We start from the raw sequence: 230,686 nt of genomic DNA on the forward strand, positions 1-230,686 counted from the left end.
TTAGTGTCTTGTTCGGCATCAGCGGTTCCGCAATTGTCGGAAGTTTGGGAGCAATTACTGCGGTTTTGGTTTTGGTTTTCCGCGATACTATTTTGGGTTTTGTGACTGGAATTCACGTTGCAACTTCCAAAAATTTAAAAGTCGGTGACTGGATCGGAATTCCAAAGTATAATATGGAAGGAACGATTGTTGACCTTAATCTTTTGACTACGAAAATTGAAAATTTCGACAAAACAATTTCCACCATTCCTACTTATGATTTTTTAACCACGGAAATCAAAAATCTTCAGGTAATGTCGGAAAGCAATACTCGACGAATTAAACGTTCGATTATTTTTAACATCAAATCTTTTAAATTTTTAGATGAAGAAGCGCTTGCGCGGCTTTCAAAAATCAATTTAATAAAAGATTATCTGCATGAAATGTCCGAGGAGATTAAAAAAGAACGAAATCCGCTTGAAAATTCCGACATGCTCATCAACGGGCGACAGCTCACCAACATCGGAGTTTTCCGTGTATATGCTTTAAATTTCCTTAAAAATAATAAAAGAGTTGACCAGAACGGAACCTTAATGGTTCGTCAGCTGGAAAATACGCCACAGGGAATGCCGCTGGAAATTTACTGTTTCACCAACGATTCTGCGTGGGAATCTTACGAAGCGATAATGGCGGATATTTTCGACCATCTGATGGTAGCTTCAAAGGATTTCGATCTCGAAATCATGCAGTTTACAAAAATCTAATTCAATGACAAAACTCAGTGTAAATATCAATAAAATCGCAACGCTCCGAAATGCGCGCGGCGGCGAGTTGCCAAGTGTCACCGAAGCTGCCGTGAAGCTGCAGGAATTCGGTGCGCAGGGAATTACCATTCATCCGCGGCCAGACCAGCGCCACATTACGCGAAAGGATGTTTACGATTTAAAACCATTAGTGCATACCGAATTTAATATTGAAGGAAATCCGCACCGACCGTTCATCGATATGGTTCTGGAAATTAAGCCGGAGCAGGTAACTTTGGTTCCCGATGGTGATGATGCAATTACGTCGAACGCCGGTTGGGATTGCCAAAAACATTTGGGCTTTCTGAAAAATGTGATTGCAGAATTCAAAAAAGCCGGCATCAGAACGTCGGTTTTCCTGGATCCAAATCCGGAAATGGTGAAATTTGCCGCAGAAACGGGAACCGACCGGATTGAACTTTATACCGAAGCTTACGCTAAAAATTATAAGGCAAATAAAGAAGACGCGATAAAATCTTACATTGAAACCGCCGTTGAAGCTGAAAAATTTGGACTTGGAATAAATGCGGGCCACGATTTAAGCTTAGAAAATTTGAAATTTTTTGCCCAAAATGTGCCGAATTTATTGGAGGTTTCCATCGGGCATGCGCTCATTTCCGAAGCACTTTATATGGGCTTGGAAAATACCGTTCAGGCTTATCTGAAAAGACTTGCGCGTTGGTAATTCAGAAAAAAAGGTCGTTTTAAGCCGGAATTTTTATCGGTGCTAAACATCAATATTTAACGTAATTTTGAACTATATAATTTTTCATGGAAATTCTACACTCAAAAATTTATGGACAGGAAAAAGCCGGAATTCCGCTTCTGGTTTTTCACGGTTTGTTCGGAATGCTGGATAACTGGGGAAGTTTTGGTAAGGAAATGGGCGAATTTCTCCCGGTTCATCTGCTGGATTTGCGCAACCACGGAAAAAGTTTTCATTCACCGCAAATGTCACACGACGATTTAGCGCACGACATCTTGCATTATATGGAATTTCACGGCCTCGAAAAAATCAACCTTTTGGGACATTCGCTCGGTGGAAAAGCGGTAATGCAGTTTGCTATTAAATATCCGGTGAAAGTTAATAAATTAATCGTGGTAGATATTTCGCCAAAAGCATATCCGCCGCATCATCAGGGTATTTTAAAGGCGCTGGAAAGTGTAGATTTCTCCACCGCGACATCAAGACAGCAGGTTGAAGACGTGCTTTCGCAATATATTCCGGAAAAATCGGTCATTTTATTTTTAACCAAAAACCTTTACTGGACTGATGATAAAAAACTGGACTGGCGTTTTAATTTAAAAACCCTGTCTGAAAAATATGAGGAATTTGTTTCGAATGCGATAAAATTCGGTGTTTTCAGCGGCGATACTTTATTTATTTCCGGCGAAAAATCACAGTATATTTTGCCGCAGGATGAATTTCAAATCAAACAGCAGTTCCCTAATTCCAGCGTGGCAACCATTAAAAACGCGGGTCATTGGGTACAGGCAGAAAACCCCACTGACTTTAACGAAGTGGTGAAAAAGTTCCTGCTAAAAGCCTGAATTTTTCCAAATTTCTGAATCAACTTCTTTAATTAAAATATGGTTTTAGTCACAGGCGCAACAGGAATTCTCGGCCGCGTTATCGTTTTAGATTTGCTGAAGCGCGGTAAGAAGGTGCGCGCAACCAAACGTCAAACCAGTGATTTAAAGGAAGTTGAAAAATCTTACCGTTTTTACACAAAACAACCAAAAGAATATTTCGACAAGATCGAATGGCTGGATGTTGATTTCGAAGATATTTTTTCTCTTCAGCAAGCACTTATTGGCATTACCGAGGTTTACCACTGTGCCGCGAAAGTCAGTTTTCATCCGAAAGACCGCCGCGCGATGTATCACACCAATATTGCCGGCACCAGAAATTTACTTTTCGCGATTGAAACTTCTACGGTGAAAAAGTTGTGCTTCGTAAGTTCAACCGCCGTATTAGATGGCGTAAATGAAAAAGGTGAAGTCACCGAAGATGCCAACTACAATCCGAAAGTGGATCATTCACCATATGCACGTTCTAAACATTTTTCCGAAATGGAAGTCTGGCGAGCTTCTGCGGAAGGTTTAAACACCATAATTCTCAATCCGGGCGTCATTATCGGCACTGGAAACTGGGAAGCGAGCAGTGGTGAAATGTTCAGCGCCTTGGCAAAATATCCGTATGCGATGAGCGGAAGTTCCGCATATGTTGATGTTCGCGATGTTGCGGAAATTGCTGTGAAACTGATGGAAAAAGAAATTTTCGACGAAAGATTTATCGTAATTTCTTCCACCGAAAGGCTTTTGCAAGTTTCGAATTTTGTACGCCAGAAACTCGGGAAATCAAAAGCGAAACTTTTGCCGGAATTTATCCTGAAACTCGGCTATTTTTTGAACATTATTTTAGGTTGGCTTTTCCCGAAACTGCGTATGCTTAATAAAGTGAATTTAGAAACCGTAACTTCACATCACCTCATTTCAAACAAAAAAATAAAGAAAAAACTCGATTACGAATTCATTCCCGTGTTCGAAAGTCTTGATTTTCACCTTCAAAATTATATCTCTGATCACCCTTCATTATGAACATTGCAGAATTTTTAAACTCAAATAGCGAAAAATACCCTACAAAATCCGCAATCGGCTTTAAGAAAAAAGATAAGTGGATGGAAATTTCCTGGCCGGTTTTCCGCCGTTCCGTTTTTAAAACAGGGAATGCTTTGCTGGACGCCGGAATTGCAGAGGGGGACCGTGTCGCCATTTACTCTGATAATTCGGCGGAATGGATCACTTTTGACCTTGCTATTTTATCCATTGGCGCTATCACAGTGCCGATTTATTCCACCAACAACAAAGAGCAGGCGAAATATATTTTAGATGAATCGGAATGCAAAATAATTTTGGTAGGAAATCAGGAGCAGTACGATGCAGCTTTTGAAATTTTAGAAAATAGCCGCTTTTTGCAGCAAATAATTGTGGCGAAAAAATCCATCTGGATTAAAAAAGAAGCCAGCCAGTATCTGGAAGATTTCATTAAAAAAAGTACGGACGAGCTTGAAATTTCACCGAAAAATAATGAAGATTTAGCCACCATAATTTACACTTCCGGCACCACCGGCGTTCCGAAAGGCGTGATGATTACGCACGGAAATTTTCACCAGTCTGTTGAAGCGCATTTCGATTTTTTTAAATTTAAAAATTTCGAAAATGAAACTTCGCTTGCTTTTTTACCGCTAACTCATATTTTTGAGCGTAGCTGGACTTTGCTCGCATTATCAGGCGGTGCAAAGGTTTATTTCCTGGAAAATACCAAATTAATCGCCAGTGCATTATCGGAAATAAAACCAACAATTATGTGTGCCGTGCCGCGGTTTTACCAAAAAATTTACGCCGGCGTCCACGAAATGGCAAATTCCAGTTCGGCGACGAAAAAGAAGATTTTCAACTGGGCGTTGGAAACCGGAAGTCAGGTTGCAGAGCTGAAAAGATTAGATCAGAATATTCCGCTTTCGCTTCAAATAAAAAATTCGCTAGCCGGAATGCTGGTTTTTAATAAAATTAAAAACAAAATGGGCGGAAACCTTTGGTTTATGCCTTGTGGTGGCGCTTCTGTTTCGCCTGAAGTTACGCGCTTTTTCGATGCGATCGGCATTCACATCACCGTTGGTTATGGACTCACCGAAACTACGGCCACTTTGACGGCTTTTCCGTTTAAACATTACGTTCACGGTTCCGCTGGAATTCCGCTGGGCGACACTAAAATTAAAATTGGTGAAAACGATGAAATTTTAGCAAAAGGCAGCGGAATAATGAAAGGTTATTATAAAAAACCCCAGGAAACAGCAGAAGTCTTCAACGAAGACGGCTGGTTCCGAACAGGTGACGCAGGAAAATTTGACGAAGCCGGAAATCTGTATATTACGGATCGGATCAAAGATTTAATGAAAACTTCGAACGGAAAATATGTCGCGCCGCAGCCGATTGAAAATCTGCTTTCAAACAACAACTACATCAACCAGGTAATGGTGATTGCGGAAGGAAAACCGTACGTTACGGCGATGATTATCCCGAATTTTGAAGCTTTAAAAAACCAGCTTTCGAAAATGAATATTCCGTTCACGACCTGGAAAGAAATTGTAAATCTTGAAAAAATTAAGGAGTTTTACAGCCAAAAAATTGAAGAGATTCAGCAGAATTTATCAGGTTTTGAAAAAATCAAAAAATTCGTTTTAATGCCGTCAGAATTTGAGATTACGACGGGCGAAATTACACCGACGCTAAAAGTGAAGCGAAATGTTGTGATGCAGAAATATGCAGATTTAGTAGATAAAATGTATAATTCTTCGGCACATTAAGGCCTTTTTTTTAAAATGTTAAAACGCAAAAAATGAGTGAATTTACCGGTAAAAAATCTTTTGAAATCAGTAACCAAAAAGTTACCGAAAGTTGCCCATCCAATATTGCTTTAATTAAATATTGGGGCAAATACGAAAACCAGATTCCGGCAAATCCGAGCATCAGCTACACTTTGAAATTGTGTAAGACCAATACACAAATGCAATTTTTTGCGAACGAAAAATTTTCGGTTCAAACTTTTCTTTCCGGAAAAGAAGAGCCAAAATTCGCGGAGAAAATCGAGAATTATTTTAAAAAAATCGAGGAATATTTACCCTGGATTTTAAAAGGGAAATACATCATTAAAACTGAAAATACTTTCCCGCACAGCTCCGGGATTGCAAGTTCGGCTTCGGGTTTTGGAGCTATTGCGAAATGTCTGTTGCGTTTGGATGATTCCTTTTCCGGTTGTAATGACCCGAAATTCTCCTTGAAAAAAGCCAGTTTTTTAGCAAGACTTGGCAGTGGAAGTGCGTGCCGAAGTCTTTATAATGGTTTGGTGGTTTGGGGCGAAACTCAGGAAGTACCCGGGAGTTCGGACTTGTTTGCGACTCCATATCCAAGTGAAGAAATTCACGAGGTTTTCCGCAGTTTTAATGATTGGGTTTTGCTCATTCACGAAGGTGAAAAATCTGTGAGCTCCAGTGTTGGTCACGGTTTGATGAATACCAATCCGTACGCGGAAAGACGTTTTCAGGAAGCGCACGAAAATTTTTCAAAACTGAAAAATATCCTCAAATCAGGCGATATAAATAGTTTCATTAAACTGGTGGAACACGAAGCGCTGACACTTCACGCCATGATGATGGTGAGCGATCCGGCCTTTATTTTAATGAAAACCGGAACTTTAGCTGTTATCAATAAAATCTGGGATTTCCGGAAAAAAACTGGTTTACCGCTCTTTTTCACACTCGACGCCGGCGCCAATGTTCACCTTTTGTTTCCGGCAAACGAGAAAGAGGATTTAATCCAGGAATTTATTATTAAAGAACTCTTGCAACACACGCAAAACAACGGTGTTGTAAAAGATGTGATGAAATTTTAGCAGTAATTATTTTTTCTGCGCCAAACGGCTCATCGTGTGAAGAACGTAGATCACGATAATTCCCAGAATAGCCGCAGATATAGAAAGGATGAATTTTGAATTTTCTTCATGCCAGAAACCAAGATTCCATTCCATTCTGTAAAGGTTGAAACCTATAAAAATTACAAAAAGCGCTAAGAATATTTTATAAAAGAGTTGCATTTTTCCTGATTAAAATTTAACGTACGTCGAAAAAAGTTGGGCGAAATTTGCGGTAAATAATTTTATGGAAATTGCCAGCAAAATAATACCGAAAACCTTCTGTAAAACCTGCAAAGTACCATCTCCCAATTTGTTTTCGAGCCAGTTTGCTGATTTCAGCACCAAATATACGAAAATTGTGTTGAGAATGATGCCTGCGATAATGTTGATATCGTGATACTCCGCGCGAAGTGAAAGCGTTGTTGTTAATGTTCCGGCGCCCGCAATCAAGGGAAATGCGATGGGCACAATCGAAGCAGATTTTGACTCCGCATTTTTCTGGATTTCAATTCCTAAAATCATTTCAATTGCGATGATAAAAATGACGAAAGCACCTGCGATCGCGAAGGAATTCACGTCAACACCGATTAGTTTTAAAATATTATTCCCGATAAACAGAAACGCGATCATCAGTATTCCGGCAACGATCGTTGCACGTTCCGCTTCGATTTTACCGAATTTCTTTTTCAAACCCACGATGATGGGTATAGAACCAACAATATCAATGACCGCAAAAAGAATCATGGTCGCGGTAAGCGTTTCTTTCACAGAGAAAAATTCAAACATTTTCTGGACTTATTAATTTCGCAAAAATATAAAAAATAAATGATTATTTGTTAATGTCTGAAAATATTGTTTTGATGGCTTCAAACAACTCCTGAATTTCTTCGTCTGAATGAATTGGTGAATATTTCTCCATCTGAATACGCTCTGAAAGATTGCGGTATTTTTCCGTAAAATACGGACCTTTCGCTGCTTCCAGCTGACTTCTGAAAGCTTTGTCGTCGGTTACACCATAAATCGCCATTGCCTCGCGTAACAGCTCTTCGTAGGTTGAAAAGAAGGTTGAATAATCTTTGCGATCTTTTAGAATTTTTAAATATTGTATATTTTCTTCGAGGTGATTGACCATTTTTTTTCGAATCAGCTCTTCGGTTTCAGCAATCGAAGAAATTGGCTGTAAAATGGGTGTTTTTTTCAGTTTCTTCTTTTCGTTTTTTCTGATGACAAGGAAAAACAGCATGGCGAAAGTGCTGAGCAAAGCCAGGTTGCCGGCAACAATTTTCCAGTTGATATTTTCTTTCTCTTGAACCTTTAAATGTTTGGTCTGCAAAACCGGTGTGTTTACCGTTTCCAAGACATTGTTCGTGTAATCATTTACTTTTTCTAAAGTAGATTTCGCTTCCGCAATTTGCTGCGGCGTTTTAACATCAAGTTCGAGTTGCTGAACGCCCAAATCGGTGTAGGTTTGAAGCGCAGGATCGAAGAATGAAAAATCTTCAAATTTTACCCGTATTAAGCCGGTTTTTTTCGGAACTACCACATATTCGGAACTTACAAAACCGGTAAGACCTTTTTCTTTTGCAGATGATTGCACGGTGATTTTCGGTTCGTAGAAGATATAATCCGGTGACTGCTCCAGTTTCGGCAAAACCAATGATTCTATATTTCCTTTTCCGGAAACTTTCAAAACAATATTGAGTGGTTTATCGATTTCTAAAAGCTGGTCACCATTTTTTCTGCTGAGTTCAACGGCAAATTTCCCGACGGCGTTTTTATAGGTTTCCGGCATTCCCGCAGGAAGTTTTTTCACCTTAATTTTCACCGGATTTGATGAAATTGTTACCGGTGTAGATTTTGGGGAAAAAGAGGCCGAAATAGGCATAATTTCTACCGCGCCGGCTTCTTTCGGGAAAATCATAAATACGCCGATTACCTGTGAGGCAATACCTTCGCGTGATTCAATCTCCGATTTTGCAAATGAAACTGGTTTGATGTTCATATTTCTTTGCGAACTCGGGAGTATTCTGCCGACTTTCCGGAAGTTATTGTAATTTCGGCTGTATGCGCGCAATACCGCGGTTACCGGTTGGTTTTTATAAACTTCTTTATCCTGAACTTCAAGGTTAAGGTAAAGATCATCACTATCGTTATTGTCCGCGACAGTCTGGCTGCGTTCGCTATCTTTTACGGTAACATCGAAAGGTTCGGTTTTGTAAATCTTTCCGTTTACCGTTACGAGTACGGAACCGATTTTCACTTTACCGGCATGCTTTGGCGCCAAAACCCACTGATAAACCAGCTGATCGATGATGGTCCCTTTCTGACGGTCAAGTTCAATGATATTGCGTTCCGAGGCGCTGCCGATGATGTCAAATTTCGAAAGATCGGGCGCCTGCAGCGGAGTTTCCTGCTCCATATTTTCACCACTGATTTCCAAAAGCACCGTCAGCTTGAAACGCTGATTCACTTTCAGGTCTTTCACTTCCGAAATCGCCAGTTTTACCTGACCATAGCCAAGTACCGCGAGAAAGAGAAATAATATGTGGGGGATTTTTTTATGCATTACCAATCCTTCTCATTGCTTTGCGGCATCGAATAGGAGTTTTTATTTAGGATTCTTTTGGCGGTTTCACGTTCTTTGTTGCCAACGCGGTTTAGAATTGCGTCTTCTAAATCTTTCGGCATTTTACCAGAGTTTTCGCCTTTTCCTTTGTTTTCATCTTTTCCGTCGCCTTCACCTTTTCCTTGCTGGCCGGCACCTTCCTGTTTCTCTGGCTGATCGCCTTTTTCGTTACCCTTGTTTTGATCTTTATTTTTGTCGTCACCGCCGCCACCGGATTGGTTTTTCTGATTTTTTTGCTGCTGCTTTTCCTTTTCTTTCAGCATTGCAATTTCATAATTCTTCCGGATGGTTTCATTGTAAGGATCCTGTTTCAGGGATTGTTTGTAGAGTTCCGCAGCTTTTTTGGTGTTGTCCTGCTGCATATAACTGTTGCCAAGATTGTACAGCGCCGCGCTTTTATCGGGTAAAGTGGTAGCTAATTTTTCTGCTTTTTCAAACTCTGCCTGCGCTTCTTCGTACATTTTTCTTTTGTACAAAGCGTTGCCCAGGTTATAATGAGCGGTAAATTCTTTTTCATTAAGTTTTGCAGCCTCCATGTACTTGCTGGACGCCGATTCATAATTTTGTTGGTCAAATTCCTGATTACCCTTGTATACGAGCGTATTGTAGTTTTCCTGTGCTGAAAGAAAGACCGCGCCGAACGTAAACAAAAGGAGTGCAAAAAGTAAATTTAAATTCATCACTGCAAAAATATTCCTTTATATGTTAAAGTGCACGAGACGAATTGTTAAATTTGGGTTAAATAATGAGAAATCAAGGTGTTTCACCTAAATATTAAATTCGCCGCGCGGATTGAAAAGAAATATCAGCAGAAAAAAGAAGACTGAAACGGCCAGAAAATATTGGTAATAATGAGTGGCGTTATTCGATTTTACAAAGCTTTCAGATGAGTTTGCAGAAGCCTTCAAACCATCGATGATTTGCGACGTTGCGCTTTCCAGATTATTACCATCAACGTAAGTACCGCCGGTGGATTCAGCAATATTTTTCAGGGCTAAAGTCTGCCTTTTTGAAATCACGGTTTGTCCCGTAATATCTGTTTTATAGCCCATGAGCTGCCCGAAAACATATTCCGGAATTGGTGCGCCTTCTTCAGAACCAATCCCTACAGTGATTACCGAAATTCCTTCATTTCTTGCCAGTTTAACGGCGGATTTTTCATTTCCTTCATTGTCTTCACCATCGCTTAAAAGGATGACTTTGCGTGCGCCGGGCGGAATATTTTTAAATTTTTCAACCACGCGCTGCATTCCCTGCAAAAAATCGGTGCCCTGGGTTTTGATGATGCTGGTTTCCACACCGCCCAGATAGGTTTCTACTGCGGTAAAATCGGTGGTTAAAGGCATAATAGAAGTAGCATCGCCCGCAAAAACCACAATACCAACTTTGTCGTTGGTCATTTTATTCATCGTGTTTACGATGATGTTTTTTGCTTCTTCGAGGCGGTTCGGCGCGATATCCTGCGCGTTCATGGAATTGGAAACATCGAGCATAAAAATGACGTTATTCATTTTCTGTTTGCTTTTCACTTCCTCGGAACCGCTTAAAACATCCACGATGGAGATGATGAGGAAAAGTGTCCCCAGCAGATAAAAGATGGGCAACCACTTTGAAAAAGTGTTTTTTTTGGTAAAAAGTTCCTGCTGAAAACGTGCGTCCGCAAAAACTGCTTTGCGGCGGTTTTTCCATTTTACGTACTGAAACATAATGATTCCCAGCAGCGGCAAAAGCAACAGCAAAAGTAAATACCAGTTATTTCCTAAAGTCCAGTTCATTTAAGTATTTCGCAATAAAAAGCTTTTTCTAAAATGAAAAAATAAGCCGTTTGAAGGGCGAATTTTTGATGTTTTTATTTAAGTTGAAAAATACGCCGTTTTATGGCTGAATTTTCAGATTTTTCTAAAATTAAAAAATATGCCTTTTTAGGGGCGAATTTTGGTTTTGGTTAAAGTCAAAAAAAATGCCGAAAGAACGGTAAATTTTTCTTCTAGCCCCGATTGCAGCGGCATCCCCGCCGCGGCGGGATATAGCGGAAAGCGGGTTGAAATCTTCGGGAGATGCGAAAACTGTCTTGCTCCTAAAAATTACCATCTTTCAGCTTAAAAATTTATAAAAAACCCAACGCATCAGCGCGTCCAAAACCAGCGTCGCCAAAGCGATCCAAAGGAAAATGCGGAAATATTCCTGATAATTGTAGAGTTTCGTCATCTTCAAATCGGATTTTTCCAGCTGATTGATTTCGTCATACACCTCCTCCAAACTTTGGTTGGACGTCGCACGGAAATATTTTCCGCCCGTTGTTTGGGCAATTTCGCGCAAAACCGGTTCATCAATTTTCACTTCTTCTTCGGTAAAAACCAGGTCGCCGAAAATATCATGTCGTGTCGGCATCAGCGCGTAACCGTTGGTTCCAATTCCGATTGAATACACCTTGATGTCGTTGCTTCGCGCAAGCTCCGAGCCAACTTGCGTAGGCATTGCATTTTCGATGGTGTTCACGCCATCTGTCATCAAAATAATAATTTTCGACTTTGCTTTGCTGTCTTTCAGGTGGCTGACGGCAACCGAAAGTCCTTCACCAATTGCTGTTCCGGGCTGAAGTTCCAGCGGATTCAGCTGGTCCAGTTCGTCCATCACTACGGCATGGTCCGAAGTTACGGGAACTTTGGTGAACGCCTCGCCGGAATAAATCACCAAACCAATGCGGTCGCCCGGTCTTTGGGTTACAAATTTTTTCGCAATTTTCTGCAGCGCGGTGAGACGGTCCGGTTCCAGATCTTTAGCCAGCATGCTCAGCGAAACGTCTACAGAAAGCATGATGTCAATTCCCTGACTTTCGTCCTGATTTTGCGAAATGGTGAAGGAGCGCGGCCGCGCCAAAGCGATAATTAGTGCAGAAAGAATGATGTATTTCGAGATTTTCAGCAGAAATAAAACGAACAAAATTCCCTTGTTTTCCTGCATATTTTCTGTGGACGGAACCGTGATTCCTGTTAGTGCTTTTTTGCGCCAATCCCGCAGAAAAAGTGGAATGAAAACCGCAAAAAGCAGTAAAAACCACGGGCTGTAAAATTCGAAATTCAGGAAATCAAAAGTCATAATTTTTTATTTACACGCCATTTCGCAGTTGCTCGGTTTCTAAATCTTTGGTTGAAGTTTTCACAAAATTTCGTAAACGGTCAAAGTCTTCCTGCATATCTTTCTGGTCCGGGAAAATTTTTGCAAATTTCACCAAATCACCGCGTAAAAAAATGTCTTCCACGATTTTTTCGTTTTCCGGGGAAATGGCATTATTCACTTTCAGCACGTCGATCAGATCATCGGTTAACAGAACATCCGCCGGAATTTTATATTGTTTGGTAATGAAATTCCGCGAAATATCCAGCAATTCCACGTAGAAAAGCCGGTAATTTCCTGTTTCTATGTAGTTTTTTCTCTTCAGCTGGTCCAGCTGTTTGAGAGTTTGGTTGGTCATCACCGCGGGTGAAGATTTTTGCCTCTTCGCGTATTTTACAATCTGATAAATTACAAAAATCAAAGCCAGAAGAATGAGCGCGCCTAAAATATACCATTTGTAAAGTTCCCAGTAATCACGGACATCCAGTTTGACTTCTTTGTTCTTCATGATGTCGTTAATGACATCGCCTTTCTGCGCGGTGTTTACGACCTCAACTTCATACGGAATGGTGTGGTATAATTTGCCTCCAATTTTAAAATCCAGCGCGGGAATGGTGAATTTTCCTTCTTCGAAAACGGCAAATTCAATAATTCGGTCGTAAGTTTCAACTTTTTTATCAATGCTGTCTTTAATTTCTTCAAAGTGAAAAGGCAGCAACTCATTTTGTGGCGCCGCCTGCACGTCTTTTGCCTGTAAATCGCTAATCTGAATGCGCAAAATTCCAGGTTCGCCCAAAGCCAGCGTTTGCTTGTCAAGCTTGGAGCTGAGTGTTTGTGAAAAGGTAAAAACACTGCTAAAAATAAAGAGAAGGATTTGTAAATTTTTCAAAATCTATCTTTTTCTAAAATATTGGTACAGCGATTTCGCGTAATCGTCGCCGGTATTGATGTTGAGTAAAGCTGCGGAAGAACTTTCGAAATCTTCAGTGAGCTGATTTAATTTTTGCTTCTGCTTTTCCGCAAATTCGTATCGCCAACGCGCGCTGGAAGTATTTGCCCAAATTTGTTGGCCTGTTTCGGCATTTTTAAAAAGCGCATAACCTACATCCGGAATTTCCACGTCTTTAGAATCGAAAACGCGCAAGCCCAAAAGCTGATGTTTTCTAGCTGCTACACGAAGCATTTTTAAATCATAAGCATCTTCAAAATCTGAAAAAAGAAAAATTAAGGATCTTTTTTTGAAAATCGTCATCATGTATTCCAGCGCAGATTCCAGTTTAGCTGCAGCGGGCACATAATCTACGCTCAGCAAAGTACTGATAATCGCCAGAATATGTTTCCGGCCTTTTTGCGGCGGAATCACTTTGTACACTTTGTCGGCATACAAAATTAGACCGACTTTATCGTTATTTCCGGCGGCTGAAAAACCCACGCTTGCGGCAATTTCTGCTACAAATTCCTTCTTAAGCTGTGTTTGCGTTCCGTAATCCATCGAAGCGGAAATATCCACCAAAAGCATCATCGTCAACTCGCGTTCTTCTTCCATCACTTTGACGAAAGGTTCGCGGAAGCGCGCAGTTTTATTCCAGTCGATGCGGCGGATTTCGTCACCAAACTGGTATGGCCGGACTTCTGAAAACGTCATTCCCTGACCTTTAAACGCGCTGTGGTATTGACCCATCAAAGTAGCCTCGGACTTTTTCTTCGTCCGGATTTCGATCTGTTTTACTTTTTTGATGATGTCTTTAATTTCCATTGCAGTGGTGCGGAAGTAATTTTGAAATTTTTTGCCGTTTTAAGGGGAAATTTTTTTGTTTTAATTTGAATTTTACGGTGCCTGAATTTTTCCGAGTATTTTATCGATAATTTGGTCGGAATTAATTTCTTCGGCTTCCGCCTCAAAACTTAAACCGATACGGTGACGCAAAACGTCTTTCGCGATTTCTTTCACATCTTCCGGAATTACAAAAGCGCGATTTTTCAAAAATGCCATGGCACGCGCTGCAATTGATAGATTGATGGAAGCCCGCGGTGAGGCACCGAAACTGATATAATTTTTCAAATCTCCGAGACCGTATTTATCCGGGAAGCGTGTGGCGAAAACCATATCGAGAATATATTTTTCTATTTTTTCATCCAGGTAAATCTGGTTGATGAGTTTTTTTGCTTCGGTGATATGGTCCAAAGAAATTACGGGAGTTATGACGGGCTGATGAGAACTTGCCACCATTTTCATAATTTGTCTTTCTGCTTCGAAATCCGGATAAGTGATGGTGCATTTCAGCATAAACCGGTCGCTTTGGGCTTCCGGTAAAAGATAAGTTCCTTCCTGATCAATCGGGTTTTGTGTAGCTAGAACCAGAAATGGTTTTGGTAAAGGCATGGTTTCATCACCGATGGTTACCTGCTTTTCTTGCATGGCTTCTAACAGCGCCGACTGTACTTTTGAAGGCGCACGGTTAATCTCATCGGCCAACACGAAATTTGCAAAAATTGGACCTTTTTTGACGGAAAAATCGTTGTCTTTAATACTGTAAATCATCGTTCCCACTACATCCGCGGGCAAAAGATCCGGCGTGAACTGAATGCGGGAAAAATTTCCGTGTACCGCATCGGACAAAGTTTTAATCGCTAAAGTTTTCGCGAGTCCCGGAACACCTTCAAGCAAAACGTGGCCGTTGCCCAGAAGACCGATCAGAAGGCGATCTACCATATATTCCTGTCCGATAATTGCTTTGTTGATTTCCTGCCTTAAAAGCGAAAAAAAGTAATTTTGTTCTCTTACTTTTTCTGTTAACAATCTGATATCTTCTGCTTGAGTGAGTTCTGACATAGAGGTGTGCGGTTTAAAGTGTAAATTTCCAATATTTACGCACACCAATCAACACAATTAATGCCAACGAAGCGTTAAAGTTTGTTAATGTTCCCTGCCAAAGCGACTTACAATAATTTTTCAGATTTTGAATTCACCAAAAATTTGCCCGTTTAGCGGCAAATAAATTTGATTTTGATAGAAGGTAACAAGGTTTAATGCGCCGAAAGTCTTGTCATTTTCAGTTAATTACTCTATTTTTGAGATTCTAAACAATTGCACAAATGAATTACCATTTTCAGGCACACCGGCAAGTTCGCTTGAATCTGCTGGAAATCCTGCGCGAAACTTCGCAGCGGGATCTGGTGCTGATCCCGGACGGTTTTAATAATAACATTTACTGGAACATCGCGCACGTGGTAGCTACGCAGCAGCTGCTGTGCTATTATCTGAGCGGAAATCCTTTCCGGATTGATAAATACTGGATTGAAACCTACAAAAAAGGAACTTTACCCAACCTCAACGTTCAACAATCGGAAGTTGATGATTTGGCGTATTTGCTGACGGAAACATCGAAAATTTTAATTAAAGATTACGACGCGGATTTCTTTTCGGATTATACGCCGTACACGACGAGTTTTGGTCTGGATCTGAAAAATATTCAGGATGCGATTATTTTTAATAATATGCACGAAAGCCAGCATCTGGGCTATGTAATGGCGCAAAAACGCGCGATAATAGGAGAACAGTTTTAGATTCGTAAATTTGCCGCAGTAAAAAGCAAAAAAATGCCTTTTCAGCAACGAAAGAATAAATGAAAGAAGATTTTATATTTGGCCTGCGACCGGTCATTGAAGCGATTGAAGCAGGAAAAACAGTAGATAAAGTATTTTTGCAAAATGCTTTGCAAGGTCCTATTTATGCGGAATTGAAAGCCTTGCTCACGAAGCATAAAATTCGCCCGAACTATGTTCCGGTTGAAAAATTAAACCGTTTTACCCGGAAAAATCATCAGGGTGTGGTGGCTTTTATTTCTGATGTGCCATTTCATTCCATTGAAAATGTTTTACCTGAAATTTTTGAGGCCGGAAAGACTCCTTTTTTGCTGATTCTTGATCGGCTGACTGATGTTAGAAACTTTGGTGCAATTTGTCGGACTGCTGAATGTGCAGGCGTAGACGCGGTAATTATTCCTGAAAAGGGTGGTGCGCCGCTAAATTCGGACGCGATAAAAACTTCAGCGGGAGCAATTTATAACCTTAAAATTTGTAAGGAAAAAAATCTGGCGCATGCGGTGGATTTTTTACAGCAATCTGGAGTGCAGGTTTTTTCTGCGACCGAAAAAGCGCAAAAGTTGATTTATGATGTAGATTTTACGCAACCTTGCGCGCTGGTGATGGGGAACGAAGAAACCGGTATTTCAAAAGAAGTTTTACACCATTCCAATGAAAAAATTAAACTTCCAATAGCTGGTAAAACGCAGTCGCTTAACGTTTCAGTGGCGTGTGGTGCTATTTTATATGAAGCTTTACGCCAGAAAATGACTTCCGGACTTTAGCGAACACCTTTAAAATTTTAGGCTTTAAATTTGCAAACAGCTTTACTGAAAACAATTGTTATCTTTAATTGAAAAGGAAGCGGTATGCAGAAAAATACCTTGATAAAAAGTGACGTTCGCAGTCACATTCAAAATATAATTATTCAGAAAATCGAGAAGCTCGAGCGATTTATGGAATTTACTCTGGAAGCGAGCCGCGAGATAAAAAAAACTCCGAAATACGATTCGATACGCGAGGAAATGCAGGAGGAGATTTACCAGATGCAAAAGCAAATGGCTTCGCTGAACCATCTTCGGCGAAATCTCGGAAAAGTGCTGAACACACCAACCGAGCGCGTTCAGGTTGGTTCCATAATTTTCACCAACAAAGCGCGGTTTTATATTTCGGTGTCGCTGGGTGAATTCTTTTTTGAAGGCGACCGCTTTTATGCGATCTCTGAAGAAAGCCCGATGGCGAAAACAATGTTTGGAAAAAAGCCGGGCGATGAATTTGTCTTAAATAATATTAGCCAGGTCATCGAACAGATCTGGTAAAAATTTCCCCCTCTTTACATGAAAAATTCCGAAATTCTAAAAACCCTCATTGAAAGCCGAAAAAGCACATTTCCAAAATCTTACGCTGGTGGCAACATCGAAAAAAATGTTCTGGAGGAAATTGTAAGCTCGGCGAAATTTGCACCCAGCCACAAGCGCACAAAACCAGGACGTTTTAAAGTTTTTGAAGGTGAAGAAAAATTGGAACTCGGAAGAAAAATGGCTGCTATTTACAAGGAAATTACACCTGAAAACCTGTTTTTGGAAAAAAAATATAATGACATCAGCCTGAAAAGTGAGCAGGCAAGTGCAATTGTAGTCATTAATGCAAATTTCAGCGGCTTGGTTCCGGAATGGGAAGAAGTTGCTTCTGTAGCGATGGGTGTGCAAAATATGTATTTAACCGCAACAGCGCACGGAATCGCCTGTTATTGGAGTACACCGAAAATGATCAATTATCTTTCGGATTTCCTTTCCTTAGAAGACAATCAAAAATGTTTGGGATTGTTTAATTTAGGAAATTTGGCTGAAATAGCGGAATAAAATTGCTTTAAAATTGACATTATAAAAAAAAGAGCCTTAAAAAGCTCTTTTTTTTTGTTTTTTCAGTCTTTTAACTATTTAAAAGAATTGCCGCTTCTTTGGCTGCGTAGGTGAAAATCATATCGGCGCCGGCCCGTTTAATGCAGGTTAAGCTTTCAATAATTGCTTTGTCATTATCCAGCCAGCCGTTTTGTGCGGCTGCTTTTAACATTGCGTATTCGCCGCTCACATTGTACACCGCAATTGGCAGATCGATCATGTCGCGAACTTTTGAAACAATGTCTAAATATGGTATTCCCGGTTTAATCATAATGATATCAGCACCTTCGGCAACGTCTTTCAGAACTTCATCTAAAGCTTCACGAGAATTGTGGAAATCCATCTGATAGGTTTTTTTATCTTTTGGAATATCCTGATTTTCTTTCGGAGCAGAATCCAGCGCAGTGCGGAAAGGTCCGTAAAAAGAGCTCGCGTATTTCGCCGCATAGCTTAAAATTCCGACATCGGTGAAACCGTTTTCTTCAAGTCCCTGGCGGATTGCTGCAACACGTCCGTCCATCATATCACTGGGTGCCATAATATCAGCGCCGGCTTCGGCAAGAGAAACAGACATTTTTACTAGTGCCTCGTTGGTTGCATCGTTATCGATTTTTCCGTTGTTGATAATTCCGTCGTGACCATACATCGAATAAGGATCCAGCGCCACATCGGGCATAATGACCATTTCCGGCACGGCATCTTTAATGGCTTTAATGGTATTTTGCATCAAACCGTTTTTGTTCCAGGCTTCTTTTCCGGTATTGTCCTTTAAATCTTCTGAAACTTTCATATAGAGATTCACCCCTTTAATACCTAAAGAAAAAAGTTCGCGGCATTCCTGAACGGTAAGATCAATTGAGCGGCGGAAAATTCCGGGCATTGCGGAAATGGGTTCCTGTTTTTGTGAACCTTCCATTACGAAAATGGGCATCACGAAATCATTTGTTGTGAGAACAGTTTCCTGAACAAGAGCGCGCAAAGCGGGAGTGGTACGGAGTCTTCTGTTTCTGGAGTTGATTATCATAAGGTTGGAATAATAATTGATTTATCGCTTGCAAATTTAACTATAGTTTGCTGAAAATGTGTAGATTTATAAGTTGAATTTCATACTTTTGTATAATAATTAGGTTAAAAAAGAAATAATAGGTGAAAAAATTTTTATATTTTGTAATGTTTATCGGCGTTTTAGCAGTAGGTACAAATTCAGTATTTGCGCAGTCTGCTGACCGAAGCCTGGCGACACATCAGAAGAACGATGAAGGAGTTTTGGTAGTATATCCAAATCCGGCGCGTGATTTTTTGATGGTGAAAACCAATGACACTTCCCTTCAGATAAAAACGGTAACCTTTTATTCTATTTTAGGAATGCAGGTAGCAGAATTTCAGGTGAACAAAAATTCCGAAGAAATCCGGCTGGACCGTTTGCGTCCCGGAAAATATCTGATGAGATACCTTTTAAGCGACAATACGCAAAAAGTGATGCAAATCGTAAAACAATAAAATCATAACCTTGAAATATTTTTCAAGGTTTTTTTTATCTAGTTTAAAGCCGTTTTTCGGGCTTAATTTTCCTATTTTTGTAATAATGGAAGCACGAGAAAAAATAGTGATTGTCGGCGGTGGCTTTGCGGGACTGCAGTTGGCCAGAACTTTAAATAATAAAAGAAAAAAAGTGATGGTCATCGATAAGGTGAACCATCATATGTTTCAGCCGCTATTTTATCAGGTTGCGTGCGGGCGGATTGAACCCAGCAATATTTCTTTCCCTTTCCGGAAAATTTTTCAGCGCTCCCATAATATTCAGTATCGGCTTGCAGATGTACAGCAGATTATTCCCGAACAGAATAAAATCATTACTGCAGATTCCGAATTTACTTACGATAAACTCGTGCTTGCCACCGGCTGTAAAACCAATTATTTCGGAAACAAAAAGATGGAAAAGCTTACGTTTGGGATGAAAACCACTCAGGAAGCGATTTCTATCAGAAATCATGTGCTTCTGACCTTCGAGAAACTCATCAGCGAACGCCGGCGAACCGATGACGGAAACTGGAATATCGTTATTGTGGGCAGCGGACCAACAGGTGTAGAGCTTGCCGGAGCTTTTGCAGAAATGAAGAAAGATATTCTGCCGCGCGATTATCCGCATATGAATTTCAACGATTTGAAAATCATTCTCATCAGTTCTACTGAAACTCCTTTGCAAACGATGAGCGAGGAAGCCCAGCAAAAAGCCGATGAATATCTGAAAGAACTTGGTGTAATTTTTATGCGCGACGAAATGGTTACTGATTATAACGGTGATTTCGTTTCAACAGAAAGCGGCAAAACCATTCCCGCCAATAACGTCATCTGGGCGGCCGGAGTTACCGGAAATATTATTGCCGGCATTAATCCTGAAAATATCATCAGAAACCGTTTTGTAACCGACCGCTATAACCGTGTGAAAGGTTATGACAATATTTTTGCAATAGGAGACATCGCCCATATGGAAACGCCAAAATACCCTGCGGCGCATCCACAGGTGGCCAATGTGGCCATTAACCAGGGGAAAAACCTGGGACGGAATATTTTGAAAAAAAACCTCAAAGAGTGGGAAGAATTTGAGTATATCGACCGCGGCAGCATGGCAACGATCGGGAAGCATCGCGCCGTTGTAGATTTACCGAATCTTAAATTTCAAGGCCTTTTAGCCTGGTATTTCTGGATGTTTTTGCACTTGATGCTCATTTTGAGTGTTCGCAACAAAGTCGCCATATTTTTAAACTGGATGTGGAGCTATTTAAACAAAGATTCCTCATTGCGACTCATCATTATTCCAACCAAAAAGAACAATACCGAACAATGAGAATAGATATTGTAAGCGTATTGCCGGAGCTGATGCAAAGTCCCTTTGAAACTTCCATCCTGAAACGCGCTGTAGACAAAGGATTGGTAGAAGTACATTTTCATCATTTGCGGGAATGGGGAATTGGAAAACATCGGCAGATTGATGATGAACCGTACGGCGGTGGTGCCGGAATGGTGATGCTGATTGAACCATTGGATGCCTGCTTATCCGAATTAAAATCTCAGCGTGACTACGATGAGGTGATTTATCTGACGCCGGACGGCGAAACTTTAACGCAAAGAATTGCAAATACGTTATCGATTCAGAAAAACCTGATTTTTCTGTGTGGTCATTACAAAGGAATTGATCAGCGCGTGCGCGAACTGCATATCACCAAAGAAATTTCCATTGGCGATTTCGTGCTTACCGGCGGCGAACTGGCAGCGTGCGTGCTTGCTGATTCAGTAATTCGTCTTTTACCTGGAGTTTTAAATGATGAACAATCTGCCCTTACCGACAGTTTTCAGGACGGTTTACTTTCACCACCGATTTACACCCGGCCTGCGGAATACAAAGGTTTAAAAGTGCCCGAAATTTTGCTGAGCGGAAATTCAAAAAAAATTGAAGACTGGCACTACGAAGAAGCATTGAGAATTACCCGCGAAAAACGCCCGGATCTTTTAGGCGAATAAGCAGTTCACATTTTCGAGTTTTTTGCCCTTTTAGCGCCTAATTTTTTTATGATGTTAACCACTGCTGACACCGAGATTGTTTCGTTTTATAATGTGGAGAATCTGTTCACTCCGGATCCGCCGCCAAAACACAAGCGCGACCCGACGCCATCAGGACTTCAGAACTGGGACGAACGAAAATATCAAAATAAACTTTTCAAGATCTCCGGCGTTTTTCATATGATTGAAGAACGTGAAGGTGTACTGCCGATGCTTATCGGGCTGTCGGAAATCCAAGGTAGAAAGCCACTGGAAGATTTAATAGCCCTGCCGGCCTTTAAGTCGAAATATGGAATTCTACATTATAACTCCATGGACGAACGCGGTGTGGATGTCGCGCTGTTATACGACAAAGAAAAAATCGAAGTTATTTCATCGGAACCACTTTCTTATTTTTTCACGGTTAAAACGGCAGATTTTGAATATTTTGATACCACGCGCGATGTTTTATTTTGCAAAATAAAATACCAAAATATAATGCTGAATGTTTTTGTGCTTCATTTGCCTTCGAAACGAGAAAAAGATGTCAACAAATCACGAAGACAATATATTTTGAATGACCTTAAACAGAAAATTGAAGAAATATCTGAAGTATCCAATGCACCGGTTGTGATTATGGGTGATTTCAACGAAAACCCCGATGAGGAAATGATTGCCGATTTTACTTATGACAAAGATTATGAGAAGTCGCTGATTAATCCTTTTCTGCACTTATACCAAAACGAAAAATTTTCTACATTTCATTATAAAAGTGGCTTACTTTTTGACCAAATGATGCTAACGCGACATTTTCTGGATGAAAACTTCCCTTTAACTGTAAAAGATGCGAAAGTTTTTAACCACGAAAAATTGCAGAACTGGCATCAGAAATTTTCCGGCAGACCGTTTAGAACTTATTCCGGGACAAGATATTTAGGAGGATATAGTGATCATTTTCCTATTTTAATTACCTTTAATGCCAAAATGTAATCGCTAATAATAATCTATTATGGTACCCAAATATATAAAACATGAAAAATGCGGTCAGTACACAATATCATTTAGATAATATAGATAAGGAAATCATCTATATGTTGATGGACAATGCCAAAACTTCGCTTGCGCATATCTCAAAAAATGTCGGAATCTCTACAACTGCCGTGCATCAGCGCATAAAAAAACTAGAACAGGCGGGAGTTATAGAAAATTCTATTTCATTTCTAAATCCACGGAAAATCGGCTTTAATGTTGTTTCATACATCGGCGTTTTTCTGGAGCAGCCAAGTCATTACCACGACGCGGTAAAAGCTTTGCAGGACGTAAATGAAGTCGTCGAAGCACATTACACCACAGGAAATTACACCATTTTCCTGAAGGTTTTATGTCGCGACAACGATCATTTGATGCAGATATTAAACAAACTTCAAAAATTAAAAGGCGTTACCCGCACCGAGACTTTTATCTCGCTGGAGCAAAGTATCAGCCGACAATTACGGGTTTAAACAGCTTTTTTTTACGATTTACAAAGTATGCTTTTCGGGCATACTTTTTTGATTTTAAGACACTCTATATTATTTAAGATAAATGGTTAATTTTGCTGAATATAAATCACCACAAATATTTTCTAATTTAATATATATTTCATGCAGAAAACATTAGAAAAAAATGCTGCTCAAACCACGGAAAATTCCATTTTGACAAGAAACGAAGGTTTGCCTTTCAATACCAAATATTTCGATTTTATCAATATTAACCGTAGCGCGATAGAACGACGCGTATCAACGTTGACGGGCCGTCGCAGCGTAAAAAAAGAATTTCAGGCCGCCTGGTTGCTCAAGGCGATTTCAATGATCGACCTTACAACTTTAGCGGGCGACGACACGCGCGGAAACGTTTTGAGACTTTGCGAAAAAGCGAAAAATCCGGTGCGTAAGGATATTTTAAAAAGTTTGAACATGCAGGACGCCAACCTTACAACAGGCGCGGTCTGCGTTTATCATACCTTAATTCCGTTTGCGAAAGAAGCTTTAAAAGGGACTTCAATTCCAATTGCCGCAGTTTCTACCGGCTTCCCGGCAGGGAAAATTTCGCTGGAAGAAAAACTGACGGAAATTAAAAAATCAGTCGCTGCGGGAGCTACAGAAATCGATATTGTAATTTCCCGCGACCTGGTTTTAGAATCCAAATGGCAGGAACTGTATAACGAAATTCGCCTGTGCCGCGAAGCTTGCGGCGAAGCGCACATGAAAACCATTCTGGCAACCGGCGAAATCCCAACCTACACCAAAGTCGCCAAAGCTTCCTGGGTTGCCATGATGGCGGGTTCAGATTTCATCAAAACTTCCACTGGAAAAGAATCTGTTAACGCAACTTTAGCGATCAGTTTAGTTATGATTCGCTGCATCCGAGATTATTACGAGCTTACCGGCTGCAAAATCGGTTACAAACCGGCGGGCGGCATCCAGAAAGCAAAACAGGCGCTGGATTATTTAATTTTGGTAAAAGAAGAATTGGGCAACGACTGGTTAACGCCGGAACTTTTCCGTTTTGGCGCAAGTTCGCTCCTTGGCGACATCGAAAGACAGCTGGAACATTACGTAACAGGTAGATACAGTGCAAGTTTCCGTCATCCGATGGCGTAAATTTTTTGGGCGCCTTTTTCCGCCCTCCACTCCCGCTTTTTTTGCTCCATTGCATTTCGCAAAAAAGAGCTTCGTTCAGGTCGGGGCGCAACGAAAAACGGAAAACGGAAAAAGAAGTTTAAAATTAAAGTTTTATTTTTTCGGAGCTAAAACATCATTTTTTTAGCTTTTGACAAACTTAAAAAACGAAATTATTTGTGACTTTTGTGGTTCATTACCACCTCACCGCATTACCAATTTATCATATCAACATAATGGAAATCAAAGAAATATACGACACCATGATTTACGGTCCCGCTCCGGAAACTGCTGCTCCTGCGGTAGAATTTTTAGAAAATCACGACAGAACATTCGATCTTTTCATCGGTGGTGAGTGGGTGAAACCGCATTCCAAGAAATATATGGATTCCAACAATCCATCAAATAAAGAATTTTTAGCAAAAATCGCTGAAGCCGACGAAACCGACGTCGACAAAGCCGTGATGGCAGCCAACAGCGCGCTTTCAGAATGGGTAGCAATTGGTGGTTTTGAACGTGCGAAATATCTGTACGCAATAGCGCGTCAGATTCAGAAACATTCACGCCTTTTTGCGGTTTTAGAAACTTTGGACAACGGAAAACCAATCCGCGAAACCCGCGATATCGATATTCCAATCGTTGCACGTCATTTTTATCACCACGCAGGTTGGGCAAAACTCATGGATACTGAATTCCGCGATTATCAGGAAGTTGGCGTTATCGGCCAAATTATTCCGTGGAATTTCCCTTTAATGATGCTTTCCTGGAAAGTGGCGCCAGCTTTAGCCATGGGAAATACCATCGTTTTAAAACCTGCAGAATATACTTCATTAACCGCACTTTTGTTTGCGGAAATCTGTGAAAAAGTTGGGCTTCCAAAAGGTGTTGTAAATATCGTAACAGGTCGCGGAACCGTTGCCGGAAATGCTTTGGTCAATCACAAAGACATCCAGAAAGTTGCCTTCACCGGTTCCACCAAAGTCGGAAAAATTCTTAGAACAAATATCGCAGGAAGCGGCAAAAAAATATCCCTTGAATTGGGTGGAAAATCTCCGTTTATCGTTTTCGAAGATGCAGATTTAGATTCGGCAATTGAAGGAATTGTGGACGCAATTTGGTTTAATCAGGGTCAGGTTTGTTGTGCGGGTTCAAGATTATTGGTTCAGGAATCTGTTTCTGAAAAATTCTACAAAAAACTGCGCGCCCGCATGGAAACTTTGCGCATCGGCGATCCGCTGGATAAAGCCGTTGACATGGGTTCCATTGTTGATCCGATTCAGTTGAAAACCATAAAAGATTTGGTAAATATCGGCATCGAAGAAGGTTGCACCATTTACCAACCAAAAAACGGACTGCCGGAAAACGGTTGGTTTTATCCGCCAACTTTATTCACCGACGTGCCGACAAGCGCTGTAATTGCACAGGAAGAAATTTTCGGGCCGGTTTTGGTCGCCATGACTTTCCGTTCACACTCCGAAGCATTGACGTTGGCAAACAATACAAAATATGGTTTGGCGGCGAGTGTCTGGACAGAAAATATCAATTTAGCTTTAGACATTGCACCGAAAATCAAAGCCGGAAGTGTTTGGATCAACTGTACAAATCAGTTTGATGCAGCGGCAGGTTTTGGTGGTTATAGAGAATCTGGTTTTGGCCGCGAAGGTGGAAGAGAAGGTTTGTATGAATATTTAAAACCAAAAGTGGAAGCCGAATTTACTTCAGCACCGGTTTTGCCAAAAGCTGAAAAGCAAAAAAACAGTATAAAAGCAGCCAATATTTTAGCGGATATCGACCGTACTACGAAAATGTACATCGGTGGAAAGCAGGCGCGCCCGGATGGTGGTTACAGCACGGAAATCACCAATTCTTTCGGTGAGTACATCGGCGAAGTTTCTGAAGGAAACCGAAAAGACATCCGAAATGCTGTGGAAGCGGCGCACGCGGAAAAATCGTGGGGCGGAATGACCGGTCACGCACGAGCGCAGGTTCTTTATTATATCGCAGAAAATTTGGCCATTCGCGCGGAAGAATTTGCGGAAAGAATCGTAGAAATGACCAACCAATCTTTGGAATCCGCGCAGGATGAGGTTGAAAAATCAATCGAAAGAATCTATACTTACGCGGCTTACACCGATAAATACGATGGTGCAGCACATTCCACTGTTCAAAGAATGGTTACACTTGCAATGCCGGAAGCAGTCGGTGTGATGGGAATTATCTGTCCTGAAGAAAATCCGCTTTTAGGATTTATTTCTACGGTGATTCCGGCAATCGCGATGGGAAATAGAGTGGTGGTAATTCCATCAGAAAAAAATCCGTTTTCAGCAACCGATTTTTATCAAATTCTGGAAACTTCCGATGTTCCTGCAGGAACGGTAAATATTGTTACCGGTCCGAAAGACGATTTAGCCAATGAACTTGCGAAACATTATAATGTAGAAGGAATTTGGTATTTCGGAACCGCGGAAGGAAGTAAAAACATCGAATTATTATCTACTGAGTCGATGAAAAGATCCTGGGTGAATTTCGGAAAATACCGAAACTGGCTGAACCCGAAACACGGCGAAGGTCCGGAATTTCTGCGTCACGCAACAGAAATCAAGAATATCTGGATTCCGTACGGCGCTTAAAAAAAATCAAAAAAATACCCAAAAAGCCACGAATTTTTTCGTGGCTTTTTCATGCTAAAAAATCTATTTTTGCAAACCATGACCGAACGAAAACTGAACAAAAAAATTACCCGCAAAATTCATAAAAAGCGCAAAAGACATTTTCTGTTGCGTCGCGAAATCCTGCTTTTGTGTCTGGTTTTGGCGCTGTTTGGCACCGGTTTTTATTTAAAGGAAAAAATTTCTTTTTACTACGCTTTACATTTCAATAAATTTGAACATAAAAAGCTTTCCAATTCTAAAGAGGAAGAAGCGCGCATCAACCGGATTATCGGGGACAATACTGATAAAACCTTCGGTATTGATGTTTCTCATTATCAAAGAAAAGAAGACATCGCGTGGGACAGTTTAAGCATCGGAAACCGCGCCATTCCGCTGGAATTTGTGGTTTTACGCGCCACCATGGGAAATCGTTCAGCAGATAAACATTTCGATGAGTTCTGGACTTTAGCTAAAAAGCACAATCTGGTTCGTGGCGCGTATCATTTTTACCGCGCGGATGAAGATCCGGTTTTGCAGGCGAATAATTTCCTCGAAAACGTAAAGTTGGAATCCGGTGATTTGCCGCCGATTTTGGATATTGAAAAAATTCCGCGTCGGAAATCCACCAAAAAACTCATCGAAGATTTAAAAATCTGGTGCCGGATTGTAGAAGAAGCCTACGGTGAAAAACCGATAATTTACACGTATTATCATTATCACAAAGATTTTCTAAAGGGTGAATTTGACGATTATCCGCTTTGGCTCGCAAACTACAATGATGTTCCCCGACCGTCGCCGGACGCCGAGTGGCGTATCTGGCAGTTTACCGAAAACGGAATTGTGTACGGCATCAATACCAAAGTTGACCTGAATGTTTATAACGGAAGTTTGTGGTCGCTGAAAAGGCTGACTTTAGACTAATAAAAAAAGATGCTTTTTACGGCATCTTTTTTAATTTTATTTCAAGTGAAATTATTTTGTTTTATCAAGCAAAGCTTGCGTGTCTGCAAAATCATCACCACTTTTTTTCGCTAATTCGATGGCTTTGGTTGCCCAAGTTTTCGCGTTTTCCTTTTGTTCCAATTTGAAATAAAGGTTTGCCAAAGTGTCGGTATTCGCGTAACCTTCTTTCATTTTTACCGACTGTTTTGCCCAATTTAATGCTTTTTCTAAAGCTGCTTTATCTGTGGCGTTTTCGAAGAAATTCCAGGCGATAGAATTCAGTTCGTCTGATGTAAAAGCAGGCGAAGTTCCGTCGCTGTAATATTCCAGCGCAAGTTTCTGGTAAGTTGCTTTATCCTTTTGAAGCGAAGCCACTCTCATTCTGGTTTTCAGCAAAAGTGGTCGCAAAGCTTCTTCCGACATGGATTTTCGGGCTTCCGCAACATATTTTTTCTCATCGAAAGTTTTGGTCGCTTTATCATACGAATTATTAAAAAGTGCACTTTGCGCGAGGCTTTGAAGCAACTGCGTATATCTTTCTTCGGGCATCATTTTCAAAAGCTCAGCTTTTCGGGAAATAAACTGCGGAAAAAGAGGAGAATTTGAATCCGGAGTTAAAGCAAAAAGGTAAGACAAATCTTCCTGCGAAAGCTGCTCTTTTTTCTGGTTGTAGTAAGTAACAGCGGCTTTCGTAGCTAAATCAGCGTCAGAAAAAGCGAAAACTTTAATGAAATTTAGCAGGAAATCCGGGTTTTTGTCGCCCGCTTCAAATCGTTTCTTCAGCGCGCCCAACTGTTTTGCAGGATCAATGGCATCTTTTCCGACTAAAATAAATTCCGGCGCCGGAAAATAAGACGTCACACGGTGAATGAGTTCACCATCGCCATTCAGAAAAAGATAGGTCGGGTATGCACGAACATTGTATTTTTTCGCAATATCAATGCCTTCACCTTTTTCCATATCGATTTTGGAATTAATGAAGTTCGCGTTGTAAAATTCGCCCACCGTTGGCTCCGGAAATACGTTTTTCGCCATGAGTTTACATGGGCCGCACCAGGTGGTAAAAGCGTCCACAAAAAGCAGTTTGTTTTCTTTTTTTGCGATGGCCAAAAGCTCCGCGAAAGTTTTATTTTCCTCGAATTTCATTCCCTGACCGAAGGTGATGATGCTAAAAAAAAGCAGTAAAATGAGCGATATTTTTTTCATTTTTTAAAATAATTTTGTGTGTCAAATTTAAACAAATTCGTGGATATAGCTGTCTATCATCCTTTTCATTAAATTCAATAGCGCGCGAAAAAAACCGCTTCTTTTGAAGCGGCTTGTAAAACATAAAAAATTGCCATTTTACGAGGCAAAATCTTCCATTGTACGCAGTGCAACCAATGCGCGGTCCACCGAATCTTTCTGTTTACGTACCATTTCGCGCACGTCCTGTGGCAAATTGGTATCGTTCAAAACTTCACCGTATTCTTCTGAAAATGTTTCTTCACCACGGATGCATTCTTCATAAATCGCTTGGTCGCCGGTGGCAAAAGCACTTCTAATCGCAATCCACGTTCGGTGAAGATCACCAGCTAAACTTGTTCCTTTGTCCGGCTCGCCGCCGTATTTTGCAATTAATTCTTTGATTTTGTGCCCGAAATCGTATCTGTTTTTGGCCTGGCTTTCAAAATAAGATTTCAAAGCGCGGTGCTCAATTTTTTCTGCGGCTTCTTTGTAACCTTTTTCTGCGTCGTAATTTTTGGTTAATAAATCGTTCAGCTCGCTGACTACTTTGTCGTTTTCCATTTTAAATTTTTTTGATGTTAATGGTGTTTCAGCATCACAAAATATTCCATTTCATTGATAATCAACAGAATTAACACAGTTTAACGCTCGGGTTTTTAGTTTTAAATTTAAGCTGCTGTTTCATAATTTTCGAATTTTTTGCCCAAACAGCACGGAATTTTTCTGCGCCGTTCTCTCGCCAAAATTCAGTACTTTTGCACCTTTCAAAAACCCTTCTTTTCTTTTATAATGAATTATATTTCAGCAGAAAACCTCACGAAATCTTTCGGAGTTAAAAAACTTTTCACCGACATTACTTTCCACATCAACGAAGGTGATAAAATCGCAATTGTTGCTAAAAACGGTTCCGGAAAATCTACTTTGCTCAAAATTTTGATGGGCAAAGAAATCGCGGATTCTGGTACAGTTGTCATCAACAAAGATATTCAGGTGGTTTTATTCGATCAGGAAATTGATTTTGAAGGCGAGCTGAATGTGGAAGAATTTATGATGACTTTGGATTCCGCACCGATTATGGCGCTGAAAAATTACCATCATGCCTTGGTTTCGGAAGATCCGGATGATATGGACAAAGCGCTGAATGAAATGGAAATTCACGAAGCCTGGGATCTTGAAAATGAAATGAGCCAGATTTTGTACCAACTGAAAATCACCGATTTGACCTCGAAAATGAAAACGCTTTCCGGTGGGCAGATCAAGCGCGTTGCGCTGGCAAAACTTCTCGTGGAAACTCGCGCGCAGCACCGCCACACTTTGCTGATTATGGACGAACCAACCAATCACCTGGACGTAGATATGGTGGAATGGCTGGAAAATTATCTTTCAAAAGCCATGGTGACTTTGCTTCTCGTAACTCACGACCGCTATTTTTTGGATGCTGTTTGCGACAAAATTTGGGAAATGGAAGATTACAATCTTTACGTTCACAACGGCAGCTACGGCACTTATCTGGAAAACAAAATCATCCGCGAGGAAAACCTGAATTCTACTATCGATAAAGCACAAAACCTTTATAGAAAGGAGTTGGAATGGATGCGCCGCCAGCCAAAAGCGCGTACCACGAAATCGAAATCGCGCCAGGACGATTTTTACGAAACCGAAAAAATTGCCAAAACAGATACCAGAAAAGAAAAACTTGAATTGGATTTTGAAATGAAACGGCTGGGCCAGAAAATTTTGGAACTACACCATATTTCAAAAAGTTTCGGTGATAAAGTGTTGCTGAAAGATTTTTCTTACCAGTTTCAGCGCGGTGAAAAAGTAGGGATTGTAGGTAAAAACGGTGCCGGGAAATCCACACTTTTAAATATTATCCAAGGGTTAGAGCCGTATGATTCGGGTTCCATCGAAACCGGTGAAACTATAAAATTTGGGTATTTTTCGCAGAAAGGTTTGCAATATAAAGAAGAGCAGCGCGTTATCGATTTCATTAAAGATATTTCGGAGAATTTTCCGCTTGCCAATGGCAGAACCATTTCTGCCTCGCAGTTTTTGCGCCTCTTCCTGTTTGATGACCAAACGCAGTATTCGCCGATTTCCAAACTTTCCGGTGGTGAAAAACGACGTTTGCATTTGATGTACGTTTTATACCAAAATCCGAATTTTTTAATTTTCGATGAACCGACGAATGATCTGGATTTACCAACATTGACGGTTTTAGAAAATTTCCTGTTGCAGTTTCAAGGCAGTTTAATTATCGTTTCCCACGACCGATATTTTATGGACCGAATTGTGGATCACGTTTTAGCTTTCGAAGGCGATGGAATCATCAAAGATTTTGTCGGCAACTTCTCGGAATATCGCGAAAAAAAGGCTTTAGAGCAGTCAAAAAAAGTTTCAGCTCCGGCACCGGAAGCTCCGAAAAAAGTTGAAGCCGTAAAACCGGTTCAAACTTCTGCTATTAAAAAACTTTCGTTTAAAGAACAGCAGGAGCTGAAAGAAATTGAAAAAGAAATGCCAAAATTGGAGAAAAACCGCGCGGAAATTTTGGAAAATCTGAACAACGAAACCGATTACGAAAAGATTGCGGTTTATTCCAAAGATTTAGAAACGATTGCTGAAAAACTTCAGGATTTAGAAATGCGTTGGTTAGAACTTCAGGACTAAAATTTCCATCAAATTATGCGCGACAACCAAAAACTGGAAGCCAAATACGGTTTATTTACCGCCATTTCTATGGTGATCGGACAGGTTATTGGATCCGGAATTTTCTTTAAAGTTGATGATGTGCTTTCCGCAACCCAGGGCAATGTTTTAGCCGGATTTCTAGGCTTTATCATTGTCGGCATCAGCGTGGTTTTCGCCGGAATTTCTATGGCGAATTATGCCGAAATTTTGCCAAAAGAAGGCGGAATTTTAAGCTATGTCACCTATCGCTTTGGCAACACTGCGGCCTATTTTGTCGGTTGGATGTATATGAGTTTGTTTTATCCCGCGCTGACCGCGGTTCTGTTCACGGTTTCCGGGATTTATATTGCGCATTTGCTGGCAGATTTTCTGAATTTTTCACCGACTCCTTTGCATTTCGCGCTGATTGGTTTCGTAAATTTGGTCATCTTTTTCTGCGTAAATATTTTTCGGCCTAAAAGCAGCGGAATTTTTCAGCAAATGACAACAGTGCTGAAGGTTTTACCGTTAATTTTCATAGCGTCGCTCGGTATTTTAAGCTTGGTAAAAGGCGATGTAAGCCAGGTAAACACATTTACGCAAATCGGGAACGGTGTGCAGAATCAATCATTTTTGCTCTTGGTGGCGGCGAGTTTTATCCCGATTTCATTTGCTTTCGACGGCTGGTATATCGCCACGCAGATTTCGGGTGAAATTAAAAATTCAAGCAAAAACCTTCCGAAAGCTTTAATAATAGGAACCATTTCGGTAATGGTGATTTATATATCTTATTATCTCGGAATTGTTTTCAGGATGAGCGGCGAAGAAATTATCGCGCTCAAAGACACTTATATCACCGAATTTGCAAGGAAAATTGCTTCAAATTCCGGAGCTTTGATTATGCAGCTTTTCATTATTATTTCGGTTTTGGGAACTTCAAACGGTTTGCTTCTCGCGACAATTCGCGTTCCTTATCAGTTTTCGAATTTAAAGAAATCCAAAAAATTCCTGAATTTGACTAAAATTGATGAAAAAACAAAAATGCCGGTGAACAGTGCAATTTTTGGAACTTTAATTATTCTTCTATACATCGTTATCTATTATATTACAAATACGGTTTCGTTTTTTACCGCGAAGAATTTTGACATTTCCGCAATACCCATCATTTTTATTTACCTGGTCAACGGTGCTTTGTTTATTGGTTTGTTCCAACTTTTCAACCGGAAACTTTTTTCGCGTAATTCATTAATGAAAAAAATAATGGCCGTAATCGCGGTCTTCGGAATTGCCATTGTTTTGTTCGGAACCGCGAGTGCGCCGAACGGAATTACATATTTCATCATCAACATTTCCTTCCTGCTTTTTGGCTTTATTTTCCTGAAAAAAAACTGATAAATATCAGCTAAAAATAAAACCAGCTTCATTTTCAGGAATTTAAACAAATTTCTTTATTTAGAATAATTCAAAATAGACTTGTGTAAGTAAGCGGATTCTTTTACTTTTGCAGCGTTATTTTAATTCAGTCTAAATAAAAACGTCCATGAAAAAACAGAAAATTTCTCTCGGAATGTTATTGATTGCTGCAACGATGAGTGGGCAGATGAAATATGATTTTGAGAGTGACACGATCAGAATTCAGCAAATTGAAGATGTAAACCTTCATAAAACCGGAAATCCCAATAAAGCACGCCCACTTTCGTCGAAATCGAATTTGACGATTATGGAAAATCCGCAGCCAGTGGCGATTGTAACGCATGAAGTAATTGAGCAGCAGCAAGCAAAACAGCTGAGCGACGTTCTGCAAAATGTAAACGGTCTTTATATTACGTCTTCGCGCGGAAATTCACAGGACAGTTTTGGTGGACGTGGTTTTGTTTTCGGGAACGACAATATTTTTAAAAACGGTTCGCGTGTAAACAGCGGTGTTTTCCCTGAAGTTTCCGGTTTGGAAAGAGTGGAAGTTTTGAAAGGCGGCAACGCAATGCTTTACGGAAATGTGGGCGCTGGTGGTGTGGTGAATTTAATAACAAAAAAACCAAAATTTGATAAAGGTGGAAGTGTAAGTTTCAGCGCAGGAAGCTGGAACAGCTATAAACCAACCGTCGATTTTTACGGTCCGTTAAGCGAAAAAATTGCGTTCCGTGTGAACGGTTCTTTTGAAACGGCTGAGAGTTTCCGCGATGTGGTAGAATCGGAAAAATATTATTTCAATCCGTCTTTTGTTTTTAATATCGGTGAAAAGTCGCAGATTTTGGTTGAAGCAGATTATCTGAAAAATGAATTCACGCCGGATTTCGGTGTCGGTTCCATTACCAACAAAGACGGTTCCTACGCGATGAATAATTTATTGCCGCGCAACGCTTTTCTTGGTGCAGATTGGCAAAACCAAACGGTAGAACAGGCAACAACCGGAATTACATTTAATCATCAGTTTAATGATTTCTGGACTTTAAATGCTGTCGCGTCTTACCAAAACTACACGAAAGATTATTTTTCTTCCGAAAGAATTCAGTGGAGCTATGACAATACTGACCGTTTAAGCTGGAAAAGACCGATCAATAAAACCTACGCGGAGCAAAACTACACCAGTTTGCAGCTGAATTTAAATGGTGAAGTGAAAACCGGCAATGTAAACCATAAAATTTTAGTTGGAACCGACGGTGATTACGGCACCAACGATTCTTACACTTTCAAACTTTCGCAATCGCTGTACGGCACTAACGGAAATGCTGATGGCACGATTTACCTGGATGATCCGTCGAGCTGGGCGTCGGGAGCAGTTCCGAACTCGGAAAGAAAAGACCGCAACAGAATTCCGACGCAAAGATTTGGAATTTACGCGCAGGATTTCATTGAACTTTCGGAGAAATTCAAAGTTTTGGCGGGTTTGAGATGGTCTTATGTGGAAAACAAAGATTCTGAAAAGAAAAACTTTGCCAACAATTCAGTTACGATTTCCGAAGGAACGGTAGACCGCGCTTTTTCGCCAAAAGCAGGTTTGGTTTATATGCCGAACGACAATCTTTCGCTTTTCGCGACTTACACCAATTCTTTCAGTCCAAATACCGGCCGCGACATCGATGACAATTCTTTGAAACCTTCGCTCATCGACCAGTATGAACTGGGAATGAAAAAGAATTTCTGGAATAATGCCGTAGCAATTAACCTCTCGCTTTATCAGATTGAAAATAAAAATTTCTACCAAACTGCTGAATTTAAAGCAGACGGAACGGTGAATTCCGATTCCAGCATCAAAGATTTTGCAGGAAAAATGCGCAGCCGCGGCGTAGAGCTAGATATTACGGGAAATCCGTACCCGAATCTGTCGTTGATTGGTGGTTTTTCCTACAACCATTCGGTTTACCTGGATACGCCGGCAGATTTCGGTTATGTTGAAAACCAAAGATTAGTTAGAACTCCTGCGACAACCGCAAATGCTTCCGTTTTCTATACTTTCAATGAGTATGTGAAAGGACTAAAAATCGGGGCGAGCGCCTATTTTGTAGGTGACAGAATTGCAGGCTGGAACGATACCAAAGAAACATTGGATGATCGCGGTGGCGCCAGCAGATTGCTGAAAGTTGACGATTATGTGACGGCAGCTTTATCCGTTGGTTACGACTGGAAGAAATTTTCAGTTTTAGGAAAAATAGGAAACCTTTTCGATACGGTGAATTACAATTACCACGAAAATTATTCGGTGAACCCAATTACTCCACGAAACTTTTACGTGACGTTTAACTACAAATTCTAACTTTTCATAAGTTTGCATCCTGAAAATAAAACAGTGGAAAAGCATTTTTCCGCTGTTTTTAAATCAGGGAAGCGAAATTAACGGGTATTTGCCCGTTTCTTCCCATTTTTAAAAAAAACAAAAAAAACAGAAAACTATGGCAGCAATTAAGGACACCAAATCATTTATGCGGATTACGCACCGCTATTTAGGCTATTTCGCGGCGGGAATTATGGCGGTTTACGCCCTCAGCGGCGTGTTGCTCATTTACCGCGACACCAATTTCCTGAAAAAGGAAAATAAAACCGAAATCGTGCTGAAACCGAACATGACGGAAAAGGAACTCGCGAAAGAAATCAAAATGCGGAATGTGGAGTTTAAACCGGGCGACGGCGACCTGAAAACCTTTGAACAGGGAACTTACAACCTGAAAACGGGCGAAGCGAAATACACGAAAATGGAGTTGCCGTATGTGCTGGAAAAATTCAACCAGCTGCATAAATCCACGTCTACACACCGCTATGCGACGCTGAACGCGGTTTTCGGTTTTGTGCTGTTTTTCTTTGTGATTTCATCTTTCTGGATGTTTAATTTCAAGTCTAAAGCGTTTCGTCGTGGAATGATCTACGCAGGAATTGGTTTTGTAGTGGCGGTAATTATGGTGTTTTTTCAGTAAGGATGGAGTATGAACGTTGAGTGCTTTTGAAATTAAAAAATTTGCCGTTTTAGCGGCAAATTTTTTCGTTTTGGAATTTAGAACTGCTTTTTGGTGAAGTTGAAAAAAAAGCTGCTTTTTGGGCATTTTTTTTCGTTTTGGAGTTTGGGATTGTTTTGGTAAAATCGAAAAAAATGCTGTTTTAAGAGTGAATTTTTTCATTTTGAAATCTGGATTTGGGAACGGGAAGTGGAAGGAGCGTAAATCTCTAGCCCTGATTGAACGGCGTGTTTGAGCTCTCCCGCGCGTAGGGAAAAGCCGCGCCGGGAAGCGAGTAGTGAAAGCAGGTTCCCGGCTCCTGAAAAAAAATGGGCATTTTAGCGGCAAATTATCTGCGCGCGAGCGCGTTGCATTGAGAAATTTGATTATCTTTGCAGCCTTATAATTAATCGGGACGAGTTCCCACAAATTCAAACATTTATGTCAGTAAAAATTAGATTACAAAGACACGGTAAAAAAGGGAAGCCTTTTTTCCACATCGTAGTTGCCGATGCAAGAGCAAGTAGAGATGGTAAATTCATCGAAAAAATCGGGACTTACAACCCAGTAACCAACCCAGCAGTAATCGACCTGAATGTTGATGCTGCCGTAAAATGGTTAAACAACGGTGCGCAACCAACAGATACTGCGCGCGCAATCCTTTCTTACAAAGGCGTACTTTACAAAAAACACTTATTAGGTGGTGTTGCTAAAGGTGCTTTCGACCAGGCAACAGCTGATGAAAAATTTGCAACTTGGTTAGCAGGTAAAGAACAACAGGTTCTTGGTAAAAAAGACGGTTTGAGCAAAGCGAAAGATGAAGCTAAAAAAGCTGCTCTGGAAGCTGAAGCTAAAGTAAACCAAGGTAGACTGGATGCTGCTGCGAAAATTGAGGCTGACGCAAAAGCGGAAGCTGACGCGAAATTAGCAGAAGAAAAAGCTGCTGAAGACGCAAAAATCGCTGAAGCTAAAGCTGCTGAAGAAGCTGCAAACGCGCCAGCGGAAGAGGCTGTAGAAGAGAAAACAGCAGTGGAAACTGTTGCAGAAACTTTAGGCGGAGCTGCAGCTGTAGTTGCAGGTGCTATTGATACCGTAAAAGAAACTGTAGCAAATGTTACTGAAAAATTAGCCGGAAGCGACGAAGCAACTGAAGAGGGAGCAGACGAAGCAAAAGCTTAATAAATTTCTTATCTTAAGAAGTGCAAAAGCGTCAATTAATTTGACGCTTTTGTTATTTTAAAACCCTTTATATTTGCATTATGAAAAAAGAAGATTGCTATTTTCTCGGCAAAATCACGCGCAGACATGGCTTGCACGGAAATGTATTTTTGAAATTGGATACCGATCAGCCGGAAATGTATAATAAATTGGATTCTATTTTTGTGGATATCAATGGCCTTTTGGTGCCTTTTTTTGTGGCGAAACAGGCGTGGAGCAAAGGGGAAACGCTGATTATTTCCTTTAAAAATTCCACCGAAGCTTTGGTGGATCAGGTGGTAGGCAAAGATGTTTATCTGCCGCTTTCCGGTTTGCCGAAACTGACTGGAAATAAATTTTATTATCACGAAGTGGTTGGTTTTGAAATTCGTGAAGAAGACGGCAAATCCTGCGGAATCATAGAGTCTGTAAACGACCAGACGGGCCAGCATTATTTTTTGCTGAATCTTGCAGGAAAACAAGTGGTTATCCCAATTATTAAAGACTGGATTCTGGAACTGAATCGTGAAGAAAAATATCTTAAAATGGCGTTGCCGGAAGGTTTGATGGATGTATTCCTGGTGCCTTCAAAAAAAGACGAATAAAAATTGCCTGCTTTTCGGGCAATTTTTTTGAAAATTTATAGTAAAGATTTAAAGGCAATTTTTTTGCCTTTTTTTGACCATTTTTTTTCAGATTTTGTTAAATTGATTTTGCTAAAAATTTTGAGTAGTAAATTTTAGTAAAGTCTAAAAACAAGAATTTCGGTGAAAAAACACCGAAATTCTTAGAAAAATATTAATAACCTAAAGCAAAAATTACGCCAATTTTTAGTAAGTTTGCATAGACTGAGATTTGGCGAAGCGCAAAATTTCGGTAAAACACTTAAAAAAAAACGACTTCCACGAAAATGAGAACGACGATAAAAGAACTATTAGGAAATTATAGAAAACAGTTGCACCACGACATTACGATTCAAGGATGGGTTCGGGCGTTCCGCTCCAACCGTTTTATTGCTTTGAATGACGGTTCAACTATAAATAATCTCCAGATTGTCGTAGATTTTGAAAAATTCGACGAAAACCTGCTGAAAAACATTACCAATGCAGCTTCGCTGAAAATTGTTGGTGAAGTGGTAGAAAGTCAGGGAGCAGGACAAACCATTGAACTCATCGCGAAAAAAATACAGATTTTAGGCGATAATTTTACGGAGGAGCGTGACAAAACCATTCTTCAGCCAAAGAAACATTCATTGGAAATATTGCGTGAGCAAGCGCATTTGCGTTTCCGTACCAATCTTTTCGGCGCTGTTTTCCGTGTGAGAAGTTCGGTGAGTTTTGCCATTCATCAGTTCTTTCACCAAAACCAATTTTTCTACATGAACACGCCGATTATTACGGGCGCAGATGCAGAAGGTGCGGGTGAAATGTTCAGCGTAACGAATTTCGATTTAAATGAAATTCCGCGCGATGAAAATTCAGAGATCGATTTTTCTCAGGACTTTTTCGGTAAAAAAACCAATCTTACGGTTTCCGGCCAGTTAAGCGTGGAAACTGCAATGATGGGACTTGGCCGCGTGTACACCTTCGGTCCAACTTTCCGCGCAGAAAATTCGAACACGGCGCGTCACCTTGCGGAATTCTGGATGGTGGAACCCGAAGTTGCTTTCAATAATCTGGAAGATAATATCGATTTAGCAGAAGATTTCTTAAAATATGTCATCGGTTATGTTTTAGAAAACTGCAAAGATGACTTGGAATTTTTGGATAAAAGATTTACTGAAGAGCAAAAACAAAAACCGGAAAAAGACCGCGCTGCAGAAGGTTTAATTGAAAAGCTGAACAACGTGATCCAAAAGCGTTTCAAACGCGTTTCTTACACCGAAGCTATTGATATTTTAAGGAATTCGAAAGAAAATAAAAAGGGCAAATTCCAGTTCCCGATTGATGAATGGGGCGCAGATTTGCAAAGTGAGCACGAGCGTTATTTGGTAGAAAAACATTTCGACAGCCCGGTTGTTCTGTTTGATTATCCGAAAGAAATCAAAGCTTTCTACATGAAACTGAACGAAGACGGAAAAACCGTTGCCGCGATGGATGTTTTATTCCCTGGAATTGGCGAAATCATCGGTGGCTCACAACGTGAAGACCAACTCAGCATTTTGCAAAGCAAGATGAAAGATATGAACGTGGACGAAGAGGAATTGTGGTGGTATTTAGACACCAGAAAATTCGGTTCGGTTCCGCACGCAGGTTTCGGTTTGGGATTGGAAAGACTGGTATTATTTGTTACCGGGATGACGAACATCCGTGATGTAATCCCTTTCCCGCGCACACCTCACAATGCGGAATTCTAAGTAAATTTCCGTACATTGAGGAACACATCAAAATAAAAAACACAGAGATCTTAATATGTTAAAGCAAAATCTTCAAATGCGACTTGGCCAGAAACTGGCCCCTCAACAAATACAGTTAATGAAGCTGATTCAACTGCATACGCTGGAATTTGAAGAGGAACTGGAGCGCGAACTGGAAGAAAATCCCGCGCTAGAAAAAGTGCAGGAAGAAAATAAAGAGGAAGAATTTTCCTCAGAAGAAAGTTTCGAAGAAGAAGGCACCGAAAGCATTGATACCGATTTCGATGTAAACGATTATATTTTCGATGATGAGCCGGCTTACAAAACTACGGCGAGCAACTATTCGGCTGATGATGAAGAATTCGATAACCAGTCGCTTTTAACGGAAGGGCAGTCGCTTTACGATTATCTTTTAGAGCAAATCCGCTTATCGAATATTGAAAATGAAGACCTGCTTATCGCGGAATATATTATCGGAAATCTGGATAACGACGGTTATCTGCGCAGAGAACTGAAAAAAGTAGTAGATGATTTAGCGTTCTCGCAAGGCGTTTTTACCACGGTAGAAAATGTGCAGGAAATTCTGGAAAATTATGTTCAGAAACTCGATCCGCCGGGCGTCGGCGCCAGAAATTTGCAGGAATGTCTTCTACTCCAGATTGAGAAAAAAGTTTCTGCGGATAAAGCAGTGAGTTTAGCCGGAAATATTCTGAGAAACCAGTTTGACGCGCTTACCAACAAGCACTACAACAAGATCATCCAGAAATACGATATTGAAGAGGAAGATTTAAAAGATGCTTTGGAGGTTATTTCTAAACTTTCGCCGAAAGTAGGTGGAAATTTTGATACGCAGACGATTACCATTAATAATGAAATTATTCCGGATTTTCTAATCACCGTTAAAGATAACGGAGCGAAAGGAATTGAGGTAATTCCATCATTAAACAGCAAAAATGCGCCTTCATTACGAGTTTCCGATGAGTATAAAGATATTTTAACCACATATTCTCACGATAAAAAATCGCCGGAACATAAGCAGGCGGCGCTTTTCATCAAGCAAAAACTCGACGCAGCAAAATGGTATATTGACGCGATAAATCAGCGCCAGAATACGTTGTTGCAAACCATTTCGGCCATTGTAAAACTTCAGAAAGATTATTTCATAACGGCTGATGACAAATCCTTGAAACCGATGATTCTAAAAGATGTTGCGGATATTACAGGATTTGATATTTCCACCATTTCCCGTGTGGTAAAAAGCAAATATGCAGATACACCAAATGGAATTGTCTATCTGAAAAGTCTCTTTTCCGATTCCTTGACGAACGACGATGGTGAAGAAGTTTCAACCAAAGAAATCAAAACGCATTTGATGGACGTCATCAACAGCGAAAATAAGCGCAAGCCGCTTACCGACGACGCGTTGGTTGGTTTGTTGAAAGAAAAAGGCTACAATATCGCAAGACGAACCATCGCGAAATACCGCGAACAGCTTAATATACCAGTAGCGCGATTGAGAAAAGAATTGTAAAATTCAAAACAAAAAAAAAGGCTTAAAAAGAGGGGAATTTTTATAAATTCTCCTCTTCTATTTTTCGGAGCTGATCGAGATTTCTGCCTAAGCGTTTTAAAATAAATCCGTAGACAACGCGATAATAAAGCCAAATCAAGACCACGCTGATTCCTACGGTTACGAGCAATCCGGTGAAAAATCCAAACATCGTGGAGTTGGTTAATTCAATATTTTGCTGTGAAAACACGCTAAAAATGTAAATTCCTAAAATCAGCGAAAAGACAATGAGCAGAACGATATTTGCGAGAATGAAGAGCTGAACTGTTTTCTTGAATCTGATGATTTGCAGAATGAGTTTTTTCAGGTTCGATTCCACATTTATTTTCCGGTAATTCTGGTAAAAAAAGTAGATAAAAGCCGCCGTCATGATTAAACTTACCACTTTTAGCACCAAATAAATCTGCGTTAATGTACTTTCAAAATCTCTAGAATTATCAATGCCCAGTTTCCCCAAAACATTGGTTAAATCTGCTGTTTCTTCACCCAAATAAGTGTAGTATAAATTGACGCCGAAAATCAGGATAAATTCCACGATGCTGATCCACAAAATGTATTTCACGTAATTACGCGACGATTTATTCAGCATCAGTTCAATTTCGCTGGTATTGTATTTTGGCTGAACAGGTTCCTGCTGCCAGGTTTTTTTAAAATCGTCTAAATCAAATTCAGGCATGTTTCTCCATTAGTTGTTTTAAAGTTTTCTTCAGCCGGTTCATTTTTACCCGCGCATTTACCTCGGTAATTCCTAAGTTTTCTGCAATATCGCGGTACGGCAAATCATCCAGATACATGGTGATGATCGCGCGTTCCACATTCGGCAGCATTTTTATGACTTTATAAAGTGTAGAAATATGCTGTTGTTTTTCATCGTCCGCTTCCACATAATTGCTGTGATGGTAATCGAGCAGTTCATCCGTTTGCGGCGATTTGGTTTTCTTACGGAAAAGGGTAATTGCGGTGTTCAGCGCTACGCGATACATCCACGTGGAAATCTTCGATTGTCCTTTGAATGAGTCGTAGGAACGCCAGAGTTGTAACACGATCTCCTGAAAAAGATCCTGTTCGTCCTCAAGAGTATTGGTGTAAAGTCGGGAAACCTTAATAATCAAACCTTGATTATCCTTGATAAGTTTCGCGAATTCTTTCTCTTTAAGGCTCAAATTTTCGTTATTTTTAGAAAAAACGAAGATAATTTTTTTTAGCCGAAATTTAAAGTAAATAGTAAGATTTCATTTGTATAATTGAAAGGTGAGAAAACCATTTTTCCGCATCTTACTTCTAATTTATTATATTTGCTGCATGATTCTACGCGGAGAAAATTTGATTAAAGAATACGGTCCCAAAAAAGTTGTAAAAGGCGTTTCTGTGGAGGTTGCACAAGGTGAAATTGTAGGATTACTGGGACCTAACGGCGCCGGAAAAACCACAAGTTTCTATATGATTGTGGGCTTGGTAAAACCAACTTCCGGAAAGATATTTCTGGATAATCAGGAAATCACCAGCGATGCCATGTACCGCCGCGCGCAGAAAGGAATCGGATATCTTGCGCAGGAAGCTTCCATTTTCCGGAAACTTTCCGTGGAAGATAATATTTTGGGCGTTTTACAGCTCACCAAACTTTCACGCCGCGAACAGCAGATGAAATGCGATGAACTCATCGAAGAATTTTCCCTGCAACACGTGCGAAAAAACCGCGGCGACCTGCTTTCCGGAGGTGAAAGAAGAAGAACCGAAATCGCGCGATGTCTCGCGACAAGTCCGAATTTTATTTTGCTCGATGAGCCTTTTGCCGGCGTAGATCCAATTGCGGTGGAAGATATCCAGAAAATTGTGCGCAGTTTGGTCGATAAAAACATTGGGATTTTAATTACTGATCACAATGTGCAGCAAACGCTTGCCATTACGCATAAAACCTATATTATGTTTGAAGGAAGAATTCTGAAAGAAGGTTTGCCGCATGATTTGGCAAACGATCCGCAGGTTCGCGAAGCTTATTTAGGTGAAAATTTCGTGTATCAGGATATTTTGAATAAGCCGAAAAAACGCGAATTTGTGTATAACATCTGGGCTGGAAACTTCAACTCGAAAAACCAGTTCCAAAATTTTGTTGATGATGAATTCGGCAACGTAGAAAATCTGCGAGTGATGTACGGTTTTGAAGACATCAGCTTTGCCTCGCTTGCCAACTCCGAAATTGAGCATATTTTTACAGAAGTTGTCGATAAAACAGCGAATAATTCATATCTTTTTCAAAAGAAAGAAATCACCTCGATGTACACTTTGGAACAGGCAGAAGCGGAATCGAAATCACGCAGCAAACCTGAACTGCATTATTTGACAAGCTTCCTTTTCCAGTCTTAAATTTTTGAAAAAAAATACCCGTTTAAGGCCGAAAAAATGTAACAGGGAAGGTGGTCAGGTTTTTGTTGCGTACGAGTTTTCTGAATTTTCTCTCAAATTATGCCGAAACCTTTTAACCGAACCATCACACTTTACCATATTTATCAGCAACTGCTGCCTTTCATCAAACCGTATCGTCTGATGATGTACGGCACGCTTTTCCTCACTTTTATCGGTGCTTTGCTGGCGCAGGTGAATCCGCTTGTTTTAAAATATACGGTGGACGAAGTTACGGCGTTAACGCAGCTTCCAGATCCGATGTCCGAAGGAATTCATATTTTGGTCGTTATTTCTGCTATTTTATTAGGAAAAGAATTATTGAATATTTTCATCCAGTTCGGTCAGAAATTTTACGGTGAAAAAATCCGAATTAATACGAGTTCGGTTTTAGCACAAACGGCAATTGATAAAATTTTAACCTACAGCGTCGCTTTTTTCAATGATGAAAATCACGAATCCGGAAAACTTCAAATCCGCATTGACCGGGGTATTGAAAGCCTTACGAAACTCGTTCAGAATTTTTTCATCGATATTTTGCCCTTATTTTCCAATGCAATTATCGCCTTGGTCATCATGTATATGCAAAACGTATATGTCGGTTTGGTTTCCACTATCGTCGTCCCGATTTATTTTGCAATCAGTTCTCTGCAGGCGAAAAAACTTTCCGGAGTGCGGCGCCAGCTTCGCAACCAGCGCGAAAAGAAAACTTCCGGACTTTTAAATCTCATCAATTCGATTATGGTGATTAAAAGTTTTGTCCGCGAAAAATTCGAAGGTAAAAAACAATACGATCTTCAGATGCAGCTCATGGAAAGCCAGCTTTTCACGCGGCGCACGAATTTTATTTACGATGGTTTAAAGACTTTTATTGAGCAGTTCGGAGTTGTTTTAATCATTCTTCTTACGGTTTATCTGGTTTTGGATCAGCAAATGACAATCGGGGCGATTATGCTGCATATTCTTTTGTTTAATAATGTTTCAGCGCCAATCCGCCAGCTTCACCGGATTTATGACGATATGAATGACGCCATGATTTACGCTGAGGGTTATTTTGATATTTTGAATGCCGATGGCGAAACCGAACCAACCGGATTGGTGGTCAAAGAAAATTTAAAAGGCAAATTCGAGCTTAAAAATGTAGATTTTACTTATCCGAACGGAAGCAAAGCGCTCGACAATGTTTCGCTCACAATCGAAGACGGGAAAACTACGGCGCTTGTCGGCTTAAGCGGCGCCGGGAAATCTACGGTAATCAATCTTTTATGTAAATTTTACCTCCCCGATGCCGGAAAAATTCTGCTTGACGGCATTAATTTAAATGAATTTGAAAATACAGCACTGCGCGATGATATTGGTTTGGTGCTTCAAAAAAACCATATTTTTCAGGGAAGCATCGAAGATAACATCCGCTACGGAAATATGAACGCGACTTTTGAGGAAATTGAAACCGCTGCAAAAAAAGCGTATTTACACGACCAGATTATCGAACTTCCAAATAAATATGAGCACGACGCGACGCAGCTTTCCGGTGGACAACAACAAAGGATTGCCATTGCGCGTTTGTTTTTGAAAGATCCACCGATTATTTTTCTGGATGAACCAACGGCAAGTTTGGACGCAATCGCGACAGAACAGATTAAAAACTCACTGGACGCCATAAAAAAAGGTCGCACCGTGGTGATTATTTCGCACTCTTTGTCGCAGATTTTAGATTCTGATAAAATCTACGTCATGAAAAAAGGAAAAATGGTGGAAAGCGGCACGCACAGCGAACTCGTGAGTTTGCGCGGCACATACCGCGAGATTTTTGATGCTTCGGCGCGAAGTCTTAATTTAGATAAATTGCTGAATTCTTTCAGCGAAAATTAATTTTTAAAAAAGTAATATGAAAAAATATCTGGTACTGATTGCTGCCTCAGCTTTTGCAATTTCCTGTTCAAAAGTGGAAGAAACTATTAGCGAAAAAATCACCCAAACAACCGACAGAATTAATGAAACGGCGCAAAATAAAGTGAAGGAAACTGTTCAGAAAACTTTAGATTCGTCGATTTCTTCAATGACGAACGCGGAAAATGCGGAGTTTAATGAAGTTTTCCCCACCGGCGATCCTTCGATGATTTCGGAATTTAAAGGTAAGAGAATTACTTTTCCGAACGGTTCACCGGCTTTTCTTTTTAAATATAAAGCCGACAAGGATTCGCTTTTGACATTTCTTGAAAATCAGGAAACGGTAAATGAAGAAAATTCCGATAAAAAAGCCCGAAAAATTGATGGGCAAAGTTTTCTCGATAAACTGACGTTGATTGAAAAATTTTTGCCGGCAAATACCTTTAATATGGATTGGCTGGAAGACATTAAAAATGATAAAAACGTCGAATTTTACAAGCTGAAAAGATTGCCAAACAAAAGCACGATTATTTATAATCCCGCGACGCAGCAGGTTTATCAGTTTGTAGAAGTTTCAAAATAAATGGAAATATCAGAAAAATTGGTCCAAAATACCGTCAATTTTGTTAAAGGACAATTAGACGGTGCGGAAGCCGGTCACGATTGGTTTCACATTGAAAGAGTTTGGAATCTTTCAAAAAAAATAGCTGAAACAGAAAACTGCAATAGGGAAGTGGTGGAACTCGCTGCGCTTTTGCACGACATTGCAGATCCAAAATTCCACGACGGTGATGAAGATCTTGCACTAAAAATTTCGCTGGAATTTCTGCAAAGAGAAAATGTTTCCGAGGAAATTATTGAGCAGGTTTTATTTATCATTAAAAATATATCTTTCAAAAATCGGCACGAATTGCCCGGAATTTTTCCAGTCGAATTACAAATTGTTCAGGATGCTGACCGCCTCGATGCGATTGGCGCGATTGGAATTGCACGCACTTTCAATTTTGGCGGCTTCAAAAATAATCTGATGTATCATCCGGAAATTCCACCGGCAATTGGTCAAAGCAAAGAAGAATATAAAAAATCAAACGGCACGACCATCAATCATTTTTATGAAAAACTGCTGCTGCTGAAAGATTTGATGAACACCGAAAAAGGAAAAAAAATGGCCGAAGAGCGGCATATTTTTATGCTCGGTTTTCTGGAGCAGTTTTACCGGGAATGGAATGCGGTTTAATTGTGAAATGAACTTTTACAGGGCTGAAACCTAATTTTATTTATCTTTACGCCATGTTTTACTTCTTCGTTTTTCTTGCGATTGCGCTCTCTGTGGCTTTGTTTTTTTCTGTCATAAGAGACGGGCGTTTCCGTACCTGGGCAAAAGCGTACCGAATTGTAATTTCTGCGGTTACCGCGGGCGTTTTTGTTTTTCTGTTTTTCCAGAAAAGCACCTATCAGTTCCGGGAAAATTCTGTTACGCTTCAACTCATTAATAAATTGCCGTTTCCGCTGGATTTTTATCTGATTAAAATAAACAACACGGCAGACGAAGACGCAAAATACGAAACCAAACACATCGGAAAAATCCGCGATAATTTTTACCGGATTGATTATCTTATGATGCAGGATTCCAATGAATACTGGATTGCCGGTTATATGGGCGCGAAAAAACTTGTTTATTTTTCACAGCATATGGTTCCAAATAAAAACGAAGACCAAATCATTGAAGTCCAAAATTACATCATTCAAAGCGCCAAGTTTGCAGACACCGCGCAGTTTAAAATTGAAGAACTGAAATTGGACAATATCAAAACTGCAATTTGGATTACTTTAGATTTGCTTTTATTATTTTTAAATCTCGCGCTTTTGGTTCGGAAACAGAAACAAAAAATTCCGACCGTTTTGGCCGGAATTTCCTGATTTATTTTGCCTGCTGTTCTTTCAGCGCTTCTTTGTCTTTGTCCGAAGGATTCCAGACTTTCACCTCGTCGTTTTTGGTGATTCCGGAAAGAATTTGAACATTAATTCCGTCGCTCGCACCGAGTTTTACATTCACTTTTTTGAATTTTCCGTCGGGCTGTTTTACTTCTACGAAAGGATTGTCGCGACCGTTTATTTTTTCATACTGGATTAAAGATTCATCCAAAAGCAAAGCGTTTTTCTTGGAGCTTAAGATAATTTCACCATTAGCGGAAAAACCTGCGCGAATATATTCATTGGTTTTATTGAAAACATCGCCTTCAATCGGGAATTTTATGGTTCCTGCTTCTTCAGTTCCTTTTGGTGCGATCATGGTCACGCGGCCCGGGAAAGTTTTGTTTTGTAAAGCACCGATCACGATATTCATATCCATGCCTTCTTTCAGTTTTCCGGCTTGCGCTTCATCGATGGTTCCTTCAAAAATTAAGGAGTTCAAATCGGCAATGGAGCAAATGGTACTTCCCGCGTTGAAGGAGTTCGCTTCAATAACCTGACTTCCGACTTTTACGGGAACTTCTAAAACTGTACCGTTTGCTTTGGAACGGATTTGTGTGGTCGCCAAGCCCGCAAGTTCCGGAGTGGCGCCGGTTTTCGCAATCTGAAGGTTTTTCTGTGCGGTTTGTCTTTGTTGCTGCGCGTTGCGAAGCACCTGTTGTGTAGATTGCAGTTGCTGTTGCGCCGCGATATATTCCTGTTTAGAAATTACGCCCTGCGTGTACAGCTGCTGTTGCATTGCGAACTGTTTTTGCTGTTGCGCAACATTAATCTGTGCGTTGCTGATCTGCAAATTAGCATTATTGATTTCCTGCGTTGCAGCGTTTACATTCTGAATGCTTGGTACAATTCTGATTGTCGCAACGAGTTGTCCGGCCGTAACTTTGTCGCCTTCAGTCACAAAAATTTTGTCGATGATACCCGAAATATTTGGTTTGATTTCAATTTCCTCGCGCGGAACAATTTTTCCGGTTGCCAAAACTTTTTCGTCCATATCCTGAACAACTGCTTTTTTGGTAAGAAACTGTTCACTTTTTGTGGAATTTGAATTGATGAGGTACCCGACCCCTTTTGCAAGTGCAAATAAAAGTACAAGGCCGAGAACGATGTAAATTATTTTTTTTGCGGTGAATTTCTTCTTCATATAATTAGTGCTAATGGTTATTAAATTTATTCTGAGCGTAAAGCTTCAATAGGTTTTATTTTTACGGCGCGCTGCGCAGGAATCATACCGATGATCAAACCTAAGAAAACCATTACCGCCATGGCGGCGAAAACTTCACCATAATTTACGGTTGGGTTGTAGAACGGAAATTCGTCCTGTCCTTCGGTTACGGAATTTAAAATCATCAGCAGGAAAATTCCGAAAATAAAGCCCAGTAAACCGGAAGTAATTGTGATGACGACACTTTCCAGCAAAATCTGGTTCCGGACTTCTGCAGGTTTCGCGCCTAAAGCACGGCGAATACCAATTTCTTTGGTTCTTTCTTTTACCGTAATCAGCAAGATATTTGAAATCGCGATGACGCCGGCTAAAATGGTTAAAGTTCCCACCACGATGGTTAAAAGCTGCATTCCGGTTAAAAAGCCGGTCAGTTTGCCGAAGAGTTTGCCCAGGTTAAAACTTCCGTACGCGTTGGTGTCGTCCGGTGAAACATGGTATTTGGCTTTAAGCTCATCTTTTACCGTGTTTTCAAGCACATTCAGGTCTACATTATCTTTACCGACAATCGCGAAAAAACCTACTTTATCACCGTTATTATACATTTTGGTAAAAGTGGTGAACGGGATGTAAGCGGAATCATCGCTGCCCATATTTCCTCCCTGTTGCTGTACACGGAAAACGCCGATAACATTAAAAAACAAACCTTTTACAGTAACTGTTTTACCGATTGGGTTTTCGTTTTTCTTGGCATCGAAGAAGTTTTTATAAATGGCTTCGCCGATGACGATGACATTTTTATTTTGATTAATGTCGGCATCATTAATATACCGGCCATAAATGAGTTTTTTTTCTGAAATTTTATTTCCGACAGGAAAATCACCGTTTAAAGTGTAGGTTTCATTTTTGCCGTTTCGTGAAAAAAGCTCGCCCGGGCTGCCAAAATTTCCGCGCGAAGTCTGTGGCGATATATAATCGATGTCGTGGATTCTTTGCTTTAAAACTTCGATGTCCGGTAAATGCAGATCCATTTTCCGGCCTTTTGGAAAACCATCGTAAGGAATCGTGGTGTTTTGTGCCCACAAAAAAATAGAGTTGGTGGCGAAACCTGCGAAAGCTTTATCGAAACCGTTTTCCATGCCTTTTGCCGCGCCAAGAAGCGCCACGAACAGAAACATGCCCCAGCCAACACCAATCATGGTGAGAAAAGTCCGAAGTTTATTATTCCGAAGGGAATGATAAATTTCTTGCCAGGTATCTATTTTAAAAATGATATTCATCTTTCGGTTTTAGCTGAAAATTGTTTGATGTACACTTTATAATTTTAAAAAAAATGGTCTTTTAGCGGCGTATTTTTTTTAATTAAATCTATTCGGTCCGCAGTGCTTCGATCGGTTTAATTTTACTTGCTTTAAAAGCGGGAACGAATCCTGAAATAAGGCCGGCAATTACCAGACAGAAGAATGCGACAATAATTAAACCCCAGCCAACACTCGGATCTTTAATAAAATATTTTTCTAAACTGTCACCAATTAAAGTTAATGTTAAAACACCCAGCGCCACACCGATAATCCCGGAAATTACGGTGATTACGACGCTTTCCTGTATGATCAAAGCAACGATTGCCGAAGGTTTTGCGCCGATGGCTTTTCGGACACCGATTTCCTTTGTCCTTTCTTTCACGATATACACCATGATATTGCTGATGCCGATAATTCCTGCTAAAAGTGTCCCAAGGCCGATGAAGCCGACAATTAAGGTAATAATTAAAAGAAACTGAAAGGTTTTTTCAAGGTTTTGTGCATTGTTGCTGACACGGAGCGCATTTTCATCATCGGGAGAAATTTTCAGGTCTTTTTTGAGCTTTTTTTCCAGATTATCGCTGTAGGCAATGGCGTCTTTCGGCGTCATTGTCGGTTCGTAGGTGATGTAAATGCGGCTGAGTGTATCGGAACCTTTTTTCAGCTGCTGCAAGGTGGAAATCGGGATGCTGATCATCCTTTCGTCCATATCACCGCCGTCGTCGGAAAACACGCCGATTACTTTGAACATGGTTCCATTTAAATCTAAATCCTGCCCAATCGGCGAACCGTTTTTAATTAAATCCCGTTGAACCATGCGGCCGATAACCGCCACTTTTTGCTGTAAGTCGATATCCCGTTCGGTAATAAATCTGCCGTCTAAAAGTTTTCGGTTTTCAATAAAAGGTTCATCGGTATCTGAACCGTTAACCTGATAAGAACCGCTTTCTCTGCCGTACTTTACCAGCATGCTGGTGGTGTAGCGTGCAGAGGCGTGTTCTATTTTTTTTGGGTCTTCTTTGGTGATATTATCGAAATCTTTATTTTGTAAAACAACCTGTCGGTCTGTTTGTAAACCGTCAAAAGCAATGGTGGTTTTGCCGGTAGAAATGGAAATAAGATTGGTTGCATCGCGTGCAAAACCTTCGGTAAAGGCGTTTTTCAAACCATTTCCGATGCCGAAAAGCACGATAAAAATAAACAAACCCAAAGCAACCGTAAAGCCGGAAAGCACGGTGCGCAGCACATTACTGCGAATCGATTCGAATATTTCCCGCCAGCGGTCCAGGTCAAACATAATTTTAACTGAGATTTCGGTTGAACAATTTTTTTAAGCTAAAACTCTTTGGGTGATAAATTCATCACTTTCGATAATTCCGTCTTTCAGAATTACGTTTCTTTTGGTTTCTGCAGCGACGTCCGGTTCATGTGTAACGACGATTACGGTTTTTCCTTCGCGGTTAATTTCCTGCAAGAGTTTCATAATATCGTACGTTGTTTTGGAATCCAAAGCTCCTGTTGGTTCATCGGCAAGAATTACTTTCGGATTGGTGATCAGTGCACGCGCGATTGCAACACGCTGTTTCTGACCACCGGAAAGTTCATTCGGTAAATGCGTAGCCCAATCGGCAAGACCAACTTTTGCAAGATATTCTAAAGCGCGCTCATTTCTTTCTTTTCGCGGTACATTTTGATAGTAGAGTGGAAGCGCTACATTTTCCAGCGCGGTTTTGTAGCCAATTAAATTAAAGGACTGGAAAATAAAACCCAAAAACTTGCTGCGGTATTCTGCAGCTTTCACTTCATTAAGATGTTCGATGGGAATACCATCCAGCTCATAAATCCCGGAATCTTTTTCGTCCAAGATCCCGATAATATTCAGCAAAGTAGATTTTCCGGAGCCGGAACTTCCCATAATAGAAACGAATTCGCCTTCATCAATACTCAGGTTGATACCTTTCAGCACGTGAAGTTTACTTTTACCGGTGTCATACGATTTGTTGAGATCCTTAATTACTAACATTTAGCTTGCTGGATTTATTTATTATAATAAGTGTTAAAATTATTTGCTTTGTTACAACATTACGGCGCATTATTTGTTACGAGGATTTATAAATTTGAAAGAGGGGATAATTTGAAAAAAATTGGCTCAAAACGCGGCAAAAAAATTCCGTACCGAGTTCTTTTTTTTACAAAAAAAATTCGGCGATTATCTTTTAGCGTTTAATTTCTTAATTAATTGCGAACCAAATGCTTAGGGATTATAATGGATGTCCCGTTGTGAAATTAATTGTAAATCAGACCTAATTCTGTATTAATACTGCGATTTAAAATTTACATACAATACGAAGCTTTTAAGATTTTCTGCAGTTTTTGTTTGAATTAATTTTTTTAATAAATTATAGGTTTATGTGGATTTTTAAAGCTAAAAAACACTCCGTTTGATTTTTTTTGTTTCACAATATATATTATATTTACCGGGTCAAACTATTTTACAGATAAATGACACTATACATACACACGATGAAATTAAAAAACAACTTCTTTAATTTAAAAACACACACTTATGAAATTTAAATTTTTATTTTTTCTATTTTTAGCGATGGCTGGTTTTGTTTCAGCACAGACGGCAGCTCCGGCGCCGCAGCTTGGCGATTTTAAATCAGTTGCTAACGGTGCCTGGACCGACCCTGCAACCTGGCAGATCTATAACGGTTCGACTTGGGAAAATACCATAACCGAGTATCCTGGAAAAAGTACAACATCAGCGACTCCGGCAACGTACAGCGTTTTCGTTGAGCCGGGAACCAATGTAAGCGTCTCCGGAGATCAGATTTATTATTTTGGTAATCTTTACATTCTTGCTGATCCTGCTCCAAGTGCCACAAATGCACTTATTGCATCTTACGGCAAAGTATCTTTGGCCCCCAATGGATCATCATTAAGTCTATTAGGCAATAATCAGGACCTCGTTATTCTTGGAGGTATTTTGGATTTTCAAGGGGTCAATACCGAACTAAAACTGAAAAGAGGCAACAGCATCGTTTTACAATATTACAATGGCGCTGCTTGTGGAACTGGTACCAACCTTTTGCAACCTGAAGCTGCAGGCGCAACCGGAAATAAAAAAATTATTTTCGTTGACGGAACTTCCGAGTATGATTACGCGGTAAGCGGGGGTGCTGGAAATTCAGCTTACAATTTTTCTGATTTAAACTGTAATGGTGGTACTGTTAGCCCTGTTCCGGCAGCAACTTTAAATCCAGTTTGTGCAGGAAAAACAACAATTCTTTCCACAACACTTACAGGTTTTATATCCGCAGCTGATTTACTTTTACCTAAATCCTATATCTGGAGTTTGGTGAGTGGTCCTACAGGATACACCTTTACACCAGTAACTTTAACAACAGCGGCAGATCTTAGCCTTACATTTACAGCACCAGGAACGTATGTTTTCAATGTTGAGCTAGTTTATCTTAATGTATTGGGAATTGAAATATCTGCGAGCCAAACCATTACTATCGAAGTATTGGCGGCAGGTAACGCATTATGTGGCGGCTGTTTTAAAGATCCAGTGACTGATGCGGTAAAAAATCCTTCAATTCACGGTATCACTTCCTTAAAAAGAGCAGGGGTTAGAAACCCGGATAACTGGCCTATGGTTAGAGAAAGCGCTTACACGGTATTGGAATCAAATTCAAAAGGATTTGTTATTAACAGATTGACAACTACACAGCTGAATGCCATTGCAACTGCAGGCAACGCGGTGGATGGTATGATGGCTTATGACACGACTGAAAAATGTCTTAAGCTTTACGTGGTAGATCTTGTAAATCCGGCAAACACTGGCTGGTCTTGTTTCAACACCCCTGCTTGTCCTAATTAATAACCTTTCACTTTAAACACACTTATCATGAATAAATTATTCACATCAATATTGATGACCGCCATACCAGTTATTGCATTTTCACAGGTAGTAATTGAGCCGGGACCAAAGACCGCACCTACCAACGCTTCAGTTTCTTTGGAATTTGGTGACCACCAAAACAAAGGACTTGTAATTCCCTATGTAACGGCAAGTAATGCACAGACACCGATCTCTGATGGAACATTTATTATGGATCCTTCTGATAACATCATGAAATTCCGTGAAAACGGTACGTGGAGAGACCTTACCGGTCCCGCTACAAAAACCAACGCGGTAGATGTTTCTATCCAGGTTGGTAAAGATGAAAACGAAAGAGCCAAAACCGTCATCGGAAAAGAAAATATTAATGACAATACCCGCGGTATTTTAATTCTTACCGATACCGATAAAGCCATGATTCTTCCAAGAGTCGCGCTTCCGCATCTGAATATTAAAAATCCTGCGGCCGGGATGATGGCTTACGACACCGTAAACAAGCAGCTTGCAGTTTTCAACGGTACACAGTGGACGTTCTGGCAAGCAACACGCTAGTAAAAATTTGCCGCTATTTGAGCATTTTTTTAAAAATAGCTTTAAACTAAATTCCCAATTTTTATTGGGAATTTTTTTTTGTCCTAAATGTGGTTTAATTCAAAACAAAATATTCAGCTGTTTAACCGAAATTCACCATTGCTGCTTAAAAGTTGCCCGATCTGTTTAGCAAAAAAAGCCCTGAATTGGTCGATATTTTTATTATTCCCATTCAAAGCCTTTGGTAGCGCGCTGTGTGTGTGAATGTGGAAAACTTTTCCACCAAATAAGGCACTTATCTGGTGCCGCGCCTTTCGATATCAGATTGCATTTTCTATTTTTGTAAAGATCGCAGCCCTCGCCTCACGCACGTTTTTTACGCTGCGCTTCTGCATTAAATCATTAAAAATTAAAAATTTACACACTTCGGTTTTGTAAAACCGGCTGAAAAATAAACGATATTATGGGAATTTTTGACAAAAGAGTAGGATATAAACCGTTTGAATATCCGGAAATTCTGCAGTTTGTAGAAGCCATCAACAAATCCTTCTGGGTACATTCCGAGGTGGATTTTACAGCTGATGTACAGGATTTCCAGTCACAGCTGGAGCCGCACGAAAAAAATGCCATTAAAAACGCGCTTTTAGCCATCGCCCAGATTGAGGTGTCGGTAAAAACCTTTTGGGGAAATCTCTACAACCATATGCCGAAACCCGAACTGAACGGTTTGGGTGCTACATTTGCGGAATGCGAGTTCCGCCATTCCGAGGCGTATTCGCGTTTGCTTGAAGTTTTGGGCTATAACGATTCCTTCACCCACGTTGTGGAAATTCCGGCCATCAAGAAAAGAATCGATTTTCTTTCCAATGTTTTGCGCCACGCAAATTCCACCACGCCAAAAGAATATGTTTCCTCGCTGTTGCTTTTCAGTATTTTGATAGAAAATGTTTCGCTTTTCTCACAGTTTGCCATCATTCTGTCGTTTACGCGCTTTAAAGGTTACATGAAAAATGTTTCCAACATCATCGCCTGGACTTCCGTGGACGAGCAGATTCACGCCAACGCCGGCATTTACCTCATAAACAAAATCCGCCAGGAACAGCCGGACTTATTGACAGATTCCGATATCGAAGATATTTACACCTTGGTGGATCATTCCATCGATGTGGAAGAAGAAATTTTGGACTGGATTTTTGAGATGGGTGAAATCGATAATGTTTCCAAAGAAAATCTTTTGAACTTCATGAAGTTCCGTGTCGACGACAGTTTGAAGAAAATCAATATGGCGACGCGCTACAATATTTCTCCCGAACAATACCGCCCGATGGTGTGGTTTGAAGAAGAAGTTTTCGCCAATTCCATGGACGATTTCTTCGCCAAAAGACCGGTAGATTACACGAAACACGACAAAAGTATTACCGAGAACGATTTGTTTTAGGTTGATTTGGGTGCCTTTTCCGCCTTCCGTTCCCGCTTCCGCCGCGGCGGAGAGCTCCACTCAAGTCGGGGCGCGGTGGCCGCAAAAAATAACCTGCTAAAACGGCAAATTTTTGAGAAATAGAAAAGCGCGAGCGACAATGTTTTCAATACTGTCGCAACATGTATTAGAAAAATCGAAAAATTCGCTGCTAAAACGGCTAATTTTAAGAAAGTGGAAAAAGCGAAAATTTCCCGCTTCTAAATAGAAAAAAAGACATCGTACTTTGTACATTTACATTTTACAGAAAAAAATTATGGAAGAACAAGCTAAAATCTGGTGGCTGAATGAAGAATCGGAGCAAATGCTCAACCGCGGCTATTTGCTGAAAGGCGAAACCGTAGACGGCGCCATCCTGCGAATTACCACAGCAGCAGCCAAAAGACTCTATAAACCCGAATTACAGCCAGCTTTTGAGGAGATGATCCGTAAAGGTTGGATCAGCTTTTCCTCCCCGGTTTGGGCAAATATGGGAACAGAAAGAGGTTTGCCGATTTCCTGTTTCAACGTGCATGTGCCCGATAATATCGAAGGAATTACACATAAACTCGGTGAAGTCATCATGCAGACCAAAATCGGTGGTGGAACTTCCGGCTATTTCGGTGAGCTACGCAACCGCGGAACGGCCGTTACCGACAACGGAAAATCTTCCGGCGCGGTTTCGTTTATGAAGTTGTACGACACCGCAATGGACGTTGTTTCACAAGGCGGCGTGCGACGCGGAGCTTTTGCGGCATATTTGGACATCGACCACGGTGATATCGAAGAATTTCTTTCCATTAAAGATATCGGAAGTCCGATCCAGAATTTGTTTACCGGAATTTGCGTGCCCGACTACTGGATGCAGGACATGATTGATGGCGATATGGACAAGCGCAAAATCTGGGCGCGCGTGCTGGAAAGCCGCGCACAGAAAGGTTTGCCCTACATTTTCTTCACCGATAACGTGAACCGCAACAAACCGCAGGTTTACAAAGATCTCGGCATGCCGGTGAACGCAAGCAATTTATGTTCGGAAATCATGTTGCCGTCCAGCGCGGAAGAATCGTTTATCTGCTGTCTTTCCTCAATGAATCTGGAACTCTATGACGAGTGGAAAGATACCAACGCGGTAAAACTTGCCATTTACTTTTTAGACGCTGTTTTATCGGAATTTATTGAAAAAACAGAAGGAAATTATTACCTCACCGGCGCGCGGAATTTTGCGCTGCGCCACAGAGCGCTTGGTTTGGGCGTTTTGGGTTACCATTCCTACCTGCAGAAAAATATGATTCCGTTTGAAAGTTTTGAAGCTACGCAATTCAACGCGCGCGCTTTTCGTCAGATTAAGGAACAGTCGATTTTAGCCTCGCAGGAACTGGCAAATATTTATGGGGAGCCGGAATTATTGAAAGGTTACGGCTTGCGAAATACAACCACAATGGCCATCGCGCCTACGACTTCAAGCTCCGCAATTTTAGGTCAAACCTCGCCAGGAATTGAGCCTTTTGCGTCCAATTATTACAAAGCCGGGTTGGCGAAAGGAAATTTTATGCGCAAAAATAAATACCTCGCGACTTTGCTTCAGGAAAAAGGAATTGATAATGAAGATACCTGGCGCACGATAATGCTGAATCACGGTTCCGTGCAAAATTTAGCAGAGCTGAGCGACGAAGAAAAAGCAGTTTTCAAAACCTTCCGCGAAATTTCGCCAATGGAAATTATTTCCCAAGCTGCACAGCGCCAACAATACATCGATCAGGCGCAGTCGCTGAATTTGCAAATTCCGTCCACGATGCCGGTAAAAGATGTGAATTATCTTTACATCGAAGCCTGGAAAAAAGGAGTAAAATCGCTATATTACCAGAGAAGTTCTTCTGTTTCGAAAGAATTGATGGTAAATTTTGTGACCTGCTCGAGTTGTGAAGCTTAATAGAACAAGAGGTAAGAATCAAGAACCAAGAAAAAAGATAAAAACCGCGGAAATTTCTGCGGTTTTATATTTTGAAAAAATTCCCGGTTATAACGGCAGATTTTTCGTTTTTAAATTTAATCAGAAAATTCCGGGCTATTTGGCTGTTTTTTTTCGGTTTTTAATTAAATTTAAATTGGAGAAAATGATTTTTGACTTTAAAAAATTAACGCTTAAAACGGCTAATTTTTCTAATTTAGATAACTCGAAAAATTTCACATCTGCTGAGCGGAAACTTTTTTCCGAAATTTATACATCTTTAGCACCGAAAAATATCTCAAATTTTATTTAAAAATAATAAAGGACATTATTGTCTTTTATTAAATTATTTTCTACATTTGTAAAAAGGAAAAAGTTTATGTTTTCAAAATCTTGCGAATACGGAATTCGGGCCTCTATCTATGTGGCAAAAAATTCACTCAAAAACCGAAAAGTAAGCTTAATAGAGGTTGCTAAACATACTGATTCTCCGCCAGCTTTTATGGCGAAAATTTTACAGAAACTCACCCGGACAGAAATAATTTCTTCGTTTAAAGGTCCGACTGGTGGTTTTTCGATTGCCTTGGATGATTTAGAAAAAATCTCACTTCTAAACATCGTTTTAGCGATGGACGGAGACGGGATTTTTGAAAACTGCACGCTGGGCCTTAGGAAATGCGATGTGGAAAAACCATGCCCGCTGCACTTTAAATTTAGACAGATTCGCGACGAGATGCGCGAAACTTTAGAGTCTACCTCGCTGAGGTCTTTAGCAGAACAGGTTTCCGATGGAATCACCTTTCTGAAGCGCTAGATTTTTTTTACTGAAATAAAGGTTCTTTTTACCGCATAATAATTCTATATGAATAATTCAATTTTTGGTGAATCGGGGATTCAAATTACCCTGGTGCTTATTCTGCTTCCCGTCCTGGTGGGCCTACTGATCGCGATTGTGAAGACCTACAGCACCTATAAAGACCTGAAAGCAAGGCGAAAACTGGGTGAATTTCAGAGAAAAATCCGAAATCTTTCGCCTGAAGAACTGCAGGTTTACGAGGAGCGCCAAAAAGCCCAGGCTTATCAGGTTCCGGAAAATGAACTGTCCGGCAGCAATCCGCCGTCCGACACGAAAGGCATTATTTACAACGTAAATAAAGTTGAGGAACTTCGCGTGATACCGGCAAAGAAAAGCTACATTCCACAAAAATACATTTCCGAACCGCTGGCAAAACTAATTCTGTACTTCCTCGGCTTTGCTATTTTTTGGTTGCTTTTTGCAACGACTGTTGGAGAATATCTCGGAATTAAATTCGTAGCGCCTGATGCCGATCATTTAAGCTGGCTCAGTTTCGGGCGGCTTCGTCCGGTTCACACCAATATGGTTTTCTGGGGTTGGGCATCTTTTGCGATGGTGGGGCTGGCATATTATGTAATTCCGCGTGTAAGCAATACGGGTATTCACAGCTTAAAACTGGGCTGGTATTCCTTGTTTTTTATGAGCGCCGCGGTTATTACCGGGACCGTTTCACTGATGGCCGGCATAAATAACGGTGGCGGTGAATACCGCGAATACATCTGGCCTTTTATGCTGCTTTTTGCCATCGGAATCGTGCTTTCCCTCTATAACTGGCTGATGACCATCGCAAAGAGGACGACGAAGGAAATTTACGTTTCCAACTGGTATATTATTTCCGCTACGATGTTTGTGATTGTGATTTTGCTTGTTGGATATCTTCCGTTCTGGCAGGACGGCCTCGCGGAAACCATTATTCAGGGATATTATATGCACCAGGGCGTAGGCATGTGGTTTATGTTTCTGACTTTGGGTTTAATGTATTACTTTTTGCCACAGCAACTTAATAAACCTATTTATTCTTACAGTTTGGGAATTTTAGCTTTCTGGACGCAGATTTTATTTTATACTTTAATTGGTAGCCACCACTTTATTTTCAGTGCGATTCCGTGGTGGATGCAAACCGTTGCAATTGTGGCCAGTGTGGGAATGGTGATTCCGGTGGTTGCCGGTACCGCGAATTTCCTTTTGACCTTTAATGGCGCCTGGTACCAGTTGAAAACCAGTTATACTTTGCCTTTTTACCTGATCGGTATTATATTTTATTTTACAGGTTCCATGCAGGGCACGGTGGAAGCCTTCCGGTTTACCAACCTGGTCTGGCACTTCACCGATTTTACCGTTGCGCATTCGCATTTAACGATGTATGGCATCATCACTTTTATGTTGTGGGCCTTTACTTATACCCTCGTGCCGAGAATCACCGGTAAAGAACCACCAAAACTGATGGTCGGTGTTCATTTTTGGCTGGCATTAATTGGTTTACTGTTCTACACTTGGTCCCTGATGATTGGTTCTACCGCCCGCGGGCTGATGTGGATAGACACAAAACCATTCATTGAAAGTGTGAAAATGATGGCTCCGTACTGGTTATGGCGTGCGATCGGTGGAACCATGATGTGGATCTCGCACTTTGTATTCGCCTATAATTTCTATAAAATGGTCAATAATCGCGAGGAAATTAGAATCCCGACCACGCCGGCGGAAATTTTAGAAGCCAAGCGACAATTTAAAAACACCGAAAATATTCCCACCAAATAAAAAGAAAATGGAATTTTATAATAATCATAAAATGCTCTTCTGGTCCGCGCTGGTTTTCTTTTTGTTTCTCACGTTACAGATTGCAATTCTACCGGCAATTACCAATCAAACCGTCTATAAACCGTTGCCCGATGCCAAGCCGCTCACGAAAATGGAAAAAGCCGGAAAAGCGGTGTATGTGGAAAACGGCTGTATTGCCTGTCATACACAGCAGGTGCGAGAAGTGGAAATGGATAAAGTTTTTGGTGCGAGACCAAGTATTCCCGCGGATTATGCACAAAACCACCGAATGGATGTTTGGCGAAATACACCAAATTTATTGGGTTCCGAACGTACCGGCCCGGATTTAACCGCAATCGGTGAAAGACAACCCAGTTCAGATTGGCATTTGCTACATTTATATCAGCCGCGCGCCGTGGTGAAAGAATCCATCATGCCATCGTATGCTTTTTTGTTTGAAGAAAAAGATTACCTGCAAAAAGGTGACATAGAAGTAAAAGTACCGCCGGAATTTTTAAAAGATAAGTTTAAAAAAATTGTAGCTACCCCAAAAGCGCTTCAATTGGTGGCTTATTTACAGAGCTTAAAACAAACCAAATTACCGGAAGGTGTAAAACCACCGGATTTCCTGTATAAAAAAGAAGTAAAAAAATCTACCGCTGGCGGTGGCGCAGCTGATTTACCGGACGGTGCCGAACTTTTCACCGCAAACTGCGCAAGCTGTCATCAGGCTAATGGTGAAGGTTTACCTGGCGCATTTCCACGGCTTAAAGGAAGTCCGATTGTTGGCGGCGACGATATCGCGGTTTATGTGAATATCATCATGACCGGTTATAACGGCAGACCTGGCTACGGACCGATGCCGGCGGTGGGAAAAAATGCCAATTTTACCCCGGAAATGGTGACCGCCATTATGAATCACGAAAGAAGCTCCTGGGGAAATAACGCCAAACATGTGACATTGGATCAGGTGAAAGCGGTAATGAGCCAGATGAAATAACTAAAAGTTAATATAAAAGCATTAACAATGAAAAATTTTAAAAGCATAGCTATTCTTATTTTCCTGTTTGCCGTCAACTTTGCTTTTGCCTGTGAAGCTTGTAAATTACAGCAACCGGCGGTGACAAGGGATTTTACACATGGCGTGGGTCCGCGCGGGCAGTTTGACTGGATTATCGTAGCGGTTATCGCAATAATCGCGGTGTACACCTTCATTTTTTCGGTTAAATACCTAGTGAAACCTGGTGAAAAAGAACCGGATCACATCAAAAATTCGATTTTAAACTAACTTCAAAAAAAGCAGCTATGACCAAAGATAAAAGTTCAGTTGTTCTCTTCCTCGATGACGAAGTTACGCCTTTGGCAGAGCTTGAAACGCCCATTGTTTTTGATTTTGACACCACCAAACTCACCGATGGCGAACATGTTCTTAAAATTGTCAGCAAGTCTACGCAAGGTCGGGAAGGTATCCGGAAAATTCATTTCACAGTGAAAAACGGGCCGTCCGTCAGTGTTGAAGGTTTGAAAGACAAAGATATTGTAGACGGCGTTTTGCCTTTGATGATCAATGCGTACGACAAAGGAAACCAGAAAAGTTTTATGATTGAAGGCAGTGAAACACCGCAAACCATTCCGGTTTGGATTTGGATAATAATCATCCTGTTTGTCGGCTGGGCGGCGTATTACGGCATTACTTATTTCTCTCGGATGTCATAAATTTTACCTGCTAAATGACCATTTATTCGCAAAAAAAAAGCGGCTTCAAATTTATTTGAAGCCGCTTTTAATTAAATATTTTTAAGCAAGAAACTCAATTTCCTTGTCTTTGAAATTGCTGTTTTCCACTAAATCCTGCATGCTCGACATAATTTTTTTCCGCAGTTTTGCCAGATTTCTGATGTTTTCATCTTCGCTGTAGTCGAAAATATTGTCTTCAAAAGAGAAAGTGTCGCCTTCTTTAAATTCAATTTTATTTTCTTTAAATTCTTTCAGCAACATTAAATTGGTCATCGTCTCCAGAAGATCATATTCTGTTTTAGCCAGTTTTTTCAGCGATTTTAAAACCTGTTTTTTATATTTTTTTTTAGTTTTCATAAGTGGGTGCTATATTCCTGCAAGGTAAGATTTTATAATAAAACTTCAAATCAAATTCCAAATAATTCGTCGCCGCACCTTTTTACAATTCGCTATCTTTGCTTCTTCATGAAAAACAACGATCTCTTTACGCTGATTTCCTTTGCTGCCAATAAAAATCAAAAAGCGCAAACACAGCTCATCAACTTATTTTGGGTAGATGTTTTCAGCTTTGTCATGAAAAAAGTGCAGGACGAACATGTCGCTGATGAAATCACCGTCTCTGTTTTTTCAAAAGTTTTGTCCAAACTTGATTTGTATGATCCCAATTTTCAGTTTAAAACCTGGATTTTAACAATCGCTCAAAATACCATTATTGATTATTGGCGCAAAAAGTCCCGAGAAAACGAAGACAGCACCGATAATTTTGAAGGTTTTAAAAACCAACTGGCTTTATCTCCGGAAGAACTATTGATTTCAGAAGAAGATCAGAAACAGATTTTGGCTTCAATCCAAAGCTTGGATGCTAATTATCAGGACATTATACAGCTCCGGTTTTTTGAAGAAAAAAGCATCAAAGAAATTTCAGAAGAGCTGAATATTACCGTCGCGAACACCAAAATCCGCATAATGCGCGCGAAAAAACTGCTCGCCGCTTTGCTGAAAAATAATTCCTTTGAAGAATAGAAGGCGGCAATTTCTTAATTCGTAAATTTGCTTTTTACATTTTAATAATGATTGAAAATCTTACCGATACAACCACTCAAAAACCAAAATGGATCCGTGTAAAACTTCCGACCGGAAAAAATTACCGCGAACTCCGAACGTTAGTTGACAAATATAAACTCAACACCATTTGCCAAAGCGGAAGCTGCCCGAATATGGGCGAATGCTGGGGCGAAGGTACCGCGACTTTCATGATTTTAGGAAATATCTGCACCAGAAGCTGTGGATTTTGTGGCGTAAAAACCGGAAAACCACTTGATGTAAACTGGGAAGAACCCGAAAAAGTTGCCCGCTCCATTAAATTAATGAAAATCAAACACGCAGTTCTAACTTCGGTTGACCGTGATGATTTAAAAGATATGGGCTCCATTTTGTGGGCTGAAACGGTGAACGCCGTGCGCAGAATTTCGCCGGGAACTACGATGGAAACTTTAATTCCGGATTTTCAGGGAATTACGAAACATATCGACCGTTTGCTTGAAGTCCGTCCGGAAGTAATTTCCCACAATATGGAAACCGTAAAAAGGTTAACACGCGAAGTGCGGATTCAGGCAAAATATGAAAGAAGTCTGGAAGTGCTTTCTTATTTAAAATCTGCCGGACAAAACCGCACGAAAACCGGATTAATGCTCGGTTTAGGTGAAGAAAATTCAGAGGTTTTTCAAACGATTGAAGACATTAGAAAAGCAAACGTCGATGTAATTACGATTGGACAATATCTGCAGCCGACGAAAAAACATTTGCCCGTGAAGAAATTTGTGACGCCGGAGGAATTTAATGAATTTGGTGATTTCGCGCGAAGTTTAGGTTTTCGTCATGTGGAAAGTTCACCGTTGGTGCGCAGTTCTTATAAAGCGGAAAAGCACATTCATTAGAAATTTAGAAATCGAAAAAAAAGCGCCTTTTAGGGCGTTTTTTTTGGTTACAGAGTTGAATCCCGCGCAACGGAATTTTTGTACTTTTACCAATAAAATATGACTATGAAAACTCCCAAAATTTTAGCGGTTTTAGCGCTTTTAATTTCGTTTGGCTCCTGTACAGAAAAGACGCCTCAAACTGATAATAAACCGACAACTTCAGAAAAGATGAACGGTAATATTAAAACAGAAGAATTGAAAACGGAAATTAATGGCGTGACGCACCGTTCTTTTGCCGCTTATAATCCTGATCTTGAAGGTAAGTTGCCCGTGGTTTTCGTACTTCCGGAATGGTGGGGATTAAATGATTATATTAAAAACCGGGTTAAACAGCTCGCAGGTTTAGGCTATTATGCTGTTGGAGTGGATTATTACGGCGACCAGAAAGTGGTAGATACGCCGGAAGAAGCTCAGAAGCTTTCATCGCATTTTTACAATATTCCTATTGATGCTCGCAGAATGTTTGATGCCGCAAAACATCAGGTAAGTCTCGCGGAAAAATCCGATTACTCCAAAATGGCAATAATTGGTTACTGTTTTGGTGGTGCACAGGCGCTTAACATGGCGCGGCTGTCAGACGATTTCAAAGGCGTAGTAAGCTTCCATGGTAATTTGGAAACCGGAATTCGTGCTAAAAATAACAAAGTAAAATATTTGGTGATGAACGGTGCTGCCGATTCCATGGTTTCCGAAAAGGAGATTGCAGCCTTTAAAAGCGAAATGGACAGCGCTAAAATTGACTATAAATTTGTGAATTATCCCAATGCGCTCCACGCTTTTACAAATCCGGACGCTACCGCACTTGGAAAGAAATTCAATATTCCGATCGCTTACAATAAAGAAGCTGATGAAAAATCCTGGAACGAAATGAAGGTTTTTCTGAAAGATATTTTTGAATAAAATTTGCCGTTTTAGCAGCCAAAAAAATTCCCTTTCAAATTTGAAAGGGAATTTTTTATCTCCAGAATTAATCTTTAAAATATTTTCGGAGCTTCCAGGCCATTTTTTCGTGCGCCTGCATCAGGCCAGTTAAGAAATCTGCGGTTCCGGCATCTTTATATTCTTCCTCGCATTTATCGATATTTTCTCTTAAACCTTTAACGATGGTTTCGTGATCTGCCACCAATTCTTTCAGCATTCCCTGCGTGTTCGGCACGGCGCCCGGAGTTTCATTTAAATCAGATAGCTCTGCAAATTCGCTGGTAGTACCAATTGCAACTCCGCCCAAAGTGCTGATTCTTTCCGCAACTTCATCTACGGCAAGTGCTACGGCGTCGTACTGCGCTTCAAAAAGCATGTGTAATTCCATAAAATTATCTCCTGATAAATTCCAGTGAAATTTTCGGAGCTTAATGTAAATCATATTGCCATTAGCAAGCACTTTATTTAAAACCTGGTAAACTTCGGTTAAATTTTTTTTCGTAATTCCTAAATCTGGTGTCATTATTTTATTTTTTTAATTATACATGTAAATTTCCTTCTCTGCCGTCATCATTATCGGTTTTCTGGCCGGTAATAGCTGCTGTCGCAAAATGAAGCATGGAAACAAATTTTCCCACTTTTGGTTCCCAATAATAAGTTTCCTCCGGTGTCACGCGGATCACCGAAACATTTGGGTCATCTTTTCCGTCGAACCACGCGTTTGCCATCGGCGTCCATTTGTCTTCGATGGTATTTTTATCCTGATAAATAAAGGCTTTTCCGAGAATCGAAAGATATTCCGAGTCGCTGTTATTCATAAAATAAAGCTGTACGCGGTTATCTTCTTTAATTTCAAAATTTTTGTGACTTTGGTCGCTGCTCAGAAACCAGAGATTTCCTTCCTCGTCGGTTTCTTTTAAGCTCATCGGTCTCGATGCGTTCGGAATGGTATCCAGATCGGTACAAAACATGCAGATTCTCGCGCTTTCCGAGAGTTTCTTTAAAGTTTCAATTGCTTCTTTTTGCGTTAAATTTTCAAGTGACATCGGCTTAATTTTTTTAATGTTAAAATTAAATCACCATTTTTCGGGTGATTTCGAGCTATCTAGTATTCAAATATTAAACCACCAACATACTTTCAGTTGTTTCGAAGGGTTAAACTTTTCTTAATTAAACGGTAGAAAAATTTCAATAGCAGCTGAAAATTTCAGCGGCGCAATATTTGTTGGGAAATTTTGAAAGTGAAAAATTCCGGCCTAAAAGCAGGTATTTTCTCATTTAAAAAAATCACTATGAAAAATTTAAAAAAAATCGCACTTCCGCTCGCGGCAGGAATTGTTACGTTAGCTTTACTTAACTCCTGTTCGGTCGGAATTCCGAAAGGCGCCACGGCAGTTCAAAATTTTAATGCCGATAAATACCTCGGAAAATGGTATGAAATCGCGCGTTTCGACTTCCGTTTTGAAAAAAACATGAACAATACCACCGCGCATTATTTCAAAAAAGACAACGGTCATATAAAAGTGGTGAACCGCGGTTTCAATTATGTGAAAAATAATTGGAAAGAAAGCGAAGGTGAGGCCAGATTTGTGGAAAATGAAAATATCGCGCGCCTGAAAGTTTCCTTTTTCAAACCGATTTGGGCAGGTTACAACGTTATCGACATTGATGAAGATTACAAATATGCTTTGGTCGCCGGCAATAATCTCGATTATTTATGGATTTTGTCGCGCGAAAAAACAATCCCGGAAGCTTATAAACAGCGCTTTTTGGAAAAAGCAAAAAAAATAGGTTTTAAGACCGAGAATTTAATTTGGGTGGAACACGACAAATAAAAGTGAAGGAAAATAAGTTTTTATTTTCCTTTTTTTATGCTAAAAAATTCCGTGCTAAATGAGCATTTTTTTTGAAAATAGCAAAGGGATTTTCAGTAAATTTAAAGTCTAAAATTTTCTATGAAAGCTGTTCTCATTACCATCGGCGACGAAATCCTTTCCGGAAACACCGTTGATACCAATTCTAATTTTATCGCTGCAGAACTTAAAAAAATCGGAATTCCCGTAGCCCAAATTTTCACCATTTCTGATGAAATTTCTGCCATTAAAAACACCTTAAAATCTGCTTTTGAAATTGGTGACGTAATCATCACCACCGGCGGTCTCGGTCCCACAAAAGACGATAAAACCAAAATTGCTTTTAAAGAATTTTTCAACGATGAACTGGTTTTAGATCCTGAAACTTTTGAACATTTGCGCAAGCTTTTTGAAAAAAGAAACCGCACGCATCTTTTAGAATTGAATAAGCCGCAAGCCGAAGTTTTAAGCAAAGCTTTTATTTTTCAAAATGAAAACGGCACCGCGCCTTGTCAAATGATTCAGGAAAACGGCAAAATTGTGCTCTCGCTGCCCGGCGTTCCGTTTGAAGTGAAACCATTGATAAAAGAAAAAATTATCCCTTTTTTGGCGGAAAAATTTGGTTTAAACCACATCGTCACGCACACTATTTCGGTGGTTGGTATTCCCGAAAGTTTGCTCTCTCAACAAATTGAAAATTGGGAGCTGGCGCTGCCAAAGGAAATCTCGTTGTCTTATCTCCCGGTCGGAAATCGCATTAAATTACGACTAACGGCAAATGGGAAAAATATGCCCGAATTGGACGGAAAAATTCTGCTTGAAATTGAAAAATTAAAACCGCTCATCGGCGAAAACGTAATTTCCTGGGATGGCGACGATATTGTGGAGATTTTAAAGGAAATTTTAACCGAAAAAAATCTTACCATTTCCACGGCGGAAAGTTTTACGGGTGGCGAATTATCTAAATTACTCACGTCAATTTCCGGCAGCTCCACCTATTTTTCCGGCGGAATTGTGGCGTATGATTACCAGAAAAAAATTGAGATTTTGGGGGTTTCAGCCCGGACAATTCAGGAAAAAACGGTGGTTTCCGAAGAAGTTGCGCAGGAAATGTCGGCGGGCGCGCAAAAACTTTTTAAAACCCAAATTGCACTTTCTACCACGGGCGTTGCGGGCCCGAATTCGGATGAATTTAATGCTGAGGTGGGCACTGCCTTTTATTCCATTCGCGTCAATGAATTTGAAAAAACCTCGCGCATTTATTTGCCGCATTTTGAGCGAAATGATTTTGCAAAATTTGTTTCCCAAAGAGTTTTGCAGGATTTGGTGGAAGTTTTAATAAAAGAGAAATATTAAAAATATGCTGTTAAAAGCGGGTTTTTTTCGAAAAAAATGCCCAAAAAGCCGCTAAAAATTTACATTTCAAAAATCAAATCTTCGGTAAAAGCAATACAGTCAAATTCCTGACAAGAAGTGGTGTCCAAACCTGTAAATTTGCTGAACGCCGGTAAAATCAGCTGGTTTTCCGAAACGCGGAAACATGGCAGACGCACCGATTTTCGCCTTTCAAGCTGTACCGTAACGCCGGGATGCAAATGCCCGGACACCGAAAACTGGTTTTCAGCATTTTCCGGAACGTGAATAAAGGTGAAAGGCGCCGCGTACAAAGCATTTTCGATGATGGTAATTTCCAGATCCTGTAAAAAATCCGCGCGGCGAATGTCGTGATTTCCTTTAACTAAAGTGATTTCTAAATTTTGGTGAAGATTTCGCCAGTGTTCGAAAATTTTAAAATCGGTATTCTTTCCCGAATGTAAAAAATCGCCGACCACAATTAGCTTTTTTACCTCGAAGTTTTGAACCAGAAAATCCAGTCTTTCCAGATCATCCACCAAAATATCCGACGGCACCGGAATTCCATTTTTCCGAAAATACGCTGACTTTCCTAAATGTAAATCGCTGATTATTACAGCGTTATTTTCCACCCAAAAGAGCGCGCGGAGATTCGTAAAAATAAGCTGTTGATTTTGGACGGTTTTTTCTAAAGTCTGCAAGGTCATTTTTTCATTTTCTTTTTCATGGCTTCCATTTTCATTCGTAAAATCCGGGCTTTCAAATCTTCACTGCTCAAACTTTGGCGCAGACTGTCCACTTTTATGGGGAAACTTAAGGGCGTAAAGTTATTTGAATTTTTGATAATAATCTCACTTTCGTGAATTCTTCGGAATGCTTCAACCAAACGTGCTTCATCAATCTGTTGAAAGAAAACTTCAGAATATGCCTGTTTTAGCAGCAAATTTTCCGGATCGTAATCTTCTAAAACATTGAAAATTAGTCCGGAAGAAGATTGCAAATTTTTGTTGTTTTTTTGCTGCCCCGGATAGGTGCGAATCACCATTCCGGAAATCACGGCGATATCACGGAACTTGCGCCGCGCCATTTCTGTGGAATTTACCGATGCCATGACGTCGCGGATGAGGTTTTCTTTTGAAAGTATTTCATGAATATTTTCTTCGTCCAAAGGAATTTCAAGTTTCGAAAATAATTCGAAACCATAATCATTCATCGCAATGGAAAATGAAATGGGCGAAATGCGGGAAATCCGGTAGGCAATTAAAGCAGACATTACTTCGTGAATGAGGCGCCCTTCAAAAGGATACATAAATAAATGATGACCTTCGCGCGTTTTAATGCGTTCCACCAAAAACTCTGTTTCGCTCGGAATATGCGAATTTTCCTGCTGACTCACCAAAAGCGGATGCAAAAACGTCAGTTCTTCTTCGGCAGATTTTGCGTTCAGCGATTCCGACAGTTTCTTTCTTAAAAAGCCGCTTAAATAAGAAGACAAAGGCAATCTTCCGCCGAGATAACTCGGAACAATTCCTTTGCCGGTGGAATTCCGAACGAAAACCGTCATTTCTTTGACATGAGAAACTTCCAGCACGCGACCGGCGAGGACAAATTTATCCTGTTTCTTCAATTTTGAAATGAAATATTCTTCGATCATGCCGACATATCCGCCGCCGAAAAATTTCACTTTCAGCATTGAGTCGCTTACGATGGCGCCGATATTCATGCGGTGCAACATCGCAATTCGGCGCGAGGTAACCTTGTACAAACCGTTTTCGATGACGACTTTGTGATATTCTTCGTAGTTTTTCAGTTTTCCACCAACGGTGATAAATGTTAAAACCCAGTTCCATTCTTCAGTGCTTAAATCTCCGAAAGCGTTGGTTTGCGTAATTTGCTTAAAGGTTTCTTTTTCCTCAAAACCGTCGCCAACCGCCAAAGTCAAAACAAATTGCAGTAAAACATCATAGCACAAAACCAAGGGTTCCCGCGGTTCGATTTTATTCTGTTTTACGGCCTCTTTTAACGCTGCAACTTCGATGAGTTCTAAGGAATGTGTCGGTACGAAATAAATCTTGGAAGTTTCGAAAGGCGAGTGTCCGCTGCGCCCGGCGCGTTGTAAAAATCTCGCAATTCCTTTACTGGAACCAATTTGAATGACTGTATCAACTGGTTTAAAATCCACACCCAAATCCAGCGACGAGGTGGAAATTACCGCTTTAAGATAACCGGAAGAAAGATTTTCTTCAATCCAAATTCGGATATCTTTATCCACGGAACTGTGGTGAATGGCAATTTGTCCCGCAAAATCCGGGTGTGTAGCGAGCAAAACCTGATACCACATTTCCGCCTGGCTGCGCGTGTTGGTGAAAACCAAAGCGGTGTTGCTCTCCAGAATAATCGGAATAATTTTTTCCACCAGCCGCGTTCCGAGATGTCCGGCCCAGGGCAAAACTTCCACATCTTCCGGGAAAACCGATTTGATCTCGATTTTCTTTTTTTCTTTCGCGACGACTTTTGTCTTTTTTAAATCGTAGGGAATTAAAACTTCCATCGCTTCGTCCAGGTTTCCGATGGTAGCGGTAATTCCCCAGATTCTCAGCTTTTTCTGATAACTCAAAATCCTTGAAACAGCAAGTTCTGTCATCACGCCGCGTTTGGAACTCAGCAATTCGTGCCACTCATCAACCACGACGCATTGGAGATTTTTAAAGAATTTTTGATTTTGTTTCTGGGCTAAAAGTAAATGCAGGCTTTCCGGTGTGATGATGAGAATATCCGGCATTTTTTTGGTCTGTTTTGCTCGAAGCGCTGCAGAAGTATCACCGTTTCGCACCGCCACTTCCCAGTCGAGACCAATTTCCTCTAACGCTTCACTCATGGCTTTTGCGATGTCTTTTGCCAAGGCGCGTAGTGGCGTAATCCAAAGGAGTTTCATGCCGGTTTTGTAATTTTCCGGATGGTTCATGAAATCAATGACGACGGCCAGAAAAACGGAAAAAGTTTTACCAAAACCCGTGGGCGCCACGACCATTCCGGAGTAATTATTGGAAAATTTAAACCACGTTTCCGACTGAAAACCGAAAGGTTCACGATCCTGAGAATCCATCCAGTTTTTGATGATCTGGAAACCTGTGGAATTTTTGAATTTTTCGGTCATTTAGTGCCTAAAATTTCTATAATTAATGGTGATTTGAAATTAGGTAATCAGTTTTTTAATTTCTTCGATGTCATCAATTTCTTCCGCAGTTTTATCGCGTCGCCAGCGTACAATTCGCGGAAAGCGAAGCGCCACGCCGCTTTTATGACGGCTGCTAAAACCGATTCCTTCAAAAGCGATTTCGAATACCAATTCAGGTTTTACAGTTCGTACCGGCCCGAATTTTTCAATCGCATTTTTATTTACAAATTTACTGACTTCCATTATTTCTTTGTCCGTCAAACCGGAATACGCTTTCGCAATCGTCACTAGTTTGTCCTCGTTTTTCACCGCAAAAGTATAGTCGGTGTAATAGCTGCTGCGCCTACCCGAACCTTTTTGCGCATAAATCAAAACCGCATCGATGGTCAGCGGATTCACCTTCCATTTCCACCAGTCGCCTTTTTTTCGCCCGGCGTGGTAATGTGAATTGATTTCCTTCAGCATGACTCCTTCCGAATTGTTGTCGCGGGAATTTTCGCGCACTTCTGCTAAGTTTTCCCAGCTTTCAACAGGAATAATTTCCGAGATTTTTATCCTTTCTGCCGGCGAATTTTCTATTAAACCTTCCAATAAAAGGCGTCTTTCTGTTAATGGTTTTTCCCTTAAATCTTCGTATTCCAACTCTAAAATATCATACACAAAAATATGGACGGGCAATTCTTCCAACATTTTTTTTGGAATGGTTTTCCGGTTCAGTCGCTTCTGTAATTCATTAAAATTCAAAACTTTATCGTCTTTAACAACCAGAATTTCACCATCGATCACAAAATTACCACTCATTTCCATTAATGCTGCGGCGATTTCAGGGAACTGCTCGGTTACCAGTTCTTCGCCGCGCGACCAGATGAAGACTTCGTCATTTCTTTTGATAAACTGGCCGCGGATTCCGTCCCATTTATATTCAGCCTGCCAGAGGTTACGGTCGCCCAAATCTTCAACTTCTTTTTCAAGCGGGTAGGCCAGACAGAACGGGTAGGGTTTGGATTCATTGGGATTGATGTTGGTGCCCTGGACTAGATTTTCGAAATTTTCTTCTTCCATCTTCCATTTTCCCATGATGGAATGCATCAAAATATTGCCGTCAACGCCAGAAAATTTAGACAGCGCATTGATGAGCAGTTTTTTGGAAACACCAATGCGGAAGCTGCCGCCAATTAATTTGTTGAAAATAAAACGCTCCAAATGATTGAGGCCGTTCCAGGATTCAATCACATAATTTTTCTTTTCCTCTTCGGTAAAATCTTTCAGCGCAATCAGTTGGGTCATCCATTGGGTTAAAGATTTTTCGATGGTATTTTCAGCATTGGGAAGAATCAGCGACAGTGTTTCGCCCAAATCTCCCACAGAAGAATACGATTCCACAAAAAGCCACTCCGGAAGTCCGGTAATTTCCAGCGCCCACTGTTTTAAAAGATTCGTGTTTACAGGCCTTTTTGGACGTTTACCAGTGAAAAGCGCCAGAAACCACAACTTATCATTTTCGTTGGCGACTTCCAAGTAATTTACCATAGCATCTATTTTTGCTGTGGTTTTATTGGTGCTGTCAAGCGCATTGATGAGGTTGGCGAAATCTTTCATTTAGTTTTCAAGGAGTTCTTTTTCGGCAATTTCTTCGTCACCAAAAATGGTTTGGAGTTCCACGGCATTAATGCCGATTTCATTTAAATATTTCGAAAAAACGGCAGTTTGGCCATGCGTGACGTATACTTTTTCGGCTTCCGTAGCTTTTACGGTTTCTAAAAGTCCTGTCCAATCGGCGTGATCGGAAATCGCAAAACCTGCGTCCGCAGAGCGCCAGCGTCGGGATCCGCGAACCTGCATCCAACCGGAACAGATAGCTGTCGCACGGTTTGGAATTTTTTTGATGACATTTGAATCGAAAAGCGCGGGCGGCAAAATCACGATTTCGCCATCCACGTGTTTGATGCTTTCCTGAAAATCAAGCGTTTCATAAGCCGGTAAGTCAATGCCGACGGATTCCATTCCCTCATTCAATTTTCCGATGGAACGGTGCACAAAAATTTTACCCGAACCTTCGATGGATTTCATAATTCGCTGCGCTTTTCCCAAAGAATATCCAATAAATACCGAAGTTTTTCCGTTTTCGCGGTTTTGCTGAATCCAGGATTGCATCAATTCCGCGTATTCCTGCGGTTTCAGCCAGTTATAAATTGGCAGTCCGAAAGTGCTTTCGGTGATGAATTCATGACATTTTACCAGCTCAAATGGTGTTGATAAACCATCATCATCCGTTTTATAATCGCCCGAAAAAACAATGATATAACCTTTGTATTCCATCTTCACCTGCGCAGATCCCACGATATGTCCGGCCGGAAAAAGCGAAACTTTTACGCCGTTGATATCAATTTCTTCCCCATATTCAACGGTTTGAATTTCAATATCTTCACCAATACGGTGCTTTAAAATTGGTTTTGTAAAGCGGTGACAAAGATATTTTTTCATTCCCCAACGCGCGTGGTCGCCGTGCCCGTGAGAGATCACCGCCAAATCCACAGGTTTCCAGGGATCGATGTAAAATTTACCTGGAACGCAGTAAATGCCTTTGTCGGTAACTTTGATGAAGGTTTTGGATTTCATAAAAAATTCGGGCTTATTTGGGGACATTTTCGGTATTCAAAAATTGCACCTTTCTAAGCCGAGGCGATTTTTTAAAATAAAAAATTTTGCTTTTAAAGCAGCTAAAATTTAGATTTCATTTTGAAATAAATTATCTTTGAATCCGTTGATTTAATAAAATTAAATATTATGAAAAAAGCGGCAATTGGTTTAATGTTGGGTGTTTTTCAACTTTCATTTGGGCAGTTCAGCAGAAATGTTGGTGAATTTTCATCGTTGAAAGTGTACCATAAAATTGATGTGGTTTTGGTTCCGTCATCGGAAAGTAAAGTGGAAAGTTCTGCGAGCGAGGGCGATATTGAAGCCATAAATAAAAACGGCGAACTGAGAATCCGCATGACGCCTTCAAAAATATTACAGGGCGACAAGGTAACGGTGAAAGTTTTTTACCAGAATCTGAACGATATTCAGGCGAATCTTGCTTCATCCGTAAGTTCACCGGAAACTACCAAAGCTAAAATGCTAAAATTAAGTTCTAACGAAGGTTCAAAAATCGTTCTAGATGTAGCTACCGGAAAATTGAATATAAAGACCAATTCCGGTGGTGAAATAAGTGTAACCGGACGTGCAGAATATCAGGATATTATCGTAAATTCGGGTGGAAAATTCAACGGAAAAAGCCTCGAGTCCGAAAGCGCAACCGTCACCGCAAACGCTGGTGGCGTTGCTGAAGTATTCGCTACCGAAGCGGTGAATGCTACCACACGAGCCGGCGGAATCATTGATGTTTACGGCGATCCTGCAGACCGAAAGTATAAAAATGTAATCGGCGGAAAAGTTAACTTCAAATAAAAAAAATTAGCCGTTAAAACCGGCTTTTTTTTAGTTTTCAATTTTTGAAAAATCGGTAACAAAAACGGTCTTTTTTTTGATATTAGCTATTTCAAAAAATATTACCGCTTAAACAGGGTATTTTTTCATTTTAAGCTTACCACTAAAACACTTTTATTAACCATATAAAGTTTTACCTATGAAAAATATTAACATTGGTATTCTGGCGTTTGCCGGAATCATTGCCCTGAATTGCGCGCCTGCCGCAGTTACTCCACCGGAACCTCCGGTTGCAGCTACAGAAACCGTAAAGGATGTTGAAGATGTTGGTCTGGATCTTTCGACCATCGATAATTCTGTGCGGCCGCAGGACGATTTTTATAATTTTGTGAACGGAAGTTGGATGAAAACCGCGAAAATCCCGGCAGATAAATCTACGTGGGGAAGTTTTAACAAACTTGCTGAAGATACCGACAACAACTCGATAACGATTCTGAATTCCCTGCTGAAAGATGAATATCCTGCCGGAAGTGAAGGCAAGAAAATCCAGGATTTGTACGGCACTTACATGGATATGGACAAGCGAAATGCCGACGGAATAGCGCCAATTAAAATGGATTTAGCAAAAATCGACGGCATCAAAACCGTGGCTGATTTACAAAAATACCTCATTGAAGCAACCAAAAACGGCGAAAACCCTTTCTATTCCTGGGGCGTTTTTTCAGATTTGAAAAACTCGAAAATGAACGCGGTTTATCTGGGCGAAGGTTCTTTAGGTCTTGGCCGCGATTATTACCAGAAAGTAAATCCGAAAAACACCGAAACTTTAGCGGAATACCAAAAATATGTAGCTACGATGCTGAACGCTTTGGGCTATGAAAATCCGGCCGTAACTGCAGAAAACATCGTAAATTTCGAGAAAAGCATGGCGCAAACATATCTGACCAACGAGCAGATTCGTGACGCCACTTTGCAGTACAACCCGCGCACCATGACGGAACTTTCCAAAATGGTGAAAAATGTAAACCTGCCGAAATATCTTGACGCAGCAGGTGTTGATACCGACCGCGTCATTATCGGTGAGTTGAAATATTACCAAAATTTGGATAAATTTTTGAACGCGAAGAATCTTCCGGTCATCAAAGATTATATGAAGTTTCACCTGCTTTCCGGCAGTGCAAGCTATCTGTCCGAAAATCTGGATAATATGAAATTTAATTTCTACGGTAAATATTTACGTGGCCAGGACGAGCAAAGAGCGCAGAATAAAAGAGGTTTCGAGCTCATCGACGGTTCTCTGGGTGAAGCTTTCGGCAAACTTTATGTGGAGAAATATTTCCCTGCAGAAGCCAAAACCCAAATGGTTGACCTCATTGGATATTTGAAAAAAAGCTTTGCCTCTCACATTACCAATCTAGATTGGATGTCGCCGGTAACCAAAGAAAAAGCGCTTAATAAGCTCAATAAATTTACCGTAAAAGTTGCGTATCCGGACACTTGGAAAGATTATTCCAAGTTGACGGTAAATTCCGTGAAAGACGGCGGAACTTTATACAGAAACCTTCAGAATATTTCCGCGTGGCAGTATGACCGCAACCTCGACAAAGTAGGTAAACCTGTAGACCGCACTGAGTGGGGAATGACGCCGCAAACCGTAAACGCGTATTACAATCCGGTAAACAACGAAATCGTTTTCCCTGCCGCGATTTTACAGCCGCCTTTCTTTAATCCAAAAGCTGATGCTGCTGTAAATTTTGGTGGAATTGGTGCAGTAATCGGTCACGAAATTACACATGGTTTTGATGATTCCGGTTCCCAGTTCGATGCCGACGGAAACCTTGTGGACTGGTGGACGCCAGCTGACAAAGCCAATTTCCAGAAAGCAACCAAAGCGCTTGCTGCACAATACGATAAGTTCGAACCGGTAAAAGGAACTTTCGTGAACGGAACTTTTACAAATGGTGAAAATATCGCCGATTTAGGCGGAGTAAATATCGCTTACGATGCGCTTCAAATGTATTTGAAAGATCACGGAAATCCGGGATTAATCAGCGGTTATACACAAGATCAGCGCTTTTTTATGAGCTGGGCAACTGTGTGGAGAACGCTTCAAAAAGAAGCGGCGCTCATCAACCAGATTAAAACCAATGAGCACTCGCCGGGACTTTACCGCGCTTTTGGTCCGTTGGTAAACACCGATGCTTTCTACAAAGCTTTCAATGTGAAAGAAGGCGACAAACTGTACAGAAAGCCGGAAGACCGCGTAAAAATCTGGTAATATAAAACCGAATTTTTTGCCCTTATATCGCCCAATTTTTTGGGCGATTTTTTTTGGGCGTATCCTTCTCTCGGGAATTTCCCTCGTTCAGGCCGGGCTTTCCGCTATATCTTTTTTTTGCCAGCGCGCAAGACCCGCTGCGAAAAAAAGGATGCCGCTGCAATCCCTTACGCAACAATTCGCACGAAAAGTTATTCATTACATTTAAAATATTTATTATCTTTGAGAATACCTAAATTTTATCAATCAAAGATCCTATGAAAAAAATTTCAATAACGGTACTCGCATTTTCGGGACTTGTTTTCCTTAATTCGTGTACTACAACCAAAACCGCCGAGGTGGAAACTGCTCCCGCTGCGGTAGAAATCACACCGATCAAAGAAGAAGGGCTTAACCTTTCTTACATGGATTCCACCGTACGACCACAGGACGATTTCTTCAGCTACGTGAACGGAAACTGGATGAAAACTGCGACCATTCCTTCCGATAAATCCAGCTGGGGAAGTTTCAACGCACTTCGTGAAGACGTAGATAACGCCTCGCTCGAAATTCTGAACAAAATCCTCACCGATAATTTTCCGGCTGGTTCCGAAGGACAAAAAATCCAGAACCTGTACGGAACTTTTATGGATTGGGATAAAAGAAATGCAGACGGCATTAATCCTATAAAAAGTGATTTGCAGAAAATCGAAAATATTAAAACTGTCGGCGATTTGCAGAATTACCTTACACAAGCTACAAGAACCGGTGACAATCCGTTCTATGCGTGGCGAGTAAGCGCAGACATGAAAAATTCCGTGATGAACGCGGTTTATTTAGGTGGCGCCTCATTAGGTTTGGGCCGCGATTATTACCAAAAACAAAACGACGCCAACACCAAAACTTTAGCGGAATATCAAAATTATTTAACCCAGATTTTCCAGACCATTGGTTATAAAGATGCCAGCCAATCTGCGCAGAAAGTCGTGAATTTTGAGAAAAAACTCGCGCAGGATCTTTTAACCAACGAGCAAAACCGTGATGCGAATCTTCGCTACAACCCGAAGACCATTCCGGAACTTTCCAAACTGGTTAAAGCGGTTAATTTGCCGAAATATCTTACCGATGCGGGCGTAAATACCGACAAAGTAATCGTCAGCGAGCTGAAATATTATCAAAATATGGATTCGTGGATGAATGCTAAAAATCTTCCATTAATCAAAGATTATATGAAAGCGCGTTTGGTTTCTTCCAATGCCGGAAATTTGAACAAAGAATTAGATGACTTGAACTTTAATTTCTATTCTAAATATCTTCAGGGTCAGCAGGAGCAAAGACCGATGAACAAAAGAGGTTTAGGCGTTATCAATGGTATTTTAGGTGAAGCTTTCGGGAAATTGTATGTTGAAAAATATTTCCCGGCAGAAGCCAAAGCGCAGATGGAAACCTACATTGATTATCTGAAAAAGTCTTTTGCGCAGCATATCGCGGAAAACGACTGGATGTCGCCAGAAACTAAGCTGAAAGCTCAGGAAAAACTTTCAAAATTCGCTGTAAAAATCGCTTATCCCGACACCTGGAAAGATTATTCGAAATTATCGCTTACGAGCCCTGCGAATGGCGGCACCTACTACAATAATTTACAGAATATCACTGAATGGCAGTATGCAAAAAATTTAGATAAAATTGGAAAACCGGTAGATAAAACCGAATGGGGAATGTCACCACAAACTGTAAATGCTTACTACAGCGGTTCTAACAACGAAATCGTTTTTCCGGCCGCAATTTTACAGCCGCCATTTTTTAACTTTAAAGCTGATCCAGCCGTTAATTTTGGGGGAATTGGTGCCGTTATCGGACACGAAATTTCTCACGGTTTTGATGATTCCGGTTCCAGATTCGATGGAGACGGAAACTTAAATAACTGGTGGACAGAAGCTGACCGTAAAAACTTCGATGCGAAAGTTGGGCAACTTGCTGCGCAATACGATAAATATGAACCTGTAAAAGGCAGTTTCATCAACGGTAAATATACCAGCGGTGAAAATATCGGTGATTTGGGTGGAGTAGCTGTGGCATACACTGCACTGCAAATGTATCTGAAAGATCACGGAAATCCTGGATTGATCAGCGGATTAACTCAGGATCAAAGATTTTTCATGAGCTGGGCAACCGTTTGGAGAACCAAATCTACAGAGCAATATATGGTGAATCAGGTGAAAACCGATCCGCACTCGCCGGGCTATTTCCGCGCCTTTGCGCCGTTGGTGAACCAGGATTCCTTCTACAAAGCTTTCGATGTGAAACCGGGCGACAAATTGTACAAAGCACCGGAAGAAAGAATTAAAATTTGGTAATCTGAATTTTAAATAACATCAAACCTCTCAATTTATTGGGAGGTTTTTTTACCGCCTGTTTGGGTGTTTTTTTTCAAAATTCTAACAAAACCGATTTAATGGAAATTGCCTAATTTTAATTGAATATTTTAAATCTAAAAATTTGCCGTCAAAAGCAGCTTTTTTTTTAAAATTTAAACCAAAAACCGATGATGGAAATTAAAATCGACAGAAATATTATCATTCAAAATCCGGAAACAAAAGATTTTTTAGCTGATGCTTATTATCCCGAAACGCAGGAAAAACTTCCGCTGGTGCTTTTTGTTCACGGTTATAAAGGTTATAAAGATTGGGGCGCCTGGGATTTGATGGCGAAAAATTTCGCCTTAAACGGACATTTTTTTGTGAAATTTAATTTTTCGCATAACGGAACAACTTTAGAAGATCCACTGAATTTCGGTGACTTGGAAAGTTTTGGTCAAAATAATTTCACCAAAGAACTTTCAGATTATAACGCGGTTTTAAGCCATTTTTACGAAAATCCGAAAATAGATAAAGAAAAAATCGCAATCATCGGGCACAGCCGCGGCGGCGGAATTTCGGTTATTGAGGCTTTTGAAGAAGAACGTGTAAAAGTGCTTATTGCACTTGCTGGCGTCAGCCATTTTGGTTACCGTTTTCCGACGGGCGAAAGATTGGAAAACTGGGAAAAAGAAGGAGTCATGTACTCCGAAAATGCACGCACACACCAACAAATGCCTCATTATTACCAGTTTTTTGAGGATTATAAAGCAAATGAAGAACGCTTTAATATTCAGTACGCTGCGCAGCATTTAGAAAAGCCGTTTTTAATTATCCAGGGAACAAACGACGATGCGGTGAAAGACAAAGAAGCGACTTTGCTTCACGAATGGTGTAAAACTTCGGAGATTGAAATGATTGATGGTGCAAACCATACTTTCGGTGCGAAGGAACCCTGGACCGAAAAAACGCTGCCGGAAGATTTAGAAAAAGCCACTGATGTAGCCGTGAATTTTTTAAAAAAACATCTGTAATTTAAACCGATGTGAACGAAATTTAATATTTCGCAACCAACAGAATTTTATAATTTTGTAAGCTTAACACGTTTCCTATGATGCTACTCTCGGTTTTGGAATTTCCCGATTTTGCGCAGCCGCAAATCTGGATCAGTTTATTGACACTTACTTTCCTGGAAATTATTCTGGGCGTTGATAACATTATTTTTATTTCGATAATTTCGGATAAACTGCCAAAAGAACGGCAAAAATTTGCGCGAAATCTTGGTTTAGCTTTCGCGATGCTTTTCCGCGTGGCGCTTTTGCTCATGATCAACTGGATTATCGGTTTGAAAGAACCGGTTCTTACACTTGATTTCTTTAATGAACCCGGCACCGATTTGCCGCTGCAGCTGAGTTGGAAAGACATTATTCTTTTGGTCGGTGGTATTTTCCTGATTGCGAAAAGTACTTTTGAAATCCACGGCAAAATGCAGATTGAAGACGATCATCACAAACCAAAATCCGCCGCGTCTTCGCTCATGGCGATGGTCATTATTCAGATTATTTTGATCGATATGGTTTTCTCGCTGGACTCCATTTTAACAGCCATTGGTTTGGTAGATAACGTCATGCTGATGATTATCGCAGTGGTAATTTCTATTGGAATTATGATGGCATTTGCCGGCCCGATTTCTACGATTATCAATAAATATCCGAGTTTGCAGATGCTTGCTTTGTCGTTCCTGGTGGTGATTGGCGTAATGTTGGTGGCAGAAGGAATTCATCAGCATGTGAGCAAAAACATTATTTATTCGTGTCTTGCTTTTAGTTTACTGGTAGAAGTTTTAAACATTAAATTCAGGAATAAACAAAGACAGAAAGCGCTGAAACTTAATCCCGATTTGAATGATGATTTGAGTATAAAAGATTAAAAAAAAATACCAAAAAAGCCGCGAATATTTGCGGCTTTTTTTATTTCTAAATTTTCCATGCTTAAAGGCGTAATTTTTCCCAGGCCTCTTCTATTTTGTGTTGATGAAGCAACGCCTGAACTTCAGCGTGCACAGCTTCATCTGAAGTAAATTTCCCTTCCGGTAAAATTTCCGTATTCGCCAGCATTCCCAGATCATTTCCGGTAAATACTTTTGAATATTTAATTTCATCGGGCAATAAATCGAAGCCAATTCCTTTTGTAACCAAAGGTTTCGGAACTTCGAAGAGATTGTTTTCAATGTTTCGGGAATACCAGTTTCCTCCTAAACGTGCCACCAGATCCAGTTTTTTTTGGTCCAGATTTCCTTCGTTATTTAAATATTCCTCACGTACGTGAATTTTTACAATTTCGCAGATGACCAAATTTCCAGCACCACCTTCGGTACCCAAATGTTTTATTTCCAAAACTTTACATTCCAGATTTACGGGACACTCTTCGATGAGGTTTGGTTTCACCAAATCCGCTTTTTTCATCGTAAGACCTGCTTTTACAAACTCATTCAACTCTTTCTCATATTCGGTAGATGCCAGCGAAACTTGTTGTACGATTTTATAATTCACAATGCCGATGACCACTTCCGGAACTTCCAAGACGTTTTCCAGGGTGTGTTTCGTCGTATTATCACGAACACGTCGCGCTGGCGAAAAAATTACAATCGGTGGATTGGAGCTGAACATATTAAAAAAGCTGAACGGACTTAAATTAACGTTTCCGGCTTTATCGATGGTGGAAGCTAAAGCGATGGGTCGCGGCGCAATAGCTGTTTGCAAAAGCGTCTGGAGCTGAAAATTGTTGAGTTCGTCGGGGGAAATTGTTTTCATATTAATTTGAGGAAGTTTTTTTGAGCGGTTGCAGGCCGACTTTTAACACATTAGTCACATAAGTTTACATTACAAGAGTTAGTCAGTCCACAAAAGTATTAGAAATCGAAGATTTCTTCATTGGAACGCTAAATTTTATTTAACTGCTTAAAATAACGACTGACAAAGGTTTCCTGACCTTCATGGTATAAATTCATCACGTTGAAATTAACTAAAATTGCTTTTGGTACTTTTAATATATTCATGTAATTCATGGTTTGCGCACGATGAATATTATGAATTTCAGCGACAGATTTAAGCTCCAAAACAATGAGGTCTTCAATTAAAAAATCACATTTCACCTTGCAATCAATAATTTCACCTTTATAACTAATGGGGATTTCAAGTTCAGATTTATATTTTAAACCACACAGCTGAAATTCTTTCGTCAAACACTGGTGATAAACATTCTCAAAAAGTCCAGGACCTAAAAATTTATGCACTTCAATGCAGGCACCAGTAATTTTGTAGGTTAATTCATTAATATACTTCTGTGTTAGCTCCATTAAATGAAAATTTTAATTTTCAAACTCATGTGCTCTAATGCAACTAATTAAGCACAGTCCAAGTAAAAACTAATGTGTTAAAAAATGATGGTTACATTGTGGTTTAAATCTTATTTCGCAGGTAAAACCTTCCCCCTAACTTCACCGAAACCAACACGAACACCATCTTTTTCCGCGTGACCGCGCATGATGATCGTATCAAAATCTTCGATGAAACTTCGCTGTGAACCGTCGGACAGAATAATCGGTTCTGTACCTCTCCAAGTGAGTTCCAGCATGGAACCGAAAGAATCTTTTTCAGTGCCCGAAATTGTTCCCGAAGCATAGAGATCACCAACTTCTACATTACAACCGTTTACCGTATGGTGTGCAAGTTGCTGCGCCATATTCCAGTACATAAATTTATAATTGCTGCTTGAAATTAAATTTTCGCTACCGTTTTCCGGTTTCAAAAAAACTTCGAGCTTAATGTCCAGATTTTGTTTGCCTTCAAACTTCAAGTAATCCAACACTTCGGGTTCCTGTTGTGGTGACTCAACTCTAAACGGTTCCAAAGCTTCTAGAGTAACTACCCATGGTGAAATTGAAGAACAGAAATTTTTGCCCAAAAATGGTCCTAAAGGCACATATTCCCAACTCTGGATATCGCGCGCCGACCAGTCATTAAATATAACCATTCCGAAAATCGCGTCGTTCGCGTCAGCGGTAGAAATGCTGTCGCCCATTTCGGTGTTTTTATTCACCACAAAGCCGATTTCCAGCTCGAAATCCAACTGTTTACACGGCCCGAAAACCGGTGTATCTGTTCCCGCAGGTTTCATCTGACCTTTAGGTCTGTAGAAATCCGTTCCCGAAACTACAATCGAAGAAGCGCGTCCGTGATATCCGACCGGCAAATGTTTCCAGTTTGGTAAAAGCGCATTTTCTTCACCGCGGAACATTTTGCCAACGTTGCTTGCATGTTCGATGCTGCTGTAAAAATCGGTATAATTCGGCACGTGAAGCGGCATCATCATTTGCACCTTATCGAAGCTGTAGAAACATTCCTCCACAGTTTTTTGGTCTTCCGAAAGCGGAGAATTTTCAAGCAAAAGTTCCTGAAGTTTCAGACGAACAGCATTCGTCACAGGTTTTCCAAGCTCGATAAATTCGTTGAGCGTGTAAGCTTCAAAAACATTTTCATTTAACCCGTCGATATCACCGAAAAATCCGTAATCGTACATCGTCGCCAGATCTAAAACCATATCGCCAATCCGCGAACAGCACGCAATGTATTCTTCATTGAAAATACCGACACCAAACGGAATATTATGAATTGAAAAATCCGAATTTTCGGGATAAGAGATAAAAGATTTCATAGAATGGTATTTAAAATAAAGGTTCAAAAGCCAGATTTAATCGACGTTTGAACCTTTTATGAATAATTATTGAATTTATTTTTTGTTGATAGACGTTTCGTCAATCCAGCGTTCTCTCGTGTTGATATCCAGCAGGTAAAGTATTTTTTTCTGCTGGGTCATCAGGAAGGTTTTTGTCACCGGAACCGGGATTTTTTTACCCTCGAGCAAATTTGCGCGCACCGAAACGATATTGTGTTTGGAGCGTACGACATCGCCGCTGAAAACATTTGAAGTGCTTTCGCCCGTGCTTTTATCATCGAAAATTTCGATATAAGTTGCTAAATTTCCTTTGATGACAATAAAAGACCGTTCTGTATGATCTTCGAAATCTTTAATTAAAACGAATTTTTTATCATCGATGTTGACGTTGTTTAAATTTTGGTTGACGCCGCGGCGCTCTTCCAGGCGGTCCAAAATCGCGTTCACCGAACCGTACTGCGCACGAAGTCCCAGCGCTGTGAAAAAAAACAGGGCAAAAACGAGAGATTTTTTCATTTTTATTAGTTATAAATTTCCGCGTCTTTCCTGTTCTTTTTCCAAAGCTTCAAACAACGCTTTAAAATTCCCCGCACCGAAACTTTGTGCACCGTGTCTTTCAATGATTTCGAAGAAAAGCGTTGGGCGGTCTTCCACAGGTTTTGTGAAAATCTGCAACAGATAACCTTCTTCATCGCAGTCGATGAGAATTCCCAAATCAGAAAGGGTTTTTAAATCTTCGTCGATTGTTCCAACACGTTCCGGAACCATTTCGTAATAAGAATTCGGCGGAGCCGGCAAGAATTCAATTCCGCGCGCTTTAAGCTCCGTTACGGTTTTTACAATGTCTTTTGTCGCTACCGCGATATGCTGCACGCCTTCACCTTCGTAGAAATCCAAGTATTCTTCAACCTGAGATTTTCTTTTACCTTCAGCTGGTTCATTAATCGGGAATTTTGCAAAACCATTTCCGTTGCTCATCACTTTACTCATTAAAGCCGAATATTCAGTGTTGATCTGCTTGTCATCAAAACTTAAAATATTTACAAATCCCATCACTTTTTCGTACCACTCTACAGTAGGAATCATCCGGTCCCAACCAACATTTCCCACACAGTGGTCTACATACAAAAGTCCAACTTCGGTCGGATTATAAACGCTTTCCCATTTCTGGTAGCCAGGCATAAACTCGCCGGAATAATTTTTTCTTTCAATGAACATGTGCACGGTTTCGCCGTAGGTATAGATTCCCGACATTCTTACTTCGCCGTGTTCATCGGTTAAAGTTTGAGGTTCCAGATAAGGTTTTGCGCCTCGTTTGATGGTTTCTTCGTAAGCTGAATAAGCATCATCCACCCAAAGTGCTAAAATTTTAACCCCATCACCGTGCTTTTTTTGATGTTCGCAAATTGGCGAATCAGAACTTAATCCTGAAGTTAAAACCAACCGGATTTTTCCCTGTTGCACGACGTACGAAGCGCGGTCGCGAACGCCGGTTTCCGGACCTGCATAAGCAACGGATTGAAAACCAAAAGCGGTTTTATAGAAATGTGCTGCCTGTTTGGCATTTCCTACGTAAAATTCAATATAATCGGTACCATTGATGGGCAAAAAGTTTTCAGCTTGAGCTATTTTTTCTGCGAAAGTAAGTGTTGACATTGTTCTGTTTTTTTGATATGCCAAATTACAAAAATTTTCAGGAGTATGGGAAATTCAAAAAAATGGTCAAATAAAGCGGAGAAAATTTAAAAAGAAAAAATTACCCGAAATAGCAGTAAATTTTTTGAATCCAAAAAAAATCCCGAAAATAATTTCGGGAAAATTTGCCTTTTTAGAGGCATTTAAATCTTTCGAAAGTCGCTCTTTCCAGCATTTCGCGATCGTCGGGATGCGAAATTTCAATTAAAGCTTTCGCGCGCTGTCTTAAACTTTTTCCGTATAAATATGCGACACCAAATTCTGTAGCCACATAATGAATATGACCTCTGGTCGTGACTACGCCGGCGCCGGGTTTCAGGAAAGGTACAATTCTCGGTACACCTTTTTTGGTTCGGGAAGAAATGGCGATAATCGGTTTTCCACCGTCAGAAAGTGCCGCACCACGCATGAAATCCATTTGTCCGCCAATTCCGCTGAATTGGTAAGTTCCAATGGAATCTGCGCACACCTGGCCAGTTAAATCAATTTCAATAGCGGAATTTATCGCAACCATTTTCTTGTTTTTCATGATGTTGATCGGATAATTCACGTGTTCCACATCCATAAATGCAAAGGACGGATTGTCATCAATATAATCGTATAATTTTCGGGTTCCGAAAGCAAAACTGGTAATGGTTCTGTTAGAATGCGTGCCTTTGTATTTGTTCGTAATAACGTCGTTTGCCACCAAATCTACGATTCCGTCGCTGATCATTTCGGTATGAATTCCCAAATCTTTGTGATTGTGCAGACATTTCAGCACCGCATCCGGAATGGTTCCGATTCCCATTTGCAAAGTAGAGCGGTCATCGATGAGCTGTGCAACATTATTTCCGATGAGCATTTCGCATTCGCCAACTTTTGCACCATAATCTACGGTCAGCAATTCTTCTTCATGCCACACCATTTTGTGGATTTTCGAGTGGTGAATCATTCCGTCACCGTGCGTTCGTGGAAGGCGCGGATTTACCTGTGCAATAATGGTTTTTGCGTTATCAACAGCACTTCGGGCAACGTCTACAGAAGTTCCCAGTGTGCAGTAACCATGTGCGTCCGGCGGTGAAACCGTAACCATAGCAACATCCAACGGTAAAATTCCACATTTAAAAAGCGTCGGAATTTCGCTGAGGAAAACCGGCACAAAATCACCGCGTTCCGAGTTTACAGCTTCGCGAACCGGTGTTGAAACGAAAAGCGAATTGATGTAAAAGCTGTCTTTATATTGTGGTTTTGCAATTTCTACATTGCCTTGCTGTGTAATTGAAACAAATTCTACATTGCGCAAACGGTCGGCTTGGCGAGCCAGTTCATCGATGAGGAGATTCGGGGTACAGGCGCTGCCGTGGGAAAAAATTCGGTCGCCACTTTTGATGACGGAAACTGCCTCTTCGGCGCTGATATACTCAACCATATTTTATTTTTTTTATCATTAGAATACTTCCCAAAAGTAATTATTTACCTCGGGCTTTTAAATGAGGAAAGTCATTTTTCGGCAATTAAAACATGATATTTATTCCTGACTGCGGTCATGCAGAAAATTATCCTCAGTTTCCAACCAAGAAGTTTTATAAGTTGGATCTTCCACTTTTAAAGCTTCCTCCGTTAATTGAAAAGGTCGGAAAGGATCAACCATCACCGCATATTCTTCGGTAAATTTTTTACCAATGCTCCGTTCCATTGCGCCAGGGTGTGGACCGTGAACAATACCGCCGGGATGCAGCGTAAAATCCATTAAATCGATATGGTTTCTACTCATGAAATCGCCTTCGGTGTAGAAAAGCACTTCGTCCGAATCGATATTTGAATGATTATACGGCGCCGGAATCGCTTGCGGATGATAATCATACATTCGCGCCACGAAAGAGCAAACCACAAAATTATGCGCTTCGAAATTCTGGTGCGTTGGCGGTGGAAGGTGAACCCGACCGGTAATCGGTTCGAAATTTTTGATATTAAATTTGTACGGATAAAAATAGCCATCCCAACCGACCACATCAAATGGATGCGTGGCGTAAACGAAATCCCAGAGTTGATTTTCTTTCTTTACTTTAATTAAAAATTCACCTTTTTCGTCGATTGGTTCCATGAAAGTTGGCGCTACAATGTCGCGCTCACAGAAGGGCGAATGTTCGAGCAGCTGACCGAATTCATTGCGGTATCTTTTCGGTGTATAAATCGGCGAATGACTTTCAATAAACAAAAGCACGTTTTTTTCGTCATTAAAATCTATTGAATAAATAGTTCCGCGCGGAATAATAAGATAATCACCAACGGAAAAATCGAGATTACCGACAAAAGTTCTGAGTGTTCCGCTGCCTTCGTGCACGAAAAGCAATTCGTCGCATTCAGCATTTTTATAGAAGTAATCGGTGCTTTTTTTTGGTTTTGCCAAACCAAGTTTCAGGTCATTATTTATCAGCAAAACTTTTCTGCTTTCCAGAAAATCATCTTCCGACGTAATATTCATACCTTTAAACATCCGCGGCGTCACGTTTTTAGCAACCGCAATTTTCGGCGTTACATCTTTCGGTTCACTGATGGATTTTATCTGCGTAGGACGGTGAATATGGTAAAGAAGCGAGGAAATACCGTGAAAACCTTCGGTGCCAAAAAGCTGCTCATAGTAGAACTTATCATCCTCCGATTTGAAAACAGTATGCCTTTTCTGTGGAATTTTCCCCGACTGATGATATCTCATTTTCGTAAATTTTATTACGTAAATTTAATCAAAATTTCAGACTTCGGGAAGCTCGTAAATTTTTTTAGGAAGGATTAAATTCCATCACCGCTTCATAAAATTCTTCTTCCATAATGCCGAATTGCTGCGCGAGCAGTTGAAGACCGGCTAAATTTTCAGCTAAAAATCTGTCGTTTTTCGGAAATGGTAAAAAACCCATTGAAGTCTTAAATGAAAAATTTTCACCGTCATTTTTGATTTCGGTTTCAGCGAATTCCAGTTTTCTGAAAAAAGTATTCTGAGTTTCGTTTTCAGCGTTCAAAACCTCGGGGAAAATTAAAACTCCGCCGGAAGTCATGCTATTGCAAAGCAAATCCAAATCTTCCTGACTGGTTTCAGACGTTGCAAATGCAATATTCGGTTTATAATTTTCGAAAAAATTAGCCTCTGAAGCAGCTAAAATTACAAAATCTTCACTCGGGATTTCTTCAGTTTCAACCGAAGAAATAAGGTCGAAATTTTTACCGTGAAAATTAAGAATATGTAAAAAAAACGGGGTTAAAACGGCATTTTTTGTGAAAATAAGCACGCGCGTTTTGTTATGGAATTTGCTGAACATCAATTAAACCGTGCTATTTTTTAAGATTATCGTTGATGATGTCGTGGAAAACCACCACAACACTGTCCCAGCGCTCTTTATCTTTCGGCATGATGTTCGACGCGTCGCTTTTGCTGCCGGAATTATCACCTTTTTTTACGTTAATCGTGGTTGAAATATTGTCGTAAAGTTTATTATAATCTTCCTGAATGGTGCGGAAATTATTTGTTGCAAGTGCTTTTTCAATGCGGTAAAGTTCGCGATTTGTAATGCGGAAATCTTTTTTCACCTTTTGGTTTTGACCTTCGAAAGAGTAATGAACTTTATGGCCTTTGATGAGTAAATTTTCATAAATCGGCGATAAACCGCCACTTCGCGCATAGCTGTAATCAAAATCGCGATATTTGTTTGGCGAAGCACACGCCGTTAAAAATAAAAATGTAAGGACAAAAAATAAGTTTTTCATAAGTTTTATTTAAATTTTAACTTCTGCTTTTTTTGTTTTCAATTCTTCATCATATTCGTGCAGCAAATTGAAATCTTCGGTTTGTTCGATGCCAATCATGATTTTATTTAAAATAGTCTGCGCATCATCTTTGTCATAATCAATATCCAAAGCAGGTTTAAAAACCATCGTCGGTTTTACGCCCGTAACTTTCACGCGCAAACCTTTTTTATCAAAAGCGCGGCGGAAACCATTAATTTTTATCGGAATTACAATAGGTTTTTGGTTTTTTACCAATTTCGCCGTTCCTTTTCTGCCTTGCGCAAACGCCGAAGTGGTGCCTTGCGGAAAGGTAATCACCCAGCCGTTGTCCAGCGCTTTCATTATGTTTTCAACTTCGGTTAAATCCACCATTCGGTTTACGTTTTGGCCTTCGGCGCGCCAGGTTCTTTTTACCGTTACAGCACCTGCAAGCTTGAAAATTTTGGTCATAAAGCCTTTGTTCATGGTTTCTTCAGCTGCAACATAATAAATGTCAACTTTTGGATTCAGCAGATAAATTGGATTTTTGATAGAATTTAAATAACCATTATTTACTGCACAAAAAGCCTGGTACATTGCGGCAACATCGGCGAAATACGTTTGATGATTGGAAACAAAAAGAACATTAGAGTCCGGAAGATCCACTAAATTTTCGGTCCCGGAAATTTTTAGTTTATTAAAACCATTAAATCTTCGGTAGGATACCATCCCTAAAACAAAAATTATCAGTCGTTTCAGGAAATACAGATTGCCAAAAGCATCTGTGAAAATATTTTTCTTCGCCATTATCTAATAACCATAGGGTGCGAATTTACAAATTTTTCAATAATTGGCTAAACTCGCTTAATATCATCGACGTTGCGCCCCAAATAATATAACCGTTGAAATTGATGACCGGAACTTCCACGCCGCGCGACGTTGGTAACACCATCATTTCCGGTGCATCTTTTAAACTTAAAATAGAAGAAACGGGAAATTCAATAAGCTCCACAGCTTCACTTTCCTGCAGGAAAAACTCCGGATTTTTCTTGGTGTAGGAAACGAAAGCTTTCACGTAAAAGTTGCTCGGCGGAATGTAAATCGGTGAAAGTTCGCGGATAATGCGGATGTAATGTTCATCAATTCCAACTTCTTCCGAGGTCTCGCGTTTTGCGGTTGCCGCATAATCCACATCGAAATCTTCTTTTTTTCCGCCCGGCAGAGAAATTTGGCCGCTGTGGCGGTCGCGTTCATTTTCGCTGCGTACGATGAGCGGCAAAAACCACTCATTATTCTTTAAATAAAGCATGATATTTACGGCTGCAAACTTCGGATTTCTGGTTAAAATTTCTTCGTAAGAATAAAGCGGACGGTACGGCGGAGAATAAATTTCGTGGGCCGCGTCGCCGCGAAGTGTGGCTTCCTGGATTTGAGTGAGCAGATTTCTACCAAATGTTCTCATGGAAACAAATTTACAAAATCGCGCTCTGAAAGTCTTCTAAAATAAAGTTAAATTTCGGTCCTAAGCTATTTTTCAAATTTTTGTTTAAGTTTTTGCTGAATAAAAATTCCGACCTTAAAGCACCAATTTTTCTGTTTTTCTAAAACCAAAAAAAAATGGTCAAAAAACAGCTAATTTTTCATTTTTAGATTTAGAAAGAATTTCAAAAAGCAAGCAATTTTTCATTTTAAAACTTAAAAAAAGCGGTCAAACAGCAGCCAATTTTCCTCATTTATAAAATCGGAAAAAATGCTTAAAAAACTGCCAATTTTTTTGGTTTAATAAAAACATAAAAACTCAATAATTTCGTCTCTTTTTTTAAAATGGTTACTTTTGCACAGCTTAAAGAAACATTTGGAAACGCACGATCTTATTTTCAATCCGCAGGATATTGCAGAAACGCTCAGCGAACTTCGCGCTGATGAGCGCCTGATTGCGTTTTTGAAAGTTCCGAAGGAATATAAAGCCGATGTTTTTTCGCACCTCGATCCCGATTTTCAGGAAGAAACCATTCGCGGCATTGGCAGTGATGAGGTTTCTGAAATTCTGAACGCGATGTCGCCCGACGACCGGACCGCGCTTTTCGAAGATTTTCCGGATGAGCTCATCAAATATTCCATCAACCACCTGAATCCGCAGGAAAGACGCGTCGCGCTGAAACTTTTGGGCTACGATGCTGATTCCATCGCGCGTTTGATGACGCCGTATTACATTCAAATCCGGAAAGAATGGACGGTAAAAAGATGTTTTCAGCAGATTAAAAAACTCGGCAAAAAGGTGGAAACCATGAACCATCTTTATGTGGTTGATGAACGAAACCGCCTGATAGACGATATTATGATCGGTTCGCTGCTTTTGGCGGAAGAAGACACGCTGATTTCCGAAATTACCGATAACCACTTTGTTGCGATTACGACGACAACTTCCAAAGAAGATGCGGTACCTTATTTTGAAAAATATGACCGTTCTGCGTTGCCTATTGTTACTGAAAACGGTGTTTTGGTGGGAATTGTGACCATCGATGATATTTTAGACCAAATTGAATCCCAGAATACCGAGGATATTCAGAAATTCGGGGGTATGGAAGCACTAGATGATCCGTACCGGCAAACACATTGGTTTGAAATGATTAGAAAAAGAGGCTTCTGGCTTATTCTTTTATTTTTCTTCCAGCTTTTAACGGCTTCCGCGATGGGTTATTTTGAAGATGAAATACAAAAAGCTGTTGTACTCACTTTATTTGTTCCACTGATTATTTCAAGTGGCGGAAATACCGGTTCCCAGGCCGCTACGCTTATTATCCGCGCAATGGCACTTCAGGAAATTACGGTAAAAGATTGGTGGCTCGTTATTAAAAAAGAATTGGTCACAGGAATGGTGCTGGGTGGAATTTTAGGTATTTTCGGCTTTTTCAGAATAATGCTTTGGCAATATGCAGGCTGGTTCGATTATGGTCAGCATTGGGCATTTATTGCGTTAAGCGTCGGTATTTCGCTGTCGATGATTGTAATGTGGGGAACACTTTCAGGCTCGATGGTTCCTTTTATTTTGAAGAGATTTAATCTTGATCCCGCTACTTCTTCGGCACCTTTTGTGGCCACTTTGGTTGATGTTACTGGTCTGGTGATTTATTTTACAGTCGCAGGTTTGCTTTTGAGCGGCAGACTTCTTTAAAAAATTCAATGAAAATCATTTCGCTCGTTCCGAGTATTACCGAAACACTATTTGATTTTGGACTGACTTCAAACGAAATTATTGGTCGCACTAAATTCTGCATTCATCCGGAAAATTTGGTGAAGGAAGTTGAAGTTATTGGCGGCACCAAAAATCTGAATATTGAAAAAATCCGTGCTTTAAACCCCGAATTAATTATAGCGAATAAAGAAGAAAACGAAAAACTTCAGGTGGAAGAACTTAGCAAAGAATTTAAGGTTTGGGTCACCGATATTCAAAATTTAGAAGACAATTCCATGTTTATTACTGACCTCGGTAAATTGCTAAAAAAGCCCGATTTAGCACGGAATTTTAATGAAAGCATTGACGGCATTTTTTCTGAAATTAAAGTTGAAACACCGAAAAAAGTCGCGTATCTCATTTGGAAAAATCCGTATATGACGATAGGTTCGGATACTTTTATTCATGACGTTATAAGCAAAATCGGTTTCCAGAATATTTTTTCTGCGCAGAAAAGATATCCGGTGATTTCGCTTTCAGATTTTCATGAGGCTGAATATATTTTTCTTTCGACAGAGCCGTATCCATTTAAGCAAAAACACATTGAAGAATTTCAAGCAGAATTTCCTTCGAAAAAAATCACTTTGGTGGACGGCGAAGCTTTCTCCTGGTTCGGAACACATTTGACGAAAAAAAGCGAATATTTGCAGCGTTTAGCAAAGTTATAAAATGAAAAAAAGCCCGTTATAACAGGCTTTTTTTTGATTTTGTCTAAAAATTAAATTCCAACCATTTCCGCTTTTATTTTTTCCTGAAGTCCGGAGCTTGCGATCACCAAAGGCAATCGAACAAAGTTTTTCAAAATTCCCATTTCAGCCAAAATGGTTTTAATTCCGGCCGGATTTCCTTCAGCAAAAATCAATCGGGTGATTTCTACCAGTTTATTGTGAATTTCGTAAGCTTCTTTTACTTTTCCATCAAAAGCCAGCTGAACCATGGTAGAAAATTCCTTCGGATACGCTTGGCCAATCACGGAAATTACACCGTAGCCACCGGCTAAAGTTACCGGTAGCGTATATTCATCATCGCCGGAAACCAAACTGAAATTCTCCGGTTTTTGGCGTAAAATATCAAAATATTGGTTGATGCTCGGCGCAGCTTCTTTAATCATAAAAAGATTCGGGAATTCCTTCGCCAATCTCACAGTTGTTGAAGCTTCCACATTTTGCCCTGTACGGGATGGAACGTTGTAAATAATGATTTGTTTACCTGTTTCTGCTAGTGCTTTATAATGCTGATAAAGACCTTCCTGATTCGGTCTGTTGTAATATGGTGAGACCGAAAGAATTGCGTCGAAAGCCGATAAATCAGTTTCTTCGATTTGTTTTTTTACTTCGAGCGTATTATTTCCGCCAATTCCTAAAACGAGCGGCAAGCGCTTGTCATTCACTTTTATAATGTGCTCAATGACGGTTTTTTTCTCATTTTCCGAAAGGGTTGCGGCTTCGGCAGTGGTGCCCAAAACTACCAGATAATTGGTGCCGTTTTCGATGTTGAATTCCACCAACTTCGTCAGTGAATCCAAATCAACCGATAAATCTTCATTAAACGGTGTTACCAGCGCCACACCAAGACCTTTTAATTTGCTCATTTTTCTTGAATTAATCTTCCAAAATTACAAAATTTTAGGAGAGATTTAAGCAAAAGCTGCGAGAACTTTATATTCATATCTCTATATTTGTAACTCTTATTTTAAGATTATGAAAAGTAAATTTCTACTGGCCGGGTTTGTCGCCGTAACGCTGATTTCCTGCCGTGCGCCGCTCGCCGTTGCGAAAGTTGATGTCCAGAAAAATATTTCGGTTGCGGAAAATATGCCGGTAGACCAGACTTTCAAAAAAATCATCGAGCCTTATAAAATGGAACTTGAAGGTAAAATGAATACCAAACTTTCTCACACCGCTGTCGATCTTACCAAATCTGGTGACAACAGCAATTTGGGAAATCTTTTAGCCGATTACACCTTTGAAGGTGCTGATGTGTGGGCAAAAAACAACGGCATTCCGGGTGGAATTGATGGCGCAGTGATTAACATCGGCGGCATCAGAACCACGATCGCGAAAGGCGATATCATTACGCGACAGATTTATGAGGTGATGCCTTTTGAAAATGAAGTCATGATTATGAAAATGAAAGGCGCTGATATGCAGGGACTTTTCGATTATTATCTGAAAACGCAGAAAAACAATCCAGTTTCGCACATCGTTATTGAGACCGATGGCGATAAAATAATAAAACAGCTGATTAACGGCGAAAAAATAGATCCGGCGAAAACGTATTATATCGCGACCTCCGATTATCTTGCTTTGGGCGGTGATAATATGGATTACTTTAAAAAAGGTGAAATGATTTCCACCGGAATTAAATTACGCGATTTATTTCTGGAAAAATTTAAAGCAAATCCTGAAGTTACGGTTCCTACGGATGTGCGCCTGAACTTTAAAAATAAAAAAAATACCACTGATGAATAGGAAACAGTTTCTGAAAACCGCTGGTGGCGGAGCTTTAGCACTTACTTTAGCGCCAAACCTTTTGATGGCGGAGAATTTCGACATATTAAAATCAGCGTCAGAATATCAGCTGACGATTTTGCATACCAATGATCAGCACAGCAGAATTGAACCGTTTGATTCATCATATACCCGAAATCCAAACCAAGGTGGTTTTGCACGCCGTGCAGCATTAATTCAAAAAATCCGAAGCGAAGAAAGCAACGTGCTGTTGCTGGATTCTGGTGATACTTTTCAGGGCACGCCGTACTTCAACTTTTTCGGTGGTGAACTGGAATTTAAGTTGATGTCCATGATGGGCTATGATGCTTCAACGATGGGAAATCACGACTTTGACAATGGTTTGGCGGGTTTCAAAAAAGTGCGTCCTGTCGCGAAATTCCCTTTTATCTGTTCAAACTATGATTTTTCGAATACCATTTTAGAAGGTGAAACCGAGAAATATAAAATTTTTAATAAAAACGGTATTAAGGTCGGAATTTTTGGCGTCGGAATCGAACTTGCAGGTCTTGTCGGAAAAAAAGATTACGGCGAAACAATTTATTTAAATCCGATTGAAATAGCGCAGCATTACTCGGAATTTTTACGGAACGAAAAAAAATGCGATCTGGTTATTTGCCTTTCGCATCTCGGTTACGAATATAAAGACAATCCAAAGGTCTCCGATAAAGTCCTTGCGGCAAATACCGACGGAATTGATTTGATTTTAGGCGGGCATACGCACACCTTTCTGCCGGAACCACAGGCTTTCCAAAACAGAAAAAGCAAAAATGTGCTCGTTAACCAGGTGGGTTGGGCAGGTTTACTTTTGGGAAAAATCGATTTTTATTTCGATAAAAATAAAGCGGTTAAAAATATTTCCTGGCAAAATCAGATTATTGATGACAAGATAATGGTCTGAACATGAAAAAATTCCTCCCGTTTTTGCTGTTTTTTTGGATTTTACATGTTCCCGCGCAGAAAATATCTTCGGGCAAATGGACCGATTTATTCTCGTACAATAATGTTTTGGTAATTCGTGAAGATGCCGGAAAATTAATAGCCGCCACCAAAAACGGAATATTTTTTTATACGCCTGCAACGGGCGAAATTTCAAAATTATCAAAAGCAAACGGACTTCACGAAGTGAAAATTTCCGCTTTTGATTATAACGCCGAAACCAAAACCGGTTTGGTCGGTTACGAAAATGGTTCGCTGGACGTTATTTCACCCGACGGAATTACCTACGTCGTGGATATACCAATTGCGACCGGTTATTCTGGTGATAAAAAAATCAATCACATTTCTATTACTGGGAATTTGGCGGTGATTTCGGTTGGTTATGGCGTTTCCATTTTCCGGCTGGATAAAAAAGAATTTGATGACACGGCGTTTTTTACAAATTCTATCGGTGTTTACGAACCTGCGCGCGAAGCCGGCATTAAAGAAAATTCGGTTTTTGCGGTAACGCCAACCGGTTTAAAAAAACACGCAATCGATGTCACTTTTCCCATCTACCGCGAATGGACAACAGTGTCCAGTGGAGATTTTACGCAGATTGCAAGTGGAAACACCACAGTTTTTAGCTCCAAAAACAGAGTTTTTTTCGGAAATGGAAATTCATTTTCAGCGCTTGCGGCAAATTTTAACGACATCCGTGATGTAAAAGTTACGGATCAAAACATCATCGTAAGCGACCAAACGAAAGTTTTGATTTACACTTTGTCCGGAAGTTTGGTAAAATCTTTCGATGCTAAAGAACAGCTAAATACCGCCTGTTTTTCTCAATCGAAAGTTTATGCAGGAACGGAGTTTTCCGGTATCTTAACCGAATCCGGTGAAGCGTTGAAACCCGACGGTCCGTACAGCAACACTTCTTATAAAATTGATTTGGTTGCTGACCAGATTGTTATTTCCAGCGGCGGCCGCGAAAGTTACAATGAACCCATTTACCGCAATCTTGGTTATTACCATTTTAATGGGAAAGAGTGGATTTACCCGGATTTTTTCAAATCTTTTCAAGTTCCGTTGAATGTTTTGGATGCGGTAATAAATCCCGCTAAAAAAGAGGAGATTTTTTTTGTAAATTATACCTTTGAGGCCGGTAAAAAAGGGATTTACCGCATGGTTGATGACCTTTTTAAAAATAAATATATCACCGAAGACGCCTTTTACAAGCGCATTGGCGGACTTACTTTCGATGATAATAACCAGCTTTTCGCGTCCACTTCTGAACAGGCCGGTAAATTTGGTTTTTACCATTATGACGCTGCAGCGGACCAATTTAACCTTATACCAATTGCGTCGGGTGGTGACGTGCAAAAACCTTTTGCAAAGGAGGGAATTCTCTACCTTTTTTCACCTTTTTTTGACAGCCGTGGCGGCCTGGTAATTTATGATTATAACAATACACCTGCAGTGCGCGGTGATGATCGTTTTACCGTGATTCGCAAAGAAAATAATCTGCCCGCAAGTGGTGTGGTTTCAGCAGCTTTGGACAAAAACGATGATCTCTGGATCGGCACCAGAATTGGTTTGCGTGTACTTCAAAATCCGAAAAGCGCAATTGGTGAAGCATCACCACAAGCGGAACCGATTATCATCGAAGAAAATGGTGTGGGCGAAGAACTCTTCCGCGATACCCAGATTTTGCAAATTGAAGTGGATTCCGGAAACCAGAAATGGATTTCGGCTGACGGCGGCGGTGTTTTTTATTTAAGCGCTAACGGTGAAAAAACCTTGCAGCATTTTACACGTGAAAATTCGCCGTTGCCCACAAATGATGTTACCGATATAAAAGTTGATAAAGCTACCGGCAAAGTTTATTTTGTTACCGTGGAAGGAGTTGTGGTTTACCAAGGCGATGTGGTGAATGTAACCGATAACTTTGCCGATGTTTTAGTTTATCCGAATCCGGTTGTTTATGCGCAATACAAAGGAAATGTAAAAATCCGCGGTTTGGCGGCGAAAACCAATATCAGAATTACCGATTCGGCGGGAAATCTCGTGCATCAGGCAGTAGCGCGTGGCGGATTTTACGAATGGAATGTATTGAATCACCGTGGAAGCCGCGTAGCTTCCGGAATATATTTCGTTTTGATGACCAACGAAGACGGAACGGATACTGCCACCGCGAAAATTGCCGTTGTAAATTAATGCAGATTATCAAAGGTTTTTTGCTGTCGTATGTGAAATACGGCGACAGCGACGCTATTTTGCACTGCTTTACGGAAGAAGCAGGTTTTCAGAGTTTTTTTGCAAAAGGTCTGTACACCGCGAAGAATAAGAAAAAACCCTATTTATTTCCCCTTAATTACCTGCTTTTTTCAGTTCCTAAAAAAACGGTGGAAAGCCGGATTTCACGCGTTTCAAAACTCGAAGCCGGAACCGATTCTCACGATTTTCAAAATGTTGCCGCGAGTTCGGTTTTATTTTTTACCGCAGATTTTCTGCATCAGGTTTTGCGCGAAGAAGGCCGGAACGAAATGCTTTTCGAGGAAATGATTAACGTTAGAAATGAGTTTATTGAACAAAATTTTGACGCCTATTTGGCCTTTATTTTTAAATTTTTAATGATTTCCGGCGTAGCGCCTTTAAAAGGAAATGACAAATTTTTGAATCCTGAAAGCGGAATTTTTGAAGCTGAAATGTCGCATTCTTTTTTCAACGAAAACGTTTCGGAAATTTGGTTGAAATTTTTAACCGCACCAGAAATATACGCCGTTAAACTGGCAAAAAAGGACAAAACAGCTTTTCTGGATTCGCTGATGATTTACTGCCAGTTTCACATCACCAATTTCTACATTCCGAATTCTTTGGCTGTGGTCCGCGAAATTTTCGAGTAAAGCTAAAACCAAAAAAAAGCCCCAAAAAGGAGCTTTTTTTTAAATATTTAAATAAAATCTATCTTGTTGCCGGCGCAGGTATTGATTTGTAAACCTGGAAGTTAAAGATAAAACTTCGGTCTTTAAAACCAATTCCGGTGTAGTTGTAATGGGCATCGCGGGCGAAGGCTGCGCGCGAAGGAACGATGATTACACCCTGTAAATTGTAGTTGCTGTCATCTTCAAGATTGAAAGCTTTGAATTTTTGAATCGCTTCGCGGAAACCTTCAATTTCATAAAAACTTCTCTGCTTTTGTAAGTCGTCTTTCGCAGCATTTCTCACCGATTCTTTCGCGTAGTAATAAAGCGGGTCAATTTCCGGAGTTCCGGTGCCGGCGATGGTATTTTTGAAAGGAAAACCGGAGGTAAATTCAATTTTATTGTCGGTATTTGTCGCCAGATAAGTCATCGTATTGTGCATGAGATGCAAAATATCGGTGTCACCAATTGCGGTTCCCGGTTCAGGTTGAGCGCCCTGGCGAACAACGTAAATCACACCCGATGGAAGTGTAACAGGATTTAAATCGGCAAGTTTTACATTGGTTTTATCGGTATCAGGAAGAAACTGAATGTTACCTTTGGCATCCAGATAATGGGTTTGCAAAAAGGTAGCAGCAGCTTTGTCATCATAACTATTTTGAGTTTCTATACTTACTTCCGGCTGCGCAACAATTTCATCTTTTCGGCAAGAATTAAAGGTTACAAAAGCGACGGCGAGGTATAAGAATGTTTTTTTCATATTTAATATTATGATTAAATTGCTAAAATTTTTAATCCAGCAAAAGTATAAATAAAATATGAGAATCGATAAGTTTTTATGGTGTGTACGTTTTTACAAGACCAGAAGCATTGCTGCCGATGAGATTAAGAAAAACCGTGTTTCAATCGGGAATCAAACGGTGAAATCGTCGCGTGAAGTGAAAGAAGGTGACATTATAAAAATCCGGAAAAACCAGATCGATTATCAAATAAAAGTTACACAAATCCCGAAAAGCAGATTGGGCGCGAAACTAGTGCCACTGCATATTGAAGACAAAACCGATAAGGAACAATACGACATCCTGAAACAGCGAAATCTAAGTCAGGAACATTACCGCAATAAAGGTGAAGGCCGACCGACGAAAAAAGACCGTCGTGATATTGAGGATTTTGTAGATGATGGTTCGCATGGCGATATGGAAGATGGTGACTGGGATTTGTTTTTCAGCGAAGTCAACGATTAAGAAATTTGAAAAATTTGGGCGATTTCGCGGCAAATTTCTTCGGGACTCTTATTGTCGGTTATCACGGTATGTTTCGCCTGACTGTAAAATTGCTGTCTTTCAAAAAGATGTTGCCCGATGAATTCAGGGAGCTGCTCATCAGGAATTTTTGCTATTAACGGTCGTTTTTGCTTTTGTTTAAGCAAACGTTCGGTGAGAATTTTTACCGAAGTGCGAAGGTAAACGCTTGTGCTTTTCTCATTAATTAAAGAAATGTTCTCATAATAAGCAGGCGTGCCACCACCGACACTCAGGATGCAGCTCTTTTCGGTATCTAAAATTTCATCTAAAATAGCGCGTTCCTGTTTTCTAAAGAAAATTTCCCCTTTTTTCTCGAAAATTTCTGCAATTGGCATATTGTGGCGCGCAATAATCTCCTTGTCGAGGTCAATTAATTTCAAGTTCATTTTGTCGCTCAAAAGTTTGGAAATGTGTGATTTGCCGCTTCCCATGTATCCAATCAGAGAAATTATCATCTTTTTATTTTATACAAAGTACCTAAAATATTTTGAGATTTTAAAAAAAGAAGTATCTTTGCACCACTTTAAAACGAGAATAAAATTGTTCAGTTTTAATGGTGACCGACTCGGTAGCTCAGCTGGTAGAGCAATACACTTTTAATGTATGGGTCCTGGGTTCGAATCCCAGCCGGGTCACAAGTAAGAAAATTCCGTAAGTTTTACGGATTTTTTTTGCCTGCGTGGTGAAATTGGTAGACACGCCATCTTGAGGGGGTGGTTTCCTATGGATGTGCTGGTTCGAGTCCAGTCGCAGGCACTGCCAGAATTATAGATTTTAATTATAGGTTTTAGATGGTCAGTAATTTAAAATTTAGAATCTAAAATTTAAATTTAAACCGACTCGGTAGCTCAGCTGGTAGAGCAATACACTTTTAATGTATGGGTCCTGGGTTCGAATCCCAGCCGGGTCACTAATTACTTGCTGAAAGTAATTTTTTTCATATTAATATTTTGTGATTTGGTGTTCAAAAGTCTTCCCAACAGGAAGACTTTTGATGTTTTAATCCAAATGTAAATTATCGATGAGGCGCACATCGTTTACCAAAACAACGATGAAAGCGCGGTAATTATGACCTTTGTAGAAAAAGTCGGTTTCTTTCAGCGTCTCTTCGTCGGCAATAACAAAATATTCAAGCGCCATCCCGCGCTGGTCTTCAAAAATATCTTTTACTCTTTTGTTTATTTCCGGAACGGTTAAAATCCGGAACCAATCATTTACTTTTTTTAAAGTTTCATAAATAACTTTTGAAGCTTCATGCTGTGGCGGACTTAAGCGCATATTCCGCGAGCTCATCGCCAGGCCGCTTTTTTCACGAAAAATAGGAACGCCGTGAATTTTAACTGGAAGCTGAAGCTTTTGCACCAACTTTTCGATAATCGCTAACTGCTGATAATCTTTTTCACCAAAATACCCATTATCCGGCTGTACCTGTCGTAAAAGTTCTTCAACCACTGTTCCGACACCATTAAAATGACCGGGACGCGATTTTCCTTCCATTTCATTTTCCAAACCGTCGAAATCATAGGATTTACTTTTTAAACCGTCTGGGTAAATATCTTCGGTTTCCGGCAAATAAACCGCATCAACTTCACCTGTTTGTTCAAGCAGTTTCAGGTCACGTTCAATCGTTCGCGGATACTTTTCTAAATCCTGTGGATTATTGAATTGCGTGGGATTTACAAAAATTGACGCAATAATGAGGTCATTTTCCTTTTTTGCGCGGGAGTAAAGGCTGAGATGTCCCTGGTGAAGTGCGCCCATCGTGGGTGCAAAGCCAATTTTTTTTCCCATTTCTTTCTGCCTTTCAATAAAGTCGGTAAAAGGTTTTTTAGCGGTAAATATTTCCATACATCGTGTGATTATCCTTGTAAAAATAGCAATTCTGTATAAAATTTGCGGCTAATTTTTACAAATTATTTATCAATAGCAGCAATAAAGCCCTATTGAGACTAATATTATGTTAAATAGAGTAATATTAGTTTAAATTTTGTAAATTTGCGCGGTAGAATTTTCTGCTGTAAAATTAGAAGAACGATTGAATTTATGCCGAACCAAAAGATTTTGTATGTCACCACGGAAATGTTCCCATATCAGGAAGATAGCAATATGGCGACAATGGTGAGTAAGATGGCGCTCAAAATGCATCAGGAGGGAAATGATGTACGGGTGTTTATGCCAAGATTTGGCCAGATCAGCGAACGAAAATTTCAGCTGCATGAAGTAATCCGTCTTTCGGGGATGAACATTATTATTAATGATTTAGACCAGCCTTTAATTATCAAAGTGGCGTCGCTTCCCGGCGAAAGGCTGCAGGTTTATTTCATTGATAATGAGGAATATTTTAAGCGAAAGCAATTCTACATCGATGAAACCGGAGCGGCTTTCCCGGACAATGATGAGCGCGCGATATTTTTTGCCCGTGGCGTCATTGAAACCATCAAAAAACTCAACTGGGTTCCGGATGTTATTCACCTGAACGGCTGGATGGCTTCATTTATTCCGGTTTATTTAAAGAGTTTTTACAAAAATGACTCTTATTTCAACGATACCAAACTTGTTCTGTCGGTTTACAATGAGGAAAACCTGCCTCTTTCGGAATCTGTAGAAGAAAAAATGAAATTCGACAATATTACCGGTTTATCTGCGTTTAAAAATCCAAATTTTCATAATTTCGTGATCGAAAGTATGAACATAGTAGACGTTGTGGTAAAAGGTGATGAGTTTCTGCAGGACGATCTGGAAGCAGGTTTTGAAAAATCTACTTCTACGAAGTCGGAATATCTTGAGCCTGAAGCAATTCTTAATATATACTAATCAATTTTTATTTAATGATAGGAAATTTTCAACAGATATTCAGAGCTGCTGCTGTTTTAGCGCTCGGAAGTGTAATATTGTGGAGTTGTGAGCCGGATCCTGATCAATTGGGATCTCAGTTTTTTGAGAACGGTGCTGAAGCCGCACAAAAAAGCTATCCGCTAATTGCCTACACTGTTAATAATAATGATACCATCCGTACAGACGGTTCCCGTTTGCAAAGCGCAACTTTAGGAGCTTTTTATGAACCGCAGTTCGGACTTCAAAAATCATCTTTCGTAACCCAAATCCGTTTAAGCAGCACAAATCCCGATTTTGGTACAAACGCAGTTTTAGATTCTGCGGTTTTGGTTTTAAAGCCCACTTATGCTGCAGATTCTGTAACAACTACGACGCTTGAAGATTATGTTTTCCCGGACGGAGATGTTGCCGCTAAGAAAGTGGTGAATACTTATCCTGTGACTAAATATGGCAAAGCGACAAGACCGCTGAATATTAAAGTTGAAGAAATAACCGAATTTTTAGGTGCCAATGACCAGCAAATCCGATCGAACCGAAATGTCGCTACCGGCGAAGTTTTAGGTACGCAGGTCTTTGACGGTTCAATTTCTTCGGTAAAAGTGACCAAAGACGCCGATAATTCAGTATTATTCGAAAGAACGCCTTCGATTAGAGTTCCGTTGGATAATGCTTTTTTCCAAAATAAAATCATCAACAAATCGAAATCACCGGAACTTGCCGATGTTGCTTCATTTATCCGATATATTAAAGGAATAAAAGTATCTGTGACGGAAAATGACGGTTATATCTTTAATTTCGACCCGAATACGGTGGAAATTAACTTGTACTTCAAAAACGATAAAGTGGAAGGATCTACTACGACAAGACCACAATCTGTTTTTGTTCTAAATGCCGGCGCCGGAAATACACATTTTAACCAAATAACTACTGATCATACGGGAACGCCATCTGCGGCCGCTGTTGCAGTGAGCGATACCATTACCGGTGCTGCCAAAGTTTACGCGCAGGGTATGGGCGGACCTGGTATTGGCTTAAAAGTTCCGGAAGAAACAATTGCTTCGGTTAGAAACATGTATGAAAAAGATAAAATCGGAATTATTGCCGCTAAAATGAGGATTTTTACCGATTTGGAAACCTGGAACAATAATTATAAAAAACCGCTAAGTTTTGTGGTAAAACAAAAAGTAAACAAGGTAGACTTAAATACTTACCTTGTTGATCTCAGTGCTTTATACACCACAGGTATTTATAACCTGGTGAAAGCTTATGACCTGGAAAAAAATCCGGCGTATTATGACATCGGAATTACGCAAACCTTTAAAAATATCATTGAAAAAGGTGAGGCGACCGGTGCACATTTCATTCTAAACGTTGGTGCTTATTCGATTGATGCGGGTGGAAATCTACTGGGAACATTAAATGCAGCTCAGGGACCGCAGAACTTTACGACCAGAGGCTTCACGCCGAACCGTGCTGTATTTGTAGGTACTGATCCGGGAAATGAAAATAGCGCAAAATTGATATTAACGTACGGTAAAAAGTAAAAAAAAAATTATTAAGATATGTGTGGAATTGTAGGATATACTGGCTTTCAGGATGCATATGAAGTAGTCATTAACGGGCTGCGGAGATTAGAATATAGAGGATACGACAGCGCAGGAATTGTGCTTGACGGTGATAGTTCAACTTTTGATGTTGCTAAAACAAAAGGTAAGGTTGACGACTTAGTGGCGATTTCAAAAAATCTTTCTGGAAAAGCACACGTCGGCATGGGCCACACGCGCTGGGCGACACATGGTGTCCCGAGCGACAGTAACTCACATCCTCATTTATCCAATAATGGTAAAATTGCATTGGTTCATAACGGAATCATCGAAAATTATGATACCATTAAAACAATGCTTTCCGAAAAAGGTTTTTCATTTCAATCTGAAACTGATACCGAAGTATTGGTAAATCTTATCGAATACGTAATGGATGTCAATAAAGATTTTGATTTTCCAACAGCGGTGCGTTATGCTTTAAATGAAGTGTACGGCGCATATGCGATTACGGTAATGCACGACGATTTCCCGGGACTTTTGGTAGTGGCAAGACTGGGCTCACCATTAGCAATTGGTTTGGGAACCAATGAATATTTCATCGCATCAGATGCTTCACCTTTTGTTGAATTTACCAAAGAAGCTGTTTATCTGGAAGAAGGTCATATGGCAACAATTTCATTAGAAAGTGGTGTTGACATTAGAAATATTAAAGACAATGTGAAAATCACTGCCGAAGTTCAACAGCTAAAATTAAGTTTGGAGCAGATTGAAAAAGGAGGATATGAGCATTTCATGCTAAAAGAAATTTTCGAACAGCCAAAATCCATCCATGATACTTTAAGAGGTAGATTGTTGGTAGAAGAGGGAATTATTAAAATGGCCGGTATCTGGGATAATTTAGAAAGATTAAACCAAGCTCAAAAAATCACCATTATAGCGTGCGGAACTTCCTGGCATGCAGGTCTCATCGGTGAATATCTAATTGAAGAATTTGCAAGAATTCCGGTTGAGGTAGAGTATGCTTCCGAATTTAGATATAGAAATCCAATCATTAGCGAAAAAGATATTGTAATTGCCATTTCCCAGTCTGGTGAAACAGCTGATACAATGGCCGCTATTAAAATGGCGAAAGAAAAAGGAGCTTTTGTATATGGAATTTGTAACGTGGTAGATTCCTCAATTTCACGTGTAACTGATGCTGGTTCTTATACTCACGCTGGTCCTGAAATTGGTGTTGCATCCACAAAAGCTTTTACCGCACAATTAACGGTACTTTCATTAATCGCTTTAAAATTAGGTAAACACAACGGAAAACTGAGCAATCAGGAATTTATGCGTTTGATTACCGAGCTTGAAAGTCTTCCGAAAAAAGTTCAGGAAGTTTTGGAAAGCACAAATGAAAAGGTGAAAGAAATTGCAAAAAACTTTGTTGAAGCACAGAATTTCCTTTATTTAGGTAGAGGTTACAATTTTCCTGCAGCATTAGAGGGAGCTTTGAAATTAAAAGAGATTTCATACATCCACGCGGAAGGATATCCGGCTGCTGAAATGAAACACGGGCCTATCGCCTTGATTGATGAAAACATGCCAATAGTAATTATTGCTCCTAAGCAAGGGCATTATGATAAAATTGTGAGCAATGTTCAGGAAATTAAGGCAAGAAAAGGGCAGGTTATCGCGTTAGTGAACAAAGGTGATACACAGGTTAGCTCCGTTGCAGATTATGTGATTGAGTTTCCGGAAACCTCGGAATGTTTCTCGCCGATTATTGCCTCCATCCCACTACAGTTGCTTTCTTACTATATAGCAGTCTATCGCGGAGCAAATGTAGATCAGCCAAGAAACCTTGCAAAATCCGTTACTGTAGAGTAAAGTTGACCTGTTTATAAAATATTACCAACAATTTTGCGTTTTTCAAAAAAAGCCTAGTTGTTTTTTCTAAAAAATTATATATTTACCGCTTAATTTCAATTATAGAATGAAAAGAGTATTTCTAATATTACTAACAGCATCCGCTGTTATGTCTTGCTCCAGAGGAGGTGGTTCATCATCCGGGAAACCAGGATCTAAAGGTGAACTGATTGCGAAAAAAAGAGGAAAAACGTTTACAGCAGAACGTCCTTATGGAATGGTGGCAATTCCGGCTGGATCCTTCGTAATGGGACTGGCTGATCAAGATTTTACCAACACTCCGGAAAAGGCTCCGCTAAAAACCGTTACAGTTTCCTCCTTCTTTATGGATGAAAGCGAAATTACCAACGGTCAGTATAAAGTTTTTGTAGATTATGTGCGCGATTCAATCGCAAGAACACTTCTTGCTGAAGCAGCCGGCGACGGAAGCGGCGGTGGAAATGGAACATCTATCGCAGATTACGCATATTCATCAAAAAAAGCCGGTGAAAATAAAAATGCTTATCAAGAATTCATGGAGTCGCAAGGAGGTCGTGACGGATACGATGATTCTAAAAAACTAGATTGGGGCGTTCCATTAAAATGGAATACCAATGACTATCCTGATGCCCAATATGCTGAGATTTTAGAATCAATGTATATTCCACAAGCGGAAAGAATTAATAACGAAAGAATTATTGATACCCGTAAATTGCAGTATTCTTATCAATGGGAAGATATGGCACAAGCGGTAAAGGATAATTCCCGAGGAGCAAATTACCTGAAAAAAGAAAGTATTGCGGTATATCCAGATACTACAGTTTGGATCAATGACTTCAGCTATGCTTATAACGAGCCATTGTATGATGGTTATTTCTGGCACAAATCCTATAAAGATTATCCGGTTGTTGGCGTAACTTGGGATCAGGCGCGTGCTTTCTGTAACTTCCGTTCTAAACTGAAATCTGACTATAACGAATCTTTAAAAAGAAAAAAACAAAAACCAATGGCATTTAGACTTCCTACGGAAGCAGAATGGGAATATGCTGCCAGAGGTGGTAAAGAAAATGCGACTTATCCTTGGGGTGGCCCATACTTACAGGATGACAGAGGATGTTACCTTGCAAACTTCAAACCGAAACGCGGTAATTATTTAGAAGACGAAAAGAAAGGGTACACCTATACTGCGCCAGTAAAAACTTTCCCAAGAAATGGATACGGTTTATACGATATGGCAGGAAACGTGGCAGAATGGACGGAGTCACCTTACAATAACTCTACTTACCAGTTTGCATCTACTTTAAATCCATATTTATCAGGACAGGCAGCTAAAGAACCTAGAAAATCCGTTAGAGGTGGGTCATGGAAAGATGTTGGTTATTTATTAATGACCGGTTACAGAGATTATGAAAGAAAAGATTCGGCAAGAAGTTTCATCGGATTCCGTACTGTTCAGGATATTCCTGAAGGCTCTGTAAAATTCAAAAAAAGAACCAGATAAGAACAAGAAAACTAAATATTAAAAAAATAAACTCTACACCACATGTTTAAAACTAAAGAAGCAACGTACAATTTTATCTACTCAATTGGAGCAGCAATCGTAATTCTTGGAGCACTTTTCAAGATGACTCACTGGAGTATTGGGCCGCTTACAGGAAACGTAACCTTAGCAATCGGTTTGATTACTGAAGCTATAATCTTTACCATCTTTGCATTTGATGCACCAAAATCTGAAGAATCGTACGCATGGGAAAACGTTTATCCGGAGTTGTTAGACTCTCATGCTTCCCCTAATCCTAAACATTCCACTTTAGGAATTCAGGAAGCTGAAGTGAAAGAATTGGAAGTTTCTTTGTCTGAAAAATTAGACAAAATGTTAGCTGATGCTAAATTAGATGTTAGCTTATTTGACCGCTTGAGAACAGGTATCGATAAATTCTCCAGTTCTGTAGATCAAATTAACCAAACAGTTGACGTGACAGGTTCTACTCAAAAATATAATGACCAGTTAATGCTTGCTGCAAGTCACCTTGAAAGCATGAACGCACTTTATTCACTGCAGTTGGAGCACGGAAAAACGCAGGCTGAATACAGCAAAAAATATGTAGAAGATATGCAGCGATCTGCAGCTCATTCTGCTAAATTTAACGAAGAATTATCCGGATTAACTTCTAACCTTAATAATCTGAACAGAGTTTACGGCGGAATGCTAAGCGCGATGAAATCTTAATTTCCTTACCATAATTTGAAATTTATTACTATTAACAAAATTTACTAAAAAATGGCACAAGGAAAACAGACTCCTCGTCAGAAGATGATCAACTTGATGTACTTGGTTTTCATTGCAATGCTTGCAATGCAAATCGATCAAGAAATCATCAGATCATATAAAGACACCACTGGCTCTCTGGAAGAAACCAGAACGCTAACAGAAAATAACAACTCAATTTTTAAGCAAACTTTAGAAGCTAAAGCTAAAAATACACCTGACACCTTCCAGGCTCCGTTAGAAAGATACAGGGGCTTAGAAGAAAAAGCGGATGACTTGGTTCAATCTATTGAAGGTTTGAAAGCGAGATTAAGCAAGGACGCAGAATACAATCCAGCTTTGGAAATTCAGGAAAGTTTTGCATCATTGAATAACACAGAACCTTCAACCAGCCTTTTCTTCCAAAATGGAGATGAAAATATCGCCTCAAAAGAAGCGATTGCTTTAAAGCAAAAAATTGAAGCTTTTAAGAAATATATTACTGATAATTTCGGCTCAAATAATTTGATGAAGGAAATGGTTGCTCGTACCAACAAGCAAATGGTTTCTGAATTTGACAAGCCTCGTAACGGGAAAAACTGGTTGCAATACAAATTTTATAACCAACCTTTGATCGCTGCTTTATCAAACTTAGAAGTTATTCAGTCTTCCGCTCGTGGAATTCAGGGTGATGCGCTTTCTATCATGTTACAGGAAAAAATTGATGCTGATATTAAATTTGATGCCTATACAGCAATTGTTTCTGCACCAACTATTGTTATTCAGGGTGAACCGGCTCAAGGTAGAGTTGCTATCGGAAACTATTCCAGCAACGTTCCGGGACTTGCTATGCCTGGTTTAACTGTTCAAAACGGACAGGGTGTTAGAAATCTTGACACAGGATCTTTAGGTGATAAAAATTTCAGTGGAACCATTTCCTTTAAAGATGTAAACGGTAAAGTAATCCCGCTCACTTATAACCATACTTATAAAGTAATCGCAGGTGCGCAGGAACTTAAAGCACAGAAAGGCGCAATCGTAACTGCAGACAAAATGAATGTTCTTTATAGGGGTTTACCAAATCCAATTTCAGGATCGATTTTAGGTGCTGATATGTCTGGAATCTCATTATCTGCTGCGGGAGCTTCGGTTAGTGGAGGTGGCGGAAAATGGACCGTAACTCCAGGTGGAGGAAGTACAGTTACTTTGACAATCTCCGGTCGTGATCCAAAAGGTGGCGTGATTTCTCAGGCTTTCCCTTTCAGAATTAAAAATGTACCACCACCAGTTGGTGAAATCCAGGGTAAATCTGTCGTTTCAATGCCAGCCTCTTCGATTCCAAATCAACGTGTCACAGCTGACATGCCGGATTTCGATTTCCCTGTTAGCTTTACTGTAAACAGCTTTATGTTTAAAGTTCCAGGAAAAGCGGCAATGCTCGTGAATGGAAACTCTATGAGCTCTGTCGCAAGTTTGACAAAAAATCTTAGAAATGGAGATATTGCATATGTCTTTAATATTAAAGCTACAGCAACTGGACTTGGTGACCAGGCTTTAAAACAAATACCACCGGTTGTAATAAATGTACAGTAATTTCGTTACAGATATTATAGCTGTTAAATTTTAAATATTTTAAAATGAAAAAAATTATATTCGTAGTAGTTGCATTCAGTTTCGTCACTGTCAGCGCACAAACTACGAAAAATACGAAAACTACAACACAAACGGAAACTAAAGCAGAGCCTGTTGAGCCTGCGGCAGGTGCGGAAGTGCAGGATTCTATTAATTTGGAAGAAGTACCGTCGTCGATGTCAATTCTCAATGCAAAATCCCCGGAAGCCTTTAGAAAATATCGTGATTTAAATATGATCAAAAAAGGTGATTCTGTAGTTTCAAATTTGAAAGAACCACTTAAATATGGCTTTATCGAAGATAAAGACATCTTAAAAAGTATGGTGGTTTGGGAAATCATTGATATGAACGATAAAATTAATCAGCCTTTCTACCACAATGGTGATGGTTTGATTTCTAATAACCGCTCATTATATCAGCTTTTGTTTGATGCAATCAACGATGGCCGTATCACAGAGGTTTATGATGACGAGCTTTTTATGACGCGTTTGGCACCGGATGCCATCCAATCCCGTATCAAAAATGCGGTAATGAGTGATGCCGGTATCGACCGCTTAAATGAAGCTGGTGCATTAACTGAAGAAGAACAAAAAGAGTATACCAACGTTTACGAAACTAAAACTGAAAATGTTAAGGTATTGAAAATCAAAGGAATGTGGTATATTGACCGTCGCGACAGCCAGATGAAATATCGTCTTTTAGGTATCGCAGCGATGGGTCAGGATCCGGCTACAATGGGACAATACGGACCAGACGGCCAGCCACTAGCTTCAAAAGATGAGCTTATCGATCTTTTCTGGGTGTATTATCCGGATGCTCGTGAAGTTTTGGCAAACGCTGTGGTTTTCAACAATAAAAACCTGGCTTCTGACATTACTTTTGATGATTTATTGAATGCCAGACGTTTTTCTACCGTAATCTACAAATCAGATAACGGTTTAGGAAACGGTGTTATTAAGGATTATATTCCTAATGATGCTGATGCTCAGCTGGAAGAAAGCGAAAGAATCAAAGCGCAAATCCTGCAAATGGAAAGCGATATGTGGAATTATTAATATTTCCGCTTATATTATTAAAAAACCTGAGTAATTTTGCTCAGGTTTTTTCGTGTAAATTCCTAACTTGAAGAATGGTTTTTTTTAATAAATTATGCAGAAAGAGGTAGATTATATTATTGTAGGCGACGGTTACGCGGCGCTGTTTTTCGCGCACCAGCTCATGAAACATCAGAAAGCATTTGTCTTGTTTTCGGATTCAGAAAAAAGTGCTTCGCAGATTTCAGCCGGAATTATTAATCCGGTTGTTTTAAAGAAATTCACCACATTTTGGCTGGCAGCTGAACAGATTGAATTTCTATCAAAAACTTTAAATGAAATTCAAAATTTTACCGGCAAAAACTACCAAATTTCTGAAAATATCCACCGAATTTTCCACGATGAAAAAGAAAAAGAGCTCTGGCTTTCCAAATCCGAAACCGAAGAATTAGCTCCTTTTTTAGCCAAAGATTTTGAAAATCTAGATACTATTTTAAATCCTTTCGGAACCGGCGCGGTGAAAAATTCTGCACGCTTAAATGTTGAAGATTTCTTCACTGACTTCAATAGCTATTTCAAAAAAAATGGTCATTTAAAGGCGGAAAAATTTGATTATGCTGAACTCCACGGTTTAACATATAAAGAAATTACCGCCAAAAACATCGTTTTTTGTGAAGGTATGGGCGTATCTAAAAATCCGTTTTTTAAAGACATTCCGGTAATTCCAAATAAAGGTCATCATTTAAAGGTCAAGCTTTCCGTTAAGCCAAAAAACGAATATACAATTAAGAAAAAACACTTCCTTTTTCCGCTAAATAATGGTCTGCATTACTACGGCGGAACATACGATCCGCTTGAGCGCGAAAAAGAAATTGATGATTTTGCCACGCAGCAACTTATCGATGGATTGTCAGAATTTTATCCGCATTCATTTGAAGTGGTGGAAATAAATTACGGTTTCCGTCCAACGGTGAAAGACCGCCGTCCAATACTTGGCAGTCACGCGGAATTCCCCAATTATTTCATTTTTAATGGTTTGGGCGCGCGCGGAATTCTTAACGGTTGTTTTTTCGCTGACGAACTTTTCCAGCACATCGAAAATGGCAAAGAACTGATGAAAGAAGTGGATGTAAAACGTTTTGAGAACAAAAAATTCATCCGTCTTTAAAACAGAAAAATTTCCGCTTAAAACACCATTTTTTTTACGAATAATAAATTTCAATCGCAAAATCTGGTCATTGGCTGAATGTTTGTTTCATTTCTTCATCTTGTAAGATTTTTTCGCCATCGGTGAAATTTCTAAAAAAAAGCCCGTTTTTCCTTGCTTTTTTTCTTACAAAATTTAATTCTGAAGAAAAATCAATGAAATGGAGACCCCGAATTTAATTCAAAAAAGCATTGATACCGTTAGAGTTTTAGCTGCTGATGCGGTACAGAAAGCAAACTCCGGACATCCCGGAACTCCAATGGCCTTGGCTCCCCTCGGCCATATTTTGTGGTCGGAAGTCATGCGCTACAATCCAAAAAATCCACATTGGGCCAATCGGGACCGCTTTGTACTTTCCGCCGGCCACGCTTGCATGCTGCAATATGCTTTTTTACATTTGACAGGTTACGAAATTACCTTGGATGACATTAAAAATTTTCGGCAACTTCACAGTATTACGCCCGGCCACCCCGAATACGGACTTACACCAGGAATTGAAGTTACCACCGGACCGCTCGGACAAGGTTTTGCGAACGGCGTCGGAATGGCGATTGCGCAGCGATATATGGCGGCACGCTATAACCAGCCGGATTTCGATATTTTCGATTATAAAATCTACGCCATCTGCAGCGACGGTGATATTATGGAAGGTATAACAGCAGAAGCTGCTTCGCTTGCGGGCAATCTTGGTCTGGGAAACATGATTTATTTCTATGATAACAACAACATCACGATTGAAGGCGATACCGATTTAGCTTTTGATGAAGATGTTTCGAAAAGATTTGAAGCTTACGGCTGGCATGTTCAGAATGTGGACGATATTAAAGATTTGGACGCGCTTTTAGAAGCTGTTGAAAACGCAAAAAACGAAAGAAACCGTCCGTCGTTAATTAACGTCAGAAGTGTTATTGGCTACGGAAGTCCTAATAAACACAATACCGCCGCGGCTCATGGTTCGCCTTTAGGTGAGGACGAAGTACGTTTGGTGAAAGAAAATTTCGGTTTTGACCCCGATAAAAGTTTTGTAATTCCACCCGAAGTGGCAGAATTTTACCGTAAAGCAGGTGAAAAATCCGCACAACACGAAGAGAACTGGAACAAACTGTATCAAAATTATAAGAAACGTCATCCCGAATTAGCCAAAGAATACGAAGATATTACCGCTGGAAAATTACCGGCTGATTGGCACAAAAATCTTCCGGTTTTTGAAGCGGGCGAAGAAATGGCGACCAGAAAAGCTTCAGGAAAAACCTTAAATGCTATTGCGCAGTATTTACCGCAGCTCATCGGTGGTTCCGCAGATTTAGCGCCGTCGACAGACACCAATCTCAACGATTTTAAATCTTTTTCAGCAAAAAATCCGGACGGTCGTAATTTCCATTTTGGTATTCGCGAACATGCGATGGGAGCTGTTTTAAACGGAATGGCACTCAGCAAATATTTAATTCCGTACGGCGCTACATTTCTGATTTTTTCCGACTATATGCGGCCGCCGCTCCGTTTAGCCTCGATTATGAATATCCGCCCGATTATGGTTTTCACGCACGACAGCATTGGTCTGGGCGAAGATGGCACCACGCATCAACCGATCGAACAGTTCATTGGTCTGCGAACTGTTCCGGGAATGACTGTCATCCGTCCGGCCGACGCGAATGAAACCGCACAGGCTTGGCGCGTCGCCATCGAGCATACCGACGGACCGGTTTGTATCGTGCTAACGCGCCAGGGAATTCCGGTAATCGATCAGCAAAAATATACCAGCGCGAACGAGCTCGAAAAAGGTGCCTATATTCTTTCGGATTGTGAAGGTGAACCAGAAATCATTTTAATAGCTTCAGGTTCCGAAGTGCATTTGATCTTAGAAGCGCAGGAAAATTTAAAAAATGAAAATATCCGTACACGTATTGTCAGCATGCCGAGCTGGAATTTGTTCGATAAACAACCCGCAGAATACCGAGAAAAAGTCTTCCCGAAAAATATCAGAAAACGACTTGCCGTAGAAGCCGGTTCACCTGTTGGCTGGATGAAATATACGACTGATGATGGCGATGTTATCGGAATTGAAAAGTTTGGTGAATCAGCACCGGCGGAAGAACTCTTCGCTGAATACGGTTTCACGGTGGAAAACGTGGTTAAAAAAGCACGGGATCTCCTGCAAAAAAATTAGCAGCTATTTGGGCATTTTTTCTCGAAATAGCTTTTAATCAAATAAAATTCGACACTTTTAAAATAGAAAAATAAGCTGCTTTTAGGGGAAATTTTTCGATTTTAAATTTATTATTATTCAGAATTCACGATAAAGACAAAACCCAAAAAAAAGGCCGTTTTAAGGCGGAATTTTTTAGAAGGAAAACTTTAGCAATTCAATTTAATTCTTTAAAAATTATGACACACGAAAATACTTCTCAAAGCGCCTTCGGAATGATTGGTCTCGGTACCATGGGCTCAAATCTTTTACAAAATATCGCTGATCACGGTTATTCCTGTTCGGGTTACGATATCAATAAAGAGCAAGTTCAGGAGCTGAATGATTTAAAATCTGATAACATTAAAGGTTATACCGATCTAAATGAATTTGCCGAAAGTTTGAAAAGTCCGAAAATAGTGATGATGTTGGTGCCAGCAGGTGAAATCGTAGATAATGTGATTAAAGATTTACTCGGCGTTTTATCACCCGGCGACATTATTATTGATGGTGGAAATTCGCATTATACAGATACGGAAAAAAGGTACAAAGAGCTCGAAGAAAAAGGCTATCATTTTGTGGGAATGGGCGTTTCCGGCGGTGAAGAAGGTGCCCGACGCGGTCCGAGTATGATGCCCGGCGGCGATAAGGAAGCGTACAAATATCTGCAACCAATTTTAGAAAAAATTGCGGCGCAGGTAAATGGCGAACCAACCGTCGCCTTTATGGGTAAAGGTTCTGCAGGACATTTTGTAAAAATGGTGCACAACGGAATTGAATACGCCATAATGCAGCTAATTTCGGAAACCTACGCAATTATGAAAGACGGGCTGGAAATGCATAACGACGAGATTTATAAAGTTTATAAAAGCTGGAATGAAGGCCGACTAAAATCTTATCTAGTTGAAATTACTGCCGATATATTTTCTTACCGAAACGAAGGCGAAGAAAATATTTTGCTGGACAGCATCCGCGATCAGGCAAAAGCAAAAGGTACGGGAAAATGGACGTCGCAGGCCGCAATGGACTTGCATCTTCCAACTCCAATAATCGATGTTTCGGTGTCCACGCGCGACCTTTCAAGCAAAAAAGATTTGCGTGTTGAAGCCTCGAAAATTTATCCCGACCAAACTGCCAGCGCTTACGGAAAAAGCCCGGAAGAATACGCCACAAAGCTTGAAAATGCTTTTTATTTCGCCATGGTTTCTGCGTATGCGCAGGGAATGCATTTGATGTATGCCGCAAATGAAGAATTTGATTATGACCTGAATCTAGATGTAATTGCGAAGATTTGGCGCGGTGGCTGCATCATCCGTTCCGAGTTTTTAGAGGATATTTATTCGGCTTACAATAAAAATCCCGAGCTGAAACATTTGCTGCTGGATAAGCAAATTGCACAAAGTATTTCGATGAATATTACCGCAGCGCGAAATGTGGTCTCCGACGCGGTTTTAAATGGAATTGCTACTCCGGCTTTTTCGGCGGCCCTCAGCTATTTTGATAATTTCCGTTCCGAAACCATGCCGACCAATTTAATTCAGGCGCAACGCGACTTTTTCGGTTCCCACACTTACGAACTTAAAGCTAAAGAAGGCGTTTTCCATACCAAATGGATTATGGAAAATATCAAGGAATAACCGGTAAAAACTGTAAATCTTTTAAAATTTAAAAATGCTGAATACCTCCAATAAAACCACGGAACCCACCATCTTTATAATTTTTGGTGGGACCGGCGACCTTACGAAACGCAAAATTATGCCCGCGCTTTACAACCTTTTTTTAGCGAACTGGCTGCCCGAAAATTTCGCCATTATCGGTTCTTCATCATCGAAAATGACTGCTGAAAAATATCAGCAGGAATTATTGGAGGCTGTAAATGAATTTTCGCGAAGTGGAAAAACCAAAAAAGAAGATTGGGCAAAATTTGCGTCGCACATCGGTTTTCAGGATGCTGATCTTACCAACGCCGGTGCTTTCAAACCGTTTGGAAAAATTATTGAGCAATTCAAAAGAGAGTGGAACCAAACTCCGTCGCTCATTTATTACTGTGCGGTCGCGCCCCATTTTTTCTGCACAATTGCAGAAAATATCAGCAAAGCAAAACTGGAAAATAACCCTGAAACAACCCGAATAATTATCGAAAAACCTTTCGGTACCGATTTGGAATCCGCGAAGGAACTCAACCGAAAATTACTGAACATTTTTGAGGAGAAGCAAATTTACCGCATCGATCATTATCTGGGAAAAGAAGTGGTGCAGAATATTATGGCGTTTCGTTTCGCAAACTCTATTATGGAGCCACTTTGGAACCGCAATCATGTGGAGCATGTTCAGATTTCGGTGACGGAGCAAATCGGCATCGGAACACGTGGTAAATATTTCGAAGGCGCCGGAATTTTACGTGATATGATTCAAAACCACTTGTTGCAGCTTTTATGTATCATCGCCATGGAACCGCCGACCAGTTTTAAAGCAAATGAAGTGCGCGACCGAAAAGTTGACGTTTTGAAAGCCATGCGGAAAATAGAAAGCGGAAAAATAGAAAGTATGGCGGTGCGTGGACAGTACAGTTCGGGTTGGGTGGAAGGTGAAGAAGTTTTAGGTTATCGCGAGGAAGAAAACGTAGACCCTAATTCCAATACCGAAACCTATGCGGCGCTGAAACTTCACATCGATAACTGGCGCTGGCAAGGCGTTCCGTTTTACCTCAGAACCGGCAAAAGGTTATTTAAGTCGGCTTCGGTTATTACCATTCAGTTTAAAGAAATTCCGCACAATATCTTCGTTTCCGCAGACTCCGGTGTGCCGAAGCAAAACCGTTTGGTCATCAGCATTCAACCCGATATGGCGATTCGTTTTCAGCTTCAAAGCAAAGTGCCCGGACTTGAAATGAATTTAAATACCGTTGATGTTGTTTTTGATTATGCAGACAACAAAAAGTCTGATTCTCCTGAAGCTTACGAAACGCTTTTGCTGGATGCAATTGTTGGTGATCAGACTTTATTTATGCGCGCTGATCAGGTGGAAGCTGCGTGGGAATTAATCATGCCGATCCTAAACTATTGGGAGAAAAACAACGCGCAAAACTTTCCGAATTATTCCGCAGATTCCTGGGGGCCGGAAAATGCCGAAGCGCTTATCGCAAAAGACGGCTATCATTGGTTTAGTTTACCAGACAGCAATAAAAAGAAGTAAAAAATGAATATTAAAAAATTTAAAAATGTCGAGGAATTGAATATTTCTTTAGCAGAAAAAATTTGCGAAGTCGCGGAATTTGCCATTAAAAACCGTGGCGAATTTACCTTTGTGCTTTCCGGCGGAGATTCTCCAAAAAAACTGTACCAGCTGTTGGCTTCCGAATCTTACAAAGATCGGATTGACTGGAGCAAAACCTATTTTTTCTTCGGTGATGAACGTTTTGTGCCCGAAGGTGATGCGCAGCGAAATTCGCTAATGATAAAAAATTTGCTCTTCGAACCGTTAAAAATTCCCGATACACAGATTTGTAATCTCGACACTTCCGGCACTCCGGAAGAAGCCGCTGAAAAATATAATGAAGCAATTGCTGCACATTTTGAAAATAAAACGGTTGAATTTGATTTTAATCTTTTAGGTTTAGGTTCAAATTCTCACACCGCATCACTATTTCCGCACACCGACGTTTTAGCTGAAATTGAAGCTGCCGTAAAATCTGTTTTTGTGGAAGAAGTTGGCATGCATCGAATCACTATGACGGCGCCGCTGATCAGTCAATCCCGAAATATTGCGTTTATCGTTTTCGGCTCAGACAAAGCCGATGCTGTATATCATGTTTTGGAAGACAAAAACGCTTCCGCAGAATTGTATCCGGCGAGGCTAATTTCTACCGACGAAAATAAAACAGTATGGTATTTAGATGAAGCCGCCGCGGCGAAACTTTCGAAAAATAAGAAAAATTCGGGGTTTTAAAGCGGAATTTTTGGAAATATATAAAACAAAAAAAAAGGAACGTAAAAGTTCCTTTTTTTTTATTTTCTTAGATGGTAGAGAGGATGGGATTCGAACCCACGATACAGTTACCCGTATACTACCTTTCCAGGGTAGCTCCTTCAACCACTCGGACACCTCTCTGATTGAAGACTGCAAAAATAGCGTATTTAATTGAATTCCAAAACCGAAATCCTTAATTTTTCAAACTTTAATTTGCCGTTACCTCACCACACAGGTTTTTTGCAAAATTCTGCGCAAATGTGCCGGAATATTTCGGATTGTCCAGCAGGTGCATTGCTTTGGTAATAGCGCTTTCCGCCGTAATATCGTTTCCGCTGATCGCACCGATTTCCGCGAAAATATTGGAGTTCGAATATTTTCCAAAACTTATTCCGCCCGAAACGCACTGCGAAATAACCACGATCTCAGTTCCGTTTTTGCGTAAATTCTGCAGAATTTCCTTTGTTTTTTCAGTATTGAAAATCGTCCCGGATCCAAAAACCTGTAGCACCAAAACTTTTACGTTCGGGATTTCCACAAAATGATTCAGGTGCATTCCGGGAAAAATCCGCCAGAACAAAACGTTCTGCGAAGTATGCGCATCCACCGAAAATTCAGCATCCGAAGGCGCGCGCCACAAATATTCCTTTTCAACATTAAGGTGCACACCCGAAATTCCCAACTGCGAGTAATTCGGTGACTGAAAAGCATCGAAATGTTCGGCAGAATATTTCAAAGTTCGGTTTCCGCGTAGCAGTTTGTACTCAAAATACACCGCAACTTCCTGTATTACAGCTTCGTCGTTTTCATACAGACTCGCATAATACAAACTCGTCAGCAAATTTTCTTTAGCATCCGTACGCAAATCACCAATTGGCAGTTGCGAGCCGGTAAAAATCACGGGTTTTCGAAGATTTTTCAGCATAAAACTCAGCGCCGATGCACTGTACGCCATCGTATCTGTACCGTGCAGAATTAAAAAACCGTCGTAATTCTCATAATTTTTCCCGATGTAATTGGCAATAATTTTCCATTCCTTCGGGCCCATGTCCGAGGAATCCAGCGGTTTGCGAAACGGGTAAACCGAAACTTCGCATTCCAGCATATTCATTTCCGGAAGTTTCTCGAAAATATTTCCAAAATCAAACGCCTGCAAACTGCCCGTCGCGTAATTTTTTTCCATGCCGATGGTTCCGCCGGTATAAATCAGCAGTACTTTTCTTTTCATATTTTCAAAAATACATTATTTGCCGCAATTTGGCTAATTTTTTAGATCTACATAAACGTTCTAGAACAGCAGTTTTTTTATTTCTTTATGGCGCCTTTTTCCGTCTTCCGTTCCCGCTTCCGCCGCGGCGGAGAGCTCCACTCAAGCCGGGGCGCAGATTCACCGCGTAAACGCTGTACGCAATAAGCAAAAGGCTTTTAGCATACAGCCTGCCGCTTACGGCCTAAAGCTAAACCATATAAAATTCCTACTTTTGCTCACTATGAAAAACCAGGAAATCTTCCAGTATTTGCAGCAGTTTCTTACCGAAGAACGGCTTCAGAAAATCAATCAGTTTGCGCCGGAAAGTTCCGATTTTGTCTTGCCGGTGATGGAAGATATTTTTCAGTTCCGCAATGCGGCCGCTATTGTTCGTTCTGTAGAAGCCTGCGGATTTCATAAAATTGTGGCTATGGAAAGCGAAAACGTTTTCAACCCAAATTTGCGCGTCACCAAAGGCGCTGAAACCTGGGTTGAGGTTGAAAAACTTCCGCATAGTTTAGAATCCATCTCAGAAATAAAAAAGCGCGGTTACAAAATTGTGGCGGTTTCACCCGAAAAAAATGCCACGCTTTTGCCCGATTTTTCAATTTCAGAACCGGTCGCTTTGGTTTTCGGCACCGAAAAGGAAGGCGTTACAGCGGAAATTCTGGATTTCGCCGACGAAACTTTAGCAATCCCGATGTATGGTTTTACGCGCAGTTTCAATGTTTCCGTGGCGGCATCGATTTGCATGTATGAACTCAAGCAAAAGTTGTTGAAATCGGGTATCGATTATAAACTTTCGAAAGAAAAAATGTGGCGGATGAAAGTTCGTTGGGCAGTAAATTCGCTCCAAAGCGGCGAACAGATTTTAGCAAAATACCTAAGAGAAAACCCGTAAAAATTCCCGGCTAAACCGGCATATTTTTTAGTTTTAAAAAAAAAAGAAAAATTTGCCATTTTAACAGCAAATTTTTCAAATTCTCAAATTCTCAAATTTAGCCTAGCTCATCTTCCCATAATTCCACGCTGCTACAAAAATTCCGGCGGTTTCGGTTCTCAGTCTTTGCTTTCCCAACGAAACAGCTTTCACACCTTTTTTAGCTAATTGTGCAATTTCGTTGTCGGAAAAATCACCTTCAGGACCGATCAGAAAAATTACCTGCTTTTGAGGCGAAATTTTCTGTAATTCTACACGCTCTAAATTTTCATTGCAATGCGCCACAAAAGTTTTTTCCGCGTCAATTTCCTTAATAAAATCCGAGAATTTGGTCAAATCATTTATCACCGGAAAATGAAACCTCAAACTTTGCTTCGAAGCAGAAATGCTTTGTTTTCGTAGCTTTTCGATGTTCAGATTTTTACGCTCGGTTTTTTCAGTCTGCAAAATGGTAATTTCAGAAATTCCCATTTCGGTTGCTTTTTCTACGAAAAATTCAATGCGGTCGATATTTTTTGTAGGCGCTATTGCAATGTGTAATTTTGGCGAGAATTCGGGCAAATTTTGCTGGATTTCCAGAACGTCAAGCAAAACCTTTTTTCCTTCTAAAACCAGATTTCCTTTCGCCAGATTTCCTTTTCCGTCGGTGACAAAAATTTCTTCGCCGGCGCGCATGCGCAAAACTTTCAGGATGTGCGTTTGTTCCTCTTCATTAATTTTAACCTCAGGAAAAATTTCACCAAAAAAAAGCTTCATTAAAAATTCTTTTTAAAATTTTCTTCAATATCGTATCTCGCCGTGGCGGAAACCGAAAGATCAGCAAATTCACCACGATCGTATTTCAGTTTCGCCACCATGGCAATCATCGCGGCATTATCGGTGGTGTATTCAAATTTCGGGATGTAAATATTCCAGCCCAGTTTTTCAGCATTTTTCAGCATCGCCTCTCGCAAACCGGAGTTTGCGGAAACTCCGCCTGCAATCGCAACTTCTTTAATTCCGAAATCTGCTGCAGCTTTTTCAAGCTTTTGCATCAGAATTTCAACGATCGATCTTTGCACTGAAGCACATAAATTTTCTAAATTTTCGGTGATAAAAACGGGATTTTTTTTGATTTCTTTCTGAATGAAATACAGCACCGAGGTTTTGATTCCGCTGAAGGAATAATTATAAGCGTCGAGTTTTGGTTTATTAAAATTAAAGCTGTTTGCGTCGCCTTTTTTTGCTAATTTATCGATAATTGGTCCGGCCGGATAATCAAGACCAAAAATTTTCCCAATTTTGTCGAAAGCTTCGCCGGCAGCGTCATCAATGGTTTTCCCGATGATTTCCATATCGAAATAATTTTTCACCAAAACGATCATGGTGTGACCACCGGAAACCGTTAAACATAAAAATGGAAACGCGGGTGGTTTAGGATTTGCATCGTCAATAAAATGTGCTAAAATGTGCGCCTGTAAGTGGTTAACTTCAATCAGCGGGACGTTGAGTCCCATCGCCAGAGATTTAGCAAAAGAAGTTCCCACGAGCAGCGAACCCAGAAGTCCGGGACCGCGTGTAAAGCCTACGGCGGAAATTTCATTTTGTTGTATATTTGCTTTGATGAACGCTTGATTTACCACCGGAATAATGTTCTGCTGATGTGCGCGCGAAGCCAGTTCCGGAACTACGCCACCGTATTCCATATGGATTTTCTGGTTGGCAGCAATATTGGAGAGGATTTTATTACCTTTGAGAACAGCTGCAGAGGTATCGTCGCAAGAAGATTCTATACCTAAAATTATTGAGTCACTCATACAATGGCAAATTTAGAGAATAATAACGATAACGAAGATAAAAAATCGGTCGCGGAAAACCTTGGTGACTCGGTGCAGAAAGGGGTGGAAAATGTGCAGAACACGGTAAAAGAAACCGTGAAAGGCGCAGCCAACCTGGCATCTGACGCCATTAACAAACCGGGAGAAACTGCGGGAGAATTTGTGCATCAGGCCGCGAAAGATGTTACGAGCTACACGTGGTGGGCGAAACTTTTGCTGATTCTTTTCTGGACTGCGCTTTTTCTGGTTGCTTCTTTCATTGTTATCGTAAGTTTACCGGCAACAAAAAACTGGGCAGCTCAGAAAGTGATCGAGAAACTGAACAGAGACATGAAATCGCAGATGTCTTTTGAAAGTGTAGATGTAAATTATTTCGGCGATATCCATATTCACAACGTTGCTATCAAAGATTATAAAGGTTTTAAATTTCTGAAAGCTGAAGAACTGTATGCGGATTCCGACTGGTTTAAAATTCTGAGCAATTCCAGAAACTTGCAGTTTCAGTCTCTTTCGCTGAAGAAAATGGATTTGAAGGTTATTACCTATAAAAACGATAGTATTTCGAATTTTATCCGTTTTGTAGATTTATTTAACACGCCTTCGCCAACAACTTCTAAAGAGCCTTTTCAGCTAAAATCCAGGATTTTTGTTTCTGACTCCAAAATATCTATTTTTTCTGAAAATCATGAAAACACCGAAGAAGGGCAGTGGTTAAAAGCTGAAAATGTAAACCTGGTTATTCCGGAACTTCGGGTAAACGGTTCTAATGTTTTTGCGCAAGTTAACAGTCTGAGATTCACTGCGGAGCGCTATGGTAAAAAGCATTTTGTAGATACTTTTTCAGCAGATTTTTCGCTTACCGATGACTTTCTTTCACTGAAAGATATGACCTTCAATACGGATCATTCGCTGTTGCAGGGCGATTTAAAATTAAGCCTTAATAATGGCACTTTTTCCGATTTTTCCGATAAAGTCCGCTGGGATATGACTTTGATGCAAGGCAGCCAGCTCAGCGGTTACGACATCAGCTATTTTGTAACCGATTGGGACAATTATAAACCTATTAATGTTTCGGGGAATATGACCGGCCCGCTGAATAAATTTTATCTGGATAATTTTTTGGTGAGAAATCCATCGGTGAACATCAAAACCAAAACGATGAAAGTTACCAATATTTTAAAAGACAACTTTCAAATCGAAACCAATACACTTTCTACGGATTTCACTTACAAAGATTTAAAAGCCATGATGCCGACTTTTATTTCTTCGAAAATGAAAAACTTTGCTGATGATTTCGGACGCTTGAAATTCGACGGCGCCGCGCGGGTAAATCCAAAACAGGTTTATGTTCCGAACGGGCGCTTGATTACGGGAATTGGTCAGGCGAAAATCAACAATTTTTATCTGGATGATTACAGTACCGATTTACCAAAATACCGGGGTTACGCTGAAGTAAACGACCTCAACACTTCGGTGATTACCAAAAGCAAACAGGTTGGTTTGATCAGTGGAAAATTCAATGTTCAGGGGCAAAGTTTTGATGTTAACACGATGAAACTCCGCACGAGATCGCAAATTTCTAAGATTGAAATTATGGATAAATTCGTGCACAATGTTTATCTCGAAGGCGTGCTGGATCACCGGAAATATAACGGAATTATCAATGTGAATGACGCGCAGGCAAAAGCGCAGGCAAAAGGTTTGATTGATTTCAGCACTTCAAAACTTTATGCTGATATCAATGCAAATGTTGATTATTTAAACCTGAATTTTTTCACCGGTGCGAAGGGAACACAAGCCGTGAGTGGAAAAGTGGATGGTACACTTTCAATGACCAACATTAACGACCTTACTTTGGACGCTGAACTTGCAAATGTAAATTTTGCCACAAACAGCCAGAAATTTCACATTCCTAATGCCACTGTTAAAGCCTTTTTTGAAAATGGAAACCGCATTGTTTCAGTAGATGCACCTGGCGCTGTAAACGGCAGAATTGCAGGCAAATTTAATTTGGGTGATTTGGCCGGAATGGTTCAAAACGGTTTAGGTAAAATTTTGGTTGGTCCGGCACCGAGAAAAATTTATCGCGGGCAGCACTTTACAATGGATTTCGATGTGGAGCAAAATCTGGTAAATTATTTTATGCCGGATCTTCGGATTCCAAAAGGTGCTAGTGTAAACGGTTCTTTTGATGGAAATTCGAACAATTTGGTTTTGAATGTTGACGCGTCGCAGCTGAAGTATCTGATGACCAAAAAAGAAGATATTACGGCGGCAGACCAGGCTTTGGCGAAAGCAAATCCTGACTATAAGATTACTGAAAGAGATAAAACGACCCGTGACAGTGCAATAATTGACGAATTGATGATCAGAATTAACACAGCAAATCTGGACGAGCAGATTTATGCAAAAATCAACCGGATTGAATACAACCAGAATATTCTGAAGGACATCACGTTAAGCGGACGCAACGAAAATAACCGTGTTCTGCACATCGCAGCGAATTTTAAACACGGCACGCCGGAAGAAGAAATAAAACAAGAGCTGAAAGATTACGCCATCAACATCAACCAAACCACTGACGGCGCCGGCGATTATGTTTTCCGTTTTGAACCTACAACTGTTACTTTCAACAATGTTGCCTGGAATATCGATACCGATCCGGCGTTAAATCATTCTATTACTTATAGAAAGAAAACCGGCGATTTCCTCATTCAGAATCTTCGTATTTATTCCGATACAAGTGAGCTGTTTTTAGAGAAATCTATATTCAAATCTGCTAAAGATTTTTCTGCTGAAGGCGAAGTCCGCAATCTGGACATTGCAAAAGTGATGGCGCTCATTCAAAACGAAAATACGCTCGATTTGAAAGGCGTTGCCAACGGAACTTTCAATATAAAAATGGATAAAAACAATCTGGAGCCGTTAATAAACATGGATATCAATGATATTTTCATGAACGGAAAAGCCATGGGCAAAATCCAGATTGAAACAAAAAACAGCGCAATTCCGAATGTTTTTGATGTTGACGTAAGAGTGCAGTCCGCTACTGGAAGTCTGATTGGTGCGAATGATCTGCATCTTACCGGAACCATTAATAATAATACCGCTTCACCAACGTTGGATTTGGTTGCAAAAATGAACGATTTTGATGTGGCTTTCGCACAACAGTTTGTGACCGGAATTTTCTCAAATCTACGCGGAAAAGCTTTTGGTGATTTAAAAATTAGTGGAAGTTTGAGCGACATTGATTATAGCGGTGATATCGCACTGAAAAAATTCGGGCTAAAACTGGATTTTACCGGTGTAGATTATTCGCTGGATGACACCGTGATTTCACTTTCCAAAGGTTTGGCGATTTTAAATGACATTGGTATTAGCGACGGCAGAAGCAATTCTAAAGGTTCGATTTCTGGGGCGATTCAGTTTGAAACGCTGTCTTCAATGGGTGTCAACTTAGTTTTACGTGCAGACAATCTCATGCTTTTGAACACCACGCAAAAAGATTACGATTTATTCTGGGGTCGCGTTTACGGAACGGGAACGCTCTACGTCGACGGACCAGTCTCTGCTTTAAATATTTCAACACCGGAAATGCGCGCGCTTAATAATTCGGTGTTTACATTTAATTCAAATTCTACCTCGAATGTTGAAGAGTTTAAAATGCTGCGCTTTCTAAAACGCGACGACAACGGTGAAATTTCGGTAGAGAAAAAGAAAAAAACAAGCGCCAATATGAATGTTGATTTCAGTTTGGCGGTTGATAAAGGAACCACGGTAAACGTTTTGGTTGGCGACGATATCGGTGACATCAGCGTTCGCGGAAATTCTGAAAGGTTACGTTTTGTTATGAGCCGAACCGGCGCGATTTCGATGAACGGAAATTATTTCGTGGACAGCGGAACTTTCGTTTCCAAAGCGATTCTGAACAGAACTTTCCACATTACAAAAGGAAGTTCAATCCGGTGGGATGGTGATCCAATAGCGCCACAACTTGACATTGATGCAACGTATCTGCGAACCGTTACAAACGCCGGTCAGTATCTGAATATGGGAAGTCTGCAGCCTATTGATGTTTTGCTTTCTACCAAAATTACACAAACCTTAAACAATCCGAAAATTGTGCTTGGCGTTTCCGCGCAGGATGTTTCTTCAAATTTAAAAGAGACACTTGCGGAAAAAATGAGCAATGAGGACGAAAAAATTATTCAGTTCGGCTCTGTTTTGGTGATGAACAGCTTTAACGTTGGCAATTCCGCATTTGATATTAACTTAGGAAATACGTTGGAAACTTCGGGCTATAATATGCTTTTCAAGCAGCTCGGTTCAGTTTTAAATACCATCAGTAACGAATTTCAGGTGGACCTAAACTATCTGAAAGGGGACGCAGGTTCCAACACCGGCGACCGCGCGAATGCAAGTGTAAGTTTTGCACTTTCACCGCGCGTTACGGTAAAAACAGGTTTAGGAATACCAATTTCGAAATCCGAAAATACCGGTTCAGATTATCTCTCCGGAGAAGGCATCATCGAGTATGACTGGTCTAAGAAAAACGACGGTTCACGTCTGCTGCGTGCTTATTCCAAACCTACTAACATCGGTCTGAACGGCACGGCTGCAGCAAATGCCGGTGCTAATCAAAGCTATGGTGTGGGTGTGGTTTACAGCAAAAGCTTCAACACTATCTTTAAAAGAAAGAAAAAAGAGAAAACTCCACAGTCTGGAAAATCCGGTGCCAAAACAGAATCCGTTAAAATCGATACAATTAAATAAAGATATTACGGGGTATAATCAATTTTTAGTTAAAATTTATTAATGTTTCAATAAATTTTTTCAGTTTCATATTTTGTTGTAAATTTGCAGAACTATTACCAATGTACTTCTAAAATTATCAATACAAAAATATGAACTACCAACTAGACGAAATAGATAAAAAAATTCTGGATTTTTTAGTGGAAAATACCAGAATGCCTTTTACAGAAATCGCCAAACAAATGGACGTTTCTGCAGGGACTATTCACGTGCGTGTTAAAAAAATGGAAGATGCAGGCATTATCTTAGGCTCGTCGCTGAACATCGATTACGGGAAATTGGATTACCATTTTACCGCTTATATCGGCATTCTTTTAACAAAATCTAACCGTACACAGGAAGTTTTAAAAGAACTTACCACCATTCCGAACGTTACTGAAGCAAGTGTTATTTCCGGTAAATACAACATTTTCTGCAAAATCCGCGCGAAAAACACCGAGGATGCAAAGAGAATCATTTACCAGATCGATGACATTCAGGACGTAATGCGAACTGAAAGTATGATTTCAATGGAAGAATTTATTTCAGATAAAAACAGACTCATCGAGGCGGTTTCTATCTAATCTTTAATTTGAATCAACAATATTCAAAACTTTTGATATCTTATCAAAAGTTTTTTTATTTTTACCATTATGAACGAAAATTTTGCGGACGAATCTCCGAAAAAAGATCTCGCTTTTGTTTTAGCACTTGCCGCGCTTCTGCTTTTCACGGTGATGGGAATAGGTATTGATTTTGATGAATTTTCTCAACATCAGCAGATCAACATTCCAACCGGCTATTTCTATTTTATTTTTCTGGTGGATGCGCTCATGATTTTGGCGGTTATTTTCATCTTTTTTTACAGAAAATTTGCGGTTATATTATTTCCCGTCGCGCTGATCACGCACTTTTTGGCGCACAACTATTTCCTGTCTACGTTTCTGTACACAGACGTCACCAACATGTTTTTGTACTGCACTCTGGGACTGTTCGTGATTATTCCGAAGTGGCAGTTTTTCAAATAATTTAATTTAAATCCAATGTTTTCCAAAGCGTGCGAATATGCAATTAAAGCGACCATTTACATCGCACAGAAAAGCCTGCAGGACCATCGTGTAAATGTAAAGGAGGTCGCAAGCGCTGTAGATGCTCCCGAAGCTTTTACCGCGAAAATTTTACAGCAGTTGTGCCGCGAAAATATTTTAAGTTCAAACCGAGGAAAGCAGGGCGGTTTTATTTTTGATGTTGCAAAGCAGAAAGAAACCAAGATTTATGACGTCGTTCGCATTTTCGATGGTGACGGGATTTTCACCGAATGCGCGCTCGGTTTACACAAATGTTCTTCGGTTAATCCGTGTCCAGTACACAACGATTTCAAACCAGTGCGGGAAAATCTTGCGGCTATGACACAGAAATATTCTTTTTACGATCTTGCACTTCGTACCGAAAACGGCCTGGCCTGGCTGAAGTGATGTCTTAAAAATATTGCCAAATAGCGGCTAAAAAATAAAATGAAAAAAAATATAATTTTAAATAAGATAAATTTGTCCGAATTAAAATTAATGTTTACATTTGTACCATAATTTTAAACAATACGCGATGTTAACGACAGAAAAGACAATTGGCGAAATGGTTGCGGAAGATTTCCGCGCAGCACAGGTTTTCAGAAAATACAAAATAGATTTCTGCTGCAAAGGAAACAGAACCATCGAAGAAGCTTGTGAAAACAAGAAATATCTTGCGGAAGATATTTACAAGGATTTAGAAAAAGTATCAGAAGCAAAAGCTGATAATATCGATTTTAATTCCTGGCCGCTGGATCTGCTTGCGGATTATGTAGAAAAAACGCACCATAGATATGTTGAAGAAAATTCTACGGTGCTTATTCAGTATCTGAATAAATTATGCAAAGTGCATGGCGACAGACACCCGGAATTATTTGAAATTACCAAATTATTTACCGAAAGTGCTCAGGAACTGGCTGCACATATGAAAAAAGAAGAACTCATCCTTTTCCCTTTCATTAAAAAAATGGTGGCTGCAAAAGCAAGCGGTGAACTTCTGGTAACACCTCATTTCGGAACGGTAGAAAATCCGGTTGCGATGATGAAAGACGAACACACAACCGAAGGTGAACGTTTTGTGAAAATTGCAGAACTTACCAATAATTACCAGTTCCCGGACGATGCATGTGGAACTTACCAGGTAACTTACAGAATGTTGGATGATTTCGAACAGGATCTTCATAAACACATTCACCTGGAAAACAATATCCTTTTCCCTAAAGCAATTGCTTTGGAAAAAACTTTCTAACTAAATTTTCTGTTTTTTTTTTGAAATCCATTTCAGCTTTTTGAAATGGATTTCTTTTTTTATGGCGTTTTCGAACTTAGATAAAAGTCGTAGGTGTAGACATTGTACGGCAAAATCAGTTTTGCGACTATGAATGAAATGAAACAGCAAACCAAAATCGGTAAGAACAGCTGATAACCGCCCGGTAAAAGATTACAGATTAAAACAACGGAGGTAAACGGCGCGTACAATGATGCTGAAAGAGTAGCAGCGGCGCCAATTAAAGCAAAATTGATCGGAATTAAATCCATATTAAAGTACGAGTTTCCGATGAAAGCCACCATTAAACCGAGGAAAGCTCCTGCGACAATACTTGGCGCAAAAACACCGCCGTCACCGCCAGCACCTAAAGTCAGCGAAGCTGCCAAAGGTTTCAGCACCGCAACAGCAACCAAAAAAAACAGGGAAACGCTTGGAACTGCTAAAGGTTCATTCAGAACTTCGCGCAAACCGTGGTAACTGTCGCCGTACAAACCGGGAAAAAAATAAATCATCGTTCCCACCGCGATGGCTCCGAGATTCACTCTGATGAAATTATTTGAAATATTGCTGAATAATTTCTTCATCCGCGTCACCATTAACGTAAAATAAACGGAAAGTGTTCCGCCCAAAATACTTAAAATTATTAAAAACGGAATCGCGGCGTAAGTCCAGTCGTTGACCTCACGGTGAAGTATGGTTTCAGAATCGAAGAAGTAGATAAAACCCCAACTGATCAAAGCTGCTGCCGTACAGGAAATGACGAGCGATTTGCGCATTTTTCTGGCAATGACCTCGATCGCAAAAAGCCAACCCGCAAGCGGACTCGTAAATAAAATAGCGACGCCTGCAACCACGCCTGCGCAAATCAGTTCGCGTTTGTACATTCTTGCTGAAAATTCCTGTTCATAAGCGTAATTCCCGATTGTAGCTGTCGCCACAACAGTTGAAACTTCAACTCCTGTAGAACCGCCGAAGATCACGGTTAGAAACCCATTGATGAAATGCGACGGAATTTTAAAAAGCGGCAAATGATCTTTTCGCTGATCCAACGTTTTATAAATTTCGGTAATCCCTTTATTTCTTCGGTTTCTGAAGACATATTTTCTCAGAAAATAGATAGCGGTGATTCCGACAGTCGGTAAAATAACAAACAGATAACTGTAAGAATTATTGACTTTTTGAAATAGAAAATGTTCGAAAAATTCAGTGAGATGTTTCAGCGAAAATGCCAGCAACGCTGAAGCTAAAGCCACCAAAACAGAAGCTAAAATAAGTTTGAAATAATGTTGGGAAACGATTTTTGTTCTTTCCAAGGTAAAATTGTAAAATTAAAAAAGTTGCCGTTTTATCACGGTATTTTTTGCTTTTGCCGATGAAATGCGGTGATGCAAATTTACGGAAACTTTAATAAAACGGAGAAAATTTATGAATTTAATAAAAGCAGCCGTTGATTAGAAGTTCTCAGCGAAAATTTTTCCCGGCTATTCGGGCACTTTCTGACGATTTTCCAAAATCGAAAAATTTACCGTTTTAACGGCTATTTTTTCAATTTTAAAACCGCTTAATTTTATTCTTCCGGCGTATAAAACAGCTTTCCATCTACAATTCTCGCGGGAGAAGTGTACGGATGTTCAGTTGCTTTTCCTTCCGACATAATATGAAGCACCGTCCAACCTTGGGATTTAAAATAATCCGAAACCATGGATCGGTGACAGCGCCACCAAACCGCCTCGGAACACATCATTGCTGTAGGATTTTCTGCGGCAAAATCTTTTAAAGTTTCAGCACCAACTTCAAAAAATTTGGTTTCCATATAATCTGCGTAGGCCTGGAAAGATTTATTCCGCCACGTTGTATTTTTCGAACTTGCAGATAATTTTCGCCTGCCGCCTAAATTTTCGAGATAAACATATTGAATTCCATATTCCTCCAAAGTTCTTTTAAGTTCGTCCTGATCAAACTGCGGAAACTTTTGCGAACCCGGCATCTTTCGGATGTCTGCTAAAACTTTTATGTTGAATGACTGCAGCAGCGCCAGAAATTCTTCAAAACTTCTGGTAGAATGACCGATGGTGTAAATGGTGGGTTTTGGAGCAATCGACATCTTTTTTAGATCAATTTTGATATATATTTTCAGAGACTTTATCGATTTCCTGCCTTTGCTTTAAAACCAAATAATACAACCTTCACATCCTCATCGCTTAAAACTTTCAAATTTCGAATAAAGCTGCTAACTGATACTTTGAAAGTGTATAGGTTTGTTATCGGTGCCGGATTGTCGATTATCCATGTTATTATTTCAGCGTATGGAAATTTCTCTTTCATGAATTTATAATCTATTACATCTGAGGAAATATAATCTATTTGCCTAGAAATAATTAAATTATTAATAAAAGTCAATTCTGATGATAATTCTTCATTTTTCAGACTGGAAATTTCCCAAGGTAAATAATAGGAAGTTTTGAAACCTTTTGATTTAAATGAATTCAAGAAATTCGGCGTATTTGATTCTACAATTATATTTGCAGTTTCAATGCTTAAAGTTCGAACAATTGAATCTAATTTAACCGAAGACTGGATCTTATTATTTACGTTCAAATTTTTAAAATCCAGCCATAACCCCAAGTTTTTATAATTTTTGTTGGAATTTAAATAATCAAATAAATTTAAGTCAATAGAATTTGCCGGCGGATGATTGACATCAAAATTATTTTTTACAGAGTCGAAAACAAGATCCAGTTCGACTCCCGGGAATTTTTTTCGAGCTTCTTCAAATTTCTCAATACTATTTACGCGATGTGCCCAGATTTTCGAGGTAAAGATACACTTGAAAAAAAGCATCTGAAAACTCAGTAGCAAATATGTTAATATTAGAAAGCATACGGCTGTAACTAATATTAACCGATTATTTTTTATGATGGAAAAAAGCGTCATAATCAATGTTTTTTCTTGAAACTATCCGTTTTCTAGAGACGAAATTTTTATTTACTAAACTTTTAGTGGAATCAAATTCCTTCCAAGTTAAACTAGAAAGGTCGCTTAATGTGTATATTAAATCTTCAGAAATATATTTCCTGTTGGTGTCATATACAAATTTCTCTTCTTCCAGTTTAAATTTTTTTGAGCGCCAAAGAATAAATGGAATATCAAACATAGGTTTTGTGCCAATAGTTTCGGTGTGACCCTTCAGCGCCATTGTTTGGTAAACCTCCTCGCCATGATCCGAAAGATAAAGAACATATGATTTTGCGTTTATCGCTTTAACTTCTCTTATAATTTCATTAACTATAAAGTCGTTATATAATACTGAATTATCATAAGTATTTATCAGTTTAAATGCCCGAGCGACCTCAAAAGAAGTACGAGGTTTTGAATCGAATTTTTGAAATGTTGGTGGATATCGATTCTCATATTCACCATGGCTCCCCATTAGATGAATGACGATGAACTTTTTAGCTGACTTCTGGTTAAGTATTTTTTTTAGAGGTGGTAAAACACGCTCATCTAATGAATAGTATGTAGCGTTTACGAAAATTTGTTCGTCACAATTTTTTGAAAAAATCGTTACGTTGGTGTCATAAAGACCCATAGGTTTCTGGTTTGAAAGCCAATACGTTTTAAAACCTCCTTTGTTAAAGAGTTGAATTAATGACCCATCGTATTTCCTACTCGGAAATTCATGTGAGGCTAAAGTTAAGACCTTGTTTAATGACGGGACAGTATGAGTGTTGGGAGAAATAATGTCATTATAAATCAATAGGTCTTCTTTTATTTTATTCAGTTTGGGGTTCGTCTTTCTATAATATCCGTACAATTGCATATGATCTCTGGTTGTAGACTCACCTATTATCAAAACCGATATTTCCTCATTACTTTTTCCGTTGTACATTACATTAGAAAAATCACCTCCCAATTTATTTTCTGTAACTTTATTAAACATTTCTTTTTCGTACCGGTAATCTTTCACCGCTGAATAAAAAATATGAGGAAATGTATTTCCCCTAATCTGGTTATTTAAAAGCACAATAAAAAGAAAAAAAATAATCGCGAAACTATATTTGGGTTTAATTTCTTTATATGAATTTTTTACGCTTAAAAAAATGCTGATCGAACAAACTAAAGTTAATAAAATTATGATGGTCATTATTCCCCAATCAATATACATCGATAAAAAATCTTTCGCTTCGCTGATATTTGTATCAAAAATTATAAAAAATGTTGACGCAGCTATAATGTCCTTAAATAAATAGAAGTGCCCGATTTGCACAAACATTATTACATTAAAAAACACAATACCTGCAATCTCCACAAAGCGGTTCACTTTGTTATTAGTAAATATATTTGAGGCAAAAATTAGAAATAACGCTAAAATTATATTCCCAATTACTTTATATACATCAATGTCATCTTTTATATAAATGAAAAGAAGAATGGGAAACCAAAACGCGATACGCCTAAATATTTCCAAGAAAAATGGGTTCATAAATAATAATCCTTTTTATTTGTAAGATTTTAAAAAAATTCTGGTTGTAATAATATTAAGTATTTACTACCATGTCAATCAGAATGATACTAAGTCGCAAATAAATTTACATAATTAAATTCAAATCGATAGATTTCATTTTTTCAATTTAAAGATTTTCAATTTAAAATTTTTACCACCTTTTATCGACAAATTTTTCAAAAAAAAATCCACCGGAATTCGGTGGAATTTAAAGCAGAATATTTTTTTTAAAACAGCGCAACTTGCAGAAAAGCACCGAAATTATTTTCGTTGTGTTTCAGCGGACCGTAATATTCCATATTAGCGCCGAGACCGAAAGTAAATTCTTTATGCGTTACACCGGCGCGCGCACGGAGATAGCTTCGCGCATGCAAATGTGCGGAAACCGCGTGCACATATGTTCCCTGAAGCCGCGAATAAAAGCGCCAGTTTTCATTGATTTCCGTTTTGTATTCTACAATTCCCAGCGTTTCAAAAGTCGCATTTTTGCTGAGGTCCACGCGCGGCATTGCAATCACCAGCCATTCCGGATTCGCGTAAGTGTAAATAATGGCCGCAGACGGACGTATTCCGCCGGGCGTGCTTTGGAAACCTGCACCAACTCTTACATTTTTAAAAACATCCACGGTTACTTTTCCCAAAACCATAAGGTCGGAAAGCTGCTCTTGATTCCAGTCGGAATTGAAATCGGTGACGCTGAAAAAACCGAGTTTCGGTACGCTTTTTATTTTTTTATCGATGATGGTCTGGAAAGAAATTCCGCGCGTTCCTGGCATTACTTCCACATTCACGGGTGGATTTTGAAAAGGTGATGGTTCGGTTTCCTGCGCGGAAAGATTTGTAGCGAAAATTAATGAAAAAGCAGCAAATGAAATTTTCAGGGAACGTCGTAGTTTGTTAGTCATTGTTTTGGATTTAGACTCACGAAAATATCTTAATTAAGTGCTGAATTGTAGGAGTTTTGGTATGAATAATAGGATTTTTCGGTTTTAAAGATTTTTTAAATGAAGTTACCATAAAATCTAAAACCAAAAAAAACACGCCTAAAGACGTGTTTTTTTTAAATTTCTAACGGCTGTTATCTGGCCATAATTCTTTTTACAGCAGCCTGTACCGCATCAGAATCAATTTCGTATTTTTTCATGAGTTCTGCCGGTGTTGCAGATTCTCCGAAAGTGTCATTTACCGCAACAAATTCCTGAAGAGTCGGTCTTTTGCGCGCCAACATTCCTGCAACAGATTCTCCTAAACCACCGATGTAATTGTGTTCTTCGGCAGTTACGATTTTACCGGTTTTTTCGACAGATTTTAGAATAATTTCTTCGTCCAAAGGTTTGATTGTATGAATATTGATGACTTCACACGAAATTCCTTCTTTTGCCAATTCTTCTGCGGCCACCAAAGATTCCCAAACCAAATGTCCGGTAGCCACGATGGTTACGTCGGTTCCTTCCTGCAAAAGAATTCCTTTTCCGATTTCAAAAGGCATATCTTCCGGAATGAAAACCGGAACAACCGGACGGCCAAAACGTAAGTATACGGGACCTTCAAATTCTGCGATGGCTAAAGTTGCAGCTTTCGTCTGGTTATAATCGCAAGTGTTAATGACGGTCATGCCCGGAAGCATTTTCATCATGCCGATGTCTTCCAAAACCTGGTGCGTGGCGCCATCTTCACCTAAAGTTAAACCGGCGTGCGAAGCACAGATTTTTACATTTTTGTTGGAATAAGCAATCGACTGGCGGATCTGGTCATAAACGCGCGAAGTGGAAAAGTTAGCGAATGTTCCTGTAAACGGAATTTTCCCACTGATGGTTAAACCTGCGGCAATTCCCATCATATTGGCTTCTGCGATACCAACCTGAAAAAATCTTTCCGGTGCTTTTTCGATGAATTTTTCCATTTTCAAAGAACCGATGAGGTCAGCGCAAAGTGCGACAACATTCGGGTTGGTATCTGCTAATTCTGCAAGGCCGGCTCCGAAGCCGCTGCGTGTATCTTTTTTATCTAAAATTTCGTATTTCATTTTTTTTGATGCTGTATGCTGTAAGCTTTACGCTGTAGCAAAGTTTTGTAAAAAATTGATGAGCTTAGAGCATAGTGCTTAAAGCGTATGTCTAAATTAATAATCCGCCGGAGCTTCTAAATACAGCTGTTTGAAGGCGGTATCGAGCTGCTCGTCATTCGGCGCTTTTCCGTGCCACGCGTGCGTGCCGATCATATAATCTACGCCAAAACCCATTTCGGTGTGCAAAATAATCGCTACAGGTTTGCCGTGCCCGGTTTCTGCTTTTGCGCGCTCCAGAATGGAAATTACGGTTTCGAGGTCGTTGCCGTTTTTTTCTTCTAAAACCTTCCAGCCAAAAGCTTCCAGTTTTGCATGTAAATCTCCTAAATCCAAGACATCATCGGTATCGCCATCAATCTGGCGACCGTTGTAATCAATCGTTGTAATGATATTATCAACCTTTTTCGCGGCTGCGAACATGAAAGCTTCCCAATTTTGACCTTCCTGCAACTCGCCGTCGCCCTGAAGTGTGTAAACCAGACTTTTATCGCCGTCTAATTTTTTACCTAAAGCAGCGCCAATCGCCACGGACAAACCCTGACCCAAAGAACCGGAAGCCACGCGAATGCCGGGCAAACCTTCGTGCGTAGTCGGGTGACCTTGCAGGCGGGAATCCATCTTTCTGAAAGTTTTGAGCTCTTCAACCGGGAAAAAACCAAAACGCGCCAAAGTGGAGTAGAAGACCGGCGAAATGTGACCGTTGGAAAGGAAGAAAAGGTCTTCGTTTTTACCTGCCATGTTGAAGGGCAGTTGGTAGTTCATCACCTTGCCGTATAGCGCGGTAAAATATTCGGTACAGCCCAAACTTCCACCGGGATGGCCGGAATTTACGGCGTGCACCATGCGCAAAATATCTCTTCGTATTTGTGTAGTAAGAGATTTCAGCTCTTCGATCGATTTACTCATTTTTTAGATTTGTTTGCCTGCGAATTTACGAATTTTTGGTGGCTCGGGAAAATGAAAAATTCTGGGCTGCAAGCCCGGAATTTTTTAAGATATTCAATTTAAAGTTTGCTTTCTTACAAAGAAAGATTATTTTTTCCTAATCAGCCACAATCCGATAAAAGTGAGTAATCCATTGATAATCAGCAATTCCAAACCGATTTTAAATTCACCAAAAATATTTTCCTGGAACTTGTCGATGAAATACGAAATCACCGGCGCCGCGACACACACATACGGAACGAGTTTATCCTGAACTTTAAATTTCGTGAAAATCCCAAAAGCAAATAAACCAAGAAGCGGCCCGTATGTAAAGCCGGCAAGTTTCAGGATCAAACCGATCATTGAATTATCATTGATTATTTTAAAAATAATCACCATAATTAAAAATGCTACGGCAACGATCAGGTGAACTCTTTTCCGAAATTTTTCCTGCTCTTTGGGAGAAATTTTTCGTTCTTTCAAACCGAAAATATCAATACACAACGAAGAAGTCAGCGCAGTCATGGCACCATCCGCGCTTGGGAATAAAGCGGAAATCAAAGCGATGATAAAAATAATTGAGATAAACGGCGGCATATGGTTCAACGCAATATCCGGGAAAAGCTGGTCGCCCGCGCTTGTAACGTGTTCCGTATTTCCGTAAAGGTGCAAAAGTCCGCCCATAAAAAGGAAAAGCGAAATCACGCCCACCAAAATAAAGCCTAAAACAACCATATTTTTCTGCGAATCTTTCAGCCGCGTTACCGACAGCGATTTTTGCATCATTTCCTGGTCAATTCCTGTCATCGTAATTGTGATGAAAGCGCCTGCCAAAATCTGTTTAATGAAAAAAGCTTTGCTGTTACCGTCGGTATTGAAAACCTCGGTATAACCCAGTTTATTCATCTGCGAAATGCTTTCGGTAAAGCTTAAATCCAGGTGATTCAGCATGTAAACCGAGCATATAATCAGTCCCAAAAGCATACACGTTGTCTGCAAAGTATCGGTCCAGACGATAGTTTTCACGCCGCCTTCGTAGGTGTACAGAATAATCATGCCCAAAATCACCAGCGTGGTAACAATAAACGGCACACCCAAACTGTTGAGGATGGAGAATTGCAGGATATTCACCACCAGATAAAGCCGCGCAGTAGCGCCCACAAGCCGCGAAACAATAAAAATCCACGCGCCGGATTTGTAGGAAATCTGGCCCATTCTTTCCTGCAGATAACCGTAAATTGAAGTCAGTTTCAAGCGGTAATACAGCGGCAAAAGCACGTACGCAATCACGATATAACCAATCAGATAGCCGATGGTAATCTGCAGATAATGAAATTTATCCGCGCCCACTGCGCCCGGCACCGACACAAATGTCACGCCTGAAAGCGACGTTCCGATCATTCCGAAAGCCACCAGCATCCAGTTGCTCTTGCGGTTTCCAATAAAAAAACTCTCGTTGTTACTGCCTTTTCCGGTGCGGTATGCGACCCAAAGTAAAATTGCAAAATAGGCGATAATGATACTCAACAGCACATACGGATTCATAAATTTATTTTTTTAAGCTGCACAAATATAGTTTTTTTGGGCAATCTGGACGCCTTTTCAAATTTTCGGGTTATTGATTTCTTATTTTTTTGGGGCGCCTTTTTGACGTTGTCGAATGGTGGATTTCTTATTTTTTTTATGGCGCCATTTCCGCCCTCCGCTCCCGCTTTTTTTGCTCCACTGCGTTTCGCAAAAAAGAGCTCCGCTCAGGTCGGGGCGCGGGGAAGCGTTAATTCATAAATTTTTTCTTTTAAGATTATTTACTTCCAGTCAAAAATTTTTCATTTTAAATTCCAAAAATACCGGCCTTTCCGGGCAAATTTTTCGTTTTAGAAAACCAAAAAACTTTCTATTTTTATTGCTATAAATCGAAAAAATATCGAGCTTTAAGGCCATGATTTTTGGTTTTAAGAAAACCAAAAACCTTTCAGTTTTACCGAAAGGTTTTCATTGATATAAATCGAAAAAATATGCTGCTAAAACAGCATATTTTTTACGCCAGCACATCCTGTAATTCCGCATTTTTCTGGATGGTTGCATTGGCATACTGGCACGCCGGAATCACTTTTTTATTATTTTTCCGCGCATACTCAACGCCGGCGTAAACCAACTGTTTTGCCAGACCTTGTCCGCTGTATTCTTCACCAACTTCCGTATGATCGATGATGAAGCGATTTTCACCGTCCCATCTATACGTCATTTCGCCTGCTTTTTTTCCATCGCTGTATATTTCGAAAATTCCGTTTGTTTCGTTGTTCTGGTGCTTAATTTCTGCCATTTTTTAATGTTTTAAATTTAATCTGCAAATCTTTAGCAAGAAGTCCGCCGAAAAATTTTTCATTTTGAATGAACTTCAGCAAAAACGGGAAAATTTCCCGCTTTTTCCCGCTTTTTTTTCATTTAAGATTTTCTGGGTGCCCACTGGTCGTACGGCGTCATATCAAAATTGAAAACGTCCATCATGTCCAGTCCAAGCGCTTTTGCCACGCCTTCGCCGTATTCCGGATCAGCTTTATAGCAATGTCTGATGTGACGGATTTGGATGAATTTTTCCGCCTGACCAACGTTCGCGGCGGTATTATTAAACAGTGCTTCTTCTTTGCCGTCAGCTTTAATAATTCTGAAAAGGTCGCCAGGTTGGGTAAAATAATCTTCGTCATCATCCCGGAAATTATGCGCATAAGCGTCGCCATATAATTCCAAAGGCGGTTCTTTCGCGACCGGTTGTTCCTGCCATTCACCGTAACTATTTGGTTCATAATGTTTCGTGCCGCCGTAATTTCCGTCAACGCGCATCTGGCCGTCGCGGTGAAAAGCGTGATACGGACAACGCGGCTTGTTCACCGGGATTTGATAGTGATTCACACCTAAACGATAGCGTTGCGCATCACCGTAGGAAAATAAACGGCCCTGCAGCATTTTGTCCGGTGAAAAACCAATTCCGGGAACAATATTCGTCGGGTTAAAGGCGGCCTGTTCCACATCAGCGAAATAATTTTCAGCGTTTTTGTTCAGTTCAAATTCGCCAACTTCAATTAATGGAAAATCTTTCTTCGACCAGACTTTCGTTAAATCAAACGGATGGAAACGGTACGTTTTTGCCTGCTCTTCGGTCATGATTTGTATAAACATCTTCCATTTCGGGAAAATTCCCTGTTCGATGTTTTCAAAAAGGTCGCGTTGCGCAGATTCTCGGTCTGTTCCGATGATTTTAATAGCTTCTTCTTCGGTTAAATTTTCAATTCCCTGCTGCGTTCTTAAATGAAATTTCACCCAATGCCTTACGTTTGCGTGGTTGATAAAACTGTAAGTGTGGCTGCCGAAACCGTGCATGTGCCTGTAACCATTCGGTATTCCGCGGTCACTCATTACAATCGTCACCTGGTGCAGCGATTCCGGAAGCAAAGTCCAGAAATCCCAGTTGTTATTCGCGCTTCGCAGGTTGGTTTTTGGGTCGCGCTTTACGGCGTGGTTCAGGTCCGGGAATTTCATCGGGTCACGGAAAAAGAAAACCGGTGTATTATTTCCCACCATATCCCAGATGCCTTCATCGGTATAAAATTTTAAAGCAAAACCGCGAATATCTCGCTCGGCGTCGGCAGCACCTCGCTCACCGGCAACGGTAGAAAAGCGCGCGAACATTTCGGTTTTTTTGCCAATTTCGCTGAAAATGTGAGCTTTAGTGTATTGGGTGATATCATGAGTTACGGTAAATGTTCCGAAAGCGCCGGAACCTTTTGCGTGCATTCTGCGTTCCGGAATAACTTCGCGGTCAAAGTTTGCCATCTTTTCCAGAAACCAGAAATCCTGCATCAGCATTGGTCCGCGTGGTCCCGCAGTCTGTACATTTTGATTGTCCGGCACCGGCGCACCGGTCTGTCTGGTGAGTTTCTTTTTGTCTTCCATGATTATTATTTTTTTGATATTTTAAAGTTACAAATTATAACTCTTCGGTGTTATCTATAAAATCTAATGCAGTGATTTTGCTTGACTTTTTTAATATTAATCAAAAAAAATTTGCCGCTAAAGAGCAAATTTTTCTTTTTACTTCGATAATTTTCCGTTCAAAATCGCTTTTGGCAACGGTACGAATTCTTCTTCATCACCTGGAACTAAAGGAAATGCATCATGATTTTGCTCGTGCCAGTTTATTTTAGCCGTTTCAAGCATCGATTTTTCAGAATTCACGAAATTCCAGAAAATAAAGCGTTCTTCTTCGAAAGGTTCACCACCGAAAAGATAAACCATAGCATTTTCACCGATTTCAAATTCGCACAAAGTGGCATTTTTCGCGATGATGAGTTGCTTACCACCAAAAGTGTTTCCTTCAATCATTACATTTCCGTCTAAGACATACATCGCAACTTCACCAAATAAATACTGACCAATATTTACTTTTTGCTTTTCCGCGCTTTTAATTTCCAGAAAAAATAATTTGGAATGAACCGGCACCGGCGATTTTTTACCGAAGAGTTCACCTGCGATGAGTTTAAAATGTAAATTTCCGTCGTTCCAGGCCGGAATTTCATCAGCTTCCGTGTGGTGAAAAGTTGGCGTGCTTTGCTCCAAATTTTTCGGTAATCCCACCCAGATTTGAAATCCGTGCAGATTTTTTTCGGTGTGACGCAAATATTCCGGTGTTCTCTCGGAATGTACCACTCCTTTTCCCGCGGTCATCCAGTTTACAGCGCCGGGTTTTATTTCGATATCGCTGCCGAGCGAATCTTTGTGCTGAATTGAACCTTCAAAAAGATATGTTAAAGTCGAAAGCCCGATATGCGGATGTGGTGGAACGTCAAGATTTTGAAAATCTTTCAGCGCCGCCGGTCCCATGTGATCGATAAAAACAAATGGACCAACCGCTCTTTTTTCACGAAACGGCAAAAGTCTTCCTACCAAAAAATTGCCGATATCTGCCGCTTTTTCTTCAATTATTAATCCGATGTTTGACATAATTTTCCGGGTTTTAAATTTTACATCTAAAAATTAATTTTCGATTTCTAACCGTCGCTTCACTTCAGGAATTACCTTTGTCGCGAAAAGTTCAATTGATTTCATCGTCATTTCGTGCGGAACAAAACCTAAACTTGCCTGCGCGAAAAATCGGGTAAAACCAAAAAGCCGGTGTTCGTACAGTATTTTTTCAACGACCTGTTCTACACTTCCCACCATCAGCGAGCCTTCCGGCGTGCGCATATATTCGAACTGGTCGCGCGACATCGGTTGCCAGCCACGGCTTCTGCCGACACGGTCCATCATCTGTGCGTAATATGGGAAGAAATCGTCAGCAGCTTTTTCGCCATTTTCACCGATGAACATATGATTGTTAATTCCGACCTGTAAATCTTCCGGTTTTACGCCGTTTTCCAATGCTGACTTTTTGTAAAGGTCGATAAAAGGCGTGAACTGTCGCGGCATTCCACCGATTATGGCGAGCATTAAAGGCAAATGTAATTTTGCAGCGCGAACAGCTGAAGCTGGAGTTCCCCCAGCCGCTAACCAAACCGGAATTTCACCATTCAAAGCTCGCGGATACACGCCTAAACCATGTATTGGCGCGCGAAGCTTTCCGCTCCAGTTTACTTTTTCTGAGCGATTTATTTGGAGCAAAAGATCGAGTTTTTCTTCAAATAGCTGGTCATAATCATTCAAATCAAAACCAAATAACGGAAATGATTCGATAAAAGAGCCGCGTCCCGCCATAATTTCTGCGCGTCCGCTAGAAATGGCGTCCACCGTTGCAAACTGCTGATAGACGCGCACCGGATCTTCGGAGCTTAAAACCGTCACCGCGCTGGTAAGTTTGATGTTTTTGGTAATCGCGGCGGCGGCTGCGAGCACTGTTGTAGGCGACGAAACTGCGTAATCGGGGCGGTGATGTTCGCCAATTCCGAAAACATCGATGCCGAGCTCGTCTGCCAATTTTATTTCTTCTAGTAAATCCTGAATTCGCTGATGCGCATTAATTCCCTTTCCGGGAACAGTTTCCGGCGCCGCGTCGGCGAAAGTCATTAAACCAAATTCTATTTTTTTCATTTCTGTGTTTTAAATTAATAAGCAGCCGTGAAAATCTGGCGGTTAAACTTCTTATTTTCAAGCTCGTCCACAATTGCAATCGCCAAATCTTGCACGGAATGACGCGAGCGGCCTTCAGCATCAAAAACGGGTGAATCGTTTCCAAGTCGGTATTTACCAGTTTTCGTTTGTTCCGGGCTGAACATATTCATTTCCAAAGCAGGACTAAAAAATTCCCAATCTAAAGTGGTGTTTTTTGATAGATTTTCTACATAATATTTTTTCGCGGCGCTGGCTCCGGCATGAATTTCTTTCGGAAAATCCGGACCGTCCACGATATAATTGCCGTCGATTTTCAAAGTTCCGGCACCGCCAATAACAATAAGTTTTTTCACTCCGGAATTTTCTACGGCATTTTGAATAGATTGTGCGCCTTTTAAATAATCTTCATGAATATTAGGATTGGTCCAACCGGGATTATAAGCGCTGATTACTGCGTCGCTGCCTTTCAAAGTTTCGGTTAAATCTTCCTGGTTGAAAATATCCACATTTTGCTTTTGCAGATTTTCATTGTTAATGGTGATTTTATCGGTATTTCGCGCCAGCGCTTTCACTTCATAATTTCGGTCTAAAAGTTCGTTTAGGATAGCGTTTCCGACAAAACCGGTCGCGCCAATCAGGGATATTCTCATTTGATAAGATTTTTTGGATTGATATTTACTTTAAATTTAATTATAAATAAAGCAGCGAAAAATTTTCGTTGCTGTTTTAACAAAATTTTAATCTTCGAGGTAGCCGAATTTTCCGGTGTTAAAGTCATCGAAAGCCTGCATGATTTCAGCTTTGGAATTCATTACAAACGGTCCGTGCGGCACAATGGTTTCATGTAAAGGTTCGCCGCTAAGAATTAAAATAATAGAATCTTCAGTCGCTTCGATAGTGAAATCTTCACCTTCATTTTCGAACAGAACAAAATGGTCGGTCGGCACATTTTCTTGCTCGTTTACGAGCATATTTCCTTCAATTACCAATGCTCCAGTATTGAAATTTTCGGGAAAAGTGAAAGTTTCTTTTCCGCCTTTTTTCAGTTTTGCGTTCATTAAATTCACTGGTGTAAAAGTGGCTGCCGGGCCTTTTTCACCATTAAAATCTCCGGCAATTACTTCCACAAAACCGTTTTCGCCAAAATCGACGATTTTCATTTCCGAATTTTTAATCGCCTGATATTTCGGTTTGCTCATTTTATCTTTCGCGGGAAGATTCACCCAGAGCTGAACCATCTGGAAAATTCCACCTTCCTTAGCCCATTCGGTTTCATGAAATTCTTTGTGAAGCACTCCGGAAGCTGCGGTCATCCACTGGACGTCGCCTTCACCGATGATTCCGCCGCCACCGGCGCTGTCACCATGTTGTACGCGACCTTTGTAAGCAATGGTTACGGTTTCAAAACCGCGGTGCGGATGGACGCCAACACCACGCGGCGTAGCAGTCGGTCCGAAATGATATTTGGAATTGTAATCGAGCATGAGGAAAGGATCCATTCTTTGAATGTCCAAACGAAAACCGCTCGGAATGAAGTTGTGAACCCGGAAGCCGTCGCCCACAAAATGCGGAGTTTTCGGCTGAACTACTATTTCTACTTTTTTTGTTGACATCTTTTGTTTTTTAATAATACAAATTTACGTCACCAAAAAGTCCTGCACATTGATTTAGGATAAGTAAAAAAACCGCCTAAAAACGGCAAATTTTTAGAAATTTTAAACCTGAGATCTCATATTTTCGCCATCGCTCCAGTGCAATCTTCGGAAAACCAATCCGGTGAAAATGGTGAGAAATCCGACAGCGAAAAAAGTATAGCGGAAAGCCAGATGGATAACGCCGTGTGTAATGGCGGTGTTGTTTTCAAAAACCTTTAAAATAATTAAGCCGATGGCAATCCCGAAACCTACAGCAAGCTGCTGATTCACCGCCAATAAAGAGTTTCCGCTGCTCGTGTGCGAATCGCGCAAATCGGCGATGGCAATGGTATTCATCGCGGTAAATTGTATGGAATTGAAAAATCCCAGGATAGCGATAATCGGTATAAACCAGTAAATATTCGTATTAATTCCCGGAATTCCCAAACTTGCGATGAGTAAACCAATGATAAAAGTGTTGCCCATCAAAGTGCGGCGATATCCGAAATAGTTCAAAATTTTAATGACAAATGATTTTCCGATCATGGCCGTTAAAGCCATGGGAGCGACTATCCAACCGGAAATCACGGCACTTTCTCCGTACGCGATTTGAATCATTAATGGCAATAAAAGTGGAATGGCACTGATGCCTAAGCGCGTCGCGAGATTCCCTAAAATCCCGACGCGGAAAGTTCTAACTTGAAATAAATTGAGCGGAAAAATCGGGTTTTCTGTCTTTTTTGCATGAACGTAATAGTAGTAGATCATGAGGAAACCTAAAATGAAAATCAGCAGCACAGGCGTGGTATTCTGCACATTTCCAAACATTTCGAGTGAAATTGAAAGCAGGAGAGAAGCTGTAGCGAAAATCAAAAACCCTTTTAAATCAAAAGTGATTTCCGAAGAGCGGTAATCCGGCATATACTTTAAACTCAGGATAATTCCGAGTAAACCAAAAGGAATATTGATGAGGAAAATCCAGTGCCAGGAAAGATAATCCACCATATAACCACCGACAAGCGGCCCCAGAATTGGCCCGATCAAAGCGGGAATAATGGCAAAATTCATGGCTTTTACCAGCTCATTTTTTTCAAAAGATTTTATCAAAGCGAGTCTGCCGACCGGCGTCATCAAACTTCCGCCAATTCCCTGAATCACGCGCGAAAAAACGAGCTGATTCAAATTCTGCGACATCGCACAGAAAATTGAACCCAAACTGAAAATTACCAACGAGGTGATAAAAATTTTGCGTGTGCCGAATTTATCCGCGAGAAAACCGCTAACCGGCATAAAAAGCGCCAGCGTCAGCACATAGCTGATGATCGCGTTTTGCATATTCAGCGGCGATTCGTTCAAATCTGTAGCGATGGAGGGCAGAGAAGTATTTAAAATCGTAGAATCCAACATCTGCATAAAAATCGAAGTCGCCAGAATGAGCGGGAGGAATCTTTTAATGGTTTCGGGGCTCGCAGTAGTAGAAGAATTCATTCAAAATAATTATTGAGCAATGGATATGCAAAGGTAATCATCTAGTGACGATGGACCATTCCCAACAAAAAGCCCGCCGAAATTTCCGGCGGGTTTAACTAAATATGAACTGTTAATAAGAATCCTCGTGGACTGAAATCACCGCTCTGCCACTTGGATCGTTCATTTTCTTAAAGGCGTCATCCCACTCTAATGCAATAGGTGTAGAACATGCCACCGATGGCACTGACGGAACGGTTGCTGCTGCTGTTTCGCTCGGAAAATGTTCTTCGAAAATCGCGCGGTATCGGTATTCTTCTTTGTTTTGTGGCGTGTTCAGATGGAAACGGAATTTTGAATTTGCCATCATATCATCAGACACTTCATTTTCAGCTGCCTCTTTTAAAGAATCAATCCATGAATAACCCACGCCGTCGGAAAACTGTTCTTTTTGCCGCCATGCAATAGATTCCGGAAGTAAATCTTCGAAAGCTTTCCTCAAAATCCATTTCTCCATTTTTCCTTCCGCTTTGCTGGTCATTTTATCTTTTGGATTTACGGTCATCGCAACATCCATAAATTCCTTATCGAGGAAAGGTACGCGTCCCTCGATTCCCCAACTCATCAAAGCTTTATTGGCGCGCAAACAATCGTAAAGGTGAAGTTTTCCCAACTTTCTTACTGTTTCGTCATGGAATTCTTTTGGATTCGGAGCTTTATGAAAATACAGGTAGCCACCGAAAAGTTCATCAGAACCTTCGCCGGAAAGCACCATTTTTATTCCCATTGATTTAATGACTCTTGCCAACAAATACATCGGCGTAGATGCACGAATGGTGGTCACATCATAAGTTTCCAGATGGTAAATAACATCCCGAACAGCGTCCAAACCTTCCTGAACGGTGAAATGAACTTCATGGTGAATGGAACCAATATGATCTGCTGCTTTTTGAGCTGCAATTAAATCCGGCGAACCTTTTAAGCCGACGGCAAAGCTGTGAAGCCTGGGATACCAAGCTTCCTGCACATCACCGCTTTCAATTCTGTTTCTTGCATATTTTGCCGTTACTGCGGCGATAATTGAAGAATCCAAACCGCCGGACAGTAAAACGCCATAAGGAACGTCACTCATGAGCTGACGGTGCACCGCCGCTTCCAGACTTTTTCTAATGGCGGAAATTTCGGTTGCATTATCTTTTACATTATCGAAATCTTGCCACTCGCGGTGATACCACTTCTGCATTTCGTAACCATCTTTGCTGTAAAGAAAATGTCCCGGTAAAAAAGTTTCTATTTTTTTACAAATACCTTCCAGCGCTTTAAGCTCAGAAGCGACGTAATAATTTCCGTTTTTGTCCCAGCCCTGATAAAGCGGACAGATCCCCATGTGGTCGCGGCCAACAAGATACACGTCATTTTCCGTATCATAGAGAGCAAAGGCAAAAATACCGTTCAGTTTCTCCAGAAAATCTTTTCCGTCTCTTTGATATAAAGCCAGGATGACTTCACAATCAGAATGGGTTAAGAATTCGTAATCGGGGAATTCAGCGCGAAGTTCCTGATGGTTGTAGATTTCGCCGTTCACCGCCAGAACAATTTTTCCATCTTTGGTGAAAAGTGGCTGCTTTCCGGAAGTAGGATCTACAATCGCCAATCTTTCATGTGAAAAAATTACTTTTTCGTCCTGAAAAATTCCGCTCCAGTCGGGGCCACGATGACGTATTTTTTTAGACATCTCTAATATCTGTGGTCTTAAAATTTCGGTTTTTTGTTTTGCATCTAAGAGACATACTATTCCGCACATGATTCTTTGTTATTTAATTGATAAGTGATATTTAATTAAAATTCTGAGGTAAAAGTAGAGCAATTGTTTATGAAAACAAGATTAATTTTAACTTTGATTAAAAATATACATAAATTAAATTTAGAAAAGAAAATATTTAATTATGAAGCAGATTTTCGGGGTCTTTTAGGGAAATTTTTCAAAAAATAAAAAGTGGTTTTATTTTTTAGGCCCGGTTGCAGCGGCATCCTTTTGCGGAACGCAGTGGAGCAAAAGATACAGCGAAAAACGGGAAAGAGCTTCGTGAGATACGAAACGCGTGTTGCTCCTACAAAAAAGCCATCTCAAAAAATTGAAATGGCTTTGTAAAATTTTACGTGAATTTTAAGCGTTTCTTTCGATGAGCGCCATGTAAAAACCGTCGAAACCTTCGCTCGGCATTACTTTTTCTTCTTTTATTAGTTTGTAACCTTCGTTATTTTTCAGGAAATTTTCTACCTGTTCGTTGTTTTCACTTGGTAGGATGGAGCATGTCGCGTAAATCATTTTGCCGCCTTTTTTCAAAATTTTGGCGTAATCCTGCAGTATTTTTTCCTGTTCTTTTTTAATGCGGTCGATGAATTCCTGATCGATTTTCCACTTGGAATCCGGGTTTCTTTTCAGCACGCCAAGTCCGGAACACGGCGCATCGATGAGGAGTCGGTCGGCTTTTTCGTGCAGTCTTTTGATGACTTTATTATCGTCGATGAAACGCGTTTCAATATTGTGTGCACCGGCACGTTTGGCGCGGCGTTTCAGCTCCGCGAGTTTCCATTCATAAATATCGAGGGCGATAATCTGACCTTTATTTTTCATCAAAGCCGCGAGATGCAGCGTTTTCCCGCCCGCGCCGGCGCAAATATCCACCACACGCATGCCTTCTTTTACGTCCAGCAATTCACCGATTTTCTGCGACGAAGCATCTTGAACTTCAAATAAACCGTCTTTAAAAGCTGAGGTCAAAAAGACGTTTTTCTTTTGCTCCAGCTGAATAGCGTCCGGATAATTTGCGATCTGGAAACTTTCTACGTTTTCGTCGCGAAGGTCCGAAACCAGCTCGCGCGCCGTAGTTTTCAGCGTATTTACGCGAAGCACGGTTGGTGCCTGCTCGTTCAGCGCTTCCATTTCGCGTTCCCAATTTTTGCCAAGTTCTTTTTCCAGTGTTTCTGCGAGCCACTCGGGAATTGAATATTGAATCGCTTTAGTGGGAACTGTATTTTTCTTGACTTTATTGATGATGTCGGCGGTTTTAATCCCGTCAAATTCCTCAAATTTTTTATAATGCGTTTTGGTCCAAAGGCAGTACGCCAGGATCATTTTATAGATATTGTTCGGTTTCACGCCTTCGCCCATGTAATATTCCAGGCGTTTTTTCCAGCGAATGATGTCGTAGAAAATCTGGGCGACCACTTTTCGGTCTTCGCTGCCCCATTGTTTGTGGCCTTTCAGCAATCTTTCAATGACTTTATCGGCATATTTCCGGTCTTCGAAAAAAGTTTCCTGCAATGCGTCGTGAATTCCAATAAGTAAGTTTCTGTGTATGAGTTCCATAGAGGATTTTTTAAGTTGAATTTAACCTCGAATCTTCGGGAAAAATTTTTTGCAAAAATAGGGCTTTTTTGCCGGATATTTTTTCCGATGTTTTGGGCGCCTTTTTTGACTCCGTCGAATGGCCTTAATTTAAAATATTTTTTTGGGGCGCCATTTCCGTCTTCCGTTCCCGCTTCCGCCGCGGCGGAGAGCTCCACTCAAGCCGGGGCGCAGCCATTTGCCATAGCCGTTTTCAGTTTTAATTTTTGTAAACATCTGCAATAGTAATATCTTTGTAAAAATTATTACCATGAGCGAGCCCGTTATTTGCCCAAAATGCCAATCAGAATTTACTTACGAAGATGCCGGTAAAATGGTGTGTTCCCAATGTTTCCATGAATGGACGCCCGGAGAAACCGCAGAAGAAGACAAAATTTTAGATGCCAACGGCAACGAACTGCAAAACGGCGACAGCGTAGTGGTGATCAAAGATCTTCCCGTAAAAGGTGCCCCGAAGCCGGTGAAATCAGGTACGAAAGTGAAAAATATCAGATTAAGACCAGATTCCGATCATAATATCGATTGTAAAATTGATGGTTTTGGCTCAATGGCGCTGAAATCAGAATTTGTGAGAAAGGCATAAAAAAAGGAAAAATTTGGACAGGGTTCCGTTTCAAAGACTTAGTTGTACAAACAATTGCACTAATTTCGTCTCAAGGCAGAAAGAGAATTAACCAAAAATTTCCTTACGTTTTCGAATAACAAAGCTAAGAAGAATTTAAATAATAACGAAAAAAAAAGGCGTTTATTGCTCCTTTTTTTTGTTTTTACCGTTTGGTTCTTCGAAAGCTATTTTCACTAAACCATCGAGTTTCTCCCGCGAGTAAACCGTAAGTTTTTTATCTTTTAAAATTACTTTATTCCAGTAATGGCTGCCGGCGAAACGGCTTTCTAAAACTTCCGCTTCCTCACCGTTTTTCAAAAGCTGAATTTCCTGCGGATACCAGAAATTTTTTCCGAGCTTAAAGACTGTTTTTTCTTCATTTGAAAAAACATTCACTTCACCGAAAAGTTCCGCCACATATTGGTTGTACGGATTCGTGTATGTTTCGCGCGCATCATCATTCTGAATTAATCGGCCTTCTTTTAAAACAATGATCTGGTCCAGCCACGGAATAACTTCCTGAATTTCGTGCGTAGAAATAATCAATGAAATCTTTTTGTCTTTCACATAATTGAAGAGTTTTTCGCGCAGCTGAATTTTCCGTGAAAAATCCAGATTGCTAAACGGTTCGTCCAGCAAAAGAAGTTTCGGCATCACCGATAGGGCGCGCGCAATTGCCACGCGTTGCTGCTGACCGCCGCTCAGATATTTCGGTAAAATATCGCGGTATTCCATCAAACCGACAACATCCAGAAGTTCCTCGACGCGCTGTTTTTTTTCCTCAAGATTAATGTTTGAAAGAAATTTTCCTACATTTTCCGAAACGGTGGAATAGGGCATCAAATCGTAGTTTTGCGCCACAAGTTTCATATCCTGCTCGCCGGGCACCAGATTTTTTTTCGGTCCCGCAATGGGTTTTCCGTCGAAAATTATTTCGCCTTCTTCCCAGTCCAGCAGGCCGTAGATCAAATTCAGTAAAGTAGACTTCCCGCAGCCGCTTTCACCCGCGAGCGCAATAATTTTTCCTTCTTCAACCCGCAAGTTGAAATTTTGGAATAATTTCTGATCCGCGTGGTGAGAGAAAAATAATCGCTTAATTTCTAATAGCATATTGCAAAAATAGCATATTTGAGCAAAATACGTTAAAATTTCATAATTTTGCGTCAACAAATTAAAAACACAAACTTTACGATGAAGACATTAAAATTAGCCGCACTTTCAGCATTTTTCGGCGCTTTTCTTTTAACCGCCTGTACTAAGGATAAACCGCTTACCAGCGAAACTACGGAAGTCAGCACAAAAACCGACGGCATTGCGTACACCATCGACACATTAAACAGCCGCGTGGAGTGGAAAGGTTACAAGGTTTTGAAATCCGACCAGACCAGCCATTTCGGAACCATAAAATTTGAAAGCGGACAGCTTACCGTACACGACGGCAAACTAGAAAGCGGAAGTTTTGTAGCTGATATGAATTCTTTGACGTCGGTGGATTTAAAAGATGACGTTGAAAATCTGAACAAACTGAACGGTCATCTTAAAAGCGGCGACTTTTTCGAAACTGAAAAATTTCCAACCTCGTCTTATGAAATTACCAAAGTTACTGCGCAGGAACAGGGCGATTATAATACTTTGCTGGACGGAAATTTGACCCTTAAAGGCATTACCAAACCTGTTGCGTTTCAGGCAAATGTTTCGGCGAAAGAAGGTGTCGTAACGATTGCGACAGAGCCCAAAGATATTAAAAGAGAAGATTTTGGCGTGAAGTTTCAACTGCCGGTTGCCAATGGTTTAATTAAAGATGAGGTAAATCTTCAGATTTTAATTAAAGCCAACGAGAAAAAATAGTTCGTTTTACCTTAAAATAAAATCCGTTCCAAAAATTTTTTGGAGCGGATTTTTTCTGGACTAAAAGCACAGATTTTTATAATTTACCGTTTACGATTTCGTAGCTGGCAGCGGGTTTGCTTTTTTCGCTTCCTCAAAAACCGAGAGGGGAATGTGGCAATATCCACTTGGATTTTTCACCAAATAATCCTGGTGATAATCTTCAGCTTTATAGAAGTTTTGTAGCGGAATAGTTTCCACAACCACAGGTTTATCGTAGTTCTTCGCCAGTTTAGCAACTTCTGTTTTTACAGTTTCTGCAGCTTCTTCATCAGTGGTATAAATTCCGGTTCTATAGTTATCGCCGATATCATTTCCCTGTCTGTCAATCGTTGTTGGATCAATAGATTTAAAGAAAATATTGATTAAAAGCGGCAAGTTAACTTCATCAGCATCGTATTTTACTTTAACAGCTTCAGCAAAACCGGTGGTATGACTTACCACCTGCTCATAGGTTGGATTATCAATTTTTCCGTTCGCGTAACCAACTTCTGTTGCTACAACTCCTCTTATAAGCTGAAAAAGATGTTCGGTTCCCCAGAAACATCCGCCTGCAAAGTAAATCTCTTTAATGTTTTTCCCTTCCATATTTATCTCATTTTTTTTGTTGTTATTTTCTGCTGTCTGAACTTTGGCTTTAGAGCAAGAAAAATTGGTCGCCGCAAAAATGCCGACACCAAAAATAAAAGCCAGAAGTGTTGTAATATTTTTCATTGTTTTGTTGTGTTTTTTCCTTCGTTTGTTTCCCTTGTGCAAATATCAGGCAGAATTCTTAATTATTAAAACGGAATTTTCTATGACCGTCATTTCACAATTTTCGCTTCACTTACATCTACGAAAAATTCCGTGCTAAAGATTACTTTTTTTAGGTTTTTCTAAAAGCTGAAGCATTTCTATAGTGCTTTAATTTTTCAAAAAACAATATTCCCGAATCACTTCAAAAATCCGTAAATTTGCGAACTTATCATTAAGCCAAACCTCATGACTTCACAAGAAATAAGACGCAAATTTTTAGAATTTTTTAACGAAAAAGGCCATTTAATTGTTCCTTCCGCGCCAATCGTACTGAAAGACGACCCCACTTTGATGTTTTCAAACTCCGGTATGACGCAATTTAAGGACTATTTTTTAGGATACAAAACGCCAAAAGCACCGAGAATTGCAGATACGCAAAAATGCTTACGCGTTTCCGGTAAACACAACGATCTCGATGATGTTGGCCGCGACACTTATCACCACACGATGTTTGAAATGTTGGGCAACTGGTCTTTTGGTGATTATTTTAAAAAAGAAGCCATTGATTTTGCGTGGGAATTATTGACACAGGTTTATAAGATTCCGAAGGAAAATTTATATGTAACGATTTTTGAAGGCGACACTTCAGAAAATTTAGATCGTGATAATGATGCTTACAATTTCTGGAAAGCACACATTTCCGAAGATCGAATTATCAACGGTAATAAAAAAGATAATTTCTGGGAAATGGGTGAAAGCGGACCGTGTGGGCCGTGTTCCGAAATTCATGTTGATATTAGAACTGAAGAGGAAAAAGCAAAAATTTCCGGTTTGGAGCTCGTAAATAATGACCATCCGCAAGTGGTGGAAGTCTGGAATCTGGTTTTCATGGAATATAACCGAAAAGCCGACGGAAGTCTGGAAAAATTACCGGCGCGCCACGTAGACACCGGAATGGGTTTCGAAAGATTGTGTATGGCTTTGCAGGGAAAAACTTCGAACTATGACACCGATGTTTTCACGCCATTAATTAAAAAAGTGGAGGAAATATCCGGTAAAAAATACACCGGAATTTTAGACGACGAAAAAGATATTGCGATCCGCGTTTTGGTTGATCATATCCGTGCAGTTTCCTTTGCGATTGCCGACGGTCAGCTGCCTTCAAATGGCGGTGCAGGTTATGTAATCCGCAGGATTTTGCGTCGTGCGATTTCATATTCTTATCGGTTTTTAGGCATTAAAGAGCCATTTTTATTTGAATTGGTCTCGGTTTTACGCGCTGAAATGGGAGATTTTTTCCCGGAATTGGTGAAACAGGAAAAACTGGTGACTGAAGTGATTAAAGAAGAAGAAACTTCATTTTTGAAAACCATCGAACATGGTTTGAAAAGAATTGATTTAATCATCACCGAAACTTTGTCTAAAAACGAAAAAACCTTGCCCGGCGCAGCAGTTTTCGAACTGTACGATACGTATGGTTTTCCGGCGGATTTATCCCGAATTATTGCGGAAGAAAAGCAGTTGACCGTGGATGAAAAAGGTTTCGATGAGGAAATGGAAAAGCAAAAGCAACGTTCCAAAAAATCATCGGCGCAGAAAGTTTACGACTGGGTTGTGCTTGAAGAAAAAGCTGAAACTTTTGTTGGTTACGACCAAATAGAAACTGAAACATACATTACACGTTACCGGAAAGTTGAAAATAAGGACGGCGAATTTTACCAGATTGTGCTGTCAAAATCGCCTTTTTATCCGGAAGGTGGCGGACAGATCGGCGATAAAGGAATTCTGATTCCGAGCTATACCGAAGGTTTTGATATTTCAAATCCGAGTGTTTTTGATATTAAAGACTGCACGGAAATCATCGAAGTTTTAGAAACGAAAAAGGAAAATAACCTCATCATTTCTTTAATTAAAAATTTGCCGAAAGATGCCGGCGCGGTATTTTACGCCAAGGTAAATGAGTCGGAACGACGAAATTCTCAGGCAAATCACTCGGTAACGCATCTTTTGCACGAAGCGCTGCGCGAAGTTCTCGGAACGCATGTAGAGCAGAAAGGCTCGTACGTAAGTCCGGAATATCTGCGTTTTGATTTCTCGCATTTTTCTAAAATTTCCGAAGAAGATTTGAAATTGGTGGAAGATAAAGTAAACCAGAAAATTAAACAAAATATCGCTTTACAGGAATTCCGCGAAATTCCGATGACGGAAGCTATTGACAAAGGTGCAATGGCGCTTTTTGGTGAAAAGTACGGCGACAAAGTGCGTATGATTCAGTTCGGTTCTTCAAAAGAATTATGTGGTGGGACACACGTAAAATCTACGGGTGAAATCGGTCATTTTAAAATTCAGAATGAAAGCTCTACCGCCGCGGGAATCAGAAGAATTGAAGCGATTTCGGGTGATAAATCCGCAGAATATTTTAGTGGTTTAGAAAATGAAATCAAGGAAATTTCCGGTTTATTGAAATCAAAAGATTTAGCAAAATCTGTTCAGAAACTTATTGAGGAAAATTCAGCTTTAAAAGCGGAGCTTGAAACATTTAAAAAAGAAAGAGCCAAAGGCGAAACCGCAAACTGGAAAAACGATTTTGTAGAAAAAGGCGATAAAAAACTGTTGGTGAAAAAAGTTTCTTTAGACGCGGCGAGCGTAAAAAATATCGTTTTCCAACTTAAAAAAGATACACCAAATTCTGTAATCGTCATCATTTCAGATGCAGACCAAAAACCGCTGATTACCGTTGGTGTTTCCGCGGATTTGGAAGCGAAGTATCATGCGGGAAATGTCGTGAAGGATCTGGCGAAAGAAATACAAGGTGGCGGCGGTGGAAATCCGGGTTTCGCAACTGCCGGCGGAAAAAATCTTGAAGGCATTGAAAACGCCTACCAGAAAGCACTGCAATTATAAAAAAAATTAGCCTTTTAAACGGCAAATTTTTCTGATTTATAAAAAACAAAAATCCCGAATAATCGGGATTTTTTGTTTTTTCATCTGTGTTTTTTAAGTCATCTTTTTTCGATCATTTGCGTCTTTTGATCATCTGTGTTTTTGACTCATCTTTTATAGAGCGTGTGTTTTTTTACTTATTGCTGTTTCCCCGTGCAACCAGCGCGATGATAACGATTAAAACAAGAGCACCAATTACCCAAACTAACGGATTGCTCATCCAGTCCCCACCAGCCATTCCACCATCGGTATTCACATCTACCTTTAGGTCAGGTGCGGTTTCCTGAGCTTTAACTAAAATTACAGCAAAGTTTGCCATTATTGCTAATGCAAGCATCTGAATCTTGGTGAATAAATTGGAACGTGTCATCTGTTTTATGTTTTTAATGTTGTTACAACCTCATATTCTAAAATCGTACCAAAATTAACAGTTACACATTTTTTTCTTAAAATAATCTTAATTAATAAAGCATTCCATCAGGTAATCGTCCATCACAAAACCGTTTCCAATATCGAAAACGCCTTCCTCATAGATTTTAAATCCTTGTGATTCGTAGATTTCTATAGCAGGATTGCTTTTGTTTACATTTAAAATGATGCGCGTATCACCATTTTGCTGAACCTGCAATTTTAAAAACTGAAGTGCTTTTTTTCCCAAACCTTTTCCTTTAAACTCTTCAAGCAAATAAATTCGGTGCAGTTTGGTCGTTTTTTCTTCAAATTGATATTCAAAACCGATGAAGCCGGCGTTTTCGTTTCCGTCTGAAATCAGGAAATAAACGTAATTTGGATTTTGAAGCTGTCGCGAAATTTCTTCTTCAGAATACATTTCCTGCAACATATAAAAAATTTGCTCTTTGGACAGGATATTTTTGTACGCGGAATTCCATGATTTTTCCGCCAATTCCCGGATAAGCGGAATATCTTCAGCAGTTGCATTTTTAAATGTGCACATTTTAAACTGATTTTAGGAAAGTTCGATAAGCGTAATCTCCGGTTCAATCCCGACACGGCCCGGATAACCGATGACACCAAAACCGCGGTTCACGTAAAGGGATTTGCCGTTGCTTTCATACAGATCCGCCCATTTTTTATAGCGGTATTGCACCGGCGACCAACGCACATTTTTCAGGTCGATGCCGAACTGCATTCCATGCGTGTGCCCGGAAAGTGTTAACTGAACATTCGACGGATGGTTTTTCACCACTGCATCAAAATGCGTAGGATCGTGGCTCATTAAAATTTTTGCCGCTTCTAAGGGGATATTTTTCGAAGCTTTATCCAAATCACCGTATTGCGGAAATGGTTTTTCGCCCCAATTTTCTACCCCTAAAATGAACAGTTTTTCTCCGTTTCTATCAATGATGCGGTGTTCATTTCGCAACATTTCAAAACCTGCTTTTTTCTGTAAAGCAATTAATTTCGGAACATTTTGGGCTTTTTCCTGCGCGGAATTCCAGTCACCGTAATCGCCATAATCGTGATTTCCGAGAATTGAAAATTTTCCGTCTTTAGCCTGAATACTGGAAAATAACGGCACAAAAGGCTCAAATTCCGTAGAATAATTATTCACCATGTCTCCGGTGAAAAGCACCAGATCGGCTTTTTGCTCATTAATTAAATCAAAAGCATGCTTTAGTTTTTCCGGATGAAAAAAACTTCCAGCATGCACATCGGAAATCTGCACAATTCGATAACCTTTAAAGCTTTGCGGTAAACCTTTGATTTTAATTTTTACTTTCCTCACGGTGTGGCGGTATTTTCCGAAAATAATTCCGTCAAGAAATAGTAACGATAAAACCGCGGCGCTGCCCAGTCCGAGCACGCTGATGAAAGTCCGACGTTCGGGAAGAAAAGTATCACCGGAAATAAATTTTTGTGAAAAGAAGAAAAATCCCCGCACCAAATCTTCCAAAAACAGAAAAAAAACAACGAATAATTTCGGCAGGAAAAATACCAAAAATACCGATGCCACCAACTGTACGCGGTGATGATCACGGTCTGTTCTCTTAAAATTGAGCACTTCGTAAATGAAAAACAAATAGACCGCGATGGTCACCACCCAATAACCCACGCGAATCCACTGGTTGTTGGTAATGGTTTTAAATGCCTGGTAAACGTAAAATTCCAGCGCAAATAAAATTCCGGTAAAAATTAATATATTTTTCTGCATTTTTTTCAAGAAAAAAGCACAAAATCTATTTTGTGCTTTCTGTATTTTTTAGTTATAATTTTATGGAAACCTGTATACCAGCGCGTTTATATTCATGCCGGCGCCTACAGAAGCAAAAACCACATTGTCTTTCGATTTGAAGTTGTGCGGTGCCATTTTTCCTTTTTGTATGAGATCAAACATAGTAGGAATCGTTGCAACCGAAGAATTTCCAAACTGCTGAATCGTCATCGGTGCAATATCGTGGTCGTAATCGGTAATTCCATATAGTTTATAAAGTCGTGAAATCATCGCATAATCCATTTTCGCATTCGCCTGATGAATTAAAATTTTATCGATATCAGAAATATCTAAATTCGCTTTTTCAATCGTTTCTTTTACTGCGACCGGAACATTTTTCAAGGCATATTCGTAAATTTTTCGCCCATTCATGCGGATATAAAGTGGCCGTTGATCCTCATCTTTTTTTAGCGACGGCGCATAATCCAAATAGAGCAGCTCGTCCTGATTATCACAAATTGAAGAGTCTGCAATAATTCCCACATTTTCTTCATCAGTTGCTTTCACTACCACTGCGCCGGCACCGTCGGCAAAAATCATTTTATTGCGGTCAAAAGGATCGGTTACGCGGCTTAAAGTTTCAGAACCTACCACGAGAATCAGTTTGGCTTTTTTCGCTTTAATCAACGTGTCAGCCAAAATCAAAGCTTCTACCCAACCCGGACAGCCGAAAACCATATCATAATTTACGGTCTTTCTGTTTTTAATACTAAGTTTGTTTTTTAGTCGCGATGACATTGAAGGCACAAAATTAGGCGCTCCGTCTTTATTTACTTCCCCGTAATTACTTGCATAAATAATATAATCGAGTTCTTCCTGATCAATATTAGCGTCTTCAATTGCTGCTACTGCGGCGCGGTGTCCTAAATCTGAATTAAATTCGTCATCTTCCAAATACCGCCGGTTTTCAATTTCCGTAATCTCAATGAACTTCTGTATAATTTCTTCGTTGGGTTTCTCAATCTTGTCACCTTCGTCGGTATAGAAAACGGAATCCATGAAATAATCTTTACCAATGATCTTGGTGGGAAGATAACTTCCTGAGCCTATAATGATTGTGTTGGGCATATGTAAATGAAAAATTTACCGCAAAGTTAACAATTAATATTGTATCGCCGAGAAACAAAATTATTATTAAATTTGTGAAACTTTTTGACCAGAATACCGTTATGAAAATCAGTCCCTCAACCAAAGGTTTAATTTTTTCGCTTCTTACCGTTTTGGTGGCTTTTGGGATTTATTTTCTCTTTTTGGCGAAAAAAAATTATTATCTGGTTGACAATCCTACGGAAAATACCTTCTATTTTAAAATAAATAACGGCGACGAAAAAATAATTTCCGCAGGCCAGAAAGTAGAAGTAGATTTAAATAAGGGCAAAAACAATATTAAAGTTTTTGATGCTCAGAAAAAAGTGCTGTACGATTCCGGTTTTGTGGTGAATAAAGACCGCGGCTTGCTGAATATCGCTCATCAGGATTATTATATTAATGAGCAGTTTTACGGCTACGGCTTAAACCGAGATTCGCTGATTGCTGCCAGAAAACCCACGGAAATAGACGGAAAATTGTACGTAAACACTCCGCAGCGGTTTAATAAGCTTTATACGGACAAATTTTATTACAATATTGATGAAGATTACGATCAGCTGATAAAAAATGTCCAAAAAGTGGAGTCGCGCACCAAAATTTTCCGGAAAGAAGATTTCCTGAAATACTACAAAGAATATTACCAATTTTAATTTCAATCACCTTGAAACAAGTTACTCCTTATAATACAGAAGCCGGCAAGAAAAAAGAAGTCGAAGATATGTTCGACAATATTGCGCCAAAATATGATTTGCTGAATCATGTGCTCTCGATGAAAATTGATGTTTTGTGGCGTAATACTTTGGTGAAATGGATGAATAAAGACCAGCCAAAACTTGTTTTGGATGTCGCAACAGGCACGGGTGATCTTGCCATTGCGGTGCAGAAAGGTACCGGCGCAAAAGTTACCGGCCTTGATCTTTCCCAGCAAATGCTGAACGTGGGAATTGAAAAAATCAGGAAAAATAATCTTGATGACAAAATTGATATGATGAAAGGCGACGCTGAAAATCTGCCTTTTGAGGATAATAAATTTGACGCAGTCTCCGTTGCTTTTGGAGTGCGGAATTTTGAAAATCTCGAAATTGGTCTTGCTGAACTGAAAAGAGTAGTGAAGGAGCAAAAAAGCGTTTACATCCTGGAATTTTCAAAGGTTGAAGGTTTTTTAGGCCCTTTTTACATGTTTTATTTCAAAAATATTTTGCCGCAAATTGGCAAGCTAGTTTCCAAAGATAATCGCGCTTATACTTATTTGCCGGATTCGGTGAACGCTTTTCCTTTCGGTGAAAAAATGAAGAATATCCTGCTAAAAGTTGGTTTCCAGAAAGTGGAATACAAGAAATTAAGCCTGGGTATTGCAACAATTTATAAAGCAACCAAATAGTATGTGGAACAAACTCTTTAAAATCAATATCATCGCGGCGCTGCTTTTCGGCACGCTGTACGAGGCGCAGATGTTCCGCAACAAAAACCGGATGGACAATCTGGAAGGTTTTGATGATCAAAAGTTCAGCTATGGGTTTTTCCTGGCGGGAAATAATTTCGACTACAAACTGATTTTAGATGGCAGCGCTTTTAAAAATGATCCGGCATTCGGAATGGATGGCAATAAAAGTTTGGTGCAATCAAAAGCCACTTACAGTTTCGGTGCGGGTTTAATTGGTAAATTCAGATTAAGCGAAAATTTCGATTTGCGCGTAGAACCAGGTTTGCAGTTTGTTGAACGTGAGCTGTATTTCGATACACAATCCAACGACCAATATGCTGCCGGAACGCCAGCAAATCCACCCTTTATACCAGTTGCCTTAACGGAAGCTGACAAAGTGCGCAGAATAAAATCTACGTATGTGGACATTCCGATTTTGCTTGAAGTTCACGGTGACCGTTGGTACAATTCACGACCTTACGCAGCGGCGGGTGTAAATTACCTGCTGAATCTACAGTCGAACACCAATAGCCAGGACGATAATCAACAGGGAATTTTCCGCTCTACAAGCAGTAATTTTGCCTGGTCAGCAGAGCTTGGAATACAGTTTTATTTCAGCAGATTTAAATTGACTCCGGGCTTCCGCGGAACTTTTATGGTGAATAATGAGTTGGTTCGCGATAATGCCGAAACACCGCCATACTGGGCCGATGCTTTGTCGGGTATTAAAACACGCGCCCTAATGTTTGTTTTAAAATTTGAATAAAAAATTTTAATAATATGAAAAGGGAAAATCTGCAGGTTTTCCCTTTTTTTTATTTTAAAATTTGAAAATTAGTTCCCCAGAAATCCACTAATCCATTTATTTTTTTATATTTTTGCTCCAGAGTTAGAATAAATTAACCTGAAAAATGCTTAGTGATTTAGAAAATAATTTTTCGTTGCTGGAGAAAAAAATCCTCACTATAAGTAAGAATTTTCAAAACCTTAACGAGAAATATAAAGAGCTGAATCATGAGCACCAGGAGCTGAAGGAACGTTACGAAGAGGAAAGGAAAAAAAATCAGGTTTTAGCAGAAGAACAAAAAAATATTAAACTTTATTCCGCAATTTCCGGTAATCCCGATCACAACAGATTGATGAAAAATCATATCAATCGCCTGATCAAAGAAGTAGATTACTGTATTGCAGAACTTCAAAATACCGGTTTGTAATGGATGTAAGACGAATTACAATAACAATTGCCGGTAGAAGTTATCCGCTGAATGTGCCTTCTTCCGAGGAAGAAATCCTACGAAAAGTAGGAAAGCAGATCGATGGAATGATTAAAGATTTTGAAAAGAATTTTGACGTTAGAGATAAGCAAGATGCTTTGGCAATGTGCGCCCTACGGTTGGGAACCAACGCCCAGGTCGCGGAGCTCAATAACGATAAAAATATAAATGCTTCCGTGGAGCGGTTGAAAAACATCAACCAAATCCTGGAAGAGTTGGAAAAGTAGATTTTTCTTTTCCGCAAAAGACTGCCTACAATAGTTCTAACACATTACAGGTAAACTCAACGCTAAACAATTACCGGACAAAAGTTCACTTAATGGCGCGCCGACTTGTTCGGATTACAAAAAGTGAAAATCAGTTCAAATCGTGTTGATTAGGAGTTTACTCTATATCATTGAACTGTTGTAGGCTTTTTTATTTTAAAACCAGAAAAATTCCGCCTTAAAACGGCAGATTTTTTATAATTAAAGAAATTAAAACTATTAAAAATTAAATATATATGACAACAACAATCGCTATTATCATAGGCATTGTTTGTCTGGCAATAGGAGCGCTTTTAGGATTTTCATTCTCTAAAAGTTCTTTGAATTCCAAGGCAAAATTCATCATCGACGATGCTAAAAAAAATGCAGACAACCTTCTGGAAAAAGCTACCGTTCAGGCAGAATCCATTAAAAAAGAAAAACATCTGCAGGCAAAAGAAAAATTCATGGAGCTGAAATCTCAGCACGACGCCGACATCAACGCTCGCGAAAAAAAGATGCAGGATGCGGAAAAAAGAGTAAAAGACAAGGAGCAGAAACTGAATGATGAACTGAGCAAAACCGGAAAACTTGAAAAAGATCTGGATCGCCAAATCGCCGATTACAGCAAAAAGAACGAAATTATCGACAGAAAACAGCAGGAATTAGATGCTGTAACTGCACAAAAAGTGGAAATTTTAGAAAGGATTTCCGGCTATTCCGCAGAAGATGCGAAAAACGAATTGGTAGAAGCTTTAAAAGCGGAAGCCAAAACAAAAGCGCAGGCGCACGTACAGAATATCATGGCAGAAGCGCAGCTTAATGCGAAGCAGGAAGCCAAAAAAATTGTCATTCAGACCATTCAGAGAATCGGTACCGAACAGGCGATCGAAAATTCAGTTTCCGTATTTAATATCGAATCTGATGAGGTTAAAGGTAGAATTATCGGTCGTGAAGGTCGAAATATCCGTGCTTTAGAAGCTGCAACTGGTGTTGAAATTATTGTTGATGACACGCCGGAAGCCATCTTACTTTCTTGTTTTGATCCTGTCCGACGTGAAATCGCGAGACTTTCCTTACACCGTTTGGTAACTGATGGTAGAATTCACCCCGCGAGAATTGAAGAAGTGGTGGACAAAACCAAAAGACAGATCGAAGAAGAAATCATCGAAGTTGGTAAAAGAACCGTTATCGATTTAGGCGTACACGGTCTTCACCCGGAATTGGTGAAAATTGTCGGCCGCATGAAATACCGTTCGTCTTACGGACAGAATTTATTACAGCACTCGCGCGAGGTGGCAAACATCGCCGCGACAATGGCGGCAGAACTTGGTTTAAATGTTAAATTGGCAAAAAGAGCCGGTTTGTTACACGATATTGGCAAGGTTCCGGAACAGGAATCCGAATTGCCACACGCACTTCTCGGAATGCAGTGGGCTGAGAAATTTGGTGAAAATCCGGAAGTCATCAATGCGATTGGTGCGCATCACGATGAGGTTGAAATGACATCTTTACTTTCACCGATCATTCAGGTTGCTGATGCGATTTCAGGTGCAAGACCGGGCGCCAGAAGACAGGTTTTAGAATCTTACATCCAAAGGCTGAAAGATCTGGAAGCCGCAGCTTTAAGCTTTGATGGTGTTTCCAGTGCTTATGCGATTCAGGCCGGCCGCGAACTCCGCGTGATGGTAGAAAGCGGAAAAGTAAACGATGATCAGTCGGCGCAGCTATCTTATGACATATCCGAAAAAATCCAGAATGAACTTACGTATCCGGGTCAGGTGCGCGTTACCGTAATTCGCGAAACCAGAGCGGTAAATATTGCCAGGTAAAACGGCAATTTTTCTTAAATATAAAAACTCCTTTCAAAGTTGAAAGGAGTTTTTTTTGTTAAAAATTGGCCGCTAAAAGAGCCTTTTTTCATTTTTAAATTTCAGAAAAATTGAGGTTAAAACCAGCTTATTTTTATTAGTCAAAATTTTTAATGCTAAAAAATTCGGCCTGCAAAAGCCGATTTTTTTTAAAATTTCCGGAGCGAAAAAATTCACTGCTAAAACGGCATTTTTTTCATTTATTCAAAAAACGGTTTCATTTCCTCTTCGATGTTTTTCCGCAAATCCATCAATTTCACCGCGTATTTTTCCATTTGCTTTTCCTGCTCGGTTTGCGGCGCGAATTTCGGCACTTCCACCGAATTTCCTTCATCATCTACTGCGACAAAAACGATGATGCAGTGGGTTTTCTTTTCAAATTCTTTCCGCTTAATATTGCGCGAAAAAACGTTAATCGCAATGTGCATGCTGGTTCTACCGGTGTAGATGACTTCCGCTTCTACTTTCACAATATGCCCAATTTTTATCGGTGAGTAAAACCGGATGCCTCCTACATAAACCGTGACACAATAGCTGGAACTCCACGAACTCGCGCATGCGTAACCCGCTTGGTCAATCCATTTCATCACGCTGCCGCCGTGCACATTTCCACCGTAATTTACATCGCTCGGTTCTGAAATAAATTGGAAAACTGTTTTGGTATTCATTGAAAGATTTTAATATTTAAATGTAAGGTTTTTTAAATCAGAACGCTAAGCAGTTTTAATTCAGAAAAAATACCTGCTAATGCACCGGATTTTTCTATTTTTGCTACCATGAAGAAAGTTTTTTACCTGAAAACCTGCGGCACCTGCACCAAAATTTTAGCAAAATTTGACCTTTCCGAGTGGGAACTACGCGAAATTAAAAAGGAACCAATTAGCGCGGAAGAACTGGCGCAAATGTATGCGCAAACCAAATCTTACGAGGCGCTTTTCAGCAAAAGATCAACTCAGATAAAGGCCAGAAATATCGATGTAAATTCTTTAAAAGAAAATGATTTCAAAAATCTTATTCTCGATCATTATTCCTTTCTAAAACGTCCGGTTTTCCTTACCGATGTTCAAATTTTCATCGGTAATGAAAAGAAAAATATAGAAAACCTGGAAAATTTTTTCGGCGCTAAATGATGAGATTTTTCCTTTTTATCTTATTCTCTGTTCAGCTGTCCGCGCAAACGGTGTACAAAACGCCAAGCGGCGCGAAATACCATTTAGCCTCCTGCCGAATGGTGAAAAATGTCTCGTCTTCACTTCCTTTAGAAAAGGCACTGAAAATCGGACTTCAGCCCTGCAAAATTTGTGATCCGCCCTTTCGCGCGGTTTCCGGCATTATGTTAAAACCAAAAAAAAGGCTGGAGTAAATTCTGCCAACCAATGTATAGAACGCACAAAACCGGCGCGCGCTATAAGCGGAAAACGCGGATAGGAAACGATTTCCGTTTCCAGCATTTACCGAAAAATTAAAAAAATGCTGTTTAATTAATGATTTTTCTTTTCCAGCATATTGTAAACGCCGATCGTAACCAACGCTCCGAAAAGGTAATAACCCGTGGTCATCCACTTTTTCTGGTCGGTGTTTGTGGCTTTATTATTTCCTAAAAAATGTTCTGCCAAACCAATAGTTCCGGCTGCACCTAAAAGCCCGGTTCCTACGGTTTTACCAATGATTTCCGAAGTATTTGTGGAAGTTGCTAAAGTTGAAAATAACATGGCGTTCGACAGAATATTCCCACCCATCGCCGCGGCGTAAACTTTCTCGTCATCGGCGTCGTAAATATCCAGATTGTCCATGGATTCTTCCACCATTTTTTCACCGACCTGGTCTAAATCCGGTGCATTATCCATGTTTTTTTTGAAAATTTGATGAACTGCTGTAAGTGCTAAAGAACCGGCCAAACCGGCGATACTTCTGTTAAGTGCTGACATAATTTTTTTATTTTTAATTGTCGGGAAAACAGCGAAAAAGATGCCACACAAAAAAAGCAGCTGACGAATCACCTGCTTTTTTTAATCTATAAATCGAAAAATTTTAGACAAACGGTGTTTTTACTACTTTTGCCGGGATATTTTTATTTCTGATTTGGATGAAAATATCCGAATCAACTTTATTATGTCCCGTTGCGACGTACGCCAAACCAATTCCGATGTTTTTCATCGGGCTCATGGTTCCGGACGTCACTTTTCCTATTTCATTTCCTTCTGCATCCACAACCAGATAATCGTGTCTTGGGATGGCTCTTTCCTGCATTTCAAAACCTACCAGTTTTCTTTTAATTCCTTCCTCTTTTTGCTTCGCAAAATATTCTTTGTCCACAAAATCTTTATCAAATTTGGTGATCCAACCTAAACCTGCTTCGAGTGGGGAAGTGGTATCATCAATGTCATTTCCGTACAGGCAGAAACCTTTTTCAAGTCTTAGTGTATCACGTGAAGCCAGGCCGCACGGCAACAAACCGAATTCTTCACCGGCTTCCACAATGGCATCCCACAGTTTCACAGCGTCTTCATTTTGGAAATAAATTTCAAAACCGCCGCTTCCGGTGTAACCGGTATTTGAAATAATCACATCAGAAACGCCTGCAATAGTTCCCACGGTAAAATGGTAATACGGAATTTCAGCAAGGTTAATTTCAGTAATTTTTTGAAGTGTTTCAGTCGCTTTCGGTCCCTGGATTGCCAGCAAAGACATTTCATCCGACGCATTCGTCAGTTTAGCCCCGAATTTTTCGTTGTATTTAGAGATATGTTCCCAGTCCTTTTCAATATTAGAAGCATTTACCACCACAAAATATTTTTCCGCGTTCATCCGGTACACGATCAAGTCATCCACAATTCCGCCATTTCCGTTCGGCATGCAGGTGTATTGTGCTTTTCCATCTTCCAGCGCATCTACGTTATTGGTTCCCACAAACTGCAGCAAATCTTTTGCGGTTGGTCCTTCCACAAAAAACTGGCCCATATGCGAAACATCAAAAATTCCGACTTTTTCGCGAACCGCAAAATGTTCCTGCGTAACACCGGAATATTGTACGGGCATTTCAAAACCGGCAAAAGGCACCATTTTCGCGCCCAGAGAAACATGTTTTTCAAACAAAGGAGTTCTTTTCATATATTTTCATTTTTTCAGGAGCAACCTGAGTTTAGCATCTTTTTGAAGATTGAAACCCGCTGTCCGCTGTATCTCCTTGGCGCTGTCGCGCCTTCAGAGGATGCCGCTTCCATCGGGGCTAGAAGTTCAGTCCGTCATCTTTCCGAAGAACAAAAAACCTTTTTATAAGTGGTGTTTATATTCCTGAAGAATTATTTTAAACCATTCCGTGAAATGTTCGGGGTTGGCTTTCATTTCTTCGTCCAGCATTTCCATCGTAATATATCGGACTTCCGAAACTTCATCTTTATTCAGCTGAAATTCACCGTTATAATTTCCGGTAAAAACGTGGTCGAGTTCGTGTTCGAATAAATTTCCGCCCACATCCGCTTTATAAATAAAATGGAATTTTTGGGTTAAATCGGCGTGAATTCCCAGTTCTTCGTGCAAACGACGGCGTGCACCGTCAATATACGTTTCATTAGCACGCGGATGCGAACAAACCGCATTGGTCCATTGGTTGGGCGAATGATATTTTCCTGCAGCTCTGCGCTGAAGCAAAACTTCACCTTTATCATTAAACAAAAAAACCGAAAAAGCGCGATGCAGAATCCCATTTTCATGAGCCTGCATTTTATCCATGACGCCTAGAATTTCGTCCTTTTCAGAAACTAAAACCACTTGTTCTTCCATATCACACAAATTTAAGTTTTAAAAATTAGGTACTCAAATTTTTGTGAAATTTTAATAACCCAACCATTAAAAATCACCGGTTACAAGTAATGTTATCTTACGTTTTCTGGCAGATTTTATGGCATCCATTTGCGGAATTTTAGATTTATATGCCTGTGAACCAACGAAAATTTATAATTTTGCTCCTTAAAATTCAAGCGATGGAATTAGAATATAAAGACCATTTAAGCCCGATGTTGAAGGGCGATATCAAGAACTATCTTATTGATATCGACGGCACCATAACCGATGATGTACCCAATGAAGAGCCGGAAAGAATGGTGGATTGCGAGCCCTATCCGGATGCGCTGGAAACCATTAACCGCTGGTACGACCAGGGGCATATCATCTGCTTTTTTACATCGCGTACAGAGAACCTGAAGCAGATTACCATCGACTGGTTAGATAAACACGGGTTTAAATATCACAGCGTTTTGTGCGGAAAACCGCGCGGCGGAAATTATCACTGGATCGATAACCATTTGGTCAGAGCAACAAGATACAAAGGAAAATTCACCGATTTGGTTGAAAAACAGGTCACCATTGAAGTATTTAATGATTAAGGAAGAATGAAGATTTTAGCAAACGACGGATTAGACCAATCAGGGATCGATGCCCTAACCGAAAAGGGTTTCGAGGTAATTACCACTAAGATTCCCCAGGAATTTTTAGTGGATTACATCAACGAAAATAATATCAGAACAGTTTTAGTAAGAAGCGCGACACAGATTCGCAAAGATTTAATCGATGCATGTCCGTCGATCGAAATTATCGGTCGTGGTGGTGTAGGAATGGATAATATTGATGTGGATTATGCACGATCGAAAAATATTCACGTAATCAACACGCCGTCAGCATCATCTGAATCTGTGGCGGAATTGGTATTTGCTCATTTGTTTTCCGGTGCTAGGTTTTTGCCGGATTCTAACCGCAAAATGCCCGTAATAGGCGATTCCGAATTCGCGAAACTCAAAAAATGTTACGAAAAAGGAATTGAACTCCGCGGTAAAACCATAGGCATCATCGGAATGGGAAGAATCGGCCAGGAAGTGGCAAGAATAGCCCTCGGTTTAGGGATGCGTGTAATCGCGGCAGACAGTAATGTAGGCAGAGCAAGTATTAAAGTTAAGTTTTACAATAATCAGTTCATTAATGTTGATATTGAAACCGAGCCGCTTGAAGGAGTTTTAAAACATGCTGATTTTATCACCCTTCACGTTCCCGCGCAAAAAGATGGCTACATGATTGGTGAAGAGGCATTTGCGCTCATGAAAGAAGGCGTAGCTATCGTCAACTGTTCCCGAGGTGGAGTTATTGACGAAGAAGCTCTGGTTGCAGCATTGAATTCCGGTAAAGTTGCGTTCGCAGGGCTGGATGTTTTTATGAACGAACCCACTCCGTCAAAAGAGATTCTAAATCATCCGAAAATCTCCCTTACTCCGCATACGGGAGCTTCGACTGTAGAGGCGCAAGACAGAATTGGACTGTCGCTGGCTGAACAGATTTGCAGCATTTTGCAGGTATATTAGGAAAAAATATGTTTTAACAAATAATGAAACACGCTTTACGGCGTGTTTTTTTAGTATTCAATACAGGTAGCAAAAACAAAAACCCGGAAGATTCCGGGTTTAGTTTTTTATAATGATACAGTTATTTATTCTTCAAAAGGTCGCGGATTTCTGCAAGCAAAACTTCTTCATTGCTAGGTCCTGCTGGAGCTTCTATTGCAGGTTTGTTTACTTTATTCACCGCTTTGATCAGCATGAATAATACCATGGCAATAATTAGGAAACTGATGATTGCAGAGAGAAAATTTCCGTATTTCACCCCATTCCAAGTCAATTCCGAAATATTTTTCAAGTTTGCCGCTTCCAAAGCAGGGTTAAGCAATAGTGGAGTGATAACATCATCTACAAATGAAGTGATAATTTTACCAAAAGCACCGCCAATTATAACGGCAACAGCCAAATCCACTACATTTCCTTTAAATGCAAATTCTTTAAATTCCTGTACAATTCCCATAATATTAGTTTTTAATTTAATAATTTAATCAAATTTAGAAAATTGCTTTAAATAACCCCAATTTTATCTGGTTTTTTATGCTGATATTTCAGCAGTTGGATATTTTGTAAATTTATAATCCAAATTACCTGATATGAATATTTTTTCAGCACAGAAAATTTACGAATGGGAAATATTTACCATGCAGCAGGACAATATCTCGGCGCTACAGCTTATGGAAAAAGCTGCGAAATGTTGCTGTAACTGGATTACCGACCGGTTTTCTACCACTTCAGAAATGCTAATTTTTTGTGGCGCCGGAAATAATGCCGGCGACGGTTTTGCGCTCGCGCGGCTGCTTTACCAAACCGGATTTAATATCAAAATTTTCACCGACAGCTCGAAAAAATTCACCGAAGAAGCCGAAATAAATTTCCAGCGCTGCAAAGAAATTTCTGGTATTGAAATTCAGGATTTTTCGGCCTTAAAGCAGCTAAAAAATTCGGAGAGCTCCGTTATAATCGATGCGCTTTTTGGTTTGGGAATTAACCGTGCTATACAAGGTCCGGTCGCGGAAGTCATTTCTTTTTTGAATGAATTGCCTGGAACAAAAATCGCGCTTGATTTGCCGTCGGGCCTATTTGCTGAAGAAATTTCGGCTGAAAACGCCGTAATATTTCAGGCAGATTACACCTTGACTTTTCAGGTGCTGAAAAAAGCCATGTTGCATCCGGAAACCGCGCCGTTTTGTGGTGAAATTATCATCATGGATATCGGTTTAAACCCGGATTATTGTCTTGAAAACCCAACTTTAGAAAATACAGTTGATGAAAATTTAATTCAACAAATTTATAAACCACGGAAAAATTTCAGCCATAAAGGAAGTTTTGGAAAATCGCTGCTTATAGCCGGAAGTTTTGGTAAAATTGGTGCCGCGGTTTTAGCAACAAAAGCTGCTTTAAAAGCCGGTTCAGGTTTAACTTTCATTCTTGCGCCAAATTGCGGTTATGAAATTCTGCAAAATTCTTGTCCGGAAGCGATGTTTATTTCGGGCGGTGAAAACGAAGTTGGAAAAATTGTGAGTGATGATGAATACAGTATTGGAATTGGTCCCGGACTTGGAACTGCTAAAGCAACCGATATAGGACTTTTGAACTTTCTGAAAAGCTATTCAAAATCGCTTATTGTGGACGCTGATGCTTTAAATATTCTGGCTAAAAACGCCGAAAATTTTCAGTTTATACCGAGAAATTCCATTATCACGCCGCACCCGAAGGAGTTTGAAAGGCTTTTTGGTAAAACTGAAAATTCCTTTGAGCGCACAACATTAGCTCAAAAAAAAGCCGCTGAACTGGGTATTTTTATCGTTTTAAAAGATCATCACACCCAAATTATTTCACCGGCTGGCGAAGTTTTTTATAATCTTACCGGAAATTCCGGAATGGCAAAAGGCGGCAGTGGTGACGCGCTTCTCGGGATTTTAACCGCACTGGTGGCGCAAAATTATTCACCGCTAAATGCCGCAATTTTTGGTGTTTGGCTTCACGGAAAAGCGGGCGATTTCGCGGCAGAAAAATATTCAAAAGAAGCCCTGCTGCCTTCCGATCTTATCGATGAACTTGGAAATTGCTTTAAATATTTAGAAAAAAAATCCTCTCAGCAAAACTGAGAGGATTTTAATATTTTAAATTAAAATTTAATCTGGTTTAGAATTTTCTTCTTCAGTAATCATTCGCTTTTTAGACGTCAGCATAATTACAAAACCGGCAATCATAAACGGTATTGATAAAACCTGACCCGTATTTAAACCTGCGAACTGGATGAATTCATCGCCTTGTGGTTCTTTAAGAAATTCTACAAAAAACCGAATTGCCCACAACAAAATGAAAAACACGCCAAATAACCAGCCTTGCTGATATTTCTTGTTGGTGTAGCGGTATAAAATCCAAAGCAAAATGAAAAGCAGAAAATATCCACCAGCTTCAAAAAGTTGGGTCGGATAGCGCGGTACAATTGCGCCATATTCTGAGCTTTGCTGTGGAAACAAAACTGCGAATGGTGAATTTTCCGGCGCCGGTTTTCCGATGATTTCAGAATTAAAGAAATTCCCGATTCTCACAAAAGCCCCACCTAAAGCTACCGGGATTCCGATTCTGTCGTACACCCAAAAGGGATTTTTGTGAATAATTTTATAAGCGTAATAAAGCGTGGTGAAAATTAAAGCAATGGTTGCGCCGTGACTTGCTAAACCGGAAAATCCTGTAAATTCAAGCTGCGGTTTTGTTCGGATCGGTAAAAAAACCGACCAAAAATCCTGCTGAAAAAGTTCCGGCTGGTAAAAAATGACGTGTCCGATTCGCGCTCCGAAAATGGTTCCGATTAATGTCCAGGTGAAAAGAGGCTCTACATATTTTACATTCACTCCGTCAATCTTGTAGATTTTGGTCATCAGCATGTAACCTAAGCCGAAAGCTAAAATAAACATCAAACTGTAATAATGCAGTGTGATTGGTCCCAGATGAATTCCGGTGGAAGGATCCCAGGTGGAGTATAAAAATGTGAGCATAATATTTTGGTATTTTTTTAAGGTAAAAAGGGGTTATTTTTTGCTTTTTGGCGGAACAGGATCGTAACCTTCGCCGCCCCACGGATGACAGCGGCCGATTCTTTTGGAGCCGAGCCACAATCCTTTAAAAGGTCCGTGTATGCGCAGCGCTTCAATCATGTAAGAGGAGCATGTTGGCGTATATCTGCAGCTGTTCGGCAGAAGAGGCGAGATTACCATCTGATAAACACGGATAAGAAAAATAAGAGGAAAATTGATGATTTTATTCAACATGCGTTGCAAAAATAACTAAATAGTTTAAATTTGTTCCAAGTTTCCGAGGAAACTTCTGTTTTTCAAATTTCCCAGTTTCACATTTCAAATTTAAGTTTTGAATTCCAATACGCCGCTTGCCGAAAAACTGCGCCCGAAAACTTTAGACCAGGTTTTGGGACAGGATCATCTGACCGGAAAAAACGGCCCGATACGGAAAATGCTGGAAAATGACACTTTAAAATCGCTTATTTTCTGGGGTCCACCCGGAACAGGAAAAACCACATTAGCGGAAATTATTTCAGAAACTTCCGGACGGAAATTTTACAAACTTTCCGCGGTTTCAAGCGGAGTAAAAGACATCCGTGAAATCATCGAAGAAGCTAAAAAGCAAAATCTTTTTTCAGGCAAATCGCCTATTTTATTCATTGACGAAATTCACCGCTTTAACAAGTCGCAGCAGGATTCGCTTTTGCACGCGGTGGAAAAAGGTTGGGTGGTTTTGATGGGCGCTACGACCGAAAATCCAAGTTTTGAAGTGGTTTCGGCTTTACTTTCGCGCTCGCAGGTTTATATTTTAAAAGCTTTAGACTACGAAAAACTGGAAGAACTCATCGGAATTTCTTTAAAAAGATATAACGAGGAAGAATCGACTAATTTTGAAATTGAAGATTACGAGGCTTTTATTCAATATTCCGGAGGTGACGCGAGGAAGCTGATCAACGCAGTAGAAAATGTGCTTAATCAATTTAAAAATTCTGATAAAAAAAATATTACCAATGCGGATGTTCTATCGGTTTTGCAGGAAACGATGGCGCTTTACGACAAAAACGGAGAACAGCATTACGACATCATTTCGGCTTTTATAAAATCTATGCGCGGATCTGATCCCAACGGCGCGGTTTACTGGCTCGCAAGAATGCTCGTTGGTGGTGAAGACATTAAATTTATTGCACGAAGAATGATGATTTTAGCTGCGGAAGATATTGGCTTGGCAAATCCGAACGCGCTGGTCGTGGCGAATAACTGTTTTCAGGCGATCAACGTGATTGGAAATCCTGAGGCAAGAATTATTCTGAGCGAAACGGCGGTTTATTTGGCAGTTTCACCAAAAAGCAATTCTACTTATGTTGCGATAAATGATGCGATTTCGAAAGTGAAACAAACCGGAAATTTGCCCGTGCCGTTACATCTGCGAAACGCACCGACGAAGCTGATGAAAGATCTGGATTACGGCAAAGATTACGATTACGCGCATTCGCACGCTGGAAATTTTGTGGATTTAGAGTTTCTTCCAGACGAATTGAAAGGCACCAGTTTTTACACACCAGGAAAAAATTCTACAGAAAATAAAATTGCCGAACAGTTGAAACAGAAATGGAAAGATAAATATTAGAAAAAAGCCGTTAAAACCGGCTTTTTTTGTGTTTTACCAGAGTGGGAAAAAACAGCTTTTTAGCTGCCAATTTTCTTAAAATGAAAAAATATGATGTTTAAGCAACGAAAAAAAATCTGCGCCGGCGGCACAGATTCTTAAACAATAAAAAATAATTTAGTATAAAAGTGTTTTATAATTCGTTGATAGAATTCGCGGAAACCGACATTTCCGGCATCGCATAAATTTGAGATTTTGCACGCATTTCCACCATTTTCTTGATGTTGTTTAGATCTTTCGCTTCTTCGATGGTCATATCTTTAAATTCATAAATTTTGACCGCTTTATTTTTTTTGAAAGAATCCTGAACATTTGCAAATTCCTCTTCGTTGCGCACTTCTACGCTGGTAATAAGATTGTCATTTGAAGCAGAAACTTCTCGTTCTGTGGTTCCCAACAATTTTTTCCAGAAATTTCCTTTCGCGCCGGCAGTATTTTTCGCTGCGCTTTTGTAAATAAGGTAATTCTGGTTTTTGATTCCTGACTTTTCTAAACCTTCGGCCACGTCTTTAATGTTTTCCGGACTTGGAAAAAGACCAACAATCGTGTAATTCATAATAAAAGTATTTGTGTTATTAAATTCTATGCAAATATACTTTCAATTTATTCCGAAAAAGAAGTTTTGTAGTAAATTAACGTAAAGTTGATAAAAATCAGCTAATTAATTATTAATGTCATAATTTAAAACTGATAAGTCCAATTATTTAAAATTGAGTTTTTGATTACCTTTACAGCTTAACTTAAAGCTTTATTCAATGAACGTCCTGCTTGCTTCAACTTCTACACTTTTCGGTGGCAATTATCTGGAATATCTAAAACCGGAAATTTCAAGTCTTTTTGCCGGAATTTCTGAGATTATATTTATACCGTTCGCAAGACCGGGCGGTATTTCGCATGAAGAATACACGGCAAAAGCCGCGGATTTTTTTAAAATATTAAATATTGAAGTAAAAGGTTTGCATGAATTTGACGACCAAATTTCAGCCTTAAATAATGCGAAAGGATTTTTTACCGGTGGTGGAAATACTTTTCTTTTGGTGAAAATGCTGCATGAAAAAGGTTTAATGCAGGTTCTAAAGCAAAATATTGAAAGCGGAAAACCTTACCTCGGAACCAGTGCCGGCTCGAATATCGCCGGTCTTAATATGAAAACAACGAACGATATGCCGATTGTGTATCCGCCGAGTTTTGAATGTATGGGCTTGGTGAATTTTAATTTGAATCCGCATTACCTGGATCCAAATCCAGAATTAAAACACAATGGTGAAACGCGCGAAACACGGATTAAAGAATTTCTGACGCAAAACGACACGAAAGTAGTCGGACTTCGCGAAGGAAACTGGATTCGAAAAATTGGTGAAAAAACCACCGTTGAAGGCGGAGAAAAAACGCGGATTTTCGAAAAAGGAAAAGAACCGTACGAAATTGAACCGGGAACAGCGCTTTAGTCAGTATTCCATTTTTTCAGAAGTAAATCCATTAAGAAATCGGGGCATGAAATGACTTTATTTTTTTCAGCATCCAGGAAAAACAAAGTGGTTTTAGCTTCGGTTATCTTCTCTTTAGATTCATTATAAATTTCATAATCAAACTCAATTTTTACACCGGGAATTTTTGTGATGTAGGTATGAATTTCGAGAAGTTGGTCGTAGCGCGCGGGTTTCAAATATTTAACAGAAAATTGTGATACCGGAAGCCAGATTCCGCGCTGTTCTATGGCTTCATACGGCATGCCTAGTTCCCGAAAAAGCTCTACACGGGCGACTTCAAAATACTGTGCGTAGTTGCCATAATAGACGTATTTCATCGGGTCGGTTTCGGCGTAACGTACTCGTAGTGAGTGAGTTGTATGTATCATTTAATGTTAAGAATTGTTCATACAAATATATTTCTAAATAACCAATAGAACAAAAATTTTTTTTTGAATTTTAAAAATGAGATATTTGTCTTCCCACCAAATCTAACAACCGGAGGGAAAATTGCTTTAACAAAATGGACGAAAATTTAACACTTATTTGGGAAAAGTGTCTGCAGTTTATGAGGGACAACCTCAACGCTGCGGAGAATCATACCGACCTGAAAAAACTCGAGAGTTCTTTTGATTTACTGTTCGATAATATTCGACCTGTTTCGCTTGTTAGCAATAATCTTACCCTTTTGGTTCCGAGTGACTTTTACAAGGAATATATTGAAGATAATTATTTGTCTTTACTTTCTGCCGCGCTGAAAAAAAACATCGGAAAAGGCGTTAAATTATGGTATTCTGTCATGGAAAATAAACCAACGGGACAGGAAAAGGCCATTACTTTAAATGTTAAAGGAAAAAGTGTTTCCACACCCAAAATGCAGGAAACTTTGCCGCCATCATTTTCAGCGAACCTGATTAATCCGTTTGTGGTTCCGGGAATGAAAAAAATCAACATCGATTCCAACCTGAAAGCTGATTTTTCTTTCGATAATTATGTGGAAGGTGAAAGCAATAAATTTGCATCTACCGTTGCAAAATCTATTGCAAAAAGACCCGGCGCAACCGCTTTCAATCCGCTGTTTTTATACGGTGGTTACGGTGTTGGAAAAACGCATCTGGGCCACGCAGTTGGTTTGGAAGTAAAAAATGCGTACCCTGAAAAAGTGGTATTGTATCTCTCTTCGGAGAAATTTATCCAGCAATTTGTGTCTGCGGCGAAAGCGCATAAGCAAACAGAATTTGCGAATTTCTACCAAATGGTTGATGTATTAATTATTGATGATATCCAGTTTCTATCCGGTAAAAAATCTACACAAGACAGCTTTTTCCATATTTTCGATTATTTACATCAAAATGGAAAGCAAATTATATTAACTTCCGACAAGGCGCCGGTTGATATTTTAGACATCCAGGACCGAATTGTTTCCCGTTTCAAATGGGGACTTTCTGCGGAAATAAAATCTCCGGATTTCGATACGCGCAGAAAAATTATTGTTGATAAGTTAAGCCGTGACGGAATTGTGCTCACCGAAGATATGTTGGATTATTTAGCATCTGAAGTGAAAACAAATGTGCGTGAACTGATCGGCGTGATCAATTCAGTGATTGCGTATTCGACAATCTACAAGTCAGATTTATCATTGGAACTTCTAAAAGAGACCATCAGTAAAATAGCAGCAAACCAGAAGAAAGTCATCAATATTCCTTATATTCAGGAAGTTGTGTGCGAATATTTCGGTATTCAGCGAGAGCAGCTTCTGTCTAAAACCCGAAAAAGAGAAATTGCTTTGCCGCGACAGTTGGCGATGTATTTTGCTAAAGAATTCACCAACGCAACCTTCAACAAAATCGGTGAAGAAATGGGCGGAAAAGACCATTCAACCGTCATGTATGCGTGCGACACAATTAAAGATGTTTCGAAAATTGATAAAGAAGTTAAAAAATACGTTAAGGAATTAACGGAAAAAATCAAACAGTAAATTGGTTTTTAAATGTAGCATAACAAAGGGATTTTTTAAAATTCCTTTTTTTATTTGTATTTTGTCATTAATAATTATAATATGAAAATTTTAATGGTTTGCCTTGGAAATATTTGCAGAAGCCCACTGGCTGAAGGAATTTTACAGGCTAAATTACACGGGGATTTTACGGTAGATTCCGCTGGAACAATTGATATGCATGAAGGCGAAATGCCGGATTACCGCTCAATTGAGATTGCAGATAAATACAATATTGATATTTCTAACCAGAAATCGCGGCCATTCACCACGGAAGATTTTGAAACGTACGACCATATTTTCTGCATGGACCGAAACAATCTGGCGGATGTTCTAGCTTTAGCAAAAACAGACGATCAGCGTGAAAAAGTTTCGCTGCTTGCTGAAAACCTTGAAGTCCCGGATCCGTATTGGGGTGATATGAAAGATTTTGATGAGGTTTTTCAGCTTCTAGAAAACGCTTGCGAGAAAATTGCGAAAGATTTAAAAATCAAAAAAAAGGGCAAAAAAGCGGCAAATTTTTAAAATTTACTGCGCATTAATTTAATTATCAAAAAATATGCTTTTCCTAATTCCGGCTTATTTATCAGAAAATTCACCGCTCGATTATTTTGCGCCCGCGGTGAAAGAATATATTTTGAAAACGGATTATTTTTTTGTAGAAAATGAAAAAACTGCCCGAAAAGTGGTCAAATTTTTTGCACCGGAAAAAAAGCAGGCAAACTTAAAATTATTTCTGCTGGACAAAAACACCGAACGAAAAGATCTGCAGGAAGCGCAGATGTTGATGAAAAAAGGTCAAGATTTTGGTTTGCTTTCGGAAGCTGGTTTGCCGTGTCTAGCCGATCCGGGAAATGTAATGGTGCAATGGTGTCACGAAAATAACGTGAAAGTAGTTCCGATAAACGGACCGTCATCAATTGTTATGGCGCTGATTTCCAGTGGATTTAACGGTCAGGAATTTACCTTTAACGGTTATTTACCAATCGATAAATCCGAAAAAAAATCTCAAATAAAACGGCTGGAAAGTCAGGTAAACCAAACAGGTTTTACTCAGATTTTTATGGAAACGCCGTACCGCAATAACCAGCTTTTCGACGATTTGTGCAAGTTTCTAGCACCTGCTACAAAACTCTGTATCGCGGCAAATGTAAACGATCCGGAAGCTGAATTCATCCGTACTTTAACCATCAAAGAGTGGCAAAAAAACAAACCGGAGCTTCATAAAATCCCGGCGGTTTTCGTGCTTGGAAAATAACCTTGCAGACAATTAACAAGCATTAACAGCTAATTAGCACCATTGTTGTTACACATTGCGAAAATAAATTATTATGTCAGAAAGAAGATTAGCAGGGATCTGGATGGATACTCAAAACGCAATTGTTGTAAAAAACCACGACATTGAAAGTGCTTACAAGTTTTTTCTATGCGATCCGGTGAAAAGAGACGTTCAGGGCGGCAACTCGAGCGAGAAAAATGCAAATAATGTTGAGCAGACGAATACAATGAAGTTTTTTAAGCAACTTGAAAGTTTAATTACCAACACCGAAGAGCTTTATTTAACCGGAACGGGTGATATTCAGGAGCAATTTAAGCATCATTTAGCAGACACTGCACAGTTTAAAAACTTAAAAGTTACACTTGATACTGCGCAGCAAATGAGTCCGGAACAGGTTCTGGAAACCGTGAAAAAGCATTTCGGCGAATAAGTTAAACGAAAAGTAAAAGGTTAGAATTTCTGACCTTTTTTTATTTTTTGTAGTGGTAAGAATAACCATCAGCAACGTCGTCTGCCAAATACATGTTGGTATCCGTAATTTCGGAAACGATGTAATCGTGGTAATTAACCAGTCTTAAAAACTGTTTTTCGCGGTGATCGGTATCGGTAATATCATCCTCCAAACGGTAAGTTCCTTCTTTCACAACTTTTCCGTTTTCGGTAACGGAATACAGATAATTTTCCGTGAGCGTTAACGTACGCGCAATTCCAGTGTTTTCTGGTGTGGATTTTTCGTTGGAAATTCCACCAGTAGTAGAAACCCATTCCCAAACGCCGATATATTTTGCATTTTCCGCCTCATCCTCGCGCGTGCCGCACGATACACAAAGGAAAAACAAAAGCATAAAAATTCCCGCCTTTTTTGCCATTTTTTTTGGTTTTAATTTATCGTTCAAATTTAAGTCTTTTAAAAAAAGCTTCAGTCATTTTTACAACTGTTAAAAATCAAAGCTGATTCAAGTCATTAATATTTCAAATGAAATTTTTTCAAAACAAAGTGCAGAAGCCAAATCGGCCCGACGAGCAGGAACTGTAAATCTTTCAAAAAGCTCGGCTTTTTACCCTCGATTTTATGGGCGTAAAACTGACCGATCCAGGAAAGTACGAAAATCGCCAAATAAATCATCCAGGAATTTTCGCCGAAAGTAATGTTGATGAAATAAATGAAATGTTCGAACAGCAGCATAATTAAAATCATGAGCAAAGCGATGCGCCAGGACAGCCGGAAGTAAAATATGGAAACTAAAAATATTGCGACAAGCGACACAATGCTGATGGCGCCGAAATGTCTGAGAAAAAAATGCGGCGAAGGAATTATCGAAAAAAAGCCCAATATTGCCCAGAAAATCAGCGGTACACAAATCCAATGAATAATTTTATTGGTTTGGTTTTGATGGCTTTGCGCGTATTCCGCAAACAGAAGATCAATTTTTCTCATGGTTTTTGCTAAATTTTTCTCAAACTAAAATACACATATTTGCTGAAAATTTCCGGTTTCCAAAGCTTTTAATATTTGCTTAATTTTGGCGAAATTTAAAACGAGATGAAAGATTTAATGGGCCAGGCGATTTGGGATTTTTACCACAATCAAAATCCCGAAAATATACTCACTGAGACGTCAATTTCTGAAATTGATGATTTGCCGGTCGAGTATCTTTTCCGCGATTTTGAAGAGATGAATGACATCGAACAGAAAGCGCTTGAGCTCGCACGCGGAAAAGTTCTGGATATTGGTGCCGGCGCCGGCTCGCATAGTTTGTATCTTCAAAATATTAAAAAATTGCCCGTTTTAGCCCTGGATTTTTCACCAAAGTCGGTAGAAGTTTCAAAGCTCCGCGGCGTACAAAATGCGGTTTGTGCTGATATTCTGGAATTTTCGGAAGGAACGTTCGACACGATTTTATTGCTGATGAACGGCACTGGAATTTTTCAGAGCTTAGAAAAAATCGATCTTTACCTCGAAAAATTGTCATCTTTACTTAACGAAAGCGGACAAATTTTAATTGACAGCACCGACATCATTTATATGTACGACCGCGATGACGAAGGCGGCGTGATGGTGCCGGCGGGGCATTATTACGGCGAAGTCGATTATTTTATGCATTACAAACTGGATACTGAAAAACCGATGAAATGGCTTTATCTGGATTTCGAAACCTTTGAAAGAGCTGCAAAAAACAACGGTTTTAACATCGAAAAAATATTGCAGGAAGATGATTCTTACTTAGCAAGAATGACAAAAAAATAGAAGACGTTTCGAAAAAAAACAGTAAAAAAGCCACGAATTTTTCATTCGTGGCTTTTGTATATAGAACTTTTGCTGATTGTTTTTTTTATCCGATTTCTACGCCGTTTTCAACTTTTATTTCAGGTGTTACAAAAACCAGTTTTCCTTCGGAATTGTTGGTTAAAAGTAACATTCCCTGAGATTCGATGCCACGGATTTTTCGCGGTGCAAGATTTAACAAAATCATCACTTGTTTACCAATACACTCTTCCGGAGTGAAACTTTCGGCAACGCCGGATACTACAGTTCTTACGTCAACTCCGGTGTCTACGGAAAACTTCAATAATTTATCTGCTTTTTCTACTTTTTCTGCGGTTAAAACTGTGGCAGTTCTAAGGTCGATTTTTGTAAAATCATCAAACTGAATTTCGTCTTTCATCGGGTTAGCTTTGGGGTTGGTTTTCTTATTGGATTCTTTCGTGTTTTCTAATTTCTGAATCTGAAATTCTATCGTTTCATCTTCGATTTTAGAAAATAAGAGTTCTGCCGGATTTAGCTGATGACCGGTTTTTAACAGCACTTTTTGGTTTTCAATTTCCTGCCAATTTATTTGCGGCATATTGAACATTTTTTGCAGTTTTTCCGCGCTAAATGGTAAAAATGGCTCGCAGATCTGTGCTAAACCTGCCGCGATTTGCGCGGCAACAAATAACGAATTTGCCGCTTTTTCCTGGTTGTCTTTGATGGTTTTCCACGGTTCTTCAATCTGTAAATACTGGTTTCCGAAACGTGCTAAACTCATCATCGAAGCCAAAGCATTTCGGAATTCAAAATTTTCCAGGAAAGTTTCTACTTCGGTCGCGGCTTTGCTGATTTCGTTAAGTTCTACAGCATTTTCATCACCTGCAGGTACAATTCCGTTGTAATATTTATGAATTAAAACCGCAACGCGGTTGATGAAATTTCCAAAAATACCTACCAATTCGGAGTTATTTTTTGTCTGGAAATCCTTCCATGTGAAATTGTTGTCTTTGGTTTCCGGCGCCGAAGAAAGCAAAGCGTAACGCAAAACATCCTGCTGTCCCGGAAATTCTTCCACATATTCGTGTGCCCAAACCGCCCAGTTTCGGGAAGTTGAAATCTTGTCGTTTTCTAAATTTAAAAATTCAAAAGCCGGTACATTTGTCGGCATTTTATAATCCCCGTGCGCTTTCATCATCGCCGGAAAAATAATGCAGTGGAACACAATATTGTCTTTACCGATGAAATGAATCAAATCTGAATCATCACTTTGCCAGAAATCTTTCCAGTTTTTGCCGGTTTTTTCTGCCCATTCCTGGGTAAAAGAAATATAACCAATCGGTGCATCAAACCAAACGTAAAGCACTTTACCATCTGCGTTTGGAAGCGGAACGGGCACGCCCCAGTTCAGGTCGCGGGTCATGGCGCGTGGTTTCAATCCATCGGTTAACCAGGATTTAACCTGTCCGTAAACATTGGGTTTCCAGTCGTTTTTATGACCTTCGATAATCCATTCATTCAGAAAATCTTCGTAATCATTTAAAGGAAGGTACCAGTTTCTGGTTTCCTTTAAAATGGGAACATTTCCGCTTAACATGGATTTTGGATTGATCAGCTCCGAAGGTGAAAGGGTAGAGCCACATTTTTCGCACTGGTCGCCGTAGGCATTTTCGTTTCCGCAATTCGGGCAGGTTCCTACGATGTAGCGGTCGGCAAGGAATTCGTTGGCCTGCTCATCGAAATATTGTTCCGAAGTTTCTTCTAAAAATTTATCCTTATTATATAGCGTAGTGAAAAAATCCTGACTCACCTGCTTATGTTTCGGCGAAGTGGTGCGGGAATATTCATCAAATGAAATTCCTAAATTCGAAAATGATTTTTTGATGATTTCGTGATATTTATCGACAATATCCTGCGGTGTAACGCCTTCTTTTTTCGCCCGGATGGTAATGGGAATCCCGTGTTCATCGGAACCACAAATAAAAGCAACGTCTTTTCCCAGTCTTCTGTTAAATCTGGCGTAAACATCGGCCGGAATATAAACGCCGGCGAGGTGCCCAATATGCACCGGGCCGTTGGCGTAGGGCAGCGCAGCCGTAATCATCTTTCTATCTGACATAATCTTCGGTCTAAATTTCTGCAAAGATAAGTGTTATGCCAGGGATTTGAAAAATATGCAGCTAAAATCTGAGATTTTTAAAAATAGGCCGTTTTAGCCGCTAAAATTGCTAAACGTCTGTTTGATTTTATGTTAATTTTGGAGAAAATTGTAGCGTTCCGTTATATTCACAAATGAGTGGTTTTTATGTGTTTACGGTTTGTGTAGAAATAAGCTTGATGATTCTTATCAGCAATAATTAACAATTTGCATTAATTATTTATGATATCTCAAAAAAAAGCTAAATTGCATCGCTCCTTTAAGAGGACAATGTGAATTTTTGATTATAAACCTCAAATTTTATTTTCGTGAGAAACTATACTAAAGTTTTAAAAATTGCTCCCGCTTTTTTATTGGCCGGATCAATATTGCAGGCACAGACTACCGATAGTGTAAAAACTGCTGAGATCGAGCAGGTAGTGCTGATTGGTTACGGTAAGCAGAAGAAAGAAGATCTTACGGGATCCATAGCTTCTATTACTTCCAAGGATTTTAACCCAGGTTCTACATCTGCCGATCAACTGATCCAAGGTAAAGCGCCGGGTGTGACTGTAACAGGGAACGGTGGTAATCCGGGTTCTGGTGCGACCATTCGAATTCGAGGTGGTGCGTCTTTAACAGCAAGTAACGATCCATTAATCGTAATTGATGGCATCCCAATGGATTTCAGTGGGGTTAGTGGGGCGTCCAACGCGCTGGCTTTAATCAACCCGAATGATATTGAGTCATTTGACGTTTTAAAAGATGCTTCCGCAGCAGCAATCTATGGTAACAGAGCTTCCAATGGTGTTATCCTTATCACCACGAAGAGAGGTTCTGCAGGTAGAGTGAAAGTGAACTTTTCTACGACAGGTTCGGTTTCTACGAAAATGGGAAATCAGGATGTACTTACCGCGAACCAGTTTCGTGCTTTCGTACAGGAAAATGCTTCCCAGGGTTATATTGATAAATTAGGAAGTGCTAATACCAACTGGCAAGACCTTATTTATCAGGAAGCGTGGGGAACGGACAACAACGTGGCGATTTCCGGAGGAATTAAAAAATTACCGTACCGTTTGTCATTAGGTTACACCGAACAGAACGGTATCGTACGTACTAATGAATTCCGAAGAACTTCTGCATCATTAAACCTGACGCCGAAATTTTTTGACAATCATTTAAGTGTAACTGCGAACTTAAAAGGTTCCATGACAGAAAACCGTTTTCCTGCGGGTGTAATTGGAGCAGCACAGTTCTTTGATCCAACGCAGCCAGTTTATGACTACACTGCACAAGGTGATAAAGTGAACAATTATTGGGAATGGTTCTTAAATCCGGACAATGTGAACGTGAACGCAACCAGAAACCCCCTGGCTTCATTATATGGCAGACGTGACGTTTCTACTGTTTTCCGCGGTATCGGTAACTTACATTTAGATTATAAACTGCACTTCCTTCCAGACTTGCACTTAAATGTAATCGGTGGTTATGATCACCAGAAAGGAAACGGCGCCGTTACACAGTATCCTGGTTATGCCGGAATGTTGGCATCTGGAGATGTAAGTACAAGAAACGAGTACACCCAGGAAAAAACCAATAAATTATTGGAAACTTATTTGAATTACGTAAAAATGCTTACGCCAATCAATACCCAGATTGATTTATTGGCAGGATATTCTTACCAGGAGTTTCATAATAAAGTTCCTTCCAGTACTACTGTTTACGGAAATCCGGATCGTATTTCCACTCCAAGCAACGCTTACGAAAGCAATTTGGTTTTATTAGGTTTCTATGGTAGAGGTATTTTCTCAATCGCAGATAAATATATCCTGACAGGATCAGTAAGAAGAGATGCTTCTTCCAGATTCTATAACGGTGTTGATTTGAAAAACAATTGGGGAACGTTCTACGCAGCTTCCGGAGCATGGAAAATCATTAATGAGGATTTCTTAAAAGACTCTAACGTTTTTTCTGATTTAAAACTTCGCGCAGGTTGGGGTGAAACAGGACAGCAGGAAGTAGGTGGACCGTATAATTCATTTGCATCTTACAACGTTTCTGAACCTACGGCGCAATACGGTTTTGGTGACCAGTTTTATTTCATGTACCGACCAACTCAGTACAACCCGAATTTAACATGGGAAACTACTGAAACTATTAACGCAGGTTTGGATTTTGGCTTCTGGAATAACAGAATTTCCGGATCATTTGATTGGTTTAAGAAAAACACCAAAGACCTTTTAGCACAAGTTCAGGTACCAGCAGGTGAATTCAGCAATAAAAACATCAAAAACATCGGTGAGATGGAAACTGATGGTCTTGAATTCCTAATCAACGTAACTCCTATCAAAAATGAAAATACCCGATGGGATTTCAGTTTCAATGTTGCGCATTACAACCCGAAAGTAACTAGCTTTAATGATGTTGCAGAAGGTTACGTAATTCAGCAAGGTGGAATTTCCGGTGGTGTTGGTAATACCGTTCAGGCGCACAGCGTAGGTTACACGCCTTTCAGCTTCTACGTATTCCAGCAGACCTACGATAACAACGGAAAACCTTTAGAAGGTGTGTATGTTGACCGAAACGGCGATGGAAAAATCACCGCTTCAGGCGACAAATATTTTTACCAGTCTACAACTCCTGATGCTACATTCGGTTTCTCTACAAAATTTGCCTATAAAAACTGGGATTTTTCCACAGCTTTACGCGCGGTTTTAGGAAACTATGTGTATAACAACTTTGCGTCACAGTCAAATGTTCAAAGTATTGCGACCAATGACTACTTACAGAATGTTTCTACGACAACTGTAGATTACGGTTTCGGAACGCCACAGTACTGGAGCGATGCTTTTGTAGAAGATGCTTCATTCTTGAGAATGGATAACCTTACTTTAGGTTACAACTTCGGTTCTGTTTTCGGGCAAAACAGCAATCTTAGAGTGTATGGTATGGCGCAGAATGTATTTGTAGTTACAGATTATTCAGGTGTTGATCCGGAAATTTTTGGAAATATTGATAACGGCTTTTATCAAAGACCAAAAGTATATTCATTAGGATTAAACTTTCAATTTTAATAATTAAGAAAAATGAAAAATTTCAGTTTAAAAAATATTTCTATAGCGTTAGCTATTTTTGGAGCATCGTTTACGGTGAGCTCCTGTATAGATGACTTAAGACAGGAGCCGATTACGGAAGTTACTGCAGCAAGTCTCTACAAAAACTTTGATAATTACAAAGGACTTTTGGCAAAACTTTACGGTGGTTTAGCTGTGGGTGGTCAGTCTGGTGGTGATGGAAACGGTGATATCGCTGATATTGATGGCGGTTTCTCAAACTACATGCGATTGCTTTATATTATGCAAACAATTACTACTGATGAAGCGGTAATCGGTTGGAATGACGGTACTTTACATGAATTCCACAAAATGATCTGGACTCCAACGAATGAGTTTAATAATGCAATGTATTATAGACTTTACACGGAAATCGCTTTCACAAACGAGTTTATAAAAAATACAACTGATGAAATGCTTAGTCAAAACGGTATTTCCGGTGCTAACTTGGATGAAGCAAAAGCAATGAGAGCTGAAGCAAGATTCCTGCGTGCACAGTCTTATTATCACTTGCTAGACCTTTACGGAAATGTACCTTTTGTTGACGAGACAACTTTTGGCACTTTACCAACGCAGATGTCAAGAAAAGATCTTTTCGCTTATGTTGAAAAAGAATTAAAAGCTGCTGAAGAAGATTTAAAAGCTCCAAAAGCAAACGAATACGGCCGTCTTGATAAAGCAGCTGCTTGGACTTTGCTTGCAAGACTTTACCTGAACGCGAAAGTGTACACAGGAACTGAAAGAAATGCTGAGGTAATTACTTACACAGAAAAAGTAATTAATGCAGGATATAAATTGAATGACAAATACGCAAACTTATTTTTAGCGGATAATAATGTAAATAACCCGGAAAATATTTTTTCAGTCGTATATGACGGTTTAAAAACACAAACCAACGGTGGAACGACATTTATGGTTCACGCTGCGGTAGGTGGAACTATGAAACCTGCTGATTTTGGGATCAACGGCGGTTGGGGCGGTCTTAGAACGACTAAAGCTTTCGTTCAGAAATTTGAAGCAAGTGATCTTAGAGGCCGTTTTTATACAGATGGTCAGTCATTGGAAATCAATGATTTAGGAAGCTTTAATGACGGTTATGCTTTCATTAAATACAAAAACATCAAAAGCACTGGTGCTGCGGGTGCTCACGATAATTGGGTAGAAGCTGATTTATCACTTTACCGTTTAGCAGACGTTTATTTGATGTATGCTGAAGCAGTTTTAAGAGGCGGTGGCGGTAACATGGCAACAGCCGTTTCTTATGTAAATGCGCTTCGTAAAAGAGCAAATGCATCTCCGGTAACTTTCATCGATCTGAACTTTATCTTAGATGAAAGATCACGTGAACTATCTTGGGAAAACACACGCAGAACCGACCTTATCAGATTTGGTAAATTTACCTCAGCTGCTTATTTGTGGCCTTGGAAAGGTAATGCTAAAGACGGTATTGCAGTAGGTGAATACCGTAACCTGTTCCCAATCCCGAACAACGATTTGGTGGTTAACCCGAACTTGGTTCAAAACCCTGGTTATTAATATTATAATTTAGAAACAATGAAAAATAATATCTTCAAAAATATTTTTTTAGCACTGATGGTGATCTTAGGTCTGGCTTCTTGTCAGGACCGGGATATCATTACCATCGACAATAGTACGTCGGCTACAGTGATGGATCTTTCTACAAGCAGTTTGTTCCTGGATAAAAACTTCCCGGCAAACCCGGCACTTACAGTTACCTGGAAACCGGCTTCGTACACTGTACCGACAGAAATCAGCTATAAAATTGAAGCGTCTGCAGATGATAAGTTTACAAAACCTGTAACTTTAGCTACGGTAGCAAGTTCCGAGAGATCTGCTACATTTACTACACTTCAGATGAACGATGCTTCGGCGGCACTGGGTTTTAAACCAAGTGAAGAAGCAAACATGTTTATGCGTGTTATTTCATACGTAGGATCAGCAGAATCTTTAGCTACAGTTTCAAATGTAACTTCGCTGAAAATTACACCATATGTATTAACTTACCCAAGCTTTTATATCGTTGGTGCAGCTTCTTATGTAGGTTGGACACCAGAAAAAGCACAGGTTTTACACAAAAGCGATAATCTGTCTTACATCTATACTTACCTGCAAGGTGGAGAGAAATTTAGGTTCTTAGGACAATTGGCTTGGGACGGTAAAAACTACGCGTTGAATACTGCGGCTACAAAAGCATCCAACCAATATTTCAACCAGTGGAGCAGCAACCTTTCAGTTCCGGCAGATGATGATGAAAATATCCAGTTTACCGGCGATACAGGAATCTACAAAATTGTAATCAACGCATCTCAAGGCGTTCAGACAATTGATGTAAAACCATCAGCAATTCCAGCTTTTGACTTCCCAGAACTTTATCTGGTAGGTAACATCGCTGGAAATGGTTGGAAACCTGAAAGTGCTGTAGCAATGACTACGGTAGGAGACGGAGTATACGAATACACCACCACACTTGGTGCTGATACTGAATTTAAAATTTTAGGTCAGCAATCTTGGGGTGATTTTGATTGGGGTAATATTTCCGGTGACGGAAATACAGGTTTCCTCGGTCCAAAAGGTGACAATGGAAACATTAAATTCGTAGGTGATGGCGGTTCTTATAAAATTACTGTGAACCTAAAAGCAGGAATCTATACCATCGTGAAGCTTTCTTAAAATCAAATTTTAATTAAACAAAAATGAAAAATATTTTAAAATTATTAAGCCTGCTTCTCCTGCCTTTACTTTTGGTAAATGCGTGTAGAGAAGATGCGGACCGCAACTGGACCTCGCCAGAGCCGTCTTTCAAATTACATGACACCACTTTGGGCAGCAACGTTCTTTACCCAACTATGGAAAACAATCCATTTGTTTTAAGCTGGGACGATGCAGTTTCCGGAAGTGGATCTTATACCGTTTATCTTTCTTCAACAGCAGATTTTAAAACTAAAGTTGAGCTTGGTAAATCAGAAACCAATACTTTAAAATCAAGCATCGGTGCTTTAAACAAAGCGATGTTAAAAGCAGGTTTAAACCCATATTCTTCGCAAACAGCTTATCTGCGTGTTGAAAGAGGTACTGAGGTTTCAAACGCTGTTTCTTTCGCGGTAACTACTTATCCTGCAGACGGCCCGATGATTACCAATCCGGCTGCTGGCTCAACTTTGGTTTTGGATGAAACCAAAGCTACTGAAACTGCAACTACCATTAAATGGAACGATTACACCAACTATGGCGTAAAAGTGACTTACCTGGTAGAAATGGCCGGAGCTGATTCTGACGTTTTCTTCCCGTTGGGAACAGTAGAAAATGTTAAAGAATTGCCACTTACGACACTTGCCCTTGATCAGGCAGTATTAAAAGCAGGTGGGACTGCAAATGTTGCCAGTGATGTGAAAATCCGCGTAACTGCAACTTCGTCTTCACTTGGTGGTACCATCGTAAAAACTTCCGATGTGGTTACTTTTAAAGTTACACCTTATCAGCTTGAATCATTTATGTACGTGCCGGGCGCTTATCAGGGATGGAATCCGGAAACTGCTGCAACAGTTCGCTCTGCAACCAGCAACGGAATTTATGTAGGTTACATCAATTTTACTTCTCCGAACTCCGCGTTTAAGATTACACCGGAAAGAAACTGGACAAACAGTTACGGTTCTACAGGCGGAAACAACCTTACATATAATGGTGGAGGTGATTTAGTAGCACCAAACGTCGGCTGGCAAAAACTTACTGTTAACCTAACTGAAATGACTTACGACTTAACTCCTTATTCTTGGGGAATTATTGGAAGCGCAAGTCCTGGAGGTTGGGATAATGACACCGATATGGTTTTCAACAGCACCACTCAGAAATGGGAAATTGAAAGCATCGCACTTACAGTAGGTGAAATCAAATTCAGATTGAACAACGCTTGGGAAACCAACTACGGAGACAATGGAAATGACGGAACCCTGGAAAATGGTGGCGCCAACATTCCAATTACGGAAGCAGGTTATTACAAAATTACTTTCGACGAAGAAAACCAGGTGTGGACCAAAACAAAATTGTAAAAATTCACCCTTTTTAACCGAAAAAAAACTGTTGCTTTTGCAGCAGTTTTTTTTTATGTTTTTAAAAGATAAAGGAGCCCGAAATAATTGGCTGTTCCTAACATTTTCTCTAAATTTATTGATTCGTAAAATCATTTTGAAATCGCCAATATTAAACCTCTAACAAGCAAAAATAAATCCCGACAGGCGATTCCATAAGTCCATAAAAAAGATAGTAACTTCTTATGAAAAATATTAAAATCTCCGCATTTTTTCTTTTGCTGGGAACACTTAGCCTCAATGCACAATCGCTAAAATCACCGGACGGAAAGTTCGAAATGAATTTCCAACTGAAAGCCGGCGTGCCATATTATGATTTAAAATACGAAGGCAAAACCGTAGTCGAAGATTCAAAATTAGGTTTAAGACTCTTGCGCGATGGAGACATCCAGTTTGCCTCAGAAATAGAGAGTAAGGATCAAAAAGGAAAAAATTTAGACGCTGGTTTTACCAAAACAGCTGAAAAATTCGATACCAAAAATGAATATTGGGATCCGATTATGGGCGAAAAAAAGTCCTACCTCAATCATTATAATGAGCTCGCGGTGACTTTAAACCAGGCTGAAAACGACCGATATATTGTCGTAAAATTCCGATTATTCAATGACGGTTTAGGATTTAGATATGAATTCCCGCAGCAGAAAAATCTGAATTATTTCATTATCAAAGAAGAAGATTCCGAGATCGATCTGCCATATGATATGAAAGCCTGGTGGCTCGCCGGAGATTATGATTCCCAGGAATATCAGACGCAAACCACCAATTTATCCGAAATTCCGGCGAAATGGCCAACTTCTTATGACGGAAATGCATCGCAAACTTTAATTAAAAATGCGGTTCAGACGCCTTTAATGCTGAAAAAAGAAGGAAAGGAAAAACTGTATATAAATATTGCGGAAGCAGCTGTTATCAATTATCCCGCTTCCAACCTGGAATTGGACGCGGATAATTTTAAATTCAAAACACATCTTACACCGGACGCACAAGGTGCAAAAGGGTATATCCAGACTCCGGCGGTTTCACCGTGGCGAACCATCATTGTTTCACCAAAAGCGGAAGAAGTTTTAGCTTCCAAAATGCTTTTTAACCTCAATGAACCTACGGAATACAAAGACACCTCTTACATCAAACCCACAAAATATATGGGTGTTTGGTGGGAAATGATTATCGGCAAATCGCAATGGGCTTATTCAACTGCGAATAATGTTCACATCGGTAAAACCGACTTTACCAAGTTAACTCCGAACGGAAACCACGCCGCAAACAATACAAATGTCAAAGAATATATCGATTTTGCTTCTGCAAACGGTTTTGATGCTTTGTTGATTGAAGGCTGGAACACCGGCTGGGAAGATTGGTTTGGTCACAGCAAAGAATTTGTTTTTGATTTCATCACGCCATATCCCGATTTCGATATTAAAATGCTCAACGATTACGCGCATTCAAAAAATATCAGATTGATGATGCACCACGAAACTTCGGGTTCTGCTACGAATTACGAAAGATGGGCAGACGAAGCGTTCAAATTGATGAATAAATATGGCTACGAATCCGTAAAGACCGGCTATGTCGGCAATATTATTCCGCGCGGCGAGCATCATTATTCACAATGGACGATCAATCATTACCGCAGAATTGCCGAAAAAGCAAACGATTACAAAATCATGGTCAATTCACACGAATCGGTGCGTCCGTCGGGTCTCAGCAGAACTTACCCGAACTGGATCGCGGCAGAAGCTGCGCGCGGAACAGAATTCGAAGCTTTTGGCGGAAATAATCCGGATCACCAGACGATTTTACCATTCACAAGATTTATCGGCGGACCAATGGACTACACGCCAGGAATTTTCCAAACCAAGCTTGATTATTATTTTCCCGGCGACACCCGATTCGTGAAAACAACTTTGGCAAAACAGCTTGCGCTCTATGTCGTGATGTATTCACCATTACAGATGGCGGCAGATTTACCGGAAAATTACGCGAAACATATGGACGCTTTTCAGTTCATCAAAGATGTCGCGGTGGACTGGGATGACACCAAAATTTTAGCCGCTGAACCGGGAGATTTTATCCATACAGCCAGAAAAGCAAAAGGAAAAGACGAGTGGTACGTAGGCGGAATTACCGACGAAAACGCGCGCAATTTCACCGTAGATTTTTCTTTCCTTCCGAAAGGTAAAAAATACGAAGCCACCGTGTATCAGGACGGTGCTACGGCAGATTACATCAACAATCCGCAGTCTTATAAAATTTACAAAAAAACCGTAACCAGCAAAACCAAAATCCCTGTAAAACTTGCGCGCAGTGGAGGCTATGCGATTTCGGTAAAACCAAAAAATTAGTGCTTTTAAGCCCGAAAATTTCAGTTCCTGAAAATCTCAAAAATTAGCCGCTATTCGGGTGTTTTTTTTGATTTTGCCGAAATGCAACATCAGCTTTTTCAGGAGCTTTTTCCCGCTTTCCGCTGTATCTTTTGCTCCGCTCCGCGTCGCAAAAGGATGCCGCTGCAATCGGGGCTAATGACAACTCGGTGAACATTGGCGCTCGCTTCGCTCGCGCCCCAAAAATTATTACAATGAAGAAAATCGCATTTTTTTGCCTGTTTATCTCGATATTTTCCTTTGCCCAAATCCAAAAGGTAGAACCCGCATTTTGGTGGAAAGGCATGAAAAATCCCGAACTCCAGATTATGGTGTACGGGAAAGACATTTCCAAATATTCGGTCGATTTATCCGATAAAATTTCCATCAAAGACCTTACGAAAACCGAAAATCCAAACTACGTTTTCATTACGGTAAACACGGATGAGATTAATTCGCCTACCTTTATAATCAATTTTAAAGACAAGAATAAAACCGTTTATTCCTACACTTACGAACTGAAAAACCGCAAACCCAATTCCGCGGAGCGAAATTCTTTTACTTCGAAAGATGTCATGTATCTGATCATGCCGGATCGCTTTGCCAACGGCGATGAGAAAAACGATTCTCAGAAAAATCTCACAGATAAATTGAATAGAAATGCACCCAACGGTCGTCATGGTGGAGATTTACGTGGCATCATCAATAATTTGGATTATTTGCAAAATCTAGGTGTTACGGCGCTTTGGCTCACGCCCGCGAATGAAGACAACGAAAAACAAACTTCCTATCATGGCTACGCGCAAACCGATTTATACAAAATCGACGGCCGTTACGGAACCAATGAAGAATATCTGGAACTTTCCCGTGAACTTCAGAAGCGCGGCATGATGCTTATTCAGGATTATGTCACGAATCACTGGGGAATTTCGCACTGGTTGATACAGGATTTGCCGACTAAAGACTGGATTCATCAGTTCCCGGATGGTGAAGGTAAATACGGTTTCAAAAGATCGAATTACCGGACAACTTCGCAGTTCGACACCAATGTTGCGGAAATCGACAAAAAAGAAGCGCTGAACGGTTGGTTTGATACCACAATGCCGGATTTAAATCAAAGCAATCCTTTGGTTTTGAAATATTTAACGCAAAACGCTATTTGGTGGATTGAATACGCAGAACTCGGCGGAATGCGCGTTGACACGTATCCGTACAACGACAAAACCGGGATGGCGAAATGGGCGAAAGCAATCACCGATGAATATCCGAAATTCAATATCGTCGGCGAAGCCTGGATGTACAATCCCGCGCATATTTCCTACTGGCAAAAAGACTCAAAAATTGCCGAAATAGACGGCTATAATTCCAATCTTCCGTCTGTTATGGATTTCACTTTGTACACCGATTTGCCCGGTGCGCTGAAGGAAGAGGAAAGTTGGGACAAAGGAATGATTAAAATCTACAATTCGTTCGGCAACGATTTCCTGTATCCGGACATCAACAATATTTTGGTTTTCTTTGAAAATCACGATACCGAAAGGTTTAATGAAATTTTCAATGGCGATGCGCGCTATTATAAAATGGCACTTTCACTGATTTCCACTGTGCGCGGAATTCCGCAGATTTATTACGGTTCAGAAATCGGAATGCGCGGTGAAAAATCCAAAGGTGATGCCGATATCCGTCGTGATTTCCCGGGAGGCTGGAAAGGTGATGCACAAAATGCTTTCGACCCAAAAACGCAAACTGCGGAACAAAAGGAATTTCACGAGTTCAGCCAGAAACTTCTGAACTGGCGGAAAAATAAAGACGTAATCCACACCGGAAAAACCAAACATTATATGCCAAAAGAAAAGGTGTATGTTTATTTCCGCTACAATGACAAAGAAAAAGTAATGGTGGTCATTAATAACAATGAAAAAGACCAGACTTTTGCTTTAAACCGTTTCGCAGAATCATTAAACGGAGTTTCCTCTGGAACCGATGTAATTTCCGGAAAAAAACACCCGATTAGCAGCGAAAAAAAATTAACGGTTTCTGGGAAATCTTCTTTAATTTTAGAACTGAAATAATTTCCAAAAAAATGCCCATTTAACCATGAAAAAATATTCTACCCTCGGAATTCTGTTGCTTGTTTTCGGATTTTCGATTTCCTTATCAGCGCAGAACAAAGGTTTCTACGAAAACGTGCAGAAGAAAAATGTTTCTAAAGTTTTAGATGATTTAAACACTTTCGCCGCCACCACGGATTACGAAAAATATTTCGACCTTTATGCAGAAGAATCCACTTTCATTGGGACTGACGCGACAGAAATCTGGAATAAAAAAGAATTCATGGTTTGGGCAAAACCTTACTTTGACAAAGGAAAAGCCTGGAATTTTACCTCTTTAAAAAGAAATATCACCTTCAGCGCTGATGGAAAATTCGCCTGGTTTGATGAACTTTTGGATACGCAGATGAAAATTTGCCGCGGCTCCGGCGTTCTGGAAAAAATCGGTGGAAAATGGAAAATCCGCCAGTACGTGTTATCCATGACCGTTCCTAATGACGTTAATGATCAGGTAACCGCAATAAAAGCGCCCATCGAAGACGCTTTAATGACCGAATTGAAAAAATAATCAGATTTATACTATACCAATATTAATAAAAAAAATATGGCTAAAAGAATAAAACCCAATCTCAGTCTGGCTCAGATCATCAACATGAGTATGGGATTTCTCGGCATCCAGATGGCTTTCGGATTGCAAAACGGGAACGCCAGTAGAATTCTCGCGAATTTCGGCGCCGATGTCCACGAACTTTCCTGGTTTTGGCTCGTCGCACCAATTACGGGTCTTTTGGTTCAGCCGATTATCGGGCATATGGGGGATAATACGTGGAGTCCGCTCGGGCGCAGAAAACCGTATTTTTTAATTGGCGCTGTACTTTGCGCCGTAGGTCTTGTATTTTTACCAAACGCAGCTTCCGTAACTGCTATGATGGGCGCCAGTGTGTTGCTTTTGGCAGTAATTTTCCTCGCCATGATGGATGCTTCCATCAATGTTGCCATGGAACCTTTCCGCGCATTGGTGGGTGATATGTTGCCGAAACATCAGGGAACCTTAGGATTTAGCGTTCAAACCATTTTAATTGGAATTGGTGCCGTAATCGGTTCTGAAATGCCAAACTGGCTTACCAAAATGGGCGTTTCTAATGTTGCGCCGGAAGGTTATGTGGCCGATAACGTGATCTACGCGTTTTACGTAGGCGCGGCGGTCTTAATTATTTCAATTTTATATACAGTTTTGAGCACGCGAGAATATTCTCCACAGGAATTTGCCGATTTTTCTGATGACGAACCAAACCTTGAAAAGTCAAAATTCTCTGATATATTCAAAGATTTTGCGAAAATTCCTCCTTTAATGAAAAAATTAGGTGCAGTGCAGTTTTTCTCCTGGTTCGCATTGTTCACCATGTGGGTTTTCACCACAAGTGCTTTGGCGACGCATCATTTCGGACTTGCTCCGGACGATACCAAATCTTTAGAATTCAATAAAGCAGGTGATTTAACCGGACATTTATTCGGTTTGTACAATCTATTTGCGATTCCTTTTGCCTTTCTATTGACACCGATAGCAAAAGCCATTGGTAAAAAACAGACGCATGCGCTGGCTTTGTTTTGCGGCGGTTTGGGACTGATTTCCATGTTTTTTATTAAAGACACCGGCATGCTTTGGATTTCCATGGTCGGTCTTGGTTTTGCGTGGGCGAGTATTTTAGCGATGCCATACGCGATGCTGATTGACGCAATTCCTTTAAGAAAAATGGGCGTTTACATGGGAATTTTTAATTTCTTCATCGTAATTCCACAGATCATAAACGGAATCTTTGGTGGACCGATTGTAAAAAATCTCTTCGGAAATATGGCAATTGATTATGTTGTTGTTGGTGGCATCTGTATGCTGATTGCAGCGGCCGTAACCATGTTTTTAATCAAAAATGATCCCGATGAATCGCCGCAGGAATTGCAGGAAGAAATTCAGCAGGTTCACTTTTAAAATACAGTAGATATAGATAGTAAGGAACGGGCTTTTGTCCGTTTTTTATTTGCGTTTTAAGGAAATGTAGTTGGATTAAAAAGCAGTTTGTTTTTCCATGATAAAATCTATTTTACTTCTTCTCTCAAGACGCGACTTCAATTGGCAACATTTAATTCCTTAGAAATAATAAATAAAAAAAGCGAACAAAAAATGCCCGCTTTAGTGTAGCTTTAAATTTCTTACGGTCCCTCTGGTTCATCCGTAACTGTAGATTCTTTTTTGCATTCAGCAGAACAGTGCGAACAGCTACAATTCCCTCCGAATATTTCTGCATTGCATCCGTGTGCACATTGAGTTGATGTGCATTTACAAGTTTTCCCTTCACTAATCAAGGCTGTTTCATCACCGTTTGTAGAGAATATATGCGCTATACTTATTCCGTTTGTTGTTTTTGCCTGTAATACATAAATAGGCCTATCAGCGTCTTTTTCATTCTTTTCCGATTGTGTTAGTTTTCTTAACCTAATATCAGATAATTTTTGGTTTTTTTCAAGTCCAGCATCTCTGCCTATTCTGTTAATTATTTCACCGCCAGAGATGTCTTTATTTAAATCAGATTTTACAGTAAACCGATTTGAAAGCGGATTTGCAGTATCAATCTTTGTAAATGCTGCCTTTCTTGCTTCGCAAGAAAATAAGATCATTATCAATAATAATGTTGATGAGAAACTTAAAAGTGTTTTCATAATAAATTATTTAAATGGTTCTTATAGTAAATATATCAAAAAAATCTTATGAATGTCCAAAACTGAAAAAACGTGGCTTTTTTTAGCAAATTTTTATATTTGTTTAAAAAAATTAAAATTTTAAATTTATTTTCAGCATATCAAATGTTGTCTAAGGCAGTATATTTTAAAAAAAATTATTATTATAAATAGGCTTTCTTTTAAACTGAATATTTCTTATCTTAAATCAATGACTGGGAAAGTCTGATATTTTAAATTTGTAGTATTAAATGATCAAACGCAACAAAATGAAAACAGTATACTACAAAGCAGACACGCGTGGTTTCGCGGACCACGGCTGGTTAAAATCTTACCATACTTTCAGTTTTGCCAATTATTACAATCCGGAACGCATGAATTTTGGTGCTTTGCGGGTTTTAAATGACGATCAGGTTGCGTCTGGAATGGGTTTCGGCGCGCATCCGCACCGCGATATGGAAATAATTTCCATTCCGCTCGAAGGCGATTTGGAGCACAAAGATTCCATGGGAACTTCTGCCGTCATCCGTAACGGTGAAATTCAGGTGATGAGCGCCGGAACGGGAGTTCAGCACAGCGAATATAATAAAAATAAAGACGAGCTGGTGAAATTTCTGCAGATTTGGGTAATTCCGAATAAGATGAACGTGACGCCGCGCTACGACCAAATCAGCATTAAAGAAAACGAAAAGATCAATGAATTTCAGCAAATTCTTTCACCAAATGCTGATGACGATGGCGTTTGGATTCATCAGGATGCGTGGTTTAATTTGGGAAAATTCGACCAAATAACCGCCAAAAAATATGATTTGCACAAAAAAGGCAACGGTGTTTATATTTTTATTTTAAAAGGATCCGCACAAGTTGGCGATCAGGTTTTAGAAACACGGGACGGTTTCGGAATTTGGGAAACCGAAAATTTCACCATTGAAGCCGGAGAAAATTCCGAAATTTTAATGATGGAAGTTCCGATGAATTAAAAATCAAAAAAAGAGCAAAAAAGCAGGAAATTTTTTCTGCTTTTTTAATTAATAAAATGTGTTATTTTTTTATCAGCGCAAATGCTTTGCTGCCCATTTTAAAAACAGGAATGGCGATTAAGCCGCCTATGATTCCGGCCAACGATTCTCTCGCAATAGAATTCCAGTTTGGTAAAAAATGATGATGAACCCACTCAATATAATGAACGAAAATTCCGCCTGCTACTAAGATTAATGCGACGGTACCTACCACGCCCAATCCTTTTATAACCCAAGGTAAAGCATTCACCAGGAAATTACCCACTGAAACCAATACGCCACTTTCTGTTTTCGATTTTTTAATAAGTCGATAGCCCGCATCGTCCATACGCACAATGAGTGCAACAATGCCGTAGACACCTACTGTTGCGATTATCGCTACAATAGAAACGGTTACAATTTCCACAAGCAGCGGATTGAATTGTGATTTTAAGGCCTCGTAACCATCTTTCGCAGACGCTAAAGAAATAATTACGATTTCCAATGAAAGTATGAAATCTGTCGTAACGGCGGACTTTATTTTTGATTTTTCAAGCTCAGCGGCATTTTCGTCGCTTTTTGTTGCTTCTTCAATTACTTCGTGTCCTTTTTTGCCACGGTGAAAAACATATTCAATAATTTTTTCAATTCCTTCATACGCCAGATAAAATCCGCCAAAAATTAAAATAATGTTGATTGCCGGCTCATAAAGCCATTGCAGCAAAAATACCACGGGAACGATGATGAGTTTGTTAATGAAGGATCCCTGCATAATTTTCATCAAAACCGGAATTTCACGAGATTCCAGAAAACCCGTTGCCTTTTCGGCGTTTACCGCAAGGTCATCACCTAAAATCCCGGCAGTTTTTTGAGTTGCTATTTTTGCGGTGACCGCCACGTCGTCCATTAATGCTGCTATATCATCTAATATTGCGAAAAATCCTGAAGCCATAAAATTTATTTGAAGCAAAAATAGAGAATTTTATAAGCATTTCTTTAAAATTATTTTCCGCGTAGCAACATTAATAAAAAATTGTGAGCCGAAATTTCATCATCGATTTAAAAATCATTATTTTCGCAAAACCAAATTTTTAGAAGTGAAAGCGCCTCAATTTTATTCACCAAAAGAGATAAACCAAAGTTTTGGAGAGAAAATTGACGCTGAAAAATAATGAAAAGCCGACGGTCAGACTGACTTTCGGCTTTTTTATTTCCGTAACTTTATAGTACATTATTTAAAAAAGCAACCATGAGCAATACCTATAAATCTGCCGGCGTAGACAAAGAAGAAGGTTACAAAACCGTAGATAAAATTAAGTCCGCCGTCGCGGAAACGCACAACCCGAATGTCTTGAATAATTTGGGCAGTTTCGGTGCTTTTTATGAAATCGCAGGTTACAAAAATCCGGTTTTGGTCAGCGGAACGGATGGAGTAGGAACGAAACTTAAAGTCGCACTCGATTCTAAAAAATATGATTCAATCGGCGTTGATTGTTTTGCTATGTGCGCGAACGATATCATCTGCCACGGCGCAAAACCTTTATTTTTCCTGGATTACTTAGCCTGTGGTAAACTCGACGCTGATATCGCCGCGGAAATTGTGATGGGAATGGTAAAGGCTTGTAAAGACAATAACTGCGCGCTCATAGGTGGTGAAACTGCGGAAATGCCCGGAATGTACAAACCTGGTGATTACGATGTTGCCGGTTTTTGTGTCGGAATTGTAGAAAAAAACCACATTATTGACGGTTCAAAAATTAAAAAAGGCTGTAAAATTATCGCCTTGCCGAGTTCCGGTTTCCATTCCAACGGATTTTCTTTGGTGAGAAAAATTTTCCCGGATTTTAATGAAGAATTTGAAGGAAAACCACTTTACGAAACGCTTTTGGAACCGACAAGATTGTATTTTCAACCCATTCATAAAATTTTGGAAGAGGTGAAATTGGCCGGAATTGCGCACATTACCGGCGGTGGAATTATTGAAAATATTCCCCGAATTATCCCTGAAAATTTGTGCGCCACAATTGAAACTTCGAAAATTAAAATTCCTTCCATCATGCTGGAACTGGAAAAAAGAGGAAATATTGAGCGAATGGAAATGTACGGAACGTTCAATATGGGTGTCGGAATGGTGGTTGTGGTTGATCCGGAACACGCCGGAAAAGTCCTGAATTTGGTGGAAGATGCGTACGAAATTGGTGAAATCACCGAAGGATCGGAAAAAATCCAACTGATTTAAAAAATTGAAAATTTTAGCCCTTTAAACGGCAAATTTTTATGTTTTGTAAAATGAAAAAGATTGTTGTTTTAGTTTCCGGTGGCGGCACCAATTTGCAGCGAATTATCGACTGCGTTGAAAGTGGCGAAATTGCTGACGCACAAATCAGTTTGGTGGTTGCAGACCGCGACTGCTACGGTTTAGAAAGAGCAAAAAAACATCAAATTAAGGCCGAAAAAATTCCGCGCGGGAAAAATTTTTATGAAGAACTGAAAAAGATTTTACCGGAAAATACAGACTTGATCGTGCTTGCGGGCTTTTTGTCCATTTTACCGGCAGAATTTTGTGAAACTTTTCCCGGTAAAATTATCAATATTCATCCGGCGCTATTGCCGAAATTCGGTGGAAAAGGAATGTGGGGGAATTACGTTCACGAGGCGGTTTTAAAAGCCGGCGAAAAGGAAAGCGGAGCTACGGTGCATTATGTTACGGCAGGAATCGATGAAGGCGAAATCATTCTTCAGAAATCATTTGAAGTTAAGGAAGGAGAAACTTTGGAAACTCTAGCACAGAAAATTCACAATATTGAATTTGAAATTTTTCCGGCGGCGATAAATTTAGCTTTAGGAAACAAATGAGAAACTAAAAATTTGGTGCAAAAAGGGCCGAAAATTTAAAAATAACCGTTGGTGAAAGAACGGAATCTAATAAAAAGTAAAAAGAAAGAAAATGTCAAAAAAACGAGCGCTGATCTCTGTTTCCGATAAATCCGGACTCATTGATTTTGCAAAATTTTTAGAAGCAAACAATTATGAACTGATTTCCACAGGCGGAACTTTTAAACATTTAAAAGATGCCGGCTTACATCCAATTCAGATTGACGAAGTCACCAATTTCCCCGAAATGTTAGACGGTCGTGTGAAAACGTTGCACCCGAAAGTTCACGGCGGTTTGCTCGCAGTTCGCGACAACGAGGAGCACATGAGCACTGTGGCGGAACATGAGATTTCCCTGATTGACATGGTCATTGTGAATCTTTATCCATTTTTTGCACACGCAAACACTGATATTTCCCTGGAGGAAAAAGTAGAATTTATCGATATTGGCGGACCGTCCATGTTGCGCTCCGGTGCGAAAAATTTCCAGTCTGTAGCGGTGATTACAAATGTGGAAGATTATGAAACCGTTCAGAAAGAAATTGACGAAAACGGCGACACCACTGTAGAAACGCGAAAAAAATTAGCCGGAAAAGTGTTCAACCTGACTTCAGCTTACGACGCCGCAATTTCGCAAATGCTTTTAGATGAGGAATATCCGCAATATCTGACCGCTTCTTACCAGAAGGTTTCGGACCTTCGTTATGGTGAAAATCCGCATCAAAGTGCAGCGTATTACGTTTCCACCACGGAAAACGGCGCGATGAAAGATTTTGAGATTTTAGGCGGAAAAGAGCTTTCTTTTAACAATTTGCGCGATATGGATTTGTGCTGGAATGTGGTTAATGAATTCCAGAATGAAATGGCGTGCTGCGCGGTAAAACATTCTACACCTTGTGGTGTTGCAATTGGAAATACGGCGGTAGAAACTTATACCAAAGCGTTTGAATGTGATCCGGTTTCAATTTTTGGCGGCATTATCGGCATGAATTTTACCGTGGATTTAGCAACAGCTGAAGAACTGAATAAAACTTTCCTGGAAATTGTAATGGCGCCGGATTTTGATGCTGATGCGCTGGAAATTTTAAAAACGAAAAAAAATCTGCGGATTATCAAAATAAAAAACCCGGTTTCTGATTCTCAAACCTGGGTGAAAATAGACGGCGGAATGCTGGTTCAGGCAACGGACAGCGAATTTTCTAATGACATTAAAACCGTAACTTCTGTTCAACCAACTTCAGAACAGGAAAAAGCGCTGCTTTTTGCGCAACGGGTCGTAAAATATGTAAAATCAAACGCCATCGTGGTTTCCAACGGTTTTCAGGCTTTGGGAATTGGCGGGGGCCAGGTGAACCGGATTTGGGCAACGCAACACGCGGTGGAAAGAGCCAAAGAAAAATTCAGCGGTGATCTGGTTTTAGCTTCCGATGCATTTTTCCCTTTCCGCGATGTGGTGGATTTCTGCGCCAAAGAAGGCATCAAAGCAATCATTCAGCCTGGCGGCAGTATGCGCGATGAAGAAAGCATAAAAGCTGCTGACGAGTACGGAATTCCGATGATGCTTACAGGTATGCGCCATTTTCTGCATTGATTTTGCTATAGTCCAGAAAACAGTGATTTTTTAGGCAAGTTTGAAAATGATTTTCAAATTCCTAAATTTGTTAAATTCAAAAAAAACAATCAAATAAAATGAAAATATTAATCGTAGGAAACGGCGCCAGAGAATCTGCCATCGCGATGAAGCTGAAAAGCGACCGAAGAATTTCTAAAATGTATTTCGCAAAAGGTAACGCGACTACAGATTTACTGGGACAAAACGTGTATGAAGACAGTATTGAAGGATTACGCGATTTCGCCATCAAAGAAAGAATAGATCTTACGATTGTAGGGCCGGAAGCGCCTTTAGTTGCAGGAATTGTAGATGAATTTAAAAAGCATAACCTTAAAATTTTCGGACCGCGAAAAAGAACCGCGGAGCTTGAAGGAAGCAAAGCTTTCTCCAAAAAATTCATGCAGACACACAACATTAAAACCGCAAATGCCGTAGTTTTCGATGCGTATCAAGCCGCGATAGATTATGTTCGCGAACAGCAATTTCCGATTGTCATCAAAGCCAGCGGACTTGCCGGTGGAAAAGGTGTAGTAATCGCCGACGATTTAGCAGAAGCAGAATCTACGATTCATAAATTTATGATCGAAAGAATTTACGGCGATGCCGGAATTCAGTTGGTTATTGAAGAATATCTCAGAGGTTTTGAAACTTCAATTATCGCTTTTTCAAACGGTACAAAACTTTTCCCGTGTATTCCCGTAAAAGATTATAAAAAAGCCGGTAATGGCGACATGGGTCCAAACACAGGTGGAATGGGAAGTGTAGCTCCAAGCCCGGAATTTACCGAAGAACATCAGCGTGATTTCGAAGAAAATATTCTAAAGCCAACTTTAGAAGGTTTACATTCTTACAAAATCAATTTCAAAGGATTTATTTTCTTCGGCCTCATGGTTACCGAGAACGGAACTTATCTGCTGGAGTACAACATGCGCCTCGGCGATCCCGAAACCCAGGTAATCATGGCTTTAATGGAAAACAACCTCTACGATGTGATTATGGATTGTCTGGAAGGCAACGACATCGAACTAAAATTCCGCGACGAAAAAGCAGTGTGTCTCGTGATGTGTTCCGGCGGATATCCGCGCCAGATCGAAACCGGTTTTGAGATCAGAAACATCGATAAAGTTTCGCACAGCGAAGTGTTATTTGCGGGTGCAAAAACGCGTGGCAACAAAATAGTAACCAGCGGCGGCCGCGTTTTAAGTCTCGTGGCGACGGGAGAAACTTACGACGAAGCACGCAAGAAAGTGTATGTAGATGCGAACATCATCCATTACGACTACGAATATTACCGCGAAGACATCGGTAAGTTTTAATATAAAAAGGCGTGGTTTTTCCACGTCTTTTTTTAGAATTTTTCAGGAGCCGGGAACCTGCTTTCAGCTCTATCTTTTGCTCTGCTTTGCGCCGCAAAAGGATGCCGCTTCAATCAGGGCTAAAAAATTCGCTGCTAAAAGCGCAGATTTTTTAAAAATGCCAAAACAGCCATTTCACAAAAAAATGGCAAAATAACAGCAAATAAATTATTTTTCGAATTTCAATATTATGCAAAACGGAATCATCATCCTTGACTTTGGATCACAATATAATCAACTCATCGGGCGGCGAATTCGCGAGCTTGGCGTTTATTCAGAAGTGCTGCCTTTCAATACACCTTTGCAGGAAATCTTAGAGCGCGAGCCGTCCGGAATTATCCTTTCCGGTGGACCAAGTTCGGTAAATGTCGAAAACGCAAATCTCGTAGAAAAAGCCTTATTCGAGCAAAATATTCCCGTTTTGGGAATTTGCTACGGCATGCAGCTTATGACGCATTTGCTTGGCGGATCCGTAAAAAAAGGAATTAAAGGCGAGTACGGCAAAGCAAAACTTCAGATCCAGAAATCAAACCGCTTACTTTCAGGTGTGGGCAGATTTTCCACCGTTTGGATGAGCCATTTCGATGAGGTGGAAACCGTGCCACCAGGTTTTGTAATCAACGGAACCACCGACGTAATTTCCGCGATTTCCGACGAAACCAAAAAAATATATTGCGTACAGTTTCACCCCGAAGTTTCCCATACGGAAGAAGGCTGGCGTATGATTGAAAACTTTGTTTTCAATATTTGCGAAGCACCAAAAAACTGGAAACTTACCAACTACATCGATACGGCGATTGCCCATATTAAAGAAACCGTTGGTGATCAAAAAGTAATTTTGGGACTTTCTGGCGGAGTAGATTCATCTGTTGCGGCGGTTTTAATTCACCGCGCTATTGGCGACCAACTTCAATGTATTTTCGTGGATACCGGACTTTTACGAAAAGACGAAGGTAGAAAAGTCATGGAAAACTACGGCGAACATTTCAACCTGAAAATTGATATGGTAGATGCTGCTGACCGGTTTTTAGCAAAACTTGAAGGAATTTCTGATCCAGAGGAAAAGCGCAAAATTATCGGTAATGAATTTGTTGCCGTCTTCGATGAAGAATCACATAAATTCGAAGGCGCGAAATTTTTAGCGCAAGGCACCATTTACCCAGATGTTATTGAAAGTCAGTCTGTAAAAGGACCTTCAGCGGTAATTAAATCGCATCATAACGTAGGTGGTTTGCCGGAACATATGAAAATGGAACTTTTGGAACCGCTGCGCGAACTCTTCAAAGATGAGGTAAGAAAAGTAGGCGAGGAGCTTGGTATTCCACATCATTTGGTACATCGTCATCCGTTTCCGGGACCAGGTTTGGGAATCAGGATTTTGGGCGCTGTAGACGCAGAAAAAGTGAGAATTCTACAGGAAGCCGATGATATTTTTATCGAAGAATTATATAAAAATAAACTTTATGACACCGTTTCTCAGGCGTTTGTGGTTTTGCTTCCGGTGAAATCTGTAGGTGTGATGGGCGATGAGCGGACTTATGAATTTACCGCTGTCGTGCGCTCTGCAAACACCACCGATTTCATGACCGCGACGTGGAGCCGTTTGCCGTACGAATTTTTAGATACGGTTTCAAACCGTATCATCAATGAAGTGCGCGGAATCAACCGTGTGACGTATGATATTTCCAGTAAACCGCCGGCAACAATCGAGTGGGAATAATTTCTCTATTTAAATTTCAAAATAAATTATCTTTATTAAAAAACTTTTAATAAATTGTACTATGGCTAGACATCGAGTAACAATTTTTTACAGACGCTCGGAAAAACCTGAATCTCAAGTTGAATATTTGGGAGGCTTAAATAGTGACGGCTCGGACTGGAAGATTAAATTAGAAAGAGCGATTTATGGCATTGAGTCAGGTAAATGGGAACTTTATATTGTTAAAGACAACATCGAGATTGACCTAAAGGTTATCATTAAAAATAATATAAAATATTTAATGTGTGATATGTCAAAAGTAGACTTTATAAATATAATGGCAATTAATCTATAATTATAATTGGTGAAAAAAAATTTATATGAAAGTTTAGGTTTTGTAAATAACCCTTTTTCTAAGCGATCTTCAGAACAGGAGTTGGGGTTTATCGACGACATCTTTTATGAACCCAACTATTACTCTACGTTGCAGTCTGATTTGACTTCTGGTGATACACGTTTTATCATAGGACAGCGAGGGCACGGAAAGTCTTCCGTAATAAATAAGCTCTTTAAAGATTTAGAGGATAATGAAAGTTTACTAGTTGTCAAGGTCGATCGGTTTGATAATATCCCGTTACGAAATAATAATGTTGATTTTTTATTGTTGATTATTAAAGGTGTCATTACAAAACTTTCAACTAATTTACTCAGCAACAAAAAGCTTATAAAAAGATTAAATAAACATGAGAAAGAAAAACTTAGTTTTTTTATTAAGACCTTTTTCCGCCCTCTTAGTGAAAGTGAATATTCTGATGTTTGTAATAAAGTAAAAAAGGTAAACGTTACGAATTTTTTTATACGAATTTTTAACTTATTTGGTGTCGATATAGCAAATTCGCTAACATCTTCTGCGGTTAATATTACCTCTAATTTTATTAGGCAGTCATTAGGTGTAGATTCAATTAATAATAGTGAGCTTCACAAGGAGTATTTTAAAAAAGTATCTGAAATACAAATTGGAAAAAATGAAATAAATAGCGAGAATTGTTCAAAGGAAGAATTAAAACATGTTTTAGATGACATTTTTTTGGTCTTTTCTAAAATGGGTCTGTCTAAGATAATCGTGTTGTTTGACAAAATAGACGAATATCAAGAGCTAAATCAGGAAATTCAACTTATCTCCAATTTTACAAAAGATCTATTAGCAGATAATGAATTTTTGCTAAATGAAAATATAGCGATAGGTTTTAGCTTATGGTCCGAATTACGATCAGAATTATCCGGGACGGTGAGGTTTGATAAACATGGTATTATAGACGTTAGATGGAATTCTCATGACTTAGTTCCATTAATCGAAAAACGCTTAAGTTACTTTTCGGATAGTAAAAAAATTACAGTAAAGCACCTATTTCGAAATGAGGTTGATATTAAAGATCTACTTAGTCTTTCCAACAATTCTCCTCGTGATTTAATTTTCCTATTATCTGAAATTTACAATCGTCAAGCTAATATTAATTCGGCTGTTAAATATTTTGAAGATAAAGCTATTAGAGATGGAATGATTAGCTTTTGCAAGGTCTATGACTATGATTCCCTATTCCCGTCCAAAGTGGGTAGGAACAAGGAAATTAAAGCGATGATCAATAGGTTATTACAATTAAAAAAGACAAGTTTTTCAAAAAAGGAATTAACAACGTACTTTTCCCAAACCGCAGCACAAAGCGAGGGACAAATTAAATTGATGCAGAACTATGGACTGGTTCGAAAAGAAGAAATCCTTTTGGACAAGGATACAGAATTGTACGAAATTATTGACCCTAAAGTCGAATTCCTGATCAAACATTTAGAAGATAGGATTGAGTAGATTTTGGTAGAAATCTTTTAATTTATTTTAATAGCTCTTTTTTCTAACCGCACTTCCGAATATGGAACGTCAAATTTTAAAGTATCAGAATATTGATAATTTTTAACCTGATTTTTTGGGAAATTGAATTCCACTTTAAAAGGAACTTTTTCATATGAATTTCCAAGCAAAACCGCCACGGAATCGCCTTTCCAAACTGCATCTTCAATTCGGAACGATGGGCCGTAAAACGCGATTTGTTTGGCTTCTTTTTTCTTTACATCCACCAAAACAATTTGCTGGTCTGCTTCAAAGCCGGCGTAACCATCAGGAGAAATAATCCAGTGATAGCTATCAATATCGAGGTAATGATCTTTGCTTTCATTAAAAATAAAAAAGGGCGCATAGATTTCATTGAAACCTTTTTCATTCAAAATTTTAACCGAAGTTTCACCGTAGGATAATGGTGAAGTTTGCTGAATTGTAAATTTTTCAGCTGAAAATGCCGGATTTTTTTCTTTATAATATTTAAACCAATCTGTAGTCTCCAGAAAATTAGGTGTGGATTTTTGAGAATTTTTGGTAGTTGCAGGTTTTTCCGTCACTTTGGAATTCTGAGATTTTTCCTGCTTTTCACAGGAAAAAAATACCAAAAAGAGGAGCAGGATATAACCTTTCATTCCTCCAAATTACGAAATATTCTAATCCTGTCAAAAAAACTATCTTTGCAAAATGGAAAAAATGACTTTTGCCGATTTTAATCTCCCGGAAAAAATTCTTGATGTTTTAGCAGATTCCAATCTGTTTGAACCGACACCAATTCAGCAGAAAACCATCGGTCCTATTCTCTCGGGCCGCGATGTGATGGGAATTGCGCAAACCGGAACCGGAAAAACTTTGGCTTATCTTCTTCCTGTTCTGAAAACTTGGAAATATAACAAAACCGGAAACCCTACGGTTTTAATTCTGGTTCCTACGCGAGAACTTGTGGTTCAGGTTGCGGGCGTGGTGGAAAATTTAACACAAAATCTGACCACAAGAGTGATCGGAATTTACGGTGGTAAAAATATTAAAACCCAAAAACTGCTTTTTGAAGATGGCTGTGACATTTTGGTCGGAACGCCCGGCCGCGTCATGGACTTGGCAATCGATAATGCGATTTCGCTGAAAGAAGTCAATAAACTGATCATCGATGAGTTTGATGAAATGCTGAATTTGGGTTTCAAAGCGCAGCTCACGCACATTTTCCAAATGATGAAAGAAAAAAGGCAGAATATTCTTTTTTCAGCGACAATGACGGAAGCGGTGGACGCTTTACTTTATGAATATTTTTCCGGTCCCGTGGAAATTTCATTAGCAAAATCCGGAACACCATTAGAAAAAATCGAGCAAATTGGCTATAAAGTTGAAAATTTCAATACCAAAATCAATTTGCTTCAACATCTTTTAGAAACGAATGCTGATCTTTCTAAGGTCTTGATTTTCTGCAATAACAAAAAAAATGCAGACTATCTTTTCACCAAAATTGAGGAATTATTTCCGGATGAATTTGACGTCATTCACTCCAATAAATCTCAGAATTACCGTTTGAATGCGATGCGGAATTTCGAATCGCAAAAAGTCCGCGGTTTGATTACCACCGATATTATGGCGCGTGGTTTAGATATTTCAGACATTACGCACGTCATTAATTTTGAAATTCCGGAAGTTCCGGAGCAATATATTCACCGGATCGGGCGAACCGGCCGTGCGGATAAAAATGGTATCGCCATTTCTTTCGTGACCAAAAAAGAAGAAGATCTTTTGTTTGACATCGAATTTTTAATGGATCGCGCGGTGAAAATGATCGATTTCCCAGCCGAAGTGAAAATAAATCCAGTGAAAATTGCTTCAGAAAAAGATGAAGTGGTGATGAAAAATGCACACACCGTGAAACTTGAAGATGGCGGCGGCGCATTTCACGAGAAAAAAGACAAAAATAAAAAGGAAAACTGGGGCGGACCTCATGCCAGAAAAGCTCCGAAAAAAATTGGTGCAAACCGCGCGCAGGAAAAAGCAAAATCCAAAGCCAAAAGAAAAAAATAAGCTTTTGATTTTGGATTTCAGTTCAGATTATTTCCAGAAAATATCGTCGTAATCGGGTTCTTTCAGCTCCGGATAATTCATCGCCAAAAGATTTTGCAGCTGCTCGTAGGTTGCCTGTCTTTCGATTTCAGGGAAAATTTCGCGCTCTTCAGTTCGGATGTGAAGTTCCAGCAAAGCGCGAAATTTTTCTATTTCTTCAGGTGTAGAAAAGCCGTCAGCAATCATTTTATGAAAAGTACGGTGCTGCGCCATCGCTTCTTTAATCATCGGATGTTCTTCGCCCAAAACTTTAAAAATAGAATCTTCCTCTTCCGCAAAATGTGGTTTTAAATTCTGCTGATAGAAAAGCTTGATGTATTTTTCCATTCTTTCCACGGAAATTTCTCTTTTCAAACCTTCTTTAAGTTTCCAGCAAAGCAGCAATCCAAAATGATGATCGCGGCTGAGTTGTACCAAAGCTTCGTGTCTTTTCATAAATTTTTATCTTTGTATTTTTAAAAAATTCCGGGTTAAAACGGCATTTTTTTAGAAAAAATTGGGTTTAAATGCACCGAATTTTTTTGCTTTAAAAATGTAATTTGAAAAAAAATGGCCAAATAGCAGGGAATTTTTCAGGTGTTTAAATTTACCAAAATTTTGATGAACACGGGAATTTTAAACCAAATAAAAATCACTTCATAGAATTTTAAACAAAAAAAAACGGCCTTAATTGACCGTTTTTTTGCTTTTGTAATCTCAGAATTAATATCTGTAATATTCCGGTTTGAAAGGACCATCAACCGTAACTCCGATATATTTTGCCTGCTCTTCGGTTAAAGTTTCCAATTCAACACCCAATTTTTTCAGGTGTAAAGCAGCCACTTTTTCATCCAAATGTTTTGGCAAAGTGTAAACTGCATTTTCGTAAGCATCGTTGTTTGTCCACAATTCAATCTGTGCTAAAGTTTGGTTGGTGAAAGAGTTACTCATCACAAAACTTGGGTGACCGGTGGCACAACCTAAGTTTACCAAACGGCCTTCTGCCAAAATGATGATTTCTTTGCCATCGATATTATACACATCAACTTGCGGCTTTACTTCGTATTTGGTATCGCCGTAATTCTTGTTCAACCACGCCATATCAAGCTCGTTATCGAAATGTCCGATGTTACAAACGATGGTTTTATCTTTCATTTTTTTGAAATGCTCTGCCTGTACAATGTTGTAATTTCCGGTGGTCGTTATCACGATATCAGCAGTTCCAACTACGGTGTCGAGTTTTTTAACTTCATAACCTTCCATCGCAGCCTGAAGCGCACAAATTGGGTCAATTTCAGTCACGGTAACAATTGAACCTGCGCCACGGAAAGAAGCGGCAGTTCCTTTGCCTACATCACCGTAACCACAAACTACAACTCTTTTTCCTGCCAACATGGTGTCGGTGGCACGTCGGATTGCGTCAACTGCAGATTCTCTACAGCCGTATTTGTTATCGAACTTCGATTTGGTTACGGAATCATTCACGTTGATTGCCGGCATTACCAAAGTTCCGTTTTTCATTCTTTCGTAAAGTCTGTGTACTCCGGTTGTGGTTTCCTCGGAAAGTCCTTTAATTTCAGCGGTTAATTCCGGATATTTATCGAAAACCAAGTTGGTTAAATCTCCACCATCATCTAAAATAAGGTTTAAAGGTTTTCTGTCTTCACCGAAAAATACGGTTTGTTCGATGCACCATTCAAATTCTTCTTCGGTCATACCTTTCCACGCGTAAACGGGGATTCCGGCTGCTGCAATCGCCGCTGCGGCGTGATCCTGAGTGGAAAAAATATTACATGAAGACCAGGTAACATCAGCGCCCAGAGCGACCAAAGTTTCGATTAAAACCGCAGTCTGGATCGTCATGTGAAGACAGCCCGCAATTCTGGCGCCTTTCAGCGGCTGGCTTGGACCGTACTCTTCGCGAATCGCCATCAGGCCCGGCATTTCTGCTTCTGCAAGGTGTATTTCTTTTCTGCCGTATTCGGCTAATGAAATGTCCTTAACTTTATAAGGAATGTATTGTGTTGTGCTTTCCATCTAATTGAAATAATTTTTGCAAATTTACGAACTAAATCCTCCACTACAAAATATGCCGCTGTACCGAGATTTTTCCGATGAAAAGGCAACTGTCCTGCTTTGGAAATTCAACGAAAAAGAATCACTTGATCCGCATTTGCTTCTTGAAAAAGAAAATTTCGAAAAAGTAAAAGATTATCATCCGATAAAACTGAAGGAACTTTTGCTTGTACGCAAAATTTTAAAATCCATTTTACCTGATCACCAGATTTTGTACAAAGACCGCGAGCCTTTTCTGGAGCCGGCAGATTATGAAATTTCAGTTACGCATTCTTTTCCGTACGCAGCGCTTGCTATTTCTAAAGAAAAAATCGGGATTGATATTGAACCTTTTAATGATAAAATCAAGCGGATTAAGCACAAATTTATTTATGAAGAGGAAACGCACTTTATTGAAAAAGAAAAGGAAACCGCTTATTTAACGGTAATTTGGTCTTTGAAGGAAAGTCTGTACAAAATTCACCATTCCAATTACTGGTCATTGAAAAAACATTACGAGGTGAAACCTTTTAGCCTGGATTTTCCGTACAATATCCAGTGCCGCGTGCATGATGACAAAGTTTCTGATTTATTTGAAGCCCGGGTGGAGTTTTTCGAAAATTACTGCATCACAATCGTGGTCTGAGGTTCAATGTCAAGCTTTTCAACAACTTTCCGTTGTTCTTTTGCTACGTCGTAGATGAGTTCCAGGATTTCTTTCAGGTTTTTTAATTCGGTTAAATGCGTGATTCTGCCGGGATCCCGGCGGTCAAAAAATTCGTTCTCCTGAAGCTCTTTTTTTCGGTTTTCCAAAAGATTTTCTACCGTGTCGTTCGGGTCTAATTTGCTTTCTTCCAGAATGGTTTTGTCAGCACTTTTCTGTTCCAGCAAAAGATTTATTCTGCGGAGTTCTGCGGAAATTTTTAAATCCCAGCCTTCAAAATCGATTTCGGGATAATTTTTCGCCGTTTCGGAATATTGGGAAAAAGAAGCAATATAGGCGGTAATAAGATGCGAAGTGATGACGAACTGATGAAGTTGCTCCAGTTTTTTCTGCTGGTTTTTCGGGTCGGAAATCATGCGCTGAAAGTTGTCCGACAGATTTGCCAAATCAATCATCGCATATTTTCGCGAAAGTTTGTAATCCTGAACGTCGATTTTTTCATTTAAAAAATAAGCCATCGCCGCTGAAAAGTATTTTTGGTTGCTTTTCGCCGATCTTTTCATAAAATCCAGATTTTTGGTATGTTCCCAAACCGGAAGCACAAAATAGGAAACCAGGTAGGCAACAATTCCGGCTATTACAGTATCCAGAATCCGGTCTTTAAAAATCGCGTTTAGATTTCCAGGTTTCAAAATATTAAAAGCGAGAAACACATAAATCGTCATAAAAAACACGGCCCAGGAATATTTGGTTTTCAAAAATGTAAAACACAAAATCATCGTCAATAGAAAAAGGAAAAAAAGCGCGTTTTGATTCGGAATAAAATAGAGGATGCCGTAAGCCACCACCGCGCCCGCGACAGTTCCGTACAACCTTAGGAGATTTCGGTGTTTGGTTGTTGCGTAAGCAGGGCGCAAAATCGCTACGATGGTAATAAAAACCCAATACGAATGCCCGATGCCAAGAAACTCAAGCTGTGAAATAAAATAACCGATGACCAACGCAACCGTCACGCGAACAGCATGCCGGAAATGCGAAGATTTCAGTGAAATGTTCGCTAGCAAAACTTTAAAATTCAGCTTTTCTTCCTTGGTGACAAATTTCTGATAGTCCAGACCTGTCGAAAGACTTTTTGCAAGTTTAATATCCTGGCTGAAAACTCTGTAGATGGTTTTAATATCATCGGAAATGCCCGTGATTCTGTTTAAAATCAAGCGCAGCGTCATAAAATCCTCCAGCGTGTCGGGATTTAATTTGCTGTTGCGCAGGTCGAAATATTCGTTGTAAATATTTTCAAGCAATTCATCGATATTACGCAAAGGTTTTGCACGCGTACTGCTCTGTAAAGCGATTCCGATATTGTTCATTTCCTCGGAAAGTTTTTCGAGATATTCACCCAGAGAAGAAAGGAAGCCGGAAGCCCCGAAATTTTCCTGAACCTTTCTGTAATCGCTTTCAGAAGTCATCAACTTTTCGTGTAAATCAATGGAATTTAGAAACATCAGCATCAACAAGCGGCTTGTTGTGGTGGATTCATTGACGATTTTCCGGGTTTTAAAAACGGTTTCGCGCGTTTCTTCCTGAAGGTTTTTAATGGAAATCTGCTGTGAAATTATTTGGGCGTAAAGCTGGTCGTAATTTGGATCTTTCAGATAAAACTTTGATTTTACTGAAAGATATTTTGCCAACTCCAGGTAATTTTCGCCGATCATCTGGCCGGCTAATTTGTAGGGTTGAATTTTAGAAACCAACAGGAAAATCAAAAAATAGCACACGGAGCCTGCTAAAAAAATCAGCGAACTTTTGACGATATTATCTCCAGTCAAATGTCCGTCGATAAAAATCCCAAGCACCACAAGCGAAAGCGCGCCGACCGCTGCCAGCCTTTGACCGTACACGCCGATCATCGTAAAAAATATTCCGAAAATGATGATTTCAGGGTAAATGAGAATGGGAAAATTTTTAATTAAACCCGCAATAACCGAGACAATAAAGAATGAGATAATTGCCAAAATTAGGGCATTTCTGCGGCGAATAAATGGTCCCGCCTGATCGGTTAATCCTACAAAACTCGTGGCGAGGGGAAACAGAAAATATTCTTTTAATAAACCGAAATGCGCCAAAATAAGACTTGGTAGAACTATAGCAAAAGAAATTCGTACTGCCGAGTAAATTGACTGGCTTGTGGCAAATTTTTTTAGTTCCGTGGCGTAGTTCATAACACAAATTTAAACTTTTAAGTCATAAAAAAAAGCTCCATTTTCTGGAGCTTTTTATTTTTAAATATTAATTTTTAGAAATCTGAATTTGCGGATGGTTCGCCGATATTCCACGTGAGACCAAATCTCAGCGTATTATCAAGTGCGGAATTTACTTTCGAAGTGTTGATGAGGTAAGACATATCCAAACCGAAAGACTGGTATTTCAAACCAATACCAACCGTTGCGTACTGTCGGCCGCCCTGCTCCGGACTTTCCTGAAAATAACCGGTGCGCAGAGCGAATGCATTGTCATATTCGTATTCCAAAGCGCCGCTGATCATGGTGCTTTTTGGGTTGCTGAAGGAATTACCGATGCCTTCGATAACACCAACATTCGGAACGTTTCCGGTTTCATCCGGTCCCGGAACAAGCAATTTTGATGCTTCCACACTTACGCCAACACGGTTCAGATCATCAATGTAAACATCGTAACCAGCGCCCAATCTCGCCATGGTCGGCAGGTAAGATCTTGATTCTTCATCACCGGTATAGTCGAGTCGTGGACCTAAATTCTGAATCGCAAAACCACCGCGTGCGCGGCCTTCGTAATCGCCGAAAGATTGATGTTTACGACCCTCGTAGTAGCCGGAGACATCTACCGCAAAAGAGTTTGCAGGTTTCAGGGTGTTGTCGGAACCAATTCCACCGGATAAATCGGAGCGGATGTATCGTCCGGTAACCGCCATTGAATAGGTGTCGGATAATTTCAATCCATAAGCCAAATCGAATGAAAATTCATTAGGCTTTATTGTTCCGCCCTGCTGAATTTCACCACCAACATAGCTTGTTAAGTCAACCGAACCCATATTGAAATAGTAGATACTTGCTGAAATGGTAGAGCGCTCTTCTTCACCCAAAAACTGGTGATATGCGCCATACAAAAGAAATACGTCGTTAGTAAGTTTATTCAGATAAGGGGTGTACGTAAACCCAACTGCAGACGTTGTTTTGCTGAAGGGATATTTTGCGGCATTCCAGAACTGCGAAAAAGCATCACTTGTCGTAGCAACGCCCTGATCTCCCATACCACCCGCGCGTGCGTCCGGCGAAATGCGGAGGAATGGTGCACCAGTGAGCACCGGCTGAATTCTACTGATCTGCTGCCCGAAAGTCAGCATTCCCATCCCCAATCCCAAGGTCAGGAAAACTTTTGTAGTTATTTTCATATAGTTTATTTTTTAAAATGTCTGTTTTTACTTCAATAAAACCATTTTTTCTACCGCGGTGGCGCTACCTTTACATTTGTCCTGGTTTTGGCTGCGCGCGAAAATTTTAAATATATAAGTGCCTTTTCCTACCGCATCGCCAAAATCATCTCTGCCGTCCCATTCAATTGCCGTTCTTGGTGTTCTGAAACCCTGTAAAAACGGTTCTGCGGTCACCACGTTACTCAAAGTTCGGACCAATTTGCCGGTTATGGTGTAAATCTGCACATTAACATCCAAAAGATCGTCGCAATTATGCTCAAACTGTACATATGTTTTGTTAGTGAAAGGATTGGGCCAATTTAAGAGTTTATTAACAATTAATTTCTGATCAGTTTCGTCCTTAACTATAAAGTTTAACGTAGTCGTGGTGGAATTATTGTTGATGTCCCAGACTTTAAACGTAAGTTGATGATTTCCGGGTTCCAAATTACGGAAAGGATAACTCACATTTCCTTTCTGATAATCCGAAAGTGACGGGTTTGTGCAGCCATTGCCATCACCGGAAAAATAGAAGTCATTTAAAACCACTGTTTCGATAATTTTGCCGTCCAAAATTACCGTTACATCATGGCCAATTCCTGCGCCGGTTGAATTTATTCCGGTATTATCGGTTACACACGCTAAAAAAAGCGGGTTTTGATCGGTAATTCCGCCATCGGCGAAATTGGTATTGTTCATGAATAAGCGGACTTTCGGAGGCTCCTGATCATTAATGCCCGCCGGATTAATTCCACCGATTTTTTGAGTTTGGTTTTCAAAAACATCGAATTGTTTGTTGTCTGCATATACCAACATTCTGCCGTTTCCGTCTTCATAGTTAATGTCTTTCGGCACATAAAATTCGACGCTAAAAGCACCATTTTTTGCGATTCCCGAAGATTTCACAATCGGGCTGCCTTCTTCGGTATAAATTAAAACCGGTGTTAAAAGCGGGCTGCCATCGTTGTTCAGTGTTTTCTTTTGAAGCCTTTTGTCGAAAATATTTACCGCAACTCTACCGTTGAAATTGGTGTCGATGCTTCCATCAGCTTTTTTGATATGTCCGTTAACTTTTACAAAATCCAGCGCGCGGATTTTATCTTTCACTGGCGAATCTATATTATCGATAGCGATTAGCCTTTCGGGACGGCTTAATTTTGACGCAGGATCACCCAAAAAATTTACTTTTAAATGGTCGGATGAAGGACCTTTTTCGATTTTTGCCTGTAAAAAGGAATCACCTAAATTTAAAAAATTATCGTTTTTAAGCTCGAAAATATGTTTGGTGAATATGGTAGTGAATTCTTCGCCGTAGCTTACACCAATCGCGCGGCTTGAGGTAATCATGGTTGCAGCACCGCCACGTTTTAATTTTATAACCTGTTCGCCCGCAGAAAAAGTTCCGGGATCATCCCAAAGCGTAAACTCGCACGTGATTGTAGAAACCAAAGGAAAGCGCGAATACACATTATTGAAGTTGCTGAAATTCTGGATTTGATCGATGGTTAAAACGCGTTCCTGCGCCCAACCATTAATACCACCATGACCAAAGTAGAAGAGATAAAGACTGTTTCCAACATCATTGGAAATCGCCTGGTTTACCTGCGGATAACGCTGACCGCCCGCGGAATTTTCAGCGGGAAAAGCATCGAGATATAATTTCCGGACATTATATTCACTTCGCTGGCCTTTTTCAAAAACATTTACCAAAGAAGCGTTCATGGTGTTGTGAAACGGTGTACCATTGTCCGCATCATCATCAACCACGAAATCAAGTTTCATTCGCCATTCACCAAACGGCGTCGACTGTCCAGGCAAAGCATTTTTATAGGCCAAAGTTTTATCTATTAAAAGCTGCGCTTCGGCAACATTTGCGGCGGGCAAGCGTCCGATCGGTAAATCGGGAAGCGTTGACGACAAGGAGGTAGAAGTTGTGGACTGCGGACTTGTCATCACGAAATAATCATCCGTAACGAAAGAATCGGAATAATTTCCGCTTTCTTCACTTTGATAACTCGGAACAATATCAGATCCCGGATAGGTTTTTCCCCGGAAGTCATAAGAAGTATCGCCAAGGAGAAAAATATATTTCAGTTTTTTTCCGGTGTTTAGCTTTGTTACAAAATCGCGGATACCTGTAATGTCTTTACTTCCGCTGCTGAACTCGTTGTAAACCTTATTTATATCAACTACTGCAACATTATATTTTCCGTCATAAGTTTTTGCTAAACGCTGCGCCTGCGCCGCCATTTCCGGCACTGTCAGCATCAAATAATCGATATTCTGAAGATTTGTTAAATCCTGGTTTTCAATTTTTCCGACAAAAAAAGGGATAAATGCCTCGGAATTTTTGAAAGCTACAAACTCATTCGAAAACTGTGGATTGTTGGCGGTGTAAGCAAAATTAAAATTTGAACCCGCGCTTTTGTTCGTTTTTTTAACGGCATTGGTGAGGTCCGAAACATCCCAAATCTGATCTAAAGCACCTGCATCGGAGAGGTTGAAGGTATATTTTTTTGCACTTCCGGCTTCAATATCGAAGCTGCGGAAATTCATTTGGGTATTGTTAAATTTTAAATCTTCCTTATACTGAACTTCAGCATAGTCGAAATAAAATTTACCATTTGGATTGCTGGAAGTGTCGGGAGTAAAATTGAAAGTAAGCTGCTTTCCCTGCAGGCTGGTTACTGTTCCGGAATAAATTATCGGCGCAAACTGCCTTCTGTCACTGGAAGAAAGCGAAAACGAACGCTCATTTTGGTTATTGATGTTAATGGAAATTTTATTTCCGGGTGATTGAAAACCGATAACACGACTGCGGTATTTAATTACGTCGGTCGGCTGAATTGATGAATTGGTGGTGAAACTCACCGATTTATTTCCGGTAAAAGCATCGCCGGCCCAGATGCGCCCGATTTTCATCAGGTTAAATTTTTCTTCGTTGAGGTATTGGAAAGCATCATAACGTGTAATTGTTTCACCACCCAATTCTTCGTCTGAAATCTGAACTCTTTTGCCGGCGCCTTTGTCGAAATTAATATAATAATAGGCGAAATCTTCGTAAATATTAATAACGTTCGCGGAAGCATCGGTGCGGGTCTCAATGCGTTTGTTGGCGTTGTAATTTGAGTTCGGTGAGGTTTTATAGAGGTTAAAACCGTGCGGTCCCTGTGCATAAAAAAGCGCGTAATCTTCTTCGTTCCAGACGCCATCGGTTTCGCCTACGACCTGAATTCCATTTTCCTGAAGTCCATCGTATCGGAAATCGCGGTTGTTTTCTGGCAACATCACACCGCCGTTACCGTAAATCCGGAAATTTTTAGGATTAAAAGAGGAAATATTTATACCGTTGTCACGCAGAAATTTCGAAGTTATTTTAAATATACCCGATTTATCAACCTTGATTTTATAGAACGTGCCGGATTTCAGCGGGTTTTCCGAATTTAAAAAATATGTCTGTGTAACGGCATATTTTTCACTGTTGGCTTCCTCAGTAATTTGAAAAGAAGTCAGGCGGTAAATATTTCCATTTTCAAATTTTAACGTTTCTACCCGAAAATTTGTAGTTTTTTCCTGAGAATATGGATTGGTGTAATTGCTGATATCAGATTTATTTTCAGTTGGTAAGCTGTAAAACTGAATGTCGAATAAATCTTTACTGGAAATTTTTTCCCATGAAAAATTGGTAATTTTCTTCGTTGTTCCGGTAAAAGGTTGCGACAGCCGGTAGGCAATGCTTGCATTTTCATAAGAAAAGCCTTTATCGGTAAAAAAGGGAACGGTAAATTTTTCGCTGCCGTAATCTAAAATTGTACTTCCCACCCAAGATATTTTAACCGTTTGTGAAAAAATTGCAGCATTCCACAGAAAGATTAGAAATAGAGTTAAAAAGCGTTTCATCAGCTGTTTGTTTACCTGCTACAAATTAAACAAAAAATTATAAATAGCGTGGTGATGCAATAAAATTAATTTGTTTGCGTTTTCCAAAAAAAAAGCAATTGAGAATTTGATTTATTAGATAATTTCTATTTTCTTTGTGCTTTGATAAATTTATAATGGACTATGAATAAAATAAAGTTGTTTTCATTAATGGCGATGACTTCTACCATGCTTTTAGTAAGCTGCGGAGGCGGTAATACTAAAAAAGGCGGTGGAACTAAACGTTTTACAAGTAAAACTGGCTGGAAACCGAACGATCAAAAAGGTTGGTTTTTCACTGGCAAACAACAAAAGCAGAAAGGATGGCCTGGAATGGTTTATGTGGAAGGTGGTACCTTTACCATGGGCTTAGTGAAAGATGATGTAATGCATGACTGGAACAATACTCCAAAAAGAATGCAGGTTAGTTCTTTCTTCCTCGGTGAAACCGAAATTACGAATTACGAATACCGAGAATATACCACATGGCTGAAATTTGTTTTTCCACCATCTGATCCGAGTTACAAAGATATTTACGCAGGAGCTTTACCCGATACTTTGGTTTGGAATAATGAACTTTCCCGTAATGATTTTGCGGAAACTTATTTCCGTTCACCTGAATTTGACTACTATCCTGTAGTAGGGGTTTCATGGTTACAGGCTTCACGATATTGTGATTGGTTAACTGACCGTGCTGCAGAAAAAACTTTGATGGATCAAGGTGTTATTTCAAAAGATTTGTACCTAAACGATGCAAATAACCAAGGTGCATCTGCTTTCAATATTGATAAATTCAAAAGCAGCGATCCAGAAATGGATGCTTACCTGAACCAGGAAAGATTGAAACAGAAAACCGGTATTAAAACCAGCAACGAGCGAATTTTAGCCGCGAATAGAAATGCAAATGCAAGTATTGTAACAAAATTCCGTTTACCAACAGAAGTTGAATGGGAATTTGCCGCTCTTGGAATGCAAAAAGAAAGAGAATATAACCTTTATACCAACAAACAGCCTGAAATTCAAAAATTGAAAGGTAAAAAAGGTAGAAATAAAGGAATGTATCTTGAAAATTTCAAACAGGGACGTGGTGATTATTCAGGCGTTGCTGGCTGGAAAAACGACGGTTCGCCAACAACTGCTGACGTTAAACAATATCCTTCAAATAACTTAGGTATTTACGGCATGTTCGGTAACGTTTCTGAATGGACTGCCGATGTGTACAGACCAATTATCGACGAGGAAGCGAGTGACTTCAATTATTTCCGAGGAAATGTAACCCGCGAAGTAGTGAAAAACGAAGACGGTTCCATCAAAAAAATCGAAGACGTGAAATTCGATACTTTAGCTGACGGCCGTTTGATTTACAAAGGTTTGCCTGGCCAATTTGAAAGAGAAGTTGTTGCGGACAGCAAAAACTATAGAGACGGTGATTTCCAGTCTTCATTAGATGCAGGCTACGGTAGAGAAGAAGACAGTTCTACTATTGGGTATAATATGTACAACTCGAAACAGAAAAGATTCTTTGTTGATGACCGTGGTCGTGTTATCGTAGAAAAAGACGATAAAATGAGAACTACACGCGTTTCTAACGATGTACGTGTTGTAAAAGGTGGCTCATGGTTGGATGCAGCTTACTGGCTTGATCCGGGACAAAGAAGATACCGCGATGAAGCAAAAGCGTACGGTTGGATTGGTTTCCGCGTAGCGCAGGATGCTAAATCAAATTCTAAAGGAAGAACAAAACGATAATAATTTGTTTATTTTATATAAAATCCCTCTTTTACAGAGGGATTTTTTTATTTTTGTGCCCTATGAATGCAGCCACCTTTTACCCGCTATTTTTACAGTGCAACAAAGTAACAATCGACAGCAGAAATATCGAGCTAAATGACCTCTTTTTTGCTTTTTCCGGGGAAACCTACAATGCGGCGCTAAAGGCAGAAGAAAGCATTCAAAAAGGCGCGCTAGCGGTAATTGTGGAAGATGAAAAATTTGCAGATTCGGAAAAAAATATATTCTTCGTTCCGTCCACGCTGCAGTTTTTACAGGATTTGGCGGTTCACCACAGAAACCAGCTTAAAATTCCCGTCATCGGACTAACCGGCAGCAACGGGAAAACCACGACTAAAGAGCTTATTCACGCAGTGCTTTCGCAAAAGTTCAAAGTGCAATACACTTCGGGAAATCTCAATAATCACATAGGTGTTCCATTAACGATTTTATCAATAAAACCGGAGCATGAAGTGGCGGTAATTGAAATGGGCGCAAATCATCAAAAAGAAATTGAGTTTCTGTGTACTTTGGCGCAGCCGAATATCGGTTACATTACCAATTTTGGCAAAGCACATTTGGAAGGTTTTGGCGGTTTTGAAGGTGTAATTAAAGGAAAATCTGAATTATATTCCTATTTAAAAGCTAAAAAACAAACCATTCTTGTCAACGAAAAAGATGCTTTACAGGCGGAAAAAACCGCTGATTATGAAACAAAAATTACTTTCGGTTTAGAAGCGTCCGATTACTATTTCGAACCTTATTCCTCGAACAATTTTGTCGGTTTTAAATATGGTGAAAACACGCTGCTTTCCAAACTTACCGGCGATTATAACTTTACAAACTTATGCGCGGCGGTTGCTTTAGGTTTTCATTTCGGAGTAAATTTAGACCACATAAAAACGGCAATTGAAAATTATACACCGACCAACATGCGGTCTCAAATCGTAGAGAAAAATGGTAAAATTTTAGTTTTAGACACCTACAACGCGAACCCAAGTTCGATGGTGGAATCGCTGAAAAATTTCACGAAATTCAATGGTACTAAAACGATAATAATCGGCGATATGTTGGAATTAGGTGAAGAATCAACCTCGGAACACAGCAAAATTTTAGCCTTCGCGGAAAGTCTTGATTTTGATGAAATTATTACCGTCGGGCCGATATTTCAAAGTGTAAATAGAACTGTTAACGCGTACGTAAACGCAGCAGAATTAGGTGAAAACGTAAAAAAAGCCCCAATTAGCTCGGAAAATATTTTGCTAAAAGGTTCGCGCGGAATTGCGTTAGAAAAAGTGCTGGATTTTATCGTTTAATTTAAACTCCAGTATTGATTTAAAATCAGTTTGATATTCTGGAAGGTATTTCCCAGAACCGTATTTTTTATTTCCTCTTCGTTTTTCCAGCAGACTTCAGAAATGCCTTCTTCAGTTTGCGGAACAGGTTCTGCCTCGCCTACATATTCTACCAAAAACCAATACGTTGTTTTCAGAATACGGTCGCCATTTCGTTCAGTATAAATGTGAAAAGTGGTGTTGAGAAATTCTTCTAAAATAAGTTCCTTCAGGCCGGTTTCTTCTTCAATTTCGCGCAATGCCGCCTGTTCAAGCGATTCACCTTTTTCGATTTTTCCCTTTGCTAAATCCCATTTTCCGAGTCGTCGGATAAACAGAATTTCCTTTTTGCTGTTGTGAACAATACCGCCGGCGGCTTCAATTACCTTGAACATATGCGTAAAATCTTCCCAGATTTCCTCGATGTCGTCGCCATAAATATTCAGTTCCGGACATGAGGTATTTTCCAGCAGATCCACCGCAATCTCAAGGGTAGCAAAGCCCTCAAATCTTAACTTTTTTTCAATATCACCGGGATATTTACTAATCGTTAATTTTTTTTCATTCACAAAAACTTTATACATTTGTAGGGCTTTAATAATACAAAAATATAAAAATGAATTTAGAAGGACGTAAGATAATTGTAAATAAATCTGCCGCCGAACTGGTGCAAATGTTAAAAAATCCAGAGGATTACCGCAGCTTAATGCCGGAAACTTTGCAGAATTTTGAAGCGCGTGGAGACGGCTTTAAATTCGGTCTGAAAGGCATGCCGGAAATTGCTTTGAAAATTGATGAGGTGAGTGAAAAGCAGGTTGTTTTAAAATCCGCCAGTTCCAGCCTGGATTTTTCTTTAACCGGCGTAATGAACCCGATCAATGAAAACCAAACCGAAGTTCAACTTTTATTTGAAGGAAAATTTAATCCTTTTATCAAAATGATGGTGGAAAAACCTTTGAACAATTTCCTCGGAACTTTAACCGACAATCTGGAAAAACTTTAAAAATCCCATTGAAAAACCTCAAAAAATAATCTGCTTTTTTGAGGTTTTTTTTTAATTTGTATAGTTTGAAAAAGCTTCTTCCAGGCTTGAATATTTTCCTTTAAACTCGTCGATCGACGAATCCTGAATAATTTGGCCCTGATGAATCAGAATAACACGTGAACACAGCGCCTCAACTTCCTGCATAATGTGCGTGGACAAAATCACCGTTTTTTCCTGTCCGATTTCTTTAATAACGTTTCTGATCTCAATGATTTGATTCGGATCCAAACCGTTTGTTGGTTCATCTAAAATCAGCAAATCCGGTGAATGCAAAATCGCCTGCGCGAGACCAACTCTTTGCTTAAAACCTTTTGAAAGTTGCGAAATTTTCTTTGATTTTTCGGGTGTAATTCCTACCAGATCGATGACTTCATCAATTCGGTTCGCATTAATTTTGTGAATATCGGCAACGAAAGCCAGATATTCTTTAATGTACATATCGTTATAAAGCGGATTATTTTCCGGCAAAAAGCCCATGTTTTTTTTCACCTCAATTTCATTTTCGGTGATATCAGCACCGTTGAATAAAATCTGTCCTTCATCAATTTTTAAAGCACCGACAATGGATTTCATCAAAGTTGATTTTCCCGCACCGTTCGGGCCTAAAAGTCCGATAATTTCCGCGGTGTTGATTTCAATATTAATGTCATTCAGCGCGGTTTGATGGCCAAATTTTTTAGTGAGATTGATGATTTGTAAAGACATGGAGGTGGAATAATTTGATGCAAATTTAGCAATTCCTGCCCAGTAATTTACGAGAGAAAATTTTAAATTTTTAGGCTAAATAGCGGCAAATTTTTGTAGAAGTGTATAGGTCTAAAAACAAAAAAGACCGAGAAAATCTCAGTCTTTTTGTGAGCGCGACAGGATTCGAACCTGTGACCGTCTGCTTAGAAGGCAGATGCTCTATCCAGCTGAGCTACGCACCCTTAGATTTTGTTTTAGTTTCAAATGGTAAAAATTTGCTGCTTTAACTGCATATTTTTTCATTTTAACCGGATACCCAACTTGGGTGATTGTAAACTCCTTTGGGAAAATGGAGTTTAATAAAAGTCGGGGCGGCAGGATTCGAACCTGCGACCTCCTGGTCCCAAACCAGGCGCGATGACCGGACTACGCTACGCCCCGAGAATTTTTTGACAGTTGTTGCGGAGAGTAAGGGATTCGAACCCTTGGTACCGTTTCCAGTACGCATGTTTAGCAAACATGTCCTTTCGGCCTCTCAGGCAACTCTCCTTTGCAATTTTTTAAAGAGCTTCTTTTCTGTAATTGCGAGTGCAAATATAAAAGAGTTTTAGTAATAATCCAAAGATTTTTCCTAAAAAATATTCGTATTTTTACCTCTAAATTCAAATTATAAAGAAATTTATGCGTAATTCGTTAGCTTTCATATCCTTAGGTTTTTTAATAATTTCGTGTGGAACACAAAAAACTCCACAGAATGTTCAAACAAAGCCCACTTTACCCAAAGTCGCACCGGCAAAGACCGCAGAAGCGCCGCCAAGACCAAAAATTCACCGCGAGAGTGGTGAAGATTTTTTTCGGGATAATATCGCTGATATCACTAAAAATGATAATACCATCAGTTACGGTTCCATCGTTTCGGCAGAACCGCAACGCTATAAAGTGGTGAAGACTTTTTTCCCTGCTATAGCACAGAATTTTCGCCAAAAATATATCATCCTACATTATACGGCTTTAGACGAAGATAAATCAGTTACGGTGCTTACGCAGCAAAGCGTAAGCGCGCATTACCTGGTTAATGACCAGAACGACCGCGAAATTTATCAGTTGGTCGATGAAAATAAACGTGCCTACCATGCCGGAATCAGCGCATGGAGAAACGATAAAAGTCTTAATGACACTTCGATCGGAATTGAAATCGTAAACAGTGGTTATAAAGTGGATTCTTCCGGAACTAAAGTATTTCCTGATTTTTCGCCGTCACAGGTTCAGAAAATTGCAGCTTTGGTAAAAGATATCGCCACGCGTTATATGATTCCGCCGACTAATATTTTAGCACATTCCGATATTGCACCGACCAGAAAGTCCGATCCGGGACCGAAATTTCCATGGAAACAGCTTTACGAAGAACATCAGATCGGAATGTGGTACGATGAAGGAGCAAAGCAGGTTTTTTACGACTCCGCGGTTTTAGAAGATTATGCACTTCAAATGACGGTTCCATCTTTTGTTTTTAAAATTCAAACGGCGCTGAAAAATTTCGGTTACGATATTTTACCAAACGGAACGTATGATGACGCCACGAAAAAAACCGTGGAAGCTTTCCAGTACCATTTCCGTCCGCAGAATTATAATGGTTTAATGGATGCTGAAACCTGGGCGATCCTGCAGGCTTTAAACCAAAAATATCCGGTTAAATAACCCTTTTTTTGCAAATTTCTGAAGCTTAAAAGCGGCAGAATAAATACAATTTTAATATAAATAGAAAATTAAAACTTTTCAAAGATTATGGAAGATTTCAGAATAGAAAGTGATTTGTTAGGTCCTTTAAATGTTCCTGTTAGCGCCTATTACGGAGTTCAAACGCAGCGCGCAATTGAGAACTTCAAGATTTCCGGCCAAAAACTTTCTTCGTATCCACATATGATCAACGCGTTGGCTGCGGTGAAAAAAGCTGCCGCAAAAACCAATTACGAATTGGGCTTGCTGGACGAAAATTTGTACCTCGCCATCGCCGAAACCTGCGACGAAATTATTTCCGGCAATCTGCACGAAGAATTCCCGATTGATATGATCCAGGGCGGCGCCGGAACTTCGGTGAATATGAACGCCAATGAAGTCATCGCAAACCGCGTCATCGAAAAATTAGGCCACCAGAAAGGCGAGTACAGCTACTGTTCGCCGAACGACCACATCAATCTTTCACAGTCCACCAACGATGCTTACCCAACGGCGCTGAAAATGGCTTTGCTGGCGATGAATGCCGAACTGGTGAAAAAACTGGTAAAAATCGTTGCGGCTTTCCGTGAAAAAGGAAAAGAATTTTCTTCCGTCATTAAAATGGGACGAACACAGCTGCAGGATGCGGTTCCGATGAGTTTAGGTCAGGAATTCGAAGCCTTTGCAGCAACTTTAGAAGAAGATATTTCCAAACTAAATAACAACGCCAATCTTTTCGTTGAAATTAATATGGGCGCAACGGCAATCGGTACGGGACTTAACGCGCCGGTCGGTTACGCGAATCTGTGTGCTAAAAATTTAGCCCAAATTACTGGTCACGCCATCGTTTCTGCACCAAATTTAGTTGAAGCTACTCCGGATACCGGTTCTTACGTTATTTATTCGTCAGCATTGAAAAGGTTAGCCGTAAAACTTTCCAAAATTTGTAATGATTTGCGCTTACTTTCTTCCGGCCCAAGAGCAGGATTTTTTGAAATTAACTTGCCGCCGATGCAGCCCGGCTCTTCAATTATGCCCGGAAAAGTAAATCCGGTAATTCCGGAAGTGGTAAATCAGGTGTGTTATAAAGTCATCGGCAACGATCTTACCGTTACTTTCGCGGCAGAAGCCGGACAATTGCAATTAAATGTAATGGAACCTGTGCTTTCACATTCCATTATGGAAAGCATCAATTTCCTTGGAAATGCTTTGGATACGCTGCGCGAAAAATGCATCACCGGAATCACCGCAAACAAAGATGTCTGCCTGAATATGGTGCGAAACAGTATCGGAATTGTAACCGCTTTAAACCCGTATATCGGTTATAAAAATTCCACCGAAATTGCCAAAGAAGCTTTGGAAACGGGTAGGAGCGTGTATGATTTGGTGCTGGAACGCGGCATTCTTTCCGAAGAAAGAATTAACGAAATTTTAGATCCGGAAAATATGCTGAGACCGCATTTACCGATGTAAAATTTCTTTTATCATAAAAAGCGCGCCGCATTTGTTTCACCAAAAAATGACAACAAATACAGCGCGTTTTTTGGTTTTAAAAAATCAAAAAATTACCGCTTATTTAGCCCAAAATTTTAATTTTTAAAATAAGCAGAAATAAAATTAACGAAAACAACTTATGTTTGAAAACAGCAACAGCACACCGGAATATAAAACCATAAAATTAACCGATAAAGCAGGTAATTTTTACGAAACGGTAACCAACGATAAAAACGGTGTACGCATTTATACTTTAAAAAATGGTTTGAAGGTTTTTCTCGCGAAAAATGACGACGCACCGAAAATCCAAACCTATATTCCCGTGCGTACCGGCAGCAATAACGATCCTGCGGACAATACCGGTTTGGCGCATTACCTGGAACATATGATGTTTAAAGGAACATCGAAACTAGCGAGCGCCGACTGGGAAAAGGAAAAACCGCTTTTGGATGAAATCGCGGCACTTTACGAGCAGCATAAAGCTGAAAATGATCCCGAAAAAAAGAAAGCAATTTACCGTAAAATTGATTATATCTCCCAGGAAGCCAGCAAATATGCCATCGCAAATGAATATGACAAAGCGATTTCTTCGCTCGGCGCTTCGGGAACGAACGCGCATACCTGGCTTGATGAAACGGTTTACAAAAATAATATCCCAAATAATGAGCTGGAAAAATGGCTGAAAGTTGAAAAAGAGCGTTTTTCGGAACTTACTTTGCGCTTATTTCACACTGAACTGGAGTCTGTTTATGAAGAGTTTAACCGCGCACAGGACAATGACGCGCGACTGGTGAATTACGAGATGATGGATGCGCTTTTTCCAAATCATCCGAACGGGCAGCAAACCACCATCGGCAAACCTGAACATCTGAAAAACCCCTCGATGCGGGCAATTCACAAATATTTTGATGAATATTATGTGCCCAATAATTACGCGATGGTTTTGGTCGGCGATTTAGATTTCGAAAAAACAATTGCGCTGGTCGATCAATATTTTGGCAGTTTTGAATACAAAGAGTTACCGAAAAAAGAAAAAATAGAAGAAGCACCACTCACCGAAATTGTAGAAAAAGTGGTGAAAAGCCCGTCTGCTGAACGGCTGCATCTCGCGTGGCGCAGCGATTCCGCAGGCACCGAAACCTCTCGCCTTGCCAATATGGTGGCAAATATTTTAAGCAATTCCGGTGAAACCGGTTTAATTGATATCAACATCAACCAAAGTCAAAAAGCGCTGCGCGCGATGGCTTTCGATATGGCTTTTAAAAATTACGGCAGCTTTTCGCTGATTAATGTTCCGAAAAATGACCAGACTTTAGACGAAGCAAAACAGCTTTTGCTAAACCAGATCGAGTTGGTTAAAAAAGGTGATTTTGAAGATTGGCTGATTCCGGCGATCATCAACGACATGAAAATCCAGCGCATGAAAATGTTTGAAACCGCCGACGGTCTTGCTACTGCGCTGTACGGAATTTACATTAACGACACGACTTGGGAAGAGGAACTGAACGAAATCAACGAATACGAGCAGATTACAAAAGCGCAAATCGTGGATTTTGCCAAACAATTTTTCCGCGATAATTATGTGGTGATCAGAAAAGAAAAAGGTGAAAATGACAAATTGGTTCGCGTAGAAAATCCCGGAATTACGCCGATAAAGCTGAACCGCGATGTTCAGTCGGATTTTCTTAAAGAACTTCTTCAGGAAAAATCTGCTGATATCACGCCCAATTTTATCGATTATAACGCTGAAATTTTAACCGAAAAAATCGGTGATAAAACGGTGAGTTTTGTAAAAAATAAATACAACAATATTGCGCAGGTACATTTTATTTTTCCGTTTGGCAGCGATCACGATAAAAAATTGGTTTTAGGGACGCAGGTTTTACAATATTTGGGAACTCAAAATCTCAGTGCTGAAGCGCTGAAAGAAGATTTTTTCAAACTGGGAATCAGCAATGATTTCCGAACATCGAAAGATCAGCTTCAAATTTCTTTAAGTGGTTTGGAAGAAAATATGGCGGCGGGAATTGAACTTTTAAAAAACTGGCTGCAAAACGCGAAACCTGATCAGGAGGTTTATGAAAAAAATGTTGAAACCATTTTGGAAAGCCGCCAGGTTGCGAAAAAAAATAAAGACCGCATTATGACCGCGCTGAGCAATTACGCGAAATACGGTAAAAATTCGCGCTTTTCGGATGTTTTATCCGAAGCTGAATTGAGAGCGATAGATTCGGTGGAAATGACCGAAAAAATGAAGGATTTGCTTAAAATGCCGTACGAAATTTTCTTCTACGGTGAAGATTTTTCAAGCTTTAAAGAGTACGTTCATCCGTTTGTGGAAAACGCAGCTTTGCCAATTCCAGAACGAAAAA

Annotated in this window: 206 protein-coding genes, 7 tRNA genes and 2 pseudogenes (2 of these 215 cut by a window edge); 123 read left to right on the top strand and 92 right to left on the bottom strand. The window is 39.9% G+C overall.

Annotated features, from left to right (window positions below; genetic code table 11):
- From OA84_RS05080 to OA84_RS05105, 6 genes are all read left to right on the top strand, one after another.
- On the top strand, positions 1 to 743 hold the 3' portion of the coding sequence (locus OA84_RS05080) for a mechanosensitive ion channel family protein (protein WP_039343378.1). Its footprint begins 517 nt before the window's first position; 743 of the gene's 1,260 nt are visible here — the last part of the coding sequence; its start codon lies off the left edge, out of view; it ends in the stop codon at positions 741 to 743.
- 4 nt (positions 744 to 747) lie between these two features.
- Positions 748 to 1,467, top strand: a complete 720-nt coding sequence (locus tag OA84_RS05085; RefSeq protein ID WP_039343381.1) for a pyridoxine 5'-phosphate synthase — start codon at positions 748 to 750, stop codon at positions 1,465 to 1,467.
- An 86-nt stretch (positions 1,468 to 1,553) separates the two neighbouring features.
- A complete protein-coding gene (locus OA84_RS05090; RefSeq protein ID WP_039343383.1) occupies positions 1,554 to 2,333 on the top strand; it encodes an alpha/beta fold hydrolase in 780 nt (259 codons plus the stop codon).
- Between the two features lie 39 nt (positions 2,334 to 2,372).
- Complete coding sequence (locus OA84_RS05095; protein WP_039343386.1) at positions 2,373 to 3,383, top strand: NAD-dependent epimerase/dehydratase family protein; 1,011 nt, start codon at positions 2,373 to 2,375, stop codon at positions 3,381 to 3,383.
- Positions 3,380 to 5,152, top strand: coding sequence for an AMP-dependent synthetase/ligase (locus OA84_RS05100; RefSeq protein ID WP_039343389.1), 1,773 nt, complete (start codon positions 3,380 to 3,382; stop codon positions 5,150 to 5,152). The genes OA84_RS05095 and OA84_RS05100 overlap by 4 nt, the downstream gene beginning before the upstream one ends.
- 32 nt (positions 5,153 to 5,184) lie before the next feature.
- The gene (locus OA84_RS05105; RefSeq protein WP_039343392.1) at positions 5,185 to 6,237 is read left to right on the top strand and encodes a diphosphomevalonate/mevalonate 3,5-bisphosphate decarboxylase family protein; all 1,053 of its coding nucleotides are present in this window, start codon (positions 5,185 to 5,187) and stop codon (positions 6,235 to 6,237) included.
- Positions 6,238 to 6,243: 6 nt separating this feature from the next.
- Here OA84_RS05105 and OA84_RS05110 read toward each other — a convergent pair whose 3' ends face one another.
- The 9 genes from OA84_RS05110 to OA84_RS05155 form a co-directional block, all read right to left on the bottom strand.
- Positions 6,244 to 6,372: a hypothetical protein gene (locus tag OA84_RS05110; RefSeq protein WP_316930473.1), complete on the bottom strand. Its 129-nt coding sequence runs from the start codon at positions 6,370 to 6,372 to the stop codon at positions 6,244 to 6,246.
- Positions 6,373 to 6,447: 75 nt separating this feature from the next.
- Positions 6,448 to 7,044: a MarC family protein gene (locus OA84_RS05115; RefSeq protein WP_039343398.1), complete on the bottom strand. Its 597-nt coding sequence runs from the start codon at positions 7,042 to 7,044 to the stop codon at positions 6,448 to 6,450.
- 43 nt (positions 7,045 to 7,087) lie between these two features.
- Positions 7,088 to 8,824 (bottom strand): BatD family protein, encoded by a 1,737-nt coding sequence (locus OA84_RS05120; RefSeq protein WP_039343401.1) that lies wholly within the window; start codon positions 8,822 to 8,824, stop codon positions 7,088 to 7,090.
- Positions 8,824 to 9,564: a tetratricopeptide repeat protein gene (locus OA84_RS05125; protein WP_039343404.1), complete on the bottom strand. Its 741-nt coding sequence runs from the start codon at positions 9,562 to 9,564 to the stop codon at positions 8,824 to 8,826. The genes OA84_RS05120 and OA84_RS05125 overlap by 1 nt, the downstream gene beginning before the upstream one ends.
- An 87-nt stretch (positions 9,565 to 9,651) precedes the next feature.
- A complete protein-coding gene (locus OA84_RS05130) occupies positions 9,652 to 10,659 on the bottom strand; it encodes a vWA domain-containing protein (protein WP_039343406.1) in 1,008 nt (335 codons plus the stop codon).
- A gap of 319 nt (positions 10,660 to 10,978) precedes the next feature.
- On the bottom strand, positions 10,979 to 11,983 hold the full coding sequence (locus OA84_RS05140; protein WP_039343412.1) for a vWA domain-containing protein: 1,005 nt from the start codon (positions 11,981 to 11,983) through the stop codon (positions 10,979 to 10,981).
- 10 nt (positions 11,984 to 11,993) lie between these two features.
- Positions 11,994 to 12,893 carry a BatD family protein gene (locus OA84_RS05145; protein WP_052252126.1) on the bottom strand — a complete coding sequence of 300 codons (900 nt, stop codon included), beginning with the start codon at positions 12,891 to 12,893 and terminating at the stop codon, positions 11,994 to 11,996.
- Entirely contained in the window at positions 12,894 to 13,757 is an 864-nt protein-coding gene (locus tag OA84_RS05150) for a DUF58 domain-containing protein (protein ID WP_039343416.1), read from the bottom strand.
- A gap of 72 nt (positions 13,758 to 13,829) precedes the next feature.
- A complete protein-coding gene (locus tag OA84_RS05155; protein ID WP_039343418.1) occupies positions 13,830 to 14,834 on the bottom strand; it encodes an AAA family ATPase in 1,005 nt (334 codons plus the stop codon).
- Between the two features lie 263 nt (positions 14,835 to 15,097).
- Here OA84_RS05155 and OA84_RS05160 point away from each other — a divergent pair, with 263 nt between their 5' ends.
- The 4 genes from OA84_RS05160 to OA84_RS05175 all read left to right on the top strand — a co-directional run bounded on the left by OA84_RS05160 (position 15,098) and on the right by OA84_RS05175 (position 17,448).
- On the top strand, positions 15,098 to 15,568 hold the full coding sequence (locus tag OA84_RS05160) for a DinB family protein (protein ID WP_039343421.1): 471 nt from the start codon (positions 15,098 to 15,100) through the stop codon (positions 15,566 to 15,568).
- A 59-nt stretch (positions 15,569 to 15,627) separates the two neighbouring features.
- Entirely contained in the window at positions 15,628 to 16,371 is a 744-nt protein-coding gene (gene rlmB, locus OA84_RS05165) for a 23S rRNA (guanosine(2251)-2'-O)-methyltransferase RlmB (RefSeq protein ID WP_039343422.1), read from the top strand.
- 84 nt (positions 16,372 to 16,455) lie between these two features.
- A complete protein-coding gene (locus OA84_RS05170) occupies positions 16,456 to 16,905 on the top strand; it encodes a hypothetical protein (protein ID WP_039343425.1) in 450 nt (149 codons plus the stop codon).
- An 18-nt stretch (positions 16,906 to 16,923) separates the two neighbouring features.
- Positions 16,924 to 17,448, top strand: coding sequence for a nitroreductase family protein (locus OA84_RS05175; protein WP_039343427.1), 525 nt, complete (start codon positions 16,924 to 16,926; stop codon positions 17,446 to 17,448).
- Between the two features lie 70 nt (positions 17,449 to 17,518).
- Here the strand turns inward: OA84_RS05175 and hemB are convergent, their stop codons facing one another.
- Positions 17,519 to 18,511, bottom strand: coding sequence for a porphobilinogen synthase (gene hemB, locus OA84_RS05180; protein ID WP_039343430.1), 993 nt, complete (start codon positions 18,509 to 18,511; stop codon positions 17,519 to 17,521).
- A 122-nt stretch (positions 18,512 to 18,633) separates the two neighbouring features.
- Between hemB and OA84_RS05185 the strand changes: the two genes are divergently transcribed.
- From OA84_RS05185 to OA84_RS05220, 8 genes are all read left to right on the top strand, one after another.
- Positions 18,634 to 18,987 carry a T9SS type A sorting domain-containing protein gene (locus OA84_RS05185; RefSeq protein WP_039343432.1) on the top strand — a complete coding sequence of 118 codons (354 nt, stop codon included), beginning with the start codon at positions 18,634 to 18,636 and terminating at the stop codon, positions 18,985 to 18,987.
- Between the two features lie 85 nt (positions 18,988 to 19,072).
- Positions 19,073 to 20,335: an NAD(P)/FAD-dependent oxidoreductase gene (locus OA84_RS05190; protein WP_039343435.1), complete on the top strand. Its 1,263-nt coding sequence runs from the start codon at positions 19,073 to 19,075 to the stop codon at positions 20,333 to 20,335.
- Positions 20,332 to 21,009: a tRNA (guanosine(37)-N1)-methyltransferase TrmD gene (gene trmD, locus OA84_RS05195; protein WP_039343438.1), complete on the top strand. Its 678-nt coding sequence runs from the start codon at positions 20,332 to 20,334 to the stop codon at positions 21,007 to 21,009. Before OA84_RS05190 ends, trmD begins: the two co-directional genes overlap by 4 nt.
- A 48-nt stretch (positions 21,010 to 21,057) precedes the next feature.
- Positions 21,058 to 22,017: an endonuclease/exonuclease/phosphatase family protein gene (locus OA84_RS05200; RefSeq protein ID WP_039343441.1), complete on the top strand. Its 960-nt coding sequence runs from the start codon at positions 21,058 to 21,060 to the stop codon at positions 22,015 to 22,017.
- Positions 22,018 to 22,058: 41 nt separating this feature from the next.
- Complete coding sequence (locus tag OA84_RS05205; protein WP_039343443.1) at positions 22,059 to 22,529, top strand: Lrp/AsnC ligand binding domain-containing protein; 471 nt, start codon at positions 22,059 to 22,061, stop codon at positions 22,527 to 22,529.
- Positions 22,530 to 22,670: 141 nt separating this feature from the next.
- On the top strand, positions 22,671 to 23,669 hold the full coding sequence (deoC, locus tag OA84_RS05210; protein WP_052252128.1) for a deoxyribose-phosphate aldolase: 999 nt from the start codon (positions 22,671 to 22,673) through the stop codon (positions 23,667 to 23,669).
- 254 nt (positions 23,670 to 23,923) lie between these two features.
- A complete protein-coding gene (locus OA84_RS05215; RefSeq protein ID WP_039345724.1) occupies positions 23,924 to 26,317 on the top strand; it encodes an aldehyde dehydrogenase family protein in 2,394 nt (797 codons plus the stop codon).
- A gap of 78 nt (positions 26,318 to 26,395) precedes the next feature.
- Entirely contained in the window at positions 26,396 to 27,259 is an 864-nt protein-coding gene (locus OA84_RS05220) for a glycoside hydrolase family 25 protein (RefSeq protein ID WP_156965040.1), read from the top strand.
- A gap of 51 nt (positions 27,260 to 27,310) precedes the next feature.
- Here the strand turns inward: OA84_RS05220 and OA84_RS05225 are convergent, their stop codons facing one another.
- Positions 27,311 to 28,486: a thioredoxin family protein gene (locus OA84_RS05225; RefSeq protein WP_039343446.1), complete on the bottom strand. Its 1,176-nt coding sequence runs from the start codon at positions 28,484 to 28,486 to the stop codon at positions 27,311 to 27,313.
- Positions 28,487 to 28,624: 138 nt separating this feature from the next.
- Complete coding sequence (locus OA84_RS05230) at positions 28,625 to 29,068, bottom strand: ferritin-like domain-containing protein (protein ID WP_039343449.1); 444 nt, start codon at positions 29,066 to 29,068, stop codon at positions 28,625 to 28,627.
- Between the two features lie 228 nt (positions 29,069 to 29,296).
- Here OA84_RS05230 and OA84_RS05235 point away from each other — a divergent pair, with 228 nt between their 5' ends.
- The 8 genes and pseudogenes from OA84_RS05235 (at position 29,297) to rpoN (ending at position 40,685) form a co-directional block, all read left to right on the top strand.
- Positions 29,297 to 31,174, top strand: coding sequence for an ABC-F family ATP-binding cassette domain-containing protein (locus OA84_RS05235; protein ID WP_039343452.1), 1,878 nt, complete (start codon positions 29,297 to 29,299; stop codon positions 31,172 to 31,174).
- A 15-nt stretch (positions 31,175 to 31,189) separates the two neighbouring features.
- Complete coding sequence (locus tag OA84_RS05240) at positions 31,190 to 32,566, top strand: APC family permease (protein ID WP_039343455.1); 1,377 nt, start codon at positions 31,190 to 31,192, stop codon at positions 32,564 to 32,566.
- 148 nt (positions 32,567 to 32,714) lie between these two features.
- Positions 32,715 to 34,928, top strand: a complete 2,214-nt coding sequence (locus OA84_RS05245) for a TonB-dependent siderophore receptor (RefSeq protein ID WP_039343459.1) — start codon at positions 32,715 to 32,717, stop codon at positions 34,926 to 34,928.
- A gap of 136 nt (positions 34,929 to 35,064) precedes the next feature.
- Positions 35,065 to 35,583 carry a membrane protein gene (locus OA84_RS05250; RefSeq protein WP_039343462.1) on the top strand — a complete coding sequence of 173 codons (519 nt, stop codon included), beginning with the start codon at positions 35,065 to 35,067 and terminating at the stop codon, positions 35,581 to 35,583.
- 459 nt (positions 35,584 to 36,042) lie between these two features.
- Positions 36,043 to 36,603: pseudogene (locus tag OA84_RS05255) on the top strand (30S ribosomal protein S16); the annotation flags it as partial.
- 257 nt (positions 36,604 to 36,860) lie between these two features.
- The gene (rimM, locus tag OA84_RS05260; RefSeq protein ID WP_039343468.1) at positions 36,861 to 37,403 is read left to right on the top strand and encodes a ribosome maturation factor RimM; all 543 of its coding nucleotides are present in this window, start codon (positions 36,861 to 36,863) and stop codon (positions 37,401 to 37,403) included.
- A 305-nt stretch (positions 37,404 to 37,708) separates the two neighbouring features.
- A complete protein-coding gene (gene asnS / locus OA84_RS05265; RefSeq protein ID WP_039343472.1) occupies positions 37,709 to 39,154 on the top strand; it encodes an asparagine--tRNA ligase in 1,446 nt (481 codons plus the stop codon).
- 55 nt (positions 39,155 to 39,209) lie between these two features.
- Positions 39,210 to 40,685, top strand: a complete 1,476-nt coding sequence (gene rpoN / locus OA84_RS05270) for an RNA polymerase factor sigma-54 (RefSeq protein ID WP_039343474.1) — start codon at positions 39,210 to 39,212, stop codon at positions 40,683 to 40,685.
- A gap of 40 nt (positions 40,686 to 40,725) precedes the next feature.
- On the opposite strand, the gene OA84_RS05275 is transcribed toward rpoN, so the two are convergent.
- Together OA84_RS05275 and OA84_RS05280 are read right to left on the bottom strand one after the other, a co-directional pair.
- Positions 40,726 to 41,400: a hypothetical protein gene (locus OA84_RS05275; RefSeq protein WP_039343478.1), complete on the bottom strand. Its 675-nt coding sequence runs from the start codon at positions 41,398 to 41,400 to the stop codon at positions 40,726 to 40,728.
- Positions 41,393 to 41,887, bottom strand: a complete 495-nt coding sequence (locus OA84_RS05280) for an RNA polymerase sigma factor (RefSeq protein ID WP_039343480.1) — start codon at positions 41,885 to 41,887, stop codon at positions 41,393 to 41,395. Before OA84_RS05280 ends, OA84_RS05275 begins: the two co-directional genes overlap by 8 nt.
- A 139-nt stretch (positions 41,888 to 42,026) precedes the next feature.
- On the opposite strand from OA84_RS05280, the pseudogene lptB reads away from it, so the two are divergent.
- The 5 genes and pseudogenes from lptB to OA84_RS05305 form a co-directional block, all read left to right on the top strand.
- A pseudogene (gene lptB / locus OA84_RS05285) lies at positions 42,027 to 42,752 on the top strand (LPS export ABC transporter ATP-binding protein); the annotation flags it as partial.
- A 516-nt stretch (positions 42,753 to 43,268) separates the two neighbouring features.
- A complete protein-coding gene (locus OA84_RS05290; RefSeq protein ID WP_084060909.1) occupies positions 43,269 to 44,996 on the top strand; it encodes an ABC transporter ATP-binding protein in 1,728 nt (575 codons plus the stop codon).
- 16 nt (positions 44,997 to 45,012) lie between these two features.
- Entirely contained in the window at positions 45,013 to 45,597 is a 585-nt protein-coding gene (locus OA84_RS05295) for a hypothetical protein (RefSeq protein ID WP_039343481.1), read from the top strand.
- Positions 45,598 to 46,251, top strand: coding sequence for an HD domain-containing protein (locus tag OA84_RS05300; RefSeq protein ID WP_039343482.1), 654 nt, complete (start codon positions 45,598 to 45,600; stop codon positions 46,249 to 46,251).
- A 53-nt stretch (positions 46,252 to 46,304) separates the two neighbouring features.
- A complete protein-coding gene (locus OA84_RS05305; protein ID WP_052252129.1) occupies positions 46,305 to 46,934 on the top strand; it encodes a hypothetical protein in 630 nt (209 codons plus the stop codon).
- 1 nt (position 46,935) lies between these two features.
- Here the strand turns inward: OA84_RS05305 and OA84_RS05310 are convergent, their stop codons facing one another.
- From OA84_RS05310 to OA84_RS05325, 4 genes are all read right to left on the bottom strand, one after another.
- Positions 46,936 to 48,132: an efflux RND transporter periplasmic adaptor subunit gene (locus OA84_RS05310; RefSeq protein WP_039343483.1), complete on the bottom strand. Its 1,197-nt coding sequence runs from the start codon at positions 48,130 to 48,132 to the stop codon at positions 46,936 to 46,938.
- Between the two features lie 26 nt (positions 48,133 to 48,158).
- Complete coding sequence (locus tag OA84_RS05315) at positions 48,159 to 49,430, bottom strand: ABC transporter permease (RefSeq protein WP_039343486.1); 1,272 nt, start codon at positions 49,428 to 49,430, stop codon at positions 48,159 to 48,161.
- Between the two features lie 88 nt (positions 49,431 to 49,518).
- A complete protein-coding gene (locus OA84_RS05320; RefSeq protein WP_039343488.1) occupies positions 49,519 to 50,748 on the bottom strand; it encodes an ABC transporter permease in 1,230 nt (409 codons plus the stop codon).
- Positions 50,749 to 50,781: 33 nt separating this feature from the next.
- A complete protein-coding gene (locus OA84_RS05325; protein WP_039343491.1) occupies positions 50,782 to 51,474 on the bottom strand; it encodes an ABC transporter ATP-binding protein in 693 nt (230 codons plus the stop codon).
- Between the two features lie 543 nt (positions 51,475 to 52,017).
- Between OA84_RS05325 and OA84_RS05330 the strand changes: the two genes are divergently transcribed.
- From OA84_RS05330 to OA84_RS05375, 9 genes are all read left to right on the top strand, one after another.
- Positions 52,018 to 53,337 (top strand): hypothetical protein, encoded by a 1,320-nt coding sequence (locus OA84_RS05330; protein WP_039343493.1) that lies wholly within the window; start codon positions 52,018 to 52,020, stop codon positions 53,335 to 53,337.
- 27 nt (positions 53,338 to 53,364) lie between these two features.
- Entirely contained in the window at positions 53,365 to 53,910 is a 546-nt protein-coding gene (locus OA84_RS05335; RefSeq protein WP_039343495.1) for a hypothetical protein, read from the top strand.
- Between the two features lie 442 nt (positions 53,911 to 54,352).
- Positions 54,353 to 55,327: a ribonucleotide-diphosphate reductase subunit beta gene (locus OA84_RS05340; protein ID WP_039343497.1), complete on the top strand. Its 975-nt coding sequence runs from the start codon at positions 54,353 to 54,355 to the stop codon at positions 55,325 to 55,327.
- A gap of 295 nt (positions 55,328 to 55,622) precedes the next feature.
- A complete protein-coding gene (locus tag OA84_RS05345) occupies positions 55,623 to 57,278 on the top strand; it encodes a ribonucleoside-diphosphate reductase subunit alpha (RefSeq protein ID WP_039343499.1) in 1,656 nt (551 codons plus the stop codon).
- Positions 57,279 to 57,675: 397 nt separating this feature from the next.
- Positions 57,676 to 58,110, top strand: coding sequence for an RrF2 family transcriptional regulator (locus OA84_RS05355; RefSeq protein ID WP_039343503.1), 435 nt, complete (start codon positions 57,676 to 57,678; stop codon positions 58,108 to 58,110).
- Positions 58,111 to 58,158: 48 nt separating this feature from the next.
- On the top strand, positions 58,159 to 59,910 hold the full coding sequence (locus OA84_RS05360; RefSeq protein ID WP_039343505.1) for a cbb3-type cytochrome c oxidase subunit I: 1,752 nt from the start codon (positions 58,159 to 58,161) through the stop codon (positions 59,908 to 59,910).
- A 7-nt stretch (positions 59,911 to 59,917) separates the two neighbouring features.
- Complete coding sequence (locus tag OA84_RS05365) at positions 59,918 to 60,910, top strand: cytochrome c (RefSeq protein WP_039343506.1); 993 nt, start codon at positions 59,918 to 59,920, stop codon at positions 60,908 to 60,910.
- Positions 60,911 to 60,937: 27 nt separating this feature from the next.
- Positions 60,938 to 61,198 (top strand): hypothetical protein, encoded by a 261-nt coding sequence (locus OA84_RS05370; protein WP_039343509.1) that lies wholly within the window; start codon positions 60,938 to 60,940, stop codon positions 61,196 to 61,198.
- 17 nt (positions 61,199 to 61,215) lie between these two features.
- Positions 61,216 to 61,626: a hypothetical protein gene (locus tag OA84_RS05375; RefSeq protein ID WP_039343513.1), complete on the top strand. Its 411-nt coding sequence runs from the start codon at positions 61,216 to 61,218 to the stop codon at positions 61,624 to 61,626.
- Between the two features lie 81 nt (positions 61,627 to 61,707).
- Here the strand turns inward: OA84_RS05375 and OA84_RS05380 are convergent, their stop codons facing one another.
- Entirely contained in the window at positions 61,708 to 62,004 is a 297-nt protein-coding gene (locus tag OA84_RS05380; protein WP_039343516.1) for a hypothetical protein, read from the bottom strand.
- A gap of 108 nt (positions 62,005 to 62,112) precedes the next feature.
- Here OA84_RS05380 and OA84_RS05385 point away from each other — a divergent pair, with 108 nt between their 5' ends.
- The 3 genes from OA84_RS05385 (at position 62,113) to OA84_RS05395 (ending at position 64,526) form a co-directional block, all read left to right on the top strand.
- Positions 62,113 to 62,670, top strand: a complete 558-nt coding sequence (locus tag OA84_RS05385; protein ID WP_039343519.1) for an RNA polymerase sigma factor — start codon at positions 62,113 to 62,115, stop codon at positions 62,668 to 62,670.
- A 47-nt stretch (positions 62,671 to 62,717) separates the two neighbouring features.
- The gene (gene lipA, locus OA84_RS05390; RefSeq protein WP_185093401.1) at positions 62,718 to 63,584 is read left to right on the top strand and encodes a lipoyl synthase; all 867 of its coding nucleotides are present in this window, start codon (positions 62,718 to 62,720) and stop codon (positions 63,582 to 63,584) included.
- 105 nt (positions 63,585 to 63,689) lie between these two features.
- The gene (locus OA84_RS05395; RefSeq protein WP_039343521.1) at positions 63,690 to 64,526 is read left to right on the top strand and encodes a dienelactone hydrolase family protein; all 837 of its coding nucleotides are present in this window, start codon (positions 63,690 to 63,692) and stop codon (positions 64,524 to 64,526) included.
- A gap of 67 nt (positions 64,527 to 64,593) precedes the next feature.
- Here OA84_RS05395 and OA84_RS05400 read toward each other — a convergent pair whose 3' ends face one another.
- The gene (locus tag OA84_RS05400) at positions 64,594 to 65,070 is read right to left on the bottom strand and encodes a Dps family protein (protein ID WP_039343523.1); all 477 of its coding nucleotides are present in this window, start codon (positions 65,068 to 65,070) and stop codon (positions 64,594 to 64,596) included.
- A gap of 16 nt (positions 65,071 to 65,086) precedes the next feature.
- Positions 65,087 to 65,593 carry a pyridoxamine 5'-phosphate oxidase family protein gene (locus OA84_RS05405; RefSeq protein ID WP_039343527.1) on the bottom strand — a complete coding sequence of 169 codons (507 nt, stop codon included), beginning with the start codon at positions 65,591 to 65,593 and terminating at the stop codon, positions 65,087 to 65,089.
- Positions 65,594 to 65,839: 246 nt separating this feature from the next.
- Between OA84_RS05405 and OA84_RS05410 the strand changes: the two genes are divergently transcribed.
- Positions 65,840 to 66,382 (top strand): lipocalin family protein, encoded by a 543-nt coding sequence (locus OA84_RS05410; protein ID WP_039343531.1) that lies wholly within the window; start codon positions 65,840 to 65,842, stop codon positions 66,380 to 66,382.
- A 120-nt stretch (positions 66,383 to 66,502) separates the two neighbouring features.
- Positions 66,503 to 67,756, top strand: a complete 1,254-nt coding sequence (locus tag OA84_RS05415) for a CinA family nicotinamide mononucleotide deamidase-related protein (protein WP_039343534.1) — start codon at positions 66,503 to 66,505, stop codon at positions 67,754 to 67,756.
- Between the two features lie 59 nt (positions 67,757 to 67,815).
- Here the strand turns inward: OA84_RS05415 and pdeM are convergent, their stop codons facing one another.
- From pdeM to OA84_RS05435, 4 genes are read right to left on the bottom strand one after another with little or no spacing between them, the layout of a single operon-like run.
- Positions 67,816 to 68,460 (bottom strand): ligase-associated DNA damage response endonuclease PdeM, encoded by a 645-nt coding sequence (gene pdeM, locus OA84_RS05420; protein ID WP_039343538.1) that lies wholly within the window; start codon positions 68,458 to 68,460, stop codon positions 67,816 to 67,818.
- Complete coding sequence (locus OA84_RS05425) at positions 68,457 to 70,910, bottom strand: ligase-associated DNA damage response DEXH box helicase (RefSeq protein WP_039343541.1); 2,454 nt, start codon at positions 70,908 to 70,910, stop codon at positions 68,457 to 68,459. The genes pdeM and OA84_RS05425 overlap by 4 nt, the downstream gene beginning before the upstream one ends.
- A gap of 39 nt (positions 70,911 to 70,949) precedes the next feature.
- The gene (locus OA84_RS05430; RefSeq protein WP_039343544.1) at positions 70,950 to 72,530 is read right to left on the bottom strand and encodes an ATP-dependent DNA ligase; all 1,581 of its coding nucleotides are present in this window, start codon (positions 72,528 to 72,530) and stop codon (positions 70,950 to 70,952) included.
- Entirely contained in the window at positions 72,531 to 73,550 is a 1,020-nt protein-coding gene (locus OA84_RS05435) for a ligase-associated DNA damage response exonuclease (protein ID WP_039345740.1), read from the bottom strand.
- A 168-nt stretch (positions 73,551 to 73,718) separates the two neighbouring features.
- On the opposite strand from OA84_RS05435, the gene OA84_RS05440 reads away from it, so the two are divergent.
- The 5 genes from OA84_RS05440 to OA84_RS05465 all read left to right on the top strand — a co-directional run bounded on the left by OA84_RS05440 (position 73,719) and on the right by OA84_RS05465 (position 80,904).
- Positions 73,719 to 74,381 (top strand): head GIN domain-containing protein, encoded by a 663-nt coding sequence (locus OA84_RS05440; protein ID WP_039343546.1) that lies wholly within the window; start codon positions 73,719 to 73,721, stop codon positions 74,379 to 74,381.
- Positions 74,382 to 74,559: 178 nt separating this feature from the next.
- Positions 74,560 to 76,638 (top strand): M13 family metallopeptidase, encoded by a 2,079-nt coding sequence (locus OA84_RS05445; RefSeq protein WP_039343550.1) that lies wholly within the window; start codon positions 74,560 to 74,562, stop codon positions 76,636 to 76,638.
- A 257-nt stretch (positions 76,639 to 76,895) separates the two neighbouring features.
- Positions 76,896 to 78,974, top strand: a complete 2,079-nt coding sequence (locus tag OA84_RS05455) for a M13 family metallopeptidase (protein WP_039343554.1) — start codon at positions 76,896 to 76,898, stop codon at positions 78,972 to 78,974.
- Between the two features lie 188 nt (positions 78,975 to 79,162).
- Positions 79,163 to 80,008, top strand: coding sequence for an alpha/beta hydrolase family protein (locus OA84_RS05460; protein WP_039343556.1), 846 nt, complete (start codon positions 79,163 to 79,165; stop codon positions 80,006 to 80,008).
- Between the two features lie 77 nt (positions 80,009 to 80,085).
- Positions 80,086 to 80,904 carry a TerC family protein gene (locus OA84_RS05465; protein ID WP_039343559.1) on the top strand — a complete coding sequence of 273 codons (819 nt, stop codon included), beginning with the start codon at positions 80,086 to 80,088 and terminating at the stop codon, positions 80,902 to 80,904.
- A 61-nt stretch (positions 80,905 to 80,965) separates the two neighbouring features.
- On the opposite strand, the gene OA84_RS05470 is transcribed toward OA84_RS05465, so the two are convergent.
- The 11 genes from OA84_RS05470 to OA84_RS05520 form a co-directional block, all read right to left on the bottom strand.
- Positions 80,966 to 81,787: a flavin reductase family protein gene (locus OA84_RS05470; protein WP_039343563.1), complete on the bottom strand. Its 822-nt coding sequence runs from the start codon at positions 81,785 to 81,787 to the stop codon at positions 80,966 to 80,968.
- A 128-nt stretch (positions 81,788 to 81,915) separates the two neighbouring features.
- The gene (locus OA84_RS05475) at positions 81,916 to 82,332 is read right to left on the bottom strand and encodes a GxxExxY protein (protein ID WP_039343566.1); all 417 of its coding nucleotides are present in this window, start codon (positions 82,330 to 82,332) and stop codon (positions 81,916 to 81,918) included.
- 110 nt (positions 82,333 to 82,442) lie between these two features.
- Positions 82,443 to 83,690 carry a fumarylacetoacetase gene (gene fahA, locus OA84_RS05480; RefSeq protein ID WP_039343568.1) on the bottom strand — a complete coding sequence of 416 codons (1,248 nt, stop codon included), beginning with the start codon at positions 83,688 to 83,690 and terminating at the stop codon, positions 82,443 to 82,445.
- A 75-nt stretch (positions 83,691 to 83,765) separates the two neighbouring features.
- Complete coding sequence (locus OA84_RS05485; RefSeq protein WP_039343572.1) at positions 83,766 to 84,227, bottom strand: hypothetical protein; 462 nt, start codon at positions 84,225 to 84,227, stop codon at positions 83,766 to 83,768.
- A gap of 9 nt (positions 84,228 to 84,236) precedes the next feature.
- Positions 84,237 to 85,367 carry a 4-hydroxyphenylpyruvate dioxygenase gene (hppD, locus tag OA84_RS05490; protein WP_039343577.1) on the bottom strand — a complete coding sequence of 377 codons (1,131 nt, stop codon included), beginning with the start codon at positions 85,365 to 85,367 and terminating at the stop codon, positions 84,237 to 84,239.
- A gap of 172 nt (positions 85,368 to 85,539) precedes the next feature.
- Entirely contained in the window at positions 85,540 to 86,817 is a 1,278-nt protein-coding gene (locus OA84_RS05495; RefSeq protein ID WP_039343579.1) for an acetyl-CoA hydrolase/transferase family protein, read from the bottom strand.
- Between the two features lie 99 nt (positions 86,818 to 86,916).
- Complete coding sequence (locus OA84_RS05500) at positions 86,917 to 88,104, bottom strand: homogentisate 1,2-dioxygenase (protein ID WP_039343581.1); 1,188 nt, start codon at positions 88,102 to 88,104, stop codon at positions 86,917 to 86,919.
- A gap of 64 nt (positions 88,105 to 88,168) precedes the next feature.
- Positions 88,169 to 88,702, bottom strand: coding sequence for a hypothetical protein (locus OA84_RS05505; RefSeq protein WP_039343582.1), 534 nt, complete (start codon positions 88,700 to 88,702; stop codon positions 88,169 to 88,171).
- A 13-nt stretch (positions 88,703 to 88,715) separates the two neighbouring features.
- A complete protein-coding gene (locus tag OA84_RS05510) occupies positions 88,716 to 89,147 on the bottom strand; it encodes a hypothetical protein (protein ID WP_039343584.1) in 432 nt (143 codons plus the stop codon).
- Between the two features lie 9 nt (positions 89,148 to 89,156).
- Positions 89,157 to 89,954 carry a lysophospholipid acyltransferase family protein gene (locus OA84_RS05515; protein WP_039343591.1) on the bottom strand — a complete coding sequence of 266 codons (798 nt, stop codon included), beginning with the start codon at positions 89,952 to 89,954 and terminating at the stop codon, positions 89,157 to 89,159.
- 25 nt (positions 89,955 to 89,979) lie between these two features.
- A complete protein-coding gene (locus OA84_RS05520) occupies positions 89,980 to 90,609 on the bottom strand; it encodes an NUDIX hydrolase (RefSeq protein ID WP_039343592.1) in 630 nt (209 codons plus the stop codon).
- Between the two features lie 393 nt (positions 90,610 to 91,002).
- Here OA84_RS05520 and mgtE point away from each other — a divergent pair, with 393 nt between their 5' ends.
- Both mgtE and OA84_RS05530 read left to right on the top strand, forming a co-directional pair.
- A complete protein-coding gene (gene mgtE, locus OA84_RS05525; RefSeq protein WP_039343597.1) occupies positions 91,003 to 92,322 on the top strand; it encodes a magnesium transporter in 1,320 nt (439 codons plus the stop codon).
- Positions 92,323 to 92,330: 8 nt separating this feature from the next.
- On the top strand, positions 92,331 to 93,050 hold the full coding sequence (locus OA84_RS05530; RefSeq protein ID WP_039343599.1) for an ABC transporter substrate-binding protein: 720 nt from the start codon (positions 92,331 to 92,333) through the stop codon (positions 93,048 to 93,050).
- Positions 93,051 to 93,100: 50 nt separating this feature from the next.
- On the opposite strand, the gene dapA is transcribed toward OA84_RS05530, so the two are convergent.
- Positions 93,101 to 93,973, bottom strand: coding sequence for a 4-hydroxy-tetrahydrodipicolinate synthase (gene dapA / locus OA84_RS05535; protein ID WP_039343602.1), 873 nt, complete (start codon positions 93,971 to 93,973; stop codon positions 93,101 to 93,103).
- A gap of 109 nt (positions 93,974 to 94,082) precedes the next feature.
- Between dapA and OA84_RS05540 the strand changes: the two genes are divergently transcribed.
- Genes OA84_RS05540 through recO form a run of 4 tightly spaced genes read left to right on the top strand, consistent with a single transcriptional unit; the run spans position 94,083 to position 98,716 of the window.
- The gene (locus OA84_RS05540) at positions 94,083 to 94,853 is read left to right on the top strand and encodes a 5'-nucleotidase C-terminal domain-containing protein (protein ID WP_039343604.1); all 771 of its coding nucleotides are present in this window, start codon (positions 94,083 to 94,085) and stop codon (positions 94,851 to 94,853) included.
- Positions 94,846 to 95,793 carry a bifunctional metallophosphatase/5'-nucleotidase gene (locus OA84_RS05545; RefSeq protein ID WP_039343605.1) on the top strand — a complete coding sequence of 316 codons (948 nt, stop codon included), beginning with the start codon at positions 94,846 to 94,848 and terminating at the stop codon, positions 95,791 to 95,793. Before OA84_RS05540 ends, OA84_RS05545 begins: the two co-directional genes overlap by 8 nt.
- 2 nt (positions 95,794 to 95,795) lie before the next feature.
- Complete coding sequence (porZ, locus tag OA84_RS05550) at positions 95,796 to 98,027, top strand: type IX secretion system anionic LPS delivery protein PorZ (RefSeq protein ID WP_039343607.1); 2,232 nt, start codon at positions 95,796 to 95,798, stop codon at positions 98,025 to 98,027.
- Complete coding sequence (gene recO / locus OA84_RS05555; RefSeq protein ID WP_039343608.1) at positions 98,027 to 98,716, top strand: DNA repair protein RecO; 690 nt, start codon at positions 98,027 to 98,029, stop codon at positions 98,714 to 98,716. Before porZ ends, recO begins: the two co-directional genes overlap by 1 nt.
- Positions 98,717 to 98,774: 58 nt before the next feature.
- On the opposite strand, the gene OA84_RS05560 is transcribed toward recO, so the two are convergent.
- Positions 98,775 to 99,494, bottom strand: coding sequence for a hypothetical protein (locus OA84_RS05560; RefSeq protein ID WP_039343609.1), 720 nt, complete (start codon positions 99,492 to 99,494; stop codon positions 98,775 to 98,777).
- A 58-nt stretch (positions 99,495 to 99,552) separates the two neighbouring features.
- On the opposite strand from OA84_RS05560, the gene OA84_RS05565 reads away from it, so the two are divergent.
- Positions 99,553 to 99,978, top strand: a complete 426-nt coding sequence (locus OA84_RS05565; protein WP_039343612.1) for an RNA-binding S4 domain-containing protein — start codon at positions 99,553 to 99,555, stop codon at positions 99,976 to 99,978.
- On the opposite strand, the gene OA84_RS05570 is transcribed toward OA84_RS05565, so the two are convergent.
- Positions 99,975 to 100,493, bottom strand: a complete 519-nt coding sequence (locus OA84_RS05570; RefSeq protein ID WP_039343614.1) for a shikimate kinase — start codon at positions 100,491 to 100,493, stop codon at positions 99,975 to 99,977. The two genes, OA84_RS05565 and OA84_RS05570, sit on opposite strands and share 4 nt — an antisense overlap.
- Before the next feature lie 107 nt (positions 100,494 to 100,600).
- Here OA84_RS05570 and OA84_RS05575 point away from each other — a divergent pair.
- The 3 genes from OA84_RS05575 to OA84_RS05585 all read left to right on the top strand — a co-directional run bounded on the left by OA84_RS05575 (position 100,601) and on the right by OA84_RS05585 (position 100,948).
- Positions 100,601 to 100,673 (top strand) — tRNA-Lys (locus OA84_RS05575).
- 38 nt (positions 100,674 to 100,711) lie between these two features.
- Positions 100,712 to 100,794, top strand: a tRNA-Leu gene (locus tag OA84_RS05580).
- Positions 100,795 to 100,875: 81 nt separating this feature from the next.
- Positions 100,876 to 100,948 (top strand) — tRNA-Lys (locus tag OA84_RS05585).
- A gap of 89 nt (positions 100,949 to 101,037) precedes the next feature.
- Here the strand turns inward: OA84_RS05585 and panC are convergent.
- Entirely contained in the window at positions 101,038 to 101,886 is an 849-nt protein-coding gene (gene panC / locus OA84_RS05590) for a pantoate--beta-alanine ligase (RefSeq protein ID WP_039343615.1), read from the bottom strand.
- A 195-nt stretch (positions 101,887 to 102,081) separates the two neighbouring features.
- Between panC and OA84_RS05595 the strand changes: the two genes are divergently transcribed.
- The 12 genes from OA84_RS05595 (at position 102,082) to pgl (ending at position 118,561) form a co-directional block, all read left to right on the top strand.
- Positions 102,082 to 102,852, top strand: coding sequence for a glycogen/starch synthase (locus OA84_RS05595; RefSeq protein ID WP_039343616.1), 771 nt, complete (start codon positions 102,082 to 102,084; stop codon positions 102,850 to 102,852).
- Positions 102,853 to 102,866: 14 nt separating this feature from the next.
- On the top strand, positions 102,867 to 104,417 hold the full coding sequence (locus OA84_RS05600) for a DUF4270 family protein (RefSeq protein ID WP_039343617.1): 1,551 nt from the start codon (positions 102,867 to 102,869) through the stop codon (positions 104,415 to 104,417).
- 18 nt (positions 104,418 to 104,435) lie between these two features.
- Positions 104,436 to 106,289: a glutamine--fructose-6-phosphate transaminase (isomerizing) gene (gene glmS, locus OA84_RS05605; protein ID WP_039343618.1), complete on the top strand. Its 1,854-nt coding sequence runs from the start codon at positions 104,436 to 104,438 to the stop codon at positions 106,287 to 106,289.
- 106 nt (positions 106,290 to 106,395) lie between these two features.
- A complete protein-coding gene (porK, locus tag OA84_RS05610; RefSeq protein ID WP_039343619.1) occupies positions 106,396 to 107,808 on the top strand; it encodes a T9SS ring complex lipoprotein PorK/GldK in 1,413 nt (470 codons plus the stop codon).
- A 42-nt stretch (positions 107,809 to 107,850) separates the two neighbouring features.
- Positions 107,851 to 108,537, top strand: coding sequence for a type IX secretion system motor protein PorL/GldL (gene porL, locus OA84_RS05615; protein ID WP_039343620.1), 687 nt, complete (start codon positions 107,851 to 107,853; stop codon positions 108,535 to 108,537).
- Positions 108,538 to 108,588: 51 nt separating this feature from the next.
- Positions 108,589 to 110,148, top strand: coding sequence for a type IX secretion system motor protein PorM/GldM (porM, locus tag OA84_RS05620; RefSeq protein ID WP_039343622.1), 1,560 nt, complete (start codon positions 108,589 to 108,591; stop codon positions 110,146 to 110,148).
- Positions 110,149 to 110,363: 215 nt separating this feature from the next.
- Positions 110,364 to 111,242: a type IX secretion system ring subunit PorN/GldN gene (gene porN, locus OA84_RS05625; RefSeq protein WP_052252181.1), complete on the top strand. Its 879-nt coding sequence runs from the start codon at positions 110,364 to 110,366 to the stop codon at positions 111,240 to 111,242.
- Positions 111,243 to 111,336: 94 nt separating this feature from the next.
- Positions 111,337 to 112,389 carry an NAD(P)/FAD-dependent oxidoreductase gene (locus OA84_RS05630; RefSeq protein WP_039343625.1) on the top strand — a complete coding sequence of 351 codons (1,053 nt, stop codon included), beginning with the start codon at positions 111,337 to 111,339 and terminating at the stop codon, positions 112,387 to 112,389.
- A 199-nt stretch (positions 112,390 to 112,588) separates the two neighbouring features.
- Positions 112,589 to 114,595 (top strand): transketolase, encoded by a 2,007-nt coding sequence (gene tkt, locus OA84_RS05635; RefSeq protein ID WP_039343626.1) that lies wholly within the window; start codon positions 112,589 to 112,591, stop codon positions 114,593 to 114,595.
- A gap of 218 nt (positions 114,596 to 114,813) precedes the next feature.
- The gene (gene gndA, locus OA84_RS05640; RefSeq protein ID WP_039343631.1) at positions 114,814 to 116,250 is read left to right on the top strand and encodes an NADP-dependent phosphogluconate dehydrogenase; all 1,437 of its coding nucleotides are present in this window, start codon (positions 114,814 to 114,816) and stop codon (positions 116,248 to 116,250) included.
- A gap of 34 nt (positions 116,251 to 116,284) precedes the next feature.
- Positions 116,285 to 117,808 (top strand): glucose-6-phosphate dehydrogenase, encoded by a 1,524-nt coding sequence (gene zwf, locus OA84_RS05645; protein WP_039343633.1) that lies wholly within the window; start codon positions 116,285 to 116,287, stop codon positions 117,806 to 117,808.
- 3 nt (positions 117,809 to 117,811) lie between these two features.
- Positions 117,812 to 118,561 (top strand): 6-phosphogluconolactonase, encoded by a 750-nt coding sequence (gene pgl / locus OA84_RS05650; RefSeq protein ID WP_039343635.1) that lies wholly within the window; start codon positions 117,812 to 117,814, stop codon positions 118,559 to 118,561.
- A gap of 72 nt (positions 118,562 to 118,633) precedes the next feature.
- Here the strand turns inward: pgl and OA84_RS05655 are convergent.
- Both OA84_RS05655 and OA84_RS05660 read right to left on the bottom strand, forming a co-directional pair.
- A tRNA-Ser gene (locus tag OA84_RS05655) sits at positions 118,634 to 118,723 on the bottom strand.
- Positions 118,724 to 118,790: 67 nt separating this feature from the next.
- On the bottom strand, positions 118,791 to 119,810 hold the full coding sequence (locus OA84_RS05660) for an asparaginase (RefSeq protein WP_039343637.1): 1,020 nt from the start codon (positions 119,808 to 119,810) through the stop codon (positions 118,791 to 118,793).
- Between the two features lie 262 nt (positions 119,811 to 120,072).
- Between OA84_RS05660 and OA84_RS05665 the strand changes: the two genes are divergently transcribed.
- The gene (locus OA84_RS05665) at positions 120,073 to 120,732 is read left to right on the top strand and encodes a TrmH family RNA methyltransferase (RefSeq protein ID WP_039343641.1); all 660 of its coding nucleotides are present in this window, start codon (positions 120,073 to 120,075) and stop codon (positions 120,730 to 120,732) included.
- Between the two features lie 102 nt (positions 120,733 to 120,834).
- Here OA84_RS05665 and OA84_RS05670 read toward each other — a convergent pair whose 3' ends face one another.
- Positions 120,835 to 121,527, bottom strand: coding sequence for an RsmE family RNA methyltransferase (locus OA84_RS05670; RefSeq protein WP_039343645.1), 693 nt, complete (start codon positions 121,525 to 121,527; stop codon positions 120,835 to 120,837).
- Positions 121,527 to 122,567, bottom strand: coding sequence for a tRNA (adenosine(37)-N6)-threonylcarbamoyltransferase complex transferase subunit TsaD (gene tsaD, locus OA84_RS05675; RefSeq protein WP_039343646.1), 1,041 nt, complete (start codon positions 122,565 to 122,567; stop codon positions 121,527 to 121,529). The genes OA84_RS05670 and tsaD overlap by 1 nt, the downstream gene beginning before the upstream one ends.
- A 3-nt stretch (positions 122,568 to 122,570) precedes the next feature.
- On the opposite strand from tsaD, the gene OA84_RS05680 reads away from it, so the two are divergent.
- From OA84_RS05680 to ric, 5 genes are all read left to right on the top strand, one after another.
- The gene (locus tag OA84_RS05680) at positions 122,571 to 127,361 is read left to right on the top strand and encodes a translocation/assembly module TamB domain-containing protein (RefSeq protein WP_039343648.1); all 4,791 of its coding nucleotides are present in this window, start codon (positions 122,571 to 122,573) and stop codon (positions 127,359 to 127,361) included.
- A 131-nt stretch (positions 127,362 to 127,492) separates the two neighbouring features.
- Positions 127,493 to 127,963, top strand: coding sequence for an Lrp/AsnC family transcriptional regulator (locus OA84_RS05685; protein ID WP_039343650.1), 471 nt, complete (start codon positions 127,493 to 127,495; stop codon positions 127,961 to 127,963).
- A 69-nt stretch (positions 127,964 to 128,032) separates the two neighbouring features.
- Positions 128,033 to 128,407: a hypothetical protein gene (locus OA84_RS05690; protein ID WP_039343653.1), complete on the top strand. Its 375-nt coding sequence runs from the start codon at positions 128,033 to 128,035 to the stop codon at positions 128,405 to 128,407.
- A gap of 15 nt (positions 128,408 to 128,422) precedes the next feature.
- The gene (locus OA84_RS05695; protein WP_039343656.1) at positions 128,423 to 128,854 is read left to right on the top strand and encodes an RrF2 family transcriptional regulator; all 432 of its coding nucleotides are present in this window, start codon (positions 128,423 to 128,425) and stop codon (positions 128,852 to 128,854) included.
- Between the two features lie 127 nt (positions 128,855 to 128,981).
- Entirely contained in the window at positions 128,982 to 129,695 is a 714-nt protein-coding gene (gene ric / locus OA84_RS05700) for an iron-sulfur cluster repair di-iron protein (protein ID WP_039343666.1), read from the top strand.
- 59 nt (positions 129,696 to 129,754) lie between these two features.
- Here the strand turns inward: ric and OA84_RS05705 are convergent, their stop codons facing one another.
- The 17 genes from OA84_RS05705 to OA84_RS05790 form a co-directional block, all read right to left on the bottom strand.
- Complete coding sequence (locus OA84_RS05705; protein ID WP_039343667.1) at positions 129,755 to 131,029, bottom strand: chloride channel protein; 1,275 nt, start codon at positions 131,027 to 131,029, stop codon at positions 129,755 to 129,757.
- A 254-nt stretch (positions 131,030 to 131,283) separates the two neighbouring features.
- Positions 131,284 to 131,820 carry a DUF488 domain-containing protein gene (locus OA84_RS05710; RefSeq protein ID WP_039343670.1) on the bottom strand — a complete coding sequence of 179 codons (537 nt, stop codon included), beginning with the start codon at positions 131,818 to 131,820 and terminating at the stop codon, positions 131,284 to 131,286.
- 38 nt (positions 131,821 to 131,858) lie between these two features.
- Entirely contained in the window at positions 131,859 to 132,650 is a 792-nt protein-coding gene (locus tag OA84_RS05715) for an FAM151A/B family protein (RefSeq protein WP_156965041.1), read from the bottom strand.
- Positions 132,622 to 134,199, bottom strand: coding sequence for a sulfatase-like hydrolase/transferase (locus tag OA84_RS11190; RefSeq protein ID WP_052252131.1), 1,578 nt, complete (start codon positions 134,197 to 134,199; stop codon positions 132,622 to 132,624). Before OA84_RS11190 ends, OA84_RS05715 begins: the two co-directional genes overlap by 29 nt.
- Before the next feature lie 248 nt (positions 134,200 to 134,447).
- The gene (locus OA84_RS11390) at positions 134,448 to 135,125 is read right to left on the bottom strand and encodes a hypothetical protein (protein ID WP_039343674.1); all 678 of its coding nucleotides are present in this window, start codon (positions 135,123 to 135,125) and stop codon (positions 134,448 to 134,450) included.
- Between the two features lie 173 nt (positions 135,126 to 135,298).
- Positions 135,299 to 136,246 carry a transketolase family protein gene (locus OA84_RS05730; RefSeq protein WP_039343676.1) on the bottom strand — a complete coding sequence of 316 codons (948 nt, stop codon included), beginning with the start codon at positions 136,244 to 136,246 and terminating at the stop codon, positions 135,299 to 135,301.
- A gap of 96 nt (positions 136,247 to 136,342) precedes the next feature.
- Positions 136,343 to 137,194 carry a transketolase gene (locus OA84_RS05735; RefSeq protein ID WP_039343678.1) on the bottom strand — a complete coding sequence of 284 codons (852 nt, stop codon included), beginning with the start codon at positions 137,192 to 137,194 and terminating at the stop codon, positions 136,343 to 136,345.
- A gap of 126 nt (positions 137,195 to 137,320) precedes the next feature.
- On the bottom strand, positions 137,321 to 138,757 hold the full coding sequence (locus tag OA84_RS05740; protein WP_039343681.1) for a sodium:solute symporter: 1,437 nt from the start codon (positions 138,755 to 138,757) through the stop codon (positions 137,321 to 137,323).
- Positions 138,758 to 139,250: 493 nt separating this feature from the next.
- Positions 139,251 to 139,535: a GNAT family N-acetyltransferase gene (locus OA84_RS05750; RefSeq protein ID WP_039343687.1), complete on the bottom strand. Its 285-nt coding sequence runs from the start codon at positions 139,533 to 139,535 to the stop codon at positions 139,251 to 139,253.
- Between the two features lie 122 nt (positions 139,536 to 139,657).
- Positions 139,658 to 141,163, bottom strand: a complete 1,506-nt coding sequence (locus OA84_RS05755) for a catalase (RefSeq protein WP_039343689.1) — start codon at positions 141,161 to 141,163, stop codon at positions 139,658 to 139,660.
- 138 nt (positions 141,164 to 141,301) lie between these two features.
- Complete coding sequence (locus tag OA84_RS05760; RefSeq protein ID WP_039343693.1) at positions 141,302 to 142,210, bottom strand: pirin family protein; 909 nt, start codon at positions 142,208 to 142,210, stop codon at positions 141,302 to 141,304.
- 33 nt (positions 142,211 to 142,243) lie between these two features.
- The gene (locus OA84_RS05765; protein WP_084060865.1) at positions 142,244 to 143,293 is read right to left on the bottom strand and encodes an LLM class flavin-dependent oxidoreductase; all 1,050 of its coding nucleotides are present in this window, start codon (positions 143,291 to 143,293) and stop codon (positions 142,244 to 142,246) included.
- Between the two features lie 14 nt (positions 143,294 to 143,307).
- Entirely contained in the window at positions 143,308 to 143,964 is a 657-nt protein-coding gene (locus OA84_RS05770; protein ID WP_039343696.1) for an NAD(P)-dependent oxidoreductase, read from the bottom strand.
- Positions 143,965 to 144,051: 87 nt separating this feature from the next.
- Positions 144,052 to 144,927 (bottom strand): pirin family protein, encoded by an 876-nt coding sequence (locus OA84_RS05775; protein ID WP_039343700.1) that lies wholly within the window; start codon positions 144,925 to 144,927, stop codon positions 144,052 to 144,054.
- A gap of 102 nt (positions 144,928 to 145,029) precedes the next feature.
- A complete protein-coding gene (locus OA84_RS05780) occupies positions 145,030 to 146,436 on the bottom strand; it encodes an MFS transporter (protein WP_039343703.1) in 1,407 nt (468 codons plus the stop codon).
- A 112-nt stretch (positions 146,437 to 146,548) separates the two neighbouring features.
- Complete coding sequence (asnB, locus tag OA84_RS05785) at positions 146,549 to 148,219, bottom strand: asparagine synthase B (RefSeq protein WP_039343706.1); 1,671 nt, start codon at positions 148,217 to 148,219, stop codon at positions 146,549 to 146,551.
- Positions 148,220 to 148,582: 363 nt separating this feature from the next.
- Complete coding sequence (locus OA84_RS05790) at positions 148,583 to 149,788, bottom strand: RsmB/NOP family class I SAM-dependent RNA methyltransferase (protein ID WP_039343709.1); 1,206 nt, start codon at positions 149,786 to 149,788, stop codon at positions 148,583 to 148,585.
- Between the two features lie 289 nt (positions 149,789 to 150,077).
- On the opposite strand from OA84_RS05790, the gene OA84_RS05795 reads away from it, so the two are divergent.
- Complete coding sequence (locus OA84_RS05795; protein ID WP_039343712.1) at positions 150,078 to 150,410, top strand: zinc ribbon domain-containing protein YjdM; 333 nt, start codon at positions 150,078 to 150,080, stop codon at positions 150,408 to 150,410.
- Positions 150,411 to 150,572: 162 nt separating this feature from the next.
- Here OA84_RS05795 and OA84_RS05800 read toward each other — a convergent pair whose 3' ends face one another.
- Positions 150,573 to 151,541, bottom strand: coding sequence for an ABC transporter ATP-binding protein (locus OA84_RS05800; protein ID WP_052252132.1), 969 nt, complete (start codon positions 151,539 to 151,541; stop codon positions 150,573 to 150,575).
- An 81-nt stretch (positions 151,542 to 151,622) separates the two neighbouring features.
- Between OA84_RS05800 and OA84_RS05805 the strand changes: the two genes are divergently transcribed.
- Positions 151,623 to 152,279 carry a YceI family protein gene (locus OA84_RS05805; RefSeq protein ID WP_039343719.1) on the top strand — a complete coding sequence of 219 codons (657 nt, stop codon included), beginning with the start codon at positions 151,623 to 151,625 and terminating at the stop codon, positions 152,277 to 152,279.
- A 90-nt stretch (positions 152,280 to 152,369) separates the two neighbouring features.
- Here OA84_RS05805 and msrA read toward each other — a convergent pair whose 3' ends face one another.
- Positions 152,370 to 153,032 (bottom strand): peptide-methionine (S)-S-oxide reductase MsrA, encoded by a 663-nt coding sequence (gene msrA / locus OA84_RS05810; RefSeq protein ID WP_039345756.1) that lies wholly within the window; start codon positions 153,030 to 153,032, stop codon positions 152,370 to 152,372.
- Between the two features lie 267 nt (positions 153,033 to 153,299).
- On the opposite strand from msrA, the gene alaS reads away from it, so the two are divergent.
- Positions 153,300 to 155,957, top strand: a complete 2,658-nt coding sequence (alaS, locus tag OA84_RS05815; RefSeq protein ID WP_039343722.1) for an alanine--tRNA ligase — start codon at positions 153,300 to 153,302, stop codon at positions 155,955 to 155,957.
- A 172-nt stretch (positions 155,958 to 156,129) separates the two neighbouring features.
- Here alaS and OA84_RS05820 read toward each other — a convergent pair whose 3' ends face one another.
- The 4 genes from OA84_RS05820 to OA84_RS05835 all read right to left on the bottom strand — a co-directional run bounded on the left by OA84_RS05820 (position 156,130) and on the right by OA84_RS05835 (position 159,297).
- A complete protein-coding gene (locus tag OA84_RS05820; protein ID WP_039343723.1) occupies positions 156,130 to 156,366 on the bottom strand; it encodes a hypothetical protein in 237 nt (78 codons plus the stop codon).
- An 87-nt stretch (positions 156,367 to 156,453) separates the two neighbouring features.
- On the bottom strand, positions 156,454 to 156,951 hold the full coding sequence (locus OA84_RS05825; protein WP_084060867.1) for a GNAT family N-acetyltransferase: 498 nt from the start codon (positions 156,949 to 156,951) through the stop codon (positions 156,454 to 156,456).
- 12 nt (positions 156,952 to 156,963) lie between these two features.
- On the bottom strand, positions 156,964 to 158,169 hold the full coding sequence (locus tag OA84_RS05830; protein WP_039343725.1) for a metallophosphoesterase: 1,206 nt from the start codon (positions 158,167 to 158,169) through the stop codon (positions 156,964 to 156,966).
- A 60-nt stretch (positions 158,170 to 158,229) separates the two neighbouring features.
- Positions 158,230 to 159,297, bottom strand: a complete 1,068-nt coding sequence (locus tag OA84_RS05835; protein ID WP_039343727.1) for a 3-oxoacyl-ACP synthase III family protein — start codon at positions 159,295 to 159,297, stop codon at positions 158,230 to 158,232.
- A gap of 101 nt (positions 159,298 to 159,398) precedes the next feature.
- Here OA84_RS05835 and OA84_RS05840 point away from each other — a divergent pair, with 101 nt between their 5' ends.
- The 6 genes from OA84_RS05840 (at position 159,399) to rny (ending at position 164,092) form a co-directional block, all read left to right on the top strand.
- Complete coding sequence (locus OA84_RS05840) at positions 159,399 to 159,968, top strand: hypothetical protein (protein WP_039345762.1); 570 nt, start codon at positions 159,399 to 159,401, stop codon at positions 159,966 to 159,968.
- An 11-nt stretch (positions 159,969 to 159,979) separates the two neighbouring features.
- Positions 159,980 to 160,699, top strand: a complete 720-nt coding sequence (gene ubiE, locus OA84_RS05845; RefSeq protein WP_262493308.1) for a bifunctional demethylmenaquinone methyltransferase/2-methoxy-6-polyprenyl-1,4-benzoquinol methylase UbiE — start codon at positions 159,980 to 159,982, stop codon at positions 160,697 to 160,699.
- 1 nt (position 160,700) lies between these two features.
- The gene (porT, locus tag OA84_RS05850) at positions 160,701 to 161,507 is read left to right on the top strand and encodes a type IX secretion/gliding motility protein PorT/SprT (RefSeq protein ID WP_039343731.1); all 807 of its coding nucleotides are present in this window, start codon (positions 160,701 to 160,703) and stop codon (positions 161,505 to 161,507) included.
- 145 nt (positions 161,508 to 161,652) lie between these two features.
- Positions 161,653 to 161,955 carry a hypothetical protein gene (locus tag OA84_RS05855; RefSeq protein WP_039343732.1) on the top strand — a complete coding sequence of 101 codons (303 nt, stop codon included), beginning with the start codon at positions 161,653 to 161,655 and terminating at the stop codon, positions 161,953 to 161,955.
- Positions 161,955 to 162,242: a cell division protein ZapA gene (locus OA84_RS05860; protein ID WP_039343735.1), complete on the top strand. Its 288-nt coding sequence runs from the start codon at positions 161,955 to 161,957 to the stop codon at positions 162,240 to 162,242. Before OA84_RS05855 ends, OA84_RS05860 begins: the two co-directional genes overlap by 1 nt.
- Positions 162,243 to 162,517: 275 nt before the next feature.
- The gene (gene rny, locus OA84_RS05865) at positions 162,518 to 164,092 is read left to right on the top strand and encodes a ribonuclease Y (RefSeq protein WP_039343737.1); all 1,575 of its coding nucleotides are present in this window, start codon (positions 162,518 to 162,520) and stop codon (positions 164,090 to 164,092) included.
- A gap of 239 nt (positions 164,093 to 164,331) precedes the next feature.
- Here rny and OA84_RS05870 read toward each other — a convergent pair whose 3' ends face one another.
- Positions 164,332 to 164,799 carry an acyl-CoA thioesterase gene (locus OA84_RS05870; RefSeq protein ID WP_039343740.1) on the bottom strand — a complete coding sequence of 156 codons (468 nt, stop codon included), beginning with the start codon at positions 164,797 to 164,799 and terminating at the stop codon, positions 164,332 to 164,334.
- A gap of 108 nt (positions 164,800 to 164,907) precedes the next feature.
- Between OA84_RS05870 and OA84_RS05875 the strand changes: the two genes are divergently transcribed.
- Both OA84_RS05875 and OA84_RS05880 read left to right on the top strand, forming a co-directional pair.
- Entirely contained in the window at positions 164,908 to 165,261 is a 354-nt protein-coding gene (locus OA84_RS05875; protein WP_039343744.1) for an arsenate reductase family protein, read from the top strand.
- Positions 165,258 to 165,494 (top strand): hypothetical protein, encoded by a 237-nt coding sequence (locus tag OA84_RS05880; RefSeq protein ID WP_143068745.1) that lies wholly within the window; start codon positions 165,258 to 165,260, stop codon positions 165,492 to 165,494. Before OA84_RS05875 ends, OA84_RS05880 begins: the two co-directional genes overlap by 4 nt.
- Before the next feature lie 118 nt (positions 165,495 to 165,612).
- On the opposite strand, the gene OA84_RS05885 is transcribed toward OA84_RS05880, so the two are convergent.
- From OA84_RS05885 to idi, 3 genes are all read right to left on the bottom strand, one after another.
- A complete protein-coding gene (locus OA84_RS05885) occupies positions 165,613 to 166,059 on the bottom strand; it encodes a hypothetical protein (protein ID WP_143068744.1) in 447 nt (148 codons plus the stop codon).
- Between the two features lie 103 nt (positions 166,060 to 166,162).
- Entirely contained in the window at positions 166,163 to 167,242 is a 1,080-nt protein-coding gene (gene gcvT / locus OA84_RS05890; RefSeq protein ID WP_039343754.1) for a glycine cleavage system aminomethyltransferase GcvT, read from the bottom strand.
- Positions 167,243 to 167,404: 162 nt separating this feature from the next.
- Positions 167,405 to 167,914, bottom strand: coding sequence for an isopentenyl-diphosphate Delta-isomerase (idi, locus tag OA84_RS05895; RefSeq protein ID WP_039343756.1), 510 nt, complete (start codon positions 167,912 to 167,914; stop codon positions 167,405 to 167,407).
- A gap of 200 nt (positions 167,915 to 168,114) precedes the next feature.
- Between idi and OA84_RS05900 the strand changes: the two genes are divergently transcribed.
- Both OA84_RS05900 and OA84_RS05905 read left to right on the top strand, forming a co-directional pair.
- The gene (locus OA84_RS05900) at positions 168,115 to 168,516 is read left to right on the top strand and encodes an LNS2 domain-containing protein (RefSeq protein WP_039345765.1); all 402 of its coding nucleotides are present in this window, start codon (positions 168,115 to 168,117) and stop codon (positions 168,514 to 168,516) included.
- 6 nt (positions 168,517 to 168,522) lie between these two features.
- Entirely contained in the window at positions 168,523 to 169,482 is a 960-nt protein-coding gene (locus OA84_RS05905; protein WP_039343758.1) for a D-2-hydroxyacid dehydrogenase, read from the top strand.
- A 121-nt stretch (positions 169,483 to 169,603) separates the two neighbouring features.
- Here OA84_RS05905 and mscL read toward each other — a convergent pair whose 3' ends face one another.
- A complete protein-coding gene (gene mscL, locus OA84_RS05910; protein ID WP_039343760.1) occupies positions 169,604 to 169,975 on the bottom strand; it encodes a large conductance mechanosensitive channel protein MscL in 372 nt (123 codons plus the stop codon).
- A gap of 133 nt (positions 169,976 to 170,108) precedes the next feature.
- Between mscL and OA84_RS05915 the strand changes: the two genes are divergently transcribed.
- Positions 170,109 to 171,623 (top strand): bifunctional ADP-dependent NAD(P)H-hydrate dehydratase/NAD(P)H-hydrate epimerase, encoded by a 1,515-nt coding sequence (locus OA84_RS05915; RefSeq protein WP_039343761.1) that lies wholly within the window; start codon positions 170,109 to 170,111, stop codon positions 171,621 to 171,623.
- A gap of 27 nt (positions 171,624 to 171,650) precedes the next feature.
- Here OA84_RS05915 and lgt read toward each other — a convergent pair whose 3' ends face one another.
- The gene (gene lgt / locus OA84_RS05920; protein ID WP_039343763.1) at positions 171,651 to 172,520 is read right to left on the bottom strand and encodes a prolipoprotein diacylglyceryl transferase; all 870 of its coding nucleotides are present in this window, start codon (positions 172,518 to 172,520) and stop codon (positions 171,651 to 171,653) included.
- 33 nt (positions 172,521 to 172,553) lie between these two features.
- Positions 172,554 to 172,793 (bottom strand): membrane protein insertion efficiency factor YidD, encoded by a 240-nt coding sequence (gene yidD / locus OA84_RS05925; RefSeq protein WP_039343765.1) that lies wholly within the window; start codon positions 172,791 to 172,793, stop codon positions 172,554 to 172,556.
- Between the two features lie 97 nt (positions 172,794 to 172,890).
- Between yidD and OA84_RS05930 the strand changes: the two genes are divergently transcribed.
- Positions 172,891 to 174,168, top strand: a complete 1,278-nt coding sequence (locus OA84_RS05930; RefSeq protein ID WP_039343767.1) for a replication-associated recombination protein A — start codon at positions 172,891 to 172,893, stop codon at positions 174,166 to 174,168.
- 172 nt (positions 174,169 to 174,340) lie between these two features.
- Here the strand turns inward: OA84_RS05930 and OA84_RS05935 are convergent, their stop codons facing one another.
- On the bottom strand, positions 174,341 to 174,763 hold the full coding sequence (locus OA84_RS05935; protein ID WP_039343770.1) for a hypothetical protein: 423 nt from the start codon (positions 174,761 to 174,763) through the stop codon (positions 174,341 to 174,343).
- A gap of 199 nt (positions 174,764 to 174,962) precedes the next feature.
- On the opposite strand from OA84_RS05935, the gene pepE reads away from it, so the two are divergent.
- A complete protein-coding gene (pepE, locus tag OA84_RS05940; protein WP_039343772.1) occupies positions 174,963 to 175,655 on the top strand; it encodes a dipeptidase PepE in 693 nt (230 codons plus the stop codon).
- On the opposite strand, the gene OA84_RS05945 is transcribed toward pepE, so the two are convergent.
- Complete coding sequence (locus OA84_RS05945) at positions 175,652 to 176,065, bottom strand: acyl-CoA thioesterase (RefSeq protein WP_039343774.1); 414 nt, start codon at positions 176,063 to 176,065, stop codon at positions 175,652 to 175,654. The two genes, pepE and OA84_RS05945, sit on opposite strands and share 4 nt — an antisense overlap.
- Positions 176,066 to 176,199: 134 nt before the next feature.
- Between OA84_RS05945 and dnaA the strand changes: the two genes are divergently transcribed.
- The 4 genes from dnaA to OA84_RS05965 all read left to right on the top strand — a co-directional run bounded on the left by dnaA (position 176,200) and on the right by OA84_RS05965 (position 179,381).
- Positions 176,200 to 177,654 carry a chromosomal replication initiator protein DnaA gene (dnaA, locus tag OA84_RS05950; RefSeq protein ID WP_039343776.1) on the top strand — a complete coding sequence of 485 codons (1,455 nt, stop codon included), beginning with the start codon at positions 176,200 to 176,202 and terminating at the stop codon, positions 177,652 to 177,654.
- 81 nt (positions 177,655 to 177,735) lie between these two features.
- On the top strand, positions 177,736 to 178,197 hold the full coding sequence (locus OA84_RS05955; RefSeq protein ID WP_039343778.1) for a low molecular weight protein-tyrosine-phosphatase: 462 nt from the start codon (positions 177,736 to 177,738) through the stop codon (positions 178,195 to 178,197).
- A 34-nt stretch (positions 178,198 to 178,231) separates the two neighbouring features.
- On the top strand, positions 178,232 to 178,930 hold the full coding sequence (locus OA84_RS05960; protein WP_039343780.1) for an SAM-dependent methyltransferase: 699 nt from the start codon (positions 178,232 to 178,234) through the stop codon (positions 178,928 to 178,930).
- A 73-nt stretch (positions 178,931 to 179,003) separates the two neighbouring features.
- Positions 179,004 to 179,381: a hypothetical protein gene (locus OA84_RS05965; RefSeq protein ID WP_039343782.1), complete on the top strand. Its 378-nt coding sequence runs from the start codon at positions 179,004 to 179,006 to the stop codon at positions 179,379 to 179,381.
- A gap of 40 nt (positions 179,382 to 179,421) precedes the next feature.
- Here OA84_RS05965 and OA84_RS11200 read toward each other — a convergent pair whose 3' ends face one another.
- Together OA84_RS11200 and OA84_RS05975 are read right to left on the bottom strand one after the other, a co-directional pair.
- A complete protein-coding gene (locus tag OA84_RS11200) occupies positions 179,422 to 179,820 on the bottom strand; it encodes a hypothetical protein (protein ID WP_156965042.1) in 399 nt (132 codons plus the stop codon).
- 95 nt (positions 179,821 to 179,915) lie between these two features.
- The gene (locus OA84_RS05975; RefSeq protein ID WP_039343785.1) at positions 179,916 to 180,389 is read right to left on the bottom strand and encodes an Mpo1 family 2-hydroxy fatty acid dioxygenase; all 474 of its coding nucleotides are present in this window, start codon (positions 180,387 to 180,389) and stop codon (positions 179,916 to 179,918) included.
- Between the two features lie 105 nt (positions 180,390 to 180,494).
- Here OA84_RS05975 and OA84_RS05980 point away from each other — a divergent pair, with 105 nt between their 5' ends.
- On the top strand, positions 180,495 to 181,199 hold the full coding sequence (locus OA84_RS05980; protein ID WP_039343787.1) for a class I SAM-dependent methyltransferase: 705 nt from the start codon (positions 180,495 to 180,497) through the stop codon (positions 181,197 to 181,199).
- Positions 181,200 to 181,284: 85 nt separating this feature from the next.
- Here the strand turns inward: OA84_RS05980 and metG are convergent, their stop codons facing one another.
- Positions 181,285 to 183,318 (bottom strand): methionine--tRNA ligase, encoded by a 2,034-nt coding sequence (gene metG / locus OA84_RS05985; RefSeq protein WP_039343788.1) that lies wholly within the window; start codon positions 183,316 to 183,318, stop codon positions 181,285 to 181,287.
- Positions 183,319 to 183,665: 347 nt separating this feature from the next.
- Here metG and OA84_RS05990 point away from each other — a divergent pair, with 347 nt between their 5' ends.
- The 8 genes from OA84_RS05990 (at position 183,666) to OA84_RS06025 (ending at position 196,953) form a co-directional block, all read left to right on the top strand.
- Positions 183,666 to 186,410, top strand: a complete 2,745-nt coding sequence (locus tag OA84_RS05990) for a SusC/RagA family TonB-linked outer membrane protein (protein ID WP_039343791.1) — start codon at positions 183,666 to 183,668, stop codon at positions 186,408 to 186,410.
- 12 nt (positions 186,411 to 186,422) lie between these two features.
- The gene (locus OA84_RS05995) at positions 186,423 to 187,985 is read left to right on the top strand and encodes a RagB/SusD family nutrient uptake outer membrane protein (protein ID WP_039343794.1); all 1,563 of its coding nucleotides are present in this window, start codon (positions 186,423 to 186,425) and stop codon (positions 187,983 to 187,985) included.
- Between the two features lie 18 nt (positions 187,986 to 188,003).
- Positions 188,004 to 189,140 (top strand): SusE domain-containing protein, encoded by a 1,137-nt coding sequence (locus tag OA84_RS06000; RefSeq protein WP_039343798.1) that lies wholly within the window; start codon positions 188,004 to 188,006, stop codon positions 189,138 to 189,140.
- Between the two features lie 23 nt (positions 189,141 to 189,163).
- Positions 189,164 to 190,516 (top strand): SusE domain-containing protein, encoded by a 1,353-nt coding sequence (locus OA84_RS11205; RefSeq protein WP_052252134.1) that lies wholly within the window; start codon positions 189,164 to 189,166, stop codon positions 190,514 to 190,516.
- A 224-nt stretch (positions 190,517 to 190,740) separates the two neighbouring features.
- Entirely contained in the window at positions 190,741 to 192,897 is a 2,157-nt protein-coding gene (locus OA84_RS06010) for a glycoside hydrolase family 97 protein (protein ID WP_039343799.1), read from the top strand.
- Positions 192,898 to 193,130: 233 nt separating this feature from the next.
- Entirely contained in the window at positions 193,131 to 194,987 is a 1,857-nt protein-coding gene (locus tag OA84_RS06015; protein ID WP_039343801.1) for a glycoside hydrolase family 13 protein, read from the top strand.
- Between the two features lie 25 nt (positions 194,988 to 195,012).
- Positions 195,013 to 195,534, top strand: a complete 522-nt coding sequence (locus OA84_RS06020; protein WP_039343804.1) for a nuclear transport factor 2 family protein — start codon at positions 195,013 to 195,015, stop codon at positions 195,532 to 195,534.
- Between the two features lie 36 nt (positions 195,535 to 195,570).
- Entirely contained in the window at positions 195,571 to 196,953 is a 1,383-nt protein-coding gene (locus tag OA84_RS06025; RefSeq protein WP_039343806.1) for an MFS transporter, read from the top strand.
- 221 nt (positions 196,954 to 197,174) lie between these two features.
- Here the strand turns inward: OA84_RS06025 and OA84_RS06030 are convergent, their stop codons facing one another.
- Positions 197,175 to 197,681, bottom strand: a complete 507-nt coding sequence (locus OA84_RS06030; protein ID WP_039343809.1) for a hypothetical protein — start codon at positions 197,679 to 197,681, stop codon at positions 197,175 to 197,177.
- Positions 197,682 to 197,968: 287 nt separating this feature from the next.
- Here OA84_RS06030 and OA84_RS06035 point away from each other — a divergent pair, with 287 nt between their 5' ends.
- A complete protein-coding gene (locus OA84_RS06035) occupies positions 197,969 to 198,679 on the top strand; it encodes a pirin family protein (protein ID WP_039345774.1) in 711 nt (236 codons plus the stop codon).
- Between the two features lie 61 nt (positions 198,680 to 198,740).
- On the opposite strand, the gene OA84_RS06040 is transcribed toward OA84_RS06035, so the two are convergent.
- Entirely contained in the window at positions 198,741 to 199,649 is a 909-nt protein-coding gene (locus OA84_RS06040) for a DUF808 family protein (RefSeq protein WP_039343812.1), read from the bottom strand.
- A 297-nt stretch (positions 199,650 to 199,946) separates the two neighbouring features.
- On the opposite strand from OA84_RS06040, the gene purM reads away from it, so the two are divergent.
- The 7 genes from purM (at position 199,947) to OA84_RS06075 (ending at position 208,101) form a co-directional block, all read left to right on the top strand.
- Positions 199,947 to 200,936 (top strand): phosphoribosylformylglycinamidine cyclo-ligase, encoded by a 990-nt coding sequence (gene purM, locus OA84_RS06045; RefSeq protein WP_039343814.1) that lies wholly within the window; start codon positions 199,947 to 199,949, stop codon positions 200,934 to 200,936.
- Positions 200,937 to 200,986: 50 nt separating this feature from the next.
- Entirely contained in the window at positions 200,987 to 201,553 is a 567-nt protein-coding gene (gene purN, locus OA84_RS06050) for a phosphoribosylglycinamide formyltransferase (protein ID WP_039343816.1), read from the top strand.
- A 91-nt stretch (positions 201,554 to 201,644) separates the two neighbouring features.
- The gene (gene purH, locus OA84_RS06055) at positions 201,645 to 203,162 is read left to right on the top strand and encodes a bifunctional phosphoribosylaminoimidazolecarboxamide formyltransferase/IMP cyclohydrolase (RefSeq protein WP_039343818.1); all 1,518 of its coding nucleotides are present in this window, start codon (positions 201,645 to 201,647) and stop codon (positions 203,160 to 203,162) included.
- Between the two features lie 98 nt (positions 203,163 to 203,260).
- Entirely contained in the window at positions 203,261 to 204,499 is a 1,239-nt protein-coding gene (gene purD / locus OA84_RS06060) for a phosphoribosylamine--glycine ligase (protein ID WP_039343820.1), read from the top strand.
- A gap of 229 nt (positions 204,500 to 204,728) precedes the next feature.
- Positions 204,729 to 206,258, top strand: a complete 1,530-nt coding sequence (guaA, locus tag OA84_RS06065) for a glutamine-hydrolyzing GMP synthase (RefSeq protein ID WP_039343822.1) — start codon at positions 204,729 to 204,731, stop codon at positions 206,256 to 206,258.
- A gap of 61 nt (positions 206,259 to 206,319) precedes the next feature.
- Positions 206,320 to 206,592, top strand: a complete 273-nt coding sequence (locus OA84_RS06070) for a hypothetical protein (RefSeq protein WP_039343825.1) — start codon at positions 206,320 to 206,322, stop codon at positions 206,590 to 206,592.
- A 9-nt stretch (positions 206,593 to 206,601) separates the two neighbouring features.
- On the top strand, positions 206,602 to 208,101 hold the full coding sequence (locus OA84_RS06075; RefSeq protein WP_156965043.1) for a P-loop ATPase, Sll1717 family: 1,500 nt from the start codon (positions 206,602 to 206,604) through the stop codon (positions 208,099 to 208,101).
- Positions 208,102 to 208,118: 17 nt separating this feature from the next.
- On the opposite strand, the gene OA84_RS06080 is transcribed toward OA84_RS06075, so the two are convergent.
- A complete protein-coding gene (locus OA84_RS06080) occupies positions 208,119 to 208,760 on the bottom strand; it encodes a hypothetical protein (RefSeq protein WP_039343829.1) in 642 nt (213 codons plus the stop codon).
- A gap of 52 nt (positions 208,761 to 208,812) precedes the next feature.
- Between OA84_RS06080 and OA84_RS06085 the strand changes: the two genes are divergently transcribed.
- A complete protein-coding gene (locus OA84_RS06085; RefSeq protein ID WP_039343831.1) occupies positions 208,813 to 210,165 on the top strand; it encodes a DEAD/DEAH box helicase in 1,353 nt (450 codons plus the stop codon).
- A 27-nt stretch (positions 210,166 to 210,192) separates the two neighbouring features.
- On the opposite strand, the gene OA84_RS06090 is transcribed toward OA84_RS06085, so the two are convergent.
- Both OA84_RS06090 and ahcY read right to left on the bottom strand, forming a co-directional pair.
- Positions 210,193 to 210,639, bottom strand: a complete 447-nt coding sequence (locus OA84_RS06090) for a hemerythrin domain-containing protein (protein WP_039343833.1) — start codon at positions 210,637 to 210,639, stop codon at positions 210,193 to 210,195.
- Between the two features lie 267 nt (positions 210,640 to 210,906).
- A complete protein-coding gene (gene ahcY, locus OA84_RS06095; protein WP_039343835.1) occupies positions 210,907 to 212,220 on the bottom strand; it encodes an adenosylhomocysteinase in 1,314 nt (437 codons plus the stop codon).
- Between the two features lie 52 nt (positions 212,221 to 212,272).
- Here ahcY and OA84_RS06100 point away from each other — a divergent pair, with 52 nt between their 5' ends.
- Positions 212,273 to 212,884 (top strand): 4'-phosphopantetheinyl transferase family protein, encoded by a 612-nt coding sequence (locus OA84_RS06100; RefSeq protein WP_039343837.1) that lies wholly within the window; start codon positions 212,273 to 212,275, stop codon positions 212,882 to 212,884.
- Here OA84_RS06100 and OA84_RS06105 read toward each other — a convergent pair.
- The 3 genes from OA84_RS06105 to porU all read right to left on the bottom strand — a co-directional run bounded on the left by OA84_RS06105 (position 212,860) and on the right by porU (position 220,250).
- Positions 212,860 to 215,121: an FUSC family protein gene (locus OA84_RS06105; protein ID WP_039343839.1), complete on the bottom strand. Its 2,262-nt coding sequence runs from the start codon at positions 215,119 to 215,121 to the stop codon at positions 212,860 to 212,862. The two genes, OA84_RS06100 and OA84_RS06105, sit on opposite strands and share 25 nt — an antisense overlap.
- A 74-nt stretch (positions 215,122 to 215,195) precedes the next feature.
- Positions 215,196 to 216,329, bottom strand: a complete 1,134-nt coding sequence (porV, locus tag OA84_RS06110; protein ID WP_039343841.1) for a type IX secretion system outer membrane channel protein PorV — start codon at positions 216,327 to 216,329, stop codon at positions 215,196 to 215,198.
- 27 nt (positions 216,330 to 216,356) lie between these two features.
- Positions 216,357 to 220,250: a type IX secretion system sortase PorU gene (porU, locus tag OA84_RS06115; RefSeq protein ID WP_039343843.1), complete on the bottom strand. Its 3,894-nt coding sequence runs from the start codon at positions 220,248 to 220,250 to the stop codon at positions 216,357 to 216,359.
- Positions 220,251 to 220,412: 162 nt separating this feature from the next.
- Here porU and gldJ point away from each other — a divergent pair, with 162 nt between their 5' ends.
- Entirely contained in the window at positions 220,413 to 222,017 is a 1,605-nt protein-coding gene (gene gldJ, locus OA84_RS06120; RefSeq protein ID WP_039343845.1) for a gliding motility lipoprotein GldJ, read from the top strand.
- Between the two features lie 62 nt (positions 222,018 to 222,079).
- Positions 222,080 to 223,354, top strand: a complete 1,275-nt coding sequence (locus OA84_RS06125) for a UDP-N-acetylmuramoyl-tripeptide--D-alanyl-D-alanine ligase (protein ID WP_039343846.1) — start codon at positions 222,080 to 222,082, stop codon at positions 223,352 to 223,354.
- Here the strand turns inward: OA84_RS06125 and OA84_RS06130 are convergent.
- Complete coding sequence (locus tag OA84_RS06130; protein WP_039343847.1) at positions 223,351 to 223,956, bottom strand: NUDIX hydrolase; 606 nt, start codon at positions 223,954 to 223,956, stop codon at positions 223,351 to 223,353. The genes OA84_RS06125 and OA84_RS06130 overlap by 4 nt on opposite strands.
- 32 nt (positions 223,957 to 223,988) lie before the next feature.
- On the opposite strand from OA84_RS06130, the gene OA84_RS06135 reads away from it, so the two are divergent.
- Positions 223,989 to 224,375 (top strand): hypothetical protein, encoded by a 387-nt coding sequence (locus OA84_RS06135; protein WP_039343848.1) that lies wholly within the window; start codon positions 223,989 to 223,991, stop codon positions 224,373 to 224,375.
- A gap of 51 nt (positions 224,376 to 224,426) precedes the next feature.
- Here the strand turns inward: OA84_RS06135 and OA84_RS06140 are convergent, their stop codons facing one another.
- From OA84_RS06140 to OA84_RS06155, 4 genes are all read right to left on the bottom strand, one after another.
- Entirely contained in the window at positions 224,427 to 225,122 is a 696-nt protein-coding gene (locus tag OA84_RS06140; RefSeq protein ID WP_039343849.1) for an ABC transporter ATP-binding protein, read from the bottom strand.
- A 150-nt stretch (positions 225,123 to 225,272) separates the two neighbouring features.
- Positions 225,273 to 225,346 (bottom strand) — tRNA-Arg (locus tag OA84_RS06145).
- 124 nt (positions 225,347 to 225,470) lie between these two features.
- Positions 225,471 to 225,545: transfer RNA gene (locus OA84_RS06150), tRNA-Pro, on the bottom strand.
- Positions 225,546 to 225,566: 21 nt separating this feature from the next.
- A tRNA-Ser gene (locus OA84_RS06155) sits at positions 225,567 to 225,653 on the bottom strand.
- A 132-nt stretch (positions 225,654 to 225,785) separates the two neighbouring features.
- On the opposite strand from OA84_RS06155, the gene OA84_RS06160 reads away from it, so the two are divergent.
- The 3 genes from OA84_RS06160 to OA84_RS06170 form a co-directional block, all read left to right on the top strand.
- Positions 225,786 to 226,802, top strand: a complete 1,017-nt coding sequence (locus tag OA84_RS06160) for an N-acetylmuramoyl-L-alanine amidase (RefSeq protein ID WP_039343850.1) — start codon at positions 225,786 to 225,788, stop codon at positions 226,800 to 226,802.
- Between the two features lie 87 nt (positions 226,803 to 226,889).
- Positions 226,890 to 228,293 (top strand): aspartate ammonia-lyase, encoded by a 1,404-nt coding sequence (gene aspA, locus OA84_RS06165; protein WP_039343852.1) that lies wholly within the window; start codon positions 226,890 to 226,892, stop codon positions 228,291 to 228,293.
- 160 nt (positions 228,294 to 228,453) lie between these two features.
- On the top strand, positions 228,454 to 230,686 hold the 5' portion of the coding sequence (locus OA84_RS06170; protein ID WP_039343853.1) for a M16 family metallopeptidase. It continues 650 nt past the right edge of the window; 2,233 of the gene's 2,883 nt are visible here — the first part of the coding sequence; it begins with the start codon at positions 228,454 to 228,456; its stop codon lies beyond the right edge, outside the window.

The organism is Kaistella solincola (assembly GCF_000812875.1).
GTDB lineage: Bacteria > Bacteroidota > Bacteroidia > Flavobacteriales > Weeksellaceae > Kaistella > Kaistella solincola.

Excerpts from the sequence above, each read along its gene's own strand:
- trmD (WP_039343438.1), top strand. The coding sequence starts at position 20,332 with ATGAGAATAGATATTGTAAGCGTATTGCCGGAGCTGATGCAAAGTCCC.
- OA84_RS05345 (WP_039343499.1), top strand. The coding sequence starts at position 55,623 with ATGGAAGAACAAGCTAAAATCTGGTGGCTGAATGAAGAATCGGAGCAA.
- OA84_RS05220 (WP_156965040.1), top strand. The coding sequence starts at position 26,396 with ATGACCGAACGAAAACTGAACAAAAAAATTACCCGCAAAATTCATAAA.
- OA84_RS05685 (WP_039343650.1), top strand. The coding sequence starts at position 127,493 with ATGAACTACCAACTAGACGAAATAGATAAAAAAATTCTGGATTTTTTA.
- OA84_RS05205 (WP_039343443.1), top strand. The coding sequence starts at position 22,059 with ATGAAAAATGCGGTCAGTACACAATATCATTTAGATAATATAGATAAG.
- msrA (WP_039345756.1), bottom strand. The coding sequence starts at position 153,032 with ATGAAAAATATTACAACACTTCTGGCTTTTATTTTTGGTGTCGGCATT.
- OA84_RS05980 (WP_039343787.1), top strand. The coding sequence starts at position 180,495 with ATGAAAGATTTAATGGGCCAGGCGATTTGGGATTTTTACCACAATCAA.
- OA84_RS05200 (WP_039343441.1), top strand. The coding sequence starts at position 21,058 with ATGATGTTAACCACTGCTGACACCGAGATTGTTTCGTTTTATAATGTG.
- hppD (WP_039343577.1), bottom strand. The coding sequence starts at position 85,367 with ATGTCAACACTTACTTTCGCAGAAAAAATAGCTCAAGCTGAAAACTTT.
- OA84_RS06090 (WP_039343833.1), bottom strand. The coding sequence starts at position 210,639 with ATGAAAAGACACGAAGCTTTGGTACAACTCAGCCGCGATCATCATTTT.
- OA84_RS05730 (WP_039343676.1), bottom strand. The coding sequence starts at position 136,246 with ATGAAATACGAAATTTTAGATAAAAAAGATACACGCAGCGGCTTCGGA.
- OA84_RS05090 (WP_039343383.1), top strand. The coding sequence starts at position 1,554 with ATGGAAATTCTACACTCAAAAATTTATGGACAGGAAAAAGCCGGAATT.
- OA84_RS05130 (WP_039343406.1), bottom strand. The coding sequence starts at position 10,659 with ATGAACTGGACTTTAGGAAATAACTGGTATTTACTTTTGCTGTTGCTT.
- OA84_RS05110 (WP_316930473.1), bottom strand. The coding sequence starts at position 6,372 with ATGGAATGGAATCTTGGTTTCTGGCATGAAGAAAATTCAAAATTCATC.
- OA84_RS05750 (WP_039343687.1), bottom strand. The coding sequence starts at position 139,535 with ATGGCAGAAATTAAGCACCAGAACAACGAAACAAACGGAATTTTCGAA.
- OA84_RS05870 (WP_039343740.1), bottom strand. The coding sequence starts at position 164,799 with ATGAATACCAAAACAGTTTTCCAATTTATTTCAGAACCGAGCGATGTA.
- OA84_RS05445 (WP_039343550.1), top strand. The coding sequence starts at position 74,560 with ATGAAAAATATTAACATTGGTATTCTGGCGTTTGCCGGAATCATTGCC.
- OA84_RS05085 (WP_039343381.1), top strand. The coding sequence starts at position 748 with ATGACAAAACTCAGTGTAAATATCAATAAAATCGCAACGCTCCGAAAT.
- OA84_RS05140 (WP_039343412.1), bottom strand. The coding sequence starts at position 11,983 with ATGACTTTTGATTTCCTGAATTTCGAATTTTACAGCCCGTGGTTTTTA.
- porN (WP_052252181.1), top strand. The coding sequence starts at position 110,364 with ATGTCAATTCTCAATGCAAAATCCCCGGAAGCCTTTAGAAAATATCGT.
- lgt (WP_039343763.1), bottom strand. The coding sequence starts at position 172,520 with ATGCTCACATTTTTATACTCCACCTGGGATCCTTCCACCGGAATTCAT.
- gldJ (WP_039343845.1), top strand. The coding sequence starts at position 220,413 with ATGAATAAAATAAAGTTGTTTTCATTAATGGCGATGACTTCTACCATG.
- purD (WP_039343820.1), top strand. The coding sequence starts at position 203,261 with ATGAAAATATTAATCGTAGGAAACGGCGCCAGAGAATCTGCCATCGCG.
- OA84_RS05805 (WP_039343719.1), top strand. The coding sequence starts at position 151,623 with ATGAAGACATTAAAATTAGCCGCACTTTCAGCATTTTTCGGCGCTTTT.
- OA84_RS05355 (WP_039343503.1), top strand. The coding sequence starts at position 57,676 with ATGTTTTCAAAATCTTGCGAATACGGAATTCGGGCCTCTATCTATGTG.
- OA84_RS05795 (WP_039343712.1), top strand. The coding sequence starts at position 150,078 with ATGAGCGAGCCCGTTATTTGCCCAAAATGCCAATCAGAATTTACTTAC.
- porK (WP_039343619.1), top strand. The coding sequence starts at position 106,396 with ATGAAAAGAGTATTTCTAATATTACTAACAGCATCCGCTGTTATGTCT.
- porZ (WP_039343607.1), top strand. The coding sequence starts at position 95,796 with ATGAAAAAATTCCTCCCGTTTTTGCTGTTTTTTTGGATTTTACATGTT.
- OA84_RS05295 (WP_039343481.1), top strand. The coding sequence starts at position 45,013 with ATGAAAAAATATCTGGTACTGATTGCTGCCTCAGCTTTTGCAATTTCC.
- fahA (WP_039343568.1), bottom strand. The coding sequence starts at position 83,690 with ATGAAATCTTTTATCTCTTATCCCGAAAATTCGGATTTTTCAATTCAT.
- OA84_RS05680 (WP_039343648.1), top strand. The coding sequence starts at position 122,571 with ATGGCAAATTTAGAGAATAATAACGATAACGAAGATAAAAAATCGGTC.
- OA84_RS05120 (WP_039343401.1), bottom strand. The coding sequence starts at position 8,824 with ATGCATAAAAAAATCCCCCACATATTATTTCTCTTTCTCGCGGTACTT.
- purH (WP_039343818.1), top strand. The coding sequence starts at position 201,645 with ATGTCAAAAAAACGAGCGCTGATCTCTGTTTCCGATAAATCCGGACTC.
- OA84_RS05115 (WP_039343398.1), bottom strand. The coding sequence starts at position 7,044 with ATGTTTGAATTTTTCTCTGTGAAAGAAACGCTTACCGCGACCATGATT.
- OA84_RS06015 (WP_039343801.1), top strand. The coding sequence starts at position 193,131 with ATGAAGAAAATCGCATTTTTTTGCCTGTTTATCTCGATATTTTCCTTT.
- OA84_RS06020 (WP_039343804.1), top strand. The coding sequence starts at position 195,013 with ATGAAAAAATATTCTACCCTCGGAATTCTGTTGCTTGTTTTCGGATTT.
- ahcY (WP_039343835.1), bottom strand. The coding sequence starts at position 212,220 with ATGGAAAGCACAACACAATACATTCCTTATAAAGTTAAGGACATTTCA.
- OA84_RS05875 (WP_039343744.1), top strand. The coding sequence starts at position 164,908 with ATGAAGAAAGTTTTTTACCTGAAAACCTGCGGCACCTGCACCAAAATT.
- OA84_RS05300 (WP_039343482.1), top strand. The coding sequence starts at position 45,598 with ATGGAAATATCAGAAAAATTGGTCCAAAATACCGTCAATTTTGTTAAA.
- OA84_RS05325 (WP_039343491.1), bottom strand. The coding sequence starts at position 51,474 with ATGTTAGTAATTAAGGATCTCAACAAATCGTATGACACCGGTAAAAGT.
- OA84_RS05245 (WP_039343459.1), top strand. The coding sequence starts at position 32,715 with ATGAAAAAACAGAAAATTTCTCTCGGAATGTTATTGATTGCTGCAACG.
- OA84_RS05520 (WP_039343592.1), bottom strand. The coding sequence starts at position 90,609 with ATGAGAACATTTGGTAGAAATCTGCTCACTCAAATCCAGGAAGCCACA.
- OA84_RS05900 (WP_039345765.1), top strand. The coding sequence starts at position 168,115 with ATGGAATTAGAATATAAAGACCATTTAAGCCCGATGTTGAAGGGCGAT.
- OA84_RS05825 (WP_084060867.1), bottom strand. The coding sequence starts at position 156,951 with ATGTGCACATTTAAAAATGCAACTGCTGAAGATATTCCGCTTATCCGG.
- tkt (WP_039343626.1), top strand. The coding sequence starts at position 112,589 with ATGGAGACCCCGAATTTAATTCAAAAAAGCATTGATACCGTTAGAGTT.
- OA84_RS05935 (WP_039343770.1), bottom strand. The coding sequence starts at position 174,763 with ATGAATTACACGATTGTTGGTCTTTTTCCAAGTCCGGAAAACATTAAA.
- OA84_RS05510 (WP_039343584.1), bottom strand. The coding sequence starts at position 89,147 with ATGAAAAACTTATTTTTTGTCCTTACATTTTTATTTTTAACGGCGTGT.
- dnaA (WP_039343776.1), top strand. The coding sequence starts at position 176,200 with ATGGACGAAAATTTAACACTTATTTGGGAAAAGTGTCTGCAGTTTATG.
- OA84_RS05455 (WP_039343554.1), top strand. The coding sequence starts at position 76,896 with ATGAAAAAAATTTCAATAACGGTACTCGCATTTTCGGGACTTGTTTTC.
- OA84_RS05190 (WP_039343435.1), top strand. The coding sequence starts at position 19,073 with ATGGAAGCACGAGAAAAAATAGTGATTGTCGGCGGTGGCTTTGCGGGA.
- OA84_RS11205 (WP_052252134.1), top strand. The coding sequence starts at position 189,164 with ATGAAAAATATTTTAAAATTATTAAGCCTGCTTCTCCTGCCTTTACTT.
- OA84_RS05335 (WP_039343495.1), top strand. The coding sequence starts at position 53,365 with ATGAATAAATTATTCACATCAATATTGATGACCGCCATACCAGTTATT.
- deoC (WP_052252128.1), top strand. The coding sequence starts at position 22,671 with ATGCAGAAAACATTAGAAAAAAATGCTGCTCAAACCACGGAAAATTCC.
- lipA (WP_185093401.1), top strand. The coding sequence starts at position 62,718 with ATGATTGAAAATCTTACCGATACAACCACTCAAAAACCAAAATGGATC.
- OA84_RS05385 (WP_039343519.1), top strand. The coding sequence starts at position 62,113 with ATGAAAAACAACGATCTCTTTACGCTGATTTCCTTTGCTGCCAATAAA.
- OA84_RS05340 (WP_039343497.1), top strand. The coding sequence starts at position 54,353 with ATGGGAATTTTTGACAAAAGAGTAGGATATAAACCGTTTGAATATCCG.
- OA84_RS05500 (WP_039343581.1), bottom strand. The coding sequence starts at position 88,104 with ATGAGATATCATCAGTCGGGGAAAATTCCACAGAAAAGGCATACTGTT.
- OA84_RS05435 (WP_039345740.1), bottom strand. The coding sequence starts at position 73,550 with ATGAAATCCAAAACCTTCATCAAAGTTACCGACAAAGGCATTTACTGC.
- OA84_RS05505 (WP_039343582.1), bottom strand. The coding sequence starts at position 88,702 with ATGTTCAGCAAATTCCATAACAAAACGCGCGTGCTTATTTTCACAAAA.
- guaA (WP_039343822.1), top strand. The coding sequence starts at position 204,729 with ATGCAAAACGGAATCATCATCCTTGACTTTGGATCACAATATAATCAA.
- OA84_RS06040 (WP_039343812.1), bottom strand. The coding sequence starts at position 199,649 with ATGGCTTCAGGATTTTTCGCAATATTAGATGATATAGCAGCATTAATG.
- OA84_RS05310 (WP_039343483.1), bottom strand. The coding sequence starts at position 48,132 with ATGAAGAAGAAATTCACCGCAAAAAAAATAATTTACATCGTTCTCGGC.
- zwf (WP_039343633.1), top strand. The coding sequence starts at position 116,285 with ATGCTGAATACCTCCAATAAAACCACGGAACCCACCATCTTTATAATT.
- OA84_RS05960 (WP_039343780.1), top strand. The coding sequence starts at position 178,232 with ATGCTTTTCCTAATTCCGGCTTATTTATCAGAAAATTCACCGCTCGAT.
- dapA (WP_039343602.1), bottom strand. The coding sequence starts at position 93,973 with ATGAGCAAATTAAAAGGTCTTGGTGTGGCGCTGGTAACACCGTTTAAT.
- OA84_RS05740 (WP_039343681.1), bottom strand. The coding sequence starts at position 138,757 with ATGAATCCGTATGTGCTGTTGAGTATCATTATCGCCTATTTTGCAATT.
- OA84_RS05515 (WP_039343591.1), bottom strand. The coding sequence starts at position 89,954 with ATGGCGAAGAAAAATATTTTCACAGATGCTTTTGGCAATCTGTATTTC.
- OA84_RS05415 (WP_039343534.1), top strand. The coding sequence starts at position 66,503 with ATGAAAGCTGTTCTCATTACCATCGGCGACGAAATCCTTTCCGGAAAC.
- OA84_RS05275 (WP_039343478.1), bottom strand. The coding sequence starts at position 41,400 with ATGCCTGAATTTGATTTAGACGATTTTAAAAAAACCTGGCAGCAGGAA.
- OA84_RS05170 (WP_039343425.1), top strand. The coding sequence starts at position 16,456 with ATGCAGAAAAATACCTTGATAAAAAGTGACGTTCGCAGTCACATTCAA.
- rny (WP_039343737.1), top strand. The coding sequence starts at position 162,518 with ATGACAACAACAATCGCTATTATCATAGGCATTGTTTGTCTGGCAATA.
- purM (WP_039343814.1), top strand. The coding sequence starts at position 199,947 with ATGAGCAATACCTATAAATCTGCCGGCGTAGACAAAGAAGAAGGTTAC.
- OA84_RS05315 (WP_039343486.1), bottom strand. The coding sequence starts at position 49,430 with ATGAATATCATTTTTAAAATAGATACCTGGCAAGAAATTTATCATTCC.
- OA84_RS05530 (WP_039343599.1), top strand. The coding sequence starts at position 92,331 with ATGAAAATCATTTCGCTCGTTCCGAGTATTACCGAAACACTATTTGAT.
- OA84_RS06025 (WP_039343806.1), top strand. The coding sequence starts at position 195,571 with ATGGCTAAAAGAATAAAACCCAATCTCAGTCTGGCTCAGATCATCAAC.
- asnB (WP_039343706.1), bottom strand. The coding sequence starts at position 148,219 with ATGTGCGGAATAGTATGTCTCTTAGATGCAAAACAAAAAACCGAAATT.
- OA84_RS11390 (WP_039343674.1), bottom strand. The coding sequence starts at position 135,125 with ATGACTAACAAACTACGACGTTCCCTGAAAATTTCATTTGCTGCTTTT.
- OA84_RS05540 (WP_039343604.1), top strand. The coding sequence starts at position 94,083 with ATGAAAAGTAAATTTCTACTGGCCGGGTTTGTCGCCGTAACGCTGATT.
- OA84_RS05860 (WP_039343735.1), top strand. The coding sequence starts at position 161,955 with ATGGATGTAAGACGAATTACAATAACAATTGCCGGTAGAAGTTATCCG.
- OA84_RS05770 (WP_039343696.1), bottom strand. The coding sequence starts at position 143,964 with ATGAGAATATCCCTGATTGGCGCGACCGGTTTTGTCGGAAACGCTATC.
- gcvT (WP_039343754.1), bottom strand. The coding sequence starts at position 167,242 with ATGAAAAGAACTCCTTTGTTTGAAAAACATGTTTCTCTGGGCGCGAAA.
- OA84_RS05665 (WP_039343641.1), top strand. The coding sequence starts at position 120,073 with ATGAAAAACCAGGAAATCTTCCAGTATTTGCAGCAGTTTCTTACCGAA.
- OA84_RS05475 (WP_039343566.1), bottom strand. The coding sequence starts at position 82,332 with ATGGAGCTAACACAGAAGTATATTAATGAATTAACCTACAAAATTACT.
- OA84_RS05830 (WP_039343725.1), bottom strand. The coding sequence starts at position 158,169 with ATGCAGAAAAATATATTAATTTTTACCGGAATTTTATTTGCGCTGGAA.
- ric (WP_039343666.1), top strand. The coding sequence starts at position 128,982 with ATGTTAACGACAGAAAAGACAATTGGCGAAATGGTTGCGGAAGATTTC.
- rlmB (WP_039343422.1), top strand. The coding sequence starts at position 15,628 with ATGAAAGAAGATTTTATATTTGGCCTGCGACCGGTCATTGAAGCGATT.
- OA84_RS05855 (WP_039343732.1), top strand. The coding sequence starts at position 161,653 with ATGCTTAGTGATTTAGAAAATAATTTTTCGTTGCTGGAGAAAAAAATC.
- OA84_RS06035 (WP_039345774.1), top strand. The coding sequence starts at position 197,969 with ATGAAAACAGTATACTACAAAGCAGACACGCGTGGTTTCGCGGACCAC.
- OA84_RS05105 (WP_039343392.1), top strand. The coding sequence starts at position 5,185 with ATGAGTGAATTTACCGGTAAAAAATCTTTTGAAATCAGTAACCAAAAA.
- OA84_RS06010 (WP_039343799.1), top strand. The coding sequence starts at position 190,741 with ATGAAAAATATTAAAATCTCCGCATTTTTTCTTTTGCTGGGAACACTT.
- OA84_RS06030 (WP_039343809.1), bottom strand. The coding sequence starts at position 197,681 with ATGAAAACACTTTTAAGTTTCTCATCAACATTATTATTGATAATGATC.
- OA84_RS05630 (WP_039343625.1), top strand. The coding sequence starts at position 111,337 with ATGCAGAAAGAGGTAGATTATATTATTGTAGGCGACGGTTACGCGGCG.
- OA84_RS05485 (WP_039343572.1), bottom strand. The coding sequence starts at position 84,227 with ATGAAAAAATCTCTCGTTTTTGCCCTGTTTTTTTTCACAGCGCTGGGA.
- OA84_RS05715 (WP_156965041.1), bottom strand. The coding sequence starts at position 132,650 with ATGACGCTTTTTTCCATCATAAAAAATAATCGGTTAATATTAGTTACA.
- OA84_RS05240 (WP_039343455.1), top strand. The coding sequence starts at position 31,190 with ATGCGCGACAACCAAAAACTGGAAGCCAAATACGGTTTATTTACCGCC.
- porM (WP_039343622.1), top strand. The coding sequence starts at position 108,589 with ATGGCACAAGGAAAACAGACTCCTCGTCAGAAGATGATCAACTTGATG.
- OA84_RS05380 (WP_039343516.1), bottom strand. The coding sequence starts at position 62,004 with ATGAAAACTAAAAAAAAATATAAAAAACAGGTTTTAAAATCGCTGAAA.
- pdeM (WP_039343538.1), bottom strand. The coding sequence starts at position 68,460 with ATGACCTTGCAGACTTTAGAAAAAACCGTCCAAAATCAACAGCTTATT.
- OA84_RS05670 (WP_039343645.1), bottom strand. The coding sequence starts at position 121,527 with ATGAAGCTTTTTTTTGGTGAAATTTTTCCTGAGGTTAAAATTAATGAA.
- porL (WP_039343620.1), top strand. The coding sequence starts at position 107,851 with ATGTTTAAAACTAAAGAAGCAACGTACAATTTTATCTACTCAATTGGA.
- recO (WP_039343608.1), top strand. The coding sequence starts at position 98,027 with ATGCAGATTATCAAAGGTTTTTTGCTGTCGTATGTGAAATACGGCGAC.
- OA84_RS05660 (WP_039343637.1), bottom strand. The coding sequence starts at position 119,810 with ATGAAAAGAAAAGTACTGCTGATTTATACCGGCGGAACCATCGGCATG.
- OA84_RS05430 (WP_039343544.1), bottom strand. The coding sequence starts at position 72,530 with ATGAAAGATTTCGCCAACCTCATCAATGCGCTTGACAGCACCAATAAA.
- OA84_RS05955 (WP_039343778.1), top strand. The coding sequence starts at position 177,736 with ATGAAAATTTTAATGGTTTGCCTTGGAAATATTTGCAGAAGCCCACTG.
- OA84_RS05800 (WP_052252132.1), bottom strand. The coding sequence starts at position 151,541 with ATGCTATTAGAAATTAAGCGATTATTTTTCTCTCACCACGCGGATCAG.
- OA84_RS05735 (WP_039343678.1), bottom strand. The coding sequence starts at position 137,194 with ATGAGTAAATCGATCGAAGAGCTGAAATCTCTTACTACACAAATACGA.
- OA84_RS05835 (WP_039343727.1), bottom strand. The coding sequence starts at position 159,297 with ATGCCCAACACAATCATTATAGGCTCAGGAAGTTATCTTCCCACCAAG.
- porV (WP_039343841.1), bottom strand. The coding sequence starts at position 216,329 with ATGAAAATAACTACAAAAGTTTTCCTGACCTTGGGATTGGGGATGGGA.
- OA84_RS06140 (WP_039343849.1), bottom strand. The coding sequence starts at position 225,122 with ATGTCTTTACAAATCATCAATCTCACTAAAAAATTTGGCCATCAAACC.
- hemB (WP_039343430.1), bottom strand. The coding sequence starts at position 18,511 with ATGATAATCAACTCCAGAAACAGAAGACTCCGTACCACTCCCGCTTTG.
- alaS (WP_039343722.1), top strand. The coding sequence starts at position 153,300 with ATGACTTCACAAGAAATAAGACGCAAATTTTTAGAATTTTTTAACGAA.
- OA84_RS05405 (WP_039343527.1), bottom strand. The coding sequence starts at position 65,593 with ATGTCACTTGAAAATTTAACGCAAAAAGAAGCAATTGAAACTTTAAAG.
- OA84_RS05365 (WP_039343506.1), top strand. The coding sequence starts at position 59,918 with ATGGAATTTTATAATAATCATAAAATGCTCTTCTGGTCCGCGCTGGTT.
- OA84_RS06000 (WP_039343798.1), top strand. The coding sequence starts at position 188,004 with ATGAAAAATAATATCTTCAAAAATATTTTTTTAGCACTGATGGTGATC.
- OA84_RS05840 (WP_039345762.1), top strand. The coding sequence starts at position 159,399 with ATGAAAATCAGTCCCTCAACCAAAGGTTTAATTTTTTCGCTTCTTACC.
- OA84_RS05160 (WP_039343421.1), top strand. The coding sequence starts at position 15,098 with ATGAATTACCATTTTCAGGCACACCGGCAAGTTCGCTTGAATCTGCTG.
- OA84_RS05225 (WP_039343446.1), bottom strand. The coding sequence starts at position 28,486 with ATGAAAAAAATATCGCTCATTTTACTGCTTTTTTTTAGCATCATCACC.
- OA84_RS05250 (WP_039343462.1), top strand. The coding sequence starts at position 35,065 with ATGGCAGCAATTAAGGACACCAAATCATTTATGCGGATTACGCACCGC.
- OA84_RS05095 (WP_039343386.1), top strand. The coding sequence starts at position 2,373 with ATGGTTTTAGTCACAGGCGCAACAGGAATTCTCGGCCGCGTTATCGTT.
- OA84_RS11200 (WP_156965042.1), bottom strand. The coding sequence starts at position 179,820 with ATGGCAAAAAAGGCGGGAATTTTTATGCTTTTGTTTTTCCTTTGTGTA.
- OA84_RS05330 (WP_039343493.1), top strand. The coding sequence starts at position 52,018 with ATGAAATTTAAATTTTTATTTTTTCTATTTTTAGCGATGGCTGGTTTT.
- porT (WP_039343731.1), top strand. The coding sequence starts at position 160,701 with ATGTGGAACAAACTCTTTAAAATCAATATCATCGCGGCGCTGCTTTTC.
- OA84_RS06105 (WP_039343839.1), bottom strand. The coding sequence starts at position 215,121 with ATGAACTACGCCACGGAACTAAAAAAATTTGCCACAAGCCAGTCAATT.
- metG (WP_039343788.1), bottom strand. The coding sequence starts at position 183,318 with ATGTCAGATAGAAAGATGATTACGGCTGCGCTGCCCTACGCCAACGGC.
- OA84_RS05290 (WP_084060909.1), top strand. The coding sequence starts at position 43,269 with ATGATGTACGGCACGCTTTTCCTCACTTTTATCGGTGCTTTGCTGGCG.
- OA84_RS05400 (WP_039343523.1), bottom strand. The coding sequence starts at position 65,070 with ATGACACCAGATTTAGGAATTACGAAAAAAAATTTAACCGAAGTTTAC.
- OA84_RS05425 (WP_039343541.1), bottom strand. The coding sequence starts at position 70,910 with ATGACCGAAAAATTCAAAAATTCCACAGGTTTCCAGATCATCAAAAAC.
- OA84_RS05440 (WP_039343546.1), top strand. The coding sequence starts at position 73,719 with ATGAAAAAAGCGGCAATTGGTTTAATGTTGGGTGTTTTTCAACTTTCA.
- OA84_RS05370 (WP_039343509.1), top strand. The coding sequence starts at position 60,938 with ATGAAAAATTTTAAAAGCATAGCTATTCTTATTTTCCTGTTTGCCGTC.
- OA84_RS05600 (WP_039343617.1), top strand. The coding sequence starts at position 102,867 with ATGATAGGAAATTTTCAACAGATATTCAGAGCTGCTGCTGTTTTAGCG.
- OA84_RS05565 (WP_039343612.1), top strand. The coding sequence starts at position 99,553 with ATGAGAATCGATAAGTTTTTATGGTGTGTACGTTTTTACAAGACCAGA.
- OA84_RS05175 (WP_039343427.1), top strand. The coding sequence starts at position 16,924 with ATGAAAAATTCCGAAATTCTAAAAACCCTCATTGAAAGCCGAAAAAGC.
- OA84_RS05880 (WP_143068745.1), top strand. The coding sequence starts at position 165,258 with ATGATGAGATTTTTCCTTTTTATCTTATTCTCTGTTCAGCTGTCCGCG.
- OA84_RS06070 (WP_039343825.1), top strand. The coding sequence starts at position 206,320 with ATGGCTAGACATCGAGTAACAATTTTTTACAGACGCTCGGAAAAACCT.
- OA84_RS06135 (WP_039343848.1), top strand. The coding sequence starts at position 223,989 with ATGAATTTAGAAGGACGTAAGATAATTGTAAATAAATCTGCCGCCGAA.
- OA84_RS05560 (WP_039343609.1), bottom strand. The coding sequence starts at position 99,494 with ATGAAAAAAACATTCTTATACCTCGCCGTCGCTTTTGTAACCTTTAAT.
- OA84_RS05710 (WP_039343670.1), bottom strand. The coding sequence starts at position 131,820 with ATGTCGATTGCTCCAAAACCCACCATTTACACCATCGGTCATTCTACC.
- OA84_RS05570 (WP_039343614.1), bottom strand. The coding sequence starts at position 100,493 with ATGATAATTTCTCTGATTGGATACATGGGAAGCGGCAAATCACACATT.
- OA84_RS05765 (WP_084060865.1), bottom strand. The coding sequence starts at position 143,293 with ATGAAAAAAATAGAATTTGGTTTAATGACTTTCGCCGACGCGGCGCCG.
- aspA (WP_039343852.1), top strand. The coding sequence starts at position 226,890 with ATGGAAGATTTCAGAATAGAAAGTGATTTGTTAGGTCCTTTAAATGTT.
- OA84_RS05305 (WP_052252129.1), top strand. The coding sequence starts at position 46,305 with ATGTTTTACTTCTTCGTTTTTCTTGCGATTGCGCTCTCTGTGGCTTTG.
- rpoN (WP_039343474.1), top strand. The coding sequence starts at position 39,210 with ATGTTAAAGCAAAATCTTCAAATGCGACTTGGCCAGAAACTGGCCCCT.
- purN (WP_039343816.1), top strand. The coding sequence starts at position 200,987 with ATGAAAAAGATTGTTGTTTTAGTTTCCGGTGGCGGCACCAATTTGCAG.
- OA84_RS05905 (WP_039343758.1), top strand. The coding sequence starts at position 168,523 with ATGAAGATTTTAGCAAACGACGGATTAGACCAATCAGGGATCGATGCC.
- porU (WP_039343843.1), bottom strand. The coding sequence starts at position 220,250 with ATGAAACGCTTTTTAACTCTATTTCTAATCTTTCTGTGGAATGCTGCA.
- OA84_RS05230 (WP_039343449.1), bottom strand. The coding sequence starts at position 29,068 with ATGGAAAACGACAAAGTAGTCAGCGAGCTGAACGATTTATTAACCAAA.
- rimM (WP_039343468.1), top strand. The coding sequence starts at position 36,861 with ATGAAAAAAGAAGATTGCTATTTTCTCGGCAAAATCACGCGCAGACAT.
- OA84_RS06100 (WP_039343837.1), top strand. The coding sequence starts at position 212,273 with ATGCCGCTGTACCGAGATTTTTCCGATGAAAAGGCAACTGTCCTGCTT.
- OA84_RS05760 (WP_039343693.1), bottom strand. The coding sequence starts at position 142,210 with ATGTCAAACATCGGATTAATAATTGAAGAAAAAGCGGCAGATATCGGC.
- OA84_RS05495 (WP_039343579.1), bottom strand. The coding sequence starts at position 86,817 with ATGGTTGAGTATATCAGCGCCGAAGAGGCAGTTTCCGTCATCAAAAGT.
- OA84_RS11190 (WP_052252131.1), bottom strand. The coding sequence starts at position 134,199 with ATGAACCCATTTTTCTTGGAAATATTTAGGCGTATCGCGTTTTGGTTT.
- asnS (WP_039343472.1), top strand. The coding sequence starts at position 37,709 with ATGAGAACGACGATAAAAGAACTATTAGGAAATTATAGAAAACAGTTG.
- OA84_RS05395 (WP_039343521.1), top strand. The coding sequence starts at position 63,690 with ATGAAAACTCCCAAAATTTTAGCGGTTTTAGCGCTTTTAATTTCGTTT.
- OA84_RS05945 (WP_039343774.1), bottom strand. The coding sequence starts at position 176,065 with ATGATACATACAACTCACTCACTACGAGTACGTTACGCCGAAACCGAC.
- OA84_RS05150 (WP_039343416.1), bottom strand. The coding sequence starts at position 13,757 with ATGGAAATTAAAGACATCATCAAAAAAGTAAAACAGATCGAAATCCGG.
- pgl (WP_039343635.1), top strand. The coding sequence starts at position 117,812 with ATGAATATTAAAAAATTTAAAAATGTCGAGGAATTGAATATTTCTTTA.
- OA84_RS06080 (WP_039343829.1), bottom strand. The coding sequence starts at position 208,760 with ATGAAAGGTTATATCCTGCTCCTCTTTTTGGTATTTTTTTCCTGTGAA.
- panC (WP_039343615.1), bottom strand. The coding sequence starts at position 101,886 with ATGGAAATATTTACCGCTAAAAAACCTTTTACCGACTTTATTGAAAGG.
- OA84_RS05360 (WP_039343505.1), top strand. The coding sequence starts at position 58,159 with ATGAATAATTCAATTTTTGGTGAATCGGGGATTCAAATTACCCTGGTG.
- OA84_RS05780 (WP_039343703.1), bottom strand. The coding sequence starts at position 146,436 with ATGAATTCTTCTACTACTGCGAGCCCCGAAACCATTAAAAGATTCCTC.
- idi (WP_039343756.1), bottom strand. The coding sequence starts at position 167,914 with ATGGAAGAACAAGTGGTTTTAGTTTCTGAAAAGGACGAAATTCTAGGC.
- OA84_RS05975 (WP_039343785.1), bottom strand. The coding sequence starts at position 180,389 with ATGAGAAAAATTGATCTTCTGTTTGCGGAATACGCGCAAAGCCATCAA.
- OA84_RS06085 (WP_039343831.1), top strand. The coding sequence starts at position 208,813 with ATGGAAAAAATGACTTTTGCCGATTTTAATCTCCCGGAAAAAATTCTT.
- pepE (WP_039343772.1), top strand. The coding sequence starts at position 174,963 with ATGAACGTCCTGCTTGCTTCAACTTCTACACTTTTCGGTGGCAATTAT.
- OA84_RS05235 (WP_039343452.1), top strand. The coding sequence starts at position 29,297 with ATGAATTATATTTCAGCAGAAAACCTCACGAAATCTTTCGGAGTTAAA.
- glmS (WP_039343618.1), top strand. The coding sequence starts at position 104,436 with ATGTGTGGAATTGTAGGATATACTGGCTTTCAGGATGCATATGAAGTA.
- OA84_RS06160 (WP_039343850.1), top strand. The coding sequence starts at position 225,786 with ATGCGTAATTCGTTAGCTTTCATATCCTTAGGTTTTTTAATAATTTCG.
- OA84_RS05995 (WP_039343794.1), top strand. The coding sequence starts at position 186,423 with ATGAAAAATTTCAGTTTAAAAAATATTTCTATAGCGTTAGCTATTTTT.
- OA84_RS05470 (WP_039343563.1), bottom strand. The coding sequence starts at position 81,787 with ATGAAAACAATTTCCCCCGACGAACTCAACAATTTTCAGCTCCAGACG.
- mscL (WP_039343760.1), bottom strand. The coding sequence starts at position 169,975 with ATGGGAATTGTACAGGAATTTAAAGAATTTGCATTTAAAGGAAATGTA.
- OA84_RS05885 (WP_143068744.1), bottom strand. The coding sequence starts at position 166,059 with ATGTCAGCACTTAACAGAAGTATCGCCGGTTTGGCCGGTTCTTTAGCA.
- yidD (WP_039343765.1), bottom strand. The coding sequence starts at position 172,793 with ATGTTGAATAAAATCATCAATTTTCCTCTTATTTTTCTTATCCGTGTT.
- gndA (WP_039343631.1), top strand. The coding sequence starts at position 114,814 with ATGACACACGAAAATACTTCTCAAAGCGCCTTCGGAATGATTGGTCTC.
- OA84_RS05465 (WP_039343559.1), top strand. The coding sequence starts at position 80,086 with ATGATGCTACTCTCGGTTTTGGAATTTCCCGATTTTGCGCAGCCGCAA.
- OA84_RS05215 (WP_039345724.1), top strand. The coding sequence starts at position 23,924 with ATGGAAATCAAAGAAATATACGACACCATGATTTACGGTCCCGCTCCG.
- OA84_RS05915 (WP_039343761.1), top strand. The coding sequence starts at position 170,109 with ATGAATATTTTTTCAGCACAGAAAATTTACGAATGGGAAATATTTACC.
- OA84_RS05755 (WP_039343689.1), bottom strand. The coding sequence starts at position 141,163 with ATGGAAGACAAAAAGAAACTCACCAGACAGACCGGTGCGCCGGTGCCG.
- OA84_RS05965 (WP_039343782.1), top strand. The coding sequence starts at position 179,004 with ATGTCAGAAAGAAGATTAGCAGGGATCTGGATGGATACTCAAAACGCA.
- tsaD (WP_039343646.1), bottom strand. The coding sequence starts at position 122,567 with ATGAGTGACTCAATAATTTTAGGTATAGAATCTTCTTGCGACGATACC.
- OA84_RS05790 (WP_039343709.1), bottom strand. The coding sequence starts at position 149,788 with ATGGAACTCATACACAGAAACTTACTTATTGGAATTCACGACGCATTG.
- OA84_RS05690 (WP_039343653.1), top strand. The coding sequence starts at position 128,033 with ATGAACGAAAATTTTGCGGACGAATCTCCGAAAAAAGATCTCGCTTTT.
- OA84_RS05100 (WP_039343389.1), top strand. The coding sequence starts at position 3,380 with ATGAACATTGCAGAATTTTTAAACTCAAATAGCGAAAAATACCCTACA.
- OA84_RS05125 (WP_039343404.1), bottom strand. The coding sequence starts at position 9,564 with ATGAATTTAAATTTACTTTTTGCACTCCTTTTGTTTACGTTCGGCGCG.
- OA84_RS05460 (WP_039343556.1), top strand. The coding sequence starts at position 79,163 with ATGATGGAAATTAAAATCGACAGAAATATTATCATTCAAAATCCGGAA.
- OA84_RS05775 (WP_039343700.1), bottom strand. The coding sequence starts at position 144,927 with ATGTCAACAAAAAAAGTAGAAATAGTAGTTCAGCCGAAAACTCCGCAT.
- OA84_RS05155 (WP_039343418.1), bottom strand. The coding sequence starts at position 14,834 with ATGTCAGAACTCACTCAAGCAGAAGATATCAGATTGTTAACAGAAAAA.
- OA84_RS05820 (WP_039343723.1), bottom strand. The coding sequence starts at position 156,366 with ATGACACGTTCCAATTTATTCACCAAGATTCAGATGCTTGCATTAGCA.
- OA84_RS05375 (WP_039343513.1), top strand. The coding sequence starts at position 61,216 with ATGACCAAAGATAAAAGTTCAGTTGTTCTCTTCCTCGATGACGAAGTT.
- OA84_RS05410 (WP_039343531.1), top strand. The coding sequence starts at position 65,840 with ATGAAAAATTTAAAAAAAATCGCACTTCCGCTCGCGGCAGGAATTGTT.
- OA84_RS05320 (WP_039343488.1), bottom strand. The coding sequence starts at position 50,748 with ATGTTTGACCTGGACCGCTGGCGGGAAATATTCGAATCGATTCGCAGT.
- OA84_RS05695 (WP_039343656.1), top strand. The coding sequence starts at position 128,423 with ATGTTTTCCAAAGCGTGCGAATATGCAATTAAAGCGACCATTTACATC.
- OA84_RS05595 (WP_039343616.1), top strand. The coding sequence starts at position 102,082 with ATGCCGAACCAAAAGATTTTGTATGTCACCACGGAAATGTTCCCATAT.
- OA84_RS06125 (WP_039343846.1), top strand. The coding sequence starts at position 222,080 with ATGAATGCAGCCACCTTTTACCCGCTATTTTTACAGTGCAACAAAGTA.
- OA84_RS05545 (WP_039343605.1), top strand. The coding sequence starts at position 94,846 with ATGAATAGGAAACAGTTTCTGAAAACCGCTGGTGGCGGAGCTTTAGCA.
- OA84_RS06130 (WP_039343847.1), bottom strand. The coding sequence starts at position 223,956 with ATGTATAAAGTTTTTGTGAATGAAAAAAAATTAACGATTAGTAAATAT.